The sequence below is a fragment of the Streptomyces canus genome (genome assembly GCF_001514145.1).
Lineage (GTDB): Bacteria > Actinomycetota > Actinomycetes > Streptomycetales > Streptomycetaceae > Streptomyces > Streptomyces canus.
The window spans coordinates 454,814-681,183 of record NZ_KQ948659.1; the positions used below are offsets into that span (position 1 = coordinate 454,814).

A 226,370-nucleotide genomic window follows, 5' to 3' on the forward strand; every position below is an offset into this window, starting at 1 on the left:
CCCTGGGGAGGCCGTGCGAGTCCGGTCGAGTGGGGGTGTGCGATGAAAGCGCCGCTCGGAGACGTCGGAAGGGGCCATGGGCGTCGTGCCCTGGGCCCGGTGCTGGTGGCAGCCGCGCTGCTGCTCGCCGCGTGCGGTGGCGGCGACCGGGGCGAGCGGATCCGCACCGACACCACCTGCGACGGCAGGATCGAGGGCACCGCGCAGGTCACCGTGTGGTTCCACGCGGGGCCGAGCGCCGAGTACAACACGCTGCTCCGCCAGGTCAACGACTTCAACAGAACGCAGCGGGAGGTGCGGGTCGAGGTCGTCACCCTGCCCGAGCAGCGGCCGTACAACGAACTGGTGCTCTCCGCCGCGGCCAGCGGCGACCTGCCGGACCTGCTCGACTTCGACGGACCCCGGCTCTACAGCCATGCCTGGTCCGGCAGGATCAAGCCGATCGACTCCTGCCTGTCCGACGGCCTTCGGAAGGACCTGTTGCCCTCGATCCGCCAACAGGGCACCTACGCGGGCAGGTTGTACGGGATCGGCACCTTCGACTCCGGGCTCGGGCTTTATGTGCGGCCGTCGGTGCTGAAGAAGGCCGACATCCGTGTTCCCCGGGGCACCGAGGACGCCTGGACCGTCCGCGAGTTCACGGACATCCTGCGCACCCTGCGCAAGGCGGGGTACCGGTATCCGCTCGACATGGGCCTCGTCGACGCGAAACCCGGCGAGGAGTGGAGCACCTACGGCTTCGCGCCCGCGGTGTGGTCGGCGGGCGGCGATCTCATCGACCCCAGGACGTTCCGGACCGCCGACGGCTTCCTGAACGGACCCGAGTCGGTCGAGGCGCTCACCACCCTGCAGAACTGGGTGCAGGAGGGGCTCGTCGAGCCCGGCAGGAGCGAGCAGGCCTTCGTCCAGGAGCGCAGTGTCATCTCCTGGACAGGCCACTGGTGGTATCCGGACTACACCAGGAAGTTCCCCGGTGACCTGGCGATCGTGCCGTTGCCCGACTTCGGTGAGGGCACCGTGACCGGGATGGGCTCCTGGCAGTGGGGCGTGACCTCGGGCGGGGCCGACGGCGACGCCGTATGGCGCTTCCTCGCCTATCTGCTGAAGCCGGACCAGATCCACCGGATGAGCGTGGCCAACGGCGCGATCCCGGCCACGCGCAGCGCGGTGAAGCTCTCGCCCGAGTACGCCGAGGGCGGTGCCGAGCGCCTGTTCATCGCGCAGTTGACGGACGGCGTGGCCCGGCCGAGGCCGCGCACACCCGCCTACCCGGCGATCACCGAGGCGTTCTCCCGGGCCTTCCCGAAGATCATGATCGACATGGCTCCGGTGAAGGCCACGCTCGACGAGGCGGTCGAGGCCATCGACAAGGACCTCGCCGCCCACGACGGTTACCCGAAGGGCGGATCGTGAGCCGTCGCCGTGCGGGTCGCGTGACTCCCGGGACGCATGGACGGCAGCGGAGTTCACGGGCATGCTGAAGGGGCCGGGCCACGACCGGCCGTGCCCTGCACGGGCGTGTGAAAGCGCCCTCCACAGAGGGGTGTTTCGCATGACGGAACCCAACGGCACCACGTACGGAAGTGTCGGCGCCTGAGGCCCTGTCATGCGCCGCTCACCGCTCAGACGACGCCCCGGGGTCCCGCACCGCGTCCCGCTGCTCGCCCGGCTGCGCGTCGGCCGGAAGCTGATGTTGCTGGTCCTGCTGCCGGTGACCGGGCTGCTCGTCCTCACCGCCGTCAGCTCCGTGTCCCAGTGGCGGGAAGCGCGGTCCCTGCGTGACTTCCACACCGGCACCGAGGTGTCGTTCGCGACGGCGGAGGTCACCGACGCCGTCGCAGGCGAGCGGCTCGCCGCCGTCAAGGCCCGGCTGCGCCCCGGCCCGGACACGCCGGCGGAGCGGACCGGGGCCGAACGCGCCACCGACCGGGCCCTGGAGCGCGCCGTGACCCGCGCCGACTCGTGGTCCGGATCCGACATCGCCGGCGACCTCGATGCCCTCGGCCGTCAACTGCACTCCCTGCGCGTCCAGATCACCACCGGATCACTCACCGCCACCGACATCGCCGAGCAGTACGGCAACGTCGCGGCCACCCTGCTCCACGACGTCACCGCCCTCGAAGCCGGCCGTCCCACCCGGGCCTCGGGCCGCGCCGCCGACGCCCACATCGCGCTCCTGCGGGCCATCGAGGCCGCCGACCGGGAACAGGCGGAGGTCGCCGCCCTGCTCGCCGGGCCCGCGGGCCGGCCCACCGGCGCCGGACGCTGGCCCGCGCTCGAGGCGGCCCAGCTGGACGCCTTCCGGGAGAACACCTCGGCCGAACTGCGGACCCAGCTGTACGTCATCCAGTTCCGGGACCCCGGCCGAGCCGTCCGCAGAGTCCGGGACCTGCTCGCCACCGCCCGCCCGGAGAGCGCCGCCTGGCCCTCGTACGAACGCTGGCTCGCCGACTCCGGGGCCCGCATCGCCTCCTTGCGCGGCATCCAGGACCGTGCCGCCCGCGAACTCGACGCCACGGCCGGCCACGACCGCCGTGACGCGGAGCTCCGCGTGGTGCGCGACCTCACCGCCTCCCTGGCCGTGCTCGCCCTCGTCACCTTCCTCGCGCTCGCGCTCAGCCGGTCGATCACCCGGCCCCTCGGCCAGGTCGCCGCGGGCGCCAGGGCACTGTCGTACGGCGATCTCTCGTACGACATCCGGTACGCCGGCCGCGACGAACTGGGCGATGTCGCCGACACCTTCCGCGAACTGCGCGTGACCACCGAGCGGCTGGCCGCCGAGATCCGCGCCATGAACACGGCGATCGACCACAACCACCTCGAACACCGCGCCGACGAGGCCTCCTTCGAGGGCACGTGGAGCCAGCTGCTGGGCGGCATGAACGACACCATGGCCTCCTTCGCGGCGGCGCACGGGCGGCGCGAGGAGGCCGAGCAGGAACTGGCGAGCATCTTCAACCTCTCTCTGGACCTGCTCTGCATCAGCGGGACCGACGGCTACTTCAAGCGGGTCAACCCGGCCTTCGAGCGCATCCTGGGCCACCCGCGCGAGACGATCCTGTCGATGCCGTTCATCGAGTTCGTGCACGAGGAGGACCGGGAGACCACCCGTGCGGCCCTGGCCCGGCTGGCCGACGGCGTCGAGGTGGCCGAGTTCGAGAACCGCTACCTGCGCGCGGACGGCACCGAGTGCTGGCTGCAGTGGAGCGCCCGGCCGGTCCTGGAACAGGGCCTCATCTACGCCACCGCCCGCGACGTCACCGAGAGCCGCCGCACCGCCCGGGAACAGGCCGCCCTGCGCCGGGTCGCCACCCTGGTGGCCCACGGCGCCCCGCCGTCCGAGGTGTTCGCGAGGGTGGCCGAGGAGGTGGGGGACCTGCTGGACACCACCGCGGCCGTGCTGCGGCAGGAGCCCGACGGCAGCCAGACGGTCCTCGGGACCGTGCTCGGCATCCCGGAAGAAATCGAAGAGGCGACGCGCAAGGAGCGCAGCGAGGCGGGGTACGAGGCGATCGACGCGGTCACCCGGACCCGGCGCGCCGCCCACGTCGGCCACGCCGTGGGCGCGCCCATCGTCGTCGACGACCGGCTGTGGGGGTTCGTGGTCGCGGCCTCTCCCCTGGAGATGCTGCCGGTGGGCACCGAGTCGCGGCTGGCCGACTTCACCGAACTCGTCGCCACCGCCATCGCCAACGCCGACAGCCGCGACCAGCTGAGCGACTCACGCGCGCGCGTGGTGGCCGCGGCGGACGCCTCGCGGCGGCGCATCGAGCGCGATCTGCACGACGGGGTCCAGCAGCGGCTCGTCGCCCTCCAGCTGGATCTGCGGCTCGCCGAGACCCTGGTGACCGACCGGACCTCGGAACTCGCCGAACAGCTCGTACATGTCGGCAAGGGTCTCGACGACGCCTTCCAGGACCTGCTCCAGGTGGCCCGGGGCATCCACCCGGCCATCCTCTCCAAAGGCGGCCTCGGGCCCGCCCTGCGCTCCCTGGCCCGCCGCTCCGCTGTCCCCGTCGAGCTCGACCTGAAGCTGCCCGCGGCCCGGCTGCCGGAACAACTGGAGGTGGCCGCCTACTACGTGACCTCCGAATGCCTCACCAACGCGGCGAAGCACGCGCACGCGCGCGTGGTGGAGGTCTCGGCGCAGATCGGGGACGGCGTCCTGGAGCTGACCATCCACGACGACGGCGCCGGAGGCGCCGAGCCGGGACGCGGTTCCGGGCTGATCGGTCTCATCGACCGGGTCGAGGCGATCGGCGGCAAGCTGGCGGTCAGCAGCCCGCCCGGCGAGGGCACGACCATGGACGTGCGGCTGCCCCTGGGCGGGCCCTCGCCGGACCGGTGACCGCCCGGGGCGCACGCCGGGGGAGTTCGTCCAGGTGGGGGAGCCTGAACTGGGTGACGTCGCGTACGCTCCGGGCGGTCCTGTCGGACGGAGAGGCATCCGTCCGGCTCTAGAGGCGGTGGGTTCCGCCGTTCTGTGCGGTCTGCAGCCGCTTGGCACGCACGATGTCCGGGTCCCTCGGGTCCAGGACGTCGACCGTGCCGTACGTCTCGTCCGGGTACCGACGGGCACGGACCGGCCGCCGCTGCTTCTCGATCCGTGTCCGCCGCATGTCCCGCACCCTTCGGCCGTGCGACCTTCCGTCCCTCGCCCGGGACGGCCGGTCGGACTGCATCTGCACTCGTTCGAGAATCGCCCGGACACGTCCTGATGTCGTCACGGCAGGCCTCCAATTCCGCTTCCGGCTAGCCGTAAACCCAAGGGTGGGGCAGGCTGTTGGGGCGCGGGCAGCGGGCGGGTCCGGGGGAGCTCCGACCTCGGACGACGCACCGCACAGGCCTGGCGAGGGGGGCTGGGGCATGGACGACGCATCGCAGCAGCCAGCACGGGGACGGGTCGTCCTCGCCGACGACGACATCCTGCTCAGGGAGGGGCTCGCCAGCCTGTGCGAGCGCATCGGATACCAGGTCGCGGGCCAGGCCGGTGACGCGGTCCGGCTCCTGGAACTGGTCGACGAGGAACGCCCCGAACTGGCGATCGTCGACATCAGGATGCCTCCGGACCACTCGACCGAAGGCCTCAAGGCCGCCCGCACCATCCGTGAGCGCCACCCCGACACCGGCATCCTCGTCCTGTCCGCGTTCGTCGAGGTCGAGGAGGCCCTGGAACTGCTGGCGAGCGGCCGCAAGGTCGGCTACCTCCTCAAGAGCCGGGTCACGGTCGTCGACGAGTTCATCGAGGCCCTGGAGCGCATCCGCCGGGGCGGCTCGGTGGTCGACCCCTCACTGGTACAGGAGCTGTTCTCCGCCCAGCGCCGTGACGACCCGCTCGCCCGTCTCAGCGCCCGCGAGCGCGAGGTCCTCGCCCTGATGGCCGAGGGCCGCTCCAACGCCGGCATCGGCCGCCGCCTGTGGGTCACCGAGGGCACCGTCGAGAAACACGTCCGCAGCATCCTCGGCAAACTCGCCCTCACGGAGGACACCGACGACCACCGCCGGGTGCTGGCCGTGCTGACGTTCCTGGAGTCGCGCTAGGGCCTCCGGCGGACAGCGGGACGGGCGCCTGTGTGTCGTCCAGGACGTCTCACCGCGCCAGTCGCCGGAACGCCGCGATCGAAGAGGTGCCTCGTCCACGGCGGGCCAAGGCGCGCATCACGTGGGTGAGCAGGCACTGGTCCAGCGGCATGGTCGGCAGCCGGGCCGCCGCCGGCTGGGCGAGAGCGGCCTCGCACGCCTCCGCCGGGTGTCGGGTCCACCGGCCGCCTCCCGTCGCCCACCCCGCGGATCCGGGGCGGCACCGCATCGTCCGGATCCGGCGCCGTGCCGACACCGGCCACGAGTTACGTGACCGCAAAAATGGGGGGGGCCGGCGAGCGCGGCAGTACGGATGCGACCCCGGCGGTGTCCCACCCCGGTCACCTCCGTCAGGATCCGCCCAACAGACCTTGGCCGTTGTCCACAGGCTCACCGGACTGTCAGCCCTCGCCAGTAGGGTGTGAGACATGGCCGACCCCTCCAGCTACCGCCCCAAACCAGGGGAGATCCCTGACACTCCCGGGGTGTACAGGTTTCGCGACGAGCACCGCCGGGTGATCTACGTCGGAAAGGCGAAAAGCCTGCGTCAGCGCCTGGCGAACTACTTCCAGGACCTGGCGAGCCTGCACCCCCGCACCCGCACCATGGTGACCACGGCCGCGTCCGTGGAGTGGACGGTGGTGTCCACGGAGGTCGAGGCCCTGCAGCTGGAGTACTCCTGGATCAAGGAGTTCGACCCCCGGTTCAACGTCAAGTACCGCGACGACAAGAGCTACCCGTACCTCGCGGTGACGATGAACGAGGAGTTCCCGCGCGTGCAGGTGATGCGCGGCCAGAAACGCAAGGGCGTCAGGTACTTCGGGCCGTACGGGCACGCGTGGGCGATCCGCGACACCGTCGACCTCCTCCTGCGCGTCTTCCCGGTCCGCACCTGCTCCGCCGGCGTCTTCAAGAACGCCGCCCGCACCGGCCGCCCCTGCCTCCTCGGCTACATCGGCAAGTGCTCGGCACCCTGCGTCGACCGCGTATCCGCCGACGAACACCGCGACCTGGCCGAGGACTTCTGCGACTTCATGGCCGGCCGCACCGGCACCTACATCCGCCGTCTCGAGCAGCAGATGACGGACGCGGCCGAGGAGATGGAGTACGAGCGGGCGGCCCGCCTGCGCGACGACATAGGGGCCCTGAAGAAGGCCATGGAGAAGAGCGCGGTGGTGCTCGCCGACGCGACCGACGCCGACCTGATCGCGGTCGCCGAGGACGAGCTGGAGGCCGCCGTCCAGATCTTCCACGTGCGCGGCGGACGGGTCCGGGGCCAGCGCGGCTGGGTCACCGACAAGGTCGAGGAGATCACTACCGGCGCCCTCGTCGAACACGCCCTCCAGCAGCTCTACGGCGAGGAGAAGGGGGACTCCGTCCCCAAGGAGGTCCTCGTCCCGGCCCTGCCCGACCCGGTCGAGCCGGTCCAGGAGTGGCTGGCCGAGCGCCGCGGCTCGGGCGTCTCCCTGCGCATCCCGCAGCGCGGCGACAAGAAGGCCCTCATGGAGACCGTGCAGCGCAACGCCCTCCAGGCACTCGGCCTGCACAAGACCAAGCGCGCCTCCGACCTGACCACGCGCTCGCGTGCCCTGGAGGAGATCGCCGAGGCCCTCGACCTGGACAGCGCGCCGCTGCGGATCGAGTGCTACGACATCTCCCACCTCCAGGGCGACGACGTGGTCGCGTCCATGGTCGTCTTCGAGGACGGACTCCAGCGCAAGAGCGAGTACCGCCGCTTCCAGATCAAGGGCTTCGCCGGACAGGACGACGTCCGGTCCATGCACGAAGTGATCTCCCGCCGGTTCCGGCGCTATCTCGCCGAGAAGGAGAAGACGGGCGAGTGGGTGGACGACCTCCCCGAGGAGGGCACCCCCGAGACCGGCCTCAAGGACGACGACGGCCGCCCGAAGAAGTTCGCCTACCCGCCCCAGCTCGTCGTCGTCGACGGCGGACAGCCCCAGGTCGCCGCCGCCAAGAAGGCCCTGGACGAGCTCGGTATCGACGACATCGCCGTCTGCGGCCTCGCCAAGCGCCTGGAGGAGGTCTGGCTGCCGGACGACGACGACCCGGTCGTGCTGCCCCGCACCAGCGAAGGCCTGTACCTTCTGCAGCGGGTCCGTGACGAGGCCCACCGCTTCGCGATCACTTACCAGCGCACCAAGCGGGCCCAGCGCTTCCGGTCGAGCCCCCTCGACGACGTCCCCGGCCTCGGGGACACGCGCAAGCAGGCACTGCTGAAACATTTCGGGTCCTTGAAGAAACTACGATCCGCCACCATCGACCAGATCTGCGAGGTCCCCGGCATAGGCCGCAAGACGGCCGAGACGATCGCCGTGGCCCTCGCCCAGGCGGCCCCGGCCGCGCCCGCCGTGAACACGGCGACTGGAGAGATCATGGAAGAGGAGGAACCCGGCACCACGGGTTCCGGTGGGGAACCCGTGACGGCGGGTGCCCCGGACGAACGACGGGGGCAGGAGACATGAATGTGAACGAGCACGAAGAACAACAGGACCAGGGCGGAGAAGACGCACAGGTGAGTACGGGCGCGCCCGCCGACGCGGCCGGAGTCCCGGAGGCGGCCATCCCCGAGCTGGTGATCATCTCCGGGATGTCCGGCGCCGGGCGCTCGACCGCCGCGAAGTGTCTGGAGGACCTCGGCTGGTTCGTCGTCGACAACCTCCCGCCCGCGCTGATCCCCACCATGGTGGAGCTCGGCGCCCGCTCCCAGGGCAATGTCGCGCGGATCGCCGTGGTCGTCGACGTCCGCGGCCGGCGCTTCTTCGACAACCTCCGCGAGTCGCTCGCCGACCTGGCGGCCAAGCACGTCACCCGGCGGATCGTCTTCCTGGAGTCCTCCGACGAGGCGCTGGTGCGCCGCTTCGAGTCCGTGCGCCGCCCGCACCCCCTCCAGGGCGACGGCCGCATCGTCGACGGCATCGACGCCGAGCGCGAGCTCCTGCGCGAGCTGCGCGGCGACGCCGACCTGGTCATCGACACCTCCAGCCTCAACGTGCACGAGCTGCGCGCCAAGATGGACGCCCAGTTCGCCGGCGAGGAGGAGCCCGAGCTCAGGGCCACCGTGATGTCCTTCGGCTTCAAGTACGGCCTCCCGGTCGACGCCGACCTGGTCGCGGACATGCGGTTCCTGCCCAACCCGCACTGGGTCCCGGAGCTGCGCCCCTTCACCGGCCTCAACGAGGAGGTGTCGGCGTACGTCTTCAACCAGCCCGGCGCCAAGGAGTTCCTCGACCGCTACGCCGAGCTGCTGCGCCTCATCGCGGCCGGCTACCGCCGTGAGGGCAAGCGGTACGTGACCATCGCCATCGGCTGCACCGGCGGCAAGCACCGCTCGGTCGCCACGTCGGAGAAGCTCGCCGCGCGCCTCGCGGCCGAGGGTGTGGAGACGGTGGTCGTACACCGGGACATGGGACGGGAATGACCGCACGTAGTCCGCGGCTGAGCAGGCTGCGCAGGGTCGTCCCCGAAGGACGTGCGACCCGGCCCGTCGAGGCCCGGGGCGCGAGACCCCGTCGGCGTGGCGCCCAGCCCAAGGTGGTCGCGCTCGGCGGTGGCATGGGCCTGTCCGCCTCGCTCGCCGCGCTGCGCCGGATCACCGGCGACCTCACCGCAGTCGTCACCGTGGCCGACGACGGCGGCTCCAGCGGGCGCCTGCGCGACGAGCTGGGCGTCCTGCCGCCCGGCGACCTGCGCAAGGCGCTGGCCGCGCTGTGCGGCGACGACGACTGGGGTCAGACCTGGGCCCGGGTCATCCAGCACCGCTTCCAGTCCAAGGGTGACCTGCACGAACACGCGGTCGGCAACCTGCTCATCGTCGCCCTGTGGGAGCAGCTCGGCGACCATGTCCAGGCCCTCGACCTGGTCGGCAGACTCCTCGGCGCGCACGGGCGCGTGCTGCCCATGTCCGCCGTACCCCTGGAGCTCCAGGCCCTGGTCAAGGGGCACGACCCGGACCGGCCCGAGGACGTGGAGACCGTACGCGGACAGGCGACCGTGGCCCTGACCCCGGGTGAGGTGCAGTCGGTGCACGTCGTGCCGCACGACCCGCCCGCGGTCCCCGAGGCGGTGGAGGCGGTCCTGGACGCGGACTGGGTGGTCCTCGGACCCGGCTCGTGGTTCTCCTCGGTCATCCCGCATCTGCTGGTGCCCGAACTTCTGGACGCCCTCACCCAGACGAAGGCGCGCCGGGTACTCTCCCTGAACCTCGCACCGCAGCCGGGAGAAACCGATGGCTTCTCCCCGCAGCGTCATTTGGAGGTTTTGGGACGACACGCCCCTAAACTCGCCCTGGACGTGGTGCTGGCCGACCAGGCCGCCGTGCCCGACCGCGATTCCCTGACCGATGCCGCCCAGCGGTTCGGCGCCGCGGTCGAGCTGGCGCCGGTGGCCCGGCCCGACGGGACCCCGAGGCACGACCCGGAGCTGTTGGCCGCCGCGTACGACCGTATTTTTCGGATGCATGGAAGGATCGGCCCATGGCGATGACGGCAGCGGTGAAGGACGAGATCTCCCGGCTCCCCGTCACGCGGACCTGCTGCAGAAAGGCGGAGGTCTCCGCCATTCTGCGGTTCGCCGGCGGCCTCCACCTGGTGAGCGGGCGCATTGTGATCGAGGCGGAGCTGGACACCGCGATGGCGGCCCGCAGACTCAAGCGGGACATCCTGGAGATCTTCGGCCACAGCTCCGAACTGATCGTGATGGCACCGGGCGGACTGCGCCGCGGTTCGCGTTACGTCGTCCGGGTCGTCGCCGGCGGTGACCAGCTGGCCCGCCAGACCGGCCTGGTCGACGGCCGGGGCCGCCCGATCCGGGGGCTGCCCCCGCAGGTCGTCTCCGGTGCCACCTGCGACGCCGAGGCCGCCTGGCGCGGCGCCTTCCTGGCGCACGGCTCGCTCACCGAGCCCGGCCGCTCCTCCTCCCTGGAGGTGACCTGCCCGGGACCCGAGGCCGCGCTCGCCCTGGTCGGCGCCGCCCGACGCCTCTCGATCGCCGCCAAGGCCCGCGAGGTCCGCGGAGTGGACCGCGTGGTCGTCCGGGACGGTGACGCGATCGGTGCCCTGCTCACCCGGCTGGGCGCCCACGAGTCGGTGCTCGCCTGGGAGGAGCGCCGGATGCGCCGCGAGGTGCGGGCCACGGCGAACCGGCTCGCCAACTTCGACGACGCCAACCTGCGCCGCTCCGCGCGCGCGGCCGTGGCCGCCGGTGCCCGGGTCCAGCGCGCCCTGGAGATCCTCGCCGACGACGTGCCCGAGCACCTCGCCGCCGCCGGCCGGTTGCGCATGGACCACAAGCAGGCCTCCCTGGAGGAGCTGGGCGCCCTCGCCGACCCGCCGCTGACCAAGGACGCCGTCGCCGGCCGTATCCGCCGCCTGCTGGCCATGGCCGACAAGCGCGCCTCCGACCTCGGCATTCCGGGCACGGAATCCAGCATCACCGAGGAGATGGCCGACAACCTGGTCGGCTGACCGTCACTCACCACGCCGGTGCCGACGCCCACTTGGGACGTCGGCACCGGCGTTTGCGTATTCGTGAGGCGCCCTTGACTGGATCATCAACTGTCATGAGCCTGGCATCTGTTCGCTGCTGTGGCGGACCACCGCAAGGGGGGCTCATGAGACGAAGAGCGAGACCGATCCTCGCCGTTGGCGCGCTCCTGCTCGGCGGCGCGGGCCTCGCGCCCGTCGCCCAGGCCGCGGAGAGCGCCAGTTCTCCTGATCCGAACGAAGTCAAGGTCTTCCGCGCCGAGGTGACCAGCGGGCAGGTACCCCTGCTGCTGGCGGCCGGCCAGGACGGCCACGAACTGAGCGAGCAGGTGCCCGCCAAGGGCACCGCGACCGTCGAGGTCTACCTCACCGACCAGGAGGCCCAGAAGCTCGAAGGGCAGGGCGTCGAACTCACCGAGCACACCCTGACCGCCAAGGCCGAGGCCCGCGTGGACAAGGCCGCCGAGGGCGTGTTCCGGCCGTACAGCGGAAGCGGCGGTCTCCAGGAGGAGATCCTCGCGACCGCCCGGGCCAACCCCGGCCTCACCAAGGTCGTCTCCATCGGCAAGACGGTGAACGGCAAGGACATCCTCGCGCTCAAACTGACCAAGAACGCGAAGAAGTCCAAGGACGGCGCCAAACCCTCCGTGCTCTACATGTCCAACCAGCACGCGCGCGAGTGGATCACGCCGGAGATGACCCGCCGGCTGCTCCACCACTACGTCGACAACTACAAGAGCGACAAGCGCGTCAAGAAGATCGTCGACTCCACCGAGCTGTGGTTCGTCCTGTCGGCCAACCCCGACGGCTACGACTACACCTTCCAGAGCGACGACAACCGCCTGTGGCGCAAGAACCTGCATGACAACAACGGCGACGGCACCACAGGCGTCGGCGACGGCGTCGACCTCAACCGCAACTTCTCCTACAAGTGGGGCTACGACAACGAGGGTTCGTCCCCCAACCCCACCAGTGAGACCTACCGCGGCACGGCCCCCTCTTCGGAGCCCGAGACCAAGGCGCTGGACGCCTTCGAGAAGCGGATCGGCTTCACGTACGGCATCAATTACCACTCCGCCGCCGAACTCCTCCTCTACGGCGTCGGCTGGCAGGTGGCCACCGACACGCCCGACGACATCATGTACAAGGCGCTCGCCGGCACCCCGGACAACTCCGCGATCCCCGGCTACCACCCGCAGGTCTCCTCGGAGCTGTACACCACCAACGGCGAGGCGGACGGCCACGCGTCGAACGTCAACGGCCTGGCGATGTTCACCCCCGAGATGTCGACCTGCCAGACCGCCTCGGACCTCGACCCGAACGACCAGTGGAACGCGGCGGACTGCCAGTCGGTCTTCAACTTCCCGGACGACGAGAAGCTGATCCAGCAGGAGTTCGAGAAGAACATCCCGTTCGCGCTCTCCGTCGCCGAGTCCGCGGCCACGCCCGACCAGCCGAAGTCGTCGCTCGGCCTGAAGGCCGCCGACTTCACCCCGAAGCCGTTCACCACGTCCTACGCGCGCGGTGCGGACCAGGAGGTCTCCGTCGTCGTACGCAGGTCCGTGCGCGACAAGGAGCTCAAGTACCGCGTCAACGGCGGCCGTACGAAGGACATCGCGCTCAAGGCATGGAAGGGCGGCGAGACGTACGGCGGTGAGGACAACCTCTACTTCGACGAGTACCGCGCCAAGGTCTCCGACGGCGATCCGGGCGACAAGGTCGAGGTCTGGTTCACCGGCCGGACGAAGAGCGGAAAGACCGGCTCCAGCGCGCACTTCACCTACACGGTGGCCGAGCGGCCGCGCGCGGACGTGCTCGTGGTCGCCGAGGAGGGCGCGACCGCCACACAGGCGCAGACCTACGTGGACGCCCTCAAGGCGGCCGGCCGCAGGGCGATCGTCTGGAACGTCGCCACGCAGGGTGCGCCCGACGCGCTCGGCGTACTGGACCACTTCAAGACCGTCGTCCACTACACGGGCGCGACCGTCCCGGGCAACCCCACCCAGCTCCAGCTGCGCGCCTTCCTGAACGAGGGCGGCAAGCTGGTCGAGGCGGGCGAGCGGGCCGGCGGCACCGTCGACCTGGGCGGCGGCACCCTGTCGAACGACTTCAGCCAGTACTACCTCGGCGCCTACACCCGTACGACGCTGCCGGGCGCCACGGCTTTCCAGGGCACCGGCAAACTCGCCGGAGCCGGCGCGAGCCTCGGGGCCGCCCCCGGCAACCCGCTGGACGCGGCCGGATCCTTCAGCGTCACCTCGGACAACCTGCCCGCGGCGACCTTCCCGCAGTTCGCGAGCGCGGGAGCGGGCACGTATCCCGGCACGCCCAACCCGTACGGACCGTACGAAGGCACCTCCATGGCGGCCGTCACGCACAGCGACTACGCCTGGAACCGCCTGACCCGCACCGTCGACCTCACCCAGGTGACCGCCGCGCAGGCGCCCACGCTGCGCACCCGGATGCTGTGGGACACCGAGGAGGGTTACGACCACGCCGTCCTGGAGGCGAACACCGCCGGGGCCGACGACTGGACCACCCTCCCGGAGAAGAACGGTGCGACCACCAGTGCCGTGCCCGCCGAGTGCGAGGCCGGGTTCTTCATCGCCGCCCACCCCGCGCTCAAGCGGTATCTGACGCAGGGCACCGACGGCTGCACGGCCTCCGGCACCAGCGGTCAGTGGAACAGCCTCACCGGGGCCTCGGCCGGCTGGCAGGAGGTCTCCTTCGACCTCTCCGCGTACGCGGGCAAGAAGGTCGAGCTGTCCTTCAGCTACATCACCGACCCCGGGTCCGGCGGTCGCGGTGTCCTCGTCGACAACACCTCGGTCGTCGTCGGCGGCCAGGCCGTCGAGACGGAGGGCTTCGAGACCTCGCTCGGCGCGTGGAGTGTGCCCGGGCCGCCCGCGGGCAGCCCCGCGGTCGTGAAGGACTGGGGGCGCGCCGGAGAGCTGTTCAAGACCTACGGCGCGGTCACCACGGACGACACCGTGCTGCTGGGTTTCGGCCTGGAGCACGTCACCGCGGCGGCCGACCGCGGCGCCCTTGTCAAAAAGGCACTCGCTGCCATCGGGGGGTGAACCGGACGTGACCCGACGTAGTCATTTCGGGTGACCCGAGCTTTCGGTCCGGGGCGGTCCGTACCCCTACTGGCGGGTACGGACCGCACTGCCGTGTATGGGGCATCTCGATGTCACCACGCCGGGCTCAGGGAGGTAGGGTCGGGGGTGGTCGGGGACATCCCATACAGCTCGCCGGTCTCACAACCGGCGTACCAACGAGGAGATCGGTTCGTGACGATCCGCGTAGGCATCAACGGCTTTGGCCGCATCGGTCGTAACTACTTCCGCGCGCTGCTGGAGCAGGGTGCTGACATCGAGATCGTGGCTGTCAACGACCTGGGTGACACCGCGACCACCGCGCACCTGCTGAAGTACGACACCATTCTGGGCCGCCTCAAGGCCGAGGTGTCGCACACCGCCGACACGATCACCGTCGACGGTCACACCATCAAGGTGCTGTCCGAGCGCAACCCGGCCGACATCCCGTGGGGCGAGCTGGGCGTCGACATCGTCGTCGAGTCGACCGGCATCTTCACGAAGAAGGCCGACGCCGAGAAGCACATCGCGGGCGGCGCCAAGAAGGTCCTCATCTCGGCTCCGGCCAAGGACGAGGACATCACCATCGTGATGGGCGTCAACCAGGACAAGTACGACGCGGCCAACCACCACGTCATCTCCAACGCCTCCTGCACCACCAACTGTGTGGCGCCGATGGCCAAGGTTCTGGACGAGAACTTCGGCATCGTCAAGGGTCTGATGACGACGGTCCACGCGTACACCAACGACCAGCGCATCCTGGACTTCCCGCACTCGGACCTGCGTCGCGCCCGCGCCGCCGCCGAGAACATCATCCCGACCACGACGGGCGCCGCGAAGGCCACCGCCCTGGTCCTCCCGCAGCTCAAGGGCAAGCTGGACGGCATCGCGATGCGCGTCCCGGTCCCCACCGGCTCGGCCACCGACCTGGTCGTGACGCTGCAGCGCGAGGTCACCAAGGACGAGGTCAACGCCGCGTTCAAGAAGGCCTCCGAGGACGGCGACCTCAAGGGCTACCTGTCGTACACCGAGGACCCGATCGTCTCCTCGGACATCGTCAGCGACCCGGCCTCCTGCACCTTCGACTCCTCCCTGACCATGGTCCAGGAGGGCAACTCGGTGAAGATCCTCGGCTGGTACGACAACGAGTGGGGCTACTCCAACCGCCTCGTCGACCTCACGGTCTTCGTCGGCAACCAGCTCTGATCGACCGATCAGGCACCTAGGTGTGTGAGCAAGGGCTCGGGCAGCGTGAGGACGCGTTGCCCGAGCCCTCACTCACGTGATCAGCTTTCGTACGATCCAGAGCCCTCCTCAGGAGTCCCCTTTATGAAGACGATCGACGAACTCCTCGCCGAAGGGGTGGCCGGCAAGCGGGTCTTCGTCCGCGCCGACCTCAACGTGCCGCTGTCCGGCACCACCATCACCGACGACGGCCGTATCCGAGCCGTTCTGCCGACCGTGAAGGCCCTCGCCGACGCTGGCGCCCGCGTGGTCGTCGCCTCGCACCTGGGCCGCCCCAAGGGCGCTCCGGACCCGGCCTTCTCCCTCGCCCCGGCGGCCGCCCGCCTCGGTGAACTCCTCGACGCACCCGTGGAGTTCGCGACCGACACGGTGGGCGAGTCCGCCACCGCCACGGTCGCGGGCCTCACCGACGGCCAGGTCGCGGTCGTCGAGAACCTCCGCTTCAACGCCGGCGAGACCTCCAAGGACGACGCCGAGCGCGGCGCCTTCGCGGACCAGCTCGCCGCCCTCGCCGATGTCTACGTCGGCGACGGCTTCGGCGCGGTCCACCGCAAGCACGCCTCGGTGTTCGACCTCCCGGCCCGGCTGCCGCACTACGCGGGGCACCTCATCGCCACCGAGGTCGGCGTCCTGAAGAAGCTCACCGACGACGTCAAGCGCCCCTACGTGGTCGTGCTCGGCGGCGCCAAGGTCTCCGACAAGCTCGCCGTCATCGACGAGCTGCTCGGCAAGGCCGACCGCATCCTCATCGGCGGGGGTATGGCCTTCACCTTCCTCAAGGCCAAGGGCCACGAGGTCGGCGCGTCCCTCCTCCAGGAGGACCAGATCCCGGCGGTTCTGGAGTACATCGAGCGCGCCGAGAAGACCGGCGTCGAGCTGGTCCTGCCGGTCGACGCGGTGGTCGCTCCCGCGTTCCCGGACCTGAAGACCAAGGCCCCGGCCGACTCCACCACCGTCGCCGCCGACGCCATCCCCGCCGACCGGATGGGCCTGGACATCGGCCCGGCGTCCGGCAAGCTGTACGCCTCGAAGATCACCGACGCCGCCACCGTCTTCTGGAACGGCCCCATGGGCGTCTTCGAACATCCCGAATTCGCCGAGGGCACCAAGGCGGTCGCCCAGGCCCTCCTCGACTCCCCGGCCTTCACGGTGGTCGGCGGTGGCGACTCCGCCGCGGCCGTCCGCACCCTGGGCTTCGACGAGAACGCATTCGGCCACATCTCGACCGGTGGCGGCGCCTCCCTCGAATACCTCGAGGGCAAGACGCTCCCCGGCCTCGCCGCACTGGAGGACTGACCTACATGAGCACGCGCACGCCGATCATGGCGGGCAACTGGAAGATGAACCTCAACCACCTCGAGGCCATCGCCCACGTCCAGAAACTCGCCTTCGCCCTCGCGGACAAGGACTACGAGGCCGTCGAGGTCGCCGTCCTGCCGCCCTTCACCGACCTGCGCTCCGTGCAGACCCTGGTCGACGGCGACAAGCTCAAGATCAAATACGGCGCCCAGGACCTCTCGGCGCACGACTCCGGCGCGTACACCGGCGAGATCTCCGGCTCGATGCTGGCCAAGCTGAAGTGCACGTATGTGGCGATCGGCCACTCCGAGCGCCGTCAGTACCACGCGGAGACCGACGAGATCGTCAACGCCAAGGTCAAGGCCGCCTACAAGCACGGCCTCACCCCGATCCTGTGCGTCGGCGAGGAGCTGGACGTCCGCGAGGCGGGGAACCACGTCTCCCACACCCTCACCCAGGTCGAGGGCGGCCTCAAGGACCTCCCGGCCGAGCAGGCCGAGTCGGTCGTCATCGCCTACGAGCCGGTCTGGGCCATCGGCACCGGCAAGGTCTGCGGCGCGGAGGACGCCCAGGAGGTCTGCGCCGCCATCCGCGGCAAGATCGCCGAGCTGTACTCGCAGGAGCTGGCCGACCAGGTCCGCATCCAGTACGGCGGCTCCGTCAAGGCCGGCAACGTCGCCGAGATCATGGCGCAGGCCGACATCGACGGGGCGCTCGTGGGCGGTGCGTCACTCGATGCCGACGAGTTCGTCAAGATCGTGCGCTTCCGCGACCAGTGAGTATGCGGTAAGCGGGATCCGTCGTACCCTTGCGGGGGCGCAGCCCTGAGGCTGTGCCCCTGTCGTCCATCCAGATCCGAGGAAGTTGGTCCAGCCGTGGTTATGGGGTTCTCGATCGCCCTGATCGTCTTCAGCGGCCTGATGATGCTGCTGGTGCTCATGCACAAGGGCAAGGGCGGCGGCCTCTCCGACATGTTCGGTGGCGGTATGCAGTCCTCCGTCGGCGGCTCTTCGGTCGCCGAGCGCAACCTCGACCGGATCACCATCGTGGTCGGTCTGCTGTGGTTCGCGTGCATCATCGTGCTCGGTCTCCTCATGAAGACGAACAGCTGAGCGGCGACGCCACACACAGCACGTACATTCCGCACGTAAGGCCCCATGTTCGGTACGCGCAGCTGAGCGCGGCCTATCATGGGGCTTGCGTCTAGGTGTGGGGGCTGTAACTCCAATCACTGGACGCGCGTTGGGCCTTACGTAGACTGAGGCGCTCGCAACGAAGCGACACGCCGACTCGCTTCGCGGCACCATCACGCAGGGAGTTACGACCGTGGCAAGTGGCAACGCGATCCGAGGTAGCCGGGTCGGGGCGGGGCCGATGGGCGAAGCCGAGCGGGGCGAGTCCGCGCCCCGTCTTCGCATCTCCTTCTGGTGCTCCAACGGGCACGAGACGCAGCCCAGCTTCGCCAGCGACGCGCAGGTCCCCGATACCTGGGACTGCCCCCGCTGCGGCTTTCCCGCCGGACAGGACCAGGACAACCCGCCGGACCCACCGCGCACCGAGCCGTACAAGACGCATCTCGCGTATGTACGGGAGCGGCGCAGCGACGCCGACGGCGAGGCGATCCTCGCCGAGGCGCTGGCCAAACTGAGGGGCGAGATCTAGGGTCGACAGCCGGCCGGACACCGAGAGGTGCCTGGCCGGAGCGGTCTCAGGCGCGACTGACGCGCCGCGCGGGTCCGCCTTGCCCTGTTCGCGACGGGCTTCTTCGTACTGTCCTCGCCTGGCTGATCCGCTGATCAACTAGGTTGGACCAGCTGGCACAGGTACGAAAGAAGGCTGAAGTCGGACATGAACGCAGACGGCCGTACCAGGCTCAACCGGACGCCCGAGTGGACCGCGCTGGCCGAGCACCGCGAAGAGCTCGGCGAGGTGCGGCTGAGGGAGCTGTTCGCCGCCGATGCCGGACGCGGCACCGGGTACACACTGCGGGTCGGTGACCTGTACGTCGACTACTCCAAGCACCTCGTCACCGACGAGACGCTGCTTCTGCTGCGCCAACTCGCCGCCGCGACCGACGTCTTCGGTCTGCGGGACGCCATGTTCCGCGGCGAGAAGATCAACACGACCGAGAACCGGGCCGTGCTGCACACAGCGCTGCGCGCCCCGCGGGACGCCGTGATCGAGGTGGACGGGGAGAACGTCGTACCGGGCGTGCACGCCGTGCTCGACAAGATGAGCGACTTCGCGAGCCGGGTCCGCTCCGGCGAGTGGACCGGCCACACCGGCAGGCGCATCAAGAACGTCGTCAACATCGGCATCGGCGGCTCCGACCTCGGTCCCGCGATGGCGTACGAGGTGCTGCGCGGCTTCACCGACCGCGACCTCACCGTCCGCTTCGTCTCGAACGTCGACGGCGCCGACCTGCACGAGGCCACCCGCGACCTGGACGCGGCCGAGACACTGTTCGTCATCGCCTCGAAGACCTTCACCACCATCGAGACGATCACCAACGCCACCTCGGCGCGCGCATGGCTGCTCGGTGAGCTGAAGGCGGATCAGGAGGCGGTCGCCCGGCACTTCGTGGCGCTGTCGACGAACGCCGAGAAGGTGTCGGACTTCGGCATCGACACGGCCAACATGTTCGAGTTCTGGGACTGGGTCGGCGGCCGCTACTCCTACGACTCGGCGATCGGTCTGTCGCTGATGATCGCCATCGGGCCCGACCGCTTCCGCGAGATGCTCGACGGTTTCCACCTCGTCGACGAGCACTTCCGCACCGCCCCGGCCGAGTCCAACGTACCTTTGCTCCTTGGCCTGTTGGGCATCTGGTACGGCAACTTCCACGACGCCCAGTCGCATGCCGTGCTGCCGTACAGCCACTACCTGTCGAAGTTCACCGCGTATCTCCAGCAGCTGGACATGGAGTCCAACGGCAAGTCGGTGGACCGTGACGGCAACCCCGTGGACTGGCAGACCGGGCCGGTGGTGTGGGGCACGCCCGGCACCAACGGGCAGCACGCCTACTACCAGCTCATCCACCAGGGCACGAAGCTGATCCCGGCGGACTTCATCGGCTTCGCCCGTCCGGTCGCCGAGCTGTCCGGCGCCCTCAGGGCGCAGCACGACCTGCTGATGGCGAACTTCTTCGCCCAGACCCAGGCGCTGGCCTTCGGCAAGACACCGGACGAGGTGCGCGCGGAGGGGGTGGCCGAGGAGCTGGTCCCGCACAAGACGTTCCAGGGCAACCACCCGACGACGACGATCCTGGCCCGCGAGCTGACCCCGTCGGTCCTCGGCCAGCTCATCGCGCTGTACGAGCACAAGGTGTTCGTCCAGGGTGCGATCTGGAACATCGACTCCTTCGACCAGTGGGGCGTCGAGCTCGGCAAGGTCCTCGCCAAGCGCGTCGAGCCGGCGCTCACCGAGGGCGCCGAGGTGCCGGGCCTGGACGCGTCCACGAAGGCCCTGGTGACGACGTACCGGGAGCTGCGCGGACGGCAGTGAGACCGCGGACGCCGGGCCCCTCCTGGGAGGGACCCGGCGTCCGAACCGCCTTCTCGAAGGCGGCTGTTACGACGAAGCCGGCGGATACAGCGACCTCGGCAGCTGGGAGGCCGCCGCCGAGTCCAGCAGCCACAGGGTGCGGGCCCGGCCACGGGCCCCGGCCGCCGGCGCCTGGATCTCACCCGCGCCGGACAGGGCGATCGCCGCGGCCTGTGCCTTGTCCTCGCCGGCCGCCAGGAGCCAGACCTCACGGGCCGCGCGGATGGCGGGCAGCGTGAGGGTGACCCGGGTCGGTGGTGGCTTCGGGGCGCCGTGGACGCCGACGACCGTGCGCTCGGTCTCCCGTACCGCGGGGAGCTCCGGGAACAGGGATGCCACGTGGGTGTCCGGGCCCACGCCCAGCATCAGCACGTCGAAGGTCGGGACCGCGCCGTGGTTCTCGGGACCGGCCGCTCGGGCCAGCTCCTCGGCGTAGGACGCCGCCGCGGCCTCCACGTCGTGCCCGTGGGGACCGTCCGACGCGGGCATGGCATGCACACGCTTCGGGTCCAGCGGTACGGCGTCCAGCAGGGCCTCGCGGGCCTGCGTGACATTGCGCTCCGGGTCGCCCTCGGGCAGGAAGCGCTCGTCGCCCCACCACAGGTCCAGACGGCTCCAGTCGACGGCGTCCCGGGCGGGCGCCGCGGCCAGCGCGGCGAGCAGGCCGTTGCCGTTGCGGCCGCCCGTGAGGACCACGGACGCCGAGCCCCGGGAGGCCTGCGCGTCCACGATCTTCGTGATCAGACGGGCCGCGGCGGCCTGTGCCATCAGCTCCTTGTCATGATGCACGACCAGCTGCGGGGTGCTCACTTAGCCGCCTTCCCGGACAGCCCGGAAGGGACCGGCTTCAGCGATGCCGACGGCGCCGCTTCCTGCCCGGAAGCTTTCGCAGGGCCCTCGACAGGGGCTTTGACGGCGACTTCCGCGGAGGCTCCGGCTGCGGCCGGCTCCGCGGAGACGGAATCTCCGGAGCCGGGTTCGCCGGCATCGGAGCCGGGTTCTCCTTTGGGAGCGGGTTCCGGAAAGGGCACCGACGGGTTCAGCCGTTCCACCCCGAACCGCAGCGCGGAGGCGTACGTGTCGTCCGGGTCCAGCCGGCGCAGCTCCTCCGCGATCAGCTCGGCGGTGTCGCGGCGCTTGAGCGCCACCGCCCGGTCCGGCTGGCCCTGGATGGAGAGCGTGGCGAGCGAGCCGTCCGCGCGGTCCAGGACGATCGGACCGCTGTCCGTGTGCAGGCGTACGGCCGTGAGGCCCGGGCCGCTCGACAGCGACCGCTTCACCGGCACGTCCAGCCGGTCCGCCAGCCACATCGCCAGCAGCTCGCAGCTCGGGTTGAACTCCTCGCCCTCCACCTCGACGGCGTCCACCTCGCAGGTGACCTGGTCGAGCGCGGCGGCCAGCATCGAGCGCCACGGCGTGATCCGGGTCCAGGAGAGGTCGGTGTCGCCCGGGGTGTAGGTGTCGGCGCGCGCCGTCAGCTCGCGCACCGGCTGCTCGGAGGAGTAGGTGTCGGTGACCCGCCGCTGGGCGAGTGCCCCGAGCGGGTCCCCGGCCGGGTCGAGCGGTGCGTCCACCGGCCACCAGACGACGACCGGCGCGTCCGGCAGCAGCAGCGGAAGGACGACCGACTGGGCGTGGTCGACGACTTCGCCGTACAGCCGCAGCACCACCGTCTCGCCGGTGCCGGCGTCGGCGCCCACCCTCACCTCGGCGTCGAGGCGGGACTGGGTGCGGTCACGAGGACTCCTCGACACCCGCTTGATGACCACCAGCGTCCGCGAGGGGTGCTCGCGGGACGCGTCATTGGCGGCCTTGAGGGCGTCGTAGGCGTTCTCCTCGTCCGTGACGATGACCAGCGTGAGCACCATGCCGACGGCCGGTGTGCCGATGGCCCGGCGGCCCTTGACCAGCGCCTTGTTGATCTTGCTGGCGGTGGTGTCCGTGAGGTCTGTCTTCATGGCCGGCGCCAGCTCCGTCCCTCTCGTGCGAGCATTTCGTCCGCCTCGACCGGGCCCCAGGTACCGGAGGGGTACTGGGCGGGCTTGCCGTGCGTGTCCCAGTACTCCTCGATCGGGTCGAGGATCTTCCAGGACAGCTCGACCTCTTCTGTGCGGGGGAAGAGGTTCGAGTCGCCGAGCAGGACGTCGAGGATCAGGCGCTCGTACGCCTCGGGAGAGGACTCCGTGAACGACTCGCCGTAGGCGAAGTCCATGGACACGTCCCGGATCTCCATCGAGGTGCCCGGCACCTTGGAGCCGAAGCGGACGGTGACGCCCTCGTCGGGCTGGACGCGGATGACGATCGCGTTCGAGCCGAGCTCCTCGGTGGCCGTCGTGTCGAAGGGGGAGTGCGGCGCGCGCTGGAAGACCACCGCGATCTCGGTGACCCGGCGGCCGAGCCGCTTGCCGGTGCGCAGGTAGAAGGGGACGCCCGCCCAGCGGCGGTTGTCGATCTCCACCTTGATGGCCGCGTACGTGTCGGTCTTGGACTGGGGGTCGATGCCGTCCTCTTCGAGGTAGCCGACCGCCTTCTCGCCGCCCTGCCAGCCCGCCGCGTACTGACCGCGCACAGCGTTCCGGCCCAGGTCCTTCGGCAGCTTCACCGCGCCGAGCACCTTGGTCTTCTCGGCGGCCAGAGCGTCCGCGTCGAAGGAGGCCGGCTCCTCCATGGCGGTGAGGGCCATGAGCTGGAGCAGGTGGTTCTGGATGACGTCACGGGCGGCGCCGATGCCGTCGTAATACCCGGCCCGGCCGCCGATGCCGATGTCCTCGGCCATCGTGATCTGCACATGGTCCACGAAGGACCGGTTCCAGATCGGCTCGAACATCGTGTTGGCGAAGCGCAGCGCCAGGATGTTCTGGACGGTCTCCTTGCCCAGGTAGTGGTCGATGCGGAAGACCTGGTCCGGGGCGAAGACCTCCTCGACGGTCGCGTTGAGCTCCTCGGCCGACTTGAGGTCGTGGCCGAAGGGCTTCTCGATGACCGCGCGCCGCCAGGAGCCGCTCGACTGGTCGGCCAGCCGGTGCTTCTTCAGCTGCTGGATGACCACGGGGAAGGCCGACGGCGGCACGGACAGGTAGAAGGCGAAGTTGCCGCCGGTGCCCTGCGCCTTGTCGAGTTCGTCGATGGTGTCGCGCAGCCGCTCGAACGAGTCGTCGTCGTCGAAAGTGCCCTGGACGAAGCGCATCCCCTGGATGAGCTGCTGCCAGACCTCCTCGCGGAACGGCGTCCTGGCGTGCTCCTTGACGGCGTCGTGGACGACTTCCGCGAAGTCTTCGTTCTCCCAGTCCCGCCGGGCGAAGCCGACCAGCGAGAAGCCCGGTGGGAGCAGACCCCGGTTCGCGAGGTCGTACACGGCGGGCATGAGCTTCTTTCGTGACAAATCGCCCGTGACGCCGAAGATGACCAGGCCCGACGGCCCCGCGATACGCGGGAGCCGTCGGTCGGCGGGGTCACGCAGCGGATTGCTGCTCGACAAGGGTTCAGCCCTCCGATGGGGCGAGGCGCTGAAGCTCCGCCTCGGTCGACTTGAGCAGGTCGTTCCAGGACGCCTCGAACTTCTCGACGCCCTCGTCCTCCAGGAGCTGCACCACCTCGTCGTACGAGATCCCGAGCTTCTCGACGGCGTCGAGTTCCGCACGGGCCTGCTCGTACGTACCGGCGACCGCGTTGCCGCGGATCTGGCCGTGATCCTCGGTGGCGAACAGGGTCGCCTCCGGCATGGTGTTCACCGTGTTCGGCGCCACCAGCTCATCGACGTACAGCGTGTCCTTGTAGGCCTTGTCCTTGACACCGGTCGAGGCCCACAGCGGACGCTGCTTGTTCGCGCCGGCGTTCTCCAGCTTCGACCAGCGCTCGCCCGAGAAGACCTCCTCGTACGCCTGGTAGGCGAGGCGCGCGTTGGCGACGCCGGCCTTGCCGCGGGCGGCCTTGGCCTCGTCGGTGCCGAGCGCGTCGATGCGCTTGTCGATCTCGGTGTCCACGCGGGACACGAAGAAGGACGCCACGGAGTGGATCTTCGACAGGTCCAGACCCCGCTCCTTGGCCTTCTCCAGGCCGGCCAGGTAGGCGTCCATGACCTCGCGGTAGCGCTCCAGGGAGAAGATCAGCGTGACGTTGACGCTGATCCCGAGGCCGATCACGTCGGTGATCGCCGGGATGCCCGCGCGGGTGGCCGGGATCTTGATGAGCGTGTTGGGGCGGTCGACGAGCCAGGCGAGCTGCTTGGCCTCGGCGACGGTCGCCTTCTCGTTGTGCGCCAGGCGCGGGTCGACCTCGATCGACACGCGGCCGTCCTGGCCGCCCGTCGCGTCGAAGACCGGGCGCAGGATGTCGGCGGCGTCGCGGACGTCCGCCGTGGTGATCATGCGGATGGCCTCTTCGACCGTGACCTTGCGGGCGGCGAGGTCGGACAGCTGCTGGTCGTAGCCGTCACCTTCGGAGATCGCCTTCTGGAAGATCGACGGGTTGGTGGTGACGCCCACGACGTGCTGCTGGTCGATCAGTTCGGCGAGATTGCCGGACGTGATCCGCTTGCGCGACAGGTCGTCCAGCCAGATCGCCACGCCTTCCTCGGAGAGGCGCTTGAGTGCGTCTGTCATGGAATTACATCTCCTACGTGTCGTATGTGAGCGTCAGCGCTGGGCGGCGGCGAGAGATTCCCGCGCCTTCGCGGCCACGTTCTCGCCAGTGAAGCCGAACTCCTGGAAGAGGACCTTGCCGTCCGCGGAAGCACCGAAGTGCTCCAGGGAAACGATGCGACCGGCGTCCCCGACGTACTTGTGCCAGGTGAGACCGATACCCGCCTCGACCGCGACACGGGCCCTCACGGCCGGGGGCAGGACGCTGTCCCGGTACCCCTGGTCCTGCTCCTCGAACCACTCCACGGACGGCATGGAGACGACGCGCGTCGGCACCCCGTCGGCCTCCAGCTGCTCGCGTGCCTCGACGGCCACGTGCACCTCGGAACCGGTGGCGATGAGGATGACCTCGGGAGTCCCGGTGGAGGCCTCGAACAGGACGTAACCGCCCTTGACGGCGTCCTCGTTGGGCTCGTATGTCGGCACGCCCTGACGGGTCAGCGCCAGGCCGTGCGGGGCACCCTTGCCGAACTCCTTGGTCCAGCGCGTGAGGATCTCGCGCCAGGCGATCGCGGTCTCGTTGGCGTCGGCCGGGCGGACCACGTTCAGTCCGGGGATCGCGCGCAGCGAGGCGATGTGCTCGACCGGCTGGTGCGTCGGGCCGTCCTCGCCGAGGCCGATGGAGTCGTGCGTCCACACGTACGTCACCGGCAGGTGCATCAACGCCGAGAGCCGGACGGCGTTGCGCATGTAGTCGGAGAAGACGAGGAACGTACCGCCGTAGATACGGGTGTTGCCGTGCAGCGCGATGCCGTTCATCTCCGCGGCCATGGAGTGCTCGCGGATGCCGAAGTGGATCGTGCGGCCGTACGGGTCCGCCTCCGGCAGCGGGTTGTCCGCCGGGAGGAACGAACTGTTCTTGTCGATCGTGGTGTTGTTCGAGCCCGCGAGGTCGGCGGAGCCGCCCCACAGCTCGGGGATGACCGCGCCGAGGGCCTGGAGGACCTTGCCGGACGCGGCACGCGTGGCGACGCCCTTGCCGGGCTCGAAGACCGGAATCGCCGACTCCCAGTCCTTGGGCAGCTCACCCGCGGCGATGCGGTCGAACTGGGCCGCGCGCTCGGAGTTGTTGCTCCGCCACTCCTGGAAGGACTTCTCCCACTCGGCCCTGGCCTGACGGCCGCGCTCCAGCGCCTGGCGGGTGTGCTCGATGACCTCGTCCGCGACCTCGAAGGACTGCTCCGGGTCGAAGCCCAGCACCCGCTTGGTCGCCGCGACCTCGTCGTCGCCGAGCGCCGAGCCGTGCGCGGCCTCGGTGTTCTGGGCGTTCGGGGCGGGCCAGGCGATGATCGAGCGCATCGCGATGAAGGACGGCTTGTCCGTCACCTTCTTCGCGGCCTCGATCGCGTTGTAGACGGCATGCGGGTCGATGTCGCCGTCCGGCTTCGGGGCGACGCGCTGCACATGCCAGCCGTACGCCTCGTAGCGCTTGACCGTGTCCTCGGAGACGGCCGTCTCGGTGTCGCCCTCGATCGAGATGTGGTTGTCGTCCCACAGCAGGACGAGGTTGCCGAGCTTCTGGTGGCCGGCCATCGAGGACGCCTCGGCGGAGATGCCCTCCTGGAGGCAGCCGTCACCGGCGATGGCGAAGACGAAGTGGTCGAAGGGGGAGGTGCCCTCGGGGGCCTCCGGGTCGAACAGACCGCGCTCGTAGCGGGCGGCCATCGCCATGCCGACGGCGTTGGCGACACCCTGGCCGAGCGGACCGGTGGTCGTCTCGACGCCCTTGGTGTGGCCGTACTCCGGGTGGCCCGGGGTCTTCGAGCCCCAGGTCCGGAACGCCTTCAGGTCGTCCAGCTCCAGACCGAAACCGGCCAGGTACAGCTGGGTGTAGAGGGTCAGGGACGAGTGGCCGGCGGACAGCACGAAGCGGTCGCGTCCGACCCAGTCGGGGTCGGCCGGGTCGTGCCGCATCACCTTCTGGAAGAGGGTGTAGGCGGCGGGCGCCAGGCTCATCGCCGTACCGGGATGGCCGTTGCCGACCTTCTGTACGGCGTCGGCGGCCAGGACGCGGGCGGTGTCGACGGCCCGCTGGTCCAACTCGGTCCACTCGAGGTCTGTGGTGGTCGGCTTGGTGCTCACCCTGGGTCAGGGCTCCTCTCCACATGTCACGCATGTCGAAATGCCGGTGCACGGGACGCCCGGCCGTTGTCGAGCCTACCCCCGTAAGTACGTGCGTTTTTTCGAGTCATTCCAGACTGCCGGGCCGCGCGGACATCCGCCTCCCGACTGGCCCGTACCGCATTTGGCAACTGAATACGCAGCCGCTCGTAAGAGTGCTCAACCGAGTGCGCCCGAGCTCTTCCGGGGGCGCCCTCGGACACGACCCGACCCCCGCGAATATCGGGGTATGGGCAACGTCTACAGTGGCGTGGTACGCGCGAGCCTTTACCGGGACTTCACACGGGTGAGGCTTGCTGGGATGTCTCTGTAGGGGTGTGCGTGACGGCCGTCGAATCCCGTCCAGCGGGTGTGCTCGGTGCGAGCCAGAGCCCGGTTCACCGGCCGTTCGGGGCCCGTGTCAAGGCGTTCGTGGCGCTGACCAAGCCTCGGATCATCGAGCTGCTGCTCATCACCACCGTTCCGGTGATGTTCCTGGCGCAGCAGGGTGTGCCGGACCTGAAGCTGGTCCTGCTCACCTGCGTCGGCGGCTACCTGTCGGCCGGCGGCGCCAACGCGCTCAACATGTACATCGACCGCGACATCGACGCGCTCATGGACCGCACCTCGCAGCGTCCACTGGTGACCGGCATGGTCTCGCCGCGCGAGTGTCTGGCCTTCGGCATCACGCTGGCGGTCGTCTCGACGCTGCTGTTCGGACTCGCCGTCAACTGGCTGAGCGCCTGGCTCTCCCTCGGCGCGCTCCTCTTCTACGTCGTCGTCTACACGATGATCCTCAAGCGCCGTACCTCGCAGAACATCGTGTGGGGCGGCATCGCCGGCTGCCTGCCGGTCCTCATCGGCTGGTCGTCCGTCACGAACTCCATGTCGTGGGCGCCGATCATTCTCTTCCTGGTCATGTTCTTCTGGACGCCGCCGCACTACTGGCCGCTGTCCATGAAGGTGCGCGAGGACTACGCGCGCGTGGGAGTGCCCATGCTGCCGGTCGTCGCCTCCAACAAGGTGGTCGCCAGGCAGATCGTCATCTACAGCTGGGTGATGGTCGCGGTCTCGCTGCTGCTGACGCCGCTCGGCTACACCGGCTGGTTCTACACGGCGGTGGCGCTGCTCGCGGGCGGCTTCTGGCTGTGGGAGGCGCACGGGCTGCAGAACCGCGCCAAGGCCGAGGTGACGGGCGTGAAGCTCAAGGAGATGCGGCTGTTCCACTGGTCGATCACCTATGTGTCGATCCTCTTCCTCGCGGTGGCGGTCGACCCCTTCCTGAGGTAAGGGTCACGTCGCCGTTCCCTCTACCCGTCGGTAGCATCCTGGTCATGGCAGACACGCAGCAGGTTGACGCGAAGGCCGAGCGCAAGGTCGCCCGGCTCGCCAAGCAGATCAGCGCCTTCTCCAAGGAGCACGGCGGCGCCGAGGGCCAGCTGGCCTACATCGGTGAGCGCGGCACCCGGATCGTCCTCGTCGGCGAGGACGGCGGCTGGGGCGACCTGGTGGCCCCCTCGTACGAGATCGCCGAGAAGGCCGTCGAGAAGTCCGGCATCACCGTTCACGAGGAGTTCGACGGCGAGTTCGCCGCGAAGGTGAGGACGGGGCCGTACGAGTGGAGCCGGATGGCCGGCATCCAGGTCGGCGGCCCCTCGAACGGCTGAGGTCTGCCGGCTTTCGTACGGGGTGTGCGACACCAACACCTGATGCCCGGTTCACCCGTTAGGACCTGTGAGCAGCGACACGGTCCAGCAACGGGGAGCCCGGATGATCGAAACGCCGTCCCTCGTGGACCAGTACTGCCACGGCGTACTGAGGACGGAGCTGGGTCTCGGCACCTTCGAGACCCAGCTGGCCCGCACCGAGGGCCCGCCCGCCCCGGGCACCACGCTGTTCGACACCCAGACGGGTTTCGCCGTACGGCGATGGTGCCCGCCCCTGCTAGGCCTGGAACCGCACTGTCCGCCCGCCCGCTATCTGGCCCGGCGCCGGGAACTCGGCGTACTGGAAGCGGGCCGCAGGCTGCTGCGCGGCAGTGGGATCACGACGTATCTGGTCGACACCGGGCTGCCCGGCGACCTCACGGGGCCCACCGAGCTGGCCTCCGCCGCGGCTGCCGAGGCCCGCGAGATCGTGCGTCTTGAGCTCCTCGCCGAACAGGTCGCCGACACCTCCGGCACCGTCGAGTCCTTCCTCGCCAACCTCGCCGAGTCGGTGCACGGAGCCGCCGCGAGCGCGGTCGCCTTCACGTCGGTGGCGGGGGTACGGCACGGCCTGGCGCTCGCGCCCGAGCCGCCGGGGCCGGGAGAGGTGCGGGGCGCGGCGGGCCGTTGGCTGGCGGGCCGCCGGGTGGGCGGCGAGCTGTCCGACCCCGTTCTGTTACGGCACCTGCTGTGGATCGCGGCCGCCTCGGGCCTGCCCCTCCAGCTGCACGCCGGGCTCGGCGAACCGGGTCTGCGCATCGACCGTACCGATCCGGTCCTGCTCACCGACTTCGTCCGGGCCACCGCGGGTCTCGGCACCGACCTCGTCCTGCTGCACAGCTACCCCTACCACCGGCACGCCGCCCATCTCGCCGGCGTCTTCCCGCACGTCTACGCCGATTCCGGAGCGGCCCTCGTCCGCACCGGCGCCCGTGCGGCGAGCGTCCTCGCGGAGATCCTGGAACTGGCCCCCTTCGGCAAGATCGTCTTCTCCAGCGGGGCCCACAGCCTGCCCGAACTGCATGTCGTGGGTGCCCGCCTGTTCCGCGAGGCGCTGGCTCGGGTGCTGGGCGGCTGGGTCGCGGAGGGGGCCTGGTCACTGGCGGACGCGCAGCGGGTGGCGGGCCTGATCGCGGCGGGGAACGCGCGAAGGGTGTACGGGCTGGAGTGAGCTGTACAGGATGGGTGCATGCAGACCGAGGTGTTACTCGACCGCTTCCTGACCGGGCTCGCCCCGCTCGACCCCGTCGCCGTCTGGGCCCACGGCTCCCTCGCGGGCGGCGACTACCAGGAGGGCCGCAGCGACCTGGACCTGATCGCCGTCCTGCCCTCGCTGACACCCCGTACGGTCTGGCGGCTGGCGAAGGCGCACGCCCGGCTGCGGGCCGAGCCGCTGTCCGGGCAGCTGCACTGCACCTACCTGACGCCTTCGGCCGATCCGGGCCGCCGCCACCTCACCTGGGCGTACGAGGAGCTGTTCAAGCGGCCGGTCACCCCGGTGACCTCGCGCGAACTGCACAGCTTCGGGCGGGTGCTGCTGGGGAAACCGCCCGCGGACCTGCTGCCGCCGGTGTCGGACCGGGAGCTCACCGACTTCATCGTCCGTGACCAGCGCGACTTCTGGCGCCCGGCCCTCGGCAAGGCCCCGCTGTGGACGCGGGACGTGTGGGTCGACGGGGGGCTGCTGACCTTCGCCCGCGCGAGCGTCACGCTGCGGGAGGGGCGACTGATCAGCAAGCGCGAGGCGCTGGAACTGCTGCCGGGACTCGGGGCGCCCGTGGAGGTCGTCGAGGACATCCGGAGGCGCCGGTACGGCGAGCCCGGACCCGCCGTCGAGAACAGAGCCGCGCTGACCCGCGGCTACCTGGGCCCGGCGATCGACGAACTGGTGGCGGCGTACGGCTGAGCCGGGATCTCGGCCTGCTCGCCCTCGGACCGTTCCCGCAGGGCCAGCAGGACACGCAGGACCGCGATCCACACCAGGGCCGAGCCGAGCATGTGCAGGCCTACCAGGAACTCGGGCAGGTCGGTGAAGTACTGGACGTAGCCGATGACGCCCTGGGAGAGGAGGACCAGGAAGAGGTCGCGGGTGCGGTGCAGGGGCCCCTTGGGGGCGTCGACCGCCTTGAGGATGAACCACAGGGCGAAGGTCAGCGACACCACGATCCAGGCCAGGACCGCGTGCACCTTGCTCACGGTCTCCCAGTCCAGCGGCATCCGTTCGACCTCGCTGGAGTCACCGGCGTGCGGTCCGGCGCCGGTGACGACGGTGCCGACGAGGATCAGCAGGGCGGCGGCCGCGACCATGAACCACACCAGCTGCTGCACCGGCTTGCCGACCAGCGGACGGGGTGCCGTGTCACCCTCGCGGGTGCGCTGCCACATCACCGCGGCGACCGTGATCAGGGCCGTCGTCGCCACGAAGTGGGCCGCGACGGTGTACGGGTTGAGACCCACGAGGACGACGATGCCGCCGAGGACCGCGTTGCTCATCACGATCCAGAACTGCGCCCAGCCCAGCCGGGTCAGGCTGCGCCGGTACGGCTTCTCGGAGCGCGCGGCGATGATCGCCCACCCGACGGCGGCGCACAGCACATAGGTGAGCATCCGGTTGCCGAACTCGATGGCACCGTGCACCCCCATCGCGCGGGTCGCGGTCAGCGAGTCGTCCGTGCACGTGGGCCAGGTCGGACACCCGAGCCCCGACCCGGTCAGCCGCACAGCCCCGCCGGTGACCACGATGACCACCGCCATGAGGAGCGCGGCGAGAGCCGCCCGCTGAACCGTCCGGGGGGTCGGGGTCCAGCGTGCGGCGATGAAGGCGAGCGGGTTGCGGACGGCCGCTACGGCGTCGGCACGGGTCAGGTTCGGCACGCGTTCCATCGTAGGGGGGTCGCTTGTGCACGCGTTCACGAGGGGGGTGATGGGAGAGCGGGGCGCCGTTTCGGGCACCCCGCTCGATTCCTGCGCACCCCATGCCGGAGGGTCAGCGGGCGCAGATTACCTGGGCCTTGACGTACCAGGTGGCGGCTTGTCCGGGTGCCAGTTCGGACACGGTCACCCGAGCACCGGCCGGTGACCCCGTCGGGCGCAGTTCAACGGGGACGAGACGTTTGAGCGTGGCCGAAGCTCCGGCCGGCCGCATGCCCGCGCCGAACGCCCGGGTGCCCCGCGGGCAGCCGACCACCGCCGTCTGGGACTGGGTCGAACCGACGGCCTCCTTCCACCCGCTCTCGCGGAACGTCTGGCGCGCGAGCGGCCCGGCGCACACGAGGTGGACCGCGACGGACCAGGGCAGGTTCGTGGCCACCGCCTCCGCCGCCCGGGCCGAGGCCGAGCGATGGATGAGGTTGGTCATGGTCACGGAGTTGATGCCGACCCGGTGACTCGCGCCCCTCAGCCGGGCACCGGCGCCGACGAGCCGTGTACCGGCGGGACAGGTGCCGGTGACGGTTTTGTCGGGCCTGTTCGAGTTGAACGCCGAAGGGACCGTGCGATACGTCAGACCCGCGGGCTTGTCGGCGCACACCGCGTATGCCCGCAGGTACCACCTGGCCGCGGTCCCGCCACTGATCTCCTCCGCTGTCGCGAGCCACTTGTACCCGGACGCCGAGTGGCCCGGATACGAGCCGCGCAGGAGCACGCGACCGCCTCCGCCTACGATCCTCACGCCGCCGGCCAGCACCACCTTGCCGCTCGGGCAGGGGGCGCTGACGGAGCGCGCGGAGTCGGAGCTGAGCCGGCTGAACCGTTCCACGTATGTGTACCCGGACACCGGCGCCTGTGGTGCCTCCGGCGGAGGAACCGCCGCGTCCGCTGCCGTGGTGAACATGCCCATCCCCGTCGCCACAGCGGTGAGCCCGAGCAGCGTACGGCGCTGTCGTGTGTTCATGGCACTTCTTTCTCTCCGGCCGCAACATCCCTCGACGAGCGGCATTTGTGTGAACTGGGACACACTTCAGCGCGTCGCGTCGCTAGGCTCCTTGGTAGGTGCTTGGAGGGCCTTGGCACCGGCTTGGAACGGGGGCGGTGCCACATGGCGGCCACGGAGTTCGCCATCCTCGGTCCCTTGCGAGTCGTTCGTTCCGGCGCCGTTCTCCCGCTGGGCGGACCGCGGCAACGCGCCGTGCTGGCCCTGCTCGTCGTCGAGCTGAACCAGGCGGTCCCGACGGACCGGCTGATCGACGAGGTGTGGGACGGCGAAGCGCCGGACGGGGCGGTCACCTCGGTGCAGACATACGTCTTCCATCTGCGCAGGGCGCTGGACCCGGATCGGGCCCGCGGTGCCCCGTGCGAGGTGCTCGAGAGCCGGAATCACGGCTACCTGCTGAGGGCCGGGCCCTTGGCCACCGACGCCGGCCGCTTCGAGGCCGGGCTGTGGGAGGGGCGGGAGGCGCTGGACGCCGGCCGGTACGCCGAGGCGGCCTCGACACTTCGGCGCGCCCTCGCACTGTGGCGGGGCGCGGTGCTGGAGGACCTGGGTGACCACGGATTCGTACGGCGGGAGGCCGCCCGCCTGGAGGAACTGCGCCTGTCGGCGCTCGAAGCCCGGATCGAGGCGGACCTGGCGCTGGGGCGACACACGACCGTCGTGGGCGAGCTGGAGCAGCTGGTCGCCGGGCATCCGCTGCGGGAACGGCTCTCGGCGCAGCTGATGCTGGCTCTCTACCGGTGCGGTCGGCAGGCCGAGGCCCTGACCTGCTACCAGCGCTTACGGGAAAGGCTGCGGGAGGAACTGGGCCTGGACCCGGACGAGTCGGTACGGCGGGTGCACCAGGCCATCCTGGCGCACGATCTGGCCGCCGGGTCTCCGCCCCGGCGAACCGTGCGGGGACAGCGACGTCGGCGCCTCCCGGCCCGGGTCGTCTCCCTCACGGCGATCGCCGCTCTGTGCGCCGGCCTCGTCTCCGGAGCGAGCGCACCCCGCCCGGCCACCCGGGTGCTGGTGGCCAACACCGTCGGCGCGGTGTCCGGCGGCAGTGGTGCGCCGGTGCCGGTGGGGCAGAGCCCGGACGGGCTCGCGTACGGGGCCGGGTCGGTGTGGGTGGCGAACAACGGTGACGACTCCGTCAGTCGTATCGATCCGCAAACCCATGCCGTGCAGCTCATACCCGTCGGGTCGGATCCCGTCGCCGTCGCGGTGAGCGGCGACGACGTGTGGGTGGCCAACAGCGGGGACGGTACGGTCTCGCGGATCAACGCGTCCGTCGACCGGGTCGTCGACATCCTGCCCGTGGGGAACCTGCCTTCGGGCATAGCGGCCGGACCCGCCGGGGTGTGGGTCGCGCTCGGCGGGGACAGCGCCGTCCGGCGGATCGACCCGGAGTCAGGACGGGTAGGGAAGGCCGTCGCGGTGGGTGGCGGGCCCGCCGGTATCGGTGTGGGTGAGCGGACCGTGTGGGTCGCCAACAGCCTCGACGGCACGGTGACCCCCGTCGACGTCGTGACGGGCCAGGCACGCGGGGCCGTCCTGGTGGGCGCAGGCCCGCAGGGCGTCGCCGTCACTGAGGACGCGGTGTGGGTCGCCAACGGGCTCTCGCTCACCGTCTCCCGCATCGACACCCGCACCGGCGTGGTCACTGTTCAGGAGGTGGGTGACGGTCCTCGTGCCGTGGTGGCGGGACCGGACGGCGTCTGGGTGAGCAACGAGTACGACGCCACCGTCGTCCGGCTCGATCCCCGTACGGCCCGGCCGTTGCGCACGATCCGTACGGGCAGCGCGCCGCGGGGACTCGCCCTGGCCGGGGGGACGGTGTGGGCGGCGGGACGCGCCCTCGCCGCGCCGGGGCACCGAGGCGGCACGTTGACCGTGCTGGGCTGGGGTGGTGCGACCGACTACGGCATCGATCCGGCGAGCGTCTACAACGCGGAGGCCGACCTGGCCCTCAGCGTCGCCTACGACCACCTCGTGGGCTGGCGCCAGTCGCCCGGCGGATCGGAGCTCACCCTGGTACCGGACCTGGCCGGCGAACTTCCGCGCCCCACCGACGGCGGGCGCACCTACACGTTCCCGCTGCGCCGGGGGCTGCGGTACTCCGACGGCCGCCGGGTCGCACCGGCTGACTTCCTGCGGGGCATCCGGCGGGCTCTGACCGCCGACGAAGGCAATCCCGGGTACTTCACGAGGATCGTCGGCGGCGCCGCGTGTGTGGCCCGTCCGCAGCGGTGCGACCTCTCGCGCGGGATGAGCACCGACGACGACGCGCACACGGTGACCTTCCACCTCACCGCTGCGGACCCGGCGTTTCTGAACAAGCTCACGATGTTCGTCGTGCCGACGCCTCCCGGTGTCCAGGACCCTAACGTCGGCTTCCGTCCACTGCCTGCGACCGGCCCGTACCAGGTGGCCGACTACCGGAAGGGCAAGCAGCTCACGCTGAAGCGGAACCCGTTTTTCCGGGAGTGGTCCCATGTGGCCCAGCCGGCCGGATATCCCGACGTCATCCGCTGGCGGACGTTGGAATCGACGCAGCAACAGGTGGCAGAGGTGAACGCCGGGCGGGCGGACCTGGCGATCCAGTTGAACACCCACCCGAAACCGTCCTACCTCCGGCAGCTCGCCGTGCGGCATCCGACGCGGCTGCACACGAGCTCCTCGTTCTTCACGGTGTACGAGACGTTCAACACCAGGGTGCCGCCCTTCGACGACCGGCGGGTCAGGCAGGCGGTGTCGTACGCCGTGGACCGCGACCGGCTGGTGGAGCTGATGGGCGGGCCCCAGATCGTGTCTTCCACCTGCCAGTCCCTGCCCAAGGGCTTTCCCGGCTATCGGTCCTACTGCCCGTACACGCGGCAACCCGGCGCGGACGGCATGTGGCAGGGACCCGATCTCGCCAGGGCCAGGAAGCTGATCGCGGAGTCGGGCACCCGGGGCATGACGGTGGGGGTGTGGACCTGGAGGATGGAGTCCTCCCGCCGCGCCGCCGCGTACCTCGTCGATCTCCTGGACGACCTCGGCTACCGGGCGACCCTTCACGTTCTGCCTGACGACCGCTACTGGAACACGGTGGGGGACTCGCGGACACGGGCCCAGCTGGTGTTCCAGGGGTGGTCGCCCGACTATCCGTCCTCGGGCACCTTCTTCACCCCCCTCCTCACCTGTGACGGCTTCAAGCCGGCCGACGGTCCCGGCACCCTGAACTACGCCGAGTACTGCTCTCCGTCCTTCGACCGGCTCGTCGACACGGCGCAGGCTGCCGAGCGCTTCGATCCGGGCAGGGCGCGGCAGCTGTGGGGCCGGATCGACCGGAGGGTCATCGACGAGGCGCTCTGGCTGCCTGTGGTGAACTTCAAGCAGGTGTCCTTCACGTCAACGCGCCTCGGCAACTATCAGGCGACTCCGGCCTTCGGCCCGATCGTGTCCCAGATGTGGGTTCGCTGACCCCGACTCACTCCCAGCGGAAGAAGCGTCCGGCCAGAGCCAGACCCGCCACCGCCCACACCGCCAGAATCCCCAGGTCGCCCCACGGCACCCCGGCCCCGTGCTGCAACACGTCCCGCAGGCCGTCCGACAGGGCCGTGATCGGCAGCAGACCCAGTACGTCCTGGGCGCCTGAAGGGAACTTGGACAGGGGGACCATCACTGCGCCGCCCACCAGCAGCAGGAGGAAGACCAGGTTGGCCGCGGCCAGGGTCGCCTCCGCCTTCAGGGTGCCTGCCATCAGGAGGCCGAGGCCCGAGAACGCGGCCGTGCCCAGGATCAGCAGGAGCAGCACGGACAGCGGGTTGCCGTGCGGGGACCAGCCGAGGGCGAAGGCGATCACTGTCAGCAGGATCACCTGGAGGAACTCCGTCACCAGGACCGATGCCGTTTTCGCCGTCATCAGGCCCCAGCGGGGGAGCGGCGAGGAGGCCAGGCGCTTCAGGACGCCGTAGCGGCGTTCGAAGCCGGTCGCGATCGCCTGGCCCGTGAAGGCCGTCGACATGACCGCGAGGGCCAGGACGCCGGGGGTGAGGAAGTCCACCGCCTTGCCCTCGTCCGTGTCGATGATGTCCACCGAGCTGAACAGGACCAGCACCAGGGTCGGGATCACCACCGTCAGCAGGAGCTGTTCGCCGTTGCGCAGGAGCATCTTCGTCTCCAGGACCGCCTGGGTCGCGATCATGCGTCCCAGTGGTGCCGCGCCCGGCTTCGGGGTGTACATACCGGTGGCCGTCACGCGCGCAGCTCCTTGCCCGTCAGTTCGAGGAAGACGTCTTCCAGGGTGTGCCGTTCCACCGAGATCTTCTCCGGCATCACGCCGTGCTGGGCGCACCAGGACGTCACCGTCGCCAGCAGTTGCGGGTTGACCTTGCCGACCACCCGGTAGGAGCCGGGGGTCAGCTCCGCCGCCGAGCAGTCGGCGGGCAGGGCCTTGAGGAGGGAGCCCACGTCGAGGCCGGGGCGGCCCATGAAGCGCAGGGTGTTCTCGGCGCCGCCCCGGCACAGCTCCTCCGGGGTGCCCTGGGCGATGACCCGGCCGCCGTCGATGATCGCCACGTCGTCGGCGAGCTGCTCGGCCTCGTCCATGTAGTGCGTGGTGAGGATCACCGAGACACCGTCCGCGCGCAGGTCGCGGACCAGGTCCCAGGTCCCGCGGCGGGCCTGTGGGTCCAGGCCGGCGGTCGGCTCGTCCAGGAACACCAGCTCCGGGCGGCCGACGACAGCCATGGCGAGCGCCAGCCGCTGCTGCTGGCCGCCGGACAGGCGCCGGTACGTCGTCCTGCCGCAACCGCCGAGGCCCAGGCGCTCGATCAGCGCGTCCACGTCGAGCGGATGTGCGTGGAGCTTCGCCACGTGCCGCAGCATCTCGTCTGCCCGGGCGCCCGAGTACACGCCCCCGGACTGCAGCATCACGCCGATCCTCGGGTGCAGCTCACGGGCCTGTCGCACCGGGTCGAGGCCCAGGACCCGGACCGTGCCGGAGTCCGGCCGGCGGTATCCCTCGCAGGTCTCGACCGTCGTCGTCTTGCCCGCGCCGTTCGGCCCGAGTACGGCGGTCACGCCCGCCCGGGCCACCAGGTCGAGGCCGTCCACGGCGGTCTTCGTGCCGTACCGCTTCACCAGGGCGTGGACCTGGACCACGGGCTCACTTCGCATGCGCCCGAGTCTAGGTTCGCCGCCCGCGCCGCAGACGGGCGGGTGCAGGATCTCCACCCGGATCTCCACCCAGGGCGTTCCCGGGGGTGTCCTCCCGTGACCGGTGCAGCGTCAGCCACCGCTGCGCGTACCGCACGGCGTCCGCCACCGGGAACAGCCGAGCGTCGGCCGCGCCCACCTTTCCGCGTACGACGACGGCTTGGTCGCGCTCGAAGTCGTGGCCCAGTTCGTCGAAGCGGTCCGAGGTGATCGAGACCTCCGTCACCACCTCCCACCCGTCCGGTCCCGGGCGGCCCACCCTCACCAGCGGGGCCGGGACGCGGTACTCGGCGAGATGGAAGCTCGTGCAGGTGTCGTAGCCCGCGCCGAGGAGCAGTACGCGCGCGTGGAGGGCCTCGAGGCGGGCCAACGGGCTGTGCTCACCGAGGCGGCAGTCGAGGGCGTGGCCGTCCAGGACCGACTGCGCGCGGGGGCCTGTCGCCGCGAAGGAGGTCTGTGGGTGCGCGCTGCGCCGGGCGCCGGGCCAGGTGCGCACCGTCTCCGGGATCACGCCGACGCCGCGCGAGGGCGTGACGAGGGGGTCGTAGGCGGGCATGGTCGCCCGGATCGTGTCCCACCACTCCTCGGGCACCGGCGGGTTGCTCCACACCGCCGGGTCGGAGAGGTCGCCGGTCTGGGTGGGGACCACGAGGGTGCCGTCCGGGCCGAGGGCGTCGAGCAGTCCCTGGACCACCGAGACCGGGCCTCCGCAGACCCAGCCGAGGGCGCTCAGGGAGGAGTGCAGGAGGAGGATCTCGCCGCTGCGGACCCCCAGCTCGCGCAGCTGCTTCGCGAGGGTGTCGCGGGTGACAAGTGGGCCGGTGGGAGGTGGTGGCATGGTTCCGGAGTGTCCCTGACAGGGCCTCGATACACCACCGGTTTGATCGATCAAAGATCGTCTTCCCAGGTCAGGTTAGGGATGCCTAAGTGATGCAGGGCACCGTCCATCGATCGGGACGCGGGTTGCCCGGTCCAGAGGAATTACGCAACAATGGCGTTGTGAAAAACGTCGGCGAGGCTCGGGAGACCCCTACGGGTGCCCCTCAGGAGGAGCTCGCGACCGGTGAGCGGTCCACCCGCAACCGCGTCGCGCGATCCATCCTGGACCACGGCCCGTCGACCGTCGCCGAACTGGCCGGCCGACTGGGCCTCACCCATGCGGCCGTACGACGTCATCTGGACGCCCTGGCGGCCGACGAGGTCGTGGAGGCGCGGGAGCAGCGGGTGTACGGCGCGCGGACGCGTGGCCGTCCCGCCAAGGTCTTCGCGCTCACCGACTGCGGCCGGGACGCCTTCGACCAGTCGTACGACAAGCTCGCCGCGGACGCCCTGAGCTGGATCCAGGAGCGGTTCGGCGGGGACGAGGCGGTCGTCGCCTTCGCGCGCGCCAGGATCGCCGCGCAGGCTGAGGAATACCGCAAGGTCGTCGAGGCCGCCGCCCCCGAGGAGCGCACCGAAGCCCTGGCCAAGGCCCTGAGCGCGGACGGGTACGCTGCTACGGCGCGGAGCGCACCGGTCGGCGAGCAGCTCTGCCAGCACCACTGCCCGGTGGCCCATGTCGCTGAGAAGTTCCCCCAGCTCTGTGACGCGGAGACCGAGATCTTCTCCCAGCTGCTCGGAACGCACGTCCAGCGACTGGCGACCATCGCGCACGGCGACGGCGTCTGCACGACGTTCATCCCCAAGATTTCCCACATGTCTCATAACGCATCTGCAAGCACGGCCGGGAGGAACCCCGCATGACTCTCCCCACGGAGACTGCCCACCCCGAGCTCGAGGGCCTGGGCAAGTACGAATACGGCTGGGCCGACTCCGACACGGCCGGCGCCTCTGCGAAGCGCGGCATCAACGAGGACGTCGTCCGCGACATCTCCGCGAAGAAGAGCGAGCCGGAGTGGATGACCAAGCTCCGCCTCAAGGGTCTGCGCCTGTTCGACAAGAAGCCCATGCCGAACTGGGGCTCCGACCTCTCCGGCATCGACTTCGACAACATCAAGTACTTCGTGCGTTCCACGGAGAAGCAGGCGGAGTCCTGGGAGGACCTGCCCGAGGACATCAAGAACACGTACGACAAGCTCGGCATCCCGGAGGCGGAGAAGCAGCGCCTCGTCGCCGGTGTCGCGGCCCAGTACGAGTCCGAGGTCGTCTACCACCAGATCCGCGAGGACCTGGAGGAGCAGGGCGTCATCTTCCTGGACACCGACACGGCCCTGAAGGAGCACCCGGAGCTCTTCAAGGAGTACTTCGGCACCGTCATCCCGGTCGGCGACAACAAGTTCGCGTCGCTGAACACCGCGGTGTGGTCCGGCGGCTCCTTCATCTACGTGCCGAAGGGCGTGCACGTGGAGATCCCGCTCCAGGCCTACTTCCGTATCAACACGGAGAACATGGGCCAGTTCGAGCGGACCCTGATCATCGTCGACGAGGGTGCCTACGTGCACTACGTCGAGGGTTGTACGGCGCCGATCTACAAGTCGGACTCGCTGCACTCCGCGGTCGTCGAGATCATCGTCAAGAAGAACGCCCGGTGCCGTTACACGACCATCCAGAACTGGTCGAACAACGTCTACAACCTGGTCACCAAGCGCGCCGTGGCGTACGAGGGCGCGACCATGGAGTGGATCGACGGCAACATCGGCTCCAAGGTGACGATGAAGTACCCGGCCGTCTACCTGATGGGCGAGCACGCCAAGGGTGAGACCCTCTCCATCGCCTTCGCGGGCGAGGGCCAGCACCAGGACGCCGGCTCCAAGATGGTCCACATGGCGCCGAACACCTCCTCCAACATCGTGTCGAAGTCCGTGGCGCGTGGTGGCGGCCGCACGTCCTACCGAGGTCTCGTCGAGATCGGCGAGGGCGCCCACGGCTCCAAGTCGAACGTGCTGTGCGACGCGCTGCTCGTCGACACCATCTCCCGCTCCGACACGTACCCCTACGTGGACGTCCGCGAGGACGACGTGTCCATGGGCCACGAGGCGACCGTCTCCAAGGTCTCCGAGGACCAGCTCTTCTACCTGATGAGCCGCGGTCTCTCCGAGTTCGAGGCGATGGCCATGATCGTGCGCGGCTTCGTCGAGCCGATCGCGAAGGAACTCCCCATGGAGTACGCCCTTGAGCTCAACCGGCTGATCGAGCTGCAGATGGAAGGCGCGGTCGGCTAAGACCGGTCTCCCCGCAAGCAGCTAGCGAAATCTGACGTAGGAAGAGAGCAGACCGACAGCCATGGCTGAGGCTCAGAACATTCCGGTGGGATCCACCACCGCCGGCCAGATCGCGGTGGCCGCCGAGTCGACCGTCGCCACGCGCATGAGCGCGCCCCCGTCCTTCGACGTGGCGGACTTCCCGGTCCCCCACGGCCGCGAGGAGGAGTGGCGGTTCACGCCGCTGGAGCGGCTGCGCGGGCTGCACGACGGCACCGCGGTCGCCACCGGCGACGGCGTGAAGGTCGACATCGCGGCCCCCGAGGGGGTCGTGATCGAGACCGTCGGCCGCGACGACGCCCGGCTCGGCAAGGCCGGCACCCCGGTGGACCGCATCGCCGCCCAGGCGTACTCGGCGTTCGAGAAGGCCGGCGTGATCACCGTCCCCAAGGAGACGGTCCTCACCGAGCCGATCCGGATCGCCGTGCACGGCGAGGGCGGGACCGCCTACGCCCACCAGGTCGTGGAGCTCGGAGCCTTCGCCGAGGCCGTCGTGGTCATCGACCACACCGGTGACGCCGTACTCGCCTCCAATGTCGACTACGTCCTCGGGGACGGCGCCAAGCTGACCGTCGTCTCCGTCCAGGACTGGGACGACAAGGCCGTGCACGTGGCGCAGCACAACGCGCTGATCGGCCGGGACGCCACCTTCAAGTCGTTCGTGGTCACCTTCGGCGGCGACCTGGTCCGGCTGCACCCGCGCGTCGCCTACGCCGGCACCGGCGGCGAGGCCGAGCTGTTCGGTCTGTACTTCACCGACTCCGGCCAGCACCAGGAGCACCGCCTCCTCGTCGACCACAACACCCCGCACTGCAAGTCGAACGTCGCCTACAAGGGCGCGCTCCAGGGCGAGGGCGCCCACGCGGTGTGGATCGGTGACGTGCTCATCGAGGCCAAGGCCGAGGGCACGGACACGTACGAGATGAACCGCAACCTCGTCCTCACCGACGGCGCCCGGGTCGACTCCGTGCCGAACCTCGAGATCGAGACCGGCGAGATCGTCGGAGCGGGCCACGCGAGCGCGACCGGCCGCTTCGACGACGAGCAGCTCTTCTATCTGATGGCCCGCGGCATCCCGGCCGACGAGGCCCGGCGCCTCGTGGTCCGCGGCTTCTTCGCCGAGCTGGTCCAGCAGATCGGTGTCGACGACATCCAGGAACGCCTTCTCGTGAAGATCGACGAGGAGCTGGAGGCCACGGTCTGATGGCTTTCGTACGCGCCTGCGGGCTGAGCGAGCTGGAGGAGGACACCCCGAAGCGGGTGGAACTCGACGGCACGCCGGTCTCGGTCGTGCAGACCGAGGGGGAGGTGTTCGCGATCCACGACATCTGCTCGCACGCGAACGTCTCGCTCTCCGAGGGCGAGGTGGAGGACTGCCAGATCGAGTGCTGGCTGCACGGCTCCAGCTTCGACCTGCGCACCGGCAAACCGTCCGGCCTTCCCGCGACGCGCCCCGTCCCCGTATACCCCGTAAAGATCGAAGGGGACGACGTGCTCGTCTCCCTTTCCCAGGAGTCCTGAGGCACCCATGGCAACGCTTGAAATCCGAGACCTGCACGTCACCGTCGAGGCCGACAACGCCACGAAGGAGATCCTCAAGGGCGTCGACCTCACCGTGAAGCAGGGCGAGACGCACGCCATCATGGGCCCCAACGGCTCCGGCAAGTCGACGCTCGCCTACTCGCTCGCGGGTCACCCGAAGTACACCATCACCGGCGGCACCGTCACCCTCGACGGCGAGGACGTCCTGGAGATGTCCGTCGACGAGCGCGCCCGCGCGGGCCTGTTCCTGGCGATGCAGTACCCGGTCGAGGTCCCCGGCGTCTCGGTCTCCAACTTCCTCCGTACGTCCGCCACCGCCATCCGCGGCGAGGCCCCCAAGCTGCGGACGTGGGTGAAGGAGGTCAGGGAGACCATGGAGCGTCTGAACATGGACCCGGCCTTCGCCGAGCGCAACGTCAACGAGGGCTTCTCCGGCGGTGAGAAGAAGCGCCACGAGATCCTCCAGCTGGAGCTGCTCAAGCCCAAGGTCGCGATCCTCGACGAGACGGACTCCGGCCTCGACGTCGACGCCCTGCGGGTCGTCTCCGAGGGCGTCAACCGCGTCCGTGAGACCGGCGAGGTCGGCACCCTGCTGATCACGCACTACACGCGCATCCTGCGCTACATCAAGCCCGACTTCGTCCACGTCTTCTCCGGCGGTCGCATCGTCGAGTCCGGCGGCGCCGAGCTCGCCGACAAGCTGGAGAACGAGGGCTACGAGGCATACACGAAGGGTGGCGTATCCGCGTGACGCAGCTGCCGGGTCTCCTCGACACCGAGGCGCTCCGCAAGGACTTCCCCATCCTGGACCGCCAGGTCCACGACGGCCGGAAGCTCGTGTACCTGGACAACGCGGCGACCTCGCAGAAGCCGCGCCAGGTGCTCGACGCCCTGAACGAGTACTACGAGCGCTACAACGCCAACGTCCACCGCGGTGTGCATGTGCTCGCCGAGGAGGCCACGGCGCTGTACGAGGGCGCGCGCGACAAGGTCGCCGCCTTCATCAACGCGCCGAGCCGCGACGAGGTGATCTTCACCAAGAACGCCTCCGAGTCGCTCAACCTCGTGGCGAACATGCTGGGCTGGGCCGACGAGCCCTACCGCGTGGACCACGAGACCGAGATCGTCATCACCGAGATGGAGCACCACTCCAACATCGTGCCGTGGCAGCTGCTCGCGCAGCGCACGGGCGCGAAGCTGAAGTGGTTCGGGCTGACCGACGACGGCCGGCTCGACCTGTCCAACATCGACGAGATCATCACCGAGAAGACGAAGATCGTCTCCTTCGTGCTGGTGTCCAACATCCTGGGCACGGTCAACCCGGTCGAGGCGATAGTCCGCCGGGCGCAGGAGGTCGGCGCGCTGGTCTGCATCGACGCCTCGCAGGCCGCGCCGCACATGCCGCTGGACGTACAGGCCCTCCAGGCCGACTTCGTGGCCTTCACCGGTCACAAGATGTGCGGCCCGACCGGTATCGGCGTGCTCTGGGGCCGCCAGGAGCTCCTGGAGGACCTGCCGCCGTTCCTGGGCGGCGGCGAGATGATCGAGACCGTGTCGATGCACTCGTCGACGTACGCCCCGGCACCGCACAAGTTCGAGGCGGGCACGCCCCCGATCGCGCAGGCGGTCGGTCTGGGCGCGGCGATCGACTACCTCTCCTCGATCGGCATGGACAAGATCCTCGCGCACGAGCATGCGCTCACCGAGTACGCGGTCAAGAAGCTCGGCGAGGTGCCGGACCTGCGGATCATCGGTCCGACCACGGCCGAGGACCGGGGCGCGGCGATCTCCTTCACGCTCGGCGACATCCACCCGCACGACGTGGGCCAGGTCCTCGACGAGCAGGGCATCGCGGTCCGGGTCGGTCACCACTGCGCACGGCCGGTCTGCCTCCGCTACGGAATTCCCGCGACCACGCGAGCGTCGTTCTATCTGTACTCCACGCCGGCCGAGATCGACGCACTGGTCGAGGGGCTGGAGCACGTACGGAACTTCTTCGGCTGAAGGGCGTGCTGAAACCGTGAAGCTGGACTCGATGTACCAGGAAGTCATCCTGGACCACTACAAGCACCCGCACGGGCGTGGTCTGAGGGATGGCGACGCCGAGGTGCACCATGTGAACCCCACGTGCGGCGACGAGATCACCCTCCGTGTGAAGTACGACGGCAAGAGGATCGAGGACGTCTCGTACGAGGGCCAGGGCTGCTCGATCAGCCAGGCCAGCGCGTCCGTTCTGAACGATCTGCTGGTCGGCAAGGACCTGGCGGAGGCGCAGAAGATCCAGGAGACCTTCCTGGAACTGATGCAGTCGAAGGGCAGGATCGAGCCCGACGACGCGATGGAAGAGGTGCTGGAGGACGCGGTCGCGTTCGCCGGTGTCTCCAAGTACCCGGCCCGGGTCAAGTGCGCCCTCCTCAGCTGGATGGCGTGGAAGGACGCGACGGCCCAGGCGCTGGGCGCCGACGCCGAAGCCGAAAGGAAGACGGCATGAGCGAGACCGTTGAAATGAAGCCGGCCTCGGAGGAAGAGGTCCGCGAGGCGCTGTACGACGTCGTCGACCCCGAGCTGGGCATCGATGTCGTCAACCTCGGACTGATCTACGGCATCCACATCGACGACGCGAACATCGCGACCCTCGACATGACCCTGACCTCGGCGGCCTGTCCGCTGACGGACGTCATCGAGGACCAGGCCAAGTCCGCCACGGACGGCCTCGTGAGCGAACTCCGCATCAACTGGGTGTGGATGCCGCCGTGGGGGCCGGACAAGATCACGGACGACGGCCGGGAGCAGCTTCGGGCGCTCGGCTTCAACGTCTGAGCGACCCCGCTCGTGGGAAAGCGGCGGCACCTGCCGGGTGCCGCCGCTTTCCTGTGCTCATGCGCGGCTCAGGACAGCGCGCCCACCAGCTGGAACGAGGAGTCCGCCAGGTACTGGGAGCTGTACTCGAAGCGTTCGAGGCGGACCACGAAGTTCTGGTGGCGGAGGAAGTAGCCGGGGTAGTTGACCGACTCCAGCATCTTCGCGCCGGAGTAGGAGGCGTCCCGGGGACAGAACGTGGCGTCCTGCCTGAAGAGGGAGGAGCCGTCGTTGCGGTCGGCCCGCAGGACGAAGTCGCGGTGGCGCAGGTACTTGCCGTCGTGGGTGGTGAAGGAGTAACAGGAGCTGTTCGCCAGGCCCTTGACCAGGGTGAAGGTGGAGTCCTCGCGGGATTCCGAGCCGCTAACCGAGTCCAGGCCCACATAGCCGTCGTCCACGTGCCAGTATCGGGCGGGGTAGTTGACCGAGCGGACCGAGCGGTAGGTCACGGAAGGGTGGGGCTTCGACGAACTGCCCTTGGACGCCGTGGGCTTGGGCGGCTTCGGGGTGGCCGTGACCGTGGCGGTGGGCTCGGCTCCCTGCTGCCGGGGACCCCGGGGAGTGGGGGACACCGACGAGAGGCCGCTGTCGCCCGGCGGGGGCGTGGTCGGCGCGGGGGGCTGCGAGGAGAAGGAGATCAGACCGGATCCCTCGTCCCGCGCGGTTTTCGACGATCCGCCGGTTTCGTTGTCCGTGGCGGCTATCGCCGCCACACAGGCGACGATCGTGGCCACCGCCAACGCCCCGGCGAGATAGAGCCGTCGGGTGCCGGGCGTGCGGGTGGTGTCCAACGTCCAGCCGTTCTCCCAGGGGCGGTCCTGGGGCGGCCGGGACTTGTCTTCGGGCATGCGCTGTTCCTCCGGCGCGGCGCGGAGCGACGTGCCGCTGCTGTGGTGGCGCGGTATGTGAATGGTGAAACACAAGTGGTTCCGGGGGAACACTAGTGGTTACCGGCGGTCCCCAGCAGCCCTTTGAACCGGCTGGTTTCCACATTTCTCTCTCGGCGGGCTCAACGGCGCGTCTTCGGCTGACGGTCGGTCAGATGCCGCGGTGTGCCGCCATGTTGGAGAACAGCTGCTGAGCAGTGGCCGCGGACCCGGGTTCCGGGCTTCGTTATGTACGCTTGTACACATGGGATACCTGCTGCTCGCCGGAGCCATCGCCGCCGAGGTCGGAGCGACCACGGCCATGAAGTACACCGAGGGCTTCAGCCGGCTCGGGCCCTCACTGCTGACCGTGCTGGGGTACGTCCTCTCCTTCGCGCTGCTCGCCCAGACGCTCAAGACGGTGTCGGTCGGCACCGCCTACGCGATCTGGGCGGGGGTGGGCACCGCAGCCATCGTCGGCATCGGGATGCTCTTCCTCGGGGAGGGGATGACGGCCACCAAGGCCGCCGGGATCGCGCTGATCATCCTGGGGGTCGTGGTGCTGAACCTGGGCGGGGCGCACTGATGGCCCGGCGGCACGACCCCGAGCGCCGGCAGCGGATCATCGACGCGGCCATCCGGGTCGTGGGGGAGAAGGGGCTCGCGGGGCTCAGCCACCGCAGCGCCGCCGCCGAGGCCGATGTGCCGCTCGGTTCGACGACGTACCACTTCAAGAGTCTCGACGAGCTGATGGTCGCCGCGTTGCGCCAGGCCAGCGAGGGCTTCGCCAAGGCGGTCGCCGCGCACGGCGCCCTGGACGACCCCGGCGGTGACCTCGCCGCCGGCCTCGCCCGCGTGCTCGGCGACTGGCTCGGCGGCGACCGCACCGGCGTCGAGCTGGAGTACGAGCTCTACCTCGCCGCCCTGCGTCGCCCCGCCCTGCGCCCCGTCGCCGCCGAATGGGCCGACGACCTCGCCGAACGCCTCACCCGCCGCACGGACCCGGTCACGGCACGCGCGCTGGTCGCCCTGGCCGACGGGATCTGCCTACAGGTGCTGCTGACGGGGGTGCCGTACGACGAGGGGTATGCGCGGGAGGTACTGGGTCGGGTGATCCCCGCAGGCCGCGGGTGATGTCTACTGGCCCGGGTGGTCCCGACGACCGCGACTGCCCCGTTGGTGGGGGTGATGTCCACTGGCCCGGGTGGTCCCTGTCGGTCCGGGGGCCCGCGACTGCGGGTGGTCTGCGCCGGCTGCGGGTGGCCTCCGGTGCGGGTGATGTCCATTGGCCCGGGTGATCCCCGCCGACCGTGGGCGGTTCCCGTCGGTCCGGGTGGTCTTCGTCGAAGCGTGGGTGGTTTTCGTCGGTCCGGGTGGTCTTCGCCGACCGTGGGTGGTTCCCGTCGGTCCGGGTGGTCTTCGCCGACCGAGGGTGGTCCCCGCCGGCCTGGGTGGTCAGCCTCGGCCGGGGTGCCCCCACCGACCGCAGGTGATCCCCGCCGGCAGGGTGATCCGTGCCGGGCCAGGTGATCTTCTTCTGAGGGTCACGTGGTGGCGTCCGGGGGGTCGGGCTGCTCGACTCCTGAGACGTCCCGCGCAGGGTTCGCATCGCATGGCCTGCGCCGGTTAGGTTTCCCTCATGACCGACACGACTGCTCCGCGCACCACCGGCGCCATCGCCGCAGGCCTCGCCACCGTCGCCGCCGACGGCACCGTACTCGACACCTGGTTCCCCGCCCCCGAACTCTCGGCCGAGCCCGGCCCCGCCGGTACCGAGCGGCTGTCGGCCGAGAAGGCCGTCGAACTGCTCGGCGAAGGTGCCGCCAAGGCGATCGGCCCGGACGCCCGCCGTGGCGTCGAGGTGATCGCGGTCCGCACGGTCATCGCCTCGCTCGACGAGAAGCCGCTCGACACGCACGACGCCTACCTGCGTCTGCACCTGCTCTCGCACCGTCTGGTCCAGCCGCACGGCCAGAGCCTGGACGGCATCTTCGGCCTTCTCCCCAACGTCGCATGGACCTCGCTCGGCCCGGTCGCCGTCGACGAGATCGAGAAGGTGCGCCTCAACGCCCGCGCCGAGGGCCTGTACCTCACGGTCACCTCGGTCGACAAGTTCCCGCGCATGACGGACTACGTGGCCCCCAAGGGCGTCCGGATCGCCGACGCCGACCGGGTCCGCCTCGGCGCGCACCTCGCCGCGGGCACCACCGTCATGCACGAGGGCTTCGTCAACTTCAACGCGGGCACGCTCGGCACGTCAATGGTCGAGGGCCGCATCTCCGCCGGTGTCGTGGTCGGCGACGGCTCGGACATCGGCGGCGGCGCCTCCACCATGGGCACGCTCTCCGGCGGCGGCAACGTCCGCATCACCATCGGCGAGCGCTGCCTGATCGGCGCCGAGGCGGGCGTCGGCATCGCGCTCGGCGACGAGTGCGTCGTCGAGGCCGGTCTCTACGTCACCGCGGGCACCCGGGTCACCATGCCCGACGGCCAGATCGTCAAGGCCCGCGAGCTGAGCGGCGCCTCGAACATCCTCTTCCGCCGCAACTCGGTCACCGGCACGGTCGAGGCCCGCCCGAACAACGCGGTCTGGGGCGGCCTCAACGACATCCTGCACAGCCACAACTGAGCCGCTCCGGCACGGACAAAGATCACTTACGGGTTACTCGGCGTGACCTCGGACGTGTTTCAGCAGATGAACGGGTGGACGCGGAGTCCGATCAGAAGCCGAAACGACGAACGAGGGGTCGAGCGATGAGGAATGTGCGGAAGAGGGCCGTGGCTCGCGGGCTGACTGTCCTGGCGACGGTGTGTCTCGTGCCCGTCGGCAGCGCGCACGCCGACGAGACCAACACCGCCTCGCACAACGGGCCCCGGGTCGGCCTGGTCAACGTCGGCCAGGTCGACGATCCGATGGAGGACGTGCTGGAGCACCTGCTGCTGATCGGCGACGGGTACTCCTGGAACTGACCCGCGACCCCGTGTGGAAGTCGCCGTAGCGGATCGAATTCCGCTACGGCGACTTTTTTCGTGGCGGTGGCATAGCGGCGGGCCACGGCACGCGTCACAAGGGTCGGAGGGGCGGCGCACAGGCGTCGCCGGGGAAGAGAAGGTGACGATGAATGCCGAAGGGCTGGAGAGTTTCCGGGACTTCGTGGACAGCAGGTCGTCCGCCCTGCTGAAGACCGCTGTGCTGCTGTGCGGGGGAGACCAGCACGCCGGTGAGGACCTGTTGCAGAACGCCCTGGTCAGGACCGCCGGGCGGTGGCAGAAGATCGACGAACCCGAGGCCTATGTACGGCAGGTCCTCTACCGCCAGCAGGTCAGCCGCTGGCGGCTGAAGTGGCCCCGCCGGGAGGTCAGTGTCGCCGAGCCGCCCGAACCGGCGGGCAGCGGCGAGCCCGGCGCCGACACCGCCGCCGCGGCCGAACTGCGCCTGGTGATGCGCCAGGCCCTGTCCCGGCTCACCGCACGCCAGCGCACCGTGCTGGTGCTGCGCTACTTCGAGGACCTGCCCGAGGCCGACGTGGCGCGGCTGCTCGGCTGCTCCGTCGGCACCGTACGGTCCACCACCCACCGTTCGCTGGCCCGGCTGCGTCAGCTCGCGCCCGAACTGACCGCCCTCGGGCCCGCCCAGGCCGAGCGGCTCGAGTCCCGTGACTACTCGCCCGTGGAGGTGCGTCCGTGAACGTCGACGACATCGTGCGCGACGCTCTGCGCGAGCAGGCCGCCGAACAGCCCCCGGCGGCAGCGGGGTTCGCCGACCGGGTGCTCGCCGTCCGGCGCCGCCGCCGTACCCGCAGGATCGCGGCCGCCGCGGTCGTCACGGTGGCCGTGGTCGCCATTGGGGTCGGGGTGCCGCTGCTGGACTCCGGCAAGCACGACGTACGGCCCTCGGGTGGCGGTGGCATCGTGGTGGAGAAGAAGACGAAGGCCCACCCCGACCAGTCGCCACCGCGCGAGGAGATCTCCGTCGGGGGCACGACCCTGGCCGGGTACTTCATCCCGGACACGGTCAAGAAGACCGCGGAGACCGCCGTCTACCAGCGCACCTACCACCTGCTGAACCCGAGGACCGGCAAGTACGCCAAGACCGTGGACTGGTCCTGGGTCGCCGTCGCGCCCGGTGCGAAGACGGCCGCCGTCCTCGAACAGGACCTGCCCGCCTCGCGGATCGGCCTGCTGGATCTGACCACCGGCAAGGTCGAGCGGTGGATCCCGGTCGACCACGGGGCCGGCGGGCTCGCCTTCTCCCGCGACGGCCGCAAGCTGGTCGCGACGACGTACACCAAGAACCCCGATCTGCGGGTCAAGACCGAGGGCGACATCGAATGGAGCCCGGAGTGGACGTCGAGCCGTACCGGTTTCTACGTCCTCGACGTGGCCTCCGGGAAGGGCGACTGGAACGAGGTGAGGCTCGCCTCCGACGACGGCCGGCTCGGGGGTTCCGTCCTCAACTCCCGCCAGGACTTCGCCCTCACCGACGACGGCCTGCACGTCTGGTCCGGGAACCCCATGGGGGACATCGGCAAGGAGTTCTGGGACCTCAAGGGCAACAAGGTCCCCACACCGGCGAAGGACAAGCACCTGCAGTGGTACGTGGACGCGGGGAAGTCGCCGGACGGCAGCCTCGTCGCCGGTGAATTCGCGGGCAAGAGGTGGAAGACCTCCTCGTGGATCGTCGATGCCGCGACCGGTGAGACGACCGAGGTGCACGGACAGCAGCTGCTCGCCTGGGTGGGCAACAAGCAGCTCATCGCCTGGGACATCGGCAAGAACGACAAGAGCGAGTTCCATCAGCGGCTCGTGCTGGTCACCATCGGCAGCGACAAGGAGACCCCGCTCAGCGGCTTCCGGCAGAGCGACGAGGGCATCGAGGGCGAAGCGGGCAACGCGGGGAACGCCGGACGCTGGGAGCCGGTCTTCGCCCAGCCCTGATCAGGCGGCCACGAGTCGTTCGTACTCCGCCAGCAGCCCGTCGGCCGCCTCCCGGCCGGCGGGCCGCAGCGGGGCGCGGACCGGGCCCGCGGGCAGACCGAGCGCGTTCAGGAGGGCCTTGGCAGTGACCGTGCCGGGCAGGCCCGCCGACATCATCGCCTCGATCAGCGGCGTGGCCCGTTGTTGGAGGCGGGCGGACACGGGGGTGTCGCCCGCCTCGAACATGTCCAGGATCGCGCGGAGTTGAGCCGGAACCACGTTGGCCACCGTGCTGACGTAGCCCGCCGCGCCCACCGCGTACAGGGCGAGGATGTGCTCGTCGCAGCCCGCGTAGTACGCCAACTCCGTGCGGTTCAGGACCTTTTGGGTGCCGAGAAGGTCGTAGGAACAGTCCTTGACCGCGACGATCCGGGGGTGCTCGGAGAGCTGGATCATCGTCTCCGGCTCGATGCGGGTGCCGGTGCGGCCCGGGATGTCGTAGAGCATGACGGGCAGTCCGGAGGCATCGGCGATCTCCCTGAAGTGCGCTTCCAGCGCGTCCTGCGGCGGCCTGCTGTAGTAGGGGCTGACCACCAACACCCCGTCCGCGCCCGCCTTTTCGGCCGCGAGGGTCAGCTCCACGGTGTGCCGGGTGTCGAAGGTGCCCACCCCCGTCACCACCGATGCCCGCTCGCCCACCGCCTCCCGTACCGCCATGACGAGGGCGGCCTTCTCCGCGTCCGTCGTGGTCGGCGACTCGCCCGTGGTGCCGGAGAGGACGAGCCCGTCACAGCCTTCCCTCACCAGATGGTCGGCGAGCGCCTGCGCGCCGTCGAGATCGAGGGCGCCGGCCTCGTCGAAGGGCGTGATCATGGCGCAGAGGGCGCGGCCGAAGGGCGGGGCGGGTGTCGTCATGGGTGTAGTCTCGGCAGACCGACCGTGAAGCTCCACTTAATTCTTCTACGGCATACCGGTAAGCGATGCTGCGAAAAGGCCCTATGTCCAAATCGGGCCCGCATGGGTCACCATGGTCAGGACGGTGCACGACCCCTGGTCCTGGAGGCGTCATGAAGCTCGGCAAGGCACTCGCCACCGGAGTCGCGGAAGAGCGGCCGGAGATCCACGACGGGGAGCTCGAGCTCCCCGAGGAGATCAAGGAGCTGAAGGCTCCCGAAGAGGTTCCGGCGGCCCGATGAGACTGCGGCTTCCGGAGGAACGCCCGACGGAGCCGCCGACCGGATACAAGATCGCCCACCCGGTGCTGTCCCAGGACGGCACCCGGGCCGGGTTCACCGGTGTGTCGCTCGGCGGCGCGCTGCCGTACGGAGTCCTGGCCGACGCGTCCTGCGTCTACGGCCTGCGGCACCGGGCACCGAACCGCCGCTGCGACTGCGGCTTCCACTGCGTGCACGACCGCGCGGCGGCCGAGGCACTGCTGTGCACGGCTGTGCACCGTACGGCCGTCCTCCTCGACGTCCGGGTCCTCGGCCGCTACCTCCGCTTCGAGCGCGGCTTCCGCTACGCCCGCCAGCGGGTGCGGACCGCCACCGTCGGACCCTGCGCCTGCGGCACGGTCGCGGCGGCCCTCGCCGACGCCGACTGGGGCAGACCCGGCTGGCGGGCCCTGGCGCCCTCCTGCGCGGGCTGCCTGCGCGGTCGTACGGCCGTCTCGCTCGCCGGGTTCGCTCGGCTGGCCGGAGAGGGACTGCGGGTGGTGGCCCGGCCGGCCCCGGTGCTCACGCAAGGTGACCGTGGCATGCCCGAGGGTCTCGGGGTGCCCGAACTCGCCGCAGAGGCGGCCCTGTTGCAGGCCCGGCTCGACTGGTTCCAGAGCCAGCTGGCCCGGCTCGGACAGGGCGGCCCGGACGGCGGTCCGCAGGGGTAGCGGGGGCCGGGCCGGGTACCCGGGAGTTCCGACCGAGAGGAGGCGGAACACCGTGACCGGAACCACGGCCCCCAGGCCGGTGCACGACGAACATCACTCGGTGGGCGAACTCGTCGGACAGGCCACCGAACAGGTCTCGCGGCTCGTGCGGCAAGAAGTCGCCCTCGCGAAGGAAGAGCTGGCCGAGAAGGGCCGGCGGGCCGGCAAAGGCGGCGGGCTCCTCGGTGCCGCCGGCGCCTTCGCCTACGCGGGACTGCTCGCCCTGGCCGGAACGGCCACCGCCGCCCTCTCCCTGGTGCTGTCGGTGTGGGCCTCGGCGCTCATCGTGACGGCCGTGCTGTTCGTGATCGCCGGGGTGCTCGCCGCCACCGGCCGCGCCCAGCTGCGCCGTGCCACACCCCCGACGCCCGAGGAGGCACTCGGCAGCGTCAAGGCGGACGTCGAGGAGATCAGGGAAAGGGCGCACCGATGACGGACAGGACGAGCGGCGAGCCCCCCGCGACGGGGGCCAAGGGACCCGATGAACTGCGGCGCCAGATCGAGCGGACCCGCAGCGAACTCGGCGACACGGTGGAGGAGTTGGCAGGAAAGATGGATGTGAAGGGGCGCGCGCGGGCCCGTGCGGCAGACCTCAGGGACAAGGCGGGCGCGATGACCGTGCAGCTGCGCAGCAGCGCCGCACAGGCCGGTCACACGGTGCACGACCGGGCCACGCACGCCGGTCACAAGGTTCAGGACAAGGCGGTGAAGTCCGGCCACAAGGTCCAGGACCGGACGCTGCAGGCGGGCCATGTCACCCAGGGCAAGGCTTCGCAGACGAGTGCCGCGCTGGAGCGGCGGGCGGAGCGCAGCGTGCCCCGGCCGGCCCGGCCCCTGGTCCTGGCCGCGGTACGGCATCCCCGGCCGGCACTGATCGTCGGCGCGGCCCTGGCCGCGGTCGTCGTGGTGTCGTGGCGGTATCCCAAGAAGTGAGCGGTGCGTACGGCTGGGCGCGGGCGGTGGCCCGCGCCCAGCCTTGTGCGTGCCGTCACCGCCCGCGGTTCGCCCGCAGCCTCGGTGGCCACTTCCGGGTGTCCCGGGGCTCCACGTACGGCTCCTGAGTCGACTCGGCCTCGCCGGAGACGATCGCCCGCTCCCGGGCCAGTTCCGCGTCGAACTCCAGGCCCAGCAGGATCGCCAGGTTCGTCAGCCAGAGCCACACCAGGAAGACGATGGCGCCGGCAAGGGTGCCGTACGTCTTGTTGTAGGAGCCGAAGTTGGCGGCGTAGAGAGCGAAGCCCGCGGAGGCGGCGAGCCAGACCAGGGTGGCGAGGACACTGCCCGGCGAGATCCAGTGGAAGCCGCGGCCGCGGACGTTGGGGGCCGCCCAGTACAGCAGCGCGATCATCAGGACGACCAGGAGCAGCAGCACCGGCCACTTGGCCACGCCCCAGAGCGCGATCGCCGCGTCGCCGAACCCCACCGCCCTGCCCGCCCGTTCGGCCAGCGGGCCCGTGAACACCACGATCAGCGCGCTCGCCGCCAGCATCAGCATCAAGGTCACGGTCAGCGCCAGGCGCAGCGGCGTCAGCTTCCACACCGGACGCCCCTCGGGAAGGTCGTACACCGCGTTGGACGTACGGATGAACGCGGCGACGTACCCGGACGCCGACCACAGCGCCGCGAGCAGGCCGACGATCGCGAGCACGCTGCCCGTGCCGCCGCTGTCGCCGAGCTGGACCACCGCGTCCCGCAGGATGTCCCGGGCCGGACCCGGGGCGAGGTCCCCGATGTTGTCCAGGATCTTGTCGGTGGCGCGCTGTCCCACCACGCCCAGCAGGGAGACCATCACCAGCAGGGCGGGGAACAGCGACAGGACGCCGTAGTACGTCAACGCCGCGGCACGGTCGGCGAGTTCGTCGTCCAGCAACTCCTTTCCCGTGCGCCGCAGCACCGCGCGCCAGGAGCGCGCGGGCAACTTGGAGGGGCTGTTCGGCTGGTCGTCGGCCTGCTCGTCCATGCCGTGGCGGGTCTCCCGAAACCACCCCCCGAACCGCCGACTTGACCTGAATCTTGGTTGAGGTTGAAGGGTGGTCGGCATGACACGACGTACCGACACTCATCCCGACCTGACCGACCCTCGCGCCGGTGCCCCCTTCTTCAGCCACTGGCGTGTGGGCACCCCCCTGCGCCAGCGGCAGACCGTCGAGGCCGTCGCCGCCGTCTGGGAGCGACGGCCCTGGCCCGCCGACGGCCTGCTCGGCTATCACCTCTACAGCGGGCACGACACCGCCACCCTGATGCACTACTCGCAGTGGGCGAGCGAGCAGGCCTACGAAGCCTTCGTCAAGACTCACCGGCAGGAGCGTGTGGACGAGATCGACACCGTCGTTCCGGGCATCGAGCGGCTGGGCCTCGGCCGCTACCGGCACTACCGCAGCGTCGCCCGGGACGGTGACCTGCGCGTCCCCGGCTGCATCGTGATCGTCGACATCGAGTTCGACGGACCCGACCCCGACCGGCAGCGCGCCTGGGTGGACGCCGTCATCGACGCGCTGGAAAACGAGCCGAACCCGCACCCCGGCGGTATCAGCGCCCACTTCCACCTCAGTACCGACGGCACCCGCGTCCTCAACTACGCCGAGTGGGAGAGCGCCCAGGCCCATCTCGACGCGCTCGCCGCGCCGGGGGACGGGATCGGTTCGGCCTCGGACCGCTGGGAGCGCGTGCAGACCTGGCCGGGGCTGAAGAGCAGCGTGGTCAGCCGGTACGACCACGCTCTCGGGCTGATTCCCGGCTAGGGTCCCACCGAAAACTCGAACCGTCTGGACAAAAAAAGTGTTCGGTGAGACGGTGGACCCATGCTGGACGTCACCGTGATCGAGGACCCCGAGGCCGCAGCCGTCTCCCTGGACCCCATACGGGCGCGGCTGCTCGCCGAGCTGGCGGCCGGCCCCGCGTCGGCCGCCATGCTGGCCGGCAAGGTCGGGCTGCCCAGGCAGAAGGTGAACTACCACCTGAAGGCGCTGGAGCGGCACGGCCTGGTCGAGCTCGCCGGTGAGCGCCGCAAGGGCAACGTCACCGAGCGGCTGATGCAGGCGACCGCGGCGTCGTACGTGATCTCACCGCTCGCCCTCGCCGCAGTGCAGCCCGACCCGGACCGCTTTCGCGACCAGCTCTCCGCGCGCTGGCTGCTGGCGCTGGGTGCCCGGCTGGTGCGGGACGTCGGCTCGCTGATCACCGGTGCGGCGAAGGCCCGCCAGCGGCTGGCGACGTACGCGCTGGACGGCGAGGTGCGTTTTGCCTCGGCCGCCGAACGGGCCGCGTTCATCGAGGAGTTGACGGCCGGGGTCACCGGCCTGATCCGCAAGTACGACGCCCCGGACGCCGAGGGGGGCCGTGACCACCGCATCGTGGTGGCGGTCCATCCCACGCTGAAACAGACCGAGTTGGAGTAGATCATGTCCAAAGAGTTCGAGATCGCCCGCGAGTTCGAGGTCGACGCCACCCCCGAGCAGGTGTGGGAGGCGATCACCACCGGAACCGGCGGCTATCTGTGGCCGATGGAGCCGCCCGAGCCCCGCGTCGGCGGCCGGGGGCCCTTCGGGTCCACGATCACCGCCTGGGACCCGCCGCACCGCTACACCAACCGGGTCGAGGACGTCGACGGCATCTCCGAGCAGAGCCTCAACCAGCTCGACTACACCGTCGAACCCCGTGACGAGGGCCGGCGGGCCTGGGTGCGGTACGTGCACAGCGGGATCTTCGTCGACGACTGGGACAACCAGTACGACGGTGCCGCCAAGCACACCGACTTCTATCTGCACACCCTGCGCGAGTACCTGACCCACTTCGCGCCCCGCCCGGCCGCCTTCGCGACCTTCGACGGACCCGAGGCGTCCAAGGCCCCCGACGCCCTCGCCGCCGTGGGGCGGGCGCTCGGCGTCGGCGACGACGTGGCCGCCGGTACGCGCGTGACGGTCCACGGGCCGGACACCTTCGACGCCGTGGTCGACTTCCGCAACCCGTACTTCATCGGGCTGCGCACCGAGCGGAGCCTCACCCGCGTCTTCGGCCGCAACCACTGGGGGCACCCGGTCGGGATCTCCCTGCACGACTTCGCATCCGACTCCGACATCAAGGAGTGCGAGAGCGAGTGGCAGGCCTGGCTGAACGGGGTGTTCAACCAGGCCTGACCCTTCGTGGGTTACGGCTTGAAGCGCAGCACCTGCGGGTCGTGGTCGCTGATCTGGTCGTGGAACTCCGAGTTGATGTGCACGCTGTCGTACTCGAAGTCGCAGCCGCGCCGGATCGACGGGCTGACCAGGATCTGGTCCAGGACCTGCTGGTTGCCCTGGTAGTCGTAGGTGTAACGCTCGCTCCTGGGCAGTGACTTGATCGCCGACCAGAGCTCGCCGTCACCCTCCAGGATCTTCGCGGTGTCGGAGAACTCGAAGTCGTTGATGTCGCCGAGGGCGATGACGTCCGCGTTCTTCTGGGTGTCGAGGATGTCCTTGACGAAGGCGTTGACCAGCGTCGCCTGCTGGTGGCGCTGGATCTCCGAGCTGCGCGGCACCGGCTGGGTCGCCGAGCTCAGACCGAAGTCGCCGCCCTTGGAGTTGAGGTGGTTGGCGATCACGAAGACCGTGCGGCCACGGAAGACGAACTCGCCGGCCAGCGGCTTGCGGCTGCTGTTCCAGGCCGTGTTCGTGGGGTCGATACGGCCCGGGGAGACCGTCAGCGCGGCCTTCCCGTGGGTCTTCGTCACGCCGACGGCCGTCGTGGCGTCGCCGCCCGCGCGGTCCGTGAAGGAGACCCGCTCGGGGTTGAAGAGGAACACCTGGCGGATGTTGCCGCCCGGCTCGCCGCCGTCGGTGTCGTTGGCCGGGTCGATCGAGCGCGACTCGTACCTCGGGCCGCCCGCCGCGACGATCGCGTCGATCAGCTTGTTCACCGTCACGTCGGCGGCGGTCGTGCCGTCGTCCTTGGCGCCGTTGTTGTCCTGGATCTCCTCCAGGGACACGATGTCGGGCGACTTCAGGTTGTTCACGATCGCGGAGGCGTGCTCCTCGAAGGTGGCGTCGGTCGGGTCGAGGTTCTCGACGTTGTACGTCGCGACCGCCAGCTCACCGTTCTTCTGCTTCTGCGTGGTCTCCCGCTCGAGACCGGCGCTCTTCAGCGTGCCGATCTCGTTCGCCACCAGGGTGTAGCCGCCGAACTGGTTGTAGTCCAGCGGGCCCGCGGTGGAGCCGGTCAGGACGTCACCGACGTTCGCGACGGGGAAGGCGGAGGTCGAGCCCAGCGACTGGATCTGCAGCCGTCCGGTGTTCTGCGACGTGTAGGAGCCGTAGAGGGTGCCGCCGCGGCGGGTGGTGTTCTCGCGCGGCTTCACCGTCACCCACAGCTCGGTGTACGGGTCGGTCGCGCCGACCACGCGGGTGTCGGCGACCTTGACGTTCATGCCCTCCAGGGACTCGTAGAAGTCCAGGGCGTACTTCTTCGGCTCCAGCGTCAGGCCGTTGATCGAGTTGCCCGCGGCGGGGTCGCCCGCCGGGGCGTAGGCGGCCGGCACCGACTTCGCGTCGATCACCGTGGCCGCGGGGACCGTGTTGCCGCTGGAGACGACCGTGACGGTCGGCTTGGTGATCTCGGTCAGCGACTGGTTCCCGGTCGACGCGCCGCCCGGGACGTACTCCGAGACCGTGCCGGTGACCGTGACGGCGTCACCGACGGCGACCTTCGGGGTGGAGCTGGTGAAGACGAACACGCCCTCACTGGTGGCCGGGTCGGCGTCGGGGTTCGGATCCTGGATCCAGAAACCCTTGGAGGAGCCGTAGGTGCGCACACCGGTGACGATTCCGGCCACATCCGCGACCTTCTGACCGGCGTACGGGGATATCCGGGTCGCGCCCTGGATGTCATGGATGCTGACGCCGGCTGCGTGGGCGGGCGAGACGAGGACGACGGTGGAGGCCGCCGACAGGGCGGCGACGGTGAGCGCGGCGAGACGCGCGGACTTCTTGCTCGGCAACGGGATCCCTCCGGGGACGAACGTAGGCGCCGGGACGAGGGTGACGTGGAACGGTGGGAGCCGCGACCTGTGGGGCGGTGGCGACGCGCGTAGAAAATACAGTGAACAGATGTCCGCCGGATTTCTACGCGCGTCAATCTCCTGCCTGGTCAGCCCAGTTGTCAAGGTTTCAGCCATGTACGGACCCTGTCGGGGACATGAACCGGGCGGCATAGGTGGATATCCGTCTACGCTGAGCGGTTGAGTGGCACGACGCGTCCTAGGAGAACCAGCCGATGTCAGACAGCTCCCCCCTGCCGCCGGTGCGGCTGCATCCCGAAGCGGAGCTGGCGCGGGACGCCCTGTCCACGCCGCTGCTCGCCCGGGCCGCCCGGCTCGCCCGCTGGGCCGGCCAGGACACGCGGGTCGACGCCGGGGGCGGACTCGTCGAGGAGCAGCTGCCCACGGCGGCCGCCCACCTCGGACTGACCGGGGAGGAGGCGGCGGCGAGTGCGAGCGAGGCCTGGCGGGTGGCCGTCGACACCGGGCTCGTCGCGATCGTCGACGAGGAGGAGGGCACGGTCGCCACCGGCGAGGACCTGGCCCTGCTGTCCGGGTCCCCGCAGGACGTGCTCGCCGTGTGGCTCACGGCGCTGGAGACGGCGCTGGCCGACGCCAGCGTGCCGGATCTGGACGACCTGGTCGACGCCATGGACGGCGGCGGCGAGATCGACTTCGCCTCCCTGGACTGGGACCCGCAGGCCGAGCAGGAGTTCCTCGACGGTGTGCTCGCAAACCTCTACCTGCTCACGGTCAGCGAGGACGGTCCCGGCGACGGACCCGTGCCGCTGCCCGCCCTCGCCGCGTCGATGATCGTGCCGAGCGACATGGGCGAACCGACCAACGACGTCCTGGAGCAGGTGTCCGACGCGATGATGCGGCTGGACGACCAGTTCCGGGTCCTGGAGCCGGTGGGGATCGTCGAGTACCAGCCCGTCGACGAGGCGCTGATGGCGGACACCGACGAGGAGCCCGCGGTCGTCGACGAGACCGACGTCTCCCGGTACGGCATGGTCCGGCTCACCCCGCTCGGGCTGTACGGGCTGCGGTCCCGGCTGCTGGAGGCGGGCATCCCGGCACCGGCCGTCGGCGACCTCGCCGACAAGGGAGCGGACGCGCTGCTCGACGGGACCTCGACGTTCCCGCCCTCCGCCGCGCAGGCCGAGACCGAGCAGTGGCTGGACCGGCGGGAACCTCTCGCGGCGGCCCGGGAACTGCTGACGGCGGCCCGGGGGAGCGACGCGGGCGCACCCTTGCGCAGGCTGCGGTGTCAGCAGGCGCTGTCCTTGGTCGGCGCGGTCGCCGAACCCGCGTTGCGGGAGGTCCTCGACGACGCCGAGCTGGGCGGGCTGGCCCGGGTCTGGCTGACCGAGCGGGGGTTCGGGGATGTGCCCCCGCCGTCCCAGGACATGGTGTTCTGGCTGACCGTCGACACGATCGCCGCGCAGCTCGCCGCGGAGGGCAACTCCGAGGAGTTGCAGGGGCTGGTGGAAGGACTGGCCCAGCAGCACGGCGGGTTCTTCGCGGCGGCCTGGCGGGTCGACCACCCGGCCACCGCGGATGTGCTGGAGGCGATGGGGCGGTTGCATCCGGACAAGCGGGTGGCGAAGGAGGCGCGGAAGGCTGCGTTCAAGGCGCGGTCGCAGCAAGGGGGGTGAGGGCGGCTTGCGAGTGCGGGTCCGCTGTGGCTGGTCGCGCCCGCGCGGCGGAGCCGCATATCGACACAGCCCCGCGCCCCTGGAGGGGCGCTTTCCGTGCCCTTTGTCGATTCATGGAACCGGGTGCGCTGAAGTCTCCTGGCGTTCAACCGGTGTTCAGATGTGGGCGGGACCGTTGCGCCGACCCGAGGTCCCCCACCCTCCACGGCATACCCACCGTCTCAGGAGACACCATGTCGCTCACCCGCAGGGACTTTGCCGCGAAATCCGCGATCACCGGAGCCGGTGTCGCGCTGGCGGGCACTGTCGGCGCCCTCGCCACCGCACCCAACGCGCTCGCGGCCACCGACGTCGAGAGCGAGGGCGCGGAGATCGCGGGCGCCCACCACGGAGTCGGCCACGGGCCGCTGATCCCCGACCCCGACGGCCTGCTCGCGCTGCCCGCCGGGTTCACGTACGAGGTCATCACCTACAGCGGCAGGACCAAGCTGGAGTCCGGCGAGTTCACCCCGTCCAACCACGACGGTACGGCCACCTTCTGCGGCCCCCGCGGCGCGACCCTCCTGGTCAACAACCACGAGCTCAAGGGCCCGCGTGCCAACTGGCCGCACCCCGTGCCGCTCACCGAGGGCCTCGTCTACGACCCCGCCGCCTCCGGTGGCTGCACGGTCGTCGAGGTCCGCCACGGGCATGTCGCCGAGTGGGTCGGCATCGCCGGCACCTCCACCAACTGCGCGGGCGGCAGCACCCCTTGGGGCACCTGGCTCACCGGCGAGGAGACCGAGGACAAGGCCGGCCAGAACGGCATGACCAAGGACCACGGCTACATCTTCGAGGTCGACCCCGAGGACCGCCGCGCCAACCGCGACCCCAAGCCCGTCAAGGCGTTCGGCCGGTACGCCCACGAGGCGGTCGTCATCGACCCCAAGCGCGGCCACGCCTACCTGACCGAGGACGCTTCCGGCCCCAACGGCCTGCTCTTCCGCTGGACCCCGCCGGCGGGCTTCCACCACGGCCGCGGCAAGCTGCGCACCCTCGCCGACAACGCGGGGGTCCTGCAGGCCTTCAAGTGCTTCGACTCCGGCGGCAAGTTCGTCGACGACCTCTCCCGCGCCACCAGGATCGGTACGGTGTACGGCGTCGACTGGGTCGACGTGCCCGACCGCGACGCCAAGACGGTCTCCGTCCGCAAGCAGTTCACCGACGGCCAGGTCACCCGCGCCCGCAAGCTCGAGGGCATGTGGTGGGGCGACGGCGGCGCGTACGTCGTCTCCTCGTACGCCCGTGAGGAGAGCCCCGTCCAGCACGACGGCCAGGTCTGGTTCTACGACCCCAAGCGCCGCACCCTCACGCTCAAGGTCCTCCTCGGCGTGAACCCCGACCCGTCCAAGGACGGCGCCTTCGACGGCCCCGACAACATCACCGTCTCCCCGTACGGCGGCCTGGTCATCGCCGAGGACGGCGAGGGCGTCCAGCACCTGTTCGGCGCCACCGAGAGCGGCCGCACGTACCCGATCGCCCGCAATGAACTGAACCAGGGCACCGAAGAGGAGCCCGAGTACAGCGAGTTCACCGGCGTCACCTTCTCGCCCGACGGCCGGACGCTGTACGCCAACATCCAGACTCCGGGGATCATGCTGGCGATCACGGGGCCGTGGAAGCGGCAGAAGCGCGGCTGAATTTAATTCGCTCGCCCGGCCCGCGGCACGCCTCCTAGAGTGATGAACGTCCAGGTGCGAAGGCAGGACCTACTTCCACTCATAATGGGGCGGCCGCGGGTTCGAGTCCCGCCACCGGCACAACGAGCCGGTGTAGCTCAGGGGTTAGAGCACCTAATGTCGGTTCCGCCGATCTGAACTCTGGACACCACAACTTCACGCACCTCCCGGTGCGAGCATTTTGATCTCGGGAGGCGCAGCTCATGGTGGGTGCCCGGTGCGCAGGCAGCGGATACTTCGGGAACTGGTGGGGGGAAAGCCCTCGTGCGGGTTCGAATCCCGTCATCGACCCGGGGTCGATGTGGCGGAACGGAAGACGCGCCAGTTTATAAGCACCGCAGTCGACTTCGACCTCGGGCACCCTCCATTTGCTGCGTCTCCCTCCGAAACGGAAACGAATTCGGGGGAATTCACCATGACGCGATTCAACAAGAAGGCCGCGCGGGCCCGTCCCACCTCGCGAGTGACGTCGACGGGACGCATCCTGCGGACGTACGAGGGCGGCCGGGGCCGTGAGCGTGACGCACGCTCCGAGCTGTTCCTGCTCGCGGTCGCCAACTTCGTCTCCCAGCAGACCCCTTACGAGTCCGGCGCGGACCGCGACGACCGGTTCGCCACGCTCGTACGGCAGCTCGCCGTCACCGACCCGGCCTGGACCGCCGGCCTGCTCGGCTGGCTGCGCGGCGAGGGCAACCTCCGTACCGCCTCGATCGTGGGCGCTGCCGAGTACGTCAAGGCGCGCCTCGACGCGGGCGCCACCGACGGCCCCTCGAACCGCCAGGTCGTGGCCTCCGTACTCCAGCGGCCCGACGAGCCCGGCGAGTTCCTCGGGTACTGGACGGCGCAGTACGGCCGTAACGTCCCGAAGCCCGTCAAGCGCGGGATCGCCGACGCCGTACGCCGTCTGTACAGCGGCAAGTCGCTGCTGAAGTACGACACCGCGTCCAAGGGCTACCGTTTCGGCGACATCCTCAACCTCGTGCACGCGGCGCCGGACCCGGACAAGCCGTGGCAGGGCGAGCTGTTCCAGTACGCCCTCGACCGGCGGCACAACCCGGACACGGCCGTGCCGCCCGAGTCGAGCCGGGTCCTGACCGCGCACCGCGAGCTGATGGCGGTGCCGCCCGGCCGGCGGTGTGCGGTGGTCACGTCCGAGGGCGGGGCCGAGCGGCTGGCCGCGGCCGGGATGACGTGGGAGGCGCTGGCCGGCTGGCTGCAGGGCCCGATGGACAGGGCGGCCTGGGAGGCCGTGATCCCGTCCATGGGCGCGATGGCACTGCTCCGCAACCTGCGCAACTTCGACGAGGCCGGGGTCTCCGACGAGGTCGCGGCCCAGGTGGCGGCCCGGATCAGCGACCCGGCGGAGGTCGTACGCTCGCGGCAGTTCCCGTTCCGGTACCTCGCCGCGTACCAGCACGCGCCGTCGCTGCGCTGGTCCCACCCGCTGGAGCAGGCGCTCGGCCACTCGCTGGCCAACGTGCCCGCGCTGCCCGGCCGGACCCTGGTGCTCGTCGACCGCTCCGGCTCGATGTGGACGCGGCTGTCCGACCGCTCGCGGCTCAACCGGGCCGACGCGGCGGCGATCTTCGGCACGGCGCTCGCGCTGCGGGCGGCCGACGCGGATCTCGTCGAGTTCGGCACCACGAGCCGGCGTCTGTCCTTCGGCGAGGGCGAGTCGGTGCTGAAGATCCTCGGCCGCTTCGGCGACCTGGGCGGCACCGACACCACCTCGGCCGTCCGCGCGCACTACCGGGGACAGGACCGGGTGCTGATCGTCACCGACGAGCAGTACACGTACAACCGGCACGGCGGCCCGACCGAGCAGATCCCGGCCGAGGTACCGGTCTACACCTGGAACCTCGCCGGGTACCGGGCGGGCCACGGCCCCTCCGGCACCGGCAACCGCCACACCTTCGGGGGTCTCTCGGACGCGGCCTTCCGGATGGTTCCGCTGCTCGAGGCGGCCCAGGATGCCGACTGGCCCTGGGCTGCCTGAGCCCCGAGCGTGGCCCGCACCTCACGGGGGGGTGCGGGCCACTGGCATGCCCGCACCCTTGTGCGCGGCGTTCATTGACATCTAACATTTCAGTTCATGGAGTCCCTACGACCACTCGCCCGCACCCTTCTCCGGGACCGCGCCTACGCGTCGATCCGGGACGCCATCGTGGCCGGGGAGATCGAGCCCGGGGCGGTGGTGCGGGACGCCGATCTCGCCGAGCGGCTCGGGCTGTCGCGCGCGCCGGTGCGGGAGGCCTTCGCGCGGCTCGTCGACGAGGGGCTGCTGGAGAGCAAACCGCAGAGCTACACGCGGGTGACCCAGGTCGTCGCCGCCGAGGTGCGGGACGCCGCCGCCGTGGTCGGGGCCATGCACGAACTGGTCACGCGGGTCGCCGTGCCCCGGCTGTTCGCCGCCGACATCGAGACGATGCGCGCGGCCAACGAACGGTTCGCGGCCGCCGTCACCGCCGGTGACGTGGACGAAGCCCTGCATGCCGACGACGCCCTGCACGACGTCCTCGTCCGTGTCAGCGGCAACCGCGCGGCCGCCGCCACCACCGCCCGCTACACCCCGCTCATCCGCCGGCTGGAGCGCCGGCGCTTCGGCGAGGGCGGCAACTGCCGCTCGGCGGGCCTGCACGACCGGCTGATCGAGGCCTGCGCGGCCGGTGACGTGGACGAGGCGGTCCGGGTCACGGCGGAGATCTGGCGGGGCCTTGCCGAGCTGGCCGACAGCGACTGAGCCCACAGCGACCGACCCGGGAGGTCCCCATGCCCCTTTCGTCCTACGACCGTTACCCCCTCCTCTTCGGGCCGTCCCCCGTCCACCGCCTGGAGCGCCTGACCGCGCACCTCGGCGGCGCCGCGCTGTGGGCCAAGCGCGAGGACTGCAACTCCGGGATCGCGTACGGCGGCAACAAGACCCGCAAGCTGGAGTACCTGGTCGCCGACGCGCTCGCCAAGGGCTGCGACACCCTCGTCTCGATCGGCGGCGTCCAGTCCAACCACACCCGCCAGGTCGCCGCCTGTGCCGCCCGGGCCGGGCTCAAGTGCGTGCTGGTGCAGGAGAGTTGGGTGGACTGGCCGGACGCCGTCTACGACAAGGTGGGCAACATCCTGATCAGCCGGCTCGCCGGGGCCGACGTACGGCTGGTGAAGGCCGGGTTCGGGATCGGGTTCAAGGAGAGCTGGGAGCAAGCGCTCAGGGATGTCGAGGAAGGCGGCGGCAAGCCGTACGCCATCCCCGCCGGCGCCTCCGACCACCCGCTCGGCGGCCTCGGCTTCGCCGCGTGGGCCTATGAAGTCGCTGATCAGGAAAGCGAGTTGGGGGTATTCTTCGACACGGTCGTGGTCTGCTCGGTGACCGGCTCCACCCAGGCCGGCATGGTCGCCGGGTTCCGGGCGCTGGAGGAGGCGGGCGGCCGGCCCCGGCGCGTGCTCGGCATCGACGCCTCCGCCAAGCCCGTCGCCACCCGGGAACAGATCGCGCGGATCGCCCATGGCACCGGTCAACTCATCGGTGTGCAGAAGGAGTTGACACAGGAGGACGTGGAGCTCGACGAGCGGTATCACGCGGGTGTCTACGGCATCCCCGACGAGACCACGCTGGAGGCGATGCGCCTCGCCGCCCGCACCGAGGGCATGGTCACCGACCCCGTGTACGAGGGCAAGTCGATGGCCGGGATGATCGACCTGGTCGGGCGTGGCGAGATCGGCGCGGACTCCACCGTGCTCTACGCCCACCTCGGAGGGCAGCCGGCCCTCAACGGGTACAGCGCGCTGTTCTAGCCCGGGCCGGGCCCGTTCCCGTGAGGGCTGGATACGGTGCACTGCATGTGGACCGACGAGCAGCAGCGGGAGCCCGACGGTCCTCGTCGCCGGGCGACGATTCACGACGTGGCGCAGCTCGCGGGAGTGTCACGGCAGACGGTCTCGCGGGCGGTGAACGACAAGGGAGACCTGGGCGCAACCGCGACCACCACCGAGTTCACCGACCGGCTGATCGAGCTCCTCCGAGCCTTCCGGAAAGTCCGCCGACGCAAGCCCGAACCGCTCGGCACCCGCCGGCCGTAGAGGTACTCGGCGTGACGGCGGGCGTCCCGTCATGCGCCGGGAACAGCTGCTTCCCCGGCGTCCAGGACCAGCACCGCGACGTGCAGGGACGTGCGCTGCAGGCCTGATTCCAGGTCGCAGCCGAGGAGTCGTTCGATGGTGTGGAGGCGCTGGTAGTAGGCCTGCCGGGACATGCCGGCGCGTTTCGCCGCGACCGACTTGTTCCCGGCCGCCGCCAGATAGGCGCGCAGTGCCGGGAGCAGATCGCCGCTGTTGCGGTCGTCGTGCTCGATGAGGCGGGTCAGTTGCCGTTCCGCGTACCGCTGAAGACGGGTGTCCTCCCGCAGGACGCCCAGCAACTCCGACAGCCGGACGTCGGCGGGGACGTAGAACCAGCGCTCCGGGGAGGCCGGTGTGATGGCCTCGGCCGTCTGCTCCGCCTCCTGCCACGACCGGGCGATCCCGGCGAGGTCGGTCACCCCGGGGCCGACGGCGACGACGGCCTCCGGTCCCAGCTCCTCCCGGGTCAGACGGCCGATCCGCTCGGCGACCGGCTGCCAGGCGCTCGCCTGTGCCAGTGCCAGAAGTACACCGATCCGGCCCGGAGCCGTCTCGCCGACCAGGGCGCGGACGCCGGTCTGCGCCAACGCCTTCGCGATCCGTTCGTCGAGGTGCTCGCCCTCGCTGCCGGTGTAGGTGTGGCGGATGACCAAGGCGAAGAGCCGGTGCCCGAGGGTCGGGAGCCCCAGTGCCTCGGCGCGGGCGCGCGCGTCCGCGGGGGAGCGGAAACGCCGTTCGTACAGGTCCCGCAGTACGGAGCGGTGGGCCCGGCGCTCCCACCAGGCAGGCCCGGCCAGGCGCGCCATGGTCAGCGCGACCGCCGCACGCTCCAGCACCAGGACGTGTTCCGGGTCGGGCTCCGCCTTCAGCCGGCCCTCCAGCAGGACCAGTCGCCCCCACAGCCCCTGGTGGTCCTGCACCGGCGCGATCAGCCACCCTTCCGGGCCGCTCGGCGTGATCCTCTCCGGCGTCGGGGCGGCCCGCGAACGCCGCGACCAGGCCGACACCACCGGCTCGTACGGCCGGCCGAGCAGCTCGCACATCAGGACCCGGTGGTTGAGATCCTCCAGCACCACCGGGGCTCCGGTGAGCTCCGCGGTGGTGTGCACCAGTTCCTCGGCATCCGCGCCCCGCAGCGTCAGGGCGGTGAAGACGTCCTGGATGTCCCTCCCGCGCCGCAGCAGGGCTCCCTGGGCGTCAAGGATGAGCGCGTGCACCGTCTGCGTGACGTCGATGAACCGGACGCCGCGGGCCAGCTCGACCAGCGGCACTTGACGGGCACGGCACGCCGCCACCAGCTCGCCGGGCACCTTCCGGTACCGGTAACCGAGCTCCACGATCAGACCGGCCGCGCCGACGTCGGCGAGCTGGTCGACGTAGTCCCGCAGCTCGGAGGCGTCCTCGGGGTACGGCATGCCGGTCGTCAGCACCAGCTCGCCGCCCTCCAGGAAAGCGGCGGGATTGAGCAGCTCGGTGACATGCACCCAGCGCACCGCTCTGTCCAGCTGTGACTCACCGGCCAGCACGCGCGGCATCCCTTCGGCGAGCACGGGCAGGAGCAGTACTTCCGTGATCGTGGGGAAGTGCCCGTTTGCGGGACGTCTGGGCGGCATAGGGGGTGCTTTCATCCGAGGGGATCGGGGTCACCCTCGCACCGGCCACTCACCGTGACAAGAGGGGCCCGGCATTTTGTGCGGCCCGGCCGTCCGCAGTGACAGACCGTCTCGAGAAGGCCCCAAGGTGGAACACAGTGTGGGTTGACCTGCAGGTTCCCCCGGGCCGAAAGTGAACGCCATCCCCAGTGGGACCCGAACCGGAAGAGCCCCCACGATGTCCGCACCGTGCTGGGGCCCAATGCCACCCGGACCACACCATCGAAAGGAGCGACCTCATGCGCATCCCGAAGCGCGTCGCCGTGATCGGTGCCGGCAGCATGGGCAGCCAGGCCATGTGGCGACTGGCCGCCCGCGGAGCCGAGGTCATCGGCTACGACCGGTACGCGCCGGGTCACGACCGCGGTGCGGCCGGAGGCGAGACCCGCATCTTCCGAGCCGCACACCTCGGCGAACCCCGCTATATTCCGCTGCTGCGGCTCGCCGACCGGATGTGGGACCACCTCCAGGGCGAGACCGGATTCTCTCTGCGACGCCGCAGCGGATGCCTGGTGATGGGCGAAACCGCCTCGCCCTCCATGAGCCTCCTGCTCGCCGCCGGCTCCACCCACCGGCTGGATCACGAGGTACTGGACCGGGAGGAACTCGCCCGCCGCTACCCTCAACACCGCCTCCCGGACGGGCACACCGCCGTCCTCGACCGGATGGGTGCCGTCCTCAGGCCCGAGGCGTCGATCCAGGCCGCCGCCGCCCGTGCCGAGCAGCTGGGCGCCCGACTGCACCGCTACACCCCGGTGCGGGAGATCGCGCCCGCGGCAGGCGGTGGGGTGCACGTCGTCACCGACCAGGGCACGGATCACGTGGACACCGCGGTGGTCACCGTGGGCCCCTGGATCAACACCCTGCTCCCGGACCTGCCGCGGGCGGTCGACGTCCGCCGGCTGATCAGCTCCTGGCACCTCCCCACCCGCCACGACTGGTTCGCGGGCGGCGCCCCCGCCTTCGTACGCAGCACACCCCACGACTGCTACGGGCTGCCGTCGCCCGACGGCATGTCCGTCAAGCTGGGCCTCTCCTTCAAGTTGGGTCTCCACTCCGCGCGCCACCTGCCGGTGGCCGACCCCGAACGGCTCGAGCGGACGGTCCGCCCGGAGGAACTCGCCACCATGCGCGAGTTCATCAGCGAGCTGATGCCCGACCTGAACCCCGACCCCATCAGGATGTCGGCCTACATGGAGGGCTACACCGACTCCGGAAACCCGCTCGTCGGCCGCCTCCCCGGCGAGGACGACATCATCGTCATGGCCGGCTTCTCCGGCAGCGGCTTCAAACTGTCGCCCGCGATGGGCGAGATCGCCGCCGACCTCGCCCTGGACGGCACCACCGACCATCCCGTCGACTTCCTGGCACCGGCCGCGGCCGGCGCCGTCTGACTCGAAGTCACCTCGCCTCCCCCATGGGGAAGTCCGTCACAGGTGTGCCGGAAAAGTAGCGACAAATACCGAATCGCAGCCTGTTCCTGCAGTAAAGAACTGGAGTTCTTCCATGCCCATTCCGTCGTTTCAGTTCCGGCCGAAGTACGTCTCGTTCGACTGCTACGGCACGTTGATCGAGTGGCCCATGACCCCCATCACGCGTGAGCTCGTCGGCGGCCAGATCCCCGCCGAGCACTGGGACCAGTTCGTCCGGGAGTTCCGCGGCTACCGCTACGACCAGGTCCGCGGCGAGTACTACCCCTACGAGCAGGTGCTGCAGGACTCCTTCGAGAGGGTCTGCCGCAAGTGGGGTGTGAAGGCGGCGCCGGACGCGGGCAAGCGGTTCGCCGACGGCGTGCGCAGCTGGGGCCCGCACGCCGACGTGCCCGAGCCGCTGAAGAAGATGGGCGAGAACTACAAGCTGGTGATCTTCTCCAACGCTGAGGACTCTTTCCTGCAGGAGAGCGTGCCCCGGCTCGGGGCGGACTTCCACGCGGTCTTCACCGCGGAGCAGGCCGGCTACTACAAGCCCCGGTACGCCGCGTTCGAGTACATGCTCGACCAGCTCGACGCGTCCCCCGAGGACTTCGTGCACGTCTCCTCGCACACCCGCTACGACCTGATGCCGATGCACGACTTGGGCTTCCGCAACCTGATCCTCCTGGACCGGGGCTGCGACCCGGTCACCCACGGCTATGACTACGTGCCGGTGAAGTCCCTGGACGAGCTCAACACCATGCTCGGCATCTGAATCACGACGCACACCGTCCCGCACGGACAGTCCCGAAGGACCCCCTACCCCAGCGTTTTCCGTTCCCCCGAATCCAGACCCTCACCAGGAGGCGCCCGATGGAAGCCAACCGGATAGGCCGCAGAACCGTACTCCGTACCGCAGGCGCGCTGGCCGCCGCCACCGTGGTGACCGGCTGCGGCACCCTCATGGGCAGTAGCGAAAGCCGCGGCTCGGGCGGCTCCAAGAAGCGGCTCGTCGTCAGCAACAGTGGTGGCGCCTACAACGACGCTCTGACCGAGGCGATCTACGAGCCGTTCGCCAAGGAGACCGGCATCACGGTCACCACGGTCAACTACCAGTCGGCGCAGATCATCGCCCAGGTCAAGCAGGGCCGTCCGCAGGTCGACCTGATGGACAACACCCTGCTGAACTTCCAGAAGATGGCGAGGCTGGAGTGTCTGGAGCCGGTGGACCACGACCGGCTGAAGAGTGTCAAGGACGCCGGGATCGCGGAGCACAACCTGCCGGAGTACGCGGTCGGCAAGAACGTGTGGGCGAGCGTGATGGCCTACCGCACGGACAGCCTCAAGCGCGCCCCGAAGAGCTGGGCCGACTTCTGGAACACGCATTCCTTCAGCGGCCCCCGCTCGCTGCAGAGCGCGGAGGCCGACCTGCCGGAGCTGGAGTTCGCGCTGCTGGCCGACGGTGTGCCGCTGGACAAGCTGTACCCGCTGGATGTGGACCGGGCGTTCGCGTCGATGTCGCGGATCCGCGGCGATGTGAAGAAGTTCTGGAACACCGGCGCCCTGCCGGCCGTCCTGCTCGGCCGCAAGGAGGTCGTCGCGACCAGCCTGTGGGGCGGCCGCGCGGACGAGCTGATCAAGCAGGGTCAGCCGGTCGCCTACCAGTGGAACGGCGCCCGCAGGATGACCAACGGCTGGGGCATCCCGAAGGGCGCGGACAACACAGACGCGGCCTACCAGCTGATCGACTTCTCGCTGCGTCCCGAGGTGCAGGCGGCGTTCGCCAAGCTCAGTCCCACCGGCGGCCCGGTCGTCCCGGCGGCAACCAAGCTGCTCCCGGTGGACGTCCTGGCCACGCTGCCGACCTCGCCGCAGAACCTCAAGATCGGGTTCGACGCGGATGCCGCCTGGTGGGACAAGAACCGTGACGCCGTCACCAAGCGCTGGCAGGAGTGGGCCGATGCCTGAGCGGACCCGGAGTCTGACCGCCGCAAAGCTGTCCGCCGACGACCTCGCCGCCGCCCTGGCCCCGCGCTCCTCCTCACCGACGGGCAAGTCGTTGTCGGTGACGGGGCTGTCCAAGTCCTACGGCGGGACGACGGTGGTCGACGGCGTGGACATGGAGATCGCGGCGGGTGAGTTCGTCACCTTCCTCGGCTCGTCCGGTTCCGGCAAGACGACCACGCTGATGATGCTGGCCGGGTTCACCGAGCCCGACTCCGGCAGCATCACCGTCGACGGCCGGGACATCACCGAACTCAACCCGGGCAAGCGGGACTTCGGCTTCGTCTTCCAGCAGTACCTCCTCTTCCCGCACATGACCGTCGCCGAGAACGTCGCCTTCCCCCTGCAGCTGCGAGGGGTGGACAAGGCGGAGATCCGCCGCCGGGTGGGGGAGACGCTGGAGGCGGCGGGCCTGTCGAAGTTCGCCGGCCGCAAGCCCCGTGAGCTCTCCGGTGGTCAGCAGCAGAGGGTCGCCCTGTGCCGGGTCCTGGTCTACCGTCCGCCGATCGTGCTGATGGACGAACCCCTGGGTGCCCTGGACAAGAGGCTCCGCGACCAGATGCAGACCGAGATCAAGTCCATCCAGCGTGAACTCGGACTGACCGTCATCTATGTGACGCACGATCAGGAGGAGGCGCTGGTCCTGTCGGACCGGATCGCCATCATGAAGGACGGCCGCATCGAGCAGTTCGACACCCCCCGCGGCCTGTTCGAACGCCCCCGCACCCCGTTCGTCGCCGACTTCCTGGGCGCCGCCAACTTCCTCACCGGCAAGGCGGAGGACGGCGGGGGCGACGACTGCACCCGCGTGCGCCTCGACACCGGCGGCGTGCTCACGGCCCGCGCCCACCCCTGCGTGCCCGGACAGAGCGTGCGAGCCGCGGTGCGGCCGGGCAAGCTGCGCCTGGTCGGTGCCGAGGAGGGCTGTTGTTCCGGCACGGTCGAGACCGCCGTCTACGTCGGCTCGCTGACCCGGATCACCGTCCGCCTGGACGGTGCCGCTCCGGGGACGCAGCCGCTGCGGATCGAGACCGCCGCCGTCCCGCCGCGTCCCGGCGAGCGGGTGTGTGTCACCGCCGACCGGGACGACGTCAGCGTCTTCGACGCGACGGACGGGGGGTGAGCCGTGGCCGGCACCACTCTCGCACCCGGCAAGGTGCGTGTGAGAACGTCCGCGATGCGCGGGCACCGCTCCCGACTCGCCCTGGTCAACGCCGTCCCCGTCACGGTGTTCCTGCTGGTGCTGTTCGTGTACCCGATCATCGGCGTGCTCTCGCTGAGCCTCAAGGGCGACAGCGGCGGATTCACCCTGCACTGGTACGCCGACGCCCTCAGCGGCGTGAACCTGTCCGTGCTCCTCTCCACCCTGCGGATCTCCGCCGAGACCGCGGTGCTCAGTCTTCTGGTGGGTTTCGTCCTGGCGCACGCCATCGCCCGGATGCGGCCCGTCTTCGCCGCGCTGGCCATGCTGATCGTGGTGGTGCCGCACTTCATCAGTGCCCTGGTGCGCACCTACGGGTGGATCATCATGCTCGGTGACCACGGCCTGATCAACACGCTGTTGACTTCCCTGCACGTGCCGGGGGCCCCGTTCCCGCTGCTCTACAACGAGACCGGTGTGGTCATCGGCACCACGTCGGTGATGCTGCCCTACACGGTCCTGGTCCTGCAGGGCGTGATGCGCGGTGTCGACGGCCGGCTCCTGGCCGCGGCGGCAGGCTTCGGCGCGAGCCGGTTGACGATCTTCCGAAGGATCTACCTGCCGCTGGTCGCGCCCGGTATCGGCACCGCAGGGCTGCTCAGTTTCATCCTGTGCCTGGGTTACTACATCACCCCGGCCCTGATGGGCGGCGACAAGCAGACCGTCGTCGCCGCGCTCATCGACCAGCAGGTGATGAAGCAGGACCAGTGGAACTCCGCCGCCGCCTTCGGCGTGATCCTGCTCCTGCTCACCTTCGCCGGACTGGGCGTGCTCGGACTGGCCAAGCTCCGCCGCAAGAAGGCGGCCGCACGAAGGAGCAGCTCATGATGGAACTGCCCGCCACCCGGGCCGGACACATCGGCCGCGCCCTGAGCGCCACCGCGATCCTGCTGTTCCTGGCGATGCCCATCGTCATCATCCTGGTCACCTCCTTCGGCGCCGACGGCATCGGCACCTTCCCGCCGAAGGAGTACAGCACCCACTGGTACGAGCAGATGGCCGCGCCCGGCGGCAACTGGGCCACCTCCATCGCCCTGTCCAGCCTCATCGCCTCCCTCACCACCGTGTTCTCCCTCATCCTGGGGGCCACCGCAGCCACCGCCCTGGCCCGCGGCCGACTACCCCTGCACACGGCGGTCTACGGGCTGGTCCTGGCTCCGCTGCTCATCCCCCAAGTGGTCATCGCGCTCGGCCTGTTCCTGTTCTTCGAACCGGCCGGCATGCTCGGCAGCCCCCTGGCCATCGCTCTCGGCCACACCGTGCTCGCCGCGCCCATCGCGATCCTCATCATGATCTCCACGCTGAGAGGCATCGACGAACGGCTCGAAGACGCCGCCGCCAGCATGGGCGCCAACCGGATGACCATCGCCCGGCGCATCACCTTCCCCCTGGCCACCCCCGGGTTGATCGCCGCCGCGGTGTTCTCGTTCATCACCAGCTTCGACGAGTTCTTCATCGCCCAGTTCATGTCGACCCCCGACACCCGCACCCTGCCGGTCCTGGTCTTCAACGCCCTGCAGTTCGACGTCGACCCGACCGTCACCGCCGTCAGCGCCGTCCTCATCGCCCTGGCCGTCCTGGCCCTCGCCCTGGTCGCCCTCGTCCGCAGACTCGGCGGCCACCGCGACGGCCGGCACGCCCTTCCCGTCGAACCGCTCACCTGAGCCACTTCGAACTCCCCGCAGAGGACCCGAAATGAAGACGATCCCGTACTGGACAGAGACCGCCGGTCCGTTTCCCGACCGCTCGGGCAAGCCCCTCTCCGAGGACACCGACCTGGTGGTCGTCGGCGCCGGCCTGACGGGTCTGTCCACCGCCCTCCACTCCGCCCGCAAGGGCGCCCGCGTCACCCTCGTCGAGAAGGGCCAGATCGGCTCCGGTGCCTCCGCGCGCAACGGCGGCATGGCGAACCTGGGCTTCACGATCGGCGTGGGCCAGGCCATCGGCCGGTACGGACTGGAGCGGGCCCGCGAGATCTACAACTCCTACGGCGAGGCCGTGGACACCGTCGAGCGGCTCGTGAAAGAGGAGTCCATCGACTGCCAGTTCCGCCGTGTCGGACGCCTGGGCGTCGCGTCCCGCCCCGCGCACTTCGAGAACAAGAAGGCCCAACAGCGCGACCTGGCCAAGCACTTCGGACACGAGACCACTCTGGTCAGCAGGTCCGAGCTGCGGTCCGAGATCGGATCCGACGCCTACCACGGCGGCCTGCTCGACCCGTTCAGCGCCGCACTGCACGTCGGCCGCTTCGTGCGCGGCATGGCCGAGGCGTGCGAGCGCACCGGTGTCGAGATCCACGAGCGCAACGCGGCCATCGGCGTGCGCCGAACCGCCGCGGGCCGGTTCGAGGTCAGCACCGAGCGCGGTGTGATCCGCGCCGGGCAGGTCATGATGGCCACCGACGCCTACACCGACAAGAACTTCCCGTGGCTGCGCCGCCGGCAGGTCTGCCTGGGCAGCTTCATCATCGTGACCGAGCCGCTCGGCGAGGACCTCGCCCGGGACATCATCCCCAAGGCCCGCCTCATCGTCGACTCCAACCAGGTCTGCCACTACTTCCGGCTCACCCCGGACAACCGGCTGCTGTTCGGCGGCCGCGCCCGCTTCGCGCCCTCCGACCCCACCTCGGACAAGAAGAGCGGGGCCGTCCTGTTCCGTGAGATGTGCGAGATCTTCCCCCAACTCGCCCGCACGAAGGTCGAGTACGTGTGGGGCGGCTCCGTCGGATTCGCGAGGGACCGCATCGTCCACGCCGGGCAGACCGAGGACGGCGTCCACTACTCCATGGGATACGCGGGCCACGGCGTGCAGATGGCCACGCACATGGGGCAGGTCATGGCCGAGGTGATGGACGGCCACCCCGAGGCCAGCCCGGTCCGTGACCTGGCCCCGCCCCGCATCCCCCTCTACAACGGCACCGCCTGGTTCCTGCCCTTCGCGGGCGCCTACTACAAGACGCTGGACCGCATCCGCTGACCGGTCGGCAGCCCCTCACCACACACCAAGGAGATACCCACGATGACTGTCGTCCGTGATGTTCCCAAGCAGCTGTTCATCGGCGGTGGCTGGCAGGACGCCGAGTCCGGCCGGACCCTGTCCGTCGACAACCCGGCCACCGGCGAGGAGCTGTGCCAGGTCGCCGACGCCTCTCCCGCGGACGGCCGGCGTGCCGTCGAGGCGGCGGTCGCCGCGCAGGCCGCCTGGGCCGCCACTCCGCCCCGGGTGCGCAGCGAGATCCTGCGCCGCGCCTACGACATCATCATCGCGCGCACCGAGGACCTCGCGCTGCTGATGACCCTGGAGATGGGCAAGCCCCTGGCCGAGGCGCGCGCCGAAGTCGCCTACGGCGCGGAGTTCTTCCGCTGGTTCTCCGAGGAGGCCGTCCGTATCGACGGCGGGCTGACCACCGCCCCCGACGGCAGGAACCGCCTGCTGGCCACCCGCCAGCCGGTCGGCCCCTGCCTGCTCATCACCCCCTGGAACTTCCCCCTGGCGATGGGCACCCGCAAGATCGGCCCCGCCATCGCCGCCGGCTGCACCATCGTCCTCAAACCCGCCCCCCAGACCCCCCTGACCAGCCTCGCCCTGGCGGAGATCCTCACCGAAGCGGGTCTGCCGGCCGGTGTGCTCAACATCGTCACCACCACCGACGCCGCCGGCGTCGTCGAACCCCTGCTGCGCGGCGGGAAGATCCGCAAGCTCTCCTTCACCGGCTCCACCCAGGTCGGCCGGATCCTGCTGGCCCAGTGCGCCGACACCGTCATCCGCACCTCGATGGAACTGGGCGGCAACGCCCCCCTCATCGTCTTCGGCGACGCCGACCTCGACGTCGCCGTCGAAGGCACCTTGGTCGCCAAGATGCGCAACATGGGCGAGTCCTGCTGCGCCGCCAACCGCATCTACGTCCACACCTCCGTCGCCGACGAGTTCGCCACCCGCCTCTCCGCCCGCATGGCAGCCCTGACGGTCGGCGACGGCACCGAACCCGGCACCGACGTCGGCCCCCTCATCGACAACGCCGGCCGCAGCAAGGCCCACGACCTGGTGCGGGACGCCGTCAAGCGCGGCGCCACCGTCCTGACCGGTGGTGAACTCCCCGAAGGGCCGGGCTGCTTCTACCCGCCCACCGTCCTCACCGGCATCGCCCCCGACTCCGCGATCATCGACACCGAGATCTTCGGCCCGGTCGCCGCGATCCGCACCTTCGACACCGAGGACGAGGCCGTCACCGCCGCCAACGACACCGAATTCGGCCTGGCCGCCTACCTGTTCACCCAGAACCTCGACCGCGCCCTGCGCGTCGCCGAACGCCTCGAAAGCGGCATGATCGGCCTCAACACCGGCCTGGTCTCCAACCCCGCCGCGCCCTTCGGCGGCGTCAAGCAGTCAGGCCTGGGCCGCGAAGGCGGACGCGTCGGCATCGACGAGTTCCTGGAGTACAAGTACGTAGCCGTCCCCGTCGGAGCCTGACATGCCCGAGCGACTCGTCGTCCTCTACCGCGGCAACCGGCCCCCCGCCACCGCACTCATCGAACGTCTCGCGGACACCGTCTACGCCACCGAGGAGGAACTGCCCTACCTCCTCCCCGGTGCCGACGCCCTCCTGGCCTGGGTCACCATCACCCCGGCCATCCGCGAGGCCTGGCCCGACAACCCGGACAAGGCACCCCGCTGGGTCCACGCGGCCTCAGCGGGCGTGGACTCCTTCCTGTTCCCCGCCCTGGTGGACGATCCGGGCGTTGTCCTGACCAACGCCCGCGGGGTCTACGACCAGCCGACCGCCGAGTACGTCCTCGGCCTGATCCTCGCCCTCGCCAAGGACTTCCCCGGCACCTGGGAGCACCAGCGGCGCCGCGAGTGGCGTCCGCGCCCCAGTGACGGCATCACCGGACGCACCGTGCTGGTCTGGGGGACGGGTCCGATCGGCCGGGCCATCGCCCGGCTGCTGCGCGCCGTCGGGATGCGGGTGTCCGGCGCGGGCCGCAAGGCCCGCACCGACGACCCCGACTTCGGCACGGTCCACGGTGCGTCGACCCTGCGCTCCGCCCTGACGGAAGCGGACTACGTCGTCCTGGCCGCACCCCTCACTCAGGGCACCCGGGGCATGGTCGACGCCCCCGTGCTCGCCGCCATGAAGCCGGGGGCACGGCTGATCAACGTAGGCCGGGGCGGACTCGTCGACGAGGAGGCGCTGGTCGACCACCTGGCCGCCGGGCGGCTCGGCGGCGCAGCCCTCGACGTGTTCGCCCAGGAACCGCTGCCTGCCGAATCGCCCCTGTGGGACATGCCCGGCGTGATGATCTCCCCGCACACGGCGGGCGAGACCACCAGCGAGCGGGAGGCGCTCGTCGAGGTGTTCCTCGACAACCTCACCCGGCACCTCGAGGGCCGACCGCTGCGCAACGTGGTGGACAAGCGGCGCGGATACGTGGTCGACGAGACGCACCCCGCCTGAGGGCGGCACTGTCGGCAGCAAATCACCGGCACTCAACACATCGCGCCCGCCCACGTCTTGACTCCTGTTTTCAGCCACCCCCAATACTCGTCGGCAACGTTCACGTGAACGTTCAGGGGAGCTTGACATCGTTGTCCAACCCTGTCCCGGAAAGCGAGTGCGCGCCCATGCCACACCGAACGATGTCCCGCAGGCGCCTGCTCGGTGCCTCTCTCGGCGGGGCGGGCACGCTGAAAGCGCTGATCATCCCGGGGGCGGCCAACGCGTTCGGCATCTTCTGGATGCGTCAGTACGCCCAGAACTCGCTGCCGGACGAACTCCTCGACGCCGGCCGGATCGACGGCGCCGGCTTCTTCCGGCTCTACGCGCAGGTCGCGCTGCCGCTGTTCCGGCCCGCCAATCTCAAGATCGCCTACAACACCGACTACGCGGTGGTGATGGCCGGCGCGCTGATGAGCGTCCTGCCGCTGATCGTCGTCTTCCTGATCGGCGCACGGCACTTTCTGCGGGATCTGGCGGCGGGGCGACGAAGAGGTGAACGTGGGTGGGTAGGGTCCCGGGATGGGGAAGAGCGAGGGCGTTCCGGAGAAGGTGGCCTGGGTTCTGGTGCGTGACGGGCGGGTGCTGGTGACACGCAGCCGCGGTGTGGATGTCTTCTACTTCCCGGGCGGGAAGCGGGAGCCGGGTGAGTCCGACGCCGAGACCTTGGCACGCGAGATCGCTGAGGAACTCCGGTCCCGGGTGGACACGGCCACGATGGTGCACGTCGGCACCTTCGAGACGCGAAGGGACGACGGACGCACCCAGTTCCGGATGATCTGTTACACCGCCGAGTACGTCGGCCCGCTGGTTGCCTCGAGCGAGATCGAAGAGTCGGACTGGTTCGGCTACGGCGATCGTGCGCGGGTCTCGGCCGTGGACCAGTTGGTGTTCGACGCGCTGCACGCCTCCGGTCAACTGCTCTGAGGGGACTGGACAGGGTTCGGTACCCTGCGGAGAGAGTCTCCGGTTCGCGAGGGGTATCGGGATGACGCAGGTCAGGTCCATGCGCGCGGACGCTCGGCGCAACTACGAGCGGTTGCTGAAGGTGGCGGCGGAGGCCTTCGCCGAGCATGGGGAGGGTGCGTCGCTGGACGACATCGCCAAGCGGGCCGGTGTGGGGTCCGGGACGCTGTACCGGCATTTCCCGACGCGGCAGGCCCTGCTCGAGGCGGCGTACGTGGACCGTGTCGAGGGGTTCGCGCGCCGGGCCGACGAACTCGCGGAGGAGTTGCCGCCGGGGGAGGCGCTGGCGGAGTGGCTGTACGAGCTGTGCGTCGGCACGATTCAGGTGCGCGGGCTGAAGACGCTGCTGGGGTCGGCGGTGGCGGACGGCAGCGATGCGGTGCTCACGGTGTGCGGGACGCATGTGCGGGGGGCGGCTACGCGGCTGGTGGAGGCGGCGCGGGCGGAGGGGACGCTGCGGGCGGATGTCGAGCCGATCGAGTTGCTTCGGCTGGCACACGGGGTCGTCGGTGCGGCGGAGCTGGCGGACGGCGGGGACGAGTCCATCCGGCGGTACCTGTCCCTGCTCACGGAGGGGCTGCGGGCATAGCCGGTGGTGGGTCAGCCTGCCAGCCGCGCTTTCCAGATCTCCTCGCTGGGCCATTGCCGGGCCCAGTCGGCGGGAACGTCCTCATAGTCCGTGTGGGCAGACCGGGGCGCTTGAATCTCCATCAGGTCTTCGACGACGAAGCCGCAGGACCGAAGCAGACGGAGCATCTCACCGTGCGGCAGGACGAACTCCACGTGTGATCCCCGGTGCAGCCGTGTCAGGCCGAACTGCCCGCGGGTCAGGGTCGTGGATGGCGGTCCCTCGGCCGGCACGCACAGTGCGAACAGTGGTGAGTAGCGCATGAAGACCAGCCGGCCGCCGGGAACGAGGAGCCGGGCCGCCTCCGGGATCCACCGGTAGGGGTCGCACCACAACGAGGCGCCGTACTCGCTGATCGCCAAGTCGAAGGTGTCGTCCTCGTAGGGCACCTTCTCGGCATTGCCCAGGACAAGGGGGAAGTCGATGCCGAACTCCGCCTGCATCGCTTGAGCGGTGGCGAGCTGCTTCTCCGAGACGTCGATCCCGACCGGGTGGGCGCCCGCTCTGGCGAGCCAGGCGGAAACGTAGGCGGTACCGCAGCCCAGCTCGATGGCGCGCATCCCGTCGATGCCGTCGGGAAGCACGGAGGCCTGCGACTCGGGGGTGGCCCACAGTCCCCAGGACGGTTCCGTCTGCGCCCAGTGATCGCGGGCGAGCGGCCCGTGCCACGCAGCCGCCTCGTCATCCCAAAACCGTCGGTTCTGCTCCAGATGGTCCGCAGGGCCGTCATGAGTCATGGAGGCATTCGATCGAAGATGCCGGCGCTGCGGCAACGGAATTACCAGGAGACGCGGCGGCGGTGGGGGCTGATCCGCGCAGGCCCCCACCACTCACCGCCTGGCCACGCACCGCATCGTGCACTAGAGCGCCTGGGCCGCCGGCTTCACCATCCCCCTCACCGTGCGGGACTTCACGAAGTCGCCGATCGCCGTCATCTCCCACTCGCCGGAGAACTGCTTGATCAGCTTGGCCATCATCACGCCCGTCTGCGCCTCGGCGTTCGTGAGGTCGAAGCGGACCAGTTCCTCTCCGCTCGCGGCGTCGATGAGACGGCAGTACGCCTTGGCGACCTCCGTGAACTTCTGGCCGGAGAAGGAGTTGACCGTGAAGACGAGGCCGGTGACCTCCTGGGGGAGCCGGCCGAGGTCGACGACGATCACCTCGTCGTCACCGCCGCCCTCACCCGTGAGGTTGTCACCGGAGTGCTTGATCGCGCCGCCGACGATGGACAGCTTGCCGAAGTAGCAGCTGTCGATGTGGTTGCGCTGCGGCCCGTAGGCGATGACGGACGCGTCGAGGTCGATGTCCTTGCCGCGGTACGCGGGCTCCCAGCCGAGGCCCATCTTGACCTGGGAGAGCAGCGGACGCCCGCCCTTGACCAGGGACACCGTCTGGTTCTTCTGGAGGCTGACCCGGCCCTTGTCGAGGTTGATCTTCCCGGCGCCGGGAACGGGTGGGGCGGGGGGAGCGGCGGGCGCCGACGCGGCGAGCCGCGGGTCCATGGCCGGGGCCGGCGGGGCCACCGGGGTCTGCACGGTCGGCGCGGGCGGCGGAGTCACCGGCTGCGGCGGGGCCACAGGGGCCGCGGCGGGCGTCGGCGCGGGCTCCTCCACCGTCACGCCGAAGTCCGTCGCGATCCCGGCCAGCCCGTTGGCGTACCCCTGCCCCACCGCCCGGGCCTTCCAGGCGCCGTTGCGCAGGTAGACCTCCACGATTACCAGCGCAGTCTCGGTGCCGAGCTGCGGCGGCGTGAACGTGGCCAGCACGCTGTCGTCGTCCGCGTTGCGGATCGTGGCCGTCGGCTCGATGCCCTGGAAGGTCTGGCCCGCGGCGTCCGGGCTGGCGGTGACGACGATCTTCTCGATGCCGGGCGGTACGGCCGACGTGTCGACGGTGATCGCGTCGGGGGCCGTACCGCCGCCCGAGCGGTACGTCACCCCCGGGCCGGAGGGCTGGTTGTAGAAGATGAAGTCGTCGTCGGAGCGCACCTTGCCGTCGGCGGTGAGCAGCAGGCCCGATACGTCGAGCCGCACGGGCGCGGCGACGTCCACCGTCACGCGGGCGGCGGACAGGGGGATGTTCGAGCCGGGGGTCATAGCTGTCATGCCCCGTGAACGATCGGGCTCACTTTGCCGTTCCCTTACCCGACGGCCAAATGGCCGAGCGGGGCTACGGCACCACGACGATCTTCCGGCCCACCCCCGCCGCGAACTGCTCCAACGCCTCCGGATACCGGTCAAGGGGCAGCCGGTCGCTGATGAAGATCTCCGGGTCCAGGACACCGGTCGCGAAGAGTTCCGCCGCGCGTTCGAAGCTGTGCAGGACGGCCATGGAGCCGGTGATGGTGATCTCCTGGTTGTAGATGCGGTACGGGTCGATCGTCACCCGCGTCGCATAGTCGGCCACCCCGAACTGGAGGAAGGTGCCTGCCTTGGCCACCCGCTCCAGGCCGTCCTGGATCGCTGCCGCGTTGCCCGTCGCGTCGACCACGAGGTCCCAGCCCTGCGGACGGTCCAGCTCGTCCGGGTTCGCGGCGGACGCCGAGACGCCGAGCCGACGGGCCGTCTCCAGGCGGGTCGGGTTCACGTCCACCATGTCCACGCTCGCCGCGCCGGTCCGCTTGGCCAGCTCCAGCATCATCAGGCCCATCGTCCCCGAGCCGTAGATCAGGACATGGGCGCCCAGGCGGGACTGCAGGACGTCGTACCCCCGGACCGCACAGGACAACGGCTCCACCAGCGCCGCGTCCTGGGTACGGACGTGTTCGGGCAGCCGTACGCAATTGGCCACCGGCGCGACCGCGTACTGCGCCGCGCCACCCGCCGTCGTGACGCCGATCGCGGCCCAGCGTTCGCAGAGGTTGTTGTGGCCCGTACGGCAGTACCGGCACTCGTAGCAGTACAGGGACGGGTCCACGGCCACCCGGTCGCCGGCCGCGAGCTCGGTGACCTGGGTGCCGACGCCGACCACCTGGCCGGCGAACTCGTGGCCCGGCACGATCGGCAGCTTGGGGGCGAACTCGCCCTGGAGGATGTGCAGGTCGGTGCCGCACAGGCCGCACGCGGCGACCTCGACGACGACCTCGCGCGGGCCCGGCGTCGGGTCCGGGACCTCGGCGACGACGGCACGGCCCACGGACTCGATGACGGCGGCCTTCATTTCACGGCTCCCAGCGACAGGCCCTGGACCAGTTTGTCCTGGGCGGCGAACCCCGCGGCGAGTACCGGCAGGGAGATGACGAGCGACGCGGCGCACACCTTGGCCAGGAACAGGCCCTGGCTGGTGATGAAGCCGGTCAGGAAGACGGGGGCGGTCTCGGCCACCACGCCGGTCAGCACCCTCGCGAACAGCAGTTCGTTCCAGCTGAAGATGAAGCAGATCAGGGCCGTCGCCGCGATGCCGGGCAGGGCGATCGGGGCCACCACGCGCGCGAGGATCGTGGGAAGACGGGCGCCGTCCACGCGCGCGGCCTCGATCACGGCCACCGGGACCTCGGCGAGGAAGGACTGCATCATCCAGACGGCGATCGGCAGGTTCATCGACGTGTAGAGGATGACCAGCAGCCAGATGTTGTCGAGCATGTCGGTGTTCTTCGCGAACAGGTAGATGGGGAGCAGGCCCGCCACCACCGGGAGCATCTTCGTCGACAGGAAGAAGAACAGGACGTCCGTCCACTTCTTCACCGGGCGGATCGACAGCGCGTACGCCGCCGGGAGGGCCAGAAGCAGGACGAAGAGCGTCGAGGCCAGCGAGGCGACCGTCGAGTTGATCAGCGCGGGCCAGGGGCTCGCGCCGCCGCCCGTGCCGAAGAACTCGCGGTAGCCGTCCAGGGTGAGGGCGGCGCCGAAGGAGGGCGGGTTGGTGGCCGCGTCCGTCTCCGAGTGGAAGGACGTCAGGGCCATCCACGCGATCGGCAGGAAGAAGACGATTCCCAGCAGCCAGGCCACCAGACCCAGGCCAAGTCCCTTGCGTTTCACGGCGATCGTGCTCATGCCCGGCCCACCTCCTCACGGAACAGGGACGACACCACGCGCAGGGCGAAGGTCGCGATGATGATGGAGCCGATGACGACCAGGACGCCGGCGGCCGAGGCGAGGCCGTTCTCGTGGGCCTGGTAGAAGCTCTGGTAGACGGTGTAGGGGAGGTTGGCGGTCCCGAGGCCGCCAGAGGTGATCGTGAAGACCGCGTCGAAGTTCTGGACGATGTAGATCGAGCCCAGCAGGGCCCCCAGCTCCAGATACCTGCGCAGATGCGGGAGGGTCAGATAGCGGAAGATCTGCCAGTCGCTCGCGCCGTCCACCCGCGCGGCCTCCATCTGCTGCTGGTCGCGGCTCTGCAGGCCGGCCAGCAGGATGAGCATCATGAACGGGGTCCACTGCCAGACCAGCGAGGCCTCGACGGCGAGCAGCGGGGTGTTGGAGATCCAGTCCGGCTGTGGTCCGCCCACGTAGTGCAACAACCCATTGAGCAGGCCGTATTCGGGGTTGTAGAGCACATGTTTCCAGAGCAGCGCGGCTGCCACCGGGACCACCAGGAAGGGCGCGATCAGCAGGGTGCGGACCACACCCCGACCCTTGAAGCGACGGTCCAGGAGCAGGGCCAGGAGCAGTCCGAGGACGAGGCTGACCAGGACCACCGTCACCGTCAGCAGGACCGTCGTCCACACGGAGTGGCGCAGGTCCGCGTCGGTGAGGACGTCCTTGTAGTTGTCGACGCCGGTGAAGTGACGGGCCTTGGGATAGAGGGAGTTCCAGTCGAAGAACGAGATCACCACCGTGGCCACGAACGGCAGCTGGGTGACCACGATCATGAAGATCAGGGCGGGGAGCAGCGGGGCGCGGGTGGCCCAGGCGCGGAGGCGGGCCTTCGACGGGTCCGCGGTGCGTACGGTCTCAGTGGCCGGCGGGGCCATGGTTGTCGCGGTCATCGTCCCTCGTACTCCTCGGAGATCTTCTCGGCGAGCTGCTGGGACTTCTGCAGGGCCGACTCGACGGACTGGCGTCCGGCGATGGCCGCGCTGATCTCCTGGGAGACCCTGGTGCCGAGATCGGTGAACTCGGGGATGCCGACGAACTGGATGCCGGGCGCGGGGCGCGGCTGCACCCCCGGGTCGTTCGGCCGGGCCTGCTCGATGGCCTCCTTGGTCATCTCCTGGAAGGCGGCGGCCTCTTTGACGTAGGCGGGGTTGGTGTACGTCGACGCGCGCTTGCCGGCCGGCACGTTGGACCAGCCGATCTGGTCGCCGACCAGCTGCTCGTACTGCTTGCTTGAGGCCCAGGAGACGAACTTCCAGGCCTTGTCGGGGTTGCGTGAGGCGTCCTGGATGCCCCAGGCCCAGGTGTAGAGCCAGCCGGAGGACTTCGTCTCCTCGACGGGGGCGGGGGCGTACCCCACCTTGCCCTTGACCGGGGAGCCCTTCGCCTCCAGGGAACCCGCCGCGGAGGTGGCGTCGTACCACATGGCGACCTTGCCCTGGGTCATGTTGTTGAGGCACTCGGCGAAGCCGGACTGGGCGGCGCCGGACTCGCCGTGGTCGCGGACCAGGCCGACATAGAACTTCACCGCCTTCTCGAACTCGGGGGAGTCGAGGCGGGCCTTCCAGCCCTTGTCGAACCAGGTGCCGCCGAAGGTGTTCACGACCGTGGTGAGCGGGGCCATCACCTCGCCCCAGCCGGGCAGGCCGCGCAGACAGATGCCCTTCATGCCGGACTCGGCGCCGTCCACCTTCGCGGCCAGGTCGGCCACCTGGGTCCAGGTGGGACGGGCCGGCATCGTCAGTCCCTTCTGCTCGAAGACGTCCTTGCGGTACATCAGGAAGGACGACTCGCCGTAGAAGGGCTGACCGTAGAGCTTGCCGTCGTCGCCGGTCAGCGACTGGCGCATGGGCGCGAGGACGTCCCTCTCGTCGTACGACGGGTCCCTGGCGACGTACGAGTTCATCTCGTGCAGCCAGCCGTTGCGGGCGTAGATCGGGATCTCGTAGTTGGACAGGGTCGCGACGTCGTACTGGCCGGCCTGGTTGGCGAAGTCCTGGCTGATCTTGTCGCGGACGTCGTTCTCGGGCAGGACGGTGAAGTTGACCTTGATCCCGGTCTCCTTGGTGAAGTGGGCCTTGGTCAGCTTCTGCAGCTCGGTCATCTGGGGGTTGTTGACCATCAGGACGTTGATGGCGTCGCCGCCCGACCCCGCCCCGCCGGCTCCGGCCCAGCAGCCGGAGAGCAGCGGGGCGAGCAGCGTCCCTGCGGCGGCCATGGCGAGCGTGGCTCGCGGAGGCCGTCGTCGGCTCTGGGTTCGCATGGATCGCTCCTGGACATAGAGGGGCATATAGGGCACTGCGTGGCGCAGAAGGCCCACTGGTCGCGGCAGTTCGGTCTTCAGACCCGGATGACCTGGGGTCCCAGCAGTGAGTACCGATGGGCCTCGGACGAGGGCAGCAGGGTGCTCGTCACGATCGCCTCCAGTGCGCCGATCTCCGCGAAGCGGCAGAAGCTGACCGCGCCGAACTTGGTGTGCACGCCCGCGAACACCGTGCGGCGCGCGGCCCGGATCGCCTGGGCCTTGACCTCACTGACCGCGGGGTCGGGGGTGGTGAGGCCGTGTTCGCGGGAGATGCCGTTGGCGCCGATGAAGGCCAGGTCGAGGACGAAGCCGGCCAGCATCTTGGTCGTCCAGTGGTCGACGGTCGCCAGGGTGCCGGGGCGCACCCGGCCGCCGAGCAGCAGGACGGAGGTGTTCTCGGCCTCGGCGAGGGCCCCCGCGACCGGCAGGGACGCGGTGACCACGGTCAGCGGCCGGTCCCTGGGCAGTGCCTCGGCGATGAGCTGCGGGGTGAAGCCCTCGTCGACGAAGACGGTCTCGGCGTCCCCGAGCAGCTCGGCCGCGGCGGACGCGACCCGGCGCTTCTCGGGCACATGGCTGGTGGCCCGGAACGCGAGCGTGGTCTCGAACCCGGCGCTCTCCACGGGATAGGCCCCGCCGTGCGTGCGGCGCACCAGTCCGTGGTCCTCCAGGGCGCGGAGGTCTCGGCGCACGGTTTCCTTGGCCACGCCGAGTTGGGTGGCGAGGGTGTTGACGTCGACGGCGCCTGCGGTGCGGGCGGTCCGGACGATCTCCCGCTGGCGTTCTTCCGCGGTTCTGGTCATTCGGTCACCTGCCCTCCCTGTCGTGCTGCCCGTTCGGGCCGTATGCAGGAAGTTGTACAGCGGGTGTGGGGTGGTGACCAGGTCTGTTGCGGGAGAGATCCTGTCCGTGTGTGCCCGTTCGGGCGGGCCGGGCCTACGAACTCGGGTGGGACGGTTGTGTGGCGGCTGCGGGTCCGATGTGGCTGGTCGCGCGGTTCCCCGCGCCCCTGGTGGTGCGCCGGCGCGCCACCATCAAGAGCCGATGCCCGTGCCCGGATATGGCTGCGGGCGGGCCCGTTCGGTGCCCGCCCGGCCGTCCCGTGGGTGTGTCAGTACGGCCAGATCGGCGGGTCCGTCACGAACTGGCCGCCGAGGTAGGCGTGCCCCTCGTTGCCGTCCTGGAGCTCGCCCTGCTCGGCGATCAGCTTCTCCGCGTACGGCTCGGAGTCGTCCTGCGGGTCGTAGCCGAGCGCCCGCGCGGTGGTGAGGTCCCACCACAGGCGGGTGTTGGCGGAGGAGCCGTAGACCACGCTGTGGCCGACCTGCTCGGCGGTGAGGGCCGCGTGGAAGAGGCGGGCGCCGTCGGCCGGGCTCATCCACAGCGAGAGCATGCGCACGCTGGTCGGCTCGGGGAAGCAGGAGCCGATGCGCACGGAGACGGTCTCCAGGCCGTGCTTGTCCCAGTAGAACTGCGCGAGGTCCTCACCGAAGGACTTGGACAGGCCGTAGAAGGTGTCCGGGCGGCGCGGGGTGTCGATCGGGATGAGCGGGTCGGCGCCCTGGGGGCGGGGGGTGTAGCCGACGGCGTGGTTGGAGGAGGCGAAGACGATCCGTCCGACGCCCTCCGCGTGAGCGGCCTCGTACAGGTTATAGGTGCCCTCGATGTTCGCCTTGAGGATCTTCTCGAAGGGGGCTTCCAGGGAGATGCCCGCGAGGTGGATGATCGCGTCGACACCTCGTACGGCTTCGCGCACCGCGTCCTTGTCGGCGAGGTCGGCGACGAGCGCGTCCGGCTCGCCCTCGATGGGCCGCAGATCGAGCAGGCGCAGGTCGTAGCCGTAGGCCGGGAGCAGATCCCGCATCAGGGTGCCGAGCCCGCCGGCGGCACCGGTGAGCAGGACGGTACGGGGAGCGGGCATCCTCGGGTCTCCTTGGGGCGACGGCCGTATGAGTGCACGGTATTCACATTCGTGGACAAGCTAAGGATCATTGCGCTACTCCGTCAAGGGTGGCGCGACCCATGTTCATAAATATAAACTTCGATCAGAATCCCGCACGCGTTTCTTCTCGTCCACTCGTTCTAGGGAGAGCCTGTGACGTCTGCCGACCTCGTCCACCGACTCGGCATCCCCAGCGGGCCGCTGTTCTTCCCGGTCACGGCGTACGGCGCCGACGGCTCCGTCGATCTCGACACCTACCGCGCGCATGTGCGCCAGGGGGTGGCGGCGGGGGCCGCGGCCGTGTTCGCGTGCTGCGGCACCGGGGAGTTCCACGCGCTCACGCCCGAGGAGTTCGAGGCGTGCGTCCGCGCGGCCGTCGAGGAGACGGCGGGGCGGGTGCCGGTGGTGGCGGGCGCCGGATACGGCACCGCGCTCGCCGTACGGTACGCGCGGCTCGCCGAGGCGGCCGGGGCCGACGGTCTGCTCGCCATGCCGCCGTATCTCGTCGTCGCCGGGCAGGAGGGGCTGCTGCGGCACTACCGGGAGGTGGCCGCCGCGACCGCGCTCCCGGTGATCGTCTACCAGCGCGACAACGCCGTCTTCACCCCGGAGACCGTCGTCGAACTGGCCCGTACCGAGGGGATCATCGGCCTCAAGGACGGCCTCGGCGACCTCGACCTGATGCAGCGGATCGTCAGCGCGGTGCGCACCGAGGTACCCGGCGACTTCCTCTACTTCAACGGACTGCCGACCGCCGAACAGACGCAGCTCGCGTACCTCGCCATCGGCGTCCCCCTGTACTCCTCGGCCGTCTTCTGCTTCGCCCCCGAGATCGCCCTCGCCTTCCACCGCGCGCTCATCGACGGCGACCGGGCCACCGCCGACCGCCTCCTCGACGGCTTCTACCGCCCCTTCGTCGAACTACGCGCGCGTGGCCGCGGATACGCGGTCTCCCTGGTGAAGGCCGGGGTCCGGATGCGGGGCCTCGACGTGGGGGAGGTCCGCCCGCCGCTGCACGAGCCGGGCGAGGATCATGTGAAGCAGCTCGCGGAGATCATCGAGCGCGGGTACGCGCTCCTGGAGGAGGCACAGTGAAGGCGTCGACGTTCGTCTACCCCTGGGACGTCAACGGGGACCCGGAGGCCGCGACCCGTATCGCCGGGCTCGGCGTACAGCAGGCGACCCTCGCCGCCGCCTACCACTCGACGCGCGCCCTGACCCCCCGCCACCCGCGCCACCGCATCGTCACCGCCGAGCACGCGTCCGTGCTGTACCCGACGGACGCACGCTGGGAAGGGCGTGCACTGCGTCCGTACGCGGCCGGCGACTGGGCCCCCGGCGACGCCTTCGGCGAGGCGGCCGCGCAGCTCTCCGAGGCGGGCCTCGAGGTGCACACCTGGGTCGTCCTCGCGCACAACTCCCGCCTGGGCGCCGAACATCCGGACACCTCGGTCGTCAACGCCTACGGCGACCGCTACCCGTGGGCCCCGTGCATCGCACAGCCCGCCACGCGCGCGTACCTGACCGACCTCGCCGTCGAGGCGGCGCTGCGCCCGGGCGCGGCCGGCACCGAACTGGAGTCCCTCGGCTGGTACGGCCTCCAGCACCTGCACGCCCACGACAAGACCGGCGGGGTGCAGCTCGGCGACGCCGGGATGTACCTCATGGCGCTCTGCTTCTGCGGGACGTGCCGCGAGGGGTACGGCGAGCAGGGGCTGGACGCCGACTCGCTGGCCGCCGCCGTGCGGGCCGCCCTGGAGCCGCTGTGGCAGGGCGCGCCGGACGACGGGGGCTGGGCCGGGGTCGAGAAGCTGCTCGGCGCCGGTACGGCGGCGGCCACGCGCGCGTGGCGTGACGAAACCGCCCGTACGCTCCAGGAGACGGCGGTCCGTGCCGTCCGCGCGGCCGCTCCCGAGGGCTTCCAGATCCTGCTGCACGCCGACCCCGTGACGTACCACGTCGGTGCCAACCCGGGTGTCGACCCGGAGCACATCCTGTCCGTCGCGGACGGTGTCGTCGTGCCCTGCGCGGGCGGACCGGACCTGCTCACGCCATTCTCGCGGGCCCGCGAGGACGCGGTGATCGCCGCCAACTTCCCCGTCGTCTCGCAGATGGGCGGCAGCCCGGGCACGCTCGCGGCGGACGTGGCGCGGGCACGGGAGCTGGGCGCGACCGAGATGCGGCTGTATCACGCGGGGTTGGCGTCGGACGGCGACCTGGACGCGATCCGTGAGGCACTGGCCGGCCGCTGAAACAACGGCACCGCCGTGGCCGGCCAGGCCACGCCCAGGAGGGCCGACAGGGGCCGCTGGTCGACCAGTTCGACCAGGGTCGCGCCGGCCGCGAGGCCGAGCACGTTCGGGGTGTACACCAGCGTGTGCGCCGTGGCGACGGCACGGCCCCGGAGCGCGTCCGGTGTCTCGCGCTGTACGGCGGTGAGCGCGGCGATCAGCACACAGGGGAGACCCGCGCCGATGGCCGCGCTGCATGCCAGGGCCAGCGGATCGGACGGGATCGCCCGCAGGCCGGCGGCGACGGCGGTCAGGGCGATGCCGTACGCGGCGAACCGGCGCTCGCCCAGCCGGCGCAGAGCGGGCCCGGAGACCAGCCCCACCGCCACGGAACCGGCGCCCTGGGCGGCGTACAGCGCACCGGCGTACGCCGGTGAGTGGCCGAGCCCGTCGATCACGGCGTAGATCAGCGCACCGTTGAGCCCGGCGAAGAGCATGGTGGTGCCTCCGGCCAGGACCAGGGGACGGAGTATGGGGTGAGCCCATATGTGGCGGGGTCCGGCGCCGACGGGGGTGCGCCTGGACGGCGTGCGGCGGTCGGTGGAGGTCGGGCTGAGACCGGGGGTGGTGCGTCGCCCGGGTGCCTCCGCCGCGGTCGCCGCTCGCCCGGGCGGCTCGTCCCTGGTCCCAGCGCTCGTCGGCGGCGCGAGGGGATCCGGTCGGCTCTCGCGGACCCGCAGCCGGGCGTACAACAGCGCGGCCAACACGAACGTGATCGCGTCCAGGAGCGCCACGCCCGGTCCGCCCTGGACCGCGTAGAGCCCTGCTCCCGCCAGCGGCGCCACCAGTTTCATGCCCTCCGTGACCGCCATCCGCAGCCCGTTGAAGCCGCCGAGCAGCGACGGGGCGACGGCGCCGGCGACCAGGGCCGACTCCGCCGCGTCATGGACGACGCCGGCGGCGCCGTACACGAAAAGGACCGTGAGGAGGAGCCACACCCGGTCGGGGCCGTCGACGGCGAAGAGGACCGGGAGCAGAGCCGCCAACAGGAGGCTGCCGCCGATCAGCAAGGGTTGGCGGGGGACCCGGTCGGCCAGCGCGCCGAGCAGCGGGCCCGCCAGGGTCGGTGCCCACATCGCGAGCATGCACAGCGCGGCCAGGCCGTCCGAGCCGGTGAGGTCCTTGACCCAGACGCCGGACGCCAGCCACAGGGCCGAGGTGCCGAAGCCCGAGACGGTCACCGCGGTGAGAAAGAGCCTGGCGTTGCGGTCGTGGAACACCGCCCATGTCTTCGTCATGCCTGGTCATCGTGGGCCTAAGGCCCCGGGGTCGGGATGGGGCAGGTGCCCTGGATCCCTGGACGTGCGAGCGATGAGTTCTCGGGGCGGGGGCGGTCTACCCCCTACGACACCGTGAACGCGAGGAGTACCGCATGACCGTCCCGCCCCTGGACCTCGGATCACAGACACGCGTCATCGCCCTTCTGGCCGAGGCCGTCACCGATGATCAGCTGGGGAACACCACGCCGTGTCCGAAGTACGCGGTGCACAACCTGCTCGGCCACCTGCTCCACCTCTCCGCGGCCTTCCGTGACGCCGCCCGCAAGGACCTCGGCCCCACGACCGACACCCCGCCGACCGACTCCGTCCCGGACATCGGCCCCGGCCGGCGCGAGGAACTCCCCAAGGTCCTCGACGAACTCGCCGAGGCCTGGCGCGACCCGGCCGCCTGGACCGGAATGACCCGCGCGGGCGGCGTCGACCTGCCCGGAGAGATCGCCGCCGCCGTCGTCATCGACGAACTCGTCGTCCACGGCTGGGATCTGGCCCGCGCCACCGGCCAGGCGTACGACCCGGACCCCGCCGCGCTCCAGGCCACGTACGACTTCCTCCAGGCCTCCGCGGAGGATCCGAGCCGGGATGCCATCTTCGGCCCGATCGTCCCCGTACCCCAGGACGCGTCGTTGCTGGACCGGGCGATCGGGCTCAGCGGGCGGAACCCGGGCTGGACGCCGTAGACACCGGTACGCCCCTGCCGTAGAGGAACGGAAACCGGCGGCGGGCGGCAGGCCCGGACCGTACGCTCCCCACCATGCCGCCCCTCAGCCTCACCGTCCTCGGCACCGCCTCCCCGCACCCGGCGCCGGGCCGCCCCTGCTCCGGCTATCTGCTGCGCGGCGGGGGCGCCGAGGTGTGGGTGGACGCCGGGCCCGGCACCTTCGCGGAGTTGCAGCGGCACACGGATCCCTCCCGGCTGACGGCCATCTGGATCTCTCATCTGCACGCCGACCACAGCGCGGATCTGCTGTCCGCCGTCTACGCCTTCGCGTACGGCGGACTCACCCCGCCCGCCCCGATCCCGGTCTACGCGCCGCCCGGCTGCGCCCATCGGCTCGCCGGGTTCTTCGGGCGGTCCGACATCCGGTTCCTCGAGGGCATCCTCGCCTTCCATCCCCTGTACGACGGCCACGCCGTCCGGCACTGGAACCTCCGGCTCGCCGCGCGGGCCGTCGCGCACGACGCCGAGGCGTACGGGCTGCGCGCCGAGTGCGCCGGACGCGTCTTCGCGTACTCCGGGGACAGCGGGCCCTGCGCCGCCCTCGTCGAACTCGCCGCGGAATCGGACGTGTTCCTGTGCGAGGCGGACATCGACCGTCATCGCGAAGGCGAACAGGTCCATCTGACACCCGAGGACGCCGGCGACATCGCCCGCAAGGCCGGGGTGCGCGAACTGATCGTCACGCACGTCGGACCCACGCTCACCAGGGAGGCGGCCACCGCACGCGCGGCCGTCGCCTTCGCCGGGCGCGCCAGTACGGCCTTCGAGGGCGCCACCCGGCTCGTCTGACCCTCGTCTTCACCGCAACTTCAACTTCCTTTGCCAGAAGCATTGACGAAACATCGCGCCCCTCCCTACCTTCAACGCGTCGTACTTCGTACGTCATATATGAGACGCGATACGCGAGATCAGATACGCAAGATCCGATACGCGAGATCCGATACGCGAGATCCGATACGCGAGATCCGAGAGGCGCGCATGACCTCTGTGCCCACGCCGATCCCCTCCCGCACGCAGTACGTGCTGGAGGAGATCAAACGCCGCATCCTCACCGGGCGCCTGACGCCCGGTCAGGCCCTGGTGGAGACCGAACTCGCCGCACAGTTCGGGGTGTCCAAGACCCCGGTGCGCGAGGCGCTCAAGACCCTGGCCGGGACCGGGCTCGTCGTGATGAGCCAGTACAAGGGCGTCACGGTGCGCATGGTGGACGCGGACATGGCGCGCGAGGTCTACGACGTCCGGCTGCTCCTCGAACCCGAGGCGCTGAAGCGGGCCGTACGGCGCGGGGCGTCCCTCGACGCCGCACGGGACGCGCTGACCCGGGCCGACGACGCCACCGACACCGCCGAACGCTCCCTCGCCAACCGGGAGTTCCACCGCTCCCTCTACCTGCCCTGCGGCAACCCGCTGCTCGGCCGGATGCTCGACGAGGTCCGCGACCAGGCCGCCCTCGTCTCCGCCGTCGCCTGGGCGGCCTCGCCCTCCTGGGAACGGGAGGCGGGCGAGCACCGGGAGATCCTGCGGCTCGCTCTGGAGGGCGACGCGGACGGAGCGGCCCGCGCCCTGCACGCCCACATCGCGTCCTTCGTGGAACGAGCGTTCCCCGGAGTGCTGGACGAGGAAGGTCAGGAATGAGCAGCGAGACGTTCGAGACCCGGCGGACGGCCCTGGCCGACGTGGTGGCGATCCCGGTGACTCCGTTCGCCGAGGACGGCACCGTCGACCAGGACACCCACCGGGCCCTGCTGCGTCGGCTGCTCGACGGAGGGATCACCACCCTCACCCCCAACGGGAACACCGGCGAGTTCTACGCCCTCACCCCCGAAGAGCGCCGCCTGGTCACCGAGTTGACCGTCGAGGAGGCCGGGGACCGGGCGAACATCCTCGTCGGCGTCGGTCACGACGTCCCGACCGCCGTGGCCTCCGCCCGCCACGCCCGCGAGCTCGGCGCCGGGATGGTCATGGTCCACCAGCCCGTCCACCCCTACGTCTCGCAGGGCGGCTGGGTCGACTACCACCGTGCGATCGCCTCGGCCGTCCCGGAGCTGGGAGTCGTTCCGTACATCCGCAACGCCCAGCTCAGCGGCGACCGCCTGGCCGAACTCGCCGACGCCTGCCCGAACGTGATCGGTGTGAAGTACGCCGTCCCGGACGCGGCCAGGTTCGGCGCCTTCGCACGGGACGCGGGACTCGAACGCTTCGTGTGGGTCGCCGGGCTCGCCGAGCCCTACGCGCCCTCCTACTTCTCGGCGGGAGCCACCGGCTTCACCTCGGGGCTGGTGAACGTCGCCCCCGCCGTCTCGCTGAACATGATCGAGGCGCTTCGGTCCGGCGACTACCCGGCCGCCATGAAGGTCTGGGAGCAGATCCGCCGCTTCGAGGAACTCCGCGCCGCGAACGGCTCCGCCAACAACGTCACCGTCGTCAAGGAGGCCCTCGCCTCCCTCGGCCTGTGCCGCCGCGAAGTGCGCCCGCCGAGCCGCGAGCTGCCCGAGGCCGAGCGGGCCGAGGTCGCCGCGATAGCCGCCGGGTGGTCGATATGACCGACAGGAAGCGTCCCGAAGAGCTCAGAAGCCATCAGTGGTACGGCACCGAGGGCCAGCTGCGGACCTGGTCGCACAACGCCCGGATGCGTCAGCTCGGTTACGAGGCCGAGGAGTACCGGGGCCGCCCGGTGATCGCCGTCCTCAACACCTGGTCGGACATCAACCCGTGCCACGTCCATCTGCGCGAGCGCGCCGAGGCGGTCAAGCGGGGAGTGTGGCAGGCCGGGGGCTTCCCGCTCGAATTCCCGGTCTCCACCCTCTCGGAGACGTACCAGAAGCCCACCCCGATGCTCTACCGCAACCTCCTCGCGATGGAGACGGAGGAGCTGCTGCGGTCGTATCCGATCGACGCGGCGGTGCTGCTCGGCGGCTGCGACAAGTCGACGCCGGCGCTGCTCATGGGCGCGGCCTCGGCCGATGTCACCTCGATCTTCGTGCCCGCGGGGCCGATGCTGCCGGGGCACTGGCGGGGCGAGACCCTCGGGTCCGGCACCGACATGTGGAAGTACTGGGACGAGCACCGCGCGGGCAACCTGACGGACTGCGAACTGCGCGAGCTGCAGGGCGGGTTGGCGCGTTCTCCCGGGCACTGCATGACCATGGGGACCGCGTCCACGATGACCGCGGCGGCGGAAACCCTTGGCATGACCCTGCCGGGTGCGTCCTCGATCCCGGCCGTCGACTCCGCGCACGAGCGGATGGCCGCGGCCTCCGGGCGCCGCGCCGTGGAACTCGCCTGGACCGGCCTCAGGCCGTCCGAGATCCTCACCCGCGACGCCTTCGAGGACGCCGTCACCACGGTGCTCGGGCTCGGCGGCTCCACCAACGCGGTCATCCATCTCATCGCGATGGCCGGCCGGGCGGGCATCAAGCTCACCCTGGACGACTTCGACCGCATCGCGCGTACCGTGCCGGTGCTGGCGAACGTCCGGCCCGGCGGACAGACGTACCTCATGGAGGACTTCTACTTCGCCGGCGGTCTGCCCGCCTTCCTCTCGCGGATCACCGACCTGCTCCACCTGGACCGGCCGACCGTGAACGGCACCCTCGGGGAGCAGATCGAGGGCGCGGAAGTCCACAACGACGACGTCATCCGCACCCGGGACAACCCGGTCGCGAGGGAGGGCGGGGTGGCCGTCCTGCGCGGCAACCTCTGCCCGGACGGTGCCGTCATCAAGCACATCTCCGCCGAGCCGCACCTGCTCAAGCACACCGGCACCGCGGTCGTCTTCGACGACTACAGGACCATGCAACGCACCATCAACGACCCGGCGCTGAACATCACCGCCGACAGCGTGCTGGTGCTGCGCAACGCCGGTCCCAAGGGCGGCCCGGGCATGCCCGAGTACGGAATGCTGCCGATCCCCGACCAGCTGCTCAAACAGGGCGTGCGGGACATGGTCCGGATCTCCGACGCCCGGATGAGCGGGACGAGTTACGGCGCGTGCGTGCTGCACGTGGCGCCCGAGTCGTACGTCGGCGGACCGCTCGCCCTCGTGCGGACGGGGGACGACATCACCCTCGACGTCGAGGCGCGTGTCCTCCAACTCAACGTGGACGACGAGGAGTTGGAGCGACGACGGGCGGATTGGACACCGCCGCCCGCGCGGTACGAGCGCGGCTACGGCGCGCTCTACAACGAACAGATCACCCAGGCCGACACCGGCTGCGACTTCGAGTTCCTCGCCCGCCCGGGCAGGGTCGCCGACCCGTACGCGAGCTGAACCACGACCCGCTTGCGCGGGCGGCACCATCGCACAGCACGACCTGGCACAACCCTGTGCAGAGAGAAAGCGCTTCCCGCACGACGAACGCACGTCGCACGTCCGACGTACTGAGAACGGAGAACAGTCATGGCCCAAGCCGCAGCCGTGGCGAAACCGCCCGCGCCACCCCGGCGGCGCCGTGCCTCCGCCACGCCACGCAGACTGCCGTATCTGCTGATCGCGCCGGCGGCCCTGCTGATGCTGGGCTTCATCGCCTACCCGGTCATCAGCGTCTTCTACTACAGCCTGCAGAACTACAACCCCACCAAGCCGTGGCGGAACGGGTACGCGGGCTTCGACAACTTCGTCCAGATCTTCACCAAGGACCCTCAGTTCTGGGACACGCTGACCTTCAGCGCCAAGTGGGTCTTCGTCGAGGTCGGACTCCAGCTGCTGTTCGGTCTGGCGCTCGCGCTGATCGTCAACCAGACCTTCGTGGGCCGGGGGCTGGGCCGCGCGATGGTCTTCTCACCGTGGGCCGTCTCCGGAGTGCTGACCTCCGCGATCTGGGTGCTGCTCTACAACTCCCAGACCGGTATCACCCGTTACCTCGCCGACATGGGCATCGGCTCCTACGGCACCAGCTGGCTGTCGGACACCTCCACCGTCTTCTCGGCGGCGGTCGTCGCCGACCTGTGGCGCGGTGTGCCCTTCTTCGCCATCCTGATCCTCGCCGACCTCCAGTCCGTCTCGAAGGACCTGTACGAGGCCGCCGAGGTCGACGGGGCCAGCCGCTTCAAGCAGTTCTGGCACATCACGCTGCCGCACCTGAAGGACGCGATCATCCTGTCCACGCTGCTGCGCGCGGTGTGGGAGTTCAACAACGTCGACCTGCTCTACACGTTGACCGGCGGCGGCCCGGCGGGCGAGACGACCACGTTGCCGCTCTACATCGCCAACACCAGCGTCGACGCCCACAACTTCGGCTACGCGTCCGCCCTGACCACGGTCGCGTTCGTGATCCTGCTCTTCTGCTCGATGGTCTATCTGCGGCTGAGCAAGTTCGGAGGCGGTTCCAAGTGATCACCAAGGAGGCCACGGAGGTCGCCCCCGCGCCCGTGCGCGAGACACCCGAACCGCCGCGCTCGGTCAAGCACCGCCGTTCCTGGGACGAGGTCCCGCGCTGGCAGATCTACACACCGCTGTCGATCTACCTCGTCTTCACGCTCATCCCCTTCTACTGGATCCTGCTCTTCGCGCTGCGACCGGCCGGCTCGACCTCGCTCGTACCCTGGCCGATCACCTTCGACCACTTCAAGAAGGTGTGGACGGAGCGGGCCTTCGGCACCTACTTCGAGAACAGCGTGTACGTCGGTCTCGCCACCCTGGTGATGACGACACTCGTCGCCCTGGCCGGCGGATACGCCCTCGCCCGCTTCGACTTCAAGGTCAAGAACGCGTTCATGCTGGCCCTGCTGTGCTCGCAGTTCGTGCCGGGTGCGCTGCTTCTGGTGCCGCTGTTCGAGATCTTCGCCGAGCTGAAGATGATCAACTCGCTGGGCAGTGTCATCATCGCCGAGACGGTGTTCCAGCTGCCGCTGTCGATGATCCTGATCAGCAACTTCATCAAGAACGTGCCGTACTCCCTCGAGGAGGCGGCCTGGGTCGACGGCTGCAACAGGATGACGGCCTTCCGGATCGTCGTCCTGCCGCTCCTGCGGCCCGGCCTGATCGCCGTCGGATCCTTCGCCTTCGTGCACTCCTGGAACCACTTCCTGTTCGCCCTGATGTTCCTCAACAACCAGAACAAGCAGACGATCCCGGTCGGCCTCAACACCCTGATGAGCGCGGACAGCGTCGACCTCGGCGCGCTGGCCGCCGGCGGCATCATCGCGGCCGTCCCCGTGGTGATCGTGTTCGCCTTCATCCAGAAGTGGTTGATCACGGGCTTCAGCGCGGGGGCGGTGAAGGGATGAGACTCCGTCGGATCGCGGTGGGGGGCGTGGTGCTGGGCCTGATGGGAGTCGCCGTCCGGGCCGAGGGCCGTGCGGTGGGCCGGGTTCTCCTCGGTGTGAGTGGGGCCCGGGTGTCCGAGGCGGCGGACGTGGCGGTCGGCCGTGGTGGGACCGCGGTGGCCGCGGGTGTGGGGCAGCGGTCGGACTGCGGCTCTGGTTCGGGGGTGAGGGCATGAGGTTCCGTCATGTCGAGCCCGATACAGGCGTGACGAGGCTCTGCCTCCGCGCCCGCGCCGGGGGTCGTGCGGTTGGCCGGGTTGTCCTCGGTGTGGGTGAGGGCCGGTTGTCCGGGGCGGTGGGCGTGGCCGGTGGCGGTCGGGTCCGGAGTGGCCGTGGCATGAGTATCCGTCATTTCGGGTTCGCGGCGGGCGTGGTGGGGCTTTCCGTCTCCGCCCGCGCCGGGGGTCGTGCGGTTGGCCGGGTTGTCCTCGGTGTGGGTGAGGGCCGGTTGTCCGGGGCGGTGGGCGTGGCCGGTGGCGGCCGGGTCCGGAGTGGCCGTGGCATGAGTATCCGTCATGTCGGGTTCGCGGCAGGCGTGGTGGGGCTTCCCGTCTCCGCCCGCGCAGGGGGTCGTGCCGTTGGCCGGGTTGTCCTCGGTGCGGGTGAGGCTCGGGTGTCCGCGGCGGTGGGTGCGGCCGTGGGCCGGGCCGCAGGTGTTCGGGATCAGTCGGTCTTCGGACCCGGCAGGGAGGTGAGGGCATGAGGGTGCGTCATATCGCGCTCGCCGCAGGCATGGTGGGAATGTTCTGCCTCCCCGCCCACGCCGACGCCCGCGACATCAGCCGGGACACCCTGCCCGCGAACGACGGCTGGGCTTCCGCGGGAGAAGGCACCACCGGAGGCTCCGGCGCCGACGCGGCGCACGTCTACACCGTCACCGACCGGGCCGAGCTCGTCCGTGCCCTCGACGGCGGCAGCGCCACCCCGAAGATCATCAGGATCGCCGGAACCGTCGACGCCAACACCGACGACGACGGCGACCACCTGGACTGCGCCGACTACGCCACCGACGGTTACGGCCTGAAGAAGTACCTCGCCGCCTACGACCCCCGCACCTGGGGCGCCGCCAAGCCGAGCGGACCGCAGGAGGAGGCCCGCCAGGCGTCCGCGAAGAAGCAGGCCGAGCGGGTCGAGCTGCTCGTGGGATCCAACACCACGATCGTCGGACTGAGGGGAGCGGTCCTGAAGGGCGGCAGCCTTCAGGTCAGGAACGCCACCAACGTCATCATCCGCAACCTCGACCTCCGCGACGCCTACGACTGCTTCCCCGTCTGGCAGCCCAACACCGGCGGCCTCGGCGACTGGAAGACCGCGTACGACACCATCTGGCTGACCGGCTCCACGCATGTGTGGGTCGACCACGTGACCCTGAGCGACAAGGGCCACCCCGACGCCGACGAGCCCACCTACTTCGCCCGCAACTACCTCCGCCACGACGGCCTGCTGGACATCACCAACGGCTCCGACCTGGTCACCGTCTCCTGGAGCAAGTTCGCCGACCACGACAAGGCGATGCTCATCGGCAACAGCGACTCGGCCACCGGCGACCGCGGCAGGCTCCGGGTCACCCTGCACCACAACCAGTTCGAGTCCGTCGTCCAGCGCGCGCCTCGTGTCCGCTTCGGACAGGTGCACCTCTACAACAACCGCTACATCGCCAAGAACGACGACTACCGCTACTCCCTCGGCATCTCCACCGAGTCCGCCGTCCACGCCGAGAACAACGCCTTCCACACCCCCGGCCACATAGAGGCGGCAGACCTCGTCAAGAGCTGGAACGGCAGCGCGCTGCACCAGACCGGCACCCTCTTCAACGGCTATCCGGTGGACCTGCTCGCCCTTTACAACGCCTACAACTCGGGCAGCGAGCGTGACCTCACGGCGGACGTCGGCTGGACGCCTACCCTGCACACAAAGATCGACAGCGCCGAGGCGGCCGACCGAGCGGTGGCCCGCGGCGCGGGCGCAGGGAGGATCCCATGAGCACCGTAGACATCGTCCTGGCGGGCGCGCGCGGCCACGGCCGCTGGCACCTGGAGAACATCCGCCGGCTGCAGGACAAGGGGATCGTACGACTGGCGGGGATCTGCGAGCTGACCCCGCTGACCGGCGACGAGATCCCCGAAGGCCTGGGGACGCCCGAGCAGTCCGCCGACTTCGGCGCGCTCCTCGACTCGACCGGCGCCCGGATCGCGGTGATCTGCACGCCGATCCCGACCCACACGGACCTGGCACTCGCGGCGGCCTCCCGAGGAGTGCACATCCTCCTGGAGAAGCCCCCCGCCCCCTCGTACGCCGAGTTCCGCCGCATGGCCGACGGAGTCGCCGCGGCCGGTGTCGCCTGCCAGATCGGCTTCCAGTCGCTGGGCTCGCACGCCGTGCCCGCGATCCGCGAGCTCGTCGAGGAGGGAGCGATCGGCGAGGTGACCGGGATCGGCGGGGCCGGCGCCTGGGCGCGTGCCGAGGAGTACTACCGGCGTGCGCCCTGGGCGGGCAAGCGGCGGATGAACGGCGTCGACGTCATCGACGGAGCACTGACCAACCCGCTCGCGCACGCCGTCGCCACCGCGCTCGCCCTGGGCGACGCGAGCCGCGCCGAGGACGTCACCCGTATCGAGACCGAGCTGCTGCGCGCGAACGACATCGAGTCCGACGACACCTCCTGCGTCCGCGTCACCACCTCGCACGGCCTCCAGGTGACCGTCGCCGTGACCCTGTGCGCGGAGGACCCCGACGAGCCGTATGTCGTCGTGCACGGCGACCGCGGCCGGATCACCTACTGGTACAAGCAGGACCGCGTGCTGCTCCAGCGGGCCGGCCACGGCCCCGAGGAGTACGAGTACGGCCGCACCGACCTGCTGGAGAACCTGGTCGACCACGTCACCGACGGCGACGACCTGCTGGTCGTCCCGGACGCGACCGGCGCCTTCATGAAGGTCGTCGAAGCCATCCGGCTGGCCCCCGACCCGGCCCCGCTCCCGGCGACGTCCTGGCACCTGCTCCCCGACGAGAACCGCCGGGTGGTCCCCGGCATCGACGGACTCGTCGCGGCCGCCGCCGACAGCCTCGCCCTCTACTCCGAGCTGGGCGCCGACTGGGCCCGGCCACATGTCGCGAACGAGGTGAGTACATGACGACCCCCGATTCCCCGGTCCTGCGTGTCGCGGGCCGCCCGGTCGGCCGCTACGTCACCCGGCCCGAGCTGCCCGCCCGGCTCTCCCCGCGCCCCTACCTGCACCCCGTCACCACCCTGGCCGGCACGGCTGTCACCGAACTCAGCCCGGCCGACCACATCCACCACCTCGGCGTCGGTGTAGCCGTTCCCGACGTCGAGGGGCACAACTTCTGGGGCGGGCGCACCTACGTCCGCGACCAGGGCCCGACCGAGCTCGACAACCACGGGGCCCAGCGCCACAACTCCTTCCAGCTCCGCGACCCGGACGGCTTCGTGGAGGAGCTGCGCTGGGTGGCCTCCGGAACCGAGCTGCTGCGGGAGCGCCGTACCGTCGCGGCCACCGAACTGACCGGCTCCGCCTGGGCGTTGGACTTCACCTTCTCGCTCACCAACGTCACCTCGGACCCCCTGTCGATCGGCAGCCCCGCGACCAACGGCCGCCCGGGTGCGGCCTACGGCGGGTTCTTCTGGCGGGCCCGGAAGGAACAGGACGCGCCGGACGTCTTCACCGTCGACCGCGAGGGCGAGGACGCGATCCACGGCACCCGCGCCGACTGGGTCGCCCTCACCGGCGCCACCTGGACGCTCGTCTTCGCCGGGGCCACCGAACAGACCCGCCGCGACCCGTGGTTCGTGCGCGCCGACGAGTACCCGGGCGTCGGATCCTCGCTGGCTTACGACTCAAGGCTGCCCATCCCGCCCGGCGAGACCGTCGTACGCCGGATCGTCACCGTCGTGGCCGACGGGCGCCTGCCCCGGCTCGAAGCGGCGGCCCTGGTACGGAAGGCGGTCAGCCAGTGACGTACACGAATCCGATCCTGAACGCCGACTGGTCCGACCCGGACGTGCTCCGCGTCGGCGACGACTTCTACCTCACCGCCTCCAGCTTCGGCCGGGTCCCCGGTCTGCCGCTGCTGCACTCCCGCGACCTGGTCAACTGGACGCTGATCGGCCACGCCCTCCAACGCCTGGAGCCTGCGGGGGAGTTCACCAAGCCCCGGCACGACTGCGGGGTCTGGGCCCCGTCGCTGCGCCACCACGACGAACGGTTCTGGATCTTCTGGGGCGACCCGGACCAAGGCATCTTCCAGATCAACGCCCCCGAGATCAGGGGCCCTTGGACCCGCCCGCACCTCGTCAAGTCGGGCAAGGGCCTGATCGACCCCTGCCCCCTGTGGGACGAGGAGACCGGCGAGGCCTATCTGGTGCACGCCTGGGCCAAGTCCCGCTCCGGCGTCAAGAACCGCCTCACCGGCCACCGCATGGACCTGGACGGCCGTGAACTCCTCGACGAGGGCAAGGTGATCGTCGACGGCGACCGGATCCCCGGCTGGTTCACCCTCGAAGGCCCCAAGCTCTACCGGCACGACGGCTGGTTCTGGATTCTCGCTCCGGCCGGGGGAGTCGAGACCGGCTGGCAGGGTGCCTTCCGCTCACGCGGGTTCTTCGGCCCGTACGAGGAGAAGGTCGTCCTGGAGCAGCGGGACACCGACGTCAACGGGCCGCACCAGGGCGGCTGGGTGCGCACCCCGGCCGGCCAGGACTGGTTCCTGCACTTCCAGCAGAAGGGCGCCTACGGCAGGGTCGTCCACCTCCAGCCGATGCGCTGGGGCGACGACGGTTGGCCGGTGCTCGGCGACGAGGGCGCCCCCGTCGCCGTACACGAGAAGCCCGACCTGCCGCCGCAGCCGGACGCGGCGCCCGCCACCGACGACGACTTCCCCGGCGGACGCTTCGGCCGCCAGTGGCAGTGGACCGCGAACCCGCAGCCCGGCTGGGCCACCCACCACTCGGGCGACGGGCTACGGCTCACCTGCGTCCGTTCGGCCGACGCGCACGACCTGCGCAAACTGCCGAACGTCCTCACCCAGCGGCTGCCCGGCACACCATCGGCGGTCGAGGTGGAACTGCGACTGCACAGCGAGGAGCCGGGGGCTCGCGCCGGACTCGCCGTCCTGGGCGATGCCTTCAGCTGGATCGGGCTCCAGCGCGGGGCCGACGGGAGCGTCCATCTCGTGCACCGGTTCGCCGAGGGCGTCGCCGAGCAGGAGCGGGACGCCGACCATCCGAGGCTGTCACCCACGGGACGGGCACGGTTGCGGATCGAGATCGGCGCGGGCGCGCGCTGCCGGTTCTTCTTTGACGTCGGCGACGGCCTGCGCCCCAGCGGACCCGTCTTCGCCGCCACCCCGTGGCGCTGGGTCGGAGCCCTGCTCGGACTGTTCGCCCTCGCGCCCGTCGGAGGAGGACACGCCGGGGCGGCAACCTTCTCGCACTTCAGGATCGACCCCCTGTAACGCACCGAACCCGTACGCCTGTTGGGAGCCGCAATGACGCAGCACCTTCATAGCAAGCGCTTGCAGAGACCGGGATACGGCACGGTCCTTGCCGCTGTCCTCGGCCTCGTGGCCGCGCTGAGCCTCGGGGCGATCGGGCAGGCCAAGGCTGCCGAGAAGACTCCGGTCGACCGCTGGAGCGACCGGGCCCACGGCTTCGCCTCCCTCGCCGGCGGGACCACCGGAGGGGCCGGCGGCAAGGTCGTCACCGTCACCGACCAGGCCGCGCTGGCCACTTACGCGGCCGCCGAGGAGCCGTACGTCATACGGGTCTCGGGCGCGATAGCCGTCGAGCCCTTCGGCTCGGACATCGTCGTGGCCTCGAACAAGACGATCATCGGCGTCGGCGACACCGGCGAGATCGTCCACGGCGAGCTCCATCTCAACCCCGGCACGCACAACGTGATCATCCGCAACCTGACGATCCGTGACTCGTACGTCGAGGGCGACTGGGACGGCAAGACGACCGACTTCGACGCGATCCAGATGGACACGGTCGACCATGTCTGGATCGATCACAACCGCTTCACGCACATGGGCGACGGGCTGCTCGACATCCGCAAGGACAGCCGGTACATCACCGTCTCCTACAACCAGTTCACGAACCACAACAAGGCGTTCGGGATCGGCTGGACCACCAATGTGCTCACCGAGATGACGATCGACCACAACTGGTTCCGCGGCACCAAGCAGCGCAACCCCTCGGCGGACAACCTCGCCTACGCCCACCTGTACAACAACTACCTGTCCTCGCAGGTCGCCGACGGGGACCCGGTGTGGACGTACGGGAACTGGGCGCGCGGCAAGACGAGGATGGTCATCGAGAACAGCTACTACGACGGTGTCCAGCATCCCTACCAGGCCGATGCCACCGCCGAGTTGGTGCAGCGCGGGTCGATCCTGAAGCACACGACCGGGCGCACGGACGCGTGGGGTACGGCATTCGATCCGCGGTCCTTCTACGACTACCGGCTGGACCCGGCCGCCGCCGTGCCGTCGCTGGTGTCGAGGTTCTCCGGTCCGCAGAAGCGGATCGGGGTGACCCTGCACGTCCCCGCTGACTACCCGACCGTGCAGGCCGCGGTGGATGCCGTGCCCGACGGCAACGCCGTGCCGGTGACGATCGCCGTCGCGCCGGGCACCTACCGTGCGAAGGTCTTCGTCCCGGCGACCAAACCCAGGATTGTGCTCCAGGGGACTGGACACGACCGGTCCGACACCGTCATCGTCTACGACACCCCCGCCGAGTACGGCGGTTCGACGGGCAGTGCGACGGTCCGGATCGCCGCGAACGACGTCACCGCCCGCCACCTCACCTTCAGCAACGACTTCGACGAGGCCGCGGTCGAGCTGAAGGGCGAGCAGGCCCTCGCGATGAAGACGACCGGTGACCGGATCGTCTTCGAGGACACCGCCTTCCTGGGCAACCAGGACACCCTGATGACCGACAGCCCCAAGCTGGACGTGATCAGCCGGGTCTACATCCACGACTCGTACATCGAGGGCGATGTCGACTTCGTCTACGGCCGGGCGACGACGGTGATCGAGCGGTCCGTGATCCGCGCACTGAGCCGGGGCTCGGACACCAACAACGGCTACATCACGGCCGCTTCGACCTGGACGGGCAACCCCTACGGCTTCCTGATCACCCGGTCGAAGGTCGTGAGCGACGCGCCCGACGAGTCCTTCCATCTGGGACGGCCGTGGCACCCGGGCGGCGAACCCGCCGCCGTGGCCCAGGTGTTGATCCGCGACACCGAGCTGCCGGCCGCCGTGAAGTCCTCACCGTGGACCGACATGAGCGGTTTCTCGTGGAAGGACGCGCGGTTCGCCGAGTTCCGCAACTCCGGTCCGGGCGCGGCACCGAGCGCCGACCGGCCACAGCTCGGTGCCGCGGACGCCAGGAACTACACCGTCGCGAACTACCTCAAGGGCTCGGACGACTGGGCGCCGTACGCCGGCCGCTGACTTCCGGGCGCCACCGACTTCCCCCCACAACTTCATTTCTCCGCTGGAATCAGAAGAAGAAGAGAGCCGATCAATGAAGATCAGTATCCGCAGAAGCAGGCGCGCTGCCATAGCCGTCGCCCTCGGGTCCGTCCTGGCGCTGACCGCCACCGCCTGCGGTGACGACGGCAGTGGGTCCGGCGGTGACAAGGGCGACGAGGGCAGCGGCAAGGGCAAGATCGTCTTCTGGGACAACAACGGCGGTGTGCGCACCGACATCTGGAAGGAGATCATCGCCGACTTCCAGAAGGCGAACCCCGACATCAAGGTCGAGTACGTCGGTATCGCCTCCACCGAGTACCAGTCCAAGGTCGACACCGCCATCCAGGGCGGAGGGCTGCCGGACGTCGGCGGTGTCGGCGCGGCCATGCTCGCCGGCTTCTCCGCACAGAACGCGCTGGAGCCGCTGGACGGCCGGCTCTCCAAGTCCTCCCTGAACGGCAAGCTCAACGAGGACATGGTCGGCGTGCTGAAGGCGGCGGGGGGCGGGGACGGGACGCTGTACTCGATCCCGACCTCCGCCAACAACGGCGTGCTGTACTACCGGACCGACCTGTTCAAGAAGGCGGGCCTCGACGAGCCGACCACCTGGGACAAGTTCTACGAGGCCGCGGACAAGCTCACCGACGCCAAGAAGAACGAGTTCGGTTACACCATCCGCGGTGGTGCCGGGTCCATCGCCCAGGCCCTGGACGCGATGTACGGGCAGAGCGGGATCACCTCGTTCTGGAACGGCGACAAGACCACCGTCAACGACCCGAAGAACGTGGCGGCGCTGGAGAAGTACGCGGCGCTGTACAAGAAGGTCACTCCGGCGGCCGACCTCAACAACGACTTCACCAAGATGGTCGCCCAGTGGGACTCCGGCACGATCGGGATGCTGAACCACAACCTGGGCTCCTACCAGGACCACGTGAAGGCGCTCGGGGTCGACAAGTTCCGGGGCATTCCGCAGCCGATCGGCGCCTCCGGCAAGCGGGTCCAGGTGTCCAACCCCGTCGACGGGATGGGGGTGTTCAAGAGCTCGAAGAACAAGGACGCGGCCTGGAAGTTCATCGAGTTCGCGACCTCGGCCGCGGAGAACTCGAAGTTCAACAAGGCCGCCGGTCAGGTGCCGTCGAACAACGACGCCGCCAAGGACGCCTGGATCTCGGAGGCCGAGCCCACGAAGCTGGCCGCCGCCGCGCTGACCGACGGGTCCACGACCATCGTCCAGCTGCCGTACTACCTGCCCGACTGGAACACGATCTCCAAGGCGGACAACGAGCCGAACTTCCAGAAGGTGCTGCTGGGTGACATGAGTGCGAAGGACTTCCTGGACACCATCGCCGACCAGCTGAACAAGGCTCAGGCCGAGTGGAAGGAACAGAACGGCTAAGAGCTCGGGTGAATGCGGTCGTGGGGAGCTGCGCGTTCGTCGTGGCTGGTCGCGCAGTTCCCCGCGCCCCTGAGGGAAGAGAGGCTGCCCAAAGTGTCACTCACACGCAGACAGGTCACCGTGGCGGCGATGGCCGCCGTGCCCGTCGCCTTCAGCGCAACCGGTACTGCTCAAGCCAGAGAACAGCGCACCCTCTACATCGCCGGTGACTCCACCGCCGCCCAGAAATACGCTGACGCCGCGCCCGAGACCGGGTGGGGCATGGCGCTCCCCTTCTTTCTGCACAAGGATCGGCGTGTCGCCAATCACGCGGTGAACGGCCGGAGTTCGAAGTCCTTCGTCGACGAGGGACGGCTCGATGTCATCCTCGGCGCCATTCGGCCGGGCGACTTCCTGCTGATCCAGTTCGCGCACAACGACGAGAAGACCGCGGATCCCGCCCGTTACACCGAGCCCTGGACGACGTACCAGGACTATCTGCGCCTGTACATCGACGGTGCGCGCGCCCGTGGTGCCCGGCCCGTGCTGGCCACCTCGGTCGAGCGGCGGAAGTTCGACGCCTCCGGCAACGCCGTGCCGACCCACGGCGACTATCCGGCGGCGATGCGGGCGCTCGCCACCGAGGAGGGCGTCGCGCTGCTCGACATCCAGGCCCTGTCGCTCGCGCTGTGGCAGAAGCTCGGGGTCGAGGAGACCAAGAAGTACTTCAACTGGACCGACACCGAGCAGGACAACACGCATTTCAACCCACCGGGTGCCATTGCAGTAGCGCGCCTGGTCGCCCGTGAGCTGCTGCAGCACCGTGTGCTGGCGCCCCGGGACGTGTGCCGGCTCGATGCCGAGATCCCGGAGTCCTGGATCACCTGGCCGTCGCCGGCCACCGTCTGACCACTCCTTCTTCGTTGCCGAAAGAGAGCCGCACAATGAACGCACAGACATGGCATGGGCATGTCATTACAAGGGGGATGGCCGTGGCGGGTTGTGCCGCCCTGGTCCTCGCGGTCACCGGCCCCACCGCCCAGGCCAAGGGCCATGACGCCGCCCGCGACACGCTCGCCACCGGCGACGGCTGGGCCTCCGACGGCACCGGCACCACCGGAGGCGCGGCCGCCGACGCCGCCCACGTCTACACCGTCACCGACTGGGCCGGCTTCAAGGCCGCCCTCGCCGCCGGCGGCACCGCACCGAAGATCATCAAGGTGAAAGGGACCATCGACGCCGTCTCCGAGGGCTGCGACTCCCTCGCGGCGCCCGGGTACGACTTCGACGCCTACCTGGCGAAGTACTCGCCCGAAGCCTGGGGCCTGGACACCGACCTGAGCGCCGAGCCCGCCGACAGCCCCGAGGGGCTGCGCCGCGTCTCCGCCGCCAACCAGGACCAGACCATCAAGGCGAACGTGCCCGCCAACACCACGATCATCGGGGTCGGCAAGAACGCCGGGTTCAAGGGTGCGAGCCTGCAGATCAAGGCCGTCGACAACGTCATCGTCCGCAACCTCACCTTCGAGAGCCCGATCGACTGCTTCCCGCAGTGGGACCCGACCGACGGTGACAAGGGCAACTGGAACTCCGAGTACGACACCGCCGTCGTCTACGGGTCCACCCATGTGTGGCTGGACCACAACACCTTCACGGACGGCAGCCACCCCGACAGTGCCGCGCCCACCTACTTCGGCATGCTCTACCAGCAGCACGACGGCGAGCTGGACATCGTCCGCGGCGCGAACTACGTCACCGCCTCCTGGAACGTCTTCACCGAGCACGACAAGACGATCCTGATCGGCAACAGCGACAGCGAGTCCACGGCGGCGGGGGACCGGGGCAAGCTCAAGGTCACCTTCCACCACAACCTGTTCTCCGACCTCGTCGAGCGCGCGCCCCGCGTCCGCTTCGGCCAGGTCGACTCCTACAACAACCACTTCGTGGCGAACGACGACTACGCCTACAGCTTCGGCATCGGCAAGGAGTCCCAACTCGTCGCCGAGCACAACGCGTTCACGCTGCCGGAGGGGATCAGCGCGGCCAAGGTGCTCAAGCGGTGGAACGTCTCACCGCTCACCGCCGCCGACAACTACGTCAACGGCAAGCTCACCGACCTGATCGCCGTCCACAACGCCGAGATCCCCGCCGAGACCCTGGAGTCCGGCGCGGGCTGGACGCCCACCCTGCGCACGAAGGTCGACCCGGCCAAGAAGGTGCCCGGGATCGTCGACCGCGGCGCGGGCGCCGGGCGCGTCTGCTGACACCCCCCTGACCGGCCGGGGCGGAATCCAGCGGCCGCCCCGGCCACCCACCTCACCCCCCACGCGAGGCACCCCACCCCTGAGCCGCATGTCCAAGGAGCACCCGCATGCCCTCGCACGACACCCGACTCCCCCTGTCCAGAAGGGGGTTCCTGCTCGCGAGCACCGGAGCGGCGGCCGCGCTCGCCCTCGCGCCGGCCCCCGCGCACGCCGGCGCCCGGCGCCCCTTCGGCCGCTTCGGATCACCGGCCGCCCGGCTCACCCCGCAGACCCTCTACGTCGACCCGAAGGGCCGCGGCGACCACACCACCGTCAAGGACGCCGTCACCGCCGCCACCGGCAGCGGCTGGACCCTGGTCCTCGCCCCCGGCACCTACCGGGAGACCGTCGCCGTCGACGTCACCCGCACCGAGGCGACCTGGATCGGCGCCTCCGAGGACCCCCGGGACGTCGTGATCGTGTACGACAACGCGGCCGGCACCCCCAAGCCCGGCGGCGGCACCTACGGCACCACCGGGTCGGCCACCACGACCGTGCAGGCCGACGGCTTCACCGCCCGCTGGATCACCTTCGCCAACGACTGGCTGCGCGCCGACCACCCCGGCATCACCGGCACCCAGGCCGTCGCGATCAAGGTCCAGGGCGATCGCTCCGCCTTCCACCACTGCCGCTTCCTCGGCCACCAGGACACCCTCTACGCCGACTCGATCGCCCTCACCTCCTTCGCCCGCCAGTACTTCTCGCACTGCTATGCCGAAGGCGACGTCGACTTCGTCTTCGGGCGGGCCACGGCCGTCTACGAGCACTGCCACTTCCGGACCCTGAACCGGACCGACCTGGCGGCGGCGCCGTACGGCTTCGTCTTCGCGCCCTCCACGGCGGGTGCCAACCCGCGCGGCTACCTCGTCACCAGGAGCCGCGTCAGCAGCGAAGCGCCCGACGCCTTCTACAAGCTGGCCCGCCCGTGGGTGCCGAGCTCCGACACCACCGCCCGGCCCTCGCTCGTGGTGCGCGACACCTGGCTGGGCCCCGGTATCGACGCGGCCGCCCCCTACACCAACATGTCGGACGCCTTCCCCTGGCAGAACCAGCGCTTCGCCGAGTACCGCGACACCGGCCCCGGCGGCAGGATCACGGTCCCGGAGAACCGGCCCCAACTCACCAGTGAGCAAGCGCAGTTGGCGACCACGCCGGCCTACCTCGGCGACTGGCGCCCCTGGAGGGAGACGTGCTGATGCGCAGGCGCGCCCTCCTCGGGGCCGGTCTCGGACTCGCAGTGGCCGGAGCGGCCCCCGCCTTCGCCACCGGAGGTCACCGCGTCCTCCACGTCCGCCCCGGCGATTCCGTCCAGGCGGCCGTCGACGCGGTCACCGGCCCCGGCTGGACGATCGTCGTGCACCCGGGCACGTATCGCGAGGTCGTCAACATCCCCGCGGACAAGGCCGAGTTGACCGTGCGCGGTGCCGTCCGTGACCCCCGCGCCGCCGTCATCGTCTACGACAACGCCAACGGCACCCAGAAGCCCGACGGTTCGGGCACCTACGGCACCGCGGGTTCCGCCACCTTCACCTCCGCGGCTCCCGGCCTCACCGTCCGCGACCTCACCCTCGCCAACGACTGGCTGCGCGCCGACCACCCCGACATCACCGGCACCCAGGCGGTCGCCGCCTACACCTACGGCGACCGCACCCACTTCGAGAACGTCCGCCTCCTGGCCCACCAGGACACCCTCTTCGTCGAGACGACCGCGCTCACCGCCTTCGACCGGCAGTACTTCCACCGCTGCTACATCGAGGGCGACGTCGACTTCGTCTTCGGCCGGGCCACCGCCGTCTTCGAGGAGTGCCACTTCCACACCCTCCAGCGGGACGTCGCCTTCACCCCCAAGGGCATGGTCTTCGCCCCCTCCACCGCCCGCGCCAACCCCTACGGCATCCTCGCCGTCCGCTCCCACGTCACCTCCGGGGCCGAGGACGCGGCGTACAAGCTGGCACGACCGTGGGTGCCGTCGTACGAGACGACCGCCTGGCCGTCCCTCGTGGTGCGGAACAGCCTGATCGGGCCCGGGATCGACCCGGTCGCGCCCTACACCAACATGCGCGAGGCCTATCCCTGGCAGACCATGCGCTTCCGGGAGTACGCCAACTCCGGGCCCGGCGCGGTGATCTCCGTCCCCGACAACCGGCCCCAGCTGACCGCCGAAGAGGCCGCCGTGCACACCCGGCGGACGTATCTCGGGGACTGGAGGCCCTATGAGCGCCGGTGACCCGGTGGGCCGACGGGCGTTCGTGGTGGGCGCCGGAGCGGCCATGCTGGCCGGGGGAGCGGTGAGCCCCGCGGTAGCCGGGGTGGTTGACGGTCCGCTGCCCGACTTCCACCCGGCGCTCAAGGCCGAGCTGGACTTCCCGCTGGCCTGGGGGACTTCGCCGGTCCGTGACTTTCGCGCCTGGCGACGGACCGCTCGGGCCACGGTCGAGGAGCACCTCCTGGTCGACCGCGAGGACGGGACGTCGTACGCACCCGCATTCGCCAGTCGCTCCCAAGGGGACGGCTACACACGGGAGTTGGTTACCCTCTCCCTCACCCGTCACGAACGCGTCCGCGCCGCCCTGCTCACCCCGCACGGCCCCGGACCGTTCCCCGCCGTGCTGCTTCTCCACGATCACGGGGCGAAGTTCGACATCGGCAAGGAGAAACTGGTCCGGCCCTGGTACGACGACACCCGGCTCGCCTCCGCGCAGGCCTGGGCGGACAAGTACTTCAGCGGCCGGTTCGTCGGCGACGAGCTGGCCCGGCGCGGCTATGTCGTCCTGTGCGCGGACGCGCTCGGCTGGGGCGACCGCGGGCCCGTCACCTACGACCAACAGCAGGCTCTGGCAAGCAACTTCTACAACCTCGGCTCCTCGCTGGCCGGTTTCATGGCCCGCGAGGACGCCCGCGCCGCCGGCTTCCTCGCCGGTCTCGACCGGGTGGATGCCGGAAGGGTCGCGGCTCTCGGGTTCTCCATGGGCGCCTACCGCGCCTGGCAGACCGCCGCGCTGACCGACGCCGTCAAGGCCACGGCGGCCGTCTGCTGGATGACCGGCCTCAAGGAAATGATGGTGCCCGGCAACAACACCCTGCGCGGGCAGTCCAGTTACTACATGCTGCATCCGGGGCTGCCCCGGTTCCTCGACTTCCCCGACGTGGCGAGCATCGCCGCCCCCAGGCCGATGCTCTTCTTCAACGGCGGGCTCGACCCGCTGTTCCCCGCCGACGGCGTACAGGTCGCGTACGACAAGCTGCGCGCCGTCTGGCACTCCCGCCACGCCGAGGAGCGGTTGCACCTGAAGACCTGGCCCGACCTGGGCCATGTCTTCGTCGACCGCATGCAGGACGAGGTCTTCGGCTGGCTCGACGCCGTCCTGTAACCGTTCCTGTGGACTGAGCAGCGGTGAGTCCGCTCAGCCGCACGCTCCGAACGGTCTTGGGCGTTCCCCCACTGCCTTAAGGGCGTGGGAGGTACCCCCAGGTCCCTGGCGTACTCGACCCCGGGGCGGCGACACGCATCCTGTGCGTGCTCCGGGCCCGGGAGGCCAGTTCCCTCACGACCTGGCCGGTTGGGTACGGCCAGAGGCGACGGGGAGGCCCTGAACCATCCTCTGGTGGAGCAGGGGCCCCGCACGCCGACGCCGTACCCGGTGTCCCAGGTCGCACGACCACGCTGACCCGAACACTCCAGGGCGCCGCAAGCCCGCAGGCGACGATCACACGATCGAGCTAGTTCGGCCTTGTGCGCACTCCTTGGTGAGCAGCTCCAACCCTCTCCCCGAAAAGCTCGACGAAAGGACCCGCACTCCATGTCTCGTCGTACCGCTCTCATCGCCACGGCCGCCCTCGCCCTCGGCTCCGGCCTCGCCGTTCTCCCCACCCAGGCCCAGGCCGCGACGGTCGTCGTCAGCAACTCGACCGACCTGTCCAACGCCATCAAGAACGCCACTGCCGGCACCGTCATCCAGGTCCGAGGCGGCACCTACTACCCGACGGCCACCCTCCAGTCCACGGCCAACGGCAGCTCCTCCGCGCCGGTCACGCTCACCGCGTACGGCTCGGAGACCGTGAAGATCGACGGCTCGTCGCTCCCCGACGGCGACTGGATCTTCAAGCTGACCGCCGACTACTGGAACGTCTCGGGCATCACCTTCCAGAACTCCCCGGACAGCGCGGTCGTCTGCCAGTCCTGCACCGGGACGGTCTGGAACAACATCAAGACCATCAACGGCGGCGACTCCGGCTTCACGCTCACCGGCGACGGGACCGTCAACAACACGGTCAAGAACATCGACTCCTACGGCAACTACGACGCCGCGAACCACGGCGAGAACGCCGACGGCATCGCCGTGAAGTTCGGCTCCGGCACCGGCAACCTCATCACCGGCGCCCGCCTCTACAACAACGCGGACGACGGGATCGACTTCTGGTCCTTCTCCTCGCCCGTCACCGTCGAGCACACCTGGTCCATGGGCAACGGCGTCAACCGCTGGTCCGACTCCGCCTTCGCGGGCGACGGCAACGGCTACAAGCTGGGCGGCGACGGCGAGGTCGTCGCGCACGTCATCAACAACTCCGCCGCCTGGGGCAACGCCGGCAACGGGTTCACCGAGAACTCCAACACCGGCGCCATCGTCCTCAACCGCACCACCGCCTACGCCAACAGCAAGTGGGGCTACTACTTCGCCACCAGCTCCGCGAAGCTCGGCAAGAACCTCGCGGTGAGCAACGGCGGCGGCTCGGTCAACAAGGGCTCCAAGGTCACCTCGTCCGGCAACAACTGGGACAGCGGGATCAGCACCCCCGCCTTCAAGTCGACGGACGCCTCGACGACGTACAACGCCCGCAGCTCCAGCGGCACCCTGCCCGCCACCACGTTCCTGACGACGGGCAGCACCACCATCGGCGCGACCATGAACTGACGTCTGAAAACCCCGACTCAGGGCGCTTGACCCGTTTTTTACCGGGCGGGTCTCGCGCCCACCGGGGTGACGCGCGTAGAACCTCTGTCATGCATAAGTCACTGCGTATCGCAGCCGTCGCCACCGCCTGTGCGGTCGCCGGCGGCGCCCTGTACGGCGCCGGCGCGGCCACCGCCGGTCAGTCCACGGCGAACTCCACGCACGAGCCTTACAACATCGGGCTCCTGGTCAAGGACATCGACGCCTACTACGGCACCGCGGCCGACGCGAACGGTGTCTACCAGGCGTCCCCCACCAGCCCGTACGCCAAGGACCTCGCGTCCGTCGACAAGGCGGCCCGGAAGTACATCGACCAGGCCGCCCGCAAGGCGCACCACAAGGGCGAGAAGCCCGCCGTCGTCTTCGACATCGACGACACGCTGCTGCTCAGCCTCGACTACGAGAAGCGCTACAACTACACGTACAACGCGACCACATGGGCCGACTACGTGAACCGGGCCGACCGCCCGGCCGTCTTCGGCAGCCCCGAGCTCGTGCAGTACGCCGAGAAGAAGGGCGTCGAGGTCTTCTACAACTCGGGTCTCAGCGAGGCGCAGCGCTCGGCCGCGGTCGAGAACCTGAAGAAGATCGGTGCCGACGTGAACCTCGACACCGACCACGTGTTCCTCAAGGACAAGGCGAACCCGCCGTCCTACCTGAGCGCCTGTGCCACGCCGGGCACCTGGACCTGCACCACCGTGCAGTACAAGTCCGGCACCCGCGCGCACATCGAGAAGGACCTCGGGTACGAGATCATCGCCAACTTCGGCGACCAGTACTCCGATCTCGACGGCGGATACGCCGACAGGACGTACAAGCTCCCGAACCCGACGTACTTCGTGAGCTAGTTCTTCACCGGCCGGATCCCCTCGAGGGTCGGCACCACGGGCTTGATCGTGCCGTCCGCCGCGAACTCCAGCCGGTCGACGGTGGTTTCGCGGTGCATTCCGTCGCCGCCGGGCTTCCCCGGCCCGTTCAGGGCGAACCGGTGATAGACGATGTACCAGTCGTCGGTGCCGGGGACGTTCACCACGGAGTGGTGGCCGGTGGCGAGGATGCCGTACTCGGGACGCTTGGACAGGATCGTCCCCTTCTTGGTCCACGGGCCGAGTGGGGACGGTCCCGTCGCATAGGCGACGTGGTAGTTCTCGCTGCGGGTGTCGTCCTCGGACCACATGAAGTAGTACGTGCCGTTCCGCTTGATCACGAAGGAACCCTCGCGGAAGTTGTCCGGGGTGATGTCCTTCACCGCGGCGGCGTCGTAGGACGTCATGTCGTCGTTCAGCGGGACGACATAGCCGTGCCCGTTGCCCCAGTAGAGGTACGACGTCCCGTCGGCGTCCGTGAAGACGGCCGGGTCGATCATCTGGCCCTGCAGCGATCCGCCCTTCGCCACCAGCGGCTTGCCCAGCGCGTCCTTGAAGGGACCGGCGGGGGAGTCCGCCACCGCCACGCCGATCTGCTGCTCGGCGCAAAAGTAGAAGTAGTACTTGCCGTTCTTCTCCGCGATGGCCGGCGCCCAGGCGTACTTGTCGGCCCACGACACGTCCGCGCCGAGGTCGAGGATGACCCCGTGGTCCTTCCAGTGGACCAGGTCCTTCGACGAGTACGCCTTGAACCGTGTCCCGCTCCAGCCGTTGAAGCCGTCGGTGGTCGGGTAGATCCAGTACTCGCCGTTCAGATAGTGCACGTCAGGGTCGGCGTTGAGGCCGGGGAGGACGGGGCTTCCGGTCCGCACCGCCTCGACCGTCCAACTGCGGCTGCTGCCGTCGGCGGCTGTCACGGTGTACGACTGTGGCCTGCGGAAGTCACGCCGGGTACCGGACCTGGGGGCGATGCTCGCGCCCTCACCCACGGCGATCTTCGGAGCGAGGTGCGTGAGGTCGGTGTCGGTCTGCACCGGGAGCACGACCTTCGACGCGGCCTCCGTGACGATCGCGTACCCCTTCTGACCCTTGGCCGTCGCGTCCACCACAGAGGCGGACGTCGACGGATACGCGGCCAGCAGCCGGTCGTACTCCTTCTGCGTCACCGGAAGTACCGTGCCGTGCCGGGGACTCGCGGGCAACTGGTAGTTCGTGGACGGCGTCCACTGGCCCGAGTCGAGGTCGGTGGTCTCGAAGGGGACGTATCCGCGACCGCCGTACTCGTCGATGAACAGGTACCACTTCTTCTCGGTGCTCGACTTGAACACCGTCGGCCCCTCGCCCCGGTCCATCGCACCGCTGCCGATGCAGTCCGCGACCAGGTCGTACTTCGTCGAGGTCAGACTCGTCGACTTCTCGCCGGTGATGAACTTGGCGCAGGGCGAGCTGGAGGTGGGGTCCCGCTCGTCCTTGGTGTAGCGGTAGTAGGTGTCCTTGTACTTCACGACGGTCGAGTCGATGACCGAGTAGCCGGGGTCGTCCCAGACCTTGGGCGCGCTGAAGCTGCGGAAGTCCTTCGTGGTCGCGTACAGCATCTTGTTGTACGTCGATCCCGTGTGCCCGGGGTCGTCGTCGGCGTACAGCTTCGACGCCCAGAAGACGACGTACTCACCGAGACTGTCGTCCCAATAGGCCTCCGGTGCCCAGGTGTTGCCCGCGTTGTCCGGGGCCACCTGCACCAGCCGCTGGTCGGTCCAGTGGACCAGGTCGGTGGACTCCCAGATCATGATCGACTTGCTGCCGTGCCGCTGGACGTCGTCCCAACTGCCGCTGCTGTTCTTGTACATGCGCAGGTCGGTCGCGATCAGAAAGAACTTGTCGCCCTTGGGGGAGCGGATCACGAAGGGGTCGCGCAGGCCCTTCTCGCCGATCGTCGACGTCAGGGCCGGCTTGCCCTGGTTCAGCTCGCGCCAGTGCAGGGGGTCGTTGCCGCGGCTGAGGGCGTAGCGGATCTGCTCGCCGTCGGCGGTGCCCTCGCCGGTGAAGTAGGCGAAGAGATAGCCGGCGTACTTGGGGTGGTTCACGGGCGGTGCTCCTGAGTGGGCTGAACCGGGCGGTGCGGTGAGTAGGGCCAGCAGTAGCGAGAGACAGGCGACGAGGAGGATACGAGGGCGCATGTCACTCCTGTGAGTGTGGGGGTGTGGGGGTTTCTGTTGGGGGCTGTGCGCGCCTTCGGAGTGTTACGAGTGGGAAACAGCACGTCAATCGATGAGTGCGCGAGGAGAAGCAGCGAAAGTTTCGATTGTTTTCGGCGAGGCGCGGCAACCTCGTCGGCCACGGCGGCGACTTCAGGGCGTCCCCATTCCCCAGGAAAGGAACGCCTCCGTGCGTCACAGCACCGGACGCCACCGCCGGACCCGCACGCTCTCCGTCGCCGCGGCGGTCGCCGTCGCCGCGTGCGCGGGCGGCGTCCATCTCGGCCTGTCGGGCGGCGGGGCGGAGGCCGCGTCGACGACGGTCACCGTGTCCGGCACGGCTCAGCTGGAGGCGGCCGTGAAGAACGCCACCGCGGGCACGGTCATTCAGGTCCGCGCCGGCACGTACACCCCGTCGGCCACCCTCAAGTCCACGGCCGACGGCACCAGTTCGGCACGGATCACCTTGCGGGCGTACGGCAGCGACAAGGTCAAGATCGACGGGTCCAGACTGCCCGCCGGGTCCTGGCTGGCCGGGATCTACGGCGACTACTGGACCGTCCAGAACCTCACCTTCCAGAACTCCCCGGCCCAGGGCTTCGTGGTCACCTCCTCCGTCGGCGGTGTCTTCAAGAACCTCGTCACCGCGAACAACGGGGACTCCGGGTTCACCCTGCGCGGAGACGGGACCAGCGACAACCTCGTGCAGAACCTGGACAGTCACGGCAACTACGACCCGGCCGGGCACGGGCAGAACGCCGACGGGATCGCCGTGAAGTTCGGGTCCGGCACCGGCAACAGGATCACCGGGGCGCGGCTCTACAACAACTCCGACGACGGGCTCGACCTGTGGCAGTTCTCCTCGCCGGTCACCGTCGAGCACAGCTGGGCCTTCGGGAACGGCAAAAACCGGTGGCGGGACGGCGCCTTCGAGGGCAACGGCAACGGGTTCAAGCTGGGCGGCGGGGGCGTCAAGGTGGCGCACCTCGTCAACAGCAACGCGGCCTGGGACAACACGCTGAACGGGTTCACCGAGAACTCCAACACCGGGGCGATCGTGCTGAACCGCAACACCGCGTACTCCAACGCCGAGGCCGGGTTCTACTTCGCCACGGGCAAGGCCCGGTTGGCGCGGAATCTGGCGGTGAGCAACAGGGGCGGGCTGTCGAAGCGGGGTTCGTCCACGGTGTCCGCGGCGAACAACTGGGACAGCGGGGTGCCGACTCCGGCATTGAGGTCGACGGATGCCACCACGGCGTACGGCACCCGCGGACCGGGCGGTTCGCTGCCCTCGACGGCCTTCCTGACCACCGGCTCCACCGCCATCGGCACCACGATGAACTGAGCGGGGAACGACGGAACGCCCCGCCTGTCGTCACAGGCGGGGCGTTCCTCGTGCCGGCCCGAGGGGGGCTCCAGCCGGCAGCTGCCGGCCGAGGGGGGCTCAGGCCAGCAGGTCCAAGCAGTCGAACGACGTGCCCGCGCTGAGATAGGCACTGCCGCCCGAGCCGCTCACGATGTCGAGCTTCAGGACGTTGTACTGCGTGGTGTCCGTCTTCCACGCACTACTAGGGACGTTGAAGATGAACGAATGGTTGTTCCCCCGGTACGAACCCGTGGTGAGGGAGCGCGTGCCGGGCTGCGTGGGGGCCGTGGGGATGGCCGAAACCCAGTCGTTGACGCTGACTCGGGGACGGCCGCCCGCGAAGGCGTCGGTCACCCCGACCCGCAGCGTGTGCGCGACGGCCGCCTGGGCCTTGGTCAGCTTGAAGTAGATCAGGATGCCGTCGTTGACGTCCTTCCACATGTACGCCGGGAAGGACGCCGCCTCGCCCCCGCCGCCGATCGTGACGTTGCCGGTCCACTTGGCCGCACGGCCGTCGGAGGGGTGGGCGTACGTCATCAGCTTGGCGTTCTTGAACTCGCCGGGCGTGCCGTCCCAGTCGCCGAGCCGCCAGACGGCCTTGGCGGTGGACGGATCGCCGGTGATCGTGAGGCTGTGCAGGGAGGTCACAGCGCCCGCCGTGACCTTCACCGACGCGGTGTGCACGGCGAGTTCGCCCTTGTGGACGGTCATCGTGTACGTCCCCGGCAGCATCCCCTTGCAGGAGAAGGCGCCGGTTCCGGTCGCGGCCTTCGCCCAGTACTGTGCGTCCGCGTTGGCGAAGCCCACCGTGTACGGGTACGCGGAGTCCATGCCCTTCAGGCCGACCCCGGCCACCCTGCCCCGACCTGCCGCGCCGAGCCAGCCGGTGATGCCGAGACCGTCGACCCAGCCGGTGTCGAGCCTGTCGTGGAAGAGCGCGGACGACGGAGCGCCACCGTCGGTGAAGGAGAGGACGTACGGACCTTGGAGGCCGAAACGTTCCGCCTCGGTCTGTGCCTCGTTGTAGTGCAGGATCTCGTAGAGCCCTGCGCCCTTGTCGTTCGAGTGCCGCAGGAGCGAGCGGTAGAACGGACCGCCGGAGGCCTTCTCGTGGTTGGAGCGCACCAGCCAGAGGCCCACCGAGCCGGTGGTGAAGCCGACGTGGTCGTAGTCGATGGTCCGCTTGCCCGAGTAGTGCTTGGAGTGGGTCGTGCCGTCGGCACGCTTCCAGACGTCACCGGCCTCGATGATCTTGTCCGAGGTCTCGATCCAGCTGTCCGAACCCGTGTTGGGGAACATCCCGGGCTTGAGGCGGACGATGTAGCGGGTCGCGGTGAAGGAGGCGTCCTTCTTGTCCGTCCAGAGGTAGACGTTGTTCTGGCCGCTGCGGGCCGCGTACCACTGGGTGATCGCGCCGTGCACGACCTTGATCAGGACGACCGGTCCGGACTTCCTGATGGTGACCGTGGAGGCCCCGAGCCCCGACTCGACATGCGAGTTCTTGCCGCCGTACCCCTGGTACTCCTTGCCCTTGTAGACCAGGGACGTCAGGTCGCCGGTCGTCTTCGAGACCTTGAAGACCAGGGAGGTTCCGGTGTCGACGACGTAGTTCCTGCCGTCGTCCGAGTAGCCGAAGGTCGCCGCGGAGGCGGCGGAGAGGAGGCCCGTGCCTCCCGCGACGGCGGCACCGGTGGCGGCCACGCCGAGCGCCGAGGCGCCGAGCACCCGTCGGCGGGTGAGGGGTCTCTTGTGCGTGCTCAAGGGGAAGTGCTCCGTCATCAGGGGGACCGTGCACCCATTAAGTGGCCGCTGATGAGGAATCGGTTGCCGCGCCGCCGGAAGTTTTTTGGTAAGACTCCGGCAAGAGGCCTAGGAGTCCCCTTCGTCCGCGTCGTCGCCCTGGGCCGCGAAGTCGCCCTTCACGGCGAGGTCCCCGGACTTCGCCGTCGCCGTCGCCGTGTAGCCGTCGCCCCGCGCGTCCCGGCCGCCGCGCTCGTGGTTGTACTGCCCGGCGAACACCCACTCGCCCTTGGGGACCGTACGGCCGTCCTTGAGCACCCAGGTGTAGACGAGGAAGCCGTCCTTCTTGGCGACCGTCAGCGTGAAGTCGTCCTCGGGCAGTGAGCGCCAGGCGCCGGCGTTGGTGACACCGCCGGTCTGTTCGATCCGCAACTCGACGGTGAGCGCCGTCAGTTGCTCGGAGGTCTTGAAGGTCAGATTGCTCTGTGCCCAGAACTCGTTGCTGTGCGGGTCCACCGAGCCGTCCGACCACAGCGGGCCGTCCTCGACGCCGGACGCCTGCACCTCGGTGGAGGCGCTCGGCGTGCGCGAGGGCGTACCGCTCGGCTTCTCGGCCTCCCGCCCGGGGGTGGTCCTCGGCGTCGGATCCGCCGGCGGGGCGGGCGGCCGGCTCGTCGCGTCGGGCGACGGCGTGGGCGTGCCCGTGGCCGCGACCGACGTCTGCGCGGGCGTCTCGTCCTTGACCGCGGACGCCACCGCGTAACCGCCGAGGCCCAGCACACAGGCGACCGCGGCCGTGGCGCTCACCACCCGCACCCAGCCGTAGACCGGCGGCCGGGTCGCCCGGTGGTCGGGGCGGGTCTGTTCCGACATGCCGCGCTCGATCCGGGCGAGGATCTGCTCGCGGTTCGGCTCGTGCGCCTCGGCCGCGTCCTGCAGCCGGGCGCGCAGTTCGCCGTGCACGTCCCGCCGCATGGTCATCGGTCCCTTCCTCCGGCGTCACCGGTGCGCGCCATCGCGGCGTGCATCCTCAGCGGAGCGTTCTGAGGGCCGAGCAGCCGCTGCAATTCGGCCATCCCCTTCGAGGTCTGGCTCTTAACCGTACCGACCGACACCCCCAGGGCCAGCGCGGTGTCCTTCTCCGAGAGATCGAACGCGTGCCGCAGCACGACACACGCCCGCTTGCGGAACGGCAGCCTGCGCAGCGCCTCCTGGACGTCGACCACACCCGCCACGTCGGGGTTCTCGACCTTCTCCTCGCGCTGGGACCAGAACAGGGCGATGCGCCGGCGCTCACGGACCGCGCTGCGGATGCGGGTGCGGGCCAGATTGGCGACCACTCCGCGCGCGTATGCCGCCGGGTGGTCGGCCGCGCGCACCCGGTCCCAGCGGTGCCACAGCGCCAGCAGGGCGTCCGCCGCCAGATCGTCGGCGGCGTCCGACTCGCCGGTCAACAGATGGGCGAGGCGGGACAGTTCGGCATAGTGGCGTTCGAAGAAGGCGTGGAACTCCACGGAGGCGGCGTCGTCGACGACTGTGCCCACGGGCTCCCTCTCCCTTGCGTGTCATGTGAATGACATGTGATCGTCCGGGGGTGGCCGGGCGGAGATCCGGAAGCGTAGCAGTGATCGAGTACGTGCTTTCGTACGGTCCTTCGAACGATGTATGACGGGGCGGCCCCCGACTCCGTAACACGAAGAAAACCTGAAGCGCGTTCAACGCAGGAACAATCCAGCCAGCATCCGCACACCGATCATTCAGGCACCAAGGAGCATCGAGCATGTCCGTCGACCAGTACTTCAGGATCTCCGAGAGGGGATCCACCTTCGCCCGTGAGATACGCGGCGGCTTCGCCACGTTCTTCACCATGGCCTACATCCTTGTCCTGAATCCCATCATTCTCGGCAGCGCGAAGGACAAGTTCGGACACCAGTTGGATGCGGTGCAGTTGACCACCGCGACGGCTCTGGTGGCCGCGGTGATGACGATCGTCATGGGCGTGGGCGGCAACCTGCCGCTCGCGCTCGCCGCCGGGCTCGGGCTGAACGCGGTCGTCGCCTTCCAGATCGCCCCGCTGATGAGCTGGGACGACGCGATGGGCCTGGTCGTCCTGGAAGGTCTGCTCATCTGTGTGCTGGTGGTCACCGGACTGCGGGAAGCCGTCATGCACGCCATTCCGCAACCGCTCAAGCAGGCGATCAGCGTCGGGATCGGGCTGTTCATCGCGTTCATCGGCTTCGTGGACGCCGGGTTCGTGAGCCGTATCCCCGACGCCGCGAACACCACCGTGCCGGTGCAGCTCGGGGGCACCGGCGCCCTCACCGGCTGGCCGATCCTCGTCTTCTGCCTCGGGGTGCTGCTGACGATCGGGCTGCTCGCGCGCAAGGTCAAGGGCGCGATCCTGATCAGCATCGTGACCATGACGGTCCTCGCGATGATCATCAACTCCATAGCCGACATCAAGGCCTGGGGCCTGACGACACCGGAGTGGCCCGACAAGGTCGTCGACACCCCCGACTTCGGGCTGATCGGTCACTTCAGCCTGTTCGGTTCCTTCAGCGCGCCCGGCGTGGGGATCGTCACGATCGTCCTGCTGATCTTCACGCTGATCCTGTCCGACTTCTTCGACACGATGGGCACGGTCGTCGGGATCACCGCCGAGGCGGGACTGCTGGACGAGGAGGGCAAGGTGCCCAACCTCGGCCGGGTCCTGCTGATCGACGGAGCGGCGGCGGTGGCCGGTGGTGCGGCGTCCGCGTCCTCCGCCACGTCGTACATCGAGTCGGCGGCGGGCGTCGGTGAGGGCTCGCGCACCGGGTTCTCGAACCTCATCACCGGTGGGCTGTTCGGCCTGGCGCTGTTCCTGACCCCGCTGCTGACCATCGTCCCGCTCCAGGCCGCCGCTCCCGCCCTCGTCGCCGTGGGCTTCCTGATGATGACGCAGGTCAAGCACATCGACTGGGACAAGTACGACATCGCGATCCCGGCCTTCCTGACCATCGCCGTGATGCCGTTCACCTACTCGATCACGAACGGAATCGGGGCCGGCTTTCTGGCGTACGTCGTGATCAAGGTGGTGCTGGGGAAGGCCAAGGAGATCCACTGGCTGTTGTGGGCGACCTCGGCGCTGTTCCTCGTGTACTTCGCGATCGACCCGATCGAGCAGATCCTCGGCGCCAAGTAGCCACCGGGACGCCTCAGTTCTTGAGGGCCGCCTCCATCACGGCCTTGGCCACGGGGGCGGCCAGTCCGTTGCCGCTCACCTCCGAGCGGGCCGCGTTCGACTGCTCCACGACCACCGCGACGGCGACCTCCTTCCCGTCGGCCTTCCCGTAGGACGTGAACCAGGCGTAAGGCGTCTGGCTGTTGTTCTCGCCGTGCTGGGCCGTGCCGGTCTTGCCGCCCACCGTGACGCCGTCGATCAGGGCGTTCGTGCCGGTGCCCTTCTCCACCACCGTCTGCATCGCCGACTGGAGTTGTTCCGCCGTGTCGGCGCTGACGATCTGTTCGGTGCTCGCCTCGTTGTCGTAGTTCTTCAGGACGTCGCCGCCGTTGTCGGTGATCGTCGACACCATGTGGGGCGTCACCAGCTTGCCGCCGTTGGCTATGGCCGCGGAGACCATGGCCATTTGGAGCGGGGTGGCGGTGACGTCGTACTGGCCGATACCGGTCAGCGCCGTCGAGGACTTGTCCATGCCGGACGGGTAGACGCTCTCGTAGGCCCGCACCGGGACGTCCTGCGTGGCGTCGTTGAAGCCGAACTTCTCGGCCATCGCCTTCACCTTGTCCTGGCCTAGGTCGACGGCCATCTTCGCGAAGACGTTGTTGCAGGAGTACTGCAGCGCGGTGCGGATCGTCGCGTTCTCGCAGGGCGCGGAGGTGTTCTCGTTCGCCAGCTCCCTGGTCGTGCCCGGCAGGGTGTACGGGTCCGGGCTCACGGTCTTCTCGTCCACCGAGGAGTAGAGGCCGTCCTCCAGCGCGGCCGAGGCCACGACCAGCTTGAACGTCGAGCCCGGTGGCAGCGGCTGGCGCAGCGCGCGGTTGGTGAGCGGCTTGTCGGAGTCCGCGTTGAGCTGCTTCCAGGCACTGCCCGCGGTGTTGGCGTCCGTCAGCGAGGACGGGTCGTACGACGGCGTCGACACGACCGCAAGGATCTTGCCGGACGCCGGATCGATCGCGACGGCCGCGCCCTTCTTGTCGCCGAGCGCGTCGTACGCCGCCTTCTGCACGGCGGGGTCGATCGTCGTGATCACATCACCGGGCTCGGCCCGCTGATTGGTGACCGTGTCCATGACGGTCTTCAGTCGGCTGTCCGTGCCGTTGAGGAGGTCGGCGTAGATGCCCTCCAACTGGGTCGGGGCGTAGGCCTGCGAGGCGTAGCCCGTCACCGCCGCGTACAGCTTGCCGTTCGTGTACGTCCGCTTGTACGCGAGATCGCTGTCCGTCACCTTCTCGGAACCCGTGACCGCTTTTCCGGCCACGATGATGTTCCCGAGCGGCGAGGAGTACGTCTCGATCGCGTTCCGCCGGTTGTCGTTGTCGTCCGCGAGTGCCTGGCCGTCGTAGAACTGCACCCAGGTCGCTCGGATCAGCAGAGCGAACACCAGGAGCAGCGCGAAGACCGATGCGCGCCTGATCGTCTTGTTCATCCCACCGAGAAGACGATCAACGGCGGACGAATCGTTCCCGAACGTCCGCTTTTCTCATCGGACGTTCATCTACGGCGGTCTCACACGTCCAGCGTGAGCACGAACTCGTCGATCTCCGCCCCGCGCGCCTGGGCGTACCCCGACGCCTGAGCGGTCACCCGGAATCCGCACTTCTCCAGGACGCGCAGCGAACCGGTGTTGTCGGCGGCCGCGCGGGCGTACAGGGGCCGCTCGGGCACCTGGGCGACCAGCTCCCGCAGCGCCGCCGTGGCGATGCCGCGCCCCCAGTAGGCGCGGTCGATCCAGTACGTCACCTCGCGCTCGCCCGGTTCGCCGTACACGGCCGCGCTGCCCACCACGTCCCCGTCGGCCAGGATCGTGCGTTGCACGTCCACGGAGGCCCGGATCCGTTTCCAGTGGGCGTCGAAGGCGTCCCGGTCGGCCGGGTCCTTCGGCGTGAAGGCCGCCATGTGCAGGGCCTCTGGGTCGTTCATCTGCCGGAAGAACACCGGCAGATCGCTGTCATGAACCTCGCGGAGAACGATCTGCATGCCTCAGAGCCTACGGGTGGCCAGTGTCAGCCGGTCCCGCGCGTCGAACAGCGCGTCCTTCACCATCTGCTCGTGCGCCGGGGTCAGCCGCGCCACCGGCACCGAGCAGCTGATCGCGTCACGCGCGGGCGTGCGGTACGGGATCGCCACGCCGAAGCAGCGCAACCCCAGCGTGTTCTCCTCGCGGTCCACGGAGAAGCCCTGCTCCCGGATCTGGTGCAGCTCCTCGATGAGCTTCTCGCGGTCGGTGATCGTGTGCTCGGTGAGCGCGGGCAGGGTCTCCGGCAGCATCTTGCGGACCTGCTCGTCGGAGTACGTGCTCAGCAGCGCCTTGCCGAGGGAGGTGGAGTGCGCCGGGAGCCGGCGGCCCACTCTCGTGAAGGGCCGCAGGTAGTGCTGCGACTGCCGGGTGGCGAGGTAGACGACGTTCGTGCCGTCCAGACGCGCGAGGTGGATGGTCTCGGTGGTGTCGTCGGAGAGCCGGTCCAGCGTCGGCCGGGCCGCCGCGACCACCTCGTCGCCGTCGATGTAGGAGGTGCCGACGAGCAGCGCCCGCACCCCGATGCCGTACCGCGTGCCCGTCGCGTCGGTCTCCACCCAGCCCAGCTCGACAAGCGTGCGCAGCAACATGTAGAGACTTGACTTGGGGTATCCGACGGCCTCCTGGACCGCCGCGAGGGAGTGCATGCCGGGACGTCCGGCGAAGTATTCGAGCAGTTCAACCGTCCGTACCGCGGACTTGACCTGTGACCCGCCGCCCGTCTCGCCAGCCGACATCGCCCTTGACCCCTTCGTTCGACGGGAAATAGTCTCCAACAGCATATTCACCATCAGGGACAGCGTTCAGCATATCGAACGGTCCTGGTGGCTGACCCAGATACACGTGGAGGGACCCGCGGTGGCAGCAGCACCAGTCTGGAGTGTCGACCCCCGAACCGGGAAGCAGCGCGAGCAGGTTGCGGTGGAGGCCACAGCCCAGGAGGTGGACGCCGCCGTCCGCGCCGCGCACGACGCGCGCGCGTCCCTCGCCGACCGCACCGTCCGCGCGGCCTTCCTGCGCACCGCCGCCGACCTGCTCCAGGACTCCAAGGACCACCTCGTCGAAGCCGCCGACGCCGAGACCGCGCTCGGCCCGGTCCGGCTGACCGGCGAGCTCGCCCGCACCAGCTACCAGCTGCGGGCCTTCGCCGACATCGTCGACGAGGGCGAGTTCCTCGGCGTGGTGATCAACCACCCCGACGACACCGCCACCCCGCCGATCCCGGACCTGCGCCGCTACAAGGTCCCCCTCGGCGTCGTCGCCGTCTACTCGGCCTCCAACTTCCCCTTCGCCTTCTCGGTCGCCGGCGGCGACACCGCGAGCGCGCTCGCGGCCGGCAACCCCGTCGTCGTCAAGGCCCACCCCGACCACCCGGCCCTGTCCGAGCTGGTCGCGTCCGTGCTGCGCCGGGCCGCCGCCGAGCACGGCATCCCCGCGGGCGTGCTCGGTCTCGTCCACGGCTTCGAGGCCGGCATCGAGCTGATCAAGCACCCGCTGGTCGCGGCCGCGGGCTTCACCGGTTCCGTGAAGGGCGGCCGTGCCCTGTTCGACGCGGCGGCCGCGCGGCCGGTGCCGATCCCGTTCCACGGCGAGCTGGGCTCCCTGAACCCCGTCGTGATCACCGAGGAGGCGGCCGCCGAGCGCGCGGAGGCCATCGGCGCCGGGCTCGCGGGCTCCATGACCCTCGGCGTCGGCCAGTTCTGCGTGAAGCCTGGCCTCGTCCTCGTGCCGTCCGGCACGGCGGGCGACGGCCTGCTGAAGTCCCTGACCGACGCCGTCAGCGACACCGAGGCGGGTGTCCTTCTCGACCACCGCATGCGGGACAACTTCGTCGCCGGGGTCGCCGAGCGCGTGGAGCTTCCCGAGGTCGAGTCGCCGGTGACGCCCGGAGCGGGCGGCGAGCACACGGTGAGCGCGGGCTTCCTCACGGTGGCGGCGGACAAGCTGACCACCGAGGGGGCGTACGACCTCCTCCTGGAGGAGTGCTTCGGCCCGGTGACCGTGGTGGCCCGCTACGAGGACGACGACCAGGCGCGCGCTGTGCTGTCCCGGCTTCCCGGCAACCTCACCGCGACCGTCCACCTGTCGGAGCAGGAGGCCGCGGGCGAGGGGCGCGGCGCCGAGATCCTGGCGGAGCTGACGCCGCTGGCCGGCCGGGTCCTGGTGAACGGCTGGCCGACGGGCGTGGCCGTGGCCCCGGCCCAGCAGCACGGCGGCCCGTACCCGGCGACGACGTCCACGTCGACGTCGGTGGGCGGTACCGCGATCGAGCGCTGGCTGCGCCCGGTGGCGTACCAGAACGCGCCGGAGGCCCTGCTCCCGCCGGAACTGAGGGACGACAACCCGCTGGGCCTGCCCCGCCGTTTCAACAACCGTCTCGAGCGCTAGACACCCGAGGGCCGTGCGCGGAGAGGGAGCTGGAAAACTCTGAGGATGGACGTCGAACTTCCCGAACTCCCTTTCTCTCTCCGCACCTACGGCCCCGACGGGCACTGGGCCCATGAGGACGGCATCCTCTCCGGGTGGGCCGGTCCCCGGCAGGACCGGTTCGTGCCGCCCACCGGGGAGTCCCTGGACCCCGCCGCCGACGCGCCGCGTCTGCTCGGTGCCCCCGAGGGGGACTTCCAGCTGATAGCCCGCGTCACCGTGGGCTTCAACGGCTCGTTCGACGCGGGCGTGCTCTACGTCCATGTCGGCGAGCGGGCCTGGGCCAAACTCTGCCTGGAGAACTCCCCGGACGTGCCCACCGTCTGCACGGTCGTCACCCGGGGCCACTCCGACGACTGCAACTCCTTCACCGTGGACGGCAGTTCGGTGTGGCTGCGGGTCAGCCGCACCGGCCGCGCCTTCGCCTTCCACGCCTCCCGCGACGGCAAGCGCTGGACCTTCGTCCGCCTCTTCACCCTGGGCGACGAGAAGGAGACCGGTGCGGCCCTGATCGGCTTCATGGCGCAGTCACCGATGGGGGAGGGGTGTGTGGTGACGTACGACCACATCGAGTACCGACCCGAGTGGCCGGCCGACCTGCGCGACGGAACCTGAGCGCTGCGCCGGTCTGAGCCGGGCGCCTGTGGGGGCCTCGCTGGGTTGTCGGACGGCTGCGAACCGGACGCTGGTCGCGCCCGCCGCACCGCGGAGCCGCTTGCCGACACAGCCCCACGCCCCCGACGAGTTGCCGCTGGGGAGCCGCGAGCAGCGTGCGCCGCCCGCCCCCTGGGAATGGAACCCGCTGCTTGAACGTTCATCCAACCGGCGGAGGGAGTCTCCGCAGCCGTCCGACCTGGAGAGAGCCGTAGACATGCGCGTCGAGATCTGGAGCGACATCGCCTGCCCCTGGTGCTACGTGGGCAAGGCCCGCTTCGAGAAGGCGCTGGAGGCCTTCCCGCACCGTGACGGCGTCGAGGTGGTCCACCGGTCGTTCGAGCTGGACCCGGGGCGGGACAAGAGCGACGTGCAGCCCGTCCTCGCGATGCTCAGCAAGAAGTACGGCATGAGCGAGGCCCAGGCCCAGGCCGGCGAGGAGAACCTCGGCGCCCAGGCCACCGCCGAAGGGCTCGCCTACCGTACCCGGGACCGCGACCACGGCAACACCTTCGACCTGCACCGGCTCCTCCACCTCGCCAAGGAACAGGGCAGGCAGGACGAGCTCGTCCAGATCTTCTACCGGGCCAACTTCGCCGAGGAGAGGTCCCTGTTCACCGAGGGCGACGAGCGCCTCGTGGAGCTCGCCGTGGAGGCCGGCCTGGACGCCGACGAGGTCCGCAAGGTCCTCGCCGACCCCACCGCCTACGCCGACGACGTCCGCGCCGACGAGCGCGAGGCCGCCGAGCTCGGTGCCAACGGCGTCCCCTTCTTCGTCCTGGACCGCAAGTACGGCGTCTCAGGGGCCCAGCCCGCCGAGGTCTTCACCCAGGCCCTCACCCAGGCCTGGGGCAACCGCTCCCCGCTGAAGCTGATCGACCAGGGCGACACCTCCGCCGAGGCCTGCGGGCCCGACGGGTGCGCCGTACCCCAGCAGGGCTGACAAAACATGCAGGTCGGCGCGGACGTATAAGCGTTTCTTGGCGAAACCACGTAGAAATTCGCAATGGACCGAGAGGTCTTCCGGCCCCACAGTGGAGCCATGGAGACCTTCGAGAGCCTCGTCCGCGCCGAGTTCGCCCCGAAGAACACCTTCCTCAACACCGCGAGCAGCGGCCTGCTCCCGGCACGCACCGTGACCGCCCTCCAGGAGGCCGCGCTGATCCGCGCCGAGGGCAGGCCGCTGGACCCGCTGTTCCAGGACGTGGAGAAGTCCCGCGCCGCGTTCGCCAGGCTCGCCGGCGTCCCGGTCACCCGGGTCGCGGCGGGACCATCCGTGTCCACCCACTCGGGCCTGGTCGCCGCCTCCCTGCCCCCGGGCGCCGAAGTCCTCACCGCCGAGGACGACTTCACCTCCGTCGTGAACCCCTTCCACACCCGCGGCGACCTGAAGGTGCGCATCGTGCCGCTGGAACGGCTCGCCGACTCCGTCCGCCCCGGCACCGCCCTCGTCGCGGTCAGCGCCGCCCAGTCCGCCGACGGCCGGATCGCCGACCTGCCCGCCCTGCGGGAAGCGGCCAGGGACCACGGAGCCCGCACCTACGTCGACTTCTCGCAGGCCGCGGGCTGGCTCCCGGTGGACGCGCGGTCGTACGACTACACCGTCTCCACCACCTTCAAGTGGCTGCTCGGCCCGCACGGCGCCGCCTTCCTCGCCGTGCCGGAGGACTTCGGCGACCTGAAGCCGGTGCTCGCCGGCTGGGTCGCGGGGGAGATCCCGTGGGACAGCTGCTACGGCCCCGTCGCCGAACTGGCCCACTCCGCCCGGCGGTTCGACGTCAGTCCGGCCCTGTTCACCTACACGGGCACCCGCCGCTCCCTGGAACTCCTGGAGGAGCTCGGCGTGGACGCCGTGCGCGCCCACGACCTCGCCCTCGCGGACCGCTTCCGTACGGGACTCGCCGCCCTCGGCCACGCACCGCTGCCGGCCCCCGGCTCCCCGATCGTGTCCGTGCCCGGACTCGGCCACCGGCAGCGCGAGTTGAGCGCCGCCGGCATCGAGGTCTCCGACCGCGCGGGCAACCTGCGCGCCTCCTTCCACCTCTACAACACCGCCGCCGATGTCGACCGGCTCCTGGACGCCCTGTCTGCCTGAACCGCTGGCGCCGCGCCGCCCGGGACGCTAGGAAGGGGCATCAAGGGGTGGTGGTGCCGTGGAGTCCACGGACGGGACGACGTCCGTACAGCAACCCGCCGACGCGGAGCTGCACCGGCGGCTGGTGTACGGCGACGAGTCCGCGCTGGCCGAGGCGTACGGGGCGTACGGCGGGATGGTGCGGGCGGTCGCGGTGCGCGTGACCCGCAGCCGGGCAGCGGCCGAGGACGTGGCGCAGGAGGTCTTCGCGCAGCTTTGGAGCAGGCCGTACGCCTTCGACGCGCGCCGCGGCACCCTGCGCACCTGGCTGTCGGTGCTGGCGCACCGGCGGGCCGTGGACTGGGTGCGCAGCGAGGCCCGGCACCGCAAGGACGCCCGCGCCGACGACCTGGCCCTGCACGGCATCCCGGACGCCTCTCCCGGCCCCGCCGAGGCGGTCGTCGACCGGGAACGGTCCCTCCTGCTGCACACCGCTCTCGCCGAACTCCCGCAGCCACAAAGGGAAGTGGTGCACCTCGCCTACTTCGCGGGCCGCACCTACCGGCAGGCCGCCGTCGAACTCGGCATCCCCGAGGGCACCGCGAAGACCCGGCTGCGCACCGCTCTGCGCACCCTCGCGGAGACTTTGGCCGACCCACCCGACCCGGCGTGGGAAGAGGGCGCATGATGGCGGCAGGGGAACACAGGGAAGGGGGCGAGTGGTGACCGATCACGACGACGTACGCGACCTGCTGGCCGCCTGGGCCTTCGGCGCCCTGGAACCGGCCGAGGAGCGGCTGGTCCCACCGCATCTGGCCGAGTGCGAGCGCTGCGCGGCGGAGGCGGAACGACTGCGCGCGACCGTACGGCTGCTGGAAGGCCCGCCGCTCGACGAGCCGGTGTCCCCCCTCGACACCCTTCTCACCGGCGCCCTCCGCGCCCGCCCGGCGCCGCCCCGTGTGGCCCGGCACGCCGCCCCCTACGCGGCCGCTGTCGCCGGGCTCGAGGCGCTGCTGCCCGAGCTGGCGGGGCGCTGGTCGACGCCGGTCGTGCACGACTGGGACGTGCACGCGACGGTCGCCCATCTGCTGGCCGCCGACGAACATCTGGCCCTGCGGCTCGGGATCGACGCCCGGGTGCCGGGCGCGCGGATCGACGAGGACGCGGACTGGGCGGACGCCTGGGAGAGGCGTACCGCCGAGGTGATCGCCCATGAGCACGGCCGTACGCCCGAGCAGACCGTCGCCGACTGGTCCGCGCAGACGGCCGCGCTCCTCGGCACCCCGCATGCCCGCGATCCCGAACTCGCCGCCGGAACAACCCTGTTGATGGGCCTCAGGCTGCCCGTCACCGAGCACTTCCTGGCGCGGGCCTTCGAGACGTGGATCCACACCGACGACATCGGCCGCGCCCTGGGCCTGGCCGTGCCGCCGCCGCCCGAGGAGCACCTGGGGCAGCTGATCAGGCTGGCCGTCCGCGTTCTCGGCACCGTCCTCGGAGCCGAGGCGCCGCCGGTGCTGTTCGCGGTCAGGGGCGGCGAGGAGTGGGTCCTGGGTTCGCAGAGCGATCCCGTGGCCGCCGAACTCACCCTGGATCCCGTGGACTTCTGTCTGCTGGTCGGCGGGCGGCACGCGCCGGACGCGGTTGCCCGGGACACGACGGGCGACGCGGCCGCCGTACGGAACGTACTGGAGCGGGCCGCGTCGCTGTCGTGGCTGTGAGAGGGACCCCCCGGGTCACTGGGGGGCACCGCGGGGTCACTTCACCGGTGTGAAGTCCCTCGCGCCGATGAACTCCGGCCGCCGGATGGGCGCCGCGAACGGCTCCACGGCCTGGTTCTCCACGCTGTTGAACACGATGAACACGTTGCTGCGCGGGAACGGCGTGATGTTGTCGCCGGAGCCGTGCATGCAGTTGCAGTCGAACCAGGTCGCCGAACCGGCCCTGCCCGTGAACAGCTTGATGCCGTACGCCGAGGCCATCGCCGTCAGCGCCTCGTCCGACGGCGTGCCGGCGTCCTGCATCTGCAGCGACTGCTTGTAGTTGTCCTTCGGGGTGGCCCCCGCGCACCCGAGGAAGGTGCGGTGGGACCCCGGCATGATCATGAGGCCGCCGTTGGTGTCGTAGTTCTCGGTCAGCGCGATCGAGACGGACACCGTCCGCATGTTCGGCAGGCCGTCCTCGGCGTGCCAGGTCTCGAAGTCGGAGTGCCAGTAGAAGCCACTGGCCCCGAAACCGGGCTTGACGTTGATCCGCGACTGGTGGACGTAGACGTCGGAGCCGAGGATCTGCCGGGCCCGGCCGACGACCCGCTCGTCGCGCACCAGGTTCGCGAAGACCTCGCTGATCTTGTGCACCTCGAAGACCGAGCGGATCTCCTTGGACTTCGGCTCGATGATCGAGCGTTCGTCTGAGCGGATGTCCGGGTCGGTGACGAGCCGCTCCAACTCACGCTGGTAGACGGGGACTTCGTCGGGCCCGATGATCTGGTCGACGGCGAGGAAGCCGTCGCGCTCGAACGCCTCCAGCTCGCCCGTGGCGATCGGTCCCGGCGCGCCGGGGGCGGACCAGACGACCGGGTCCTTGCGGGGCGTCGACACCTCGGTGGCGCCGCGGCTGGGATAGAGATCGGTGACGGTGGTGGTGGTCATGGGTGCGGTCACACCTCCTCGGATTCGGGTTCGGTGAGCAGCGGGTAGACGCCGTTCTCGTCGTGGTCCTCCCGGCCGGTCACGGGCGGGTTGAACACACAGAGGCAGCGGAAGTCCTCCTTGATCCGCAGCGTGTGCCGCTCGTGACCGTCCAGCAGGTACATGGTCCCGGGCGTGATCGAGTGCGTCTGCCCGCTCTCGTGGTCGGTCAGCTCGGCCTCGCCCTCGACGCAGACGACGGCCTCGATGTGGTTCGCGTACCACATCGACGTCTCCGTACCCGCGTACAGGATCGTCTCGTGCAGCGAGAAGCCGACCCGCTCCTTGGCGAGCACGATGCGTTTGCTCTCCCAGGTGCCGGACGCGGCCCTCACATGCCGGTCGGTGCCTTCGATGTCCTTGAAAGAACGGACGATCACGGTGCTGCGATGCCTCCTACGTAGACAGTTGTTCAGACGGTGATTCAGACGGTTTCGCGTACGGAACGGGCGAGGATGCTGAGTCCCTCGTCCAGTTCCTCGGGGGTGATCGTGAGTGCCGGAAGCAGCTTCACGACCTCGCTCTCGGGGCCCGACGTCTCGATGAGCAGCCCGAGTTCGAAGGCGCGGTGCGCCACCCGTCCGGCGCGCTCCTTGTCGTGGAACTCCAGGCCCCACACGAGCCCGCGCCCGCGGTACTCCTTCACGTCGGCCAGGTTCTCCTCGGTGATGGAGATGAGCCCCTGCTCGACCTGCTCGCCACGCTTGCGGGTCTGCTTCTCCATCGCGGACCCGTCCGCCCAGTACTGCTCCAGGGTGGCGGTGGCCGTGACGAAGGCGGGGTTGTTGCCGCGGAAGGTGCCGTTGTGCTCGCCCGGCTCCCAGATGTCCAGCTCCGGCTTGAACAGGCAGAGCGACATCGGAAGGCCGTAGCCGCTGATGGACTTGGACACGGTGACGATGTCCGGCGTGATGCCCGCCTCCTCGAAGGAGAAGAAGGCACCGGTACGCCCGCAGCCCATCTGGATGTCGTCGACGATGAGCAGCATGTCCTGCCGCTCGCACAGCGCGGCGAGCGCCTGCAGCCACTCCCGCCGGGCGACGTTGATGCCGCCCTCGCCCTGCACGGTCTCGACGATCACGGCGGCCGGCTTGTTCAGGCCCGAGCCCTGGTCCTCCAGGAGCCGCTCGAACCACAGGAAGTCCTCGACGGTGCCGTCGAAGTAGTTGTCGAACGGCATCGGCGTGCCGTGCACCAGGGGGATACCGGCGCCGGCCCGCTTGAAGGCGTTGCCGGTGACGGCCAGGGAGCCCAGCGACATCCCATGGAAGGCGTTGGTGAAGGACACGATGGCCTCGCGCCCCTTGACCTTCCGGGCGAGCTTGAGCGCCGACTCCACCGCGTTGGTCCCCGTCGGGCCCGGGAACATGACCTTGTACGGCAGGTCGCGCGGCCGCAGCACCAGATCCTGGAAGGTCTGGAGGAAGGCGCGCTTGGCGGTGGTCGACATGTCGAGCCCGTGCGTGACGCCGTCGCGCTCCAGGTAGTCGATCAACGCCCGTTTCAGCACGGGGTTGTTGTGGCCGTAGTTGAGTGAACCGGCGCCGGCGAAGAAGTCCAGGTACGCGTGGCCGTCCTCGTCGTACATGCGGCTGCCCTGCGCGCGGTCGAAGACGGTGGGCCAGCCGCGGCAGTAGCTGCGCACCTCGGACTCGACGGTCTCGAAGACGCTGAGGTCGGGCTGGGTGATGGTCACGACGAATCGCTCCTCGGGTGCGTGGGGGGTCAGGCGGAGGGAGTGGGGGCGGGGGAGAGGGGCCCGATGCGGTAGAGGACCTCGGGGTCGTGCGGCCCGTCGGGGAACAGGCTCGCGTCGAACAGCACCTCGCGCTCCAGGCCGGCGCCACGGCGTTCGGCGAACGCCGTGAACAGCCGCTCGGAGGCGGTGTTGCCCGGCGTGATGGTGGTCTCGACGGTGGTCAGCCCGCGCTCGGCGGCGAGCCGCGCGGTCAGTCCGTCGAGCAGGGCGGCGGCGAGTCCGCGGCCGCGGTACGCCGAGTCCACCGCCACCTGCCAGACGAGCAGGGTGCCGGGTCGGTCCGGGCGGACGTACCCGGTGACGAAGCCGATCGGCTCCCCGCTGTCGTTCCGTGCGACGGCCGACGTGGCGGCGAAGTCGCGGCACCACAGCAGATAGCTGTACGACGAGTTCAGGTCGAGGACCTCGGAGTCGCGGGCGATCCGCCACAGTGCGGCTCCGTCCGCGACCGTCGGCCGGTCGATTTGCAGGTCTGCTTGTGCGGCAGTCATGCGAATTGAATTTACCGAGGGAAATTCAAAATTGCATCGCCGGGTGGGGTTACATGAGGGCGTTCGATGTGTTATCACGCGGGCGCGCGCCGACGCGCAAGAAGTGACCGTTATGCACCGTTACGACCATCAAATAAGGGGCAAATGGATCACGATGTGTAACGCGTCACAGGCATGTAACCCCCACGAGATCTCCCCGAATTCAGCCGGTTCGCGTTCGCAGAATCTTTGCGTTTAGGTCCGGGGAAAGCGGGCAGAAGAATACGGGAAGCTATTCTCTGATAAGCCCGGGAATTACCCTGACAATTATGGGCCCGTTAATGAAAAAGCCGGAAGAGGGCTACCGCCACGCGTCCTCCGCCGCGCGCAGCGCGCCTTCCACGTCCACCGCGAGTCCCTTCTCCCGCAGTGCCGCGCCCAGTGCCGCCAGGCTCGCCCGCACGGCGCCCCGTGTCGCGTCCACCCCGTAGTGGTTGACCCGGATCATCTCCTTGGCCAGCGCGCCCCCGCCCGCCGCCAGCGGCAGCGCGGGGTCGGACGCCAGGGCGCGGGCGACGAGTTCCGATGCCGCCAGGCCGGAGGGGGAGCGCAGCGTCGTGGCCACGGGTGCGGCCTCGCGGTCCTCGTACACATAGGGCTCCAGGCCGGAGCCCAGCACCCGCGCCCCCGCACGGGTCGCCGCGGCGGCGGCCCGGTGCCGGTCCATCACCGCATCCAGCCCGTCCGCCTCGATCCGCTCGACGCACGCCTCCAGCGCCAGCATCTCCAGCTGTGCCGGAGCGTGCAGCAGGACCTTCCGGCCGCCGTCGATCCAGCGCTCCTTCCAGTCGAGCAGCGAGAGGTACGACCGCCGCGGCGCCGCCGGATTCGCGGCCATCCGGGCCCACGCCCGCTCGCTCACCGACACCGCCGACACGCCGGCCGGCCCGCCCATCGCCTTCTGCGCCCCGATCACGCACAGGTCCACACCCCACGCGTCCGGCAGCACCGGCTCCGCCCCGACGGAGGCGACCGCGTCCAGATAGAACAGCGCCCCCTGCCGCCGTACCACCTCACCGATCTCCGCGACCGGATTGGTGTTGCCGGTCGCCGCCTCCGCGTGCACCAGCGACACGAAGTCGATCGACGGGTGCTCCTCGAAGGCCGCGGAGATCTGCTCGGCCGTCACCGCGGTGTGGAACGGCACCGCGAGGTCGATCACCGTCGCCCCGCAGTCCCGCAGCCAGTTGCCGAAGGTCTGCCCGTACGGGCCGGTGATGACGTTCAGCGCGGTCGTACCCGGACCGGCGGTGGAGCGGATCGCTCCCTCCAGCGGCAGCAGCGCCTCGCCCTGCATGATCACGACGTCCTGCTCGGTGCGCAGCAGCCGCGCCACGCGGTCCTCGATCGAGGCGAACTGCGCCGCGCCGAGCGGGGCCAGATCCAGGAAGGGGTGCGTCACGACGGTGCTCTCTTCGCTCTCCGGGGTAGACGTGACGAGCGTAACCGTTCCTCCTCCACCCCCGACGACCGGCGACTTCCTAGGCTGAACGGCCTCGCAACCATCGGTTTGGTTTGAGAGACTCAAGCTTCTCCTTATAATCGGAACCCACAGTTCCCCCACAGGAGGCCCTCCGTGAACACCCTCTCCGGGCGCCGGACCCGCGTCCTGGCCGCCACCACCGCGACGGCCGGGCTCCTGCTCGTCGCTGCCTGTACCTCCAGCGACGACGGCGGCAGCGGTTCGAAGACCGCCGCGGGCGGGGTCGAACTGGTCAAGGGCGGACAGCTCACCACCTGCACCCACCTGCCGTACCCGCCCTTCCAGTCGGAGATCGACGGCAAGGTCCAGGGCTTCGACGTCTCGCTCATCGACCTGGTCGCGGGGGACCTGGGCGTGAAGCAGGAGATCCTCGACACCCCCTTCGAGAACTTCAAGACCGGCGCCTTCCTCAACTCCGGCTCGTGCGACCTGGCCGCGGCCGGCATGACCATCACCGAGGAGCGCAAGAAGAACGTCGACTTCTCGGACCCCTACTTCGACGCCACCCAGGCGCTCCTGGTCGCCAAGGGCAGCGGGATCTCCTCGCTCGCCGACGCCAAGGCGAAGAAGGTGCAGCTCGGCGCCCAGGCGCAGACCACCGGCGAGGACTACGTCAAGAGCCAGGGCTTCGACCCGGTCTCCTTCGAGTCCTCCGACGCCGTCCTGAGCGGCCTGCGCTCCGGCCAGGTCAAGGCCGTCGTCATCGACTACCCGGTCGTCCAGGGCTGGCTCAAGAACAAGGCCAACGCCGACGCCTTCCAGGTCGCCGACAACATCAACACCGGTGAGCAGTACGGCTTCACGGTGAAGAAGGGCAACACCAAGCTGCTGGCCGCCGTCAACAAGGCGCTCGCGGACGCCAAGGCCGACGGCACGTACAAGAAGCTCTACGAGAAGTGGATCGGCCCGTACGACGAGTCGGCCGCGTCTCCCTCCGCCTCATGACCGCGACGGACACGCAACTCCAGCCTCGCAAAAAGGGCCTGACTCGACGTCAGAAGCGCAGCCTGTCCCGTGGCGTCCAGTACGTCGTCTTCGTGGGCGTGGTGATCGCCTTCGCGGTGTCGGCGGACTGGGGGCGGCTGAAGAACCAGTTCGCGCAGGCGGACATCGCCGACCAGATGTTCCCCGACGTCATCACCCTGGCGCTGAAGAACACCGTGCTCTACACGCTGTCCGGCTTCGTCGTCGGGCTCGTCCTCGGCATGGTCATCGCGCTGATGCGGCTGTCGTCGGTGGGCCCCTACCGCTGGTTCGCCGGCGTCTACATCGAGATCTTCCGCGGTCTGCCCGCACTGCTGATCTTCATCTTCATCGGCGTGGCCGTACCGCTCGCGTTTCCCGGCACGGAGATCATCGGCGGCACGTACGGCAAGGTCGCCCTCGCGCTCGGTCTGGTCGCGGCGGCGTACATGGCGGAGACGATCCGCGCGGGCATCCAGGCGGTGCCCAAGGGTCAGATGGAGGCGGCCCGTTCGCTGGGCTTCTCACCGGCCCGCGCGATGGTGTCGATCATCATCCCGCAGGCGTTCCGGATCATCCTCCCGCCGCTGACCAACGAGTTGGTGCTCCTGTTCAAGGACTCCTCCCTCGTGCTGTTCCTCGGCGTCACCCTGGAGGAGCGCGAACTGTCCAAGTACGGCCGCGACCTGGCCAGTACGACCGCCAACTCCACGCCGATCCTCGTCGCGGGCCTGTGCTATCTGCTGGTGACGATCCCGCTCGGGTTCGTGGTCCGCCGTATGGAGGCCAAGGCCCAGGAGGCCGTGAAATGACCGTTGAGACGAGCCGGCCGGAGATCGAAGTACGCGGCCTGCACAAGTCGTTCGGCACCAACGAGGTCCTCAAGGGCATCGACCTGGAGATCGGCCAGGGCGAGGTCGTCTGTGTGATCGGGCCCTCCGGCTCGGGCAAGTCGACGCTGCTGCGGTGCGTGAACCTCCTGGAGGAACCGACGAAGGGCCAGGTCTTCGTCGGCGGCACCGAACTCACCGACCCCGACGTCGACATCGACGCGGTACGCCGCCGTATCGGCATGGTCTTCCAGCAGTTCAACCTGTTCCCGCACCTCACGGTGACCGAGAACCTCACGCTGCCGCAGCGCAGGGTCCTGAGGCGGGGCAAGGCGCGGGCGGCCGAGGTGGCCGCCGAGAACCTGGAGCGCGTGGGCCTGGCGGAGAAGGCGGACGCCTACCCCGCCTCCCTCTCCGGCGGACAGCAGCAGCGGGTCGCGATCGCCCGCTCGCTGTCCATGGGCCCCGAGGTGATGCTCTTCGACGAGCCGACCTCGGCCCTCGACCCGGAGCTGGTGGGCGACGTCCTCGCGGTCATGCGGATGCTCGCCCGGGAGGGCATGACGATGATGGTCGTCACCCACGAGATGACCTTCGCCCGCGAGGTCGCCGACCGGGTCGTCTTCATGGACGACGGCATGATCGTCGAGGACGGCACTCCGGCCCAGGTGATCGGCGCCCCGCGCCATGAACGCACCCGCCACTTCCTCTCCCGGCTCCTCGACCCCGCGATGGCCGACGTGGAGGAGGACGGCGCCTGAAAGGGGACGTACGTTCCCCTGTCGCTCGACGCCGGACAACCACCATCATTCGGGCATGACGACTCTCGACGACACGGGCGGCCTCGGAGCGGGCGGCACCCTGCCCCCACTGCCGGAGGACTGGGAGTGCTGCCTCGCTGTGGCGGCGCACCCGGACGACATCGAGTACGGGACGGCGTCCGCGGTGGCCCGCTGGACGGCGCAGGACAAGCGGGTCACGTATCTGCTGGCCACCCGCGGCGAAGCGGGCATCGACGGGCTGCACCCGGATCGGGCGGCCCCCTGCGCGAGGCCGAGGAGCGGGCGGGCGCGCGTGAGGTGGGCGTGGACACCGTGGAGTTCCTCGACCACCGCGACGGGATGATCGAGGCGGGCCCGGCCCTGCGCCGCGACATCGTGCGGGCCATCCGCCGGCACCGGCCCGAGGTCGTGGTGACGGGGGCGTACACCGTGCGGATGGTCGCCGGGGTGGTCAACCAGGCCGACCATCGGGTGGTGGGCCTGGCCGCGCTTGACGCGGCACGCGACGCCGGCAACCGGTGGATCTTCCCGGAACTCGCCGACGAGGGCCTCGAACCCTGGGGCGGAGTCCGCTTCGTGGCCGTCGCCGGCACCGACCGCCCCACCCACGGCGTGGACGTCACCGGCGAACCCCTGGAACGGGGCATCGCCTCCCTGGCCGCGCACGCCGAGTACACCAAGGGCCTGGGGGCCGGAGCCTTCGAGCCGCGCCCCTTCCTGACCTGGGCGGCCCGGCAGGGCGGACCCGCCCTCGGCGTCGAGGCGGCGGTCCTCTTCGACGTCCACCAGCTCGCCTTCGAGGGACCACCACCCTGGGAGCTGTGACCTCCCGCTGGCTAGGGTGCGGTCATGAGCGATCGCACGGTGCTGCACGTGAAGGGCCGGATCCTGGCCGGACCCGAGGACGTCCGGGACGAGCTGTGGGTGGTCGACGGGCGGATCTCCTACGACCGCCCCGCCGCCGCCCGTGACATCCGCACGGTGTCGGGCTGGGCGCTGCCCGGTCTGGTGGACGCGCACTGCCATGTGGGCCTGGGCGCGCACGGCCCGGTCGACCAGGACGTGGCCGAGAAGCAGGCCCTGGCCGACCGGGAGGCCGGCACCCTGCTGATCCGCGACGCCGGGTCGCCCTCCGACACCCGCTGGGTGGACGACCGCGAGGACCTGCCGAAGATCATCAGGGCCGGCCGGCACATCGCCCGCACCCGCCGCTACATCCGCGACTACGCCTGGGAGATCGAGCCCGCGGACCTCGTCGCGTACGTAGCCCAGGAGGCCCGGCGGGGCGACGGCTGGGTCAAGCTGGTCGGCGACTGGATCGACCGCGGGGTGGGCGACCTGGCCCCCAGCTGGCCCCGGGAGGCCATCGAGGCGGCGATCGCGGAGGCCCACCGGCTGGGCGCCCGGGTCACCGCGCACTGCTTCGCCGAGAACTCCCTGACGGATCTGGTCGAGTCGGGCATCGACTGCGTCGAACACGCGACGGGCCTCACGGAGGACCTGATCCCGCTGTTCGTCTCCCGGGGCGTCGCGATCGTGCCGACCCTGGTCAACATCGCGACCTTCCCGAAGCTCGCGGACGGCGGCGAGTCCAAGTTCCCCCGCTGGTCCGCCCATATGCGCCGGCTCCACGAACGCCGCTACGACACCGTACGGAACGCCTACGACGCCGGCATCCCGGTCTACGTCGGCACCGACGCGGGCGGCACCCTCCCGCACGGCCTGGTGGCAGCGGAGGTCGCCGAACTGGTGACGGCCGGCATCCCCCCGCTGGAGGCCCTGTCGGCGACGACATGGGGGGCCCGGAAGTGGCTGGGCCGCCCCGGACTTGACGAGGGCGCCGCCGCGGACCTGGTGGTCTACGAACAGGACCCCCGCACGGACGTACGCGTGCTGGCGAACCCGCTCCAGGTCGTGCTGAACGGCCGGGTGATGCAGTAGGCCCCGGGCCGCCGCGCGGCCTTCTCCCGGATGGCACGGCGGCCGTATCCCTGTCACCGTGGAGGACGAGGGGGTGGGCCCCGCCGGGGGGTGTAGGAGGTCCCCCATGCGCGTCGCTCCCCTGACCGGTCTGGTGGCCGTGGTGTTCACGGTCATCGGCTTTCTGCTGTTCGGCGACACCCCGGCGTACGACGCCCCGGGCCGCCAGGTGAGGTTCTACTACTCCGACCACCAGGGACAGCTCGGCGTGGGCCTGTACTTCCTGGTCGTCGCCTCGGTGCTCTTCGTCTTCTTCGCCGCCCATCTCGCCCGTCTGGTCCGGGACATCGCGCCCGGTGACGGCTGGCTGCACCACGTCGTCTTCTCGGGCGGCGTCCTCGTCGCCGTGGGCTTCCTGGTGGGCGCGTCCCTCACCCTGGCCCTGCTGGACCTCTCGGACAAGTCCTCGGCGACCCCTGGGGCGCTCCAGGCGCTCAACGCCCTCAACGAGGACTTCTTCATCCCGTTCGTGGCCGGCATGGGCCTGATGCTGCTGGCCACCGGCCTGGCCACGGTCCGCGCCCCGGACTCGCCCCTGCCCCGCTGGCTGGCCTGGGCGGCCGTGGTCGTCGGGGTGCTGGTGTTCATCCCCTGGGTCGGGTTCTTCGCCTTCGTCCTCGCGGGCGTGTGGGTGGCCGTCGTGAGCGTCCTCCTGGCCCGCCGCCCCGCAGCTGACTGAGAGCGTTTTCACTCGCGGTCACGCTTCAAGACGCTTCTCTGACCTGCGTCAACTACTCAGCTTTGTCAGAACTGTTGACCCATGTATGAAAGCGCTTTAACTTCCTCTTCGGTCTGAGCCACCAGGAAGAGGGAGAGCCTTGGCAGTCGTCCGACGAAAACGCTTCCAGAGCAGAGCTCTTTTCCTGCTGATGCTGCCCGGTCTCGCCTACTTCCTGCTCTTCCACTACGGCGCGCTGGTCGGCAACGTCATCGCGTTCAAGGAGTACGTCCCCTTCGACGGCCTGTGGGGCAGCCCCTGGACCGGACTCGGCAACTTCCGGCGGATGTTCGAGGACACCGCGTTCTGGGACGCGGTGCTCAACACCGTCTGGATCGCCGTCCTCCAGCTCGTGTTCTACTTCCCGGTCCCGCTCGGCCTCGCCCTGCTGCTGCACAGCCTCACCCGGAGCAGCGTCCGCCGGTTCGTGCAGTCGGTCGCCTATCTCCCGCACTTCATCTCATGGGTGATCGTGGTCGCCCTCTTCCAGCAGCTGCTCGGCGACACGGGACTGCTCAACTCGGGCCTGGACGGCATGGGGCTGCACACCGTCGACATCATCGGCAACCCCGACGCCTTCAAGCCGCTCGTCGTCGCCCAGGTCATCTGGAAGGACGCCGGCTGGGGCACGATCATCTTCCTCGCCGCCCTCGCCCAGGTCGACGAGCAGCAGTACGAGGCCGCCGCGATCGACGGAGCGGGCCCCTGGCGGCGCTTCTGGCACGTCACCCTGCCCGCCATCCGCCCGGTGATCGTGCTGCTGCTCATCATGCGGCTCGGCGACATCCTCTCGGTCGGCTTCGAGCAGATGCTGCTCCAGCGCGACGCGGTGGGCCCCGAGGCCTCCGAGATCATCGACACCTTCGTCTACTACCAGGGCATCGTCGGCGGCGACTACGGATTCGCCGCCGCCGCGGGCCTGTTCAAGGGCGTCGTCGGCGCCCTCCTCGTCTACGCCGCCAACAAGGTCGCCCACCGCCTCGGCGAACAGGGGGTCTACAAGTGAGTGCCCAGGCCCGTCCGGGATGGATGGAGAAACCGAAGCCGGTGACGCAGGCCGCGAAGGCGGTGGCCCTCGCCGTCGTCGTGCTGCTGGTCTGTGTGCCGTTCCTCGTCATCGTGTCGACCTCGCTCGCCTCCACTGAGGAGGTCGTCGACAACGGGGGCTGGGTGCTGTGGCCCACCGAACCCTCGCTCAAGGCCTACCGCGACATCCTCGACGGCGGCATCGTCACCCACGCACTGGGCGTCAGCGTCGGCGTCACGATCGTGGGAACCCTGCTGAGCCTCCTGTGCACGGTCACCCTCGCCTATGCCCTGGCCCGCCCCGGGGTCTTCGGCGGCCGACCGGTACTCCTCCTGGTCCTGTTCACCTTCCTCTTCCCGCCCGGCATGATCCCGAGCTTCCTGCTGGTCAAGGAGCTCGGCCTGCTGGACAGTTACGCCTCGCTGGTCCTGCCCGTCCTGGTCAACGTCTTCAACCTGGTCGTCCTGCGCGGCTTCTTCCAGGGCATCCCCGACGAGCTCTACGAGGCCGCGCGCCTCGACGGGGCGGGGGACCTGCGGGTGCTGGTCTCCGTCGTACTGCCGCTGTCCAAGGCCGCGTTGGCCGTCGTGGGACTCTTCTACGCGGTGGCCTACTGGAACTCCTGGTTCTACGCCTCCCTCTACCTGGAGAGCGACCACTGGCCCCTCCAACAGGTGCTGCGCACCTACGTGGTGGCCGGTTCCGGGCTCACCGACGCCACCACCGGCGAGGGCACCGTCACCGCCCCGCAGACCGTGCAGATGGCGGTCCTCGTGATCGCCACCGTGCCGATCCTGCTGATCTACCCCTTCCTCCAGAAGTACTTCACCAAGGGCGTGCTCACCGGCGCCATCAAGAGCTGACCGACCCAAGCCGACACGAGGTGATTCACCCATGCCCAGCATGTCCCGACGCACCCTGCTGCTGTCCGCGGCGGCGGCCTCCGTCTCCGGTGCGCTGACCGCCTGCTCCACCGGCTCCGGCGACAGCGACGTCTCCAACGCGGGCAAGAAGCTGGCTCCCTGGCCCGCGTACAAGGCCGCGAGCGGACCCAAGCCGGATCTCGCCCCGACCGAGGCGGGCGTCCAGGCCGGATACACCGTCTACCCGGCCGACCTCGTCAAGTCCGTCTCCCGTACGCCCGGCGACGGCTCGACCGTCAAGGTCATGTCGGTGTCCTTCGGCACCCCGCCCAAGCCGGCCTCCGCGAACCGGTTCTGGGCCGCCGTGGAGAAGGCGCTGGGCGTGAGGATCGAGTACACGATCGTCTCCCAGGCCGACTACCAGAAGAAGATGGCCACCGTCATGGCGGGCGACCCCGACACCCTGCCCGACATCATCAACCTGTTCTCCGGCTTCGTCCTGCCCCGCGAGGCGGAGTTCGTCCAGCGACGGGCCGAGGACCTCACGCCGTACCTCTCCGGCGAGGCGATCAGCGATTATCCGAACCTGGCCGGGATCCCCACCCACGCCTGGCAGGACATGGGCCGCGTCGGCGGCCGCATCTACGGCATCCCCCTCGAACGCCCGCTGCCCGGCTCCACCCTCTGGCTCAACCAGGGCATGTTCACCGACGCCGGCATGAAGGAGGGGTGGACCTCCGAGGACTTCGCCGCCGTCGCCCAGCGGGCCACCAGCGGCCGCACCTACGCGCTCGGGGCCGCCAACGGCTCCCTGTTCGGCAACGCCGTGCACGCCGCCGCCCACAACGCGCCCAACGAGTGGGCCGTCACCAAGGACGGCACCTTCCAGCACTGTGCCGCGGACGAACGCTACAAGGCGGCCATCGCCTACCAGGCCCGGCTCCGCAAGGGCGGCTCCTACTACCCGGACTCGACGTCCGTGTCCCAGATCGACCTCACCACGCTCTACTACAACGGCACCGTCGGCTCCATGCAGGACGGCTTCGGCGCCTACCTGCCCAAGTACCGTGAGTCCCAGGGCAAACTGACCCCGGCCGCGGCTCTCCCGTACAGCGTGGACGGCAAGCCCGGCGGAATCGTCGCCGCCCGCCGCTCCTTCGGCTACACCGTCCTGAAGAAGGCCAAGAAAGAGCGCGTCGAACTCCTCCTGCGCATCCTCGACTACCTCGCGGCCCCCTTCGGCAGCCAGGAGTGGGAGCTCGTCCACTACGGCGTCGAGGGCACCCACTTCACCCGCGGCAAGGACGGCTCCCCCGAGCCCACCAAGCTCGGCGAGGTCGAGAACAACACCAACCTGCCGCTGAAGTACCTCGCCGAAGGCCCGCAGGTGCTGTTCGTGCCGGGCATGCCGGACGCCGTACGGGCCCTGCACTCCTGGCAGCAGAAGGTCGTGCCGTACGCCATCCGCAACGCCTCCAACGGCCTGCAGTCCCGCACCAAGAACGCCCAGGGCACCACGCTCAAGGCGCTGCTCGACGACGCCGTCACCGGCATCGTGGCCGGACGGCTGCCGCTGTCGGAGTGGGACGCGGTGGTCAAGAAGTGGCGTGCCCAGGGCGGCGACAGAATGGCCGGGGAGTTCGCGAAGGACTACGCGGCCAATACGTGAGGCGCCGCCGGTGGAACAGGAGACGCGGGGGATGGAGAACGACATGACGGACACGGGGTCCAGACGGCGGGTCACGATCCGTGAGGTCGCCGAGCGCGCAGGGGTGTCGATGGCGACGGCCTCGCGCGCGCTCAGCGGCAACCATCCGGTGCCGGCCGCGACCCGGGCCCGTGTCCTGCGTGCCGCCCGCGATCTCGACTACGTCGCCAACGCGCATGCCCGGGCACTGGTCGGCGGGGGCCGCAAGATGGCCGCCGTCGTCGTCCGGCAGGTCACCAGCCCCTTCTACGCCCAGGTCGCCGAGGGAGTGGAGGCCGAGGCCGCCGACCGCGGTTGGCTGTGCGTGGTCGGGGCGACCGGCGGGGATCCGCAGCGGGAGATGGAGTTCGTGCAGCTGATGCGGGAGGAGGGGGCCCGGCTGGTGATCCTCGTCGGCGGGGTCGTCGAGGACGAGGCGTATCGCTCGCGCGTGGCCCACTACGCGCAGGCCCTCGACTCCTCCGGGGCGCGGCTGGTGCTGTGCGGCCGTCCCGCCCCGGATCCCGACATCCCGGCGCTGGTCGTCGAGTTCGACAACGAGGCGGGGGCCCGGGCGATCACCGGGCACCTGCTGTCCGCGGGGCACCGGCGGATCGTCTTTCTCGGGGCGCTGCCCGGGAACACGGCCCTCGACGCGCGCGTCGCGGGATACCGGGCCGCGCTCGCCGAGCACGGGCTGCCCCCGGCCGCCGCGCGGGTCGTCGACTGCGGCCTCGGGCGGGCGGCGGGGTTGCGGGCGATGACCGAACTGCTCAAGGAGACAAGGGAGTTCACGGCAGTGGTCGCCGGAGACGACATGGTCGCGGCGGGGGCGTTGCGAGCCATTGCCGACGCCGGGCTCGGGGTGCCGGCGGACATCTCCGTCGTCGGCTACAACGACATCCCGCTCGCCGAGGACTTCAACCCACCCTTGACGACGGTCCGGACACCTGCCGAGGAACTCGGCCGCGCCGCCGTACGCATCGCCCTGCGCGACCCCGAACACGCCGCCGGGAGCCGTCATCTGCTGGGCACCCACATCGTCGTACGCAAAAGCGTCGCCCCACCACCGACCGACGGAGGACTCACCCCCGTATGACCGCGCCGCATGTGTCGCCCCCCGACGACCCGACGCACCACCCCGACCTCCCGCCCACCGACCCCCTCCTGTCCCCCCTCACCGGCTGGACCCGCGCGCACTGGGAAGCCGTCGCCGACCGGCTGCTCGACGGGCTCCTGCCCTACGCCACGCCAGGCTTCGCCCAGTACCGGCTGCCCGGGCCGCCCAGCCACTCCGGGGCCTGGTCCGACGGCCTCGAGGGGTTCGCGCGGTCCTTCCTGCTCGCCGCCTTCCGGATCGCCGGGTCGGCGGGGCGGGTCGGCCCCGCGCTCATCGAGCGGTACGCCGCCGGACTCGCCGCCGGCACCGATCCGCACCACCCCGAGCACTGGCCACCGATCGCCGACCGTGCCCAGCCGATGGTGGAGGCCGCCTCGATCGCCCTCGCACTGCACGAGTCCCGGCCCTGGCTGTGGGACCGGCTCGACGACAGTGTGCGGGGCCGGGTGGCCGAGTGGCTCGGCCGGTTCGTCGGGGCGACCGCCAACGACTCCAACTGGCGGCTCTTCCAGGTGATCACGGAGGAGTTCCTGGCCTCCGTCGGCGCCCCGCACAGCCGGGAGGAGATCGACGCGGGCCTCGCCCGGTTGGACGACTGGTACCGGGGCGGCGGCTGGTACACCGACGGGGACGGGAAGAAGTTCGACTACTACAACGCCTGGGCGCTGCACCTGTACCCGGTGCTCTGGGCCCGGATCGCGGGACCGCGCGCCGACCCGGGGACCGTGTCCCGCCACCGCGACCGGCTGCGGGAGTTCCTCGGCGTCCACCAGTACTTCTTCGGCTCCGACGGCGCCCCCGTCCACCAGGGCCGCTCCCTCACCTACCGGTTCGCGGCCGCCGCCCCGCTCTGGGCGGGAGCCCTCGCCGACGCCACCCCGCTGCCGCCCGGCGTCACCCGCCGCCTGGCCTCCGGCACCCTGAAGCACTTCACCGAGCGGGGCGCCCCCGACGAGCGCGGCCTGCTCACCCTCGGCTGGTACCGACCGTTCGGGGGAGTGCTCCAGCGCTACTCGGGCCCCGCCTCCCCGTACTGGGCGAGCAAGGCGTTCCTCGGCCTGCTGCTGCCCGCCGACCACCCGGTGTGGACGGTCCCGGAGGAGACCGGTCCCGTCGACACCACCGACACCGTCCTCGCCCTCCCCGCTCCCGGCTGGCTGATCCACTCGACCGCTTCCGACGGCATCGTCCGCCTCGTCAACCACGGCACCGACCGCCTCCCGCCCCCGCCCGCGGCCGACGACGACAGCCCGCACTACGCCAAGCTCGCCTACTCCACCGCCACCGCCCCCGAGACCCCCCTCGGCCCCGACAACCACCTCGCCCTGCTCGCCCCCGACGGCACCCCGTCCTCCCGCGGCCGTATCCACCCGCTGCACTGCGAAGGCGGCAGGGCCGCCTCCTGGCACCTCGCACGCGGGCACCGTGTCGAAACGGTGAGCGTGGTCCACGGGCCATGGGAGGTACGCGTGCACCGCATCCCGGTGGACGACGTCCCGGTGCGGGAAGGGGGTTGGGCCCTCGCCGACGACAGCGGGCCGCCGATCGCCGAGCGGGGGCCCGGCTGGGCGCGGGTCCGCCGGGCCGCGGACGGACTGACGAGCACCGTCGTCGGACTGTACGGCTGGGGCGAGGCCGGCGGCACGGTCGTGGCGGCCGAGAACACCAACGCCTGCGGCCGGTACTCGGCGACCCCCGTCCTCGAAGGCACCGGTGCTCTCCTGGTCACCCTCGTGGCCCTCGGCACCGACGTACCGGTCACCGGCGCGGACGCCACGCTCACCCCCGGCGGCACTGTCGAGATCCGCTTCCCCGACGGCACCCGCCTCAGTGCCGGGCCAGCGTCACCGCCTGATCCAGGGCCTGCAGAAAGGAGTTGACAGTCGCCCGGTCCCGCACCGCCAGCCGCAGCCACTCCTCGCCGAGCCCCGGGAACGTGTCCCCGCGCCGCACCGCGAAACCGAGATCGCGCAGATGCCGTCGTACGACAGCCGCCCTCGGCAGTCGTACGAGGACGAAGGGGCCCTGTGCCGGCTCGACCACGCGAAGCCCGTCCGAGGCGAACTCCCGCAGCCCGGCGACGAGATGGGCCCGGTCGGTGGCCACGCGGTGGGCCGCGTGGGCGGCCTCCGCCACGGCGCGCGGCTCCATGCAGGCCAGGGCCGCCGCGAGGGCCGGTGTGGAGACCGGCCACAGCGGCTGGGCCCGCTCCAAAGCGGCGATCGTCTCCGGGGCGGCGAGGACGTAGCCGATCCGGAGCCCGGCCAGGCCCCAGGTCTTCGTCAGGCTGCGCAGGACGACGAGGCCGGGCACGTCCGTCCGCCCGGCCAGGGCCTCGCGCTCGCCCGGCACCGCGTCCAGGAACGCCTCGTCCACCACCAACGTCCGCCCGGGACGGGCCAGTTCCGCGATCGTGGCGGCCGGATGCAGGACCGACGTGGGGTTGGTCGGATTGCCGACGACCACCAGGTCGGCGTCCTCGGGGACCGCCGCCGGGTCGAGCCGGAAGCCGTCCTCCTCCCGCAGCAGCACCCGGTCGACGGTGTGCCCGGCATCCCGCAGCGCGGCCTCCGGCTCGGTGAACTGCGGGTGCACCACCACCGGGTGACGAACCGTCAGGCCGCGCGCGAGCAGCACGAACGCCTCGGCGGCCCCCGCCGTCAGCAGTACCCGTTCCACGGGCACCTCGTGCCGGGCCGCCACCGCCGCCCGCGCCGCCCGCCCGTCGGGATAGGCGGCGAGCCCGGCCAGCGATCCGGCGATCCGCTCCCGCAGCCAGAGCGGGGGAGTGTCCGCGCGGACGTTCACGGCGAGGTCGGTGAGCCGCGCCCCGTCGTCCCGCACCTCGGCGTCGCCGTGGTGCCGCAGGTCGTGGCCGGCTCGGTCAGTGCGCATGGGTGTGGGCGCCGTGGTGGTGGCCGTGGTGATGATGGCCGTCGTCGTCCGGGTGGAAGTGCGGCTGCTGCGGCAGACCCACCTTGTCCTCGAAGCCCGGCAGCGCGATGCGGTACACGCACGAGTCGCAGTTCATCCGCAGATCGCCCTTGACGGCCTCCTCGTACCGCTCCATCACCAGGTCCAGCAGCTCCGGCTCCGGACCGATGACCTCCGCCGAGCGCACCTCGACCTCCGGATGCGCGGCCGCCCAGCCCTCGGTCTGCTGCTTCACCCGGTCCGGCAGGATCCCGGTGAACAGGAAGTAGGGCAGCACGACGATCCTGCGCGCCCCCAGGGCCACACACCGGTCGAGCCCGCTCGGCACGTCCGGCGCGGCCAGCGACACGAACGCCGTCTCCACGCCCGCGTATCCGCGCCCCTCCCACAGCAGCCGGGCCGCCTTGTACACCTCGGCGTTGGCGTCGGGGTCGGTGGAACCCCGCCCGACGAGCAGCACGGTCACGTCCGCCCGGTCCATGGAGGTGCGTGCGCCGGTGGCGCCCAGCGCCTCGTCGAGACGCCGCTCCAGGACGTTCAGCAGCGCCGGGTGCGGGCCCAGCGGACGCCCGTAGGTGTACGAGATCCCGGGGTGCCGTTCCTTCTCGCGGGACAGCGCCGCCGGGATGTCGCCCTTGGCGTGGCCTGCGGACACCAGCATCAGCGGTACGGCGGCGAACCTGCGGACACCGCGCTCCACCAGCTCGGCCACCGCGTCGGTGAGCGGCGGCGGGGAGAGCTCGATGAAGCCGCCAGCGACGGGCAGTTCGGGGTGGCGGGCCCCCAGCTCCCGGACGAAGTCACGGAACGCCTCGGCTCCGGCCTCGTCCCGGGTGCCATGACCGGCGATGAGCAGGGCGGGCGGCGGGGTGGTCACGATGTCTCCTCGGACGGGTGAGTGGGGTGGTACAGCAGGGCGTTGAGCGCCGCGGAGGCGACCGCCGAACCGCCCTTCTCGGACACGTTGCTCACGGCGGGCAGCCCGCTCTCGCGCAACGCGGCCTTGGACTCGACCGCGCCGACGAAGCCGACGGGCAGCCCGATGACGAGCGCCGGGGCCGCGTCCAGGGTCAGCAACTCCTCCAGCGCGGTGGGCGCGTTGCCGATCACCCAGATCGCCCCCGGGCCGACCTGCTCGTGTGCGAGGCGGATGGCGTGGGCCGAACGGGTCAGCCCGGGCCCCGACTTCGCGTCCCTCAGCCGGCAGACGGTCTCCCGCCGGGTGATGCCGGCCGCGACCATCTCCACGTCCGTGACCACGGGCGCGCCGGAGTGCAGCGCGGTGTGCGCCTTCTCCAGGTCGCCCTCGTCCATGACGAGATCGGTGGCGTACTCCAGATCGGCGGCGGAGTGGATGACCCTCTCCACCACCGCCCGGGTCAGCGGCGGGAAGTGCGAGGTGTCCAGGCGGGCACGCAGCCGCCGGTAGGACTCCACCTCGATCGGGTGGACGACACGGTTCACTTGGCGCCCTCCTGCCAGCGGTAGCCGCGCGGCGTCACCATGCGCCCCGCGATGTCGCGGGTCGCCGTGTTGCCCACGGTCACGACCGTCATCATGTCGACCGTGGCCGGGTCGAGAGCGGCCAGTGTCGTCAGCCGGGCGGACTCGTCCGGCCGCGAGGCGTTCCGTACGACACCGACCGGCGTCGCCGGCTCCCGGTGCCCGGCGAGGATCGCCAGCGCCTTGGGCAGCTGCCAGTCCCGGCCCCGGGAACGGGGGTTGTAGAAGGTGACCACGATGTCCGCCTCGGCAGCGGCCCGCACCCGCCGCTCGATGACCTCCCACGGCGTGTGCAGGTCGGACAGGCTGATGGACACGTGGTCGTGGCCCAGCGGGGCACCGAGGATCGCGGCCGCCGCGAGCGCCGCGGTGACGCCGGGGACGCCGATCACGTCGATGTCGTCGGAGGCCTCGGCGAGCGCGGGGGAGGCCATGGCGTACACGCCGGCGTCCCCGCTGCCGATGAGCGCGACCGCCTGACCCTTGCGCGCCTCGGACACGGCGGTCCTGGCCCGCTCCTCCTCGGCCCCGAGCCCCGACTCCAGGATCCGGGTGCCGGGCCGCAGCAGATCACGGATCTGGTCGACGTACTGGTCGAGCCCGACCAGCACCGAAGCGCGCCGCAACTCCGCCTTCGCGCGGGGCGTGAGCAGGTCCCGGGCGCCGGGACCGAGCCCCACGACCGCGAGCCGGCCGCGCGCGGGACGCCGTACGACGGCGCAGGTCGCCATGGCGGGCCGCGCGGCCGACTTCCGCTTGGGGACGAGGAGTTCACCGCCGCCGATCAGCGCGGCAGCCTCGGCGACGGAGGGGGTGCCCACGGCCGCGAGGGGCGCGTCCGACGGGTTGGGCACCTCGACGGCGGCCAACTCCTCGGCGGCGTACGTGACCAGGGGCACGCCGAGCCGCTCGGCCGCCGCCACGATCCCCGGCTCCTGAGCCTTGGCGTCCACGGTGGCGAGTTCGGCGACCGACTTCAAGGAGAGCCCGGCCCCGCGCAACGAGTCCTCGATCAGGTCGAGTACCTCCTCGACGGGCGCGCCCCTGGAGGCACCGACACCGACCACGACGGTGGGCGGACGCAGCACGACCTCCCGCTCGGAGAGCTCGACGAGCCGGTCCGTGACCCGGATGCCGTACGCCCCCTCCCCGGCGACCGGCAGCGGCGGCAGCGGCCAGAGCGACTCGTTGTGCAGGGCGACGGGTTCCCCGTCCAGCAGCGCCCGTGAAACGGCGGCCACCGCGCCCTCCACCGGCAGCCCGAGCGTGTCGAGCCCGGCCACCCCCACCGCGTCGGTCGCCGTCGTCACCACGGGCTCCGCACCCAGCAACTCCCCGGCCTCCCGGGCGAGTTCATTGGCACCGCCGCCGTGCCCGCCGACCAGGGACACGGCGAACCGCCCGCCCTCGTCGACACACACCACACCCGGGTCGGATGCCTTGTCGCCGAGCAGCGGCGCGATCAGCCGTACGACCGCCCCCGTGGCCAGGAAACACACGAGCTGCTCGCACTCCGCGAACGCCCGCCGTACGGCGTCGCCCACGGGCCCGTCGTACACGCGCGTACGGTCCGGCCATGCCGCGGCCAGCCGGTCGCGTGCCGCCGCCCCCGCCGCGGTGGCGGAAATGAGGCCGATCACTGAGCAACTCCTTCATGAGAGACGGGGTTTCTGGCACCCCACAGCAGAAAGACCGGATTGGTCGCCGCGAGCCGGGTCACGTCCCCGGGCAGCGGTGCGAGGCGGGACGACTGGAGCAGTACGCCGTCGCAGTCGAACCCGGCGTCGGTGAGTGCCGCGCGTACGGCCGGCACCCGGTCGAGCGCGGCCATCGCGACGACGACGCTCCGCCGGGCCCGCCGCGCGCACACGGCGACGATGTCGGGCAGTTCGCGTCCACCACCGCCGACGAACACGGCGTCCGGGTCGTCGAGTTCCGCGAGGGCGTCCGGCGCGGACCCGTGCACGACCCGTACGTCGACCTCGTGTGCGGCCGCGTTGGCGCGGATCCGTTCGACGCCGTCGGGTGTCTTCTCGACCGCGACGACGGCGGCGCCGAGCCGCGCGCACTCCACGGCCACGGACCCGGAGCCCGCGCCGACGTCCCACACCAGATCGCCGAGCCGCGGTCCGAGCCGGGCCAGCGCCAGCGCCCGCACCTCGAACTTGGTGATCATCGAGTCCCGGTGGGTGAACTCGCCCTCCTCGAGAGCCCATCGGACGGGCGGGGCCGCGGGCCCGGCCACCGTGCGCACGGCACCGAGCGCCCGCGACTCGTCGAGACACAGCACGACACTCACCGCCGTACCCCAGTCCCGGACGGCGGCCTCGGCGGGGGTGACACGCTCGACGCGTTCGTCGTCGGTACCCAGGGCGGAGGCGACGACGAGAACACGGGTGTGGGCCGTGAGCGCCGCCCCCAGCTCGGCGGGACCCGCCCCCGGCCCCGTCAGCACCGCCACCTTCGGTCGTGCGCGGCACACGTTCACCGCCGTACGGAGATCACGCCCGTGCGCGCTGACCACCACCGCGTCGTCCCACGACAGTCCGACCCGCGCGAAGGCGGCGGCGACGGAGGAGACCTGGGGCCGCACGTCCAGCGCGGCGGGCCCGAACCGCTCGGCCAGCACCCGCACGATCCCGAAGAACCCGGGGTCGCCCGAGGCCAGCACGACCACCCGCCGTTCCTTCTCCAGGTACTCCGCCATGGTGTCGAGGGCGGGAGCCAGCGGCCCGAGCACGATCCGCTCCGCGGCCTCCGGCAGCCGTACGGCATCCAGGTGCCGCCGCCCGCCCACCACCAGTTCGGCGCCGGCCAGGCACTCCTGGGGCGGCGCCCCCGTCCCCGTACCCACGACCGTGATCACGTGCCGGCACCCCGCGCCGCGCGCAGGGCCCGCCGGGCCTCCGGGTCGGCCTTGCGGTACCCGTGGAAGTGACCGGGGTGGTAGAGGTGCGACCGCGTGCCCTCGGAGTCCAGCGCCGGGCCGACCAGGAAGAGCGTGTGCTTCCAGAGCTTGTGCTCCTTGACGGTCTCCTCCAGCGTCTCGATCGTGCACCGCACGACCAGCTCCTCCGGCCAGGTCGCCTGGTAGGCGACGACGACCGGCGTGGAGGTCGGATAACCGCCCTCGAGCAGCTCCCGCACCAACTGCCCGCTGCGCGCCGCCGACAGGAAGATCGCCATGGTGGTGCCGTGCTTGGCGAACTCCCGCACCTCCTCGCCGGGCGGCATGGGCGTCTTGCCGCCGCCGAGCCGGGTCAGCACGACGGACTGCGCGACCTCGGGGATGGTCAGCTCGCGCTGTGCGAGCGCGGCGACCGCGGAGAACGCCGAGACACCGGGTACGACCTCGGTCTCGATGCCGATCCGCGCACACCGGTCGAGCTGCTCCTGCGTACCGCCCCACAGGGCGGGGTCGCCGGAGTGGATCCGGGCGATCTTCAAGCCCTCGTCGCGCGCCCGCTCGTACACCGCGACGACATCCTCGAGCGACATCGTCGCCGAGTCGAGGATCTCCGCGTCCTCGCGCGCGTGCTCGAGGACCTCCGCCTGCACCAGGCTCGCGGCCCAGATCACGACGTCGGCCTCGGCGATGGCGCGCGCGGCCCGGAACGTCAGCAGATCGGCGGCGCCGGGGCCGGCACCGACGAAGGTCACCTTGCCGGTGGGGGCATCGGCCATGGGAATCGGTCCTCTCGTTGCAAAAGGTGTCAAGGGTGTCGCCGGTGCGGTGGCCGGATGTGCGCGAACGGGGGTTGATCGGATACCAAGGCCCTATGGCGGTCTTCGTCGCGCTCGGCGCGTTCCTGATGACGCTGGCCGGCGGCTGGACGGCACAGCGGGTGACCGACCGCCGTCATCTGGTCCTCGGACTGGCCGGCGGCCTGATGCTCGGCGTGGTCGGCCTGGACCTGCTGCCGGAGGCGCTGCACGCGGCCGGCGACGAGGTCTTCGGCGTCCCCGCGGCCCTGCTCCTCTTCGTGGCCGGCTTCCTGCTGGCCCATCTGGTGGAACGTCTGCTGGCCGCCCGTCAGGCGGCGCACGGCGGCGAGGAGAAGGACGGCAGGGCGCCCGAGGTGGGCCTCACGGCGGCGGCCGCGATGGTCGGCCACAGCGCCATGGACGGCGTGGCCATCGGCGCGGCCTTCCAGGTGGGCGGCGGCATGGGTGCCGCGGTCGCGCTCGCCGTTGTGGCCCACGACTTCGCGGACGGCTTCAACACGTACACGATCACGAGCCTGTACGGAAACGCCCGCCGCAGAGCGCTGGGGATGCTGTTCGCGGACGCTGCGGCCCCGGTGGTGGGCGCGGCCTCGACGTCGTTCGTGACCATCCCGGAGGGTCTGCTCGGCGGCTACCTCGGCCTCTTCGGCGGCGCGCTCCTCTATCTCGCGGCGGCCGAGATCCTCCCCGAGGCCCACCACGAACACCCCGCCCGCTCGACTCTGCTGTGCACGGTCGCGGGCGTGGGTTTCATCTGGCTGGTGGTGGGCCTGGCCGGCTGATCCGGCTCCGGCGGCTCTGGAGGGGTTCACAACTTGCCACCCCGCGTGCCGTCCCGCCGTGCGGGCGCGATGAGGGTGGAGAGATACGGCAGGGGCGCCCCGTCGAGCTCACCGGCGGGCCGGATGGACTCGGCCTCCATGCCGAGCGCCGATCCCCATACGGCGTCCTCGATCCGCCCGGTCTCCCTGAGCGCCTCGGCCACCTCACCGGCCAGCCGCCCGAACTTGTACGCGACGACGGTCCCGGGCCCGTTGAGGGCGTCCTTGAGAACGGCGGAACCCGCGGTGACGGGCACGAGCGTGAGCGGCTCGGTGCCCTCGGTCAGTACGGCCCCGGAACGCGCAGCCAGATCCTGCATGGCGGTGATCCCGGGCACGGTCTCGACGACGGCGTCGGGCACGAGCTCGCCGATGGTCTGGGCGAGATAGGTGAAGGTCGAATAGACGTTGGGGTCGCCGATGGTGGCGAAGGCGACGCACGCGTGGGCGGCGAGCAACTCGGCGACCCGCTCTCCGGCCGCGTCCCAGGCGGCCTCGCGCCGGGCGTGATCACTGCGCTCGTTGAGGGCGAAGACGACCCGGACGATCCTCTCCTGGGGCACGTAGTGCAGAACGGTGGCCTCGGCCCGACCCTTCTCACCCGTGTCCATGACCGGCACGACGACCACGTCGGCGGCGCGCAGGGCGTTGACCCCCTTGACGGTCACCAGCTCCGGATCCCCGGGCCCGACCCCGACCCCGATCAACCTGCTGCTGCTCATGACGTCCGGCACCTCTCCACGAACCGACGGGCGACACCGGGCACCGAGGCCCAGTGCGTGTGCAGATAACTCGCGTGCACACCACGCTGTACAAAACCCTCGAGCCGCCGCCGGGGCACCCGCACACCCCAGGCCGCGGCGTCCCCGGCCGCCGGCTCCACCACGGTCCGGTGGAACTCGTGCCCCCGCATCCGTGTCCCGGCGACAGCCAGCGAACTGTCGCTGACGGCGACGGCGTCCCGATACCCGAGGGTGAGCGTGTCCTCCATGCGGGCCGAGGCGTCGAGCACCCCGCACATGGGCTGCCCGTCGAGCTCACGGCACAGATAGAGCAGGCCGGCACACTCGGCGGCGACGGGAGCGCCGGTCTCTGCGAGGGCTGAAACGGCCTTGCGCAGCGGTTCGTTGGCGGAGAGCTCGGCGGCGTAGACCTCGGGAAACCCGCCCCCGATGACCAACCCGCTTGCCCCGACGGGCAGTTGCTCATCGCGCAGGGGGTCAAAGACGATGACCTCGGCACCGGCGGCGGCGAGCAGCTCGGAGTGCTCGGCGTAGGAGAAGGTGAAGGCGGGCCCGCCGGCGACAGCGACTCGTACCGGCCCGTCGGAAGCCGGGTGCGGCTGAGTGGGGGCTGGTCGCACAGTTCCCCACGCCCCTGGGTGGGCGACCTGAGCCGAATCCAGCCCCTCCGGCGTTTGCGTCAATCCAGCCCCTCCGGCGTTTGAGAAGCGGGGGTCCGGGGGCGGAGCCCCTGGTGGGGGTCCCCCCTCTGGGGGAGGGACGGGTAGGGGCGGCGGGGGCGAAGAACCTAGGACCTCAGCCGCGTCCCAAGCCGCACAAGCCAACGCACCCGCACCACGTGCAAGCCCCATCAGAGCCTCCAGATCACACCCCCGCTCCACCTGCGCAGCCATCGCCGCGACGGCGTCCACCGCCGCCCCCCGCCGCTCGGCGACCGGCACCAGCCCCAGATGCCGAGACGGCGTGTCCACCTGGGCCACTCGCCGCAGCACCCCGAACACCGGCACCCCGGCCGACTCCAACGCCTCCCGCAACAACTCCTCATGACGGTCGGACGCGACCTTGTTGAGGATCACGCCCCCCACCCGCACCTCGGGATCCCACGACGCGAACCCGTGCACCAGCGCGGCGACGGACCGGGACTGCCAGGAGGCGTCGACGACCAGCACCACGGGCGCCCGCAGCAGCTTCGCCACATGAGCCGTGGACGCCAGCTCCCCTTCCCCCGCGGCCCCGTCGAACATCCCCATCACCCCCTCCACGACGGCGATGTCACACCCGCGCGCCCCGTGCAGGAACAGCGGAGCCACCAGCTCCGGCCCGCACAGATACGCGTCGAGATTCCGCCCCACCCGCCCGCTCGCGAGCGCGTGATACCCGGGATCGATGTAGTCCGGCCCCACCTTGTGCGGAGACACGGCGAGCCCCCGCGCGGCGAACGCGGCCATCAACCCCGTGGCAACGGTGGTCTTGCCGCTGCCGGACGACGGCGCGGCGATGACCAGCCGAGGGACGGAAGAAGTCACCACTCGATGCCCCTCTGCCCCTTCTGGCCGGCGTCCATGGGGTGCTTCACCTTGGACATGTCGGTCACGAGATCGGCGAAGTCGACCAGCTTCTCGGGAGCGTTGCGCCCGGTGATGACCACGTGCTGGGTCCCGGGCCGATTCCCGAGCACGTCAAGAACCTCATCCGTGTCCACCCACCCCCAGTGCATCGGGTAGGCGAACTCATCGAGCACATACAGCTTGTACGTCTCGGCGGCGAGGTCCCGCTTGACCTGCTCCCAGCCCTCCCGGGCCTTCTCCTCGTTGTCCATCTGGGCATCGCGCTGCACCCAGGACCAGCCCTCGCCCATCTTGTGCCAGTCGACCGACCCGCCCTCTCCGGACGCCCCCAGCACGCGCAGCGCGTTCTCCTCGCCGACCTTCCACTTCGCCGACTTGACGAACTGGAACACCCCGATGGGCCACCCCTGGTTCCAGGCCCGCAGGGCGAGCCCGAAAGCGGCGGTCGACTTCCCCTTGCCGATGCCCGTGTGCACCACCACCAACGGCCGATTACGACGCTGACGAGTCGTCAGCCCGTCCTCCGGCACCACACTCGGCTGTCCCTGAGGCATTACGCGGCCCTCCTCTGTACGTCCTTCACCAGTCCGGCGATCGAGTCGGCCCGCAACTCGTCCAACGTCACCGCAGTGCCGTCCAGGTCACCCGCGAGCTGCCCGGCGAGCCCCAGCCGCACCGGCCCGGACTCACAGTCGACGACGACGGAGGCGACGCCGTCCGCGGCGAACAGCCGGGCCGCCCGCCCTGCGAGCGCGACCGGCTCGGGCCCACCGGTGGCCCGCCCGTCCGTCACCACGACGACCAGCGCCCGCCGCGCGGGATCCCGCAGCCGCTCCACCCGCAGCACCTCGTGCGCCCGCAGCAGCCCGGCCGCGAGCGGGGTACGCCCACCGGTCGGCAAGGTCTCCAGCCGGGCGGCCGCGGCGTCCACCGAGGACGTGGGCGGCAGGGCGACCTCCGCCGCCGACCCCCGGAACGTCACCAGCCCCACCTTGTCCCGGCGCTGATACGCGTCGAGGAGCAGCGACAGCACGGCCCCCTTCACCGCGCTCATCCGCTGCCGCGCCGCCATCGACCCCGAGGCGTCGACGACGAACAGCACGAGATTCCCCTCGCGCCCCTCCCGCGTCGCCTGCCGCAGATCGTCCCGCCGGACGACGAGCCCACGCCCCGTCCGCCCCCGCGCCCGCTGATGCGGGGCGGCCGCCTGCACGGTGGCCGCCAGGTGCAGCTTGGTCAGGGCCCCTTGGGGCCGCCGGGCACCGGTCGTCCGCCCGTGCTCGGTCCGCGCACGGGACCGCCGCCCGGCAGCGCCGTCGCCGAGCCCGGGCACGCTGAGCACCTTGGTGCGGAAGGGCTCGGAAGCCCGAGCGGCGGACTGCTCGCCGGAACCGGCACCGGACGGCTGCGGCTCGCCACCGTCCCCCGCCTCCGGCTGCGCACCGGAACCCCCGTCGGCCTGCGGCCCGTCGGACGACGGCGGCTGCCCGCCATCCCCACCGGGCCCGTCCGGGTCGGGATCCTCGTCGCCCTCGCCGCTGAACTCCTCCAGCGTCTCGTCGAGCTTGTCCTCGTCAAGTCCCGGCGCGTCAAAGGGGTTACGGCGTCGGCGGTGCGGCAGCGCGAGGAGCGCGGCCTGCCGCACGTCCTCCGCGAGCACATCGGTCCGCCCGGCCCACGCGGCCAGCGCGGTCGCGGTGCGCGCCATCACGATGTCGGCTCGCATGCCGTCCACCTCGAACGCGGCACAGGTCGCCGCGATCTGCCGGAGCGCCCCGTCGCCCAGCCGCACCGACGGCAGCAACTCCCGTGCCGCGACGATCCGTTGCCGTACGGCACGCTCCTCGTCCGCCCAACGGGCCGCGAACCCGGCCGGATCGTCGTCGTACGCGAGCCGCCGCCGCACGACCTCCACCCGCTGGTCCGGCTCCCGCGAGGCCGCGACCTCGACGGTCAGTCCGAACCGGTCGAGCAACTGCGGCCGCAGCTCGCCCTCTTCGGGGTTCATGGTGCCGACCAGCAGGAACTTCGAGGCGTGCCGTACCGAGACGCCCTCCCGCTCGACGTACGACGCCCCCATCGCGGCGGCGTCGAGGAGCAGGTCGACCAGGTGGTCGTGGAGGAGGTTGACCTCGTCGACATAGAGGATCCCGCGGTGGGCGTCGGCGAGGAGTCCCGGCTCGAAGGCCTTCACTCCCTCCGCGAGCGCCCGCTCGATGTCGAGGGCGCCGACGAGCCGGTCCTCGGAGGCGCCGACGGGGAGTTCGACCATGCGGGAGGGGCGCATGCCGCCGCTGCCCGCCTCGTGCGGACCGTCCGGGCACGACGGGTCCGGTGCGACGGGGTCACAGGAGAAACGGCAACCGGGGACGACCGCGACCTCGGGCAGCAGAGCCGAAAGGGCGCGCACCGCAGTCGACTTGGCGGTGCCCTTCTCGCCGCGCACCAGCACACCGCCGACCGCCGGCGACACGGCGTTCAGCAGCAGCGCGAGCCGCAGGTCCTCCTGGCCGACGACGGCCGTGAACGGAAACGGGGTACTCACTTCTCGTCACCCTCCAAGTCGCCCTCGAGCTCCAGGTACGTGGCCCGCAGCCGCTCCAGCGTGTCCGCGTCCGGCTCGGCCCACAGTCCACGGTCGGCGGCCTCCAGGAGCCGCTCCGTGATGCCCCGCAGCGCCCAGGGGTTGGACTTCTTCATGAAGTCCCGGTTCTCCGCGTCGAAGACGTACTCCGCGCTGAGCTTCTCGTACATCCAGTCGTCGACCACGCCCGCCGTGGCGTCGTAGCCGAAGAGGTAGTCGACGGTCGCCGCCATCTCGAAGGCGCCCTTGTAGCCGTGCCGGCGCATGGCCGCCATCCAGCGCGGGTTGACGACCCGGGCCCGGAAGACCCGGTGGGTCTCCTCACCGAGCGTCCGCGTCTTCACCTGGTCCGGGGTGGCCGAATCGCCCACGTACGCCTCGGGGTTGGCGCCCGTGAGGTGGCGCACCATGGCGACCATGCCGCCGTGGTACTGGAAGTAGTCGTCGGCGTCGACCAGATCGTGCTCACGCGTGTCGACGTTCTTCGCGGCGACGTTGATCCGCTTGAACGCGGTCTCCATGTCCCCGCGCGCCGCCCGCCCGTCCAGCCCGCGCCCGTAGGCGTAGCCGCCCCACACCGCGTACACCTCGGCGAGGTCGGCGTCCGAGCGCCAGTTGCGGGCATCGATCAGCGGCAGCAGACCGGCACCGTACGCCCCCGGCTTGGACCCGAAGATGCGGGCCGTCGCGCGCCGCCGGTCACCGTGCTCGACGGTGTCCTCGTCGGCGTGCGCCTTCACGAAGTTCTGGTCGGCCGGCTCGTCCAGCTCGGCGACCTTGCGGACGGCGTCGTCGATCAGTCCGACGACGTGCGGGAACGCGTCCCGGAAGAAGCCGGAGATGCGGACCGTGACGTCGATGCGCGGCCGGCCGAGCTCGGTCAGGGGGACGACCTCGAAGCCGGTGACCCGCCGCGAGGCCTCGTCCCACACCGGACGGCAGCCCAGCAGCGCGAGGATCTCGGCGATGTCGTCGCCCTGCGTACGCATCGCGGACGTACCCCAGACCGTGAGCCCCACGGACTTCGGGTACTCGCCGGTGTCGGTCAGGTACCGCTGCACGAGCGAGTCGGCGAGCGACTGCCCGACCTCCCAACTCAGCCTGGACGGAATGGCCTTGGGGTCGACGGAGTAGAAGTTCCGGCCGGTCGGCAGGACGTTGACGAGACCGCGGGTCGGCGAGCCGGACGGCCCGGCCGGGACGTAACCGCCGTCCAGGGCCTTGAGGATGTGCGCGATCTCGTCCGTCGTACGGGCCAGCCGGGGCACGACCTCGCTGCAGGCGAACTCCAGCACGGCGACGGCCTCGGGGAGTTCGGTGCCGAGGACGTCACGCACGAGAGCGGGGACGGCCGTCACGTCCCAGGACACGGCCTCCATGCCCTCCGCGACCCGCCGGCACAGCTGCTCCAGCAGATCGATCGCGTCGGCGGCGCTGCGCGCAGGACCGTCGACGAGGTCGGACAGCTCGACCGGAACCTTCACCGGCGCACCGGGCTCGGCCAGGAGCTCCTTCTCGACCAGCCCGAAATGCTCCGCCAGTGAAGCCCGCAACCCCGGCAGGGCGTTCGCCTGACCGCCCCACACCTGCGAGGCGCGCAGCACGGCGAGCACGAGGTTGACCCGGGCCTCGTCGACCGGTCCGCCGCCGAGGATGTGCAGCCCGTCGCGAATCTGCACGTCCTTGATCTCGCACAGATAGCCGTCGATGTGCATGACGAACTCGTCGAACGCCGCGTCGTCCGGCTGCTCGTCCACATGCAGGTCGTGGTGGAGCTCGGCCGCCTTGACCAGCGTCCAGATCTGGGCGCGCACGGCCGGGGCCTTGGTCGGATCCAGGTCGGAGACGAGGGCGTACTCGTCGAGGAGCTGCTCCAGTTTCGCGAGGTCGCCGTAGGTGTCTGCCCGCGCCATCGGCGGCACCAAGTGGTCGACCACGGTGGCGTGTCCGCGCCGCTTGGCCTGGGTGCCCTCGCCGGGGTCGTTGACGATGAAGGGATAGATCAGCGGCAGTTCACCGAGCACGGCATCCGGCGCACAACCCCCGCTGAGACCGAGTCCCTTGCCCGGCAGCCACTCCATCGTGCCGTGCTTGCCCATGTGGACGATCGCGTCGGCACCGAAAGAGTTCTCGAGCCACCGGTACGCGGCCATGTAGTGGTGGGACGGCGGCATGTCAGGGTCGTGGTAGATCGCGATCGGGTTCTCCCCGAAGCCGCGCGGCGGCTGGATCATCACGACGACGTTCCCGAACTGGAGCGAGGCCAGCACGATGTCGTCCCCGTCGACGTACAGCGAGCCCGGCGGCTCACCCCAAGCGTCCACCATGGCCTGGCGAAGTCCCGGTTCCAGCTGGTCGAACCAGGCCCGGTAGTCGGCGAGCGGCACCCGCGCGGGAGCCGAAGCCAGCTGGTCCTCGGTCAGCCACTCGACGTCGTGTCCCCCCGCCTCGATCAGCCGGTGGATGAGCTCGTCGCCGTTGTCGGGGTATCCCTCGGCGACGTACCCGGCATCCCTGAGGGAGTCCAGCACCCGCACCGCCGAAGCCGGCGTGTCGAGGCCCACCGCGTTGCCGACCCGTGAGTGCTTGGTCGGATACGCGGTGAAGACCAGCGCGAGCCTCTTCTCGGCGTTCGGCTTGTGCCGCAACTCCGCGTGCCGTACGGCGATCCCGGCGACCCGCGCGGCCCGCTCGGGGTCCGCCATGTACACCGGGACGTCGTCGGGTCCCTGCTCCTTGAAGGAGAACGGCACGGTGATCAGCCGTCCGTCGAACTCCGGGATCGCGACCTGCATGGCCGCGTCCATGGGGGACAGGGCGGCGTCCGACTCGTCCCACGCGGCCCTGGACGACGTGAGGCAGAGCCCTTGCAGCACGGGCACGTCGAGGTCCGCCAGCGCCCCGATGTCCCACGCCTCCTCGTCACCGCCTGCCGAGGCCTGCGAGGCGTGGGTGCCGCCGGCGGCGAGGACGGTGGCGACGAGGGAGTCGGCCCGGGCGAGGAGCTCGTAGAGCCCGGCGTCGGCGCCGCGCAGTGAACCGCAGTACACGGGAAGGGCGTTGGCGCCCCGCGCCTCGATCGCCTCGCACAGGGTGTCCACGAATGCCGTGTTGCCGCTGAGTTCATGGGCCCGGTAGAAGAGCACACCGACGGTCGGGCGGCCGTTGTCCGGCGCGAGCGGGCCATGGACACCGTACTCCGGCATCTTCTGCGGCTCGGCGAACCCCTCGCCGGTCAGCAGCACGGTGTCGGACAGGAAGCGGGCGAGTTCCTCCAGGTTCGCGGGACCGCCCTCGACGAGGTACCTGAGTGCCTCGGCCACGACACCGGCCGGTACGGACGACTCGGCCATCAACTCGGCGTCCGGCACGGTCTCTCCGCCGAGCAGCACGGTCGGGACGCCGGAGGCCTTCAGCGCGGCGAGCCCGTCCTCCCAGGCCCGCTTGCCGCCGAGCAGCCGTACGACGGCGATGTCCGCGCCGTCCAGGAGTGCGGGCAGCTCGTCCGTGACGTCGATGCGCGTCGGGTTGCCGATCCGGTACTCGGCACCGGAAGCGGCCCGGGCCGCCAGCAGATCCGTGTCGGCGGTGGACAACAACAACACTGTGCTCATGCGGGCGCTCCCGGTGGAATGAAAGGCAGTCCTTGCGGCGCACCGGACTCGATGAGCCGCCACAGCGCGTCCGTGTCCGCGTGCTGTTCGATCAGGTCGCCGAGCCGGTCGAGCTGCTCCTCGCGCAGCGCGGCGAAAGAGGTGTGGGGGGCCGGCACGAACCGGCGGCCCGCGGCGGCCGCCACCTCCCGCAGGAAGGCCCGCCGGAACCCGTCCGACTCCAGCGAGCCGTGCCAGTGGGTCCCCCAGGTCTGGCCGACGCGGCAGCCGTCCAGGAAGGGTTGGCCCCCGTGGATGTCGGCCACCCCGTGATGGATCTCGTACCCCGCGACGGGCTCGCCGAGGGCTTCGCCCTCCGGCCGGGTCAGCGTCTTCTCCCGCGCGAACCGCACCCTGACGGGAAGGACTCCGAGCCCCTCGACGTGCCCCTGCCGGCTCTCGACCTCGTCCTCGATGTGCTCGCCGAGGATCTGGAAGCCACCGCAGATGCCGAGCACCGGGCGTCCTTGCGCGGCCCTGGTGACGAGGGCGTCGGCCAGCCCGCGCTCGCGCAGCCACTCCAGCGCCCGTACGGTCCCACGGGTTCCCGGGATCACGACGAGGTCGGCGTCCGCCAGCTCCTCCGCCCGGTCCACGAACCGCACCACCACACCGGGTTCGGCGGCCAGGGCGTCGACGTCGGTGAAGTTGGACATCAGCGGAATCGCACAGACGGCGACCCGCAGCACGTCCTCGCCCACCGGAGGGCTCACCGCGGACTCCCGGACCGTCCCCCGCAGGGACACCCGCAGCCCGTCCTCCTCGTCGATCCCGAGCCCGTGCCGGAAGGGCAGAACGCCGTACGTGGACCGCCCGGTGAGCCCGTGGAGCATGTCCAGCCCCGGCTCCAGCAACGAGACGTCCCCCCGGAACTTGTTGACGAGGAACCCCGCGACGAGCGCCTGGTCCTCGGGGGAGAGCAGCGCGACGGTCCCGAAGAAGGAGGCGAAGACGCCCCCGCGGTCGATGTCGCCCACGACCAGCACGGGCAGCCCGGCGTTCCGGGCGATCCCCATGTTGACGATGTCGGTACGCCGCAGGTTGATCTCGGCCGGACTGCCGGCCCCCTCACAGATCACCGCGTCATACGTGCCCCGCAACTCGCCGAGACAGTCGAGCACGGTCCCGAGAAGCTGCTGCTGCCGCCCTCCGTGATAGCCGCGTGCGCTCAGCTCCCCGACCGGCTTCCCGAGCAGCACGACCTGACTGCTCTGCTCACCACCGGGCTTGAGCAGCACGGGATTCATCAGCGCGGTGGGCTCGATGCGGCAGGCCTGCGCCTGCATGGCCTGGGCCCGCCCGATCTCGGCGCCCTCGCGCGTGACGAAGGAGTTGAGGGACATGTTCTGCGCCTTGAACGGCGCGACCTTCACTCCCTGCCGTACCAGCCACCGGCAGATCCCGGCGGTGACGACACTCTTGCCGGCGTCCGAGGTGGTTCCGGCGACGAGAAGACCTCCGCCACTCATGCCGTACGCCCCTTCACGAAGGCCCGCGCGGCGACACCGACGCCGAGCGCGAGCAGCCCGACGCGCCGTGACAGCCGTACGGCGCGCTCGATGTCGTACGTCGCGACGGCGCGGCCCTGCCGATTCAGCACCGGCCGATGCTCGACCCGCCCCGCGTACGAGAGGGTCCCCCCGAGCCGGACACCCAGCGCCCCGGCGAACGAGGCTTCTACGGGCCCGGCGTTGGGGCTCGGATGCTTGGGTGCGTCCTCCCGCCAGGCACGCACGGCACCCCGCGGACTGTCACCGGCCAGAGCGGCGAGTACGGCGGTCAGCCGCGCCCCCGGCCACCCGGCGAGGTCGTCGAGCCGGGCCGAAGCCCACCCGAAGCGGCGGTAGGTGACCGACCTGTGCCCCACCATGGCGTCGAGCGTGTTCACGGCCCGGAACCCGAGCAGCCCCGGCACCCCGGCGACGGCCCCCCACACGAGCGCCCCCACGACGGCGTCGGAGGTGTTCTCGGCGACCGACTCCACGACGGCCCGCGCGATCCCGTCGGCATCGAGTGCCTGAGGATCGCGCCCGCACAGATGCGGCAGCCGCTCCCGGGCCGCCTGGACGTCTCCGGCCTCCAGCGCCCGCCCGATGACCCGGGCCTCCCGCACGAGTGAAGTCCCGCCCACGACGGCCCAGGTGGCGGCGGCGGTGAGGGCGAGGGAAGCGGCACGGGACGGACGTACGGCGTTCTCCGCCACGGCACCGAGCCCCACCGCACCGCCCACACACACGGCGGTGTGCAGCGCCCCCCACCCCCGGTGGTCCCGCCACAACACCCGCTCCACGGCGCCCGCGGCCCGTCCGAACGCGGCGACCGGATGCCCCCGACGGGGGTCACCGAGCAGGAGGTCACCGATCAGACCGGCGGCGGCGCCGTACGCGAAGACGCGATCGGCACGCACCGGCTCAGCCGATCGCGGGGTCGTTCAAGTGCCTGGAACTGCAGGTGGATCGGCAGGCGAGCATCGCGTCATGTCCTCACTCAGGGTGTCCACGCCCTGGTTCGACGAGTCCGGCGGCGAGAGTTCCTGGCTCCCGGGGCTACCTACCCCGGTGACAGTGGCGGGACCGCGCCGGATTCGCACCGGCTTCCTCTTCTGCCGCCGTATATGGCTCCGGCAGTCCACCACGGCCCTTCGAGAACCGTCAACTTGCTTCTGACCTGCGGCGGGGGAGTGTGCAGAACCCCACATCGCCGGTTCATGGAAGACGGCCGGGCGGGCACGGAACCCGAAGGTTCCGTGCCCGCCCGGCCGTCGAGTGACGGGGTGCCGTCAGGCCACGATCAGAGAGATCCCGTACGCCACCGCCGCCGCGCACGCCGCGAAGCAGGCGTACGCGCCGGCCACCGCGAGGGTCGCCGAGTCGCCCTGGGCCGTGGCCCGTTCCTGGCGGGACAGGCCCATGATGCCGAGGGTGAACAGGGCCACGAGGCCCACGGTGACGACGAGGCTGACGCCGAAGACGGAGCCGAGTGCTTCCCAGTCGATCTTCATGGTGAGGCTTCCTTAGTACTGCGGGCTCAGACGGCGGCCGGCGGGGCGGCCGGTTCCGTCGTGGCGGGCGGGGCCGGGATCGTGGCGGTGAGGGTCTCGGTCACCGTGCCCGTGGGCGGCGGGGTCACGGCGGCGATCGCCGTGGTCACCACGCCGGCCGGCTCGTCGGTGTGGTTGACGTTGGACGCGTCCACGACCTCGCGGCGCGAGATCTTCCAGATCGCCGCGCTGGAGGCGACGAGGAAGACCGCCACGACCGCCGTACCCCAGTCGCCCAGGTCCGTGACCGACTCGGCCAGGGCGCCCACCAGGGCCGCCGCCGGGAGCGTCAGGCCCCAGGCGACGAACATGCGGGTGGCCGTGGACCAGCGGACGACGCCGCCCTTGCGGCCGAGGCCGGCACCCATCACCGAACCGGAGACGGAGTGCGTGGTGGAGAGGGAGAAGCCGAGGTGGGACGAGGCCAGGATGACGGTGGCCGCGCTGGTCTGGGCGGCGAAGCCCTGCTGCGGCTGGAGGTCGGTCAGGCCCTTGCCCATCGTGCGGATGATGCGCCAGCCGCCGAGGTAGGTGCCGAGCGCGATGGCGAGGCCCGCCGAGAGGATGACCCAGGTGGGCGGGTCCGAGTCGGGCGCGACGACACCGCCGGCGACCAGGGCGAGGGTGATGATGCCCATCGTCTTCTGCGCGTCGTTGGTGCCGTGGGCCAGCGAGACCAGACCGGCCGAGGCGATCTGGCCGGTGCGGTAGCCCTTCGCGGCGGCCTTGCCGTCGGCCTTCTTGCCCAGGCTGTAGGAGAGCCGGGTGGCCAGCATGGCGGCGACTCCGGCGACGATCGGCGCCGCGATCGCCGGGATCAGGACCTTGGTGACGAGCGCGTCACCGTGGACCGCGCCCATGCCCGCCGAGGCGATGGTGGCGCCGATCAGACCGCCCATGAGGGCGTGCGAGGAACTGGAGGGCAGGCCCACCAGCCAGGTCAGCAGGTTCCAGAGGATCGCGCCGACCAGGGCGGCGAAGATGACCTCGGGACGGATGCCGGTCTCGTCGACGAGACCCTTGGAGATCGTGTTGGCGACCTCCACCGAGAGGAAAGCGCCCACAAGGTTGAGCACGGCGGACATGGCCACCGCGACCTTGGGCTTGAGTGCACCGGTCGAGATGGTGGTGGCCATCGCGTTGGCGGTGTCGTGAAAACCGTTCGTGAAATCGAACGCGAGTGCGGTTACCACCACAATCGCGAGGATCAGCGAGAAGTTTTCCATTTACCCAGGCAATCGTTCGAGGTCATTGGCCCGTTGAACGTAGGTAATCTGGATGAACGGAAGGTGAACTGAGGCGGGCCGCGCGGTGACCGGAATCTTCTGCTATGGCTTCGCCGGACCTCACGGCCCCCGCGCGACCCGTGCGCCCCTTGGTTATGCCCCCCTGGCGAACCTCCTCAGCTGATTCCCCGACCCGTTGAAGAGATTCTGATCACCCGGCAGGCTGCCGCTGTTGTCGTACTGCCAGATCGTCCAGTACGACCATCCGGCGGGCAGCGCTCCCGCGTCCGCCGAGTGGTAGCGGGCCACCCACAGCGCGTGGTCGGAGGCGAAGGCGCCGCTGCCGCCCGTGCACCTGTTCCACCAGTGGGCGGTCGTGTAGATCACCGGACGGCGCCCGGTGAGCTGTTTCACCTCATCGCTGAACGACTTGATCCAGCCGACCAACTGCGCCTTGGTCATGCGGTAGCACTTGTGCTTCTTGTCGTACGGGTTGTACTCGATGTCGAGCGCGGGCGGCAGGGTCCAGCCGTCCGCGGACCAGGCGCCCCCGTTGCGCACGAAGTACGCGGCCTGCGTCCTCCCCGACGACCTGTCCGGCAGCGCGAAGTGGTACGCCCCGCGCAGGATGCCCGCGTCGCGCGCGCCGTTGTACTGCTGGCCGAAGTGCGGATTGCGGTAGTCGGTGGACTCGGTCGCCTTGACGTAGACGAACGTGGCGCCCTTGGCCCTGGCCTTCTGCCAGTCGACGTTCTTCTGGTGCGAGGAGACGTCGTGCCCCTTGGGCGGACTCGCCGCCGAGGCGGGTGTCCCGGCGAGCGCCACGCCTCCCACGACGAGCATGGCCACGGCCAGGGCGCGGGTTCGGTGACGGGCAGGCTTGCGATCACGGGCCATGTGTCCCCCCGGAATGGCGTCGTGCACGACAAAGCCCAGAGATTACTGGAAGACAATCGAATTGCGGGCGATCTCCGGCCAAGCCATGAGAGAGGCGCGTATACGGAAATGCGCCCTTTCGGAGCTCGGGTGTGCGCCCTACAGTGCCCCGCCCCGAGGCGATCCGGCGCCACGGCTGGCAGGATCGCGGCATGGCTGAGGAACGGCGGGATCCACGGGACGTACGAGGTGTCGGTGCCGAGGAGGCGGACGCCTGGAGGGAGTTGGTCGACACGGCCCGCCGGACGGTGTCCGACGGACTGGTCGTCGGAACCTCCGGCAACGTCTCGGTGCGCGTCGCGGACACGGTCCTGGTCACGCCCTCGGGCGTCCCCTACGACCGCCTCACACCGGACGACGTGACGGGCGTCGACCTCGACGGCCGACAGGTCCTCGGCAGCCTGGTCCCGACGAGCGAACTTCCCATGCATCTCGCCGTCTACCGCAGCACCGACGCCCGCGCGGTCGTCCACACCCACGCGGTGCACGCCACGGCCGTCTCCACGCTGGTGCCCGAGCTCCCCGCGATCCACTACATGACCGGCGCGCTCGGCGGCGCCGTCCGGGTCGCCCCCTATGCCACCTACGGCACCGACGAGTTGGCCGAGAACATGCTCCACGCCCTCGCCGACCGCTCCGCCTGCCTCCTCCAGAACCACGGCACGATCGCCTACGGCACCACCCTCGCCCAGGCCTACGACCGCACAGCCCAACTGGAATGGATGTGCCACCTGTGGCTGACGGCCCGCGCGCTACCGGGCCTGACCCCAACACTGCTGACGGAGGAACAGGTCGCGGAGGCGGGGGAGCGGTTGCGGGGGTATGGACAACGCCCGTGAGGGACGTGCCGGGTCCGGTGCTTGCGCGTCTGCAGGCCGGTGGGGGCCGGTCGCGCAGTTCCCCGCGCCCCTGGGGGGTTGCAGTCACCCACGTCACGACGGACCCCCCCACCCCGGCCCCGACCTACAACGCACCCGCACGCGCTCCACCAGCCCTCACCGGGGCCGCAGCTGCGCCGCAGGCGTTCAGGGGCGCGGGGAACTGCGCAAAACGCCCGCCCCACCGAACCGAAACAGGCCGCCGCAGGCACCCTCGCTCAACCGCCGGAGGCAACCGCCCACTGGCCGTCGACCGAGTCCGCCACGACACTGAAAGCGTGCGTACTGTCAAAGCGACGGCCGCTGCCGTCACCGCAGCCCTGGCGGCCGGCACGGCCGGAATCGTCGCCGGGAGGATCGCCAGCGACGCCGGACTGAAGGCGCCACCGGGCCGCCCGCTGCCCGGTGAACCCCGGCTCACCGTTCACTCCGTCGCCGCCGGCCGTATCACCCTCACCCGCGACCTCGCCGCCCTCCGCCCCGGCACCTACGGCCTCGCAGGCGACGCCTCCCACGCCGTCGTGGGCCCCGTCCTCACCGCGGAACCGCACTCCGCCGACACCGTCGTCCGCCGCCTGGAACGCGTCACCCACGGCACCCTGGAACCCGGCGACAAGGTCTGGCTCACGCCGAACACGTACGTCGGCAACCCGAAGTCTGTCCTCGGCCTCGACCACACCGACGTCGAGATCCCGGGCGAACTCGGCACCCTGCCCGCCTGGTTCGTCCCCGGCGTACGCGACACCTGGGTCATCGCGGTCCACGGCCTCGGCACGACCCGCGAACACGCCATGAACCTCATGGAGTTCCTGCACGGCCTCCGCTTCCCGGTCCTCGCCCCCGCCTACCGCGGCGACGCGGGCGCCCCCCGCCCGCCCGACGGCCTGAACCACTTCGGCGACACCGAGTGGCGCGACCTGCACGCGGCCATGGACCACGCCGTCAGCCAAGGCGCCCGCCAACTCGTCCTGCACGGCTGGTCCACCGGTGCCACGATGGCCCTGCGCGCCGCCGCGCACTCGGACCTGCGCGACCGTGTCAGGGGGCTGGTCCTGGACTCCCCGGTCCTCAGCTGGGAGCGGACCCTGCGCGCCCTCGCCGCGGCCCGCCACACCCCCGGCGTCCTCCTGCCGCTCGCGGTGCGCGCGGCACAGGGCCGCACCGGGCTGCCCAGCGACCACTTCGGCCTGTACGCGGACCGCACCGTCCCCTACGCCGGCCACGAGGCCCGGGCCGACGCCATGGGCCCCGACCGCCCCCCGCCGCCGACCCTGATCTTCCACGGCCCGGACGACACGATCGCCCCCTGGGACCTCTCCCGCCGCCTCGCCGGCACCCACCCCGACCGGATCGCCCTCCACACGGTCCACCAGGCCCCCCACGCGGCGATGTGGAACGCCGACCCGAGCGGCTACGAAGAGGCACTGCGCCGTTTCCTCACCCCCCTGATGTGACCTGCGGGCGCCCCGGTCCCACAGGTTCCGTTTAAGCCCGTACTACTGGCCTGATCTCGGCGTATGCCCCTCCGTGCGGCCCCGGCGTCGGCCCGCCCCGTCGCGCGCGGTGGCATTCCGTTTGGGTTTTCGGACCGTCAACCGGAAGACTGCACCCGTGACGTCCCGTATCCCGCGCGACTCCAGGCTTCGACTCGTCCGCCCGCGACCCCTGGCCGCCGCCCCCTCAGCCGTGAACCAACGGCGCCCCCGCCGCCCCGCGCCCCGCCCGCCCGAGGGCACCCCGGCCCCCGCGGAACTGGCCAGAATGGCGCGCTCCGGTCTCGCCGACGCGGCCCGCGTCGCGCGCTGGGCCGACGGCGCCCTGGGCCCCGGCAGGGACGGCGCGGGCTCCGACGGCAAGGGCACCCTCTCCGACGAGACAGCCGGGCGCGCGGCCGCGGATCTCGGCCTGACCGCGCCTCAGATCCGCGCCGCCTGGGACACCGCCCGCCTCGCCGGCCTGATCGAGGTGCACGGCGACAGCGCGCGCCCGGGCTGGCGGCTGCGCGCCTGGAACCGCGACGACAGCGCCGTACTGCGCGGCTGGGTCGCCCTCTTCGACGCCTGGTCCCTCGCCTCACCGGAACCCACCGACCGCGAGCCCGCCGCCGTCGCCGAGGTCGTCTCGGCCATGCCCCAGGTGCTCTCCTTCCTCCAGCTGTCGGCCGGCCCCGTCCCGGTCGAGCAGCTCCTGGACCTCCTGGAGCAGCGCGTCACCGAACTGCGCACCGAGCGCTGCGAGATCCCCTACGGCCCCCAGCCGGAGCCCGTGGAGGAGCCCGAGACGGCCGACGCCCCTCTCGCCCCCCTCCTCGACTGGGCCCTGCGCGCCCTCGCCTCCGTCGGCGCCCTGACCTACGGCGACGGCCAGGCCACCCTCACCCCGCTCGGCAGCTGGGCGGTGTGGGTCAAGCTGGAGCAGATCTGCGTCGCCGCGCAGAGCCCGGCCGGCAACATCGAGGTCGCTGCCGAGGAGATGCTGCGCGGCTGCGCCCAGCTGCGCCCCAACGCGGCCCGCGCCGAGTACCGCGCCTGGCTGGCGGCCCGTCCCGTCGGCAGCGCCGTCACCGAGCTGCTCGGCGCCGCCCGCGGCGACGACGCCCTGCTGCGCGGCCTCGCCTTCGAGGCCCTGCGCGTCGTCGGCGCCCCGGCCGAGCCCGACGTCCGCTCCGTGGCCGACGAGCCCACCCTGCGGCCGTACGCCCTGCTGTGGCTGGCCGAGCACGACGGGATCGACCCGGAGGACGCCCACGAGGTGCTCACCCGGGAAGAGGCCACCTGGCTGTGGGTCGACACCGCGGCCGCCGTCGCCGACCACGGCGAGGCGCCGATGCTGGTGCGGCACCTGGAGTCCGCCCTCCAGCCGACCGTGCCCCGACTGCTCGACGAGGTCCGGGCCGTCGGTCACCCGCGCACCGTGCAGGTCCTGGTCGCCCTCGCCGCCGCCCACCCCGACCCGGCCCTCGCCAAGGCCGTACGCCGCGCCGCCTTCCAGGTGCACACGGGAGGATGAGTCAGGCGTGGATCTCCGGGGCGTACGTCCCGAAGCTCCACACATTGCCCTCGGTGTCCCTGGCCATGTAGTCCCGGGAGCCGTACTCCTGGTCCGTCGGGGGCATCAGGATCTCCGCGCCGTGCTCCACGGCGCGGCGGTGGTGTGCGTCGACGTCGTCCACGACGACGTACACCCCGGTCGTGCCCGCGTCCTTCATCGCCGCGTCGAAGACACCGCCGCGGCCTTTCGAGCCGAGCATCACCGCGCCGTTGCCCTGCACCAGTTCGGCGTGCAGTACCGAGCCGTCCTCGCCCTCGTACACCGACAGTTCGGTGAAGCCGAAGGCCTCCGTCAGCTGCCTGATCGCCGCCTTCGCGTCGGTGTACAGCAGCGTCGGGTAGATGCTCGGACGCCCACCGCTCGTGCCTGCCATGCCGATCACTCCCTTGGGATCGAACGCCGCGTCGGAAACCGGGCCTGTGCCGGGAATTCCCTCTGCCGACCAGTCTCGCAGCGACCACTGACAACGGCCCGACGGCAACCACGGACCGCCCCGGAGCGAGACCAACCCAACACCGAACCCAGGAAAAGTGCTTGCATGCCCCCGTTAGACTTGGCCCATGGCCATTCTCCTCGCGCATTAGACGGCGGGAACGTCCTCAGCCGCCCACCCGTCAATCCCGAATCCGCCCTGGAGTCTGTCCGTGATCTCCGCCTCCGGTATCGAGCTGCGCGCCGGCGCCCGAGTCCTCATCGAGTCCGCCACCTTCCGTGTCGCCAAGGGCGACCGCATCGGCCTGGTCGGCCGTAACGGCGCGGGGAAGACCACCCTCACCAAGTGCCTGGCCGGCGAGGGCATCCCCGCCGCGGGCCAGATCACCCGCTCCGGCGAGGTCGGCTACCTCCCCCAGGACCCCCGCACCGGCGACCTCGACGTCCTCGCCCGCGACCGCATCCTCTCCGCGCGCGGCCTCGACGTACTGCTGAAGAAGATGCGCGACAACGAACAGCGCATCGCCAACGGCCAGGGCGCCACCCGGGAGAAGGCGCTCAGGCAGTACGAGCGCCAGGAGACGGAGTTCCTCACCAAGGGCGGGTACTCCGCCGAGGCCGAGGCCGCCACCATCGCCGCCGCGCTGAACCTCCCCGACCGGGTGCTGGGCCAGCCCCTGCACACCCTCTCCGGTGGTCAGCGCCGCCGCATCGAACTGGCCCGGATCCTCTTCTCCGACGCCGACACGCTGCTCCTCGACGAGCCGACCAACCACCTCGACGCCGACTCGATCATCTGGCTGCGCGACTACCTCAAGTCCTACCGCGGCGGCTTCATCGTGATCTCCCACGACGTCGACCTGGTCGAGACGGTCGTCAACAAGGTGTTCTACCTGGACGCCAACCGCGCCCAGATCGACGTCTACAACATGGGCTGGAAGCTCTACCAGCAGCAGCGCGAGGCCGACGAGAAGCGCCGCAAGCGCGAGCGGCAGAACGCCGAGAAGAAGGCCGCGGCCCTGCACTCGCAGGCCGACAAGATGCGCGCCAAGGCCACCAAGACGGTCGCCGCGCAGAACATGGCCAAGCGCGCCGACCGGCTGCTCGCGGGCCTCGACGCGGTGCGCCAGCAGGACAAGGTCGCCAAGCTGCGCTTCCCCGAGCCCGCGCCCTGCGGCAAGACCCCGCTGATGGCGGAGGGACTGTCGAAGTCGTACGGCTCGCTGGAGATCTTCACCGACGTCGACCTGGCCATCGACAAGGGCTCCCGCGTGGTCATCCTGGGGCTGAACGGCGCGGGCAAGACCACCCTGCTGCGTCTGCTGGCCGGGACCGAGCAGCCGGACACGGGCGCGGTCGTGCCCGGCCACGGCCTCAAGCTCGGCTACTACGCCCAGGAGCACGAGACCCTCGACCCCGAGCGCACGGTCCTGGAGAACATGCGCTCGGCGGCCCCCGACCTCGACCTCGTCGAGGTGCGCAAGACGCTCGGTTCGTTCCTGTTCTCCGGCGACGACGTCGACAAGCCGGCCGGCGTCCTCTCCGGCGGCGAGAAGACCCGCCTCGCGCTCGCCACCCTGGTCGTCTCGTCGGCGAACGTCCTCCTCCTCGACGAGCCCACCAACAACCTCGACCCGGCCAGCCGCGAGGAGATCCTCGGCGCGCTGCGCACCTACAAGGGCGCGGTCGTCCTCGTGACCCACGACGAGGGCGCCGTCGAGGCGCTCCAGCCGGAGCGGATCATCCTGCTGCCGGACGGCGTCGAGGACCTGTGGGGTGCCGACTACGCGGATCTCGTGGCCCTCGCCTGAGTGAGTGCCGCTTGATCGAAAGCGTGATCCACGGGGTGATCCACGGCGTATGGATCATTCGGCCCACCGGTGATCCATCATCTGTGTGAGATCTCCTCGTACCGAGGTGTGTCCTACATCGATTTCACGGCCGAGCCCTTTATCGACAAGGGCTCGGCCGTCGTACGTCGCTGACCTGGCATTTCACAAAAGAACCCGTTCGGCGGTACGAACGGCTCTGGGTGGAATTACAGATTCCGCTTGTGGGGATGCGCTCCTGTCGTCAAAACCCTGTCTTACGGACCTTGCCGAATGGGTGGCCATCGCGCCCCGGAGGGGTGATCATGAGGGGACCAGAGCGCACTTCCCATGAGGAGGCACGGGTGGCCGAGACTCTGAAGAAGGGCAGCCGGGTAACCGGCGCCGCGCGCGACAAGCTCGCGGCAGACCTGAAGAAGAAGTACGACTCCGGTGCGAGCATTCGGGCACTGGCCGAGGAAACCGGCCGCTCGTATGGCTTCGTGCACCGGATGCTCAGCGAATCGGGCGTCACGCTTCGTGGGCGTGGCGGAGCGACGCGGGGCAAGAAGGCCGCATCGTCCTGAAACCGGGCGGCCCATCGGCTTCGATGGTGGCCACCCGGTCGGTCGGCTGACTGACCGGGTGGTTACTGTGCAGTCACTTAGCTGTGCCGTCCTGCGGCACGGAGGATGACCGCACTCATCGGAGGCGCCCCATGGCGACGTCCAGCCAGGATGGCCGGCAACTCGTTCCCCTGCTCGACAAGGACGGCGTACGGCTCACCGTCGAGGACACCCTCGCCACGGTGACGCTGACCAATCCGGCCAAGCGCAACGCCCAGAGCCCCGCTCTGTGGCGGGCGCTCGCCGAGGCGGGCCGGCTGGTGCCGGGCTCCGTCCGGGTCGTGGTGCTGCGTGGCGAGGGCAAGTCCTTCTCCGCCGGGCTCGACCGGCAGATGTTCCCGCCCGAGGGGATCGAGGGCGAGCCGTCGTTCATCGACCTCGCCCGCAGTGGTGACGCCGAACTCGACGCCGCCATCGCTCAGTTCCAGGAGGGCTTCACCTGGTGGCGGCGCAGTGACGTCGTGTCCATCGCCGCCGTGCAGGGGCATGCCATCGGGGCGGGCTTCCAGCTGGCCCTCGCCTGTGACCTTCGCGTCGTCGCCGACGATGTGCAGTTCGCCATGCGCGAGACCAGCCTGGGCCTGGTCCCCGACCTCACCGGCACCCACCCCCTGGTGGGCCTCGTCGGATACGCCCGGGCGCTGGAGATCTGCGCCACCGGGCGCTTCGTCACGGCCGAGGAGGCGGTGAACACCGGCCTCGCCAACCTCGCCGTACCGCTCGACCAGCTCGACGGCGCCGTGCAGGACCTGGCGGCCGCACTCCTGTCCGCCCCCCGCGACGCGGTCATCGAGACCAAGGCGCTGCTGCGCGGTGCCCAGGACCGCACCTACGACGAGCAGCGCGCCGCCGAACGGGCGGCCCAGACCCGACGGCTGCGTGACCTCGCCGGGGCCGGCGACTAGGGCCTGTCCGTCACGCCCGTCACCAGCACGGCCACCGTCGGACGGTCCGCCAGCACCTCTCCCACGGCGGCGCGGACCTCCCGGGCCACGTCCAGGGCCCGGCGGTCCGCGCCCACCGCCAGTTCGACGCGGACATGGCGGCGCGGAAGCGAGCCGTCCCCGGTCTCCCGGTCCCCGATGTGCACCGGCCGCCCGAGCAGACCGGTCAGCCGGTCCACACCGGACACCGACAGAGCGGCCCCGGCCGCGAGAGCCTCGTCGCCCGGCCCCGCCGCCACGGCACGCGGCGGCTCGGGCTGTCGTACGGGAGACGGTTCCGCGTCCTCGTCCACCAGTGCCGTCACCCGCAGGTCCACCTCGCCGAGCTCCAGCCCCAGCAGCCGCTCCGCCGCTCCGGCGAGTGCCGTGCGCAGTCGTTCCGCCGTCACCGGCAGTGGGCGTGCGGGGATGGCCTCGAACTCCGCCGTGACCCGCAGCGGGCCGGGCGGCAGCGCGCTCGGAGGCGGCGGTACGGCGGGCTCGTGCGTGTCCTCCGGATCGGCGAGGCCGATGCGCACGGCGCCGAGCCGTACATCCGGTAGCTCACGCACGGCGGCTCGCAGCACCCGCTGAGCCACCTCCTCGGAGATCCACGCTCCGTCGCGCGGCCCGCCCAGGGGCAGCAGCCGCCCCAAGCCCAGCTGATGCCGCACCGTCCGTGCCCACTGATCCGCCGTCATTACTCCAGCCTGCCGCATCTCCGGCGCGCGATCGCGCAACCGCGCATACGGTGGTCGAAGGAGGACGACCGAAAGAGGTGATGGCGATGACCGACATGACGCAGAACACCGAGGTGGAGTCGTCGGTGCAGCCACGGAAGACCAGCAAGCGTGGTGGCGGCGACGCGGCGACACGCGGGCGGACCACCATCGCCGACGGTGTCGTGGAGAAGATCGCAGGACTCGCGGCACGCGACGTCCTCGGCGTCCATGCCATGGGCAGCGGGCTGAGCCGCACCTTCGGGGCGGTACGGGACCGGGTGCCCGGCGGTTCGAAGTCCGCCACCCGCGGAGTCAAGGTGGAGGTCGGCGAGGTGCAGACCGCGCTCGACCTGGAGATCGTCGTCGACTACGGCGTCTCGATCTCCGACGTGGCCAGGGCCGTGCGGGAGAACGTCGTCGCCGCGGTGGAGCGGATGACCGGCCTGGAGGTCGTCGAGGTCAACATCGCGGTGAGCGACGTGAAACTGCCCGACGAAGAGGACGAGGAGCCGGAGACCCGACTCCAGTAGCCGGACCACACCTTCAGGGACCTTAGGGAGCGCACGATGAGCATGGCCGTGGTCGGCATGATCGCCGGCATGGCGCTGGGCTTCGCAGGGTATTTCGGCGGATTCGGCGCCTTCCTGCTGGTGGCGGCGCTGGGCGCCATCGGCTTCGTCGTCGGCCGGTTCCTGGAGGGGGACCTGGAGATCGGCGACCTCTTCCGTACTCGTGACGAGCGGCGTGACCGGCGGCGATGACGTCCGTGAGCAGTGAGCCAGGCGCGGCGGACGAGCTCCGCAGACCCCTGACCGTGACCGCCGTTCCCCCAAGTGACCGAGGGGCGACGAGGATCGCCGACCGGGTGGTCGCGAAGGTCGCGGGTCAGGCTGCCCGCGAGGCGCTCGGACGGCTCCCCGCCGACGCCCAGCCCCCGTACGCCACCGTCGTCGTCCACCGCGAGGTCGCCCGGATCCGCATGCACCTCGAACTCGACTACCCGTGTGACATCGGCGCGCGTTGCCGAGAGGTGCGTCAGCACGTGGTCGAGCGGGTAGTCGCGTTGGTGGGCATGGAGGTGTCGGAGGTCGCCGTCCAGGTGGAGCGGCTGTATCCGGCGCACGGCGTGGCACAGGGGAGGACGCGATGAGCGAGCCCCAGGGCTCCGAGGGCACCACACAACGACTGCCGGTCCTGGAGAAGGCACCGGACCAGCGCGACCAGTCCGCGTCGGCGGCCGCGTACGGACCACCACCCGGCCTGGAGGACGGGGCGGGCGGCGAACGCCGTTTCTGGTCGGCGCGCAGGGTCCCGGCGGGCATCGTGGCCCTGCTGCTCCTGCTCGTCGCGGGGTTCTTCCTGTACGACATCGCAGCCGTCCGGGCCGACCGGCCGGCCATGCACTGGCGCCGCGAGCTCGCCCGGCAGCTCGCCGAACGTCCCCTGGACGACATCTGGGTCCTGATCGGCGCGGGCGTCGCCGCGGCCCTGGGCCTGTGGCTGATCGTCCTGGCCGCCACACCGGGTCTGCGCGGCGTCCTCCCGATGAGCCGCACTCACCCGGACGTCCGGGCGGGCCTCCACCGGGACGCGGCCGCGATGGTCCTGCGGGACCGGGCCATGGAGGTGGCCGGCGTCCAGTCCGCACGCGTACGGGTGAGGCGTAGGAAGGCCGATGTCCGCGCGGTCTCCCACTTCCGCGAACTGGACGACGTACGCGGCGACTTGGACGTGACCCTCACCGAGGCGATCACGGCACTGGGCCTGGCCCGGCCCCCCGCACTGTCGGTGCATGTGGTGCGGACGACCAGGAAGAAGGGCTGAGGCCGATGCTCAGGACCGTCAACCGCGTACTGCTCGGCCTGGTGGGGCTGGTACTGCTCGTCGTCGGCGGGTCGGTACTCGCCGTGGGCCTCGGCCTCGACCCGCCCTCCTGGTGGATCCACGACGGCAAGAAGGACGTCCTGCTGAGCGACACGGAGCGCACCCGCTGGGACGGCGAGGGCTGGTGGTGGCCGACGGTCATCGCCGCACTGGCACTCGTGGTGCTCCTGACCCTGTGGTGGCTCACCGCGGTTCTCCGCAGGCGCCGGCTCACGGAGGTACGCGTCGACACGGGCGACGGCGAGGGCGCGCTCCTGCGGGGCCGGGCCCTGGAGGGCGTACTCGAAGGCGAGGCAGCCGAGTTGGACGGCGTCCACCGGGCCCACGCCCACCTGACCGGCCGTCCGGACGCGCCCCGGACCCGCGTACGACTCCTGCTGGAACCCCACGTGGACCCGGGAACGGCCCTCCACGTCCTGACGGCACAGGCCCTGACCCACGCCCGCGATTCGGCGGGGCTCGAGGCACTTCCGGCCGAGGTCCGCATGACCGGCGTCAAGCACAAAGCGGAAAGGGTCAGTTGAGAGCCCTCAGAAACCGTGCCGCATGCCCCCGTCGACAGGCAGCATGACCCCGGTCAGATACGAAGCAGCCGGCGACAGCAAAAACGCGGCAGCCCGCCCGAACTCCTCAGGCGTCCCATACCGCCGCAACGGAATCCGGGACTCGTTCGCGGCCCGAGTGGCCTCCGGATCCGCCGACAACGCGTCCAGCTCGCGCACGCGATCCGTGTCGATACGGGACGGCAGGAGCCCGACGACCCGAATCCCCCGCGGCCCCAGTTCATCCGAGAGCGACTTCGCGAACCCGGCGAGACCGGGCCGCAGCCCGTTCGAGATCGTCAGTCCCGGAATCGGTTCATGCACGGACGCGGAGAGCACGAACCCGATCACACCCCCGGCTTCCAGCTCGGCCGCGGCCGCCCGAGCCAGCCGAACCGCCCCCAGAAACACCGACTCGAACGCGGACTGCCACTGCTCGTCCGTGTTGTCGGCGACAAAACCCGGCGCAGGCCCGCCCACGCTGATCAGCACTCCGTCGAAGCCGCCGAAGTTCTCCCGCGCGGCGGCGATCAGCCGCTCGGCCGCCGACGGATCGGCGTTGTCGACGGCCACCCCGAAGGCGTTCGGCCCCAACTCCGCCGCCGCGGCGAGCACACGCGTCTCGTCCCGCCCGGTCACGACGACCTTCGCCCCGTCGGCGACCAGCTCGCGCGCGGCCGCGTTGCCGAGCCCCCGGGTCGCTCCGGTGACGACGTACACACGGTCCTTCAGTCCAAGATCCATGGCCCCTATCCTGCCTCCTCGTTCCCGTACAGCGTGAGGGCGGTGTTCACCAGTCCGATGTGGCTGAACGCCTGCGGGAAGTTGCCGAGCTGGGCGCCGGCCACGGGGTCGTACTCCTCGGACAGCAGCCCCACGTCGTTGGTCAGTCCCAGCAGCCGTTCGAAGAGTTCCCGCGCCTCCTGCGTACGGCCCGTCATGTGCAGGGCGTCGGCGAGCCAGAACGAGCACACAAGGAAGGTGCCCTCGCTGCCCGGCAACCCGTCCACCGTCGCCTCCTCGGCGCTGTACCGCCGTACCAATCCGTCGTGGTCGAGCTCCGTGCGGATCGCGTCGACGGTGCCGACGACACGGGGGTCGTCGGGCGGCAGAAAGCCGACACGCGGAATCAGCAGCAGGGACGCGTCGAGTGCGCGCGAGCCGTAGGACTGGGTGAAGGTGTTGCGTTCGGCGTCGTAGCCCTTCTCGCAGACCTCGCGGTGCACCTCGTCGCGCAGCGCGCGCCAGCCGTCCGGGTCGCCGCTCAGATCCGGGAAGGCCTCCAGGGCGCGCACGGCGCGGTCGGCGGCGACCCACACCATGACCTTCGAGTGGACGAAGTCGCGGCGGCCGCCGCGCACTTCCCACAGTCCCTCGTCCGGCTGCCGCCAGGAGGACCGGAGGAAGTCCAGCAGGACGTTCTGCAGGGACCACATGTGCGGTTTGGCGGGCAGGCCCGCCCGCCGGGCCAGCGACAGCGAGTCCATGACCTCGCCGTACACGTCCAGCTGGAGCTGTTTGACGGCCGCGTTGCCGATGCGTACCGGCCTGGAGCCGCCGAAACCGGACAGCCACGGCAGTTCGAACTCCGGCAGCCGTCGTTCTCCCGCGAGGCCGTACATGATCTGGAGGTCAGCCGGGTCGCCGGCCACCGCGCGCAGCAGCCAGTTCCGCCAGGCCTCGGCCTCCTCCAGGTAGCCGCACTGCACCAGGGCACCCAGGGTGAGGGTGGAGTCGCGCAACCAGCAGTAGCGGTAGTCCCAGTTGCGCACCCCGCCCATCTCCTCGGGCAGCGAGGTCGTGGCCGCCGCGACGATGCCGCCGGTCGGCCGGTAGGTGAGCGCCTTCAGCGTGATCAGGGAACGCAGCACGGCATCCCGGTGCGGACCGTCGTAGCGGCAGCGCGCCGCCCACGCCTGCCAGTCGGCCACGCTGCACTCCAGCGCCTCGAAGGGGTCGGTCAGCGGGGGACGCGGTTCGTGCGAGGGGTGCCAGGTGAGGACGAAGGCGACCTTCTCGCCTTTCTTAACGGTGAACTCCGAGTGCGTCCCGAAGTGCTCGCCCCAGGTGCGTACCGGGGGCTCGCTGCGCAGCCACGTCGCGTCGGGTCCCGCGACGGCCACCCGATGCCCGTCGGATTGGCGCATCCACGGCACGATCGAGCCGTACTCGAAGCGCAGCCGGAGCGTGCTGCGCACGGTGACCCGGCCGTGCAGCCCCTCCACCACGCGTACGACGTCGGGGGCCACGTCGCGCTGCGGCATCAGGTCGGTGACGCGCACCGCGCCCTCGTCGGTCTCCCACTCGGTGTCCAGGACGAGGGTGCCGGGGCGGTAGGAGCGCCTCGTGCACCGGTCGGCGTTCTCCGGAGCGATCCGCCAGTGCCCGTTCTCCTCGTCGCCGAGCAGCCTCGCGAAGCAGGCCCCCGAGTCGAAGCGGGGCAGGCACAGCCAGTCCACCGAGCCGTCCGTGCCGACCAGGGCGGCGGTCTGTTCGTCGCCGATGAGGGCGTAGTCCTCGATACGGGGATGCACGGAGAGCGGGTTCCCGGCCGGTCGTGCGGGCAATCAGGGGTGGGGCCGGGGGAGTGACGCCGTGGTGCCGGAGAAGATCACCCCCGGGTGGGCCGGAGTCTGGTTCAGCACCCACAGACCGATCAGCGTCGCCAGCGCGAACACCACCGCGATGAGGACGGCGAGGACGAGCCGTCGGCGGCGCTCGCGGCGCAGCCACTCGCCGCGTGCCGTGCGGTAGGCGTCGGGTGCCGCGTGTACCCCGCCCGCCAGCGCGGCCAGGGCCTCCTGGAGTTCCCGCTCGGTGCGGTCCGGACTCGCGTCGTTCATCATCGCCGGGCCTCCATCGCCTGGGTCAGGGCGGCCAGGCCGCGTGCCGTGTGGGTCTTGACGGAGCCGCTGGAGATGCCCATCGCCGAGGCGATCTCGCTCTCCTTCAGCCCGAGCCAGTGCCTGAGCACCAGCGCCTCGCGCTGCCGGGCGGGCAGTTGCTGGAGCGCGTCGATGAGGACGCGCTGGTCGTCGTGGAGGAGCGCGGTGCTCTCGGCGGAGGCGACGAGTTCGGTGGAGGGGGCCTCGACGTGTCTGCGGGCGACCTGGAGGTGCCGTATCCGCATCCGCGTCAGATTGCAGACCGTGGAGCGCAGATAGGCCTCCGCGGCCTCGGTGTCCCTCAGGCGCCGCCACTTCCGGTAGATCTGGTAGTAGGCCTCGGCGACCACGTTCTCCGGGTCGTCGGCGCCGAGCAGCACGGCGAGGCGGAGCATCGAGGCGTAGTGCAGCTCGAAAAGGCGGGCCACACCGGCCTCGCGCTCCAGCTCGGCCGGGTCGGCCACCGCGGGGACGAGCGGGACGGGACCGGGGGTGCCGTGTCTCAGATGCTGTCTCACGGGTTGTTCGCTCCCGTCTCGGGGCGCCGCCTGACGGTCAGGCGCGACGGTAGGTCGGTCAGGTCGGCGCCGCGCGGGACGCCGAGCCGGTCGAGGGCCGCGGTTCCGGCCAGGGCGACGGTCAGGTTGAGTAGGAGGGCGACGAGACCGGCGTAGATCTGGAAGGGCCCGCTGCCGAGCGAGGAGAAGCCCTCGCGGACGACGAGGAAGGTGCCGGCCAGCATGCCCGCGCCCCACCCGGCGAGCAGCGCCCGCGGATGCAGCCGCCCGGTGAACAGGCCCACGGCGACGGCCGGGAAGATCTGCAGGATCCAGACCCCGCCGAGCAGCTGGAGGTTGACGGCGTCCTGGTCGCGCAGCCCGAACACGAACGCCACCGCGCCCACCTTCGCCGTCAGCGACACCGCCTTGGCGATCCGCACCTGCCGTTTGGGCGTGGCCGTCGGGTGCACGTACTCGACGTAGACGTTGCGCACGAAACTGGTGGCCGCCGCGATCGACATGACCGCGGCCGGGACCAGCGCCCCCACGGTGATCGCGCCGAACACCAGCCCGGCCAGCGGCCCCGGCATCAACCGGTCCACCAGCATCGGTACGGCCGTCTCGGCGCCGCCCTCCGGTGCCCGCACCCCGGCCGCGAGTGCCGCGATGCCCAGGAACCCGAAGAGCGCGAGCAGCCCGGTCCAGGCGGGGAGCGCCACGACGACCTTGCGCAGGGTGCGCGGGCCGTCGGCGGCGAAACCCGCGGTCAGGACGTGCGGGTACATCAGCAGGGCGAGGGCGGAGCCGAGGGCGAGGGTGGCGTAGGCCGGCTGCTGTTCCGGGGAGAGGAGGAGGGCCGGCCCGCCCAGGCGCTCGGCGGCCCCGTCGAACACCGCGCCCGGACCGCCGAGCCGTTCCAGGGTCAGCCAGGTGACGGCGGTGAGCGAGACGAACACGGCGACCGCCTTGAGCGCGGAGATCACGGTGGGCGCCCGCAACCCGTGCCGGTAGGTGGCCACCGCGAGGCCCGCGAACAGCGCCACCATCACCAGGTCACCGGTTGCGCCCCGCGGATACACGCCCCCCGCGGTCAGCACCGCCCTTATCCCGAGCAGTTGCAGCGCCAGGTACGGCATCGTCGCGAGGATCCCGGTCAGCGCGACCACCAGCGCCAGCGGCGGCGAACCGTAGCGGCCGCGCACGAAGTCGGCGGCGGTGATGTAGCCGTGCCGGCGGGCCACCTCGCCCAGGCGGCTGAGCAGCACGAAGGCGATCGGGCACACGATCACCGTGTACGGCACCGCGAAGAAGGCGGCCGCGCCGTTGCCGTACGCCAGTCCCGGTACGGCGGTGAAGGTGTACGCGGTGAAGATCGTGCCGCCCAGCAGCAGCCAGGTCCACACCGGGCCGAGGCTGCGGTCGGCCAGCGCCCAGCCCTCCAGGGACGGCAGCCGGTCGCTGGGGCGCAGCCGGCGCGCGGTCACGGCGAGCAGCGACGCTCCGCCGATCACGGCGAGAAACGTCGCGGTCATGGCGCTGTCGGCCATGGTCACCGTCCTTGGTGTGCCCGCAGGTATGGCTTGACCCTCGCGCAAGAGTTGCGCGGGCGGCCGGTTCGGAGGACACGGAACCGGCCGGAAAACTTCTGGACATTCGCTGTCAACCGTCGGCGACGGGTGGGCAACTCTTGCACAGACCCACAGCGATGGGGAGAGGAGCGCAGGTCATGGCACGGACCGGTCATCACCGGCTACGGCGCGTCGCGATCGCCGTACTGCTGCTCGCACCCGCCGCGGGACTGCTGTGGGTTCCGATGTACGCCGGTGCGGAGCCGCGCCTTGCGGGCACGCCGTTCTTCTACTGGTACCAGCTCGCCTGGGTGCCGGGGTGCGGTCTGTGCCTGCTCGCCGCGTATGCGCTGACGGACCGACATCGCCGCTGAGTCTCTCTGTGCCTTTCCCGTTCCACCGTTTCCGGTGAGGAGCCGCCATGCCCGAGACCGTCCTTCAGCCTGCCCTCAAGGCGCCTGAAAAATCACGTATGTCACCTCGGTCGATCCTGCTGTGGGCCGTCGTCGCGCTGCTCGGCGCGGTCGCCTGGGGCGTGCTCGCGCTGGCCCGGGGCGAGAAGATCTCCGCCGTCTGGCTGGTCGTCGCCGCGCTCGGCTCGTACGCGATCGCCTACCGCTTCTACTCCCGGTTCATCGCCCGCCGCGTCCTGAAGCCGGACGACCGCCGCGCCACTCCGGCCGAACGCCTGGAGGACGGCGTCGACTTCCACCCCACCGACAAGCGGGTGCTCCTCGGCCACCACTTCGCGGCCATCGCGGGCGCCGGACCACTGGTCGGCCCGGTGCTGGCAGCCCAGATGGGATATCTGCCGGGCACGCTGTGGATCGTCGCCGGAGTGATCTTCGCGGGGGCCGTACAGGACATGGTCGTGCTGTTCCTGTCCATGCGGCGGGACGGCACGTCGCTCGGGCAGATGGCCCGGGACGAGATCGGCCGGGCGGGCGGCGCGGCCGCGCTGGTCGCGGTCTTCGCCATCATGATCATCCTGCTCGGCGTGCTGGCCCTGGTCGTGGTCAACGCCCTCGCGCACTCCCCGTGGGGCACCTTCTCCGTCGCCATGACCATCCCGATCGCCCTGTTCATGGGCTTCTGGATGCACCGCATCCGCCCCGGCCGGGTCGTGGAGACCAGTTTCATCGGCGTCGCGCTGCTGCTGCTCGCGATCGCCGGCGGCAGCTGGGTCCAGAACTCCTCGCTGGCCTCCACCTTCACCCTGAGCCCGACGACCCTGGTCTTCTGCCTGGTCGGCTACGGCTTCGTGGCGTCGGTCCTCCCGGTCTGGATGCTCCTGGCCCCCCGCGACTACCTCTCCACCTTCATGAAGATCGGCACCATCGCGCTGCTGGCCGTCGGTGTCGTGGTCGCCGCCCCGGTGCTGCGCGCGGACGCGGTGAGCGACTTCGCCACATCGGGTGCGGGGCCGGTGTTCGCGGGCTCGCTGTTCCCCTTCCTGTTCATCACCATCGCCTGTGGCGCGTTGTCCGGCTTCCACGCGCTGGTCTCCTCCGGTACGACGCCGAAGCTGATCGAGAAGGAGTCGCAGGTCCGTCTCATCGGTTACGGCGCCATGCTGATGGAGTCGTTCGTGGCGATCATGGCGCTGATCGCGGCGGCGACCCTGGAGCCCGGCCTGTACTACGCGATGAACGCCCCGGCGGGACTGCTGGGCACGACAGCCCAGTCGGCCGCGCACGCGGTGTCGGGCCTCGGCTTCACCATCACACCCGACCAGCTGACCCAGGCCGCCAAGGCGGTCGAGGAACAGTCGCTGATCGCCCGGTCCGGAGGCGCCCCGACCCTCGCGGTCGGCATGTCGGAGATCTTCTCCGGGGTGTTCGGCGGTACCGCCATGAAGGCCTTCTGGTACCACTTCGCGATCATGTTCGAGGCGCTGTTCATCCTGACCACGGTGGACGCGGGTACGCGCGTCGGCCGCTTCATGCTCCAGGACATGCTCGGCAACGTGTGGAAGCCGGTCGGCCGGGTCAACTGGAAGCCGGGCATCTGGCTGTGCAGCGCTCTGGTGGTGGCGGCCTGGGGCTACTTCCTCTACACCGGAGCCACCGACCCCCTGGGTGGCATCAACCAGCTCTTCCCGCTCTTCGGCATCGCGAACCAGCTGCTGGCCGCGATCGCGCTGACCGTGTGCACCACTGTCCTCGTCAAGTCCGGGAAGCTGCGCTGGGCGTGGGTCACCGGGGTCCCGCTGGCCTGGGTTGTCGCGATCACGTTCACCGCGGGCTGGCAGAAGATCTTCTCCGACGACGCTCGGGTCGGGTTCTTCGCCCAGCGGGCCAAGTACGCGGACGGCATCGACGCGGGCCAGGTGCTCGCGCCCGCCAAGACGCTCGACGACATGCACACGGTGGTCACCAACTCCACGGTCGACGGGGTGCTGATCGCCTTGTTCCTGCTGCTGGTCGCGGTCGTGATCGTCAACGCGGCGGTGGTGTGTGTGCGGGCCGTCCGGGCGCCGGGGGCGTCGCCGACCACCGAGGCGCCGTATGTCGAGTCACGGATCGACGTGCCCGAGCAGGCCGGTGAGGCGCTCGTGGGAGTGCGCTCGTGACGGTGCCCGTGAGGGCGCGGCGGTGGGCGCGGGCCGTCCGGTGGTACCTGCGGGAGCTGACCGGGGAGGCGGAGTACGACCGCTACCGCGAGCGGCATCTGCGCCACCATCCGCGCGCGCCGGTACCCACTCGACGGGAGTACGAGGTGCTGCGCACCCGGCACCGGGAGGCTCATCCGCAGGGGCGGTGCTGCTGACGCCGCCGTCGTGGACCACGGGGCGGGCACACCGCCCGCCCCTCTCACCTTTCGGGACCGAGATGTTCAGACGCCGCACCGCCCTGCTGGTCCACCCCGCCCTCGACGACGACGCGCTGCACGCGACGCTGACCGAACTCCGGCCCACCCCTCAACTGCACGGCCTCGGCGCGGGTTCCAGCCGTCCGCTCTGGCAGCCCGTCGCCGACCTGCTGCGGGACACGGGGAGGGACTGGGATCGCCGGTGGCACCGGATGTCCGTACTGGCGGACCTCTTGCCGCCCGCGGTGTGCGAGCGGTGGATCAGCGAACGGCCCGGCGACGGGGACGCGCTGGTGTTGTGGGCCTGTGTCCGGTGTGTACGGCGGGCCCCGGCCGACGGGTGGACCGCTGCCCGGGACGCCGAGCGGGCGTGTCTGCGTGCCGCCGAGGTCTGTCCTGGGGATCCGACGCCCTGGCTGGCCCTGCTCGGGCTGATGCACTCCCTCGCCGTGCCGCCCCGGGACGCGGTGCCCGTCTGGACCGAGGCCGTCACCCGTGCTCCGTGGCACCGGGGCGCCTACCACCGGTTGCTGGGCTATCTGTCCCCGCGCGGACACGGCTCGGTCGCCGACATGATGGACTTCGCCCGGCAAGGTGCCGCCCGCGCCCCGCACGGCTCGCCCCTCGCCCTGCTCCCCGTGGCGGCCCGCGTCGAGCTCGTCGCCCACCGGCAGCGGCAGACGTCCCTCGGGGCCGACAGCCACTGGAACGAACCCCTGGCCGACGCGGAGATCGAGTCGGCCCTGACCGACTGGTTCCACACCGCCGCGCCCCCGCACGCCGAGGCCGTCGCCGACCTCAACATCCTGGCCTTCGCCCTCGTCCGCGCACACCGCCCGTCCGACACGGCACCCGTGTTCCGGCGGATCGGCCGCCGAATGACCCCACATCCGTGGGAGCTGCTCCCCGAGCCGGAGCGCACGTTTCTCTATTGGCGGGACCGGGACCGGGGTCGTCCGGGCCGGTGAGGGGGAGAGCGCGGTTGGTGCGTCGAGGTCGGGGCTGTGGGGTGTGAGGCCGGGCTGCTGGTCACTGTGCGGGTGGGCGGGTCCACCACGCCGCGGCCGATGCGTCACCTGCGGCTGACGTAGGACCGGGCCGGTGGGGCGGACCCTGCGGCCGGTGTCGAGGTCGGGGCGATGGGGCGCACCCGGCCGGTGTTCGGAGGCTGGGCCGACTGGTCACACCGTGGTCGGCGGTCCGAGGTACCGGGCTGCTGGCACCGTGGGGGCGTTGTGGGGCGACCGGGTGCATCACCCCGAGGCCGGCGCTCTGAGGTCGGGCCGGTGCGTCAACCCTGCGACTGACGTGGGGCCGGGCCGGTTGACGACACTGTGGGCGACGTGGGGCCGGGCCGGTAAGCACACTGCGGTGGGCGTACGGCCGGGCCTGTTGATCACGCTGCGGGCGGCGTATGGCCGGGCCGGCGTGTCACACCGCGGCCGGCTCCGTCTTCGGTGTGCTGTCCTGCTCCGCCTTCTCCCGCCGGTCGCGGAGTTCCCGTCGTACCAGGACCACCCAGCCGACCGGAACGCCGACGGAGAACAGCCACCACTGGATGGCATAGGCGTAGTTCAGCGCGGCGTCCTCCTTGCCGGGGTCGCCACCGATCAGTTCCGGGCTGTCGCCCTTCGGCTCGGGTGCCGTCTGGGCGATGTAGCCGCCGAGCACCGTGGCGCCCAACCGCTCGGCCTCCTGCTCGCTGTTGATCAGCATGACCTGCCGGTCGGGCAGCCCCTTGAGGTTCTTGATGCCGCTCGCCGCGGTCGTCTCGTCGGGCATCAGCCGCCCCGTGACGGTGATCTCGCCCTTCGGGGGAGCGGGGATCTTCGGGAACGCGGTCTGGCTCGGCCCGTCCGAGGGGATCCACCCCCGGTTGACCAGCAGTACCTTGCCGTCGTCCAGGACGAAGGGGGTCAGGACGTGGTACCCGACCTCGTCGTCGGAGTTGGTGCGGCGCCGGACCACGACCTCGTCGTCGGTGTCGAACCGACCCTTCGCGATCACCCTGCGATACCGGTCGTGAGTGGTGACGGTGTGTCCGGGCGAGGTCATCCGCTCCACCGGCACCGGCTTCGCGGACATCGCGTCGGAGACCAGCTGGTTGCGGGCGGTGCGCTCCTCGTAGCGGTGCATCTGCCAGATGCCCAGCCTGATCATCGTGGGGATGAGAAGCAGGGCGACCAGCGAGAGGATCACCCACTGCCGGGACAACAGGAAGCGGTACACCCCACGACCGTACAACTCGGACCGCGGGGTGTTCGCACAGGGGTGTGGTCAGACCTTGTCGACGATGCCCACCCTTCCCTCCGCGCGGGCGCAGTGCGCACCGCAGAACCAGTGCCCCTCGACCTCCACACCCTGCCCGATGATCTGCACACGACAGTGCTCGCAGATCGGAGCCATCCGGTGGATCGCACAGGAGAAGCAGTCGAAGACATGCACCGCGCCCTGTGCGTGCACCTCGAAGGTCATGCCGTAGTTATTGCCGCAAACTTCGCAAGTCGCCATGCGCCACAGGGTGGGCCGTCGTCGCCCCGCGGGCGAGTCGGCGCGGGGTGAGTCGTACGGCAATCACCCGTCCGTACGGTCCCGGCCTGCCGTGCGGTCATCCCTCCGACGCCGGCTCCACATCCCTGAGAAGCTGCCCGAAGGCCGCCTCGTCGACGACCGGTGTGCCGAACTGCCGGGCCTTGACCACTTTGGACGTGCCCGAGTCCGGGTCGTTCGTGACGAGCAGACTGGTCAGCCGGGAGATGCTGGTGGCGACATGCAGCCCGGCCTCGACCGCTCGGTCCTCCAGGAGGTCGCGCTCGACCGAGGTGTCCCCGGAGAACGCGATCCGCATGCCCTGCTTGAGCGGCCTGCCGTCCTCGTAGCGCCCCGGGTTGGGGTAGGGGCACGCGGGGCGCTTGCGCGCGGGCCGCCAACTCGTCGGCCGGTAACTGCCGTAGCCGGCCGACTGCCTGGGCACCGCCCGGTCCGTCCACTCGGTCAGCGGCCGGCATTCGTGCAGGGGCAGCCGCACGCTTCGTGCGGCCGCCGCCCGCAGACTCGGCCGGAACGCCTCCGCGAGCACGCGCGCGTCGTCGAGGGCATGGTGCGCCCGCTGCTGTACGACGCCGAAGTGCGCCGCCAGCGACTCCAGCTTGTGGTTGGGCAGCGGCAGCCCCAGCTCCTTCGACAGGACGATGGTGCACAGCCGCTGACTCACCGGCGGCACCCGTCCCGCGCGCGCGTACTCGCGGGCGATCATCTGCCAGTCGAAGACGGCGTTGTGCGCGACGAGCACACGACCGTCGAGACGGGCCGAGAACTCCTCGGCGATGTCCTGGAAGAGAGGCGCGCCTTCGAGTGCCTCGCTCGTCAGCCCGTGGATCCACACCGGGCCGGGATCGCGCTCCGGATTGACCAGCGTGTACCAGTGGTCCTCGACCTCGCCGCGCGCGTCCAGCCGGTAGACGGCGGCGGAGATTATCCGGTCGTCCCGGGCCAGTCCGGTGGTCTCCACGTCGACGACCGCGTATCCCTGCGGATACACGGACGGCCACGTCGTGGGGGAGGACGCTGCGGTCGTCTGGTCTTCGAGCATGGTTCATGAGGATACGGGCCGCGACTGACAGTCCCTCACGGTGGCGTCGGTGCCCGGCTCGCGACGACCGGGGTGCCATCCTCCGGAGATGACCGAACCCACGCACGACGAGGCCCACGGCGGCACGCTCGGCGCCCGCCTCAACTGGCTGCGGGCGGCCGTCCTCGGCGCCAACGACGGCATCGTCTCCACGGCGGGACTGGTCGTCGGCGTGGCCGGCGCGACGAGCGACCGCGCGGCGTTGCTGACGGCGGGTCTGGCGGGCCTGCTGGCCGGCTCGATGTCCATGGCGGCCGGGGAGTACGTGTCCGTGTCGACCCAGCGCGACTCCGAGATGGCCGCGCTGGCGGTGGAGAAAAGGGAGTTGAGGGAACAGCCGGAGGCGGAGCTGGAGGAGTTGACGGACCTTCTGGAGGAACGGGGGCTGTCGCGCGACGTGGCCCGTGAGGCGGCGGAACAACTGACGGAACGTGACGCACTGCGGGCTCACGCGCGCGTGGAGCTCGGCATCGATCCGGACGACCTGACGAACCCCTGGCACGCGGCCTGGGCGAGCTTCCTGGCGTTCACTGCGGGGGCGTTGCTGCCCCTGCTCGCCATCGTGCTGCCTCCGTCGGGGTGGCGGGTACCGGTGACGGTGGTGTCGGTGGTGGCGGCGCTGGTGCTGACCGGCTGGAGCAGCGCACGCTTGGGGGCGGCGGCCGCGGGGCGGGCGGTGGTGCGGAACGTGGGGGGCGGGGTGCTGGCGATGGGGGTCACGTACGGCGTGGGGGTGTTGTTGGGGGCGGCGGGGGTCAGTTGACGTGGAGGCGGTCCGGAACAACCGCCTACTGACACCCCTTGGCGGAGATCGCCAAGAAGCAAGCGCGTACCACCGGTAATACTTGTGGGTAACAACGTCTAGCCGCGCCCGACCGGCGGTTCTACGGTGCACGCATGCCGAACCTCCCCGACGTCGTGGTCTGGTCCATACCCGCCTTCGTCCTGCTCACCGTCATCGAAATGATCAGCGTCCGCGTCCATCCCGACGAGGACGCCGCCGGCTACGAGACGAAGGACGCCGCCACCAGCATCGGCATGGGACTCGGCAGCCTCTTCTTCGACTTCCTGTGGAAGATCCCGATCGTGGCCCTCTACACGGCCCTGTACGAACTCACCCCGCTCCGCGTCCCCGTCCTGTGGTGGACGGTCCCCCTGATGCTGCTCGGGCAGGACTTCTTCTACTACTGGTCCCACCGCGGCCACCACGTCATCCGCATCCTGTGGGCCTGCCACGTCGTCCACCACTCCAGCCGGAAGTTCAACCTCACCACCGCGCTGCGCCAGCCCTGGACCACCCTGACCGTCTGGCCGTTCTACGTCCCCCTCGTCGCCGCCGGCGTCCACCCGGCCGCGCTCGCCTTCTGCTCCTCCGCGAACCTCGTCTACCAGTTCTGGATCCACACCGAACGCATCGACAAGATGCCCCGCTGGTTCGAGTTCGTCTTCAACACCCCGTCCCACCACCGCGTCCACCACGCCTCCCAGGGCGGCTACCTGGACCGCAACTTCGGCGGGATCCTCATCGTCTGGGACCGGCTCTTCGGCTCGTTCGTTGCCGAGACCGAACGGCCCGTCTACGGGTTGACCAAGAACATCAACACGTTCAACCCGATCAAGGTGGCCACCCACGAGTACGTAGCGATCATCAAGGACGTCAAGAAGGCGCGGAGTTGGCGCGAGCGGGCGGGACGCGTCTTCAGGGGGCCGGGCTGGGCACCGGCACCGATACCGGAGACGGCCGAGGAGACCGTGCCCGCGTGAGGATCCCGAGCGCCCACGGAACCCACCGCACCCGCCACGCACTCCTCGCGGTCTTCGCCCTCGCCGTCGTCGTCGACCTCACTTCCCTGGCCACCGGCTTCGCTCCCGGGCACGCCGTCGCCAAGCCCCTTCTGATGCCCCTCCTGGCCGCGTACTCCGTCGTGTCCGCGGCGCCCCGGTTCCTGGTCGCCGCCCTTCTGTTCGGCTGGGGCGGCGACGTCCTGCTGCTGTCCGACGCCGACCCCGCCTTCCTCGCCGGCATGGCCTCCTTCGCGGCGGGCCACGTCTGCTACCTCGCGCTCTTCCAGGCGTACGGCAGCCCACGCGCGCGTGCCGGCCTCCTCGCACCCGCCTACGCCACCGCGCTCGTCGTCACCGTCGTGGCCCTGTGGCCGGACCTGCCCGCCGGACTGCGCGTGCCCGTCGCCGGCTACAGCGTCCTGCTCACGACCATGGCGTGCGCGTCGGCCGTGCGGTTCGGGGCGCTCTCCGGACTCGGCGGCGCGCTCTTCCTCCTCTCGGACACCCTCATCGCGACCGGCGTCGCCGACTGGCCCCAGCTTCCCCGGCCCGATTTCTGGATCATGCTCACGTACAGTGCCGCGCAGTTCCTGCTGGCCAGTGGCACCCTTCGAGCCCTCGAAGCGCGCCCGGGACCGCTGGCGACGTACGGTGAGATGCGCTCGACCACCCCCTGAGCGTCCTCACAACTCGCACGAGAAGGATCCTCGCCATGCGCGCCACCACCATCCACGCCCCGTACGACATGCGCGTGGAGGACGTGCCCGAGCCCGTGGTGCAGCTGCCCACCGACGCCGTCCTCCGGGTGCTGCGCGCCTGCATCTGCGGCAGCGACCTGTGGGCCTACCGCGGCGAGGCGGCCCGGAAGCCGGGGCAGCGGATCGGCCACGAGTTCCTCGGCATCGTGGAGGAGACCGGCTCCGAGGTCGGCAGCGTCCGCCGCGGTGACCTCGTCGTCGCGCCCTTCATGTGGTCCGACGGGGTCTGCGACTACTGCCGCGAGGGCCTGACCACCTCCTGCGAGCACGGTGGATTCTGGGGTTCCGTCGGCTACGACGGCGGCCAGGGCGAGGCCGTGCGCGTCCCCTTCGCCGACGGCACCCTCGTACGGCTGCCCAAGGAGGCGGCTTCCGACGACCGCCTGCTGTCCTCCCTGCTGACTCTCTCCGACGTCCTGGGCACCGGTCACCACGCGGCCCTCGGCGCCGGAGCCCGCCCGGGCGCCACGGTCGCCGTCGTCGGCGACGGGGCCGTCGGCCTGTGCGCGGTGCTCGCGGCCAAGCGGCTCGGCGCCGAACGGATCATCGCCCTGGGCCGGCACCAGGTCCGCACCGACATCGCGCGCCGCTTCGGTGCCACCGACGTCGTCGCCGAGCGCGGGGACGCGGCCCTCGAGGCAGTCCGCGAACTCACCCGCGGCCAGGGCGCGCACGCCGTCGTCGAGGCCGTCGGCACCGAACAGTCCATGCGGACGGCTGTCGGCATCACCCGCGACGGCGGTGCCATCGGCTTCGTCGGTGTGCCGCACGGCAGCGCCACCGGCGTCGACCTCGGCGTCATGTTCGACCGGAACATCGCCCTGCGCGGCGGGGTCGCGCCGGTCCGGGCCTACATCCCCGAGCTGCTGCCCGACGTCCTGGACGGCACCGTCGACGCGTCGCCCGTCTTCGACATGACCGTCGACCTGGAGGGCGTCCCCGCCGGCTACAAGGCCATGGACGAGCGCACCGCCCTCAAGGTCCTCGTCACCAACTAGCGCTCACCGAGCAGCTTTCACCAGCGGATCGGCAGCGGCAGCGCCGTCAGCAGCCCCGAGAGGACGACCACGAGACCGAGGGCGACGACCTCCGCCCGTGCGGGGGCACAGGCGGTCAGCGATGCGGGGGCGCGGTGCAGCCGGATCCGGGCCCACAGCGCGAGAGCGGCGACGACCGCCACGAGGAGCACCTTGGCGAGCAGCGTGCGCCCGTAGGCGGTGTCCGTCAGCTGGTCCAGAATCGTGCCGGGCGGCATCCGGCGCAGCGAACTGCACACACCGGTCGCGGTGATGGCGGCGAGCAGAACGGCCGCCACACGCGCGTAGAGCCCGAGCAGCGCCGCGCCCGGCTCCGCGGGGCCCCAGTGGCGCAGCGTCCGCAGCACCCGCAGCAGTCCGCCCGCCCACAGCGCCGCGCACGTCAGATGAACCAGCGTCAGCCCGGAGCCGGTCAGCGGACTGAGTTGGGTCGGGGGATGGGCGCGCAGGGCCTCCGCCACCACCACGGCCGCCAGGGGCCACACCTGGGTGGCCGGGCGGGCCGAACGGGCGCACAGGCCGGCCACCAGGAACGCGTTGACCTCCAAGAGCGCCAACTTGCCGTCCCGCGACTCGTACAGACCGCCGACGTTGATCTCGGCAAGGCTGTGCGGCACCAGATTGCCGGTCGCCACGAACGACGCCAGACCCAGCGCGGCGAGGAAACCGGCGGCGGCCGCATAAGGGGCCCAGGAGCGCGGCACGTCCGGCGGGGCATCGGGCACGGAGCGGGCCAGCCGGCCCACGAACAGCTCGCCCAGCGGCACACACAGCGCCGCGAACAGCACCGCCCGCAACAGGGCCACCCCGCCGGCCCCGGGCGCGGCGGCCTCCCCGGTGCCGTGCAGCGCGGCGGACGGCCCCAACAGCGGTATCGCTACGGCGAGTACCGCCAGGAGGAGGACGGCGACCGCCCGGCCGGTGCCGGGACGGCGGGTGGGGTCGCCCGCGTCGGTCGCCTCGGAGGTGGGTCTTATCAAGGTCACCCCACGATCTTGGCCACAACGGACAGAACCGGGCAACTGCAGTGAAACAAGTGGTGGTAAGGCATTCCACCCATAGGCACGTTTCCGGTGCCGCGGTCGGTTCCGTCCCGCTCAGCGCAGGCGCGCGGGATCCGTGCCCCACGGCACCGGCGGCCGCGCCCAGTCCGCGGGACCGCCGTCGAAGGAGACCGGTGAGAGGGCGTAGCGCAGCCGTCCGAGCGCGCTGTCCGTCTCCGCCAACCAGGGCTCAGGGCCGTCGTAGGACTCGCTCACGGCGTCGGCCGCCGCGTTCCCGCCCATGCCGTCCGTCAGCCACTGGGCCGTCCGTGCCAGCGCCAGCCGCACGAACCGGCTCCCGCCCTGGTGCGACTGCTCCGTCAGCGCCCGCAGTACGGCCGCCGCCAGCAGATAACCCGTCCCGTGGTCGAGGGCCTGCGCGGGCAGCGCGCCCGGCCGATCCGGTGAACCCTCCAGTACCGCGATCCCGGTGGCCGCCTGTACGAGGCTGTCGAAGCCTCGCCGTTCACGCCATGGCCCGTACCCGCCCCACGCCGACAACTGCGCCACGACCACCCCGGGCCGCCGCTCCGCCAGCGCTTCGGGTGACAGTCCGAAGCGGTCCAAGGCGCCGGGCCGGTATCCGGTGACGACCACGTCCGCCGCCGCGAGCAGTTCCTCGAATGTCTGCCGGTCGGCGGCCAGGTCCAGCGTCGCCGACCGTTTCCCGAAACCCGTGTCGGCGTGCTGGTCCGGCAGTTCGGGCAGCCCGGGCGCGTCCAGGCGCAGGACGTCCGCGCCGAGCAGAGCGAGGGTGCGGGTGGCGACCGGCCCCGCGAGAACCCGCGTCAGGTCCAGGACGCGCAGGCCGGCGGCCGGCAGCAGGGGAGAGGTGCCGACCGGCGCGAACGCACGCGCGCGTGCCGTGTCCAGTCGCCCCCGCTCGACCAGCGGCCGTTTCGCCACCTCGGCTGCCTGCGGGTGTACGGCCCACTCCTCGGGAGAGCGCAGGGCGACGGCGAGACCCCCGGCCGCGTACACGGCGTCCTCGACGTCCAGGGCGGACCGCTCGGCCAGCGCCGCCTCCACGGCCGCCGGGTCCTCCGGCACTCCCAGCGCCTGGAGCAGTCGCGCGCGGTGGTGCGGATAGTTCGCGTGGGTGCGGACCCATCCGTCCGCCGTCCGCCAGAACCGGGACAGCGGTGCGAAGTTGACCGGCTGGCGACCATTGATCAACAGATGACGTTCGCTCAGGAAAGCGGTGGCGACCGCCCCGTCGTCCACCCGCACCGTCGGCACCTCGGCGAGCGCCGCCCGCAGAGCCCCCAGCTCAGCGGCGGCCAGCGCGCACTCGCCAACACAAGTCCGCGCCAGCTGCTGTGCGGGAAGGCGCCCCTGAAGAGCGCCCTCCCGCACCACAAACTTGATTCCCGTCATGACTGCACTATGCAGTATTGACGCAATCAATATATGGAGGGACCTACTTCGTCACCGCGTCCAGTGCGTCCACCGTGCCCCAGCCGTAGAAGCCGTTGCGGTTCTTGGACCCCTCGCACACCGCGTCGACCTTGCCGTCGCCGTTGATGTCGTAGGGATCCGTGCACGGCGTGGCGTCGGCCTCGGCGTACAGCAGCGCCTTCACCAGGGCCGGCGGAGCGTACGGGTGCGTCGACTTGATCAGGGCGGCCACGGCCGCGGCGTGCGGCGAGGCCATCGACGTACCGGCCATGTAGCCCCACTTGCCGCCGGGCAGCGTGCCCAGGATGAGCCCGCTGGTCGCGGGCGGCTGGGGCGTCTGGTATGCCGTCGAGTCACCGCCGGGCGCGGCGACGTCGATGACACCCAGGCCGTGGTTGGAGAAGGACGACTTGATGCCCTTGGCGCCGGTCGCCGCGACCGTCACGACACCCGGCAGCTGGGTCGGTATGTCGAAGCACTTCGACGGGTCGATCACCCGGTCCGAGGGCGTGCCGTCGTTCGGCGAGACCGGGTCGGTGATCTCGTCGGCCGCGAGGTCGTAGTTCTCGTTGCCGGCCGCGGCGACGTTCACCACGCCCTTCTTCTCCGCGTACCGCGTGGCCCGGGTGATGGCGTCCACGAGGGCCTTCTGGTCCGGGTCGTCGGTGCAGTTGAAGTACCACGGGTCGGTGTAATAGCTGTTGTTGGTGACGTCGACCCCGTGCGTGGCCGCCCACACGAAGCCGCAGACCACGGCCTCCGTGTAGAAGTAACCGGCGGTGGTCGACACCTTGATGCCCGCCACCTTCACGCCGGGCGCGACACCCGTCATACCGACGCCGTTCTTGGCGGCCGCGATCTCACCTGCCACGTGCGTGCCGTGCGGGCTCTCCGCGGCGCTCGGCCGCCACGCCCCGTCGGCGGTGTCCGGCTTGCCCGTCACGCAGTTGACCGACGCGGCCCGGTCGAAGTTCGGCGCGAGGTCCGGGTGGGTGTCGTCCACGCCGGTGTCGATCACGGCGACGGTCACCTTGCTGCTGCCGAGCGACTTCTCGTGCGCCTTGTCCGCCTTGATGGCGGGCAGGTCCCACTGCAAGGACTCCAGCGGGTCCTGGCCGGCGCCGGCGGCGGCCTGCGCGGCGGCCAGCTGCGCCGAGTTGAGCGCCTTCGGCGTCCCCTCGTCGGTCGTCGACTGCGCGGGCAGCGGCGCGTTGCGCGTGTTGCCGGCCGACTCGACCCCGCGGACCTTGCGGATCGTCTTGGCGAAGTCGGAGTTCGACGAGTGGACGACGATCACGCCGATCTGGTCGTACGACGTCACGATCGTGCCGCCGGCCGCGGCGATGGCCTTCTTCACTTGGGCGGAAGGGCCGTGCCCGGGGCGGACGTTGACGACGTAGCTGAGCGCCGTGCCGTCCGCGTCGGCGGAGGCGAGGACGTCGCTGACGGCACCGGTGACACCGGCCGTGGTGCCGGGCAGACCGGCCGCGGACGCCGTGGCGCCCGGCAGGAACGCCATGGCCGTCGCCATGGCCATACCGAGCGGGATCGCGAGCGCGCGCCGATGGCGCGAGTGGGGCCCTGTCATGATGAGACTCTCTCCAGTTCGTATGCGGGACAAGCGGTACGTGCGGGTCACTTGACCGCGCGCAGCGCGTTGACGATGCCGAAGCCGTAGAACCCGTTGGCCCGGGTGCCGCTCTCGCACACCGCGTCCTGTGTGCCGTCGCCGTCCTGGTCGTAGGAGGCCGGGCAGCTCGTGGCGTCCGCCTGCGCCTTGAGCAGCGCCTGCAGTTGGGCCGGGCTCGCCTTGGGATGCGTCGACTTCAGCAGCGCGGCGACGCCCGCGGCGTGCGGCGAGGCCATCGAAGTGCCCTGCAGGAAGCCGTACTGGCCGTTCGGCAGGGTGGACAGGATGCGGCCGTTCTGCGACGGCGTGTCCGGGATCTGGTACAGCCGGTCGCCACCGGGCGCGGCGACGTCGATGACGCCCTTGCCGTACGAGGAGTAGTACGACTTGAGGTTCTTGACGCCCGTCGCGCTGACCGTGACCACACCGGGCAGTTGCGTCGGTACGTCGAAGCACTCGTGCGGATCGACGGTGCGCTCCACCGCAGTGGAGTCGTCGGGGCTGGAGGCGTCGACGAGCGCGTCGGAGTCCAGGTCGTCGTTGGAGTTGCCCGCCGACGCCAGGCTGAGCGTGCCCTTGTGCTGCGCGTACAGCTGCGCCCTGTTGACCGAATCAACAATGGCCCGCTGATCGGGGTCGTCCATGCAGTTGTACAGCCAGGGATCAACGTAGTAGCTGTTGTTCGTGATCTCGACGCCGTGGTCGGCGGCGAACACGAAGGCGCACACGACGCTCTCCGGATAGAAGAGGCCGTTGCTCCGGTCGGTCACATTGATGGCCGACACCTTCACGCCGGGCGCGACCCCGGCCACGCCGACACCGTTGCGGGCCGCGGCGATCTCACCGGCCACGTGCGTGCCGTGGTAGTCGTCCGCGGTGTACGGGCGCCAGGCGCCCGCGGTGGTGTCCGGGACACCACCGTCGCAGTTGGCCGACTGCGCGGCGGAGAAGTTCGGCGCGATGTCGGGGTGGGTGTCGTCGACGCCGGTGTCGATCACGGCGACGGTCACCTTGCGGCTGCCCGGGTTGATCTTGGCGGCCTTGTCGGCGCCTATGGCGCGCAGGTCCCACTGATCGGCCTCGAGGGGCTCGCTGTCCGGCGTGGCGGCCGAGGTCTTCGCGAGCTTCGCGGCCTGCGCGTCCGACAGCACCTGGACCGCGCCCTCGTCCGTCGTGCCCGCCGGGGTCAGGGGCGAGGTGCGGGTGGCGCCGGCCGACTGCACCCCGCGCACCTTGCGGATCTTCTGGGCGAAGTCCGGCGCGGAGGAGTGGACGACGATCACGCCGATCTTCTCGTACGCGATCACTACGGTGCCGCCGGCCGCCGGTATCGCCTTCTTCACCGACGCGATCGTGCGGTGGTCCACCTTGGTGTTGACGACGTACGACAGGTTCGTCGCGTCCGCTGCCTGTGCCACGGACTCCGTGGCAGGGGCAGCCGAGGCCGCCGAGGGCAGGAAGCCGAGCGAGGCCGTGAGGGACAGCACGACGGGCACGGCGAGCGCGAGACGGTCTCTTGAACGTATGGAACGTCTCGAACGTCTGGAACGCGGCTGGGACATGGGGTCTCCACATCATCCGGAAACGAAACCGGCCCGAGACACAGGTGTCGCTCGGGCAGGTACATGACGGGTGGTGCAGGCCGAAGCTATCTCCCGAAGTCGCTGGCCAGCAATGACTTCCCCAAGGTGAGTTCGGAAAGAAGCAAAGCGAGTTGAACCGGTCCGAGCGTGCCGCCGTGACCTTGGGCAGGGAACGCGAGGAGACTCGCGCCCGGTCCCCGTCACAACCGCACCCGCAACGCGAGGAGACTCCGTGGCCACCGACGCACCGCCACCCTCGAAAGAGACCCATAAACTCCCCACCACCGAGGAGTTCACCGAGGTGCAGGAGAGCGCGGAGTTCGGTGAACTGCGCCGCTCCTACCGCTCCTTCGCCTTTCCGCTGACCGTCGGCTTCATCGCCTGGTACCTGCTGTACGTCCTGCTGTCCAACTACGCGGGCGACTTCATGGGCACCAAGGTCGTCGGCAACATCAACATCGCCCTGGTCCTGGGCCTCGCCCAGTTCCTCACCACGTTCCTCATCGCCTGGTGGTACGCGCGCACCGCTGCCGCCCGCTTCGACCCCAAGGCCGAGGCCATCAAGTCCCGGATGGAGGGCGGCGCATGAGCCCCGCGATCACCCTGGCGGCAGGCGAGGCCAGCGAGCACCGAGGGCTGATCATCAGCCTGTTCGCGGTCTTCGTCCTCGCGACCCTCGTCATCACGGTCTGGGCCGGACGCCAGACCAAGGACGCCTCCGACTTCTACGCGGGCGGCCGCCAGTTCACCGGCTTCCAGAACGGCCTCGCCGTCTCCGGCGACTACATGTCCGCCGCGTCCTTCCTCGGCATCGCGGGCGCCATCGCCCTCTTCGGCTACGACGGCTTCCTGTACTCCATCGGCTTCCTGGTCGCCTGGCTCGTCGCCCTGCTCCTGGTCGCCGAACCGCTGCGCAACTCCGGCCGCTACACGATGGGCGACGTCCTCGCGTACCGGATGCGCCAGCGCCCGGTCCGCACGGCGGCCGGCACCTCCACCATCGTGGTCTCGATCTTCTACCTGCTGGCCCAGATGGCGGGCGCGGGCGTCCTGGTCTCCCTGCTGCTCGGCATCACCAGCGACGGCGGCAAGATCGGCATCGTCGCCCTGGTCGGCGTCCTGATGATCGTGTACGTCACCATCGGCGGCATGAAGGGCACCACCTGGGTCCAGATGGTCAAGGCGGTGCTCCTGATCGCGGGCGCCCTGCTGCTGACCTTCCTGGTCCTGCTGAAGTTCGACTTCAACATCTCCGACCTGCTGGGCTCGGCCGCCGACAACAGCGCCAAGGGCTCGGCCTTCCTGGAGCCCGGTCTGAAGTACGGCGCGACCAGCACCACCAAGCTGGACTTCATCTCGCTCGGCATCGCCCTGGTCCTCGGCACCGCAGGACTGCCGCACATCCTGATCCGCTTCTACACGGTGCCCACCGCCAAGGCCGCCCGTAAGTCGGTCATCTGGGCCATCGGCCTCATCGGCGCCTTCTACCTGATGACCCTCGCCCTCGGCTTCGGCGCCGCGGCCCTGATCAAGCCGGACGAGATCATCGCCTCCAACAAGGCGGGCAACACAGCGGCGCCACTGCTGGCCCTGCATCTGGGCGGCGTCGACTCCAACTGGGGCGCGATCCTGCTGGCCACCATCTCGGCGGTCGCCTTCGCCACGATCCTCGCGGTCGTCGCCGGCCTCACCCTGGCCTCGTCGTCGTCCTTCGCGCACGACATCTACGCGAACGTCATCAAGCGCGGTCAGGCCACCGAGAAGCAGGAGATGAGTGCGGCCCGCTGGGCGACCGTCGGCATCGGCGCGGTCTCCATCCTGCTGGGCGCCCTCGCCCGCGACCTCAACGTCGCGGGCCTCGTCGCGCTCGCCTTCGCGGTCGCCGCCTCGGCAAACCTGCCGACGATCATCTACAGCCTCTTCTGGAAGCGCTTCACCACCTCCGGCGCCCTGTGGTCGATCTACGGCGGCCTCGTCACGGCGGTCGGCCTGGTGCTGTTCTCGCCGGTCGTCTCCGGCAAGCCCACCTCGATGTTCCCGGACGTCGACTTCCACTGGTTCCCGCTGGAGAACCCGGGTCTCATCTCGATCCCGGTCGGTTTCCTGCTCGGCGTCATCGGCACCTACCTCTCCAAGGAGGAGCCGGACAAGGGCAAGTACGCGGAGCTGGAGGTCAGGTCGCTGACCGGTACCGGCGCCCACTGACACGCCCCCCCTGGAGCGGCCGTGTCGTAGATCTCTACGACACGGCCGCTTCGTACGTCGTGGGATCGGGCACTGTCGTTGTCAGTGACGTCACGTAGGCTCGCAAGTGACGGAAACCGATGGAGTCGGCACTGATCCGCGACGAGGGAGGGGGCCCACGTGCTCATCGACACCTACGGCCGGGTGGCCACCGACCTGCGAGTCTCACTGACCGACCGCTGCAATCTGCGGTGCACGTACTGCATGCCGGAAGAGGGCCTGCAGTGGCTGGCCAAGCCCGATCTGCTCACCGACGACGAGATCGTCCGCCTGATCGACATAGCCGTCACCTCCCTCGGTATCGAGGAGGTCCGCTTCACCGGCGGTGAGCCCCTGCTGCGCCCCGGCCTGGTCGGCATCGTCGAGCGTGTCGCGGCTCTGGAGCCGCGGCCCCAGATGTCCCTCACCACCAACGGCATCGGCCTCAAGCGCACCGCCACCGCCCTCAAGGCCGCCGGGCTGGACCGGGTCAACGTCTCCCTGGACACCCTGCGTCCGGACGTCTTCAAGACCCTCACCCGCCGCAGCCGCCACCAGGACGTCCTGGAGGGCCTGGACGCGGCCCGCGAGGCGGGCCTGACCCCGGTCAAGGTGAACTCCGTCCTGATGCCCGGACTGAACGACGACGAGGCCCCCGACCTCCTCGCCTGGGCGGTGGAGCACGACTACGAACTGCGCTTCATCGAGCAGATGCCCCTGGACGCCCAGCACGGCTGGAAGCGCGACGGCATGATCACCGCCGGGGACATCCTGACCTCCCTGCGCACCCGCTTCGACCTCACCGAGGAGGGCTCGGAGAAGCGCGGCTCAGCCCCCGCGGAACGCTGGATCGTGAACGGCGGTCCACACGTCGTGGGCGTCATCGCCTCGGTCACCCGCCCGTTCTGCGCGGCCTGCGACCGCACCCGCCTCACGGCCGACGGTCAGATACGCAACTGCCTCTTCGCCCGCGAGGAGACAGACCTCCGAGCCGCACTGCGCTCCGACGCTCCCGACGAGGAGATCGCCCGCATCTGGCGCGAGGCGATGTGGGGCAAGAAGGCGGGAGCGGGCCTGGACGACCCGACGTTCGTCCAGCCGGACCGGCCGATGTCGGCGATCGGCGGCTAGGCCCCCTCGGGCGCCTGCCAGTCCTCGAACTTCACGACATCCTTGAGGAAGCCCCGCACCCCGAGGAACTGCGACAGATGCTCCCGGTGCTCCTCACAGGCCAGCCACGTCTTGCGCCGCTCCGGCGTGTGGATCTTCGGGTTGTTCCACGCGAGCACCCACACGGCGTCGGCGCGGCAGCCCTTCGCGGAGCAGATCGGGGTCTCGTCACTCACGGATTTCGTCTCACAAGCGGGGAAAACGAGCGGGAAAAGAAGTGGGGGAAAAGGCGACGCCGAGCAGCCACGGGGGGAGCTGCCCGGCGTCGGTCTGTCGCTCCGACGGGGGATGCGGAGCGCGTAGGAAGTATGTCACGGGTAACCCGTCGTACGGCACTGGAACAACATGATTGATCTGAGCTTTCCTTGAGCTTGGTGCTTCAGGTCCGCTCGCGGGGTTCGCCGCGCGCACCCGACGCGGCCCCGCCCGCACCAGCTTCCGGCACGGGTTCCGCGAAGTCGTCCTCGGCTCGCGGCGGCATGATCGTCGGCGGCGTGGGAGCGGTCACGAAGGTCGACGGCAATGAGGGCGCGTTCTCCCGCCCCGCGTTCGCGATGACGACGGCGATATAGGGCAGAACCGCCCCGAGCACCAGCGCGACGATCGCGACGTGGCGTTCGACGTTCCAGAGCGTGGCCGCGAGCACCACGGAAATCGTACGGACCGTCATCGAGATGACGTACCGGCGCTGACGTCCGCGCACGTCCTCCTGGAGGCTCGTCCTGGCTCCGGTGATCCGGAACACCTGGGCGCTGCCGCCGCCATGTTGCTTCCGCATCACATTCCACCATCCGCCCGCATCGGACTCTCCCCGTTCCCCGCATCCGCTCCGTACCCGGTGGAGGTACCGGGCCCGGACAGCTCCCACGTTACGCCGCGTCTGCGCCGCCTACGAGACCGGGGCACCTCCCGCCTGGGCGAACGGTCTCGCTCCCGGCACGTACGGCCGCACCCGGCATGCGGCGTAGCCCGAACGGATCGACACTGACCGTAGTGCTCACGTCGAGCCGTACGAGGAGGCAGCCATGGGCTGGTTGTGGGCGATCATCGTGGGATTCGTGCTGGGCCTGATCGCCAAGGCCATCATCCCCGGGAAACAGCACAGTCCCCTCTGGCTGACCACCATCTTCGGCATGCTCGGCGCCGTCGCCGGCAATGCCATGGCGCGCGGGTTCGGCGTGGACGAGACCCCCGGCATCGACTGGAGCCGCCACGTCTTCCAGCTCATCGCCGCGATCATCATCGTCGGCTTCGGCGACATGCTCTACATGGCGACGCTGGGCAAGAGGAAACACCACCGGACCTGAGAGCCGTACGACGAAGGGGGCGCCCTCCACCGGGAGAGGCGCCCCTTCTGCTGTGCTCAGGACCTAGGCCGAGGTGACCTCGACCGCGGCCAGGTTCTTCTTGCCCCGGCGCAGCACCAGCCAGCGACCGTGGAGCAGGTCCTCCTTGGCGGCCACCGCGTCCTCGGCCGAGACCTTGACGTTGTTCACGTAGGCCCCGCCCTCCTTCACCGTCCGCCGCGCGGCCGACTTGCTGGCCACGAGTCCCACCTCGGCGAACAGATCCACGACGGCACCGAGCTCGGCGACCCGGATGTGCGGTACCTCCGAGAGCGCCGCGGTCAGCGTCTTCTCGTCCAGCTCCGCCAGCTCGCCCTGCCCGAAGAGGGCACGGCTCGCGGCGATCACGGCGGCCGTCTGGTCGGCACCGTGCACCAGCGTCGTCAGCTCCTCCGCCAGCGCCCGCTGCGCGGCCCGGGCCTGCGGACGCTCCTCGGTCTGCTTCTCCAGCTCCTCGAGCTCCTCACGGGACCTGAAGGACAGGATGCGCAGGTACGTCGAGATGTCCCGGTCGTCCACGTTCAGCCAGAACTGGTAGAACGCGTACGGCGTCGTCATCTCCGGGTCGAGCCAGACGGCGCCGCCCTCGGTCTTGCCGAACTTGGTGCCGTCCGCCTTGACCATCAGCGGCGTCGCGAGACAGTGCGCCTCGGCCTCGGGCTCCAGCTTGTGGATCAGATCGAGCCCCGCCGTGAGGTTGCCCCACTGGTCGCTGCCGCCCTGCTGCAGCGTGCAGCCGTACCGCCGGTACAGCTCCAGGAAGTCCATGCCCTGGAGCAGCTGGTAGCTGAACTCCGTGTAGCTGATGCCCTCCTGGGACTCCAGCCGGCGCGCGACCGAGTCCTTGGTGAGCATCTTGTTGACACGGAAGTGCTTACCGATGTCCCGGAGGAACTCGATGGCCGACATCCCTGCCGTCCAGTCCAGGTTGTTCACCATGACCGCGGCGTTCTCGCCCTCGAAGGACAGGAACGGCTCGATCTGCGCGCGCAGCCGGGACACCCAGTTCGCGACCGTCTCCGGGTCGTTCAGCGTGCGCTCGGCCGTGGGGCGGGGGTCGCCGATCTGACCGGTCGCCCCGCCCACCAGCGCCAGCGGGCGCAGGCCCGCCTGCTGGAGCCGGCGCATGGTGAGGACCTGCACCAGGTGACCGACGTGCAGGCTGGCCGCCGTGGGGTCGAAGCCGCAATAGAACGTGACGGGACCGTCCGCGAGCGCCTTGCGCAAAGCGTCCTCGTCAGTGGACAGGGCCCACAGGCCCCGCCACTTCAGCTCGTCGACGATGTCCGTCACGGTTCTCGTATCTCCTCGAAAGGTCCTCGGGCAGTCGAGTGACTACCGGCTACGAGGTTATACGCCCTGACTGACAGAACTCATATTGAAATCCGGCACCCGCAGCGCCGGCATCGCGGCCCTGGTGAAGTAGTCGCTCCACTCCCTCGGCAGGGTCTTCTCCGTCCGTCCCGCCTCCGTCGTCCGCCCCAGCAGGCCGACCGGCGACTCGTTGAATCGGAAGTTGTTGACCTCGCCGGTCACCTCGCCGTTCTCGACGAGGTACACGCCGTCCCGGGTCAGCCCGGTGAGCAGCAGGGTGGCCGGGTCGACCTCGCGGATGTACCAGAGGCAGGTCAGCAGCAGCCCGCGTGTGGTGTTCGCGACCATCTCCTCCAGCGACACGTCCGAGCCTCCGTCGAGGACGAGGCTGCCGGCCGCCGGGGCGACGGGCAGCCCGGTCAGGCCCGCGCTGTGCCGGGTCGTCATCAGATGCGCCAGCTCACCCTGCCGGATCCAGTCGGTGGCGGCGACCGGCAGACCGTTGTCGAACACCGACTGATCGCCCCCGGAGGAGTGCGCGACCACGAAGGGCGCGGATTCCAGGCCCGGCTCGTTCGGGTCGCTGCGCAGGGTCAGCGGCAGCTCGGTCAGCCTCTCGCCGACCCGGGTGCCGCCGCCCGGCTTGGAGAACACCGTCCGTCCCTCGGCCGCGTCCCGGCCCGACGCCGACCACAACTGGTAGATCAGCAGGTCGGCGACCGCGGTCGGCGGCAGCAGCGTCTCGTACCGCCCGGCGGGCAGCTGGTGGCGCCGCTCGGCCCATCCCAGGCGTACGGCGAGCTCGGCGTCCAGCGCCCCCGGGTCGACGTCCTTGAAGTCCCGGGTGGAGCGTCCGGCCCAGGCCGAGCGGGTCCGGTCCGGCGACTTGGCGTTGAGCTCCAGCGTGCCGTTGGGCTGGTCGTGGCGCAGCCGCAGTCCTGTGGACGTGCCCACATAGGTGGACACGAGTTCGTGGTTGGCGAAGCCGTACAGCTCGCGGCCGCCCGCACGCGCGCGTGCGAAGGACTCACCGAGCGCCGGCGCGAAATCGGCGAAGACGGCCGAGGAGGTCTCGGCGGGCGCGTCCGTGAAGTCCGGGGACTCCGGTACGCCCGTGACCAGCGGCTGGGCGTCCTCCGCGGGCGCGGCACCGCGCGCGGCGGCCTCCGCGGCCCGCACCAGGGGCTCCAGCTCGTCCGCGGTCACCGCGGACCGGGAGACCACGCCGGAGGCGGTGCCTTCCTTGCCGTCGACGGTCGCGACGACCGTGAGCGTGCGCCCGCGCGTGACGCCGTTCGTGGTGAGGGCGTTGCCCGCCCAGCGCAGGTTGGCGGTCGACTGCTCGTCGGCGATCACGACACAGCCGTCGGCCTGGGACAGCGCGAGGGCCCGCTCGACGATTTCGTGCGGCTTGTTGGTGCGGGCGCTCATCGACCGGCCTCCTGCGTGGTGTTCAGAATGTTGACGCCCTTGAAGAGGGCCGACGGGCAGCCGTGCGAGACGGCCGCGACCTGGCCGGGCTGGGCCTTGCCGCAGTTGAAGGCGCCGCCGAGGACATAGGTCTGCGGGCCGCCCACCGCGGCCATCGAGCCCCAGAAGTCGGTGGTGGTCGCCTGGTAGGCGACGTCCCGCAGCTGCCCGGTGATCCGCCCGTTCTCGATCCTGAAGAACCGCTGGCCGGTGAACTGGAAGTTGTAGCGCTGCATGTCGATCGACCAGGACCGGTCCCCGACGACGTAGATGCCGCGGTCCACGCTCCCGATGAGGTCCTCGGTCGACATCCCGGCCGGGTCGGGCTGGAGCGACACGTTGGCCATGCGCTGCACCGGGACGTGCCCGGGGGAGTCGGCATAGGCGCACCCGTTGGAGCGCTCGAACCCGGTCAGCTTCGCGATCCGCCGGTCCAGTTGGTAGCCGACGAGGGTGCCGTCCTTCACCAGGTCCCAGGACTGGCCCTCGACGCCCTCGTCGTCGTAGCCGATGGTCGCGAGGCCGTGCTCGGCGGTGCGGTCACCGGTGACGTTCATCAGCTCGGAGCCGTACCTGAGCTTGCCGAGCTGGTCGAAGGTGGCGAAGGAGGTGCCGGCGTAGGCCGCCTCGTAGCCGAGCGCGCGGTCCAGCTCGGTGGCGTGGCCGATGGACTCGTGAATGGTCAGCCACAGGTTGGACGGGTCGACGACGAGGTCGTACAGGCCCGCCTCGACGCTGGGCGCCCGCATCTTCTCGGCGAGCAGCTGCGGGATCTGCTCCAGCTCGCTCTCCCAGTCCCAGCCGGTGCCCGTGAGGTACTCCCAGCCGCGGCCGACCGGCGGAGCGATGGTCCGCATCGAGTCGAACTCGCCACTGGACTCGTCGACCGACACCGCGGTCAGCTGCGGGTGCAGCCGGACCCGCTGCTGTGTGGTCACGGTGCCGGCGGTGTCGGCGTAGAACTTGTTCTCGTGCACGGTGAGCAGCGAGGCGTCGACGTGGTTGACCCCGTCCGCCGCCAGCAGCCGCGCGCTCCAGTCGGCGAGCAGCGCCGCCTTCTCCTCGTCGGGCACGGAGAACGGATCGATCTCGTACGACGAGATCCACGTACGGTCGGCGTGCACGGGCTCACCGGCCAGCTCCACCCGCTCGTCGGACCCGGCCGCGCGGATCACCTGGGCGGAGAGCTTCGCCATGGCCACGGCCTGCGAGGCGACCTTGGCGGCGGCGTCCAGGGTCAGGTCCACGCCGGACGCGAAGCCCCAGGTGCCGCCGTGAACGACCCGCACCGCGTACCCGAGGTCGGTGGTGTCCGAGGACCCGGACGGCTTGGCGTCCCTGAGCCGCCAGGACGCGCTGCGCACCCGCTCGAACCGGAAGTCCGCGTGCTCGGCGCCGAGCGCACGCGCGCGTGCCAGCGCGGCATCGGCGAGGGCACGTAGGGGAAGCGCTGTGAAGGCTTCGTCGATGGTATGAGGCACCTGGGTCTCTTCCTGTCGGCATGAGGTGGGCGAGGGGCTGCCCCCGATCATGTCGCGGCGACCGGTGCGCGGACCACACGTTTGTGACCGCTGCCGGCAACTTTCTGTAGGGACCCGACAGCGAGTCCCGTAAGCCACTGTCGGTGCCCGAATGTCCCTGACAGCGACCGGCCCGATAGGTTTTCGGGGAAGCCGCCTGCCATCCACGTGTTCGGGCGGGTGTGTCAGACCCCTATGGAAAGGGTGATCCGTTGAGCCGCTCGGTTCTCGTCACCGGAGGCAACCGGGGCATCGGCCTCGCCATCGCCCGCGCATTCGCCGACGCCGGCGACAAGGTCGCGATCACGTACCGCTCGGGTGAGCCGCCGGCCGGCTTCCTTGCGGTCAAGTGCGACATCACCGACTCCGAGCAGGTGGAGCAGGCCTACAAGGAGATCGAGGCCGAGCACGGTCCGGTCGAGGTTCTGATCGCCAACGCCGGCATCACCAAGGACCAGCTCCTGATGCGCATGTCCGAGGAGGACTTCACCTCGGTCGTCGACACCAACCTCACCGGCACCTTCCGCGTGGTCAAGCGCGCCAACCGCGGCATGCTGCGCGCCAAGAAGGGCCGGGTCGTCCTGATCTCCTCGGTCGTCGGTCTCTACGGCGGCCCCGGCCAGGCCAACTACGCCGCCTCCAAGGCCGCCCTCGTCGGCTTCGCGCGCTCCCTCGCCCGTGAGCTGGGCTCGCGCAACATCACCTTCAACGTCGTCGCGCCCGGCTTCGTCGACACCGACATGACCAAGGTGCTCACCGACGAGCAGCGCGAGGGCATCGTGAAGCAGGTGCCGCTCGGTCGTTACGCGCAGCCCGAGGAGGTCGCCGCGACGGTGCGGTTCCTCGCCTCGGACGACGCCTCGTACATCACTGGAGCCGTCATCCCCGTTGACGGCGGACTGGGAATGGGTCACTGAACACCATGAGCGGAATTCTCGAGGGCAAGCGCGTCCTGATCACCGGTGTGCTGATGGAGTCCTCCATCGCCTTCCACGCCGCCAAGCTGGCCCAGGAGCAGGGCGCCGAGATCATCCTGACCGCGTTCCCGCGGCCCACGCTGACCGAGCGCATCGCCAAGAAGCTCCCCAAGCCCACCAAGGTCATCGAGCTCGACGTCACCAACGACGAGCACCTCGGCCGCCTGGCCGACATCGTCGGCGAGGAGCTCGGCGGCCTCGACGGCGTCGTGCACTCCATCGGCTTCGCGCCGCAGGACGCACTCGGCGGCAACTTCCTGAACACGCCGTTCGAGTCCGTGGCCACGGCCATGCACGTCTCGGCGTACTCCCTGAAGTCGCTCACCATGGCCTGCCTGCCCCTCATGCAGAACGGCGGCTCGGTCGTCGGCCTCACCTTCGACGCGCAGTACGCCTGGCCGCAGTACGACTGGATGGGCCCGGCCAAGGCCGCCCTGGAGGCCACCAGCCGCTACGTCGCGCGCGACCTGGGCAAGCAGAACATCCGCTGCAACCTCATCTCCGCGGGCCCGCTCGCCTCGATGGCCGCCAAGTCCATCCCGGGCTTCAGCGACCTGGCCGCCGTGTGGGACAACCGCTCCCCGCTGGAGTGGGACCTCAAGGACCCGGAGCCGGCCGGCAAGGGCATCGTGGCCCTGCTGAGCGACTGGTTCCCGAAGACCACCGGCGAGATCATCCACGTGGACGGCGGCCTGCACGCCATCGGAGCCTGATCTCCTGTACGTCAACGACGCCCCGTTCCCCCAGGGAGCGGGGCGTCCCCCGTTCGGCCTACCAGGCCGGGCGCGCACGGCCTGCAACTGGGCACCCTGGATTACGCGTTCACCTCGCGATTCCCTCCCCAGCACGGCCGAGGAGGTCCCCTTGTGCGCCTGTCCCGCTGTCTGGCCTCAGTGACCGCAGCCGTCTGCCTCGTGATCTCCTTGTCGTACGAAGCGATGCCGCACGAGCGTGTGCAAGCGCCCGGAGCCGCGGCTTCGGAGCTGTTCGGCGCCTCCTGCCGCAGCAGGATCACCGGCTCCCGGGTGACCACCTACTGCCACAACCCCTATCCGCGCACCGACGGCGTCCGCCTGCACATCGAGTGCGACCGCTGGTGGGACCTCGACAGCGACGGCGCCGAGGTCCAGGCCGGGCCCGCGCAGACCGTGCGGCTGACCGGGCGGTGCTGGAAAGAGGTCCGCTCGGTGTGGGTCAGCCACCGGAAGCTGGCGCGCTGAACCGTCCCGGACGGCACAGGAAGGGGTAACCGGCCGCCTCCTCGGCGGCCGCCGCCGCGTCGCCCGCGCGGATCGCGTCGACGAGCGGGGCGTGGTCCATGTACGTCTCCGGTGTCAGCTCCTCGCCGACGTCCTCACGCAGCCAGTCCCGCAGCACCTCGCCGAGGTCCGCGTACATCTCGGTCATCACGTCGTTGTGGGAGGCGGCCACCACGGCCAGGTGAAAGGTGGAGTCCGCGGTCACGAAGGCCTCCGCGTCGCCCGACTCCCAGGCCTGATCGCGCCGGACGAGAAGCGCGTCGAGCTGCTTGAGGTCCTTCTCGGTGCGCCGCTCGGCGGCCAGCCGCGCCGCGGACGACTCCAGGGTGGAACGCAGCTCGGCGATGTGCCGGGGGTCCGCGTCGGCGAACCGGCGGTGCATCACGCCGGCCAGCTCACTGGTCGCCACGACGTACGTCCCCGAGCCCTGACGGATGTCCAACAGGCCGTTGTGGGCGAGCGCGCGGACCGCCTCGCGGACGGTGTTGCGGGCGACCCCCAGCTGCTCGACCAGTTCGGGTTCCGTCGGGATCCGGGAGCCGACCGGCCATTCGCCCGAGGTGATCTGGTTGCGCAGCGCGGCGATGACCTGCTCGGACAGCGCCGAGCGGCGGGGATGGCTCAGGGGCATGGCACACCTTCGCACGGGCGGGACGAACGAGGACGCCCCGGGGATGGACAACCAATCATCCTATGATTCTATGATGGGCGGCATGGCACGCGAGGAAACCCGGACACTGAAGTCCACGACCGCACCCGGTTCCGCGACCGCACGCGGTTCCGCGATCACGCGCGATTCCGGTGTCGGGCCGGAGGAGGGAGCCGCGGTGCCCGCCACGCGCGCGTGGGCGGTGCGCCTGGTCGTCGTCGGCATCGTGCTCTCCGCTCTCAACCTCCGACCCGCCATCACCAGTCTCGGCGCCCTCCTCGAAGAGGTGCGCGACGGACTCGGCATGAGCGGCAGCGTGGCCGGCCTGCTCACCTCGGTGCCCCCGCTGTGCTTCGCCGTCTTCGGCGTCATGGCCCCGCGTCTGGCCCGCCGTTTCGGCGCGGGCGCGGTGGTGTGCGCGGGCATGGTCGCCATCACGGCAGGTCTGCTCATACGGCCGTACACGGGCTCCACGGTGGGCTTCCTGGCCGCCAGCGCACTCACCCTCATGGGCATCGCCGTCAGCAACGTCCTGATGCCGGTCATCGTCAAGCGCTGGTTCCCCGACCGGGTCGGCTCCATGACCGGCCTGTACTCGATGGCCCTCGCCCTCGGCACGGCGGCCGCGGCCGCCGTGACCGTGCCGGTGACCGAGGCACTGGGCGGGAGCTGGCAGTCCGGGCTCGCGGTGTGGGCGGGCCTGGCCGCGGCGGCCGTACTGCCGTGGATCCCGCTCGTACGGGACCGGGGAGCCGCCCCGGCGGAGCGGGAGGCCGTGCGAGGGGTCTCCGGGCATGTCCACGCGCGCGTGGACGGGGCAGGGCCGGTCCGGCAGGTGCACGCGCGGGTGGAGCCGCCCAGGCTGCGGATCACCCGGAGCCGGACCGCCTGGGCACTCGCCGTGTTCTTCGGGCTCCAGGCCACCGCCGCCTACATCACCATGGGCTGGATGGCGCAGATCTTCCGGGACGCGGGCGTGTCCGCCGGCACGGCAGGACTGCTGCTGGCGGTCACCATGGTGATGGGTGTCCCGCTGGCCTTCGTCATCCCGCGCGTGGCCACGCGGCTGCCGCACCAGGGCCCGATCGTGATCGCGCTCGGCGCCTGCGGTCTCGCCGGATACGCGGGCCTGTACCTCGCCCCGGCAGCCGGTGCCTGGGCCTGGGCCGTCCTGCTCGGCGTCTCCAACTGCGCCTTCCCGCTGGCCCTCACCATGGTCGGGATGCGGGCCAGGACCGGCGCGGGCGTGGCCCAGCTGTCCGCCTTCGCGCAGAGCACCGGCTATCTGATCTCCATCCCCGGACCGCTCCTGGTGGGTGTGCTGTACCAGCACAGCGGCGGCTGGGGCCTGCCGATCGCGCTCATGGTCGGCCTGATGGTCCCGCAGATGGCGGTCGGGGTGCTCGCGGGCCGCGACCGTACGGTGGAGGACGAGGCGGCCCGCTGAGGTCACCCCGGCAGCCTGGGTAAGAGGCCGGGGTGCGAGACTGGCCGTATGCCAGTGCTCGATCCGAACCCCCAGAACGGCCAGAAGAAGATGCTGCTGGTCTTCGGCTCGTTCTTCGCCATCTTCGTCGTCATCGCGATCATCGCGACGATCGCCTCGCCCTGATCCGGGCCCCGTTCCCCGGGTCCGATGGTGGGGTTGACCCCCTGTCCCCTAGGGGGTGAGTGTCAGGGTCAACTGGGTGGACCTCCGGATGGGTTGAGAGCCCCCGGTTCCGTAACTTCGAGATGTGACCGCGCCACACCGGTCACCGCCCACCGGCCACTCGAAGACAGCGGAGGCACTCATGTCGGCCCCTACGCACACCCCGCCCCACCCGGCGTCCCGGGGCGGCGTCGACATCCGGCTGCCCTGGTGGGCCCTCGCCCTGCCGACGCTCGCCTTCGTGGTGCTCCTGGCCCTCATCCTCAACCCCGCCGACGCGCACGCCGCCTCCGGTGACCCGGCCGTCACCCAGTTCCTGGAGCGCGTACAGCAGCTGATATCGCGCTGAGCACCCATAAAGCCGCCCGTCAACTCCCTGCGCCCCGTGGCCTGTTTCATGCGAAGCTGGATCCCATGAGCGTCGCAGAACCCCGCAGGATTGTCCTTTTCCGGCATGCGAAAGCCGACTGGCCGCAGGTGACCGATCATGAGCGGCCGCTCGCCGACCGTGGCCGCAAAGAAGCAGCGGAGGCCGGACGACGACTGGTCGACTCCGGCATCCCCTTCGACCTGGCCCTCTGCTCCACCGCGACCCGGACCCGTGAGACCTGGAAGCTCGCCGTGCAGGAGTTCCCGCACCGGCCGAAAACGGTCTACGAGGAGCGGATCTACGAGGCCTCTCCCGGCGAGCTGATCGCCGTGCTGAACGAGACCCCGGACGACGTGCAGAACGTCGTCCTGATCGGCCACAACCCGGGCGTGCAGGGTATCGCCGACGTCCTCGCCGGCGCCGCTGAGGGTGACGCCCGCCAGCGGATGAGCGCACGCGGCTTCCCGGCCGCCGCCTTCGCCGTCCTGACGTTCAGCGGCCCCTGGAAGACCCTGGAGCCGGGCGCGGCCTCCCTCGCCGACTACTGGGCACCGTCCGACTGACGGCGATCCCACCGGTACGTGACACGGCAGGGGCCCGGCACCGTGATGGTGCCGGGCCCCTGCCGATGTGTCGGTCAGTCCTCCTCGTGCGCGTCCGCCGCCTCGACCTCTTCGCGCGTGACGCCCAGCAGGTACAGCACCGTGTCCAGGAAGGGCACGTTCACCGCGGTGTGCGCGGCCTCCCGCACCACCGGCTTGGCGTTGAAGGCGACCCCGAGACCGGCCGCGTTGAGCATGTCCAGGTCATTGGCGCCGTCGCCGATCGCCACCGTCTGGGACAGCGGCACTCCCGCCTCGGCGGCGAACCGGCGCAGCAGCCGCGCCTTGCCCGCGCGGTCCACGATCTCCCCGGTGACCTTGCCCGTCAGCTTCCCGTCGACGATCTCCAGCGTGTTGGCCTGGGCGAAGTCCAGCCCCAGCCGGTCCTTCAGATCATCGGTGACCTGGGTGAATCCGCCCGAGACGACCCCGACTTGGAAGCCGAGCCGCTTCAGCGTACGGATGAGGGTGCGGGCGCCCGGCGTCAGCCGTACCTCGGAGCGCACCTTGTCGACGACCGAGGCGTCCAGCCCCTCCAACAGCGCCACGCGCGCGTGCAGCGACTGCTCGAAGTCCAGCTCGCCGCGCATCGCGGCCGCGGTCACCTCGGCGACCTCGTCCTCGCAGCCGGCGTGCGCGGCGAAGAGCTCGATCACCTCGTCCTGGATGAGCGTGGAGTCCACGTCCATGACGACGAGCCGCTGGGCCCGGCGGTGCAGACCGGCCGCGACGACGGCCACGTCGACGCCGAGCTTGGCGGCGTCCGTGACGAGCGCGGTGCGCAGCGCTTCGGTCACCACACCGGACACCGCGAACTCGACGGCCGTGACCGGATACTTGGCCAGCCGGAAGATACGGTCGATGTTGCCGCCCGCCTTGGCGATCTTGGCGGCGATCGCGGCGGTGGCCTCCGCGGTGAGCGGGTGACCGAGCACGGTGACCAGGGAACGCCCCAGCCCTCGCGGCCGGTTGTCGCCGAGACCGGAGATGATCTCCGCCTGCATCTTGATCGACTCGGCCCAGCTGTGGACGGTCGCCCGCAGGTCGCCCTCCAGCGCGCGGGGCGGCGCGGTCACGAGCGCGCACAGCACCATGCGGCCACGCGTGACGACCTGCTCGATGTCGACGACATCGACCGAGTACGCGGCGAGGGTGTCGAAGAGGCCGGCCGTGATGCCCGGCCTGTCCTTCCCGAAGATCTTGACGAGAAGGGTGGGGACGTCGGAGGACGAGGTCTGCGAAGCGCTCATGGTGTTCCCACCGTATCCGGCACCCAGTGCCTGCTGCTCCCGCGGTCCGTCTGACGGACACGGAACACTCGGTGTCGAGCAGGTGGCGAGATCCTTGCATACAGGACACGTCTTCGGTGCGGCGGGCTGGGCGGAGGGGGCAGGGTCGGTGGTCGGCGGCGTTCCGCCCGGAGCCGACGACGCCATCGGCGCAGACGGCAGCCATGTCCTACGGCTCCCAGAAGGCAGAAGCCAGGCGCCGTATCAGCGCCGCCCTTTCGGCTTCCCCGGCGGTGGTGGTGGCGGGGGAGGAGGCGGTGGCGGTGGCGGCGACTGACGGCCCTCGTCTCCGGAGGACGACCGTCGGCCACCCGGCCGCTGCCTGGGAGGTCGTTGCGGTGAACGAGGGGGCTGGTCGATCGGGCGGGCCATCGTGGGGGCGCCGTAGACGTTGTCGGGCGGTCGCGATCCGTCGGGCCGACGCGCTTCGTCCGACAGCCGAGCGTTCTCCTCGGAGGGCTCCACCTCATCCTGCGGCCGAGGGCTGCCGCCCGGCCTGTCCTGCGGAGGCCTGCCGCCCGGCCCGTCCTGTCGTCGAGGGCTACTGCCGGGCCTGTCTCGTGGCCCAGGGCTGCCGCCTGGCGCGTCCGCCCCCTCGTCCCGCCGGTATCCACCGGACCGTTGCGGACCCGGAGCGGACGGCGCCCCACCACCGGACCATCCCGTGCCCGACGCTCCCGGCGCCTCTCCCCCCGGTTCCTCCCGACCACCCTCATACCGCGGAGCGCGCTCAACGCCCTGACGGCCCGGTGCCCGCCAACCGCCCTCCGCCCCAGGCGCCCGTCCGCCGCCTTCACCGCCGGGTTCTCGCCGACCGTTCCCAGGCCGGCCCTCGCCACCAGGCCGCGCATCCTCAGGCCCCTGCAACTCATCCGGCACCCGCAGATACGGGTTCGTCGCCGGGTTCGGAGGCCGATGAGGCGTACCCGGCACGTAGGGCCCCGGCTCACCGCCGTAGGGTCCTGGTCCATCACCGTAGGGCCCCGCCTCTCGGCCGTGGGGCCCGGCCTCACCGCCGTAGGGCCCCGCCTCTCGGCCCTGGTGCCCTGCCCCTCGGCCATAGGGCCACGGCTCCCGGCCATGCGGGCCAGGCTCCGGGCCATGCGGGCCTCCCGCACCGCCGTACCGCTCCGCCCCACCGCCATACGCCCCAGGCCCGCCCTCATACGCCTCGGACCCACCGTCGTCGTACGACGACGCCATCCCGCCCTCGTACGACCTCGACGCGCTGTCGTACGCCCCGGACCCGCCCCCCTCGTACTCCCCAGCCCCACCCACACCTCGACGCGGCCCGGCCCCACTCCCATACGGCCCGGCCCCACTTCCATAGGCCGTGCCCCCGCTCTCGTACGGTCCGACGCCGCTTCCATAGGCCGTGTCCCCGCCTTCGTGCGGCCCGGCGCCGCTTCCATAGAGCGCACCCCCGCTCTCATACGGCCCGGCGCCACCCCCATAAGCCGCGCCCCCACTCCTCCCACCCGTCTCGCCCCCACTGCCATACGGCCCGTCCGTACGCTGATGCGCTCCACCCGCACCGCCATACCGCGGACCCCCGACAGGCCCAGCCGCCTGCACCCCCACAGCCGCGGCCCCCGCCCCGCCCCCCGCCAAGTCACCCAGTGCCAGCCCCGCCGCCCGGGACCCCGCCGCCCCCGTCGCCCGGGCCAGCAACGCCCCCGCGGCCCCCGCCCCCGCGCCCCACAGCGCCCCGAGCAGCAGCGCCATGCCGAGCTGTCCCCGCAACCGGACCCCGGCGCCGAACGCGTCGAAGCCCAGCACCGACAGCGAGGCGTCCACCGACACCTCCGTCAGCCAGGCGAGCAACGGCAGAGCCAGCGCGGTGGCGATCCCCAGCCGTAGCGCACACCGCCCCGCGAAACCAAGAGCCCCCGGATCCCGCAGGACCTCAGAGCCCACCCCCGCAGAACCGGCACCCCAACCCCGCCCGGTACCCGCCCCACCAACCGCACTCGGCCCAGCAGCGCCGCCCCCGACCGCCCCCGCCATCCCGTCCCCCCGAACCCCCACCGGCGTTCGCACAGCGGTAAGCACCCCCGCCAGCAGCATCATCAGCGCCGCCCCCACCCCCAGCAGCCACACCCGCCCGTCCAGCTCCGCCAGGCGACTCAGGGACACCGACTGGTCGGAGTCCGAGTTGAGGAGTCGGTCCAGGGGGTCCGGGAGGAAGTTCGTCAGCACCCCCGTCGCCCGGCCGTCGAAGGGGACGAACAGGCCGATGGGGATGCCCAGCCACACCCCGTTCGGCGCCCCGAGCAGCGCCGCTCCCGCGATCCGCTTGGGGCGGTCGTCGCCGATCGCCGCGTACGCCGCCGCCGAGAGCCCCGCGGCCACCGCGACCAGCAGCACCGTCACGAGGGCGGACACAGCCGGCCGTACCACGCGGTGCACGGCCTCCCAGCCGCGCGGCAGCGGCGAACGACGGGACGCCAGCAGCGCGACCAGCAGGATCCCGGCCGACCAGCCGAGCCCGCCGAGCAGTGTCGGCGCGGTGTCCACCGTGAAGCCGACCGCGGCCTTCGCGTCGATGAGGCCGCCGATCTGGTCGGGCAGCAGCCCGCCGATGTCCCCGACGTCCCCCAGCCCGGGGATGTCGAGGCCGCCGCTCCCGCCCGCGCCGGGCAGCTTGTCGAGCCCGAGCGCGCCCCCGTCGATCGTGATGACGTCGTGCCCCGCCCAGGCCAGCCCGCCCATCATCGCCGTGAACAGCGCGACCACCGAGCCCGCGCGCGCGAGGAGTTCCGACGGCGCGATCACCGCTCCGGCGCCCCGCAGGGACCGTAGGAAGAACCATGACAAAAGCACCGCGCCGACCAGGCTGACGCCCAATGGCGTGATCTCGATGGCGGTAGCCGCCTCCGCCCCCGTCAATCCGAACGCGGACACGTCCCCGGACGGTGTCACCGAACCACCTGCCGCAAGAGCCACAACCGCCGCGGTCATCGGGCCCAGCGAGGCCGCGGAATCGGCCTCCAGCAGATGCAGACCGAGCGCGGCCGCACCCGCCATCCCGATCAACGCCCAGCTCACGGCGGCTATGGCGGACAGCAGGATGTCGCCCCACGGCAGCCTCACGCCGTGCTTCGTCGTCTCGGCGCTCATGGACGCACTCATGGCAGACCCCCCGATCCGCGGCGCGGACAAGACCGCGCTTGTCCCCCTCGCGTGGATTACCCACTCTCCGGGTCGGTTTCAACCCCGTCAACGGAACCGGCCGAAGCGCGCGAACGTGGTGTTCTCGGGGCTCAACTTTCGGTCAGGAGGTGGATCCTGAAATAGTTCCCGACGATGTTCGACATCCCTACACTCCCTGTGACGGGGGCAATTCGGGGGACTACTCAGTGGGGCTTGGAGTGCCGGAACTCGTACTGGAAGCGAACGGACGTACCTGGACGCTCGATCCGTCCAGGTCGTACAGCCTTGGACGCGATCCGCAGGGGGACATCGTGTTCGACGACGCCAGGGTGTCCTGGCGTCACGCCACGATCAGCTGGAGCGGGCGCGGTTGGGTCATCGAGGACCACAGCAGCACCAACGGCACGTTCACGCAGGGCCAGCGGATCCACCGGACGGAGCTCGGCCCCGGCGCGGCGGTCCACCTCGGCAACGCGAGCGACGGCCCGCTGCTGAGCCTGTCCGGCACCGCGGTGCCGGTCGCCGAGCCCGAGCCCCGGCAGCAACCGTATGTCGCGCAGAGCGCGAACCCCGGCTGGGCCCAGCAGACACCGCAGCAGGCCCCGCGCCAGCAGCCGCAGCAGGCCTCGCAGTCCGGCTGGCCACAGCCCCAGCAACAGCCGCAGCCGTACGCGCACCAGCCGCCGCAGAAGATCCCGCAGCAGCAGGGCCCCGGTGCGGGCGCGGGCGCGCCGCCGGTCTACGGCGACCGCAGCCCGACCACGTTCCACCAGTTCACCATCGGCCGCATCATGCGCATCGGCCGTGCCCTGGAGAACGACCTGGTCGTCTCCGACCTGCAGGTCTCCCGCAACCACGCGGAGTTCCACTCGACGCCCGACGGCCGCATGGAGATCCGCGACCTCGGCTCCCACAACGGCACATACGTCAACGGCCAGCCGATCCCCAAGGGCGGCTCGACGATGCTCGGCCCGAGCGACATCGTCGGCGTCGGCCACTCCACGTTCCGGATCGTCGGCGACCGCCTCGAGGAGTTCGTCGACACCGGTGAGGTGACATTCTCCGCCCGCCACCTGACCGTCACGGTCGACGGCGGCAAGCAGATCCTCAAGGACGTCTCCTTCGGCGTCCCGGAGAAGTCCCTGATCGCGGTCATCGGACCGTCCGGTTCCGGCAAGTCGACGCTGCTCAAGGCACTCACCGGCTACCGGCCCGCCAACCAGGGCGATGTCCTCTACGACAACCGCAACCTCTACAAGCAGTTCGCCGAGCTGCGCCAGCGCATCGGTCTGGTCCCGCAGGACGACATCCTGCACAAGGAGCTGACCGTCAAGAAGGCCCTCAAGTACGCGGCCAAACTCCGCTTCCCGGCCGACACCACCGGCGCCGAGCGCGAGTCACGCATAGACGAGGTGCTGCGCGAGCTGAAGCTCGACGTCCACAAGGAGAAGAAGGTCACCTCCCTCTCCGGCGGCCAGCGCAAGCGCGTCTCCGTGGCCCTGGAACTGCTCACCAAACCGTCCCTGATCTTCCTGGACGAGCCGACCTCCGGCCTCGACCCGGGCATGGACCGCGATGTCATGCAGCTGCTGCGCGGCCTCGCCGACGACGGCCGTACGGTCCTCGTCGTCACCCACTCCGTCGCCGAGCTGGCGCTGTGCGACAAGCTCCTGGTGATGGCCCCGGGCGGCGCGGTCGCCTACTTCGGTCCGCCGGAGGAGGCACTGAACTTCTTCGGCTACGACACCTGGGCCGACGTGTTCTCCGCCTTCGAGAACTACCGCGACTACGACTGGGCCGGACGCTGGAAGGGCTCGCAGCACTACCAGATGTACGCCGCGGACATCGACGCCGTTGCCGCACAGTCCGTACAGCTTCCTCCGATGCAGGCGATGAAACCGCCGAAGCCGCAGGGCTGGATGGGCCAGTTCGGGACACTCGTGCGCCGTTATGTCTCGGTCATAGCGTCCGACAAGGGCTTCCTGGCCCTGACGGTGATCCTGCCGCTCGTCCTCGGCGCGGTGAGCCTGCTCATCGACTTCGGCGACCCGCTGTTGCCCAAGCCGATCGACCCCAGGACCAAACTGCCCGAGCCCAACAGCACGGCCACCACCGTCCTGCTGATCCTGGCGGTCGGCGCCTGCTTCGCCGGTGCCGCCAACTCCGTCCGTGAACTGATCAAGGAACGGGTCATCTACGAACGGGAGCGCGCCACCGGCCTGTCCCGCTCGGCGTACCTGATGTCCAAGGTGTTCGTGCTCGGCGTGATCACCATCCTGCAAGGACTGCTGGTCGGCGTCATCGGCTTCGCCAGCCGTGGTCTCCCGAAGGAGGGCCTGGTCCTCGGCAGTGCCACCCTCGCGGAGCTGTGTCTGCCGATCATGGGGCTCGGGTTCACCTCGATGATGTTCGGCCTGATCATCTCCGCGCTCGTGAAGACGTCCGAGAAGACCATGCCGCTGCTGGTCATGTTCGCGATCATCCAGGTCGTCTTCACCGGCTGTCTGTTCACCCTGCACGGCACGATCGGCGTCAACGAGCTCTCGTACCTCATGCCCTCCCGCTGGGCGGTCGCCGCCGCGGGCGCCACGCTGGACTTCAACAAGGTCAACCCGCCCGTCAAACCGGGCGACTCGACCGACCCGCTGTGGAACCACACCATCGGCGTCTGGGGCCTCGACATGATCGCCCTCATCGCCATCGGTGTGATCTGCGGCTTCTTCGTGGCCCGCTTCCTGCGCCGCCACGAGCCCGAGGTCATGCGCAAGTGATCACTGTCGTACGACGGCGAAGGGCGGCACCCCGACAGGGTGCCGCCCTTGTGCGTACGAGAGGTCCGCGCGACCTCAGTACGCGCTGTTGACGTTGTCCATCGAGCCGTACCTGTCGGCCGCGTAGTTCGCGGCGGCGGTGATGTTGGCGACCGGGTCGTAGATGTTCCAGGACGTGCCCGGGACGTGGTACGCCTTGAAGGTCGGCGGGATGACCTGGAGCAGCCCCTTCGACGGGATGCCGTTGATGGCGTTGATGTCCCAGTTGTTGATCGCGTTCGGGTTGCCCGAGGACTCCCGGATGATGTTGCGGTGCAGGCCGTTGTAGGAGCCCGGGATGCCCTTGGCCTTCATGATGTCCAGGGACTCCTTGATCCAGCCGTCAAGGTTGTTGGCGTAGCTCTTGTGCACCGCGGCCTTGAGCTTGGCGCGATGCGCGGCCCGGCTCGCGGCCTTGGCCTTGGCCTTGCGCGCCTGCGCGGCCTTCTTGGCGGCGGCGGCGTGCGCGGCCTTCTTCTTCGCGGCGGCCGCGGCCTTGGCCTTGGCCTTCGCCGCGGCGTGTGCCTTCGCTGCCTTCGCCTCGGCGGCGGCCTTGCTCTGCAGGGCCTTGGCGGCGAGCTGCTCGCTGACGTCGGCCTGGCGGCTCTTGAGCTGCTCGGAGGAGTACTTCACCGGGGCCGAGGAGACGGCGGCCTCGGACGTGGTGGTCTCCGCGTTGCCCGGAACCGCGCTGAACACGACGGCGGCGGCACCGAGCGTGGCGACGCCGGCGACGGCGATCTTGTGGCGCTTGTTCAGCGCGCGACGATGACCACGGGTGAAAGGGTTCTTGGGCATGCGGGATGGACCTCTTCGAATAGCGCGGGAGGTCGCTCGCTGTCCTGGAGGACACGGGTGCTTCCGGCACAAACGCCGCGGTCGGAACCGCGGCGCTGAGCGACGTTGGCCATTCTTAGCTGGCGCAAAACATCCGGGCAAAGGTGTGACGTACGACCCCGGGTAGTGGACCGGGGGAGGACAAAAACGGACAGACTGGAACGTCTTTCCCGTTCATCGGGGAAGCCTTTGTCTCCTATGTCGCTTCGTACGTGATCTGCGCCCTATGCGCGGGCTCACATCGTCCGCACAGCGGTCTCACCGGCAGTTGCTTGAGCAATGCTCTGCGTGAGCTTCCTCCCGCGGGAGGAAGAGATGCAGGTCCCCGAACTCGTGCCACAGGTAGAGCCGGCGCAGTGCCTCCTCGTAGCCGCGGTCGATCGCCGCCCGCCCCGCGACCGCCTCCAGCATCAGCAGATGCGAGGCCTCCGGCTCGTGCAGCCCGGTCAGCAGCCCGTCCACCACCCGCACCCCGCGCTCCGGGGTCACGACGAGATCCGTCCATCCCTCACGCGCGCGTACGACCCCGTCGGCCCCGGCGGCCGACTCCACGGCCCGCACAGCGGTCGTCCCGACGGCGACGACCCTGCCGCCCCCGGCCCGCACCGCGTTGATCAGCCGCGCGGAGGCCTCCGGCACCGAGAACCGCTCCGGATACGGCGGCTCGTGCGCCTCCGCCGAGGCCACCCCCGTGTGCAGGGAGACCGGCGCGAACTGCACACCCCGGCTCACCAGCTCCGCCACCAGCCGCGCGGTGAAGGGCCGTGCCGCACTGGGCATCTCCGCACTGCCCGACCCGTCGGGCGACGGCAGCGCGAACACCGTCTGATAGACGGACAACGGCTGGTCCCGCTCCGTATAGGAGTAACGGATGGGCCGCCCGTGCTCCCGCAGCAGCCCGGGAACCTCCCCGCCGCACACGCGCGCCCACCACAGACGCTCGCTCACCGCCTCCTCCAGGACCAGTCGCCCGCCCCCGGGCAGCCGCACCTCCGTCCCCGCGGGCCCTCCCGCACGCGCACGCGTGGTGCCCCTCCCGTCGGGATCCCGCAACTCGACCGCCCACCTGCCGTCGTCCCCGCGCGTGGAGAAGTGCACCACCACACGCACGTGCCCGATTCGCCCGTCGACGGCCGCGGCCAGCGTGGGGGAGGTGTTCACGACAAGCAGGTCCCCGGCCCGCAGCAGCCTCGGAAGCTCCCCGAACGAGTGGTGCGACACCGCCGTACCCCGCGACACCAGCAGTCGTACGGCGTCCCGGTCGAGCCCCGGCCCCCGCTGCTCGGCAGGCAACCGTGCCGACAGTTCCTCCGGTACCCGCACCGCGAGTGTCATCGCCCCTCCAGCAGCGAGGGTGCCCCGTACCGGCCGCTCGCCGGCCGCTCGTCCAGCAGCCGCAGAAAAGCAGGCACCACGCTCGTCGGCGCCGGCCTCGGATCCGCGTCGTCCGGTACGGCCGCCGCGTACAGGTCCGTCGCCATGTCCCCGGGATCGACGGCCCACACCCGCAGCCGCGGCTCCTCCTCGCCCAGCACCGCCGCGAGGTGGT

At 70.5% G+C, this 226,370-nt stretch carries 207 protein-coding genes, 1 tRNA gene, 3 pseudogenes and 1 riboswitch (1 of these 212 cut by a window edge); of the genes and pseudogenes, 132 read left to right on the plus strand and 79 right to left on the minus strand.

What is annotated here, in order from left to right:
• Positions 1-42: 42 nt before the first annotated feature.
• Complete coding sequence (locus AQJ46_RS15695) at positions 43-1,413, plus strand: ABC transporter substrate-binding protein (protein WP_059206165.1); 1,371 nt, start codon at positions 43-45, stop codon at positions 1,411-1,413.
• Between the two features lie 193 nt (positions 1,414-1,606).
• Entirely contained in the window at positions 1,607-4,348 is a 2,742-nt protein-coding gene (locus AQJ46_RS15700) for a PAS domain S-box protein (protein WP_059206166.1), read from the plus strand.
• A gap of 109 nt (positions 4,349-4,457) precedes the next feature.
• On the opposite strand, the gene AQJ46_RS56215 is transcribed toward AQJ46_RS15700, so the two are convergent.
• Positions 4,458-4,619, minus strand: a complete 162-nt coding sequence (locus tag AQJ46_RS56215; RefSeq protein ID WP_167362989.1) for a hypothetical protein — start codon at positions 4,617-4,619, stop codon at positions 4,458-4,460.
• 247 nt (positions 4,620-4,866) lie between these two features.
• On the opposite strand from AQJ46_RS56215, the gene AQJ46_RS15705 reads away from it, so the two are divergent.
• The 12 genes from AQJ46_RS15705 (at position 4,867) to pgi (ending at position 20,227) form a co-directional block, all read left to right on the plus strand.
• The gene (locus tag AQJ46_RS15705) at positions 4,867-5,541 is read left to right on the plus strand and encodes a response regulator transcription factor (RefSeq protein ID WP_059206167.1); all 675 of its coding nucleotides are present in this window, start codon (positions 4,867-4,869) and stop codon (positions 5,539-5,541) included.
• A gap of 467 nt (positions 5,542-6,008) precedes the next feature.
• Positions 6,009-8,063 (plus strand): excinuclease ABC subunit UvrC, encoded by a 2,055-nt coding sequence (uvrC, locus tag AQJ46_RS15710; protein ID WP_059206168.1) that lies wholly within the window; start codon positions 6,009-6,011, stop codon positions 8,061-8,063.
• On the plus strand, positions 8,060-9,019 hold the full coding sequence (gene rapZ, locus AQJ46_RS15715) for an RNase adapter RapZ (RefSeq protein ID WP_057618362.1): 960 nt from the start codon (positions 8,060-8,062) through the stop codon (positions 9,017-9,019). Before uvrC ends, rapZ begins: the two co-directional genes overlap by 4 nt.
• Positions 9,016-10,083, plus strand: a complete 1,068-nt coding sequence (locus AQJ46_RS15720; protein WP_057618361.1) for a gluconeogenesis factor YvcK family protein — start codon at positions 9,016-9,018, stop codon at positions 10,081-10,083. The genes rapZ and AQJ46_RS15720 overlap by 4 nt, the downstream gene beginning before the upstream one ends.
• On the plus strand, positions 10,074-11,063 hold the full coding sequence (gene whiA / locus AQJ46_RS15725) for a DNA-binding protein WhiA (protein WP_020120074.1): 990 nt from the start codon (positions 10,074-10,076) through the stop codon (positions 11,061-11,063). The genes AQJ46_RS15720 and whiA overlap by 10 nt, the downstream gene beginning before the upstream one ends.
• A 146-nt stretch (positions 11,064-11,209) precedes the next feature.
• The gene (locus AQJ46_RS15730) at positions 11,210-14,161 is read left to right on the plus strand and encodes a M14 family metallopeptidase (protein ID WP_059206169.1); all 2,952 of its coding nucleotides are present in this window, start codon (positions 11,210-11,212) and stop codon (positions 14,159-14,161) included.
• A gap of 213 nt (positions 14,162-14,374) precedes the next feature.
• On the plus strand, positions 14,375-15,385 hold the full coding sequence (gene gap / locus AQJ46_RS15735; protein ID WP_057618359.1) for a type I glyceraldehyde-3-phosphate dehydrogenase: 1,011 nt from the start codon (positions 14,375-14,377) through the stop codon (positions 15,383-15,385).
• A 123-nt stretch (positions 15,386-15,508) separates the two neighbouring features.
• The gene (locus tag AQJ46_RS15740; RefSeq protein WP_059206170.1) at positions 15,509-16,720 is read left to right on the plus strand and encodes a phosphoglycerate kinase; all 1,212 of its coding nucleotides are present in this window, start codon (positions 15,509-15,511) and stop codon (positions 16,718-16,720) included.
• Positions 16,721-16,725: 5 nt separating this feature from the next.
• Entirely contained in the window at positions 16,726-17,502 is a 777-nt protein-coding gene (gene tpiA / locus AQJ46_RS15745) for a triose-phosphate isomerase (RefSeq protein WP_057618357.1), read from the plus strand.
• Between the two features lie 102 nt (positions 17,503-17,604).
• Positions 17,605-17,835 (plus strand): preprotein translocase subunit SecG, encoded by a 231-nt coding sequence (gene secG, locus AQJ46_RS15750; RefSeq protein ID WP_020120079.1) that lies wholly within the window; start codon positions 17,605-17,607, stop codon positions 17,833-17,835.
• 214 nt (positions 17,836-18,049) lie between these two features.
• Positions 18,050-18,385: an RNA polymerase-binding protein RbpA gene (locus AQJ46_RS15755; RefSeq protein ID WP_006349936.1), complete on the plus strand. Its 336-nt coding sequence runs from the start codon at positions 18,050-18,052 to the stop codon at positions 18,383-18,385.
• A 186-nt stretch (positions 18,386-18,571) separates the two neighbouring features.
• Positions 18,572-20,227, plus strand: a complete 1,656-nt coding sequence (gene pgi / locus AQJ46_RS15760) for a glucose-6-phosphate isomerase (RefSeq protein ID WP_059206171.1) — start codon at positions 18,572-18,574, stop codon at positions 20,225-20,227.
• 66 nt (positions 20,228-20,293) lie between these two features.
• Here the strand turns inward: pgi and pgl are convergent, their stop codons facing one another.
• From pgl to tkt, 5 genes are read right to left on the minus strand one after another with little or no spacing between them, the layout of a single operon-like run.
• Complete coding sequence (gene pgl / locus AQJ46_RS15765; RefSeq protein ID WP_057618355.1) at positions 20,294-21,076, minus strand: 6-phosphogluconolactonase; 783 nt, start codon at positions 21,074-21,076, stop codon at positions 20,294-20,296.
• Positions 21,073-22,224, minus strand: a complete 1,152-nt coding sequence (gene opcA / locus AQJ46_RS15770; protein ID WP_059206172.1) for a glucose-6-phosphate dehydrogenase assembly protein OpcA — start codon at positions 22,222-22,224, stop codon at positions 21,073-21,075. The genes pgl and opcA overlap by 4 nt, the downstream gene beginning before the upstream one ends.
• Positions 22,221-23,744 (minus strand): glucose-6-phosphate dehydrogenase, encoded by a 1,524-nt coding sequence (zwf, locus tag AQJ46_RS15775; RefSeq protein WP_059206173.1) that lies wholly within the window; start codon positions 23,742-23,744, stop codon positions 22,221-22,223. Before zwf ends, opcA begins: the two co-directional genes overlap by 4 nt.
• A 4-nt stretch (positions 23,745-23,748) precedes the next feature.
• Positions 23,749-24,867 (minus strand): transaldolase, encoded by a 1,119-nt coding sequence (gene tal, locus AQJ46_RS15780; protein ID WP_059206174.1) that lies wholly within the window; start codon positions 24,865-24,867, stop codon positions 23,749-23,751.
• A gap of 33 nt (positions 24,868-24,900) precedes the next feature.
• Positions 24,901-26,988, minus strand: coding sequence for a transketolase (gene tkt / locus AQJ46_RS15785; protein WP_059206175.1), 2,088 nt, complete (start codon positions 26,986-26,988; stop codon positions 24,901-24,903).
• 354 nt (positions 26,989-27,342) lie between these two features.
• Between tkt and AQJ46_RS15790 the strand changes: the two genes are divergently transcribed.
• The 4 genes from AQJ46_RS15790 (at position 27,343) to AQJ46_RS15805 (ending at position 30,618) form a co-directional block, all read left to right on the plus strand.
• Positions 27,343-28,296 (plus strand): heme o synthase, encoded by a 954-nt coding sequence (locus tag AQJ46_RS15790; RefSeq protein WP_059206176.1) that lies wholly within the window; start codon positions 27,343-27,345, stop codon positions 28,294-28,296.
• A 44-nt stretch (positions 28,297-28,340) separates the two neighbouring features.
• Positions 28,341-28,673 (plus strand): hypothetical protein, encoded by a 333-nt coding sequence (locus AQJ46_RS15795; protein WP_059206177.1) that lies wholly within the window; start codon positions 28,341-28,343, stop codon positions 28,671-28,673.
• 103 nt (positions 28,674-28,776) lie between these two features.
• Entirely contained in the window at positions 28,777-29,883 is a 1,107-nt protein-coding gene (locus AQJ46_RS15800; protein WP_059206178.1) for an amidohydrolase family protein, read from the plus strand.
• A gap of 18 nt (positions 29,884-29,901) precedes the next feature.
• On the plus strand, positions 29,902-30,618 hold the full coding sequence (locus AQJ46_RS15805) for a nucleotidyltransferase domain-containing protein (RefSeq protein WP_059206179.1): 717 nt from the start codon (positions 29,902-29,904) through the stop codon (positions 30,616-30,618).
• On the opposite strand, the gene AQJ46_RS15810 is transcribed toward AQJ46_RS15805, so the two are convergent.
• Positions 30,573-31,595 carry a COX15/CtaA family protein gene (locus AQJ46_RS15810; protein ID WP_059206180.1) on the minus strand — a complete coding sequence of 341 codons (1,023 nt, stop codon included), beginning with the start codon at positions 31,593-31,595 and terminating at the stop codon, positions 30,573-30,575. The two genes, AQJ46_RS15805 and AQJ46_RS15810, sit on opposite strands and share 46 nt — an antisense overlap.
• A gap of 103 nt (positions 31,596-31,698) precedes the next feature.
• Positions 31,699-32,604: a hypothetical protein gene (locus AQJ46_RS55450; RefSeq protein WP_059206181.1), complete on the minus strand. Its 906-nt coding sequence runs from the start codon at positions 32,602-32,604 to the stop codon at positions 31,699-31,701.
• Between the two features lie 177 nt (positions 32,605-32,781).
• Between AQJ46_RS55450 and AQJ46_RS15820 the strand changes: the two genes are divergently transcribed.
• A complete protein-coding gene (locus AQJ46_RS15820) occupies positions 32,782-36,093 on the plus strand; it encodes an ABC transporter substrate-binding protein (protein WP_159064029.1) in 3,312 nt (1,103 codons plus the stop codon).
• A gap of 7 nt (positions 36,094-36,100) precedes the next feature.
• Here the strand turns inward: AQJ46_RS15820 and AQJ46_RS15825 are convergent, their stop codons facing one another.
• The 3 genes from AQJ46_RS15825 to AQJ46_RS15835 are packed head-to-tail and all read right to left on the minus strand — an operon-like array spanning position 36,101 to position 38,668.
• Entirely contained in the window at positions 36,101-36,871 is a 771-nt protein-coding gene (locus tag AQJ46_RS15825) for an ABC transporter permease (protein ID WP_059206183.1), read from the minus strand.
• Complete coding sequence (locus tag AQJ46_RS15830) at positions 36,868-37,791, minus strand: ABC transporter ATP-binding protein (RefSeq protein WP_059206356.1); 924 nt, start codon at positions 37,789-37,791, stop codon at positions 36,868-36,870. The genes AQJ46_RS15825 and AQJ46_RS15830 overlap by 4 nt, the downstream gene beginning before the upstream one ends.
• 10 nt (positions 37,792-37,801) lie before the next feature.
• Positions 37,802-38,668, minus strand: a complete 867-nt coding sequence (locus AQJ46_RS15835; protein ID WP_059206184.1) for an aminoglycoside N(3)-acetyltransferase — start codon at positions 38,666-38,668, stop codon at positions 37,802-37,804.
• Between the two features lie 161 nt (positions 38,669-38,829).
• On the opposite strand from AQJ46_RS15835, the gene AQJ46_RS15840 reads away from it, so the two are divergent.
• From AQJ46_RS15840 to AQJ46_RS15875, 8 genes are all read left to right on the plus strand, one after another.
• On the plus strand, positions 38,830-39,573 hold the full coding sequence (locus tag AQJ46_RS15840; RefSeq protein ID WP_059206185.1) for a helix-turn-helix transcriptional regulator: 744 nt from the start codon (positions 38,830-38,832) through the stop codon (positions 39,571-39,573).
• On the plus strand, positions 39,570-40,991 hold the full coding sequence (gene sufB / locus AQJ46_RS15845) for a Fe-S cluster assembly protein SufB (RefSeq protein ID WP_031057584.1): 1,422 nt from the start codon (positions 39,570-39,572) through the stop codon (positions 40,989-40,991). Before AQJ46_RS15840 ends, sufB begins: the two co-directional genes overlap by 4 nt.
• A 61-nt stretch (positions 40,992-41,052) precedes the next feature.
• Complete coding sequence (sufD, locus tag AQJ46_RS15850) at positions 41,053-42,234, plus strand: Fe-S cluster assembly protein SufD (RefSeq protein WP_059206186.1); 1,182 nt, start codon at positions 41,053-41,055, stop codon at positions 42,232-42,234.
• Positions 42,234-42,551, plus strand: a complete 318-nt coding sequence (locus AQJ46_RS15855) for a non-heme iron oxygenase ferredoxin subunit (protein WP_057618340.1) — start codon at positions 42,234-42,236, stop codon at positions 42,549-42,551. Before sufD ends, AQJ46_RS15855 begins: the two co-directional genes overlap by 1 nt.
• Before the next feature lie 7 nt (positions 42,552-42,558).
• The gene (gene sufC / locus AQJ46_RS15860) at positions 42,559-43,323 is read left to right on the plus strand and encodes a Fe-S cluster assembly ATPase SufC (protein WP_059206187.1); all 765 of its coding nucleotides are present in this window, start codon (positions 42,559-42,561) and stop codon (positions 43,321-43,323) included.
• Positions 43,320-44,576 (plus strand): cysteine desulfurase, encoded by a 1,257-nt coding sequence (locus AQJ46_RS15865; protein ID WP_057618338.1) that lies wholly within the window; start codon positions 43,320-43,322, stop codon positions 44,574-44,576. Before sufC ends, AQJ46_RS15865 begins: the two co-directional genes overlap by 4 nt.
• Before the next feature lie 16 nt (positions 44,577-44,592).
• Positions 44,593-45,063 (plus strand): Fe-S cluster assembly sulfur transfer protein SufU, encoded by a 471-nt coding sequence (sufU, locus tag AQJ46_RS15870; RefSeq protein WP_059206188.1) that lies wholly within the window; start codon positions 44,593-44,595, stop codon positions 45,061-45,063.
• Complete coding sequence (locus AQJ46_RS15875) at positions 45,060-45,392, plus strand: metal-sulfur cluster assembly factor (protein ID WP_028809645.1); 333 nt, start codon at positions 45,060-45,062, stop codon at positions 45,390-45,392. The genes sufU and AQJ46_RS15875 overlap by 4 nt, the downstream gene beginning before the upstream one ends.
• A gap of 68 nt (positions 45,393-45,460) precedes the next feature.
• Here the strand turns inward: AQJ46_RS15875 and AQJ46_RS15880 are convergent, their stop codons facing one another.
• A complete protein-coding gene (locus AQJ46_RS15880) occupies positions 45,461-46,279 on the minus strand; it encodes an AbfB domain-containing protein (protein ID WP_059206189.1) in 819 nt (272 codons plus the stop codon).
• Between the two features lie 283 nt (positions 46,280-46,562).
• On the opposite strand from AQJ46_RS15880, the gene AQJ46_RS15885 reads away from it, so the two are divergent.
• From AQJ46_RS15885 to AQJ46_RS15910, 6 genes are all read left to right on the plus strand, one after another.
• The gene (locus tag AQJ46_RS15885; protein ID WP_057618334.1) at positions 46,563-46,883 is read left to right on the plus strand and encodes a DMT family transporter; all 321 of its coding nucleotides are present in this window, start codon (positions 46,563-46,565) and stop codon (positions 46,881-46,883) included.
• Complete coding sequence (locus AQJ46_RS15890) at positions 46,883-47,431, plus strand: TetR/AcrR family transcriptional regulator (RefSeq protein WP_059206190.1); 549 nt, start codon at positions 46,883-46,885, stop codon at positions 47,429-47,431. Before AQJ46_RS15885 ends, AQJ46_RS15890 begins: the two co-directional genes overlap by 1 nt.
• A gap of 505 nt (positions 47,432-47,936) precedes the next feature.
• Positions 47,937-48,926, plus strand: a complete 990-nt coding sequence (gene dapD / locus AQJ46_RS15895; RefSeq protein WP_059206191.1) for a 2,3,4,5-tetrahydropyridine-2,6-dicarboxylate N-succinyltransferase — start codon at positions 47,937-47,939, stop codon at positions 48,924-48,926.
• 125 nt (positions 48,927-49,051) lie between these two features.
• Positions 49,052-49,267, plus strand: a complete 216-nt coding sequence (locus tag AQJ46_RS15900) for a hypothetical protein (RefSeq protein ID WP_059206192.1) — start codon at positions 49,052-49,054, stop codon at positions 49,265-49,267.
• A 148-nt stretch (positions 49,268-49,415) separates the two neighbouring features.
• Positions 49,416-49,985 carry a SigE family RNA polymerase sigma factor gene (locus AQJ46_RS15905; RefSeq protein WP_059206357.1) on the plus strand — a complete coding sequence of 190 codons (570 nt, stop codon included), beginning with the start codon at positions 49,416-49,418 and terminating at the stop codon, positions 49,983-49,985.
• Positions 49,982-51,235: a YncE family protein gene (locus AQJ46_RS15910; RefSeq protein ID WP_059206193.1), complete on the plus strand. Its 1,254-nt coding sequence runs from the start codon at positions 49,982-49,984 to the stop codon at positions 51,233-51,235. Before AQJ46_RS15905 ends, AQJ46_RS15910 begins: the two co-directional genes overlap by 4 nt.
• Here AQJ46_RS15910 and dapA read toward each other — a convergent pair whose 3' ends face one another.
• Positions 51,236-52,129, minus strand: a complete 894-nt coding sequence (gene dapA / locus AQJ46_RS15915; RefSeq protein ID WP_208616939.1) for a 4-hydroxy-tetrahydrodipicolinate synthase — start codon at positions 52,127-52,129, stop codon at positions 51,236-51,238.
• Between the two features lie 152 nt (positions 52,130-52,281).
• On the opposite strand from dapA, the gene AQJ46_RS58435 reads away from it, so the two are divergent.
• From AQJ46_RS58435 to AQJ46_RS15930, 4 genes are read left to right on the plus strand one after another with little or no spacing between them, the layout of a single operon-like run.
• Positions 52,282-52,410, plus strand: a complete 129-nt coding sequence (locus AQJ46_RS58435; RefSeq protein ID WP_263972871.1) for a hypothetical protein — start codon at positions 52,282-52,284, stop codon at positions 52,408-52,410.
• On the plus strand, positions 52,407-53,099 hold the full coding sequence (locus AQJ46_RS15920) for a hypothetical protein (RefSeq protein WP_059206195.1): 693 nt from the start codon (positions 52,407-52,409) through the stop codon (positions 53,097-53,099). The genes AQJ46_RS58435 and AQJ46_RS15920 overlap by 4 nt, the downstream gene beginning before the upstream one ends.
• A 52-nt stretch (positions 53,100-53,151) precedes the next feature.
• Entirely contained in the window at positions 53,152-53,571 is a 420-nt protein-coding gene (locus tag AQJ46_RS15925; RefSeq protein ID WP_057618328.1) for a phage holin family protein, read from the plus strand.
• Positions 53,568-54,071 (plus strand): DUF3618 domain-containing protein, encoded by a 504-nt coding sequence (locus AQJ46_RS15930; protein WP_059206196.1) that lies wholly within the window; start codon positions 53,568-53,570, stop codon positions 54,069-54,071. Before AQJ46_RS15925 ends, AQJ46_RS15930 begins: the two co-directional genes overlap by 4 nt.
• Positions 54,072-54,126: 55 nt before the next feature.
• Here AQJ46_RS15930 and AQJ46_RS15935 read toward each other — a convergent pair whose 3' ends face one another.
• On the minus strand, positions 54,127-55,098 hold the full coding sequence (locus tag AQJ46_RS15935; protein WP_059206197.1) for a YihY/virulence factor BrkB family protein: 972 nt from the start codon (positions 55,096-55,098) through the stop codon (positions 54,127-54,129).
• Positions 55,099-55,177: 79 nt separating this feature from the next.
• Here AQJ46_RS15935 and AQJ46_RS15940 point away from each other — a divergent pair, with 79 nt between their 5' ends.
• The 3 genes from AQJ46_RS15940 to AQJ46_RS15950 are packed head-to-tail and all read left to right on the plus strand — an operon-like array spanning position 55,178 to position 57,274.
• On the plus strand, positions 55,178-55,879 hold the full coding sequence (locus AQJ46_RS15940; protein WP_059206358.1) for an antibiotic biosynthesis monooxygenase: 702 nt from the start codon (positions 55,178-55,180) through the stop codon (positions 55,877-55,879).
• 60 nt (positions 55,880-55,939) lie between these two features.
• Positions 55,940-56,536 carry an ArsR/SmtB family transcription factor gene (locus AQJ46_RS15945; protein ID WP_059206198.1) on the plus strand — a complete coding sequence of 199 codons (597 nt, stop codon included), beginning with the start codon at positions 55,940-55,942 and terminating at the stop codon, positions 56,534-56,536.
• A 3-nt stretch (positions 56,537-56,539) separates the two neighbouring features.
• Entirely contained in the window at positions 56,540-57,274 is a 735-nt protein-coding gene (locus AQJ46_RS15950; protein ID WP_059206199.1) for an SRPBCC family protein, read from the plus strand.
• Positions 57,275-57,285: 11 nt separating this feature from the next.
• On the opposite strand, the gene AQJ46_RS15955 is transcribed toward AQJ46_RS15950, so the two are convergent.
• Entirely contained in the window at positions 57,286-59,109 is a 1,824-nt protein-coding gene (locus AQJ46_RS15955; protein WP_059206200.1) for an endonuclease/exonuclease/phosphatase family protein, read from the minus strand.
• A gap of 275 nt (positions 59,110-59,384) precedes the next feature.
• Here AQJ46_RS15955 and AQJ46_RS15960 point away from each other — a divergent pair, with 275 nt between their 5' ends.
• From AQJ46_RS15960 to AQJ46_RS52190, 7 genes and pseudogenes are all read left to right on the plus strand, one after another.
• Entirely contained in the window at positions 59,385-60,806 is a 1,422-nt protein-coding gene (locus AQJ46_RS15960) for a hypothetical protein (RefSeq protein WP_059206201.1), read from the plus strand.
• 233 nt (positions 60,807-61,039) lie between these two features.
• Positions 61,040-62,485, plus strand: a complete 1,446-nt coding sequence (locus tag AQJ46_RS15965; RefSeq protein ID WP_059206202.1) for an alkaline phosphatase PhoX — start codon at positions 61,040-61,042, stop codon at positions 62,483-62,485.
• 47 nt (positions 62,486-62,532) lie between these two features.
• Positions 62,533-62,602: transfer RNA gene (locus AQJ46_RS55455), tRNA-Met, on the plus strand.
• A gap of 337 nt (positions 62,603-62,939) precedes the next feature.
• Entirely contained in the window at positions 62,940-64,520 is a 1,581-nt protein-coding gene (locus AQJ46_RS15970) for a TROVE domain-containing protein (protein WP_059206203.1), read from the plus strand.
• Positions 64,521-64,616: 96 nt separating this feature from the next.
• A complete protein-coding gene (locus AQJ46_RS15975) occupies positions 64,617-65,264 on the plus strand; it encodes a GntR family transcriptional regulator (RefSeq protein WP_059206204.1) in 648 nt (215 codons plus the stop codon).
• 29 nt (positions 65,265-65,293) lie between these two features.
• Complete coding sequence (locus AQJ46_RS15980) at positions 65,294-66,310, plus strand: 1-aminocyclopropane-1-carboxylate deaminase (protein ID WP_059206205.1); 1,017 nt, start codon at positions 65,294-65,296, stop codon at positions 66,308-66,310.
• Between the two features lie 45 nt (positions 66,311-66,355).
• A pseudogene (locus AQJ46_RS52190) lies at positions 66,356-66,484 on the plus strand (LacI family DNA-binding transcriptional regulator); the annotation flags it as partial.
• 140 nt (positions 66,485-66,624) lie between these two features.
• Here AQJ46_RS52190 and AQJ46_RS15990 read toward each other — a convergent pair.
• Positions 66,625-68,247 (minus strand): PucR family transcriptional regulator, encoded by a 1,623-nt coding sequence (locus AQJ46_RS15990; protein WP_079072290.1) that lies wholly within the window; start codon positions 68,245-68,247, stop codon positions 66,625-66,627.
• 278 nt (positions 68,248-68,525) lie between these two features.
• Here AQJ46_RS15990 and solA point away from each other — a divergent pair, with 278 nt between their 5' ends.
• From solA to AQJ46_RS16050, 12 genes are all read left to right on the plus strand, one after another.
• Positions 68,526-69,680: an N-methyl-L-tryptophan oxidase gene (gene solA, locus AQJ46_RS15995; RefSeq protein WP_059206207.1), complete on the plus strand. Its 1,155-nt coding sequence runs from the start codon at positions 68,526-68,528 to the stop codon at positions 69,678-69,680.
• A 112-nt stretch (positions 69,681-69,792) separates the two neighbouring features.
• On the plus strand, positions 69,793-70,473 hold the full coding sequence (locus AQJ46_RS16000; protein WP_059206208.1) for a haloacid dehalogenase type II: 681 nt from the start codon (positions 69,793-69,795) through the stop codon (positions 70,471-70,473).
• 98 nt (positions 70,474-70,571) lie between these two features.
• Positions 70,572-71,666: an ABC transporter substrate-binding protein gene (locus AQJ46_RS16005; protein WP_059206209.1), complete on the plus strand. Its 1,095-nt coding sequence runs from the start codon at positions 70,572-70,574 to the stop codon at positions 71,664-71,666.
• Entirely contained in the window at positions 71,659-72,825 is a 1,167-nt protein-coding gene (locus AQJ46_RS16010; protein ID WP_059206210.1) for an ABC transporter ATP-binding protein, read from the plus strand. Before AQJ46_RS16005 ends, AQJ46_RS16010 begins: the two co-directional genes overlap by 8 nt.
• A 39-nt stretch (positions 72,826-72,864) precedes the next feature.
• Positions 72,865-73,731 (plus strand): ABC transporter permease, encoded by an 867-nt coding sequence (locus AQJ46_RS16015; protein ID WP_225887337.1) that lies wholly within the window; start codon positions 72,865-72,867, stop codon positions 73,729-73,731.
• On the plus strand, positions 73,728-74,567 hold the full coding sequence (locus AQJ46_RS16020; RefSeq protein WP_225886204.1) for an ABC transporter permease: 840 nt from the start codon (positions 73,728-73,730) through the stop codon (positions 74,565-74,567). The genes AQJ46_RS16015 and AQJ46_RS16020 overlap by 4 nt, the downstream gene beginning before the upstream one ends.
• Before the next feature lie 31 nt (positions 74,568-74,598).
• Positions 74,599-75,879, plus strand: coding sequence for an NAD(P)/FAD-dependent oxidoreductase (locus tag AQJ46_RS16025; protein WP_059206211.1), 1,281 nt, complete (start codon positions 74,599-74,601; stop codon positions 75,877-75,879).
• 42 nt (positions 75,880-75,921) lie between these two features.
• Entirely contained in the window at positions 75,922-77,373 is a 1,452-nt protein-coding gene (locus AQJ46_RS16030; protein ID WP_059206212.1) for an NAD-dependent succinate-semialdehyde dehydrogenase, read from the plus strand.
• 1 nt (position 77,374) lies between these two features.
• Complete coding sequence (locus tag AQJ46_RS16035) at positions 77,375-78,358, plus strand: D-2-hydroxyacid dehydrogenase (protein WP_059206213.1); 984 nt, start codon at positions 77,375-77,377, stop codon at positions 78,356-78,358.
• Between the two features lie 167 nt (positions 78,359-78,525).
• Positions 78,526-78,972 (plus strand): ABC transporter permease family protein, encoded by a 447-nt coding sequence (locus AQJ46_RS16040; RefSeq protein WP_225887338.1) that lies wholly within the window; start codon positions 78,526-78,528, stop codon positions 78,970-78,972.
• On the plus strand, positions 78,920-79,324 hold the full coding sequence (locus AQJ46_RS16045; protein ID WP_059206215.1) for an NUDIX hydrolase: 405 nt from the start codon (positions 78,920-78,922) through the stop codon (positions 79,322-79,324). Before AQJ46_RS16040 ends, AQJ46_RS16045 begins: the two co-directional genes overlap by 53 nt.
• A gap of 61 nt (positions 79,325-79,385) precedes the next feature.
• Positions 79,386-79,952, plus strand: coding sequence for a TetR/AcrR family transcriptional regulator (locus tag AQJ46_RS16050; protein ID WP_059206216.1), 567 nt, complete (start codon positions 79,386-79,388; stop codon positions 79,950-79,952).
• Positions 79,953-79,963: 11 nt separating this feature from the next.
• Here the strand turns inward: AQJ46_RS16050 and AQJ46_RS16055 are convergent, their stop codons facing one another.
• The 8 genes from AQJ46_RS16055 to AQJ46_RS16090 form a co-directional block, all read right to left on the minus strand.
• Entirely contained in the window at positions 79,964-80,728 is a 765-nt protein-coding gene (locus AQJ46_RS16055; RefSeq protein WP_059206217.1) for a class I SAM-dependent methyltransferase, read from the minus strand.
• A gap of 123 nt (positions 80,729-80,851) precedes the next feature.
• A complete protein-coding gene (locus AQJ46_RS16060) occupies positions 80,852-82,087 on the minus strand; it encodes a TerD family protein (protein WP_059206218.1) in 1,236 nt (411 codons plus the stop codon).
• Positions 82,088-82,160: 73 nt separating this feature from the next.
• Positions 82,161-83,150 carry a zinc-dependent alcohol dehydrogenase family protein gene (locus AQJ46_RS16065; RefSeq protein WP_059206219.1) on the minus strand — a complete coding sequence of 330 codons (990 nt, stop codon included), beginning with the start codon at positions 83,148-83,150 and terminating at the stop codon, positions 82,161-82,163.
• Complete coding sequence (locus tag AQJ46_RS16070; RefSeq protein WP_057618296.1) at positions 83,147-83,983, minus strand: carbohydrate ABC transporter permease; 837 nt, start codon at positions 83,981-83,983, stop codon at positions 83,147-83,149. The genes AQJ46_RS16065 and AQJ46_RS16070 overlap by 4 nt, the downstream gene beginning before the upstream one ends.
• Positions 83,980-84,918 carry a carbohydrate ABC transporter permease gene (locus AQJ46_RS16075; RefSeq protein ID WP_059206220.1) on the minus strand — a complete coding sequence of 313 codons (939 nt, stop codon included), beginning with the start codon at positions 84,916-84,918 and terminating at the stop codon, positions 83,980-83,982. The genes AQJ46_RS16070 and AQJ46_RS16075 overlap by 4 nt, the downstream gene beginning before the upstream one ends.
• Positions 84,915-86,288, minus strand: a complete 1,374-nt coding sequence (locus tag AQJ46_RS16080) for an ABC transporter substrate-binding protein (protein WP_059206221.1) — start codon at positions 86,286-86,288, stop codon at positions 84,915-84,917. The genes AQJ46_RS16075 and AQJ46_RS16080 overlap by 4 nt, the downstream gene beginning before the upstream one ends.
• A gap of 77 nt (positions 86,289-86,365) precedes the next feature.
• Positions 86,366-87,133 carry a DeoR/GlpR family DNA-binding transcription regulator gene (locus AQJ46_RS16085; RefSeq protein WP_059206222.1) on the minus strand — a complete coding sequence of 256 codons (768 nt, stop codon included), beginning with the start codon at positions 87,131-87,133 and terminating at the stop codon, positions 86,366-86,368.
• A 308-nt stretch (positions 87,134-87,441) separates the two neighbouring features.
• On the minus strand, positions 87,442-88,251 hold the full coding sequence (locus AQJ46_RS16090; protein WP_059206223.1) for an NAD-dependent epimerase/dehydratase family protein: 810 nt from the start codon (positions 88,249-88,251) through the stop codon (positions 87,442-87,444).
• Between the two features lie 174 nt (positions 88,252-88,425).
• On the opposite strand from AQJ46_RS16090, the gene AQJ46_RS16095 reads away from it, so the two are divergent.
• Together AQJ46_RS16095 and AQJ46_RS16100 are read left to right on the plus strand one after the other, a co-directional pair.
• Positions 88,426-89,367: a 5-dehydro-4-deoxyglucarate dehydratase gene (locus tag AQJ46_RS16095; protein ID WP_059206224.1), complete on the plus strand. Its 942-nt coding sequence runs from the start codon at positions 88,426-88,428 to the stop codon at positions 89,365-89,367.
• Positions 89,364-90,524: a hypothetical protein gene (locus tag AQJ46_RS16100; RefSeq protein WP_059206225.1), complete on the plus strand. Its 1,161-nt coding sequence runs from the start codon at positions 89,364-89,366 to the stop codon at positions 90,522-90,524. The genes AQJ46_RS16095 and AQJ46_RS16100 overlap by 4 nt, the downstream gene beginning before the upstream one ends.
• Here AQJ46_RS16100 and AQJ46_RS16105 read toward each other — a convergent pair.
• Complete coding sequence (locus tag AQJ46_RS16105; protein WP_059206226.1) at positions 90,461-91,801, minus strand: MFS transporter; 1,341 nt, start codon at positions 91,799-91,801, stop codon at positions 90,461-90,463. The genes AQJ46_RS16100 and AQJ46_RS16105 overlap by 64 nt on opposite strands.
• Positions 91,802-91,935: 134 nt before the next feature.
• On the opposite strand from AQJ46_RS16105, the gene AQJ46_RS16110 reads away from it, so the two are divergent.
• The 7 genes from AQJ46_RS16110 to AQJ46_RS16140 all read left to right on the plus strand — a co-directional run bounded on the left by AQJ46_RS16110 (position 91,936) and on the right by AQJ46_RS16140 (position 98,789).
• Positions 91,936-92,520, plus strand: coding sequence for a TIGR03086 family metal-binding protein (locus AQJ46_RS16110; RefSeq protein ID WP_059206227.1), 585 nt, complete (start codon positions 91,936-91,938; stop codon positions 92,518-92,520).
• Between the two features lie 74 nt (positions 92,521-92,594).
• The gene (locus AQJ46_RS16115) at positions 92,595-93,350 is read left to right on the plus strand and encodes an MBL fold metallo-hydrolase (protein ID WP_057618287.1); all 756 of its coding nucleotides are present in this window, start codon (positions 92,595-92,597) and stop codon (positions 93,348-93,350) included.
• A gap of 189 nt (positions 93,351-93,539) precedes the next feature.
• Positions 93,540-94,196, plus strand: a complete 657-nt coding sequence (locus tag AQJ46_RS16120; RefSeq protein ID WP_057618286.1) for a GntR family transcriptional regulator — start codon at positions 93,540-93,542, stop codon at positions 94,194-94,196.
• Complete coding sequence (locus AQJ46_RS16125) at positions 94,193-95,104, plus strand: dihydrodipicolinate synthase family protein (protein WP_057618285.1); 912 nt, start codon at positions 94,193-94,195, stop codon at positions 95,102-95,104. Before AQJ46_RS16120 ends, AQJ46_RS16125 begins: the two co-directional genes overlap by 4 nt.
• Positions 95,101-96,831, plus strand: a complete 1,731-nt coding sequence (araD, locus tag AQJ46_RS16130) for an L-arabinonate dehydratase (RefSeq protein WP_059206228.1) — start codon at positions 95,101-95,103, stop codon at positions 96,829-96,831. The genes AQJ46_RS16125 and araD overlap by 4 nt, the downstream gene beginning before the upstream one ends.
• A 129-nt stretch (positions 96,832-96,960) precedes the next feature.
• Positions 96,961-97,896 carry a carbohydrate ABC transporter permease gene (locus tag AQJ46_RS16135; protein WP_059206229.1) on the plus strand — a complete coding sequence of 312 codons (936 nt, stop codon included), beginning with the start codon at positions 96,961-96,963 and terminating at the stop codon, positions 97,894-97,896.
• The gene (locus AQJ46_RS16140; RefSeq protein WP_057618282.1) at positions 97,893-98,789 is read left to right on the plus strand and encodes a carbohydrate ABC transporter permease; all 897 of its coding nucleotides are present in this window, start codon (positions 97,893-97,895) and stop codon (positions 98,787-98,789) included. Before AQJ46_RS16135 ends, AQJ46_RS16140 begins: the two co-directional genes overlap by 4 nt.
• Here AQJ46_RS16140 and AQJ46_RS55460 read toward each other — a convergent pair.
• On the minus strand, positions 98,764-99,345 hold the full coding sequence (locus AQJ46_RS55460; protein WP_079072291.1) for a hypothetical protein: 582 nt from the start codon (positions 99,343-99,345) through the stop codon (positions 98,764-98,766). The genes AQJ46_RS16140 and AQJ46_RS55460 overlap by 26 nt on opposite strands.
• Before the next feature lie 182 nt (positions 99,346-99,527).
• On the opposite strand from AQJ46_RS55460, the gene AQJ46_RS16150 reads away from it, so the two are divergent.
• The 13 genes from AQJ46_RS16150 to AQJ46_RS16210 all read left to right on the plus strand — a co-directional run bounded on the left by AQJ46_RS16150 (position 99,528) and on the right by AQJ46_RS16210 (position 115,806).
• Positions 99,528-100,811, plus strand: coding sequence for a pectate lyase family protein (locus AQJ46_RS16150; RefSeq protein WP_059206231.1), 1,284 nt, complete (start codon positions 99,528-99,530; stop codon positions 100,809-100,811).
• Complete coding sequence (locus AQJ46_RS16155) at positions 100,808-101,962, plus strand: Gfo/Idh/MocA family protein (protein WP_059206232.1); 1,155 nt, start codon at positions 100,808-100,810, stop codon at positions 101,960-101,962. Before AQJ46_RS16150 ends, AQJ46_RS16155 begins: the two co-directional genes overlap by 4 nt.
• Complete coding sequence (locus AQJ46_RS16160; protein WP_059206233.1) at positions 101,959-102,804, plus strand: DUF6807 domain-containing protein; 846 nt, start codon at positions 101,959-101,961, stop codon at positions 102,802-102,804. The genes AQJ46_RS16155 and AQJ46_RS16160 overlap by 4 nt, the downstream gene beginning before the upstream one ends.
• Positions 102,801-104,300 carry a glycoside hydrolase family 43 protein gene (locus AQJ46_RS16165; protein ID WP_059206234.1) on the plus strand — a complete coding sequence of 500 codons (1,500 nt, stop codon included), beginning with the start codon at positions 102,801-102,803 and terminating at the stop codon, positions 104,298-104,300. Before AQJ46_RS16160 ends, AQJ46_RS16165 begins: the two co-directional genes overlap by 4 nt.
• Before the next feature lie 33 nt (positions 104,301-104,333).
• Positions 104,334-106,307 carry a pectinesterase family protein gene (locus AQJ46_RS16170; RefSeq protein WP_059206235.1) on the plus strand — a complete coding sequence of 658 codons (1,974 nt, stop codon included), beginning with the start codon at positions 104,334-104,336 and terminating at the stop codon, positions 106,305-106,307.
• Between the two features lie 73 nt (positions 106,308-106,380).
• Entirely contained in the window at positions 106,381-107,724 is a 1,344-nt protein-coding gene (locus AQJ46_RS16175; protein WP_059206236.1) for an ABC transporter substrate-binding protein, read from the plus strand.
• A gap of 93 nt (positions 107,725-107,817) precedes the next feature.
• Positions 107,818-108,612 (plus strand): rhamnogalacturonan acetylesterase, encoded by a 795-nt coding sequence (locus tag AQJ46_RS16180; protein ID WP_059206237.1) that lies wholly within the window; start codon positions 107,818-107,820, stop codon positions 108,610-108,612.
• A 35-nt stretch (positions 108,613-108,647) separates the two neighbouring features.
• A complete protein-coding gene (locus tag AQJ46_RS16185) occupies positions 108,648-109,967 on the plus strand; it encodes a pectate lyase family protein (protein WP_059206238.1) in 1,320 nt (439 codons plus the stop codon).
• Between the two features lie 107 nt (positions 109,968-110,074).
• A complete protein-coding gene (locus AQJ46_RS16190) occupies positions 110,075-111,202 on the plus strand; it encodes a pectinesterase family protein (RefSeq protein WP_059206239.1) in 1,128 nt (375 codons plus the stop codon).
• Positions 111,202-112,233, plus strand: a complete 1,032-nt coding sequence (locus AQJ46_RS16195) for a pectinesterase family protein (protein WP_059206362.1) — start codon at positions 111,202-111,204, stop codon at positions 112,231-112,233. Before AQJ46_RS16190 ends, AQJ46_RS16195 begins: the two co-directional genes overlap by 1 nt.
• On the plus strand, positions 112,220-113,377 hold the full coding sequence (locus AQJ46_RS16200) for a dienelactone hydrolase family protein (RefSeq protein ID WP_059206240.1): 1,158 nt from the start codon (positions 112,220-112,222) through the stop codon (positions 113,375-113,377). Before AQJ46_RS16195 ends, AQJ46_RS16200 begins: the two co-directional genes overlap by 14 nt.
• A gap of 429 nt (positions 113,378-113,806) precedes the next feature.
• Positions 113,807-114,919: a right-handed parallel beta-helix repeat-containing protein gene (locus AQJ46_RS16205; protein WP_059206241.1), complete on the plus strand. Its 1,113-nt coding sequence runs from the start codon at positions 113,807-113,809 to the stop codon at positions 114,917-114,919.
• A gap of 89 nt (positions 114,920-115,008) precedes the next feature.
• A complete protein-coding gene (locus AQJ46_RS16210) occupies positions 115,009-115,806 on the plus strand; it encodes an HAD family acid phosphatase (protein WP_059206242.1) in 798 nt (265 codons plus the stop codon).
• Here AQJ46_RS16210 and AQJ46_RS16215 read toward each other — a convergent pair.
• Complete coding sequence (locus AQJ46_RS16215) at positions 115,803-118,001, minus strand: family 43 glycosylhydrolase (RefSeq protein ID WP_059206243.1); 2,199 nt, start codon at positions 117,999-118,001, stop codon at positions 115,803-115,805. The genes AQJ46_RS16210 and AQJ46_RS16215 overlap by 4 nt on opposite strands.
• Positions 118,002-118,209: 208 nt before the next feature.
• Between AQJ46_RS16215 and AQJ46_RS16220 the strand changes: the two genes are divergently transcribed.
• A complete protein-coding gene (locus tag AQJ46_RS16220; protein WP_059206244.1) occupies positions 118,210-119,364 on the plus strand; it encodes a right-handed parallel beta-helix repeat-containing protein in 1,155 nt (384 codons plus the stop codon).
• Between the two features lie 99 nt (positions 119,365-119,463).
• On the opposite strand, the gene AQJ46_RS16225 is transcribed toward AQJ46_RS16220, so the two are convergent.
• From AQJ46_RS16225 to AQJ46_RS16235, 3 genes are all read right to left on the minus strand, one after another.
• Positions 119,464-121,164: a rhamnogalacturonan lyase B N-terminal domain-containing protein gene (locus AQJ46_RS16225; protein WP_059206245.1), complete on the minus strand. Its 1,701-nt coding sequence runs from the start codon at positions 121,162-121,164 to the stop codon at positions 119,464-119,466.
• 90 nt (positions 121,165-121,254) lie between these two features.
• Positions 121,255-122,106: a hypothetical protein gene (locus AQJ46_RS16230; RefSeq protein ID WP_059206246.1), complete on the minus strand. Its 852-nt coding sequence runs from the start codon at positions 122,104-122,106 to the stop codon at positions 121,255-121,257.
• Complete coding sequence (locus AQJ46_RS16235) at positions 122,103-122,669, minus strand: SigE family RNA polymerase sigma factor (protein ID WP_057618265.1); 567 nt, start codon at positions 122,667-122,669, stop codon at positions 122,103-122,105. The genes AQJ46_RS16230 and AQJ46_RS16235 overlap by 4 nt, the downstream gene beginning before the upstream one ends.
• A gap of 236 nt (positions 122,670-122,905) precedes the next feature.
• Here AQJ46_RS16235 and AQJ46_RS16240 point away from each other — a divergent pair, with 236 nt between their 5' ends.
• The gene (locus tag AQJ46_RS16240; protein ID WP_059206247.1) at positions 122,906-124,309 is read left to right on the plus strand and encodes an NCS2 family permease; all 1,404 of its coding nucleotides are present in this window, start codon (positions 122,906-122,908) and stop codon (positions 124,307-124,309) included.
• Positions 124,310-124,322: 13 nt separating this feature from the next.
• Here AQJ46_RS16240 and AQJ46_RS16245 read toward each other — a convergent pair whose 3' ends face one another.
• The 3 genes from AQJ46_RS16245 to AQJ46_RS16255 form a co-directional block, all read right to left on the minus strand.
• Positions 124,323-125,774: a peptidoglycan D,D-transpeptidase FtsI family protein gene (locus tag AQJ46_RS16245; protein ID WP_059206248.1), complete on the minus strand. Its 1,452-nt coding sequence runs from the start codon at positions 125,772-125,774 to the stop codon at positions 124,323-124,325.
• A gap of 80 nt (positions 125,775-125,854) precedes the next feature.
• Entirely contained in the window at positions 125,855-126,325 is a 471-nt protein-coding gene (locus AQJ46_RS16250; RefSeq protein ID WP_059206249.1) for a GNAT family N-acetyltransferase, read from the minus strand.
• 3 nt (positions 126,326-126,328) lie between these two features.
• Positions 126,329-127,102, minus strand: a complete 774-nt coding sequence (locus tag AQJ46_RS16255) for an IclR family transcriptional regulator (RefSeq protein WP_007381154.1) — start codon at positions 127,100-127,102, stop codon at positions 126,329-126,331.
• A 121-nt stretch (positions 127,103-127,223) separates the two neighbouring features.
• Between AQJ46_RS16255 and AQJ46_RS16260 the strand changes: the two genes are divergently transcribed.
• The 6 genes from AQJ46_RS16260 (at position 127,224) to AQJ46_RS16285 (ending at position 133,241) form a co-directional block, all read left to right on the plus strand.
• Positions 127,224-128,753 (plus strand): aldehyde dehydrogenase (NADP(+)), encoded by a 1,530-nt coding sequence (locus tag AQJ46_RS16260; protein ID WP_079072292.1) that lies wholly within the window; start codon positions 127,224-127,226, stop codon positions 128,751-128,753.
• A 45-nt stretch (positions 128,754-128,798) separates the two neighbouring features.
• Positions 128,799-129,407, plus strand: coding sequence for a DUF1349 domain-containing protein (locus tag AQJ46_RS16265; protein ID WP_057618260.1), 609 nt, complete (start codon positions 128,799-128,801; stop codon positions 129,405-129,407).
• A 256-nt stretch (positions 129,408-129,663) separates the two neighbouring features.
• On the plus strand, positions 129,664-130,389 hold the full coding sequence (locus AQJ46_RS16270) for a DsbA family oxidoreductase (RefSeq protein WP_059206251.1): 726 nt from the start codon (positions 129,664-129,666) through the stop codon (positions 130,387-130,389).
• Positions 130,390-130,488: 99 nt separating this feature from the next.
• The gene (locus AQJ46_RS16275; protein ID WP_059206252.1) at positions 130,489-131,541 is read left to right on the plus strand and encodes an aminotransferase class V-fold PLP-dependent enzyme; all 1,053 of its coding nucleotides are present in this window, start codon (positions 130,489-130,491) and stop codon (positions 131,539-131,541) included.
• Between the two features lie 58 nt (positions 131,542-131,599).
• The gene (locus AQJ46_RS16280) at positions 131,600-132,208 is read left to right on the plus strand and encodes an RNA polymerase sigma factor (RefSeq protein WP_059206253.1); all 609 of its coding nucleotides are present in this window, start codon (positions 131,600-131,602) and stop codon (positions 132,206-132,208) included.
• A gap of 34 nt (positions 132,209-132,242) precedes the next feature.
• The gene (locus AQJ46_RS16285; RefSeq protein ID WP_059206363.1) at positions 132,243-133,241 is read left to right on the plus strand and encodes a maleylpyruvate isomerase family mycothiol-dependent enzyme; all 999 of its coding nucleotides are present in this window, start codon (positions 132,243-132,245) and stop codon (positions 133,239-133,241) included.
• A 36-nt stretch (positions 133,242-133,277) separates the two neighbouring features.
• Here AQJ46_RS16285 and thpD read toward each other — a convergent pair whose 3' ends face one another.
• The 5 genes from thpD to AQJ46_RS16310 all read right to left on the minus strand — a co-directional run bounded on the left by thpD (position 133,278) and on the right by AQJ46_RS16310 (position 137,901).
• Positions 133,278-134,171, minus strand: coding sequence for an ectoine hydroxylase (thpD, locus tag AQJ46_RS16290; RefSeq protein WP_059206254.1), 894 nt, complete (start codon positions 134,169-134,171; stop codon positions 133,278-133,280).
• 8 nt (positions 134,172-134,179) lie between these two features.
• Positions 134,180-134,590 (minus strand): ectoine synthase, encoded by a 411-nt coding sequence (locus AQJ46_RS16295; protein WP_059206255.1) that lies wholly within the window; start codon positions 134,588-134,590, stop codon positions 134,180-134,182.
• A 44-nt stretch (positions 134,591-134,634) separates the two neighbouring features.
• A complete protein-coding gene (gene ectB, locus AQJ46_RS16300) occupies positions 134,635-135,906 on the minus strand; it encodes a diaminobutyrate--2-oxoglutarate transaminase (protein ID WP_059206256.1) in 1,272 nt (423 codons plus the stop codon).
• A 29-nt stretch (positions 135,907-135,935) separates the two neighbouring features.
• Positions 135,936-136,460 carry a diaminobutyrate acetyltransferase gene (gene ectA, locus AQJ46_RS16305; protein WP_059206257.1) on the minus strand — a complete coding sequence of 175 codons (525 nt, stop codon included), beginning with the start codon at positions 136,458-136,460 and terminating at the stop codon, positions 135,936-135,938.
• 340 nt (positions 136,461-136,800) lie between these two features.
• Positions 136,801-137,901, minus strand: a complete 1,101-nt coding sequence (locus AQJ46_RS16310; protein ID WP_059206258.1) for a pyridoxal-phosphate-dependent aminotransferase family protein — start codon at positions 137,899-137,901, stop codon at positions 136,801-136,803.
• A gap of 174 nt (positions 137,902-138,075) precedes the next feature.
• On the opposite strand from AQJ46_RS16310, the gene AQJ46_RS16315 reads away from it, so the two are divergent.
• From AQJ46_RS16315 to AQJ46_RS16365, 11 genes and pseudogenes are all read left to right on the plus strand, one after another.
• The gene (locus AQJ46_RS16315) at positions 138,076-138,927 is read left to right on the plus strand and encodes a transporter substrate-binding domain-containing protein (protein ID WP_059206259.1); all 852 of its coding nucleotides are present in this window, start codon (positions 138,076-138,078) and stop codon (positions 138,925-138,927) included.
• On the plus strand, positions 138,924-139,757 hold the full coding sequence (locus AQJ46_RS16320) for an amino acid ABC transporter permease (RefSeq protein WP_059206260.1): 834 nt from the start codon (positions 138,924-138,926) through the stop codon (positions 139,755-139,757). Before AQJ46_RS16315 ends, AQJ46_RS16320 begins: the two co-directional genes overlap by 4 nt.
• Positions 139,754-140,536: an amino acid ABC transporter ATP-binding protein gene (locus tag AQJ46_RS16325; protein ID WP_057618249.1), complete on the plus strand. Its 783-nt coding sequence runs from the start codon at positions 139,754-139,756 to the stop codon at positions 140,534-140,536. The genes AQJ46_RS16320 and AQJ46_RS16325 overlap by 4 nt, the downstream gene beginning before the upstream one ends.
• Positions 140,537-140,591: 55 nt before the next feature.
• Positions 140,592-141,382: pseudogene (locus AQJ46_RS16330) on the plus strand (PIG-L deacetylase family protein).
• Positions 141,383-141,406: 24 nt separating this feature from the next.
• Complete coding sequence (locus AQJ46_RS16335) at positions 141,407-142,498, plus strand: amidohydrolase family protein (protein WP_059206261.1); 1,092 nt, start codon at positions 141,407-141,409, stop codon at positions 142,496-142,498.
• A 106-nt stretch (positions 142,499-142,604) separates the two neighbouring features.
• Positions 142,605-143,216 carry a hypothetical protein gene (locus AQJ46_RS16340; protein WP_059206262.1) on the plus strand — a complete coding sequence of 204 codons (612 nt, stop codon included), beginning with the start codon at positions 142,605-142,607 and terminating at the stop codon, positions 143,214-143,216.
• A 190-nt stretch (positions 143,217-143,406) separates the two neighbouring features.
• Positions 143,407-144,261 carry an ABC transporter permease gene (locus AQJ46_RS16345; protein WP_057618246.1) on the plus strand — a complete coding sequence of 285 codons (855 nt, stop codon included), beginning with the start codon at positions 143,407-143,409 and terminating at the stop codon, positions 144,259-144,261.
• Positions 144,258-145,145, plus strand: a complete 888-nt coding sequence (locus tag AQJ46_RS16350) for a carbohydrate ABC transporter permease (protein ID WP_059206263.1) — start codon at positions 144,258-144,260, stop codon at positions 145,143-145,145. The genes AQJ46_RS16345 and AQJ46_RS16350 overlap by 4 nt, the downstream gene beginning before the upstream one ends.
• A 31-nt stretch (positions 145,146-145,176) precedes the next feature.
• Complete coding sequence (locus AQJ46_RS16355; protein ID WP_059206264.1) at positions 145,177-146,814, plus strand: type 2 periplasmic-binding domain-containing protein; 1,638 nt, start codon at positions 145,177-145,179, stop codon at positions 146,812-146,814.
• Positions 146,815-146,857: 43 nt separating this feature from the next.
• The gene (locus tag AQJ46_RS16360; RefSeq protein ID WP_107117274.1) at positions 146,858-147,931 is read left to right on the plus strand and encodes a LacI family DNA-binding transcriptional regulator; all 1,074 of its coding nucleotides are present in this window, start codon (positions 146,858-146,860) and stop codon (positions 147,929-147,931) included.
• On the plus strand, positions 147,928-149,832 hold the full coding sequence (locus AQJ46_RS16365) for a DUF2264 domain-containing protein (RefSeq protein ID WP_059206266.1): 1,905 nt from the start codon (positions 147,928-147,930) through the stop codon (positions 149,830-149,832). The genes AQJ46_RS16360 and AQJ46_RS16365 overlap by 4 nt, the downstream gene beginning before the upstream one ends.
• Here the strand turns inward: AQJ46_RS16365 and cobC are convergent.
• The 6 genes from cobC to cobM are packed head-to-tail and all read right to left on the minus strand — an operon-like array spanning position 149,780 to position 156,073.
• Positions 149,780-150,847 (minus strand): Rv2231c family pyridoxal phosphate-dependent protein CobC, encoded by a 1,068-nt coding sequence (gene cobC, locus AQJ46_RS16370; RefSeq protein WP_059206267.1) that lies wholly within the window; start codon positions 150,845-150,847, stop codon positions 149,780-149,782. The two genes, AQJ46_RS16365 and cobC, sit on opposite strands and share 53 nt — an antisense overlap.
• A complete protein-coding gene (locus tag AQJ46_RS16375) occupies positions 150,837-151,763 on the minus strand; it encodes a sirohydrochlorin chelatase (RefSeq protein ID WP_059206268.1) in 927 nt (308 codons plus the stop codon). Before AQJ46_RS16375 ends, cobC begins: the two co-directional genes overlap by 11 nt.
• Entirely contained in the window at positions 151,760-152,350 is a 591-nt protein-coding gene (locus AQJ46_RS16380) for a precorrin-8X methylmutase (RefSeq protein ID WP_059206269.1), read from the minus strand. Before AQJ46_RS16380 ends, AQJ46_RS16375 begins: the two co-directional genes overlap by 4 nt.
• Positions 152,347-154,029, minus strand: coding sequence for a precorrin-3B C(17)-methyltransferase (gene cobJ, locus AQJ46_RS16385; protein WP_059206270.1), 1,683 nt, complete (start codon positions 154,027-154,029; stop codon positions 152,347-152,349). The genes AQJ46_RS16380 and cobJ overlap by 4 nt, the downstream gene beginning before the upstream one ends.
• On the minus strand, positions 154,026-155,255 hold the full coding sequence (locus tag AQJ46_RS16390; protein WP_059206271.1) for a bifunctional cobalt-precorrin-7 (C(5))-methyltransferase/cobalt-precorrin-6B (C(15))-methyltransferase: 1,230 nt from the start codon (positions 155,253-155,255) through the stop codon (positions 154,026-154,028). The genes cobJ and AQJ46_RS16390 overlap by 4 nt, the downstream gene beginning before the upstream one ends.
• On the minus strand, positions 155,252-156,073 hold the full coding sequence (cobM, locus tag AQJ46_RS16395; RefSeq protein WP_059206272.1) for a precorrin-4 C(11)-methyltransferase: 822 nt from the start codon (positions 156,071-156,073) through the stop codon (positions 155,252-155,254). Before cobM ends, AQJ46_RS16390 begins: the two co-directional genes overlap by 4 nt.
• Before the next feature lie 95 nt (positions 156,074-156,168).
• On the opposite strand from cobM, the gene AQJ46_RS16400 reads away from it, so the two are divergent.
• Positions 156,169-156,897 (plus strand): ZIP family metal transporter, encoded by a 729-nt coding sequence (locus AQJ46_RS16400; RefSeq protein ID WP_059206273.1) that lies wholly within the window; start codon positions 156,169-156,171, stop codon positions 156,895-156,897.
• 26 nt (positions 156,898-156,923) lie between these two features.
• Here AQJ46_RS16400 and cobI read toward each other — a convergent pair whose 3' ends face one another.
• The 10 genes from cobI to AQJ46_RS16450 form a co-directional block, all read right to left on the minus strand.
• Positions 156,924-157,670: a precorrin-2 C(20)-methyltransferase gene (gene cobI, locus AQJ46_RS16405; RefSeq protein ID WP_057618234.1), complete on the minus strand. Its 747-nt coding sequence runs from the start codon at positions 157,668-157,670 to the stop codon at positions 156,924-156,926.
• The gene (locus AQJ46_RS16410) at positions 157,655-159,205 is read right to left on the minus strand and encodes a cobyrinate a,c-diamide synthase (RefSeq protein WP_059206364.1); all 1,551 of its coding nucleotides are present in this window, start codon (positions 159,203-159,205) and stop codon (positions 157,655-157,657) included. Before AQJ46_RS16410 ends, cobI begins: the two co-directional genes overlap by 16 nt.
• Positions 159,202-159,801: a cob(I)yrinic acid a,c-diamide adenosyltransferase gene (cobO, locus tag AQJ46_RS16415; protein ID WP_059206274.1), complete on the minus strand. Its 600-nt coding sequence runs from the start codon at positions 159,799-159,801 to the stop codon at positions 159,202-159,204. The genes AQJ46_RS16410 and cobO overlap by 4 nt, the downstream gene beginning before the upstream one ends.
• Complete coding sequence (locus tag AQJ46_RS16420) at positions 159,801-161,792, minus strand: putative cobaltochelatase (protein WP_059206275.1); 1,992 nt, start codon at positions 161,790-161,792, stop codon at positions 159,801-159,803. Before AQJ46_RS16420 ends, cobO begins: the two co-directional genes overlap by 1 nt.
• On the minus strand, positions 161,789-165,445 hold the full coding sequence (cobN, locus tag AQJ46_RS16425; RefSeq protein ID WP_059206276.1) for a cobaltochelatase subunit CobN: 3,657 nt from the start codon (positions 165,443-165,445) through the stop codon (positions 161,789-161,791). Before cobN ends, AQJ46_RS16420 begins: the two co-directional genes overlap by 4 nt.
• Positions 165,442-166,953, minus strand: a complete 1,512-nt coding sequence (locus tag AQJ46_RS16430) for a cobyric acid synthase (RefSeq protein WP_059206277.1) — start codon at positions 166,951-166,953, stop codon at positions 165,442-165,444. Before AQJ46_RS16430 ends, cobN begins: the two co-directional genes overlap by 4 nt.
• Positions 166,950-167,891: a cobalamin biosynthesis protein gene (locus tag AQJ46_RS16435; RefSeq protein WP_059206278.1), complete on the minus strand. Its 942-nt coding sequence runs from the start codon at positions 167,889-167,891 to the stop codon at positions 166,950-166,952. The genes AQJ46_RS16430 and AQJ46_RS16435 overlap by 4 nt, the downstream gene beginning before the upstream one ends.
• A gap of 101 nt (positions 167,892-167,992) precedes the next feature.
• Positions 167,993-168,132: riboswitch (cobalamin riboswitch) on the minus strand.
• Between the two features lie 131 nt (positions 168,133-168,263).
• Complete coding sequence (locus AQJ46_RS16440) at positions 168,264-168,485, minus strand: hypothetical protein (RefSeq protein WP_059206279.1); 222 nt, start codon at positions 168,483-168,485, stop codon at positions 168,264-168,266.
• Between the two features lie 26 nt (positions 168,486-168,511).
• Positions 168,512-169,750, minus strand: coding sequence for an inorganic phosphate transporter (locus AQJ46_RS16445; protein WP_059206280.1), 1,239 nt, complete (start codon positions 169,748-169,750; stop codon positions 168,512-168,514).
• Between the two features lie 153 nt (positions 169,751-169,903).
• Positions 169,904-170,647, minus strand: coding sequence for a lysozyme (locus AQJ46_RS16450; protein WP_059206281.1), 744 nt, complete (start codon positions 170,645-170,647; stop codon positions 169,904-169,906).
• Positions 170,648-170,838: 191 nt separating this feature from the next.
• Here AQJ46_RS16450 and AQJ46_RS16455 point away from each other — a divergent pair, with 191 nt between their 5' ends.
• The 3 genes from AQJ46_RS16455 to AQJ46_RS16465 all read left to right on the plus strand — a co-directional run bounded on the left by AQJ46_RS16455 (position 170,839) and on the right by AQJ46_RS16465 (position 174,573).
• Positions 170,839-171,525, plus strand: a complete 687-nt coding sequence (locus AQJ46_RS16455; RefSeq protein WP_059206282.1) for a class II aldolase/adducin family protein — start codon at positions 170,839-170,841, stop codon at positions 171,523-171,525.
• Positions 171,526-171,842: 317 nt separating this feature from the next.
• Positions 171,843-173,018, plus strand: a complete 1,176-nt coding sequence (locus tag AQJ46_RS16460; protein ID WP_059206283.1) for an alpha/beta hydrolase — start codon at positions 171,843-171,845, stop codon at positions 173,016-173,018.
• A gap of 157 nt (positions 173,019-173,175) precedes the next feature.
• Positions 173,176-174,573, plus strand: coding sequence for a hypothetical protein (locus tag AQJ46_RS16465; protein ID WP_208616940.1), 1,398 nt, complete (start codon positions 173,176-173,178; stop codon positions 174,571-174,573).
• Between the two features lies 1 nt (position 174,574).
• Here AQJ46_RS16465 and AQJ46_RS16470 read toward each other — a convergent pair whose 3' ends face one another.
• A complete protein-coding gene (locus tag AQJ46_RS16470; protein WP_059206285.1) occupies positions 174,575-174,988 on the minus strand; it encodes a VOC family protein in 414 nt (137 codons plus the stop codon).
• A gap of 271 nt (positions 174,989-175,259) precedes the next feature.
• Here AQJ46_RS16470 and AQJ46_RS16475 point away from each other — a divergent pair, with 271 nt between their 5' ends.
• The 3 genes from AQJ46_RS16475 (at position 175,260) to AQJ46_RS16485 (ending at position 178,386) form a co-directional block, all read left to right on the plus strand.
• Positions 175,260-176,858 carry an ABC-F family ATP-binding cassette domain-containing protein gene (locus AQJ46_RS16475; protein WP_059206286.1) on the plus strand — a complete coding sequence of 533 codons (1,599 nt, stop codon included), beginning with the start codon at positions 175,260-175,262 and terminating at the stop codon, positions 176,856-176,858.
• Positions 176,859-177,220: 362 nt separating this feature from the next.
• The gene (locus tag AQJ46_RS16480; protein ID WP_004002281.1) at positions 177,221-177,442 is read left to right on the plus strand and encodes a helix-turn-helix domain-containing protein; all 222 of its coding nucleotides are present in this window, start codon (positions 177,221-177,223) and stop codon (positions 177,440-177,442) included.
• Positions 177,443-177,573: 131 nt separating this feature from the next.
• Positions 177,574-178,386 (plus strand): enoyl-CoA hydratase/isomerase family protein, encoded by an 813-nt coding sequence (locus AQJ46_RS16485; RefSeq protein ID WP_059206287.1) that lies wholly within the window; start codon positions 177,574-177,576, stop codon positions 178,384-178,386.
• Here the strand turns inward: AQJ46_RS16485 and AQJ46_RS16490 are convergent.
• On the minus strand, positions 178,383-179,105 hold the full coding sequence (locus AQJ46_RS16490; RefSeq protein ID WP_059206288.1) for a hypothetical protein: 723 nt from the start codon (positions 179,103-179,105) through the stop codon (positions 178,383-178,385). The two genes, AQJ46_RS16485 and AQJ46_RS16490, sit on opposite strands and share 4 nt — an antisense overlap.
• 86 nt (positions 179,106-179,191) lie before the next feature.
• Here AQJ46_RS16490 and AQJ46_RS16495 point away from each other — a divergent pair, with 86 nt between their 5' ends.
• The 5 genes from AQJ46_RS16495 to amaP are packed head-to-tail and all read left to right on the plus strand — an operon-like array spanning position 179,192 to position 181,534.
• Positions 179,192-179,656 carry an Asp23/Gls24 family envelope stress response protein gene (locus AQJ46_RS16495; protein ID WP_059206365.1) on the plus strand — a complete coding sequence of 155 codons (465 nt, stop codon included), beginning with the start codon at positions 179,192-179,194 and terminating at the stop codon, positions 179,654-179,656.
• A 36-nt stretch (positions 179,657-179,692) separates the two neighbouring features.
• Complete coding sequence (locus AQJ46_RS16500) at positions 179,693-179,887, plus strand: hypothetical protein (RefSeq protein ID WP_059206289.1); 195 nt, start codon at positions 179,693-179,695, stop codon at positions 179,885-179,887.
• The gene (locus tag AQJ46_RS16505; RefSeq protein WP_059206290.1) at positions 179,884-180,276 is read left to right on the plus strand and encodes an Asp23/Gls24 family envelope stress response protein; all 393 of its coding nucleotides are present in this window, start codon (positions 179,884-179,886) and stop codon (positions 180,274-180,276) included. Before AQJ46_RS16500 ends, AQJ46_RS16505 begins: the two co-directional genes overlap by 4 nt.
• Positions 180,273-180,950: a DUF6286 domain-containing protein gene (locus AQJ46_RS16510; protein WP_059206291.1), complete on the plus strand. Its 678-nt coding sequence runs from the start codon at positions 180,273-180,275 to the stop codon at positions 180,948-180,950. Before AQJ46_RS16505 ends, AQJ46_RS16510 begins: the two co-directional genes overlap by 4 nt.
• 5 nt (positions 180,951-180,955) lie before the next feature.
• Positions 180,956-181,534: an alkaline shock response membrane anchor protein AmaP gene (gene amaP / locus AQJ46_RS16515; protein ID WP_059206292.1), complete on the plus strand. Its 579-nt coding sequence runs from the start codon at positions 180,956-180,958 to the stop codon at positions 181,532-181,534.
• Positions 181,535-181,540: 6 nt separating this feature from the next.
• On the opposite strand, the gene AQJ46_RS16520 is transcribed toward amaP, so the two are convergent.
• From AQJ46_RS16520 to AQJ46_RS16540, 5 genes are read right to left on the minus strand one after another with little or no spacing between them, the layout of a single operon-like run.
• On the minus strand, positions 181,541-182,296 hold the full coding sequence (locus tag AQJ46_RS16520; RefSeq protein ID WP_059206293.1) for an SDR family oxidoreductase: 756 nt from the start codon (positions 182,294-182,296) through the stop codon (positions 181,541-181,543).
• A gap of 5 nt (positions 182,297-182,301) precedes the next feature.
• Positions 182,302-184,086, minus strand: coding sequence for a glycoside hydrolase family 15 protein (locus AQJ46_RS16525; protein WP_059206294.1), 1,785 nt, complete (start codon positions 184,084-184,086; stop codon positions 182,302-182,304).
• Positions 184,087-184,119: 33 nt separating this feature from the next.
• The gene (locus tag AQJ46_RS16530) at positions 184,120-184,395 is read right to left on the minus strand and encodes a hypothetical protein (protein ID WP_057618567.1); all 276 of its coding nucleotides are present in this window, start codon (positions 184,393-184,395) and stop codon (positions 184,120-184,122) included.
• Positions 184,395-184,955 carry a sigma-70 family RNA polymerase sigma factor gene (locus tag AQJ46_RS16535; RefSeq protein WP_059206295.1) on the minus strand — a complete coding sequence of 187 codons (561 nt, stop codon included), beginning with the start codon at positions 184,953-184,955 and terminating at the stop codon, positions 184,395-184,397. The genes AQJ46_RS16530 and AQJ46_RS16535 overlap by 1 nt, the downstream gene beginning before the upstream one ends.
• Positions 184,952-186,484 (minus strand): sodium:solute symporter family protein, encoded by a 1,533-nt coding sequence (locus tag AQJ46_RS16540; protein WP_059206296.1) that lies wholly within the window; start codon positions 186,482-186,484, stop codon positions 184,952-184,954. The genes AQJ46_RS16535 and AQJ46_RS16540 overlap by 4 nt, the downstream gene beginning before the upstream one ends.
• 179 nt (positions 186,485-186,663) lie before the next feature.
• Between AQJ46_RS16540 and AQJ46_RS16545 the strand changes: the two genes are divergently transcribed.
• From AQJ46_RS16545 to AQJ46_RS16560, 4 genes are all read left to right on the plus strand, one after another.
• Positions 186,664-186,879 (plus strand): DUF3311 domain-containing protein, encoded by a 216-nt coding sequence (locus AQJ46_RS16545; RefSeq protein WP_057618211.1) that lies wholly within the window; start codon positions 186,664-186,666, stop codon positions 186,877-186,879.
• Between the two features lie 47 nt (positions 186,880-186,926).
• A complete protein-coding gene (locus tag AQJ46_RS16550; RefSeq protein WP_059206297.1) occupies positions 186,927-189,077 on the plus strand; it encodes a carbon starvation CstA family protein in 2,151 nt (716 codons plus the stop codon).
• Positions 189,074-189,274, plus strand: a complete 201-nt coding sequence (locus tag AQJ46_RS16555) for a YbdD/YjiX family protein (RefSeq protein ID WP_404828446.1) — start codon at positions 189,074-189,076, stop codon at positions 189,272-189,274. Before AQJ46_RS16550 ends, AQJ46_RS16555 begins: the two co-directional genes overlap by 4 nt.
• Positions 189,275-189,336: 62 nt before the next feature.
• Positions 189,337-190,284 carry a hypothetical protein gene (locus AQJ46_RS16560; RefSeq protein WP_059206298.1) on the plus strand — a complete coding sequence of 316 codons (948 nt, stop codon included), beginning with the start codon at positions 189,337-189,339 and terminating at the stop codon, positions 190,282-190,284.
• A gap of 463 nt (positions 190,285-190,747) precedes the next feature.
• On the opposite strand, the gene AQJ46_RS16565 is transcribed toward AQJ46_RS16560, so the two are convergent.
• The 3 genes from AQJ46_RS16565 to AQJ46_RS16575 form a co-directional block, all read right to left on the minus strand.
• On the minus strand, positions 190,748-191,545 hold the full coding sequence (locus AQJ46_RS16565) for an SURF1 family cytochrome oxidase biogenesis protein (protein WP_059206299.1): 798 nt from the start codon (positions 191,543-191,545) through the stop codon (positions 190,748-190,750).
• A gap of 48 nt (positions 191,546-191,593) precedes the next feature.
• Positions 191,594-191,827, minus strand: coding sequence for a hypothetical protein (locus AQJ46_RS16570; protein WP_079072294.1), 234 nt, complete (start codon positions 191,825-191,827; stop codon positions 191,594-191,596).
• Between the two features lie 97 nt (positions 191,828-191,924).
• On the minus strand, positions 191,925-192,908 hold the full coding sequence (locus AQJ46_RS16575) for a DEDDh family exonuclease (protein ID WP_059206300.1): 984 nt from the start codon (positions 192,906-192,908) through the stop codon (positions 191,925-191,927).
• A gap of 88 nt (positions 192,909-192,996) precedes the next feature.
• On the opposite strand from AQJ46_RS16575, the gene AQJ46_RS16580 reads away from it, so the two are divergent.
• From AQJ46_RS16580 to AQJ46_RS16595, 4 genes are all read left to right on the plus strand, one after another.
• On the plus strand, positions 192,997-193,710 hold the full coding sequence (locus tag AQJ46_RS16580) for a VIT1/CCC1 transporter family protein (RefSeq protein ID WP_059206301.1): 714 nt from the start codon (positions 192,997-192,999) through the stop codon (positions 193,708-193,710).
• Positions 193,711-193,844: 134 nt separating this feature from the next.
• Positions 193,845-194,711 carry a sterol desaturase family protein gene (locus AQJ46_RS16585; RefSeq protein WP_059206302.1) on the plus strand — a complete coding sequence of 289 codons (867 nt, stop codon included), beginning with the start codon at positions 193,845-193,847 and terminating at the stop codon, positions 194,709-194,711.
• Positions 194,708-195,409, plus strand: coding sequence for a lysoplasmalogenase (locus AQJ46_RS16590; protein WP_059206303.1), 702 nt, complete (start codon positions 194,708-194,710; stop codon positions 195,407-195,409). Before AQJ46_RS16585 ends, AQJ46_RS16590 begins: the two co-directional genes overlap by 4 nt.
• Before the next feature lie 35 nt (positions 195,410-195,444).
• Positions 195,445-196,488 carry a zinc-dependent alcohol dehydrogenase family protein gene (locus AQJ46_RS16595; protein WP_059206304.1) on the plus strand — a complete coding sequence of 348 codons (1,044 nt, stop codon included), beginning with the start codon at positions 195,445-195,447 and terminating at the stop codon, positions 196,486-196,488.
• Positions 196,489-196,505: 17 nt separating this feature from the next.
• Here the strand turns inward: AQJ46_RS16595 and AQJ46_RS16600 are convergent, their stop codons facing one another.
• The 4 genes from AQJ46_RS16600 to AQJ46_RS16615 all read right to left on the minus strand — a co-directional run bounded on the left by AQJ46_RS16600 (position 196,506) and on the right by AQJ46_RS16615 (position 202,160).
• Positions 196,506-197,513, minus strand: a complete 1,008-nt coding sequence (locus tag AQJ46_RS16600) for a CopD family protein (protein ID WP_059206305.1) — start codon at positions 197,511-197,513, stop codon at positions 196,506-196,508.
• A gap of 111 nt (positions 197,514-197,624) precedes the next feature.
• Positions 197,625-198,947 carry a CoA transferase gene (locus AQJ46_RS16605; RefSeq protein ID WP_059206306.1) on the minus strand — a complete coding sequence of 441 codons (1,323 nt, stop codon included), beginning with the start codon at positions 198,945-198,947 and terminating at the stop codon, positions 197,625-197,627.
• Between the two features lie 43 nt (positions 198,948-198,990).
• A complete protein-coding gene (locus AQJ46_RS16610; protein WP_059206307.1) occupies positions 198,991-200,556 on the minus strand; it encodes a S8 family peptidase in 1,566 nt (521 codons plus the stop codon).
• Positions 200,557-200,603: 47 nt separating this feature from the next.
• The gene (locus AQJ46_RS16615; protein ID WP_059206308.1) at positions 200,604-202,160 is read right to left on the minus strand and encodes a S8 family serine peptidase; all 1,557 of its coding nucleotides are present in this window, start codon (positions 202,158-202,160) and stop codon (positions 200,604-200,606) included.
• Positions 202,161-202,413: 253 nt separating this feature from the next.
• On the opposite strand from AQJ46_RS16615, the gene AQJ46_RS16620 reads away from it, so the two are divergent.
• The 3 genes from AQJ46_RS16620 to moaA all read left to right on the plus strand — a co-directional run bounded on the left by AQJ46_RS16620 (position 202,414) and on the right by moaA (position 205,535).
• Complete coding sequence (locus tag AQJ46_RS16620) at positions 202,414-202,770, plus strand: DUF485 domain-containing protein (protein WP_057618197.1); 357 nt, start codon at positions 202,414-202,416, stop codon at positions 202,768-202,770.
• Complete coding sequence (locus AQJ46_RS16625; RefSeq protein WP_057618196.1) at positions 202,767-204,386, plus strand: solute symporter family protein; 1,620 nt, start codon at positions 202,767-202,769, stop codon at positions 204,384-204,386. The genes AQJ46_RS16620 and AQJ46_RS16625 overlap by 4 nt, the downstream gene beginning before the upstream one ends.
• A 159-nt stretch (positions 204,387-204,545) precedes the next feature.
• Entirely contained in the window at positions 204,546-205,535 is a 990-nt protein-coding gene (moaA, locus tag AQJ46_RS16630) for a GTP 3',8-cyclase MoaA (protein ID WP_059206309.1), read from the plus strand.
• On the opposite strand, the gene AQJ46_RS16635 is transcribed toward moaA, so the two are convergent.
• Both AQJ46_RS16635 and AQJ46_RS16640 read right to left on the minus strand, forming a co-directional pair.
• Positions 205,532-205,750, minus strand: a complete 219-nt coding sequence (locus AQJ46_RS16635; protein WP_057618194.1) for a hypothetical protein — start codon at positions 205,748-205,750, stop codon at positions 205,532-205,534. The genes moaA and AQJ46_RS16635 overlap by 4 nt on opposite strands.
• A gap of 203 nt (positions 205,751-205,953) precedes the next feature.
• Positions 205,954-206,352 carry a DUF3099 domain-containing protein gene (locus tag AQJ46_RS16640; RefSeq protein ID WP_208616941.1) on the minus strand — a complete coding sequence of 133 codons (399 nt, stop codon included), beginning with the start codon at positions 206,350-206,352 and terminating at the stop codon, positions 205,954-205,956.
• A gap of 247 nt (positions 206,353-206,599) precedes the next feature.
• Here AQJ46_RS16640 and AQJ46_RS16645 point away from each other — a divergent pair, with 247 nt between their 5' ends.
• A complete protein-coding gene (locus AQJ46_RS16645; protein ID WP_059206311.1) occupies positions 206,600-206,881 on the plus strand; it encodes a GlsB/YeaQ/YmgE family stress response membrane protein in 282 nt (93 codons plus the stop codon).
• Positions 206,882-206,944: 63 nt separating this feature from the next.
• Here the strand turns inward: AQJ46_RS16645 and tyrS are convergent, their stop codons facing one another.
• The 3 genes from tyrS to AQJ46_RS16660 are packed head-to-tail and all read right to left on the minus strand — an operon-like array spanning position 206,945 to position 211,185.
• Complete coding sequence (tyrS, locus tag AQJ46_RS16650) at positions 206,945-208,213, minus strand: tyrosine--tRNA ligase (protein WP_057618191.1); 1,269 nt, start codon at positions 208,211-208,213, stop codon at positions 206,945-206,947.
• A gap of 57 nt (positions 208,214-208,270) precedes the next feature.
• Positions 208,271-209,665, minus strand: coding sequence for a metallopeptidase TldD-related protein (locus AQJ46_RS16655; protein WP_059206312.1), 1,395 nt, complete (start codon positions 209,663-209,665; stop codon positions 208,271-208,273).
• On the minus strand, positions 209,662-211,185 hold the full coding sequence (locus AQJ46_RS16660; protein ID WP_059206313.1) for a TldD/PmbA family protein: 1,524 nt from the start codon (positions 211,183-211,185) through the stop codon (positions 209,662-209,664). Before AQJ46_RS16660 ends, AQJ46_RS16655 begins: the two co-directional genes overlap by 4 nt.
• Before the next feature lie 251 nt (positions 211,186-211,436).
• Here AQJ46_RS16660 and fabG point away from each other — a divergent pair, with 251 nt between their 5' ends.
• The 3 genes from fabG (at position 211,437) to AQJ46_RS16675 (ending at position 213,421) form a co-directional block, all read left to right on the plus strand.
• Positions 211,437-212,141: a 3-oxoacyl-[acyl-carrier-protein] reductase gene (gene fabG, locus AQJ46_RS16665; protein WP_057618188.1), complete on the plus strand. Its 705-nt coding sequence runs from the start codon at positions 211,437-211,439 to the stop codon at positions 212,139-212,141.
• Positions 212,142-212,146: 5 nt separating this feature from the next.
• Positions 212,147-212,914 carry an enoyl-ACP reductase FabI gene (gene fabI, locus AQJ46_RS16670; protein WP_059206314.1) on the plus strand — a complete coding sequence of 256 codons (768 nt, stop codon included), beginning with the start codon at positions 212,147-212,149 and terminating at the stop codon, positions 212,912-212,914.
• A gap of 153 nt (positions 212,915-213,067) precedes the next feature.
• Entirely contained in the window at positions 213,068-213,421 is a 354-nt protein-coding gene (locus AQJ46_RS16675) for a hypothetical protein (RefSeq protein ID WP_059206315.1), read from the plus strand.
• Here the strand turns inward: AQJ46_RS16675 and AQJ46_RS16680 are convergent.
• On the minus strand, positions 213,396-214,091 hold the full coding sequence (locus AQJ46_RS16680; protein ID WP_059206316.1) for a FadR/GntR family transcriptional regulator: 696 nt from the start codon (positions 214,089-214,091) through the stop codon (positions 213,396-213,398). The two genes, AQJ46_RS16675 and AQJ46_RS16680, sit on opposite strands and share 26 nt — an antisense overlap.
• A 70-nt stretch (positions 214,092-214,161) precedes the next feature.
• Here AQJ46_RS16680 and AQJ46_RS16685 point away from each other — a divergent pair, with 70 nt between their 5' ends.
• The 4 genes from AQJ46_RS16685 to AQJ46_RS16695 all read left to right on the plus strand — a co-directional run bounded on the left by AQJ46_RS16685 (position 214,162) and on the right by AQJ46_RS16695 (position 216,693).
• A complete protein-coding gene (locus AQJ46_RS16685) occupies positions 214,162-215,556 on the plus strand; it encodes a CynX/NimT family MFS transporter (protein WP_079072295.1) in 1,395 nt (464 codons plus the stop codon).
• Between the two features lie 48 nt (positions 215,557-215,604).
• Positions 215,605-215,721 carry an SGM_5486 family transporter-associated protein gene (locus tag AQJ46_RS58440; protein WP_086724758.1) on the plus strand — a complete coding sequence of 39 codons (117 nt, stop codon included), beginning with the start codon at positions 215,605-215,607 and terminating at the stop codon, positions 215,719-215,721.
• Between the two features lie 181 nt (positions 215,722-215,902).
• The gene (locus tag AQJ46_RS16690; RefSeq protein ID WP_059206317.1) at positions 215,903-216,109 is read left to right on the plus strand and encodes a hypothetical protein; all 207 of its coding nucleotides are present in this window, start codon (positions 215,903-215,905) and stop codon (positions 216,107-216,109) included.
• A 65-nt stretch (positions 216,110-216,174) separates the two neighbouring features.
• Entirely contained in the window at positions 216,175-216,693 is a 519-nt protein-coding gene (locus AQJ46_RS16695) for a SixA phosphatase family protein (protein ID WP_059206318.1), read from the plus strand.
• 74 nt (positions 216,694-216,767) lie between these two features.
• Here AQJ46_RS16695 and serB read toward each other — a convergent pair whose 3' ends face one another.
• Positions 216,768-217,982, minus strand: a complete 1,215-nt coding sequence (serB, locus tag AQJ46_RS16700) for a phosphoserine phosphatase SerB (RefSeq protein WP_059206319.1) — start codon at positions 217,980-217,982, stop codon at positions 216,768-216,770.
• Between the two features lie 1,587 nt (positions 217,983-219,569).
• Positions 219,570-221,141 (minus strand): annotated as a pseudogene (locus AQJ46_RS58445) (streptophobe family protein); the annotation flags it as partial.
• A 251-nt stretch (positions 221,142-221,392) separates the two neighbouring features.
• On the opposite strand from AQJ46_RS58445, the gene AQJ46_RS16710 reads away from it, so the two are divergent.
• On the plus strand, positions 221,393-223,945 hold the full coding sequence (locus tag AQJ46_RS16710; protein WP_059206320.1) for an ABC transporter ATP-binding protein/permease: 2,553 nt from the start codon (positions 221,393-221,395) through the stop codon (positions 223,943-223,945).
• A gap of 75 nt (positions 223,946-224,020) precedes the next feature.
• On the opposite strand, the gene AQJ46_RS16715 is transcribed toward AQJ46_RS16710, so the two are convergent.
• The 3 genes from AQJ46_RS16715 to AQJ46_RS16725 all read right to left on the minus strand — a co-directional run.
• Complete coding sequence (locus AQJ46_RS16715) at positions 224,021-224,782, minus strand: transglycosylase SLT domain-containing protein (protein WP_059206321.1); 762 nt, start codon at positions 224,780-224,782, stop codon at positions 224,021-224,023.
• A gap of 297 nt (positions 224,783-225,079) precedes the next feature.
• Positions 225,080-226,156: an S-adenosylmethionine:tRNA ribosyltransferase-isomerase gene (locus tag AQJ46_RS16720; protein WP_059206322.1), complete on the minus strand. Its 1,077-nt coding sequence runs from the start codon at positions 226,154-226,156 to the stop codon at positions 225,080-225,082.
• Positions 226,153-226,370, minus strand: the 3' end of a protein-coding gene (locus tag AQJ46_RS16725) for an SDR family NAD(P)-dependent oxidoreductase (RefSeq protein ID WP_059206368.1). It continues 478 nt past the right edge of the window; the window shows 218 of its 696 coding nt (coding positions 479-696); the start codon falls outside the window, past its right edge; the stop codon is at positions 226,153-226,155. The genes AQJ46_RS16720 and AQJ46_RS16725 overlap by 4 nt, the downstream gene beginning before the upstream one ends.

Excerpts from the sequence above, each read along its gene's own strand:
- AQJ46_RS15695 (WP_059206165.1), top strand. The coding sequence starts at position 43 with ATGAAAGCGCCGCTCGGAGACGTCGGAAGGGGCCATGGGCGTCGTGCC.
- AQJ46_RS15700 (WP_059206166.1), top strand. The coding sequence starts at position 1,607 with ATGCGCCGCTCACCGCTCAGACGACGCCCCGGGGTCCCGCACCGCGTC.
- AQJ46_RS56215 (WP_167362989.1), bottom strand. The coding sequence starts at position 4,619 with ATGCGGCGGACACGGATCGAGAAGCAGCGGCGGCCGGTCCGTGCCCGT.
- AQJ46_RS15705 (WP_059206167.1), top strand. The coding sequence starts at position 4,867 with ATGGACGACGCATCGCAGCAGCCAGCACGGGGACGGGTCGTCCTCGCC.
- uvrC (WP_059206168.1), top strand. The coding sequence starts at position 6,009 with ATGGCCGACCCCTCCAGCTACCGCCCCAAACCAGGGGAGATCCCTGAC.
- rapZ (WP_057618362.1), top strand. The coding sequence starts at position 8,060 with ATGAATGTGAACGAGCACGAAGAACAACAGGACCAGGGCGGAGAAGAC.
- AQJ46_RS15720 (WP_057618361.1), top strand. The coding sequence starts at position 9,016 with ATGACCGCACGTAGTCCGCGGCTGAGCAGGCTGCGCAGGGTCGTCCCC.
- whiA (WP_020120074.1), top strand. The coding sequence starts at position 10,074 with ATGGCGATGACGGCAGCGGTGAAGGACGAGATCTCCCGGCTCCCCGTC.
- AQJ46_RS15730 (WP_059206169.1), top strand. The coding sequence starts at position 11,210 with ATGAGACGAAGAGCGAGACCGATCCTCGCCGTTGGCGCGCTCCTGCTC.
- AQJ46_RS15740 (WP_059206170.1), top strand. The coding sequence starts at position 15,509 with ATGAAGACGATCGACGAACTCCTCGCCGAAGGGGTGGCCGGCAAGCGG.
- tpiA (WP_057618357.1), top strand. The coding sequence starts at position 16,726 with ATGAGCACGCGCACGCCGATCATGGCGGGCAACTGGAAGATGAACCTC.
- secG (WP_020120079.1), top strand. The coding sequence starts at position 17,605 with ATGGGGTTCTCGATCGCCCTGATCGTCTTCAGCGGCCTGATGATGCTG.
- pgi (WP_059206171.1), top strand. The coding sequence starts at position 18,572 with ATGAACGCAGACGGCCGTACCAGGCTCAACCGGACGCCCGAGTGGACC.
- opcA (WP_059206172.1), bottom strand. The coding sequence starts at position 22,224 with ATGAAGACAGACCTCACGGACACCACCGCCAGCAAGATCAACAAGGCG.
- tal (WP_059206174.1), bottom strand. The coding sequence starts at position 24,867 with ATGACAGACGCACTCAAGCGCCTCTCCGAGGAAGGCGTGGCGATCTGG.
- AQJ46_RS15795 (WP_059206177.1), top strand. The coding sequence starts at position 28,341 with ATGGCAGACACGCAGCAGGTTGACGCGAAGGCCGAGCGCAAGGTCGCC.
- AQJ46_RS15800 (WP_059206178.1), top strand. The coding sequence starts at position 28,777 with ATGATCGAAACGCCGTCCCTCGTGGACCAGTACTGCCACGGCGTACTG.
- AQJ46_RS15805 (WP_059206179.1), top strand. The coding sequence starts at position 29,902 with ATGCAGACCGAGGTGTTACTCGACCGCTTCCTGACCGGGCTCGCCCCG.
- AQJ46_RS15810 (WP_059206180.1), bottom strand. The coding sequence starts at position 31,595 with ATGGAACGCGTGCCGAACCTGACCCGTGCCGACGCCGTAGCGGCCGTC.
- AQJ46_RS55450 (WP_059206181.1), bottom strand. The coding sequence starts at position 32,604 with ATGAACACACGACAGCGCCGTACGCTGCTCGGGCTCACCGCTGTGGCG.
- AQJ46_RS15830 (WP_059206356.1), bottom strand. The coding sequence starts at position 37,791 with ATGCGAAGTGAGCCCGTGGTCCAGGTCCACGCCCTGGTGAAGCGGTAC.
- AQJ46_RS15835 (WP_059206184.1), bottom strand. The coding sequence starts at position 38,668 with ATGCCACCACCTCCCACCGGCCCACTTGTCACCCGCGACACCCTCGCG.
- sufB (WP_031057584.1), top strand. The coding sequence starts at position 39,570 with ATGACTCTCCCCACGGAGACTGCCCACCCCGAGCTCGAGGGCCTGGGC.
- sufD (WP_059206186.1), top strand. The coding sequence starts at position 41,053 with ATGGCTGAGGCTCAGAACATTCCGGTGGGATCCACCACCGCCGGCCAG.
- AQJ46_RS15855 (WP_057618340.1), top strand. The coding sequence starts at position 42,234 with ATGGCTTTCGTACGCGCCTGCGGGCTGAGCGAGCTGGAGGAGGACACC.
- sufC (WP_059206187.1), top strand. The coding sequence starts at position 42,559 with ATGGCAACGCTTGAAATCCGAGACCTGCACGTCACCGTCGAGGCCGAC.
- AQJ46_RS15875 (WP_028809645.1), top strand. The coding sequence starts at position 45,060 with ATGAGCGAGACCGTTGAAATGAAGCCGGCCTCGGAGGAAGAGGTCCGC.
- AQJ46_RS15880 (WP_059206189.1), bottom strand. The coding sequence starts at position 46,279 with ATGCCCGAAGACAAGTCCCGGCCGCCCCAGGACCGCCCCTGGGAGAAC.
- AQJ46_RS15885 (WP_057618334.1), top strand. The coding sequence starts at position 46,563 with ATGGGATACCTGCTGCTCGCCGGAGCCATCGCCGCCGAGGTCGGAGCG.
- AQJ46_RS15890 (WP_059206190.1), top strand. The coding sequence starts at position 46,883 with ATGGCCCGGCGGCACGACCCCGAGCGCCGGCAGCGGATCATCGACGCG.
- dapD (WP_059206191.1), top strand. The coding sequence starts at position 47,937 with ATGACCGACACGACTGCTCCGCGCACCACCGGCGCCATCGCCGCAGGC.
- AQJ46_RS15900 (WP_059206192.1), top strand. The coding sequence starts at position 49,052 with ATGAGGAATGTGCGGAAGAGGGCCGTGGCTCGCGGGCTGACTGTCCTG.
- AQJ46_RS15905 (WP_059206357.1), top strand. The coding sequence starts at position 49,416 with ATGAATGCCGAAGGGCTGGAGAGTTTCCGGGACTTCGTGGACAGCAGG.
- dapA (WP_208616939.1), bottom strand. The coding sequence starts at position 52,129 with ATGACGACACCCGCCCCGCCCTTCGGCCGCGCCCTCTGCGCCATGATC.
- AQJ46_RS58435 (WP_263972871.1), top strand. The coding sequence starts at position 52,282 with ATGAAGCTCGGCAAGGCACTCGCCACCGGAGTCGCGGAAGAGCGGCCG.
- AQJ46_RS15920 (WP_059206195.1), top strand. The coding sequence starts at position 52,407 with ATGAGACTGCGGCTTCCGGAGGAACGCCCGACGGAGCCGCCGACCGGA.
- AQJ46_RS15930 (WP_059206196.1), top strand. The coding sequence starts at position 53,568 with ATGACGGACAGGACGAGCGGCGAGCCCCCCGCGACGGGGGCCAAGGGA.
- AQJ46_RS15935 (WP_059206197.1), bottom strand. The coding sequence starts at position 55,098 with ATGGACGAGCAGGCCGACGACCAGCCGAACAGCCCCTCCAAGTTGCCC.
- AQJ46_RS15940 (WP_059206358.1), top strand. The coding sequence starts at position 55,178 with ATGACACGACGTACCGACACTCATCCCGACCTGACCGACCCTCGCGCC.
- AQJ46_RS15945 (WP_059206198.1), top strand. The coding sequence starts at position 55,940 with ATGCTGGACGTCACCGTGATCGAGGACCCCGAGGCCGCAGCCGTCTCC.
- AQJ46_RS15950 (WP_059206199.1), top strand. The coding sequence starts at position 56,540 with ATGTCCAAAGAGTTCGAGATCGCCCGCGAGTTCGAGGTCGACGCCACC.
- AQJ46_RS15960 (WP_059206201.1), top strand. The coding sequence starts at position 59,385 with ATGTCAGACAGCTCCCCCCTGCCGCCGGTGCGGCTGCATCCCGAAGCG.
- AQJ46_RS15965 (WP_059206202.1), top strand. The coding sequence starts at position 61,040 with ATGTCGCTCACCCGCAGGGACTTTGCCGCGAAATCCGCGATCACCGGA.
- AQJ46_RS15970 (WP_059206203.1), top strand. The coding sequence starts at position 62,940 with ATGACGCGATTCAACAAGAAGGCCGCGCGGGCCCGTCCCACCTCGCGA.
- AQJ46_RS15975 (WP_059206204.1), top strand. The coding sequence starts at position 64,617 with ATGGAGTCCCTACGACCACTCGCCCGCACCCTTCTCCGGGACCGCGCC.
- AQJ46_RS15980 (WP_059206205.1), top strand. The coding sequence starts at position 65,294 with ATGCCCCTTTCGTCCTACGACCGTTACCCCCTCCTCTTCGGGCCGTCC.
- AQJ46_RS15990 (WP_079072290.1), bottom strand. The coding sequence starts at position 68,247 with ATGCCGCCCAGACGTCCCGCAAACGGGCACTTCCCCACGATCACGGAA.
- solA (WP_059206207.1), top strand. The coding sequence starts at position 68,526 with ATGCGCATCCCGAAGCGCGTCGCCGTGATCGGTGCCGGCAGCATGGGC.
- AQJ46_RS16000 (WP_059206208.1), top strand. The coding sequence starts at position 69,793 with ATGCCCATTCCGTCGTTTCAGTTCCGGCCGAAGTACGTCTCGTTCGAC.
- AQJ46_RS16005 (WP_059206209.1), top strand. The coding sequence starts at position 70,572 with ATGGAAGCCAACCGGATAGGCCGCAGAACCGTACTCCGTACCGCAGGC.
- AQJ46_RS16010 (WP_059206210.1), top strand. The coding sequence starts at position 71,659 with ATGCCTGAGCGGACCCGGAGTCTGACCGCCGCAAAGCTGTCCGCCGAC.
- AQJ46_RS16020 (WP_225886204.1), top strand. The coding sequence starts at position 73,728 with ATGATGGAACTGCCCGCCACCCGGGCCGGACACATCGGCCGCGCCCTG.
- AQJ46_RS16025 (WP_059206211.1), top strand. The coding sequence starts at position 74,599 with ATGAAGACGATCCCGTACTGGACAGAGACCGCCGGTCCGTTTCCCGAC.
- AQJ46_RS16030 (WP_059206212.1), top strand. The coding sequence starts at position 75,922 with ATGACTGTCGTCCGTGATGTTCCCAAGCAGCTGTTCATCGGCGGTGGC.
- AQJ46_RS16035 (WP_059206213.1), top strand. The coding sequence starts at position 77,375 with ATGCCCGAGCGACTCGTCGTCCTCTACCGCGGCAACCGGCCCCCCGCC.
- AQJ46_RS16040 (WP_225887338.1), top strand. The coding sequence starts at position 78,526 with ATGCCACACCGAACGATGTCCCGCAGGCGCCTGCTCGGTGCCTCTCTC.
- AQJ46_RS16045 (WP_059206215.1), top strand. The coding sequence starts at position 78,920 with ATGGGGAAGAGCGAGGGCGTTCCGGAGAAGGTGGCCTGGGTTCTGGTG.
- AQJ46_RS16050 (WP_059206216.1), top strand. The coding sequence starts at position 79,386 with ATGACGCAGGTCAGGTCCATGCGCGCGGACGCTCGGCGCAACTACGAG.
- AQJ46_RS16055 (WP_059206217.1), bottom strand. The coding sequence starts at position 80,728 with ATGACTCATGACGGCCCTGCGGACCATCTGGAGCAGAACCGACGGTTT.
- AQJ46_RS16060 (WP_059206218.1), bottom strand. The coding sequence starts at position 82,087 with ATGACCCCCGGCTCGAACATCCCCCTGTCCGCCGCCCGCGTGACGGTG.
- AQJ46_RS16065 (WP_059206219.1), bottom strand. The coding sequence starts at position 83,150 with ATGAAGGCCGCCGTCATCGAGTCCGTGGGCCGTGCCGTCGTCGCCGAG.
- AQJ46_RS16070 (WP_057618296.1), bottom strand. The coding sequence starts at position 83,983 with ATGAGCACGATCGCCGTGAAACGCAAGGGACTTGGCCTGGGTCTGGTG.
- AQJ46_RS16075 (WP_059206220.1), bottom strand. The coding sequence starts at position 84,918 with ATGACCGCGACAACCATGGCCCCGCCGGCCACTGAGACCGTACGCACC.
- AQJ46_RS16080 (WP_059206221.1), bottom strand. The coding sequence starts at position 86,288 with ATGCGAACCCAGAGCCGACGACGGCCTCCGCGAGCCACGCTCGCCATG.
- AQJ46_RS16085 (WP_059206222.1), bottom strand. The coding sequence starts at position 87,133 with ATGACCAGAACCGCGGAAGAACGCCAGCGGGAGATCGTCCGGACCGCC.
- AQJ46_RS16090 (WP_059206223.1), bottom strand. The coding sequence starts at position 88,251 with ATGCCCGCTCCCCGTACCGTCCTGCTCACCGGTGCCGCCGGCGGGCTC.
- AQJ46_RS16105 (WP_059206226.1), bottom strand. The coding sequence starts at position 91,801 with ATGACGAAGACATGGGCGGTGTTCCACGACCGCAACGCCAGGCTCTTT.
- AQJ46_RS16110 (WP_059206227.1), top strand. The coding sequence starts at position 91,936 with ATGACCGTCCCGCCCCTGGACCTCGGATCACAGACACGCGTCATCGCC.
- AQJ46_RS16115 (WP_057618287.1), top strand. The coding sequence starts at position 92,595 with ATGCCGCCCCTCAGCCTCACCGTCCTCGGCACCGCCTCCCCGCACCCG.
- AQJ46_RS16120 (WP_057618286.1), top strand. The coding sequence starts at position 93,540 with ATGACCTCTGTGCCCACGCCGATCCCCTCCCGCACGCAGTACGTGCTG.
- AQJ46_RS16125 (WP_057618285.1), top strand. The coding sequence starts at position 94,193 with ATGAGCAGCGAGACGTTCGAGACCCGGCGGACGGCCCTGGCCGACGTG.
- araD (WP_059206228.1), top strand. The coding sequence starts at position 95,101 with ATGACCGACAGGAAGCGTCCCGAAGAGCTCAGAAGCCATCAGTGGTAC.
- AQJ46_RS16135 (WP_059206229.1), top strand. The coding sequence starts at position 96,961 with ATGGCCCAAGCCGCAGCCGTGGCGAAACCGCCCGCGCCACCCCGGCGG.
- AQJ46_RS55460 (WP_079072291.1), bottom strand. The coding sequence starts at position 99,345 with ATGACGGATACTCATGCCACGGCCACTCCGGACCCGGCCGCCACCGGC.
- AQJ46_RS16150 (WP_059206231.1), top strand. The coding sequence starts at position 99,528 with ATGAGGGTGCGTCATATCGCGCTCGCCGCAGGCATGGTGGGAATGTTC.
- AQJ46_RS16155 (WP_059206232.1), top strand. The coding sequence starts at position 100,808 with ATGAGCACCGTAGACATCGTCCTGGCGGGCGCGCGCGGCCACGGCCGC.
- AQJ46_RS16160 (WP_059206233.1), top strand. The coding sequence starts at position 101,959 with ATGACGACCCCCGATTCCCCGGTCCTGCGTGTCGCGGGCCGCCCGGTC.
- AQJ46_RS16170 (WP_059206235.1), top strand. The coding sequence starts at position 104,334 with ATGACGCAGCACCTTCATAGCAAGCGCTTGCAGAGACCGGGATACGGC.
- AQJ46_RS16175 (WP_059206236.1), top strand. The coding sequence starts at position 106,381 with ATGAAGATCAGTATCCGCAGAAGCAGGCGCGCTGCCATAGCCGTCGCC.
- AQJ46_RS16185 (WP_059206238.1), top strand. The coding sequence starts at position 108,648 with ATGAACGCACAGACATGGCATGGGCATGTCATTACAAGGGGGATGGCC.
- AQJ46_RS16190 (WP_059206239.1), top strand. The coding sequence starts at position 110,075 with ATGCCCTCGCACGACACCCGACTCCCCCTGTCCAGAAGGGGGTTCCTG.
- AQJ46_RS16195 (WP_059206362.1), top strand. The coding sequence starts at position 111,202 with ATGCGCAGGCGCGCCCTCCTCGGGGCCGGTCTCGGACTCGCAGTGGCC.
- AQJ46_RS16200 (WP_059206240.1), top strand. The coding sequence starts at position 112,220 with ATGAGCGCCGGTGACCCGGTGGGCCGACGGGCGTTCGTGGTGGGCGCC.
- AQJ46_RS16205 (WP_059206241.1), top strand. The coding sequence starts at position 113,807 with ATGTCTCGTCGTACCGCTCTCATCGCCACGGCCGCCCTCGCCCTCGGC.
- AQJ46_RS16210 (WP_059206242.1), top strand. The coding sequence starts at position 115,009 with ATGCATAAGTCACTGCGTATCGCAGCCGTCGCCACCGCCTGTGCGGTC.
- AQJ46_RS16215 (WP_059206243.1), bottom strand. The coding sequence starts at position 118,001 with ATGCGCCCTCGTATCCTCCTCGTCGCCTGTCTCTCGCTACTGCTGGCC.
- AQJ46_RS16225 (WP_059206245.1), bottom strand. The coding sequence starts at position 121,164 with ATGACGGAGCACTTCCCCTTGAGCACGCACAAGAGACCCCTCACCCGC.
- AQJ46_RS16230 (WP_059206246.1), bottom strand. The coding sequence starts at position 122,106 with ATGACCATGCGGCGGGACGTGCACGGCGAACTGCGCGCCCGGCTGCAG.
- AQJ46_RS16240 (WP_059206247.1), top strand. The coding sequence starts at position 122,906 with ATGTCCGTCGACCAGTACTTCAGGATCTCCGAGAGGGGATCCACCTTC.
- AQJ46_RS16245 (WP_059206248.1), bottom strand. The coding sequence starts at position 125,774 with ATGAACAAGACGATCAGGCGCGCATCGGTCTTCGCGCTGCTCCTGGTG.
- AQJ46_RS16250 (WP_059206249.1), bottom strand. The coding sequence starts at position 126,325 with ATGCAGATCGTTCTCCGCGAGGTTCATGACAGCGATCTGCCGGTGTTC.
- AQJ46_RS16255 (WP_007381154.1), bottom strand. The coding sequence starts at position 127,102 with ATGTCGGCTGGCGAGACGGGCGGCGGGTCACAGGTCAAGTCCGCGGTA.
- AQJ46_RS16265 (WP_057618260.1), top strand. The coding sequence starts at position 128,799 with ATGGACGTCGAACTTCCCGAACTCCCTTTCTCTCTCCGCACCTACGGC.
- AQJ46_RS16270 (WP_059206251.1), top strand. The coding sequence starts at position 129,664 with ATGCGCGTCGAGATCTGGAGCGACATCGCCTGCCCCTGGTGCTACGTG.
- AQJ46_RS16275 (WP_059206252.1), top strand. The coding sequence starts at position 130,489 with ATGGAGACCTTCGAGAGCCTCGTCCGCGCCGAGTTCGCCCCGAAGAAC.
- thpD (WP_059206254.1), bottom strand. The coding sequence starts at position 134,171 with ATGACCACCACCACCGTCACCGATCTCTATCCCAGCCGCGGCGCCACC.
- ectA (WP_059206257.1), bottom strand. The coding sequence starts at position 136,460 with ATGACTGCCGCACAAGCAGACCTGCAAATCGACCGGCCGACGGTCGCG.
- AQJ46_RS16320 (WP_059206260.1), top strand. The coding sequence starts at position 138,924 with ATGACCGCGACGGACACGCAACTCCAGCCTCGCAAAAAGGGCCTGACT.
- AQJ46_RS16325 (WP_057618249.1), top strand. The coding sequence starts at position 139,754 with ATGACCGTTGAGACGAGCCGGCCGGAGATCGAAGTACGCGGCCTGCAC.
- AQJ46_RS16335 (WP_059206261.1), top strand. The coding sequence starts at position 141,407 with ATGAGCGATCGCACGGTGCTGCACGTGAAGGGCCGGATCCTGGCCGGA.
- AQJ46_RS16340 (WP_059206262.1), top strand. The coding sequence starts at position 142,605 with ATGCGCGTCGCTCCCCTGACCGGTCTGGTGGCCGTGGTGTTCACGGTC.
- AQJ46_RS16345 (WP_057618246.1), top strand. The coding sequence starts at position 143,407 with ATGCTGCCCGGTCTCGCCTACTTCCTGCTCTTCCACTACGGCGCGCTG.
- AQJ46_RS16355 (WP_059206264.1), top strand. The coding sequence starts at position 145,177 with ATGCCCAGCATGTCCCGACGCACCCTGCTGCTGTCCGCGGCGGCGGCC.
- AQJ46_RS16360 (WP_107117274.1), top strand. The coding sequence starts at position 146,858 with ATGACGGACACGGGGTCCAGACGGCGGGTCACGATCCGTGAGGTCGCC.
- AQJ46_RS16365 (WP_059206266.1), top strand. The coding sequence starts at position 147,928 with ATGACCGCGCCGCATGTGTCGCCCCCCGACGACCCGACGCACCACCCC.
- cobC (WP_059206267.1), bottom strand. The coding sequence starts at position 150,847 with ATGCGCACTGACCGAGCCGGCCACGACCTGCGGCACCACGGCGACGCC.
- cobM (WP_059206272.1), bottom strand. The coding sequence starts at position 156,073 with ATGGCCGATGCCCCCACCGGCAAGGTGACCTTCGTCGGTGCCGGCCCC.
- AQJ46_RS16400 (WP_059206273.1), top strand. The coding sequence starts at position 156,169 with ATGGCGGTCTTCGTCGCGCTCGGCGCGTTCCTGATGACGCTGGCCGGC.
- cobO (WP_059206274.1), bottom strand. The coding sequence starts at position 159,801 with ATGCCTCAGGGACAGCCGAGTGTGGTGCCGGAGGACGGGCTGACGACT.
- cobN (WP_059206276.1), bottom strand. The coding sequence starts at position 165,445 with ATGAGCACAGTGTTGTTGTTGTCCACCGCCGACACGGATCTGCTGGCG.
- AQJ46_RS16430 (WP_059206277.1), bottom strand. The coding sequence starts at position 166,953 with ATGAGTGGCGGAGGTCTTCTCGTCGCCGGAACCACCTCGGACGCCGGC.
- AQJ46_RS16440 (WP_059206279.1), bottom strand. The coding sequence starts at position 168,485 with ATGAAGATCGACTGGGAAGCACTCGGCTCCGTCTTCGGCGTCAGCCTC.
- AQJ46_RS16445 (WP_059206280.1), bottom strand. The coding sequence starts at position 169,750 with ATGGAAAACTTCTCGCTGATCCTCGCGATTGTGGTGGTAACCGCACTC.
- AQJ46_RS16450 (WP_059206281.1), bottom strand. The coding sequence starts at position 170,647 with ATGGCCCGTGATCGCAAGCCTGCCCGTCACCGAACCCGCGCCCTGGCC.
- AQJ46_RS16455 (WP_059206282.1), top strand. The coding sequence starts at position 170,839 with ATGGCTGAGGAACGGCGGGATCCACGGGACGTACGAGGTGTCGGTGCC.
- AQJ46_RS16470 (WP_059206285.1), bottom strand. The coding sequence starts at position 174,988 with ATGGCAGGCACGAGCGGTGGGCGTCCGAGCATCTACCCGACGCTGCTG.
- AQJ46_RS16485 (WP_059206287.1), top strand. The coding sequence starts at position 177,574 with ATGGCGACGTCCAGCCAGGATGGCCGGCAACTCGTTCCCCTGCTCGAC.
- AQJ46_RS16490 (WP_059206288.1), bottom strand. The coding sequence starts at position 179,105 with ATGACGGCGGATCAGTGGGCACGGACGGTGCGGCATCAGCTGGGCTTG.
- AQJ46_RS16495 (WP_059206365.1), top strand. The coding sequence starts at position 179,192 with ATGACCGACATGACGCAGAACACCGAGGTGGAGTCGTCGGTGCAGCCA.
- AQJ46_RS16500 (WP_059206289.1), top strand. The coding sequence starts at position 179,693 with ATGAGCATGGCCGTGGTCGGCATGATCGCCGGCATGGCGCTGGGCTTC.
- AQJ46_RS16505 (WP_059206290.1), top strand. The coding sequence starts at position 179,884 with ATGACGTCCGTGAGCAGTGAGCCAGGCGCGGCGGACGAGCTCCGCAGA.
- AQJ46_RS16510 (WP_059206291.1), top strand. The coding sequence starts at position 180,273 with ATGAGCGAGCCCCAGGGCTCCGAGGGCACCACACAACGACTGCCGGTC.
- amaP (WP_059206292.1), top strand. The coding sequence starts at position 180,956 with ATGCTCAGGACCGTCAACCGCGTACTGCTCGGCCTGGTGGGGCTGGTA.
- AQJ46_RS16520 (WP_059206293.1), bottom strand. The coding sequence starts at position 182,296 with ATGGATCTTGGACTGAAGGACCGTGTGTACGTCGTCACCGGAGCGACC.
- AQJ46_RS16530 (WP_057618567.1), bottom strand. The coding sequence starts at position 184,395 with ATGAACGACGCGAGTCCGGACCGCACCGAGCGGGAACTCCAGGAGGCC.
- AQJ46_RS16540 (WP_059206296.1), bottom strand. The coding sequence starts at position 186,484 with ATGGCCGACAGCGCCATGACCGCGACGTTTCTCGCCGTGATCGGCGGA.
- AQJ46_RS16545 (WP_057618211.1), top strand. The coding sequence starts at position 186,664 with ATGGCACGGACCGGTCATCACCGGCTACGGCGCGTCGCGATCGCCGTA.
- AQJ46_RS16550 (WP_059206297.1), top strand. The coding sequence starts at position 186,927 with ATGCCCGAGACCGTCCTTCAGCCTGCCCTCAAGGCGCCTGAAAAATCA.
- AQJ46_RS16560 (WP_059206298.1), top strand. The coding sequence starts at position 189,337 with ATGTTCAGACGCCGCACCGCCCTGCTGGTCCACCCCGCCCTCGACGAC.
- AQJ46_RS16570 (WP_079072294.1), bottom strand. The coding sequence starts at position 191,827 with ATGGCGACTTGCGAAGTTTGCGGCAATAACTACGGCATGACCTTCGAG.
- AQJ46_RS16575 (WP_059206300.1), bottom strand. The coding sequence starts at position 192,908 with ATGCTCGAAGACCAGACGACCGCAGCGTCCTCCCCCACGACGTGGCCG.
- AQJ46_RS16580 (WP_059206301.1), top strand. The coding sequence starts at position 192,997 with ATGACCGAACCCACGCACGACGAGGCCCACGGCGGCACGCTCGGCGCC.
- AQJ46_RS16585 (WP_059206302.1), top strand. The coding sequence starts at position 193,845 with ATGCCGAACCTCCCCGACGTCGTGGTCTGGTCCATACCCGCCTTCGTC.
- AQJ46_RS16595 (WP_059206304.1), top strand. The coding sequence starts at position 195,445 with ATGCGCGCCACCACCATCCACGCCCCGTACGACATGCGCGTGGAGGAC.
- AQJ46_RS16605 (WP_059206306.1), bottom strand. The coding sequence starts at position 198,947 with ATGACGGGAATCAAGTTTGTGGTGCGGGAGGGCGCTCTTCAGGGGCGC.
- AQJ46_RS16610 (WP_059206307.1), bottom strand. The coding sequence starts at position 200,556 with ATGACAGGGCCCCACTCGCGCCATCGGCGCGCGCTCGCGATCCCGCTC.
- AQJ46_RS16615 (WP_059206308.1), bottom strand. The coding sequence starts at position 202,160 with ATGTCCCAGCCGCGTTCCAGACGTTCGAGACGTTCCATACGTTCAAGA.
- AQJ46_RS16625 (WP_057618196.1), top strand. The coding sequence starts at position 202,767 with ATGAGCCCCGCGATCACCCTGGCGGCAGGCGAGGCCAGCGAGCACCGA.
- AQJ46_RS16640 (WP_208616941.1), bottom strand. The coding sequence starts at position 206,352 with ATGCGGAAGCAACATGGCGGCGGCAGCGCCCAGGTGTTCCGGATCACC.
- AQJ46_RS16645 (WP_059206311.1), top strand. The coding sequence starts at position 206,600 with ATGGGCTGGTTGTGGGCGATCATCGTGGGATTCGTGCTGGGCCTGATC.
- AQJ46_RS16655 (WP_059206312.1), bottom strand. The coding sequence starts at position 209,665 with ATGAGCGCCCGCACCAACAAGCCGCACGAAATCGTCGAGCGGGCCCTC.
- fabI (WP_059206314.1), top strand. The coding sequence starts at position 212,147 with ATGAGCGGAATTCTCGAGGGCAAGCGCGTCCTGATCACCGGTGTGCTG.
- AQJ46_RS16680 (WP_059206316.1), bottom strand. The coding sequence starts at position 214,091 with ATGCCCCTGAGCCATCCCCGCCGCTCGGCGCTGTCCGAGCAGGTCATC.
- AQJ46_RS16685 (WP_079072295.1), top strand. The coding sequence starts at position 214,162 with ATGATGGGCGGCATGGCACGCGAGGAAACCCGGACACTGAAGTCCACG.
- AQJ46_RS58440 (WP_086724758.1), top strand. The coding sequence starts at position 215,605 with ATGCCAGTGCTCGATCCGAACCCCCAGAACGGCCAGAAGAAGATGCTG.
- AQJ46_RS16690 (WP_059206317.1), top strand. The coding sequence starts at position 215,903 with ATGTCGGCCCCTACGCACACCCCGCCCCACCCGGCGTCCCGGGGCGGC.
- AQJ46_RS16695 (WP_059206318.1), top strand. The coding sequence starts at position 216,175 with ATGAGCGTCGCAGAACCCCGCAGGATTGTCCTTTTCCGGCATGCGAAA.
- serB (WP_059206319.1), bottom strand. The coding sequence starts at position 217,982 with ATGAGCGCTTCGCAGACCTCGTCCTCCGACGTCCCCACCCTTCTCGTC.
- AQJ46_RS16715 (WP_059206321.1), bottom strand. The coding sequence starts at position 224,782 with ATGCCCAAGAACCCTTTCACCCGTGGTCATCGTCGCGCGCTGAACAAG.
- AQJ46_RS16720 (WP_059206322.1), bottom strand. The coding sequence starts at position 226,156 with ATGACACTCGCGGTGCGGGTACCGGAGGAACTGTCGGCACGGTTGCCT.